We start from the raw sequence: 194,176 nt of genomic DNA, 5'->3' as shown, positions 1-194,176 counted from the left end.
GTAATACACTGCAAGGCGAGGTTGAGTAGTAACGATACTCAACATCAATATTATATGTGTGTCTCTCAAGCACACAATCCGGTGTTTGAATGCTTGGTCGCATTCAAATGCAAAGTCGTTAGTAGTCGTTTGTGTTGTATGGTCAAGCGACTAAGCGTATACGGTGGATGCCTTGGCAGCTGGAGGCGATGAAGGACGTAGGAGCCTGCGAAAAGTCTAGGGGAGCTGGCACACAAGCTTTGATCCTAGAATGTCCGAATGGGGAAACCCACTCCTTTTAGGAGTATCCATAACTGAATACATAGGTTATGGAGGCGAACCCGGGGAACTGAAACATCTAAGTACCCGGAGGAAAAGAAATCAATAGAGATTCCCTTAGTAGCGGCGAGCGAACGGGGATTAGCCCTTAAGCTCTTTATGTTTTAGTGGAAGGTTCTGGAAAGTACCGCGATACAGGGTGATAGCCCCGTACACGAAAAGGCATTTAGAGTGAAATCGAGTAGGTCGGGACACGTGTTATCTTGACTGAACATGGGGGGACCATCCTCCAAGGCTAAATACTCCCAGCTGACCGATAGTGAACCAGTACCGTGAGGGAAAGGCGAAAAGAACCCCGGAGAGGGGAGTGAAATAGATCCTGAAACCGTATACGTACAAGCAGTAGGAGCCCTTCGGGGTGACTGCGTACCTTTTGTATAATGGGTCAGCGACTTATTGTCTGTAGCAAGGTTAACCGCTTAGGGGAGCCGTAGAGAAATCGAGTCTTAATAGGGCGTTTAGTTGCAGGCAATAGACCCGAAACCCGGCGATCTATCCATGGGCAGGTTGAAGGTTGAGTAACATCAACTGGAGGACCGAACCCACTAATGTTGAAAAATTAGGGGATGACCTGTGGATCGGAGTGAAAGGCTAATCAAGCCGGGAGATAGCTGGTTCTCCTCGAAAGCTATTTAGGTAGCGCCTCGCGTCTCACCCTCGGGGGTAGAGCACTGTTTGGGCTAGGGGGTCATCCCGACTTACCAACCCCATGCAAACTCCGAATACCGAGGAGTGCAATCGCGGGAGACACACGGCGGGTGCTAACGTCCGTCGTGGAAAGGGAAACAACCCAGACCGCCAGCTAAGGTCCCAAATACCAGTTAAGTGGGAAACGATGTGGGAAGGCCCAGACAGCTAGGAGGTTGGCTTAGAAGCAGCCATCCTTTAAAGAAAGCGTAATAGCTCACTAGTCGAGTCGGCCTGCGCGGAAGATATACCGGGGCTAAACTGGTAACCGAAGCTGCGGATGCTAATTTATTAGCATGGTAGAGGAGCGTTGTGTAAGCCGTTGAAGGTGGATCGGGAGGTCTGCTGGAGGTATCACAAGTGCGAATGCTGACATGAGTAACGATAAGGGAGGTGAAAAACCTCCCCGCCGGAAGACCAAGGGTTCCTGTCCAACGCTAATCGGGACAGGGTTAGTCGGCCCCTAAGGCGAGGGCGAAAGCCGTAGTCGATGGAAAACAGGTTAATATTCCTGTACTCGCTATTGCTGCGACGGAGTGACGGAGAAGGCTAGGCCAGCATGGCGATTGGTTGTCCATGTTTAAGGTTGTAGGCTGGGGACTTAGGCAAATCCGGGTCCCTAAGGCTGAGAATTGATGACGAAGCTCACCTCGGTGAGTGAAGTGGTTGATGCCATGCTTCCAGGAAAAACTTCTAAGCTTCAGGCAATAGTGAACCGTACTCTAAACCGACACAGGTGGTCAGGTAGAGAATACCAAGGCGCTTGAGAGAACTCTGGTGAAGGAACTAGGCAAAATGGTACCGTAACTTCGGGAGAAGGTACGCCGGTTTTGGTGATGGGACTTGCTCCCTAAGCTGAGGCCGGTCGAAGTGACCAGGTGGCTGCGACTGTTTATTAAAAACATAGCACTGTGCAAACTCGTAAGAGGACGTATACGGTGTGACGCCTGCCCGGTGCCGGAAGGTTAATTGATGGGGTTAGCTTCGGCGAAGCTCTTGATCGAAGCCCCGGTAAACGGCGGCCGTAACTATAACGGTCCTAAGGTAGCGAAATTCCTTGTCGGGTAAGTTCCGACCTGCACGAATGGCGTAACGATGGCCACGCTGTCTCCACCAGAGACTCAGTGAAATTGAAATCGCTGTTAAGATGCAGTGTACCCGCGGCTAGACGGAAAGACCCCGTGAACCTTTACTACAGCTTTGCACTGAACTTTGAGCCTATTTGTGTAGGATAGGTGGGAGGCTTTGAAGCATTAACGCTAGTTATTGTGGAGCCGTCCTTGAAATACCACCCTGGTATGTTTGAGGTTCTAACTCTGGTCCGTTATCCGGATCGAGGACAGTGTATGGTGGGTAGTTTGACTGGGGCGGTCTCCTCCCAAAGAGTAACGGAGGAGTACGAAGGTGCACTCAGCATGGTCGGAAATCATGCAATGAGCATAATGGTATAAGTGCGCTTGACTGCGAGACAGACATGTCGAGCAGGTACGAAAGTAGGTCATAGTGATCCGGTGGTTCTGTATGGAAGGGCCATCGCTCAACGGATAAAAGGTACTCCGGGGATAACAGGCTGATACCGCCCAAGAGTTCACATCGACGGCGGTGTTTGGCACCTCGATGTCGGCTCATCACATCCTGGGGCTGAAGCCGGTCCCAAGGGTATGGCTGTTCGCCATTTAAAGTGGTACGCGAGCTGGGTTTAGAACGTCGTGAGACAGTTCGGTCCCTATCTGCCGTGGGCGTTGGAGATTTGAGAAGAGTTGCTCCTAGTACGAGAGGACCGGAGTGAACGAACCTCTGGTGTTCCGGTTGTCACGCCAGTGGCATTGCCGGGTAGCTATGTTCGGACGGGATAACCGCTGAAAGCATCTAAGCGGGAAGCCTCCTTCAAGATAAGATCTCCCTGGGAACTTGATTCCCCTAAAGGGCCGTGGAAGACTACCACGTTGATAGGCTGGGTGTGGAAGCGTTGTGAGGCGTTGAGCTAACCAGTACTAATTGCCCGTGCGGCTTGACCATACAACAGAGATGGTTACTAACGACTAGCGCAAGCTAGCGGATTGTGAGTTAGAGACACACAATTGATCGACTTGCGGTGTATTACTACAGATTGTTTTACCGACTTATTTGGGGTTATCGCCGGTCATATGACCGAGGCAAACAGCGATAACGCGGCAGGCCAAGCAAAATTGCTTATAAGACCAACGCCAACCCAAGCCAGTTTGCCTGACGACCATAGAGTTGTGGAACCACCTGATCCCTTGCCGAACTCAGAAGTGAAACGCAACATCGCCGATGGTAGTGTGGGGTTTCCCCATGTGAGAGTAGGTCATCGTCAGGCTTCTAATCCGAAAGGGCCACCCAGTTGGGTGGCCCTTTTTTTATGCGTGAAAAAATATTTAATAAAATAAAAAATAAAAAATATCGGTTAAATAAATTAATAATAAAAACAGAAAAGCTAGAGAGATTAGAATTGGATCCTGGGTTGGAATTTATCGCCAGAAAAAATAGCCAAAAATCTGGCTGGAAAATCCAATAAGAAAAATACACGCTCAGAAAAATCCAAGAAAACCTCTGGCGCTTTTAATAAAGGCTTTTTCCCACACACCTTTACCACGAAAATAAATAACAGCTGCTATTTATTAATATCTGTCCTCCCACCACTGAGTTTATCTGAATAGTTTTACCGCACTACTCGTAGGATTCTCAAAATAAATACTTCGAATAACAAAAAAACCTCTACCGCAAAAAAAGAAATTCCAATGAAAAAAATACTGATAAAGCATCGGTGATTTTTTGTGCGCTTGGCCGATGTCACACAACTGTAAGGCCGGGAGCGGATATACCAGAGTTATGCACAAGTCTATCCAAGCATTCTGTTAATAACGGCAGACTTGTGGAAATCCCCCAGAATCGGTGGTGTTTTTTTACACGGTAAAACGGTCCCCACGGGAAATGGGGCCTGGAAGTGGATATCCCTGAGTTATGCACAGGTCTATCCATGGATTCTGTTAGTAACAGCCTCGTCATGAACCTGTTATCGGTTATAAACAATAAGCGGCTTTGGGAACTGTGGGTAAAAGCGGGGTTGGTACGGAAGTCTTCAGGGGGGACGCTGGGAAAAAAGCCCCACTCGTAGGGGCTTTTTAAATAGTCAGCTAGTTAATTGATTACTCGGACTTTGTAGGTACACGTCCGAAGTCTCCTTCCATTTCGGTGGCAAGGAATGACATCACGACCCAGGCTGCGACATTCTGGCGTAGGTTCTCGGGATCGACCTTGTCCAGGGTATCGTTGGGGGTATGGTGGTAGTCGAAATAGTCAGTGCCGTCCTGATACAGGCCAAAAGCCGGTACACCCTGGGCGACGAATACGCTGCTATCCGGGCCGCCATAAGATTGGTTATTACCTCGCTCGATCCCCAGTGGCGATAACAGCTGCATCATCTGGTCCGCAATATCGAATTTACTTTCCGGTAAGCGGGTATCAAAACGCCAGATTTTCCCCGCTCCGAAATCGGATTCAGAAACAGCGATGATATTATCCAGCTCATGTTGATGGGCATCGACATATTGCTTTGCACCGACTAAGCCGATTTCTTCTGCGCCAAATAGAACCACACGCAGGGTACGGCGTGGACGTTTGGGCAGTTCGGCAATCAGGCGCGCAGTTTCCATCACAATGGCGACGCCGGCACCATCATCGAGGGCACCAGTGGCTTCGTCCCAAGAGTCCAGATGGGCGCCGATAATCATGATTTCTTCAGGTTTCTCGCGACCGGTAATCTCTCCAATTACGTTGAAGGAAGGGCCGTCAGCGAGGCGTTCATTATCCACATCGAGCTTCACTTCTACTGGCTTACCGCGCTTGAGCATTGCTTCGAGCAGGTTAGCGTCCGGGGCGGAGAGTGCCAGGGCCGGAACCGGGTTTTTGATATTATCGATAGACATCATGCCTGTGTGGGCAAAGCGGTCTGAATCTGTGCCGACTGAGCGCAGGAGTAGTGCTGCTGCACCTTTCTCTGAAGCGGCGCGCATGCCACGGCTGCGTCCCTGTACTACAGGGCCATAGCCTTCACCGGTGCGAGCTTTTTCCATACGCTTATTTATAAAAACGATTTTGCCTTTGACTTGCTTTGGCGATGCTTTTTGCAGCGCCTCTACATCGGAAAATTCCACAATCTCGGCAGTGAGGCCAGCCTCGGGAGTGGCGACACTGTAACCCAGGGAGCTGACAACCAGGGGTTGTGGATAGGGTGAAACAACCTTTGCGTGGGCGTGGCCACGCGCCCAGCGGGGCACATCGATCTGTTCGGTATACACCCGGTCAAAGCCTAAACTTTTCATTTTTTCCTGGGCCCAGGCTACTGCACGACGATCACCTTCGGTGCCGGCGCGGCGAGGTCCCACCTCCACTGTCAGGGACTCCACAATACTGTAAGCATCCGAGGATTCCAGGGCGCGGTCGCGCAGTACTTCAGCAACTGAAAGATCTTCCTGAGGCAGTGGCTTTGCCTGGGCGATCCCGATTGCCATGGTTGCTATAAGACCCCCGGTAAGGGATAACAGTGGTTTAAACATGCGTTTATCCTTGATTAACACTCATTGACTCAAGATTTTGATTGTTTATCTGGTGAATTGAAGAGTAACTTGCTACGAAGCTGCCGCAGTTGTTCCAGCCCGGCCTCGGTAAATAGATAAGGAGGACTATCGCAGGACTCATGTTCTTCTATTTCGAGGCATTTAAGGCGCATTTTTTCCAGCTCTGGATCGTGGCGCATTGGGATGGCTACCAGTGCGCGCCACTCGCTCTCACTGGCCTGGCCGGTAATGGCATCCTCCAGGCCTTTGATAAAGCTGCTCCTGTCCATACGAAAGCGCGGGGTGCGCAGATGCATAAAAGTCCAAATAACTATGACAAAAGCACAGAAAGACAGCAGCAGGGTGATAAGCAGAGTCACTTTTCTACGGCTCCATAAGTAATTTTATCGCCACAGCAATAGTAGCGAAAATAACTACAGGTTTAACCAGCTTGGCGCCATGGGAGATCACCAGGTTGGACCCGAGGCGCGCACCAATTACCTGGGCAATCGCCATGGTGATGCCCAAAATCAGGGCCAAGTGGCCGCTGGCAATAAAGATGACCAGGGATATGGTATTCGTGGCCAACACCAATGGCTTGGTAGATGCTGTGGCTTTGCGCATGTTGTAGCCGAGAAGAGCGGTGAATGCCGTTGCGAAAATGGAGCCAATACCAGGCCCGAAGAAACCACCGTAAAAGCCCACCACACTCCCGACAATTAGGTTGAAGGAACCTTGGCGCATCCTGGGCTCGGAGTCGATATCGGAGATTCTCGGTGAGAAGGCGAAATAAAGAGCGATTGTGATAATCAATATTGGCAGCAGGGTTTCCAGTGACTCAGCGCCTAGTTTAGTGATCGTCCAGGTACCTACAGCAGAGCCAGCTAACGCTGCAATCAAGCCAGTCCAAAGGGGTTGCAGTTGTAGGTGCCCTTTATGGAAGTAATTTAAGCTGGATGAAAGGGTGCCGAATACGGCTTGGAATTTATTGGTGCCGAGGGCATCCAGTGGGGGGAGACCCGCCCATAAAAGCGCGGGTAGGGTAATCAGGCCTCCCCCCCCTGAAATGGCGTTGATAAAACCGGCAGCAAAGGCCACTGCGGTTAATATCAGGAGCGTGGTAGAGGTTATATCACTACTGAATTCTATCACGGGAGGATTCGTTGCCCTCCAAGTTGCCGGTTTGCACTGTGTGGTGGAAGCCCTGGTATTTACTAAAACGATATTGGATTTCTCGCATGTCCTCTTCCAGATTACCAGTGGGATGGTAGAGAGAGTCCAGGCAGAATCGCCTGCGTGAGAAATCCCAGGCAGCAAGCAATATGGGTACGTCGGCAGCGTAAGCGATACGCAGGAAGCCACTTTTCCACTTGGTAACTTTCCTGCGGGTCCCTTCCGGTGTAATACCTACCCACATTTTTTCATTGTCGCGGTACTGTACGGCCACCTGTTTGGCGATACCACTGGCGGAGCCACGGTTAGTGGGTACGCCGCCGAGCCACATGAACAGGCCTTTAAAGGGGAAGAAAAAGGCTTCTCTTTTCATCAGCCAGGAGATTTTTACCTGGTATGCCATGATAAAAGGCATGGCCACAACAAAATCCCAATTGGACGTATGTGGAGCCAGGGCTACCATCACCTTTTTCTCTGGCGGAAAGGTGCCCTCCAGCTGCCAGCCCATAAGCCTGATCAGCAGCCTTCCAATAGCAGCTGTGAGGCTGTTGCCAAGTCGAGGCATCTCAGTCGGTAATTCTTTCTGCTGACTCATTATTACTCTCTCAGTCTACTGCTCAAACGTCCTGGGAGTGACTCATTACTCCCAGGAGGGGCCCGCATAAATTAATGCTCACGGGTGGCATAGAAGTGAATATCTGGATAACGTTCCTCAGCCAATTGTAAATTCACCCGGGTCGGAGCCAGGTATGTGAGGTGCCCACTGCCATCTATTGCGAGGTTGGTGCTGGCTTTACGCTTGAAATTCTCCAGCTCCTTGATGTTTTCGCTGTCCACCCAGCGGGCAGTATTCACATTCACATTTTCGTAAATGGCTTCCACTTTGTATTCATCTTTGAGGCGGTAGGCGACTACCTCAAACTGGAGCACACCAACGGCGCCGACAATAATGTCGTTATTATCCAGCGGGAAAAACACCTGGGTTGAGCCCTCTTCGGAGAGCTGCTGTAAGCCTTTTTGCAGCTGCTTCAGTTTCAGCGGGTCTTTCAGGCGAATTCGGCGGAACAATTCCGGTGCAAAATTTGGAATACCAGTAAATTTAAGAGCTTCTCCCTCGCTAAAGGTATCGCCGATCTGGATAGTGCCGTGGTTATGCAGGCCGATAATATCTCCGGCGATAGCCTCTTCGACATGGGTGCGGTCACCGGCCATGAAAGTCACGGCATCGGCAATTTTTACATCCTTGCCAATACGCACATGTTTCATTTTCATGCCGCGGTTGTAGGTGCCTGAGCAGAGGCGCATAAAGGCGATACGGTCTCTGTGCTTGGGATCCATATTGGCCTGGATTTTAAATACAAAGCCGGAAAATTTTTCTTCGTCCGGCTCTACCTGGCGATCCTGGGTTGCACGGGACTGGGGGCCTGGTGCCCACTCGACAAACCCGTCGAGCATTTCACGCACACCGAAGTTGCCGAGGGCGGTACCGAAAAATACCGGGGTCAGCTCACCGGCGCGGTAGGCTTCCAAATCGAATTCATGAGTGGCACCGCGCACCAGCTCGATTTCTTCGCGGATATCCTCGGCATACTCCCCCAGAAGCTCACCAGCTTCAGCGGAGTTGAGGCCTTTAATCTGGATATCTTCCGGGATTGTGTGCCCCTGGCCCTGAGTAAATACGTGAATCGTATCAGTGTAGAGGTTGTACACCCCTTTAAAGTCTTTACCGGAGCTGAGTGGCCAATTGATCGGTGCAGCCTGGATATTCAAGACTTCTTCAATTTCATCCATCACTTCGATGGGATCGCGGATATCCCGGTCGAGCTTGTTGATAAATGACAGGATTGGGGTGGTACGCAGTCGGCATACGTTCATCAGTTTGATCGTGCGATCTTCGACACCTTTGGCGCCGTCAATCACCATCAGGGCAGAGTCGACTGCGGTGAGTACACGATAGGTGTCCTCAGAGAAGTCTTCGTGCCCCGGGGTATCCAGCAGGTTGACCACGCGTTCTTTGTAGGGGAACTGCATAACTGAGGAGGTGACAGAGATACCCCTCTCCTGCTCCATGGTCATCCAGTCGGAGCGTGCGTGAGGCCCCTTTTTGCCCTTAACGGAGCCGGCAAGCTGGATTGCGTTTCCGAACAAAAGCAACTTTTCGGTCACAGTTGTTTTACCGGCGTCCGGGTGGGAAATGATAGCGAAAGTTCTACGTCGTTGATATTGTTGAGAAAAATCGTTAGACACTAAGATTTAACCTTATCTGTGTACGCCCCTGTGTACACATATAGAAATACACTCCAAGGCCGAATCCGAAAGAGCGCATTATACCAAATTGGCCTTTGGTTTTGCTCCTGGTAGGTGACCAATTAATACTATCTAGTCAGATTGGTCGATGCCAATAGAATAGAAGGGTAGGCTCTTGGTTGTGTACATGTGCTGTTGCTGGAGTCGATCCACTCCAACATGCCAGGCTTAGCTCCACTGATTAGTTTGTGTACTTCATATCTTGTATTGATATGACAATATTGACTTTTGGTGACACGGCGAGTTGAAATGGCTGTGGACTTGCTGAAAGTCTTTACACGTCATTTTCAAGGAGCAATGAAATGGAAGTTAAACGAAAATTTTTTCTTACAGCAGCATTACTTGTATCTGTAGCGCACTCTGTATCGGCATTGGCATCTACATTATCAACAAGCATAGAACTCAAAAATAATACTTCTTCTGATAATGTGCTCATTAATGGAACAAATTCAACCGGTATTATTTCTCCATTATTTCCAAGCCCAGCAGCAGCAAACAGCTCGACTTTCCACACCTCGATAACTAACGGTGTGGCGGATGCTGGGGTATTAACTTATCAATCATGTAGGTTCAATTGGTCAGTTATCCAAATGAATGGCTATTATCAGTTCTCAATAGGGGCAACTCCCTCATCTAAGTGCAGTTCTGATGTATTGGTTCAAAATGTGTTTACCGGCGAATACAAAATAAGATTCAACATCGACTCTTAATCAAAGGGGCAATCCTTAGCGAAGGCGATGAGGTGGCTGCAATCGCTAAGGATGAGATGAAGAGCATCTAGGCAGCTTCTAGGTGTGAAACTTGATCCTCCCACCTCCCACCTCCCACTTCCCAGCATCATTGATAGCCCAAAGGTTATGACTACCAGATGCCTTTATGCGTGGCCTTGGGAAGGGGTTAGTATCTCGATTTACCCACCTAAAAATTGTGCGGCTTGAGCAACGGTAGCATTGGCATAAATCACTGGCGATTCTGAGTGGGTAATACTGGCCGTTGTTTGCAGTAGTTGAGTGGGCGTATCACCGATGCGAAGGCCCAAATTATAGAGCCATGGCTGACATCCACAGAAAGTCCCCCCTAACTTATTGATTTAATTATGGGTAAAATGTGTTCAAGAGCGTGAAGTTGAACCAGGCGACTTGAGCCGATGGCTCACTATCTCAGGTTATTATTTTAACCGAAATTTATAACCTACTGTAAATAAGAGATTTTTTACATAGCTTGAAGGGCTCACGTCAGAAATAGTGGCCAAATGGATAGTGAGCCGCTGGCTCTTTAATAAACTGTTATGTTTCAGGAGGGATCGAGTGCTAGGCAAACTATTCGGGAAAAAGAAGGGCGAGGGCCTAAAGGAAAATGAAGTTCGAGTAGTTCTTCCTGAAGAAAGCTATACCCTTATCGAGTACAAGCAGGACGACCTTCCTTGTATCGCAGCAGTTAATTCTGGCTTACTTGGCTTTGAGCATAAAGATGTCTTTCGCTGGCATTTGTCTGTCATTATCGACTTTGAAGAATTGATTGATAATGGTATGCCATCGGAAGAAGAGCGGGCGATAGTCGACCCTTTCTGTGATCAACTAGACCAAGAGATTAAGGCCGGCGGAAATGCATTATTCCTAGTTAGAGAAACTTGGAATAAAACTCGCAGACTGGTATGGATGGTATACGACCCTGAAATTGCACATCAGCATCTTCAATATATTATCGAACACCATAGGCATCCTAGACCATTTGACTATCGAATGGAGGAGGATACAGACTGGGAGCAGCCGGAATGGTATTTAAGTGCCATAAAAACATAACAATCCAAGACAAAATCGCCCTTCGGGCTGGACGCGCTAATGCGCGCCTTTGCTTGCGGCGTTAGTATGTCAAGCTAAGCTTGATGCTTCTTGCAGGGTGAAAGTCCCTGTCGGGTAAGGCCTAACCATCCACCCGTATCGAGTGTTGCGCGTAGGGCGGAGCAGAAGGAAAAAAAATAAATAATTTTTTTTACTGTGAACAAACTATGTGAAGCGTACACAGAGAATTCTATAGGCCATAGGGATTATCGTGATCCTGAAGTGCTGGTATCGCTCCGATAATAAAGTGAGCTCCGATTGACAAGATGTGTAACGTCATCGAAGTCCAGGCAATGCAACCGCAATGGTAAGGTTGTTGCGGATCGGCGGGGTTATCAAGCCGTGGCATGTAGAAAGAGAAGTATTGAGAACTTGAGAGATCCGAGCAGGTTCCTGAAGGAACAGGTAGGGACGTTAAGCCTAATGGTGAAACCAACGAAGACCACTCGGAAGTCGGATCAGCTCATAGTAGTCCGAGAGCGGGAAAGCCGCTTACATGGCGAAGGGGCTGACAGTAATATCGGTGTGCAACAGAAACATAGTCCGGACAAAGTAGGGCTGGAGACACTATGACAACCGCCTTGCACGCCATCGCATTTAAAGCACAGAGCCACCCCAGACACAGGTTTCAGAATTTATACGGACTGCTAAATTCCAACCTGCTGTATCAAAGCTGGGGCCAACTTAACAAGCAGGCCCGCCCCGGTATCGATGGAGTAACAACCGAAGTTTACCGGCAAAGTCTGCCGCAAAATATCCAATGCCTACATCAGCGGCTGTGTGACAAACGCTACCGTACTCAGGCGATTAAGCGGGTATTGATTCCCAAAGGCAACGGCAAGCAGCGCCCACTGGGGCTGCCTACGGTGGAAGACAAACTGGTGCAGCAGAGCGTAGCGCAGCTACTGCAAAGTATCTGGGAGCAGGATTTTCTGCCCTTTAGCTACGGCTACCGTCCCAGGAAAAGTGCCCACCAAGCCGTACACAGCCTTGGCTTAAATCTTCAATTCAAAGGCTACGGCTACATCGTTGAAGCTGATATTAAAGGTTTCTTTGATCAGCTGGATCACGGCTGGCTACTGCGAATGCTAGCCCTTCGTATTGATGACAAAGCCCTGCTGACACTGGTTAAACAGTGGCTTAAGGTGCGCGTGCAAACTCCAGATGGTAAGTTCAGTAAAGCGGCAGCAGGCACCCCGCAAGGTGGCGTGATCAGTCCGGTACTGGCGAACATCTATCTGCACTACGTCCTGGATTTGTGGTTCGAGAAGAAGGTTAAGCCGCGTATGCGTGGCAGAGCCATGCTAATCCGGTACGCCGATGATTATGTAGTGGCTTTCCAATTGAAAACGGATGCAGAGCGCTTTTACCGGGTACTACCGCAACGGCTGAACAAGTTTGGCCTGCAGTTAGCCCCCGAGAAAACGCACCTGAAGCGCTTTAGCCGCTTCCATCCGGGCCGAAAACGGCAGTTCCAGTTTCTGGGTTTTGAGTTCTACTGGAGCCTGGATGTCAACAAACGTCCCAGGCTCAGGCGCCGGACTGCCGTAAAGAAACAGAAGGACACAATGGAAACGCTCTATCACTGGATCAAAGCCAAGCGCAGTGAGCGCCTGAGAGAATGGTTGCCCACCCTGAAGCACAAGCTACAAGGGTTCCAGAACTACTTCGGTCTGCCAGACAACAGTCGAAGCTTGTCCCGTTTGTACAGCTATGTTCTACACAGCATACACAAATGGCTCAATCGGCGAAGTCAGCGCAAGAGTTATAACTGGAATAGTCTAAAGGAAATGCTGGGATATTTTGGGCTAAAGCCACTGTCGGTATACAAACGCAGTATACTTGTGGACTGGTATTAGGGTTCGTGCTTTACACGAGCGAATATATTATTGAAGAGCCGGATGCGGTAGTTCCGCACGTCCGGATCTGCGTGGGGGCAGTTAGGGTAACCGGCTGTCCTACCACTACTGCGCCAAAAAGCAACAGATCGGATAAGACGTGAATATCGAGAATACAGAAGAGCTTATCAACTACCTTCATGATGGAAATAGGGTTAAATACGTTTTCTTTTGGGGACATAGGAAACTTAAAAGCGGCGTATCGAACTCTTGTTTCAGTCAGTGGTACGATTCTCCATTCAGCTCAGAAGGCAATGAGTTTCTTACGGCAGAGCATTTCATGATGTATGAAAAAGCACGGTTGTTTGGGGATAATTCTGCAGCTGCAGAACTTCTTGAAGTCAAAGAACCAGGAGCAGCAAAAGCAGTAGGTCGTAAAGTAGCTGGATTCGATCAGGATATATGGGACAAAGAACGCTTTGATATTGTTGTTCGTGCGAATTTCGCCAAGTTTAAGAGTGATGAAACGCTCAAAGAATTTCTTCTGAATACTGGTGATAGAATTCTTGTCGAAGCGAGCCCGGTAGATAGGATTTGGGGAATAGGTTTGGCAGAAGATGATGATAGATGTCAGAACCCTAATGAATGGAGAGGATTAAACCTTCTTGGTTTTGCATTGATGGTTGTTCGTAATCAGCTTAGCGAAAATGGCACATAACAAGGTGATGATGTTAGTTCCGCCCCTTTGGGGCTCCACCGGACGGCCCACACTGCGCGCGGTCCGCCGCATATCACGGCGTTAAGGCAAATAATGAATAAAGTCTTCCTCTGTATGCTGATGCTTAGTTGGTCTGTAATTGCAAAGGCAACAGATCAGAGTAGTTTCAAAGGCTATTTAGTTTACGATGAAGAGTGGGTCGGGTTTTATCACTGTGGAGGTGATGTATACGGCTTAGATGACAGTAGCGATCTCGATATTAACTCTATGTACCAAAAAGAGAAGTCAGGTTTTAGGAAGCTTCTATATGTCGAGCTAATAGCAGAAGTCACAAATAATGGGATCTATACTTTTGGGCTATCCTCACCGCCGAGAGACATAAATCTCCGTATTACTAAAATTATAAAAACTGAAAATCACGACTCTCCAAAGTGTAGTATTGCTTCTAAAGCAACGATAATTACTTCTTATGATGAAGCGCCAGATGCCTAGTTTCTTGTGGCAAAGTATAACGGGTACTGAAGCCGGCGCCAGGTTCCTTGTCGCCTTAACAAGGTGCTCAAGTACACTCCGGGCCTTTGACCCTTCGCAGGACTGCCGCCACGTTGTGGCGTCAACCTCTTAGCAAGGCATTATAGGGCTTAAAGGTGTCGAAGAACATTCTCATATTAGGTGTTATTAGTTTGGTCGTACCGCTTGTGTACCTGATCTCATCGTCTTCCCTACTGCAAGGCGAGATTAGTGTGGTCAAAGAATTGCCTCAGCATGAGCAGCAGTGTCATACGAAATACGATTGCAGGCTTGTCTATACGAGTTACGACCCGTATGAGTGTAACTACTCTATCTCAAAAAAAAATTATCCGCGTTACCAAGAGATATGGCAGGGAAAGCACTTTTATCCTTGTGCGTTAATTGGAAACTGCAATGCCGTAAAGACGCTATGGTGCCCATATGTGACGCAGAGGCAAGTTGTATAGATAACCTCTGTAGTGTGGCCCCTATAACAAATAAAGGCACCGAAGGCACTGGAGTGCGCTCACTGCTTTAGACGTTATGTGTTCGTACTAATTAAAAGGGATCTTTGAAACTTAGCCAGGAAAGCTGGAAGTGGCCAAAATCAATGCCAAACAACATGCAAGGATTAAGGTAGCAAATACTGTGTATATACACAGTGTTTGAGTGTTCTGGTATGAAGCTTTCTTCACTCTAATCTGGGAAGGTAAGGAGCTGATTGTAGAAGGGGTGGTAAAGGTTTCTGTACGCTACCACCGGTCACATCGAATTCTGGTACTGGTGGATTGCAACTGCTGCAGTGGACGCGGCTTGAGTGTAAATTGGTGTTAAAAGGAGCAAAAAAATACATAGTTTTTAATTTTTATTTAATATCTCCTTCTCATCTAGTAAGTGTCATAACACATATTGATTTCTGGTTCTCCAGCCATTCTTCGGGGCTGCCATTAATTACACTTTCAACTGTGGTTGTTACAATTCTAGTTCCATTTACAGTTTGTAGTGAATTGAGAGCGTCAACTGGAAAATTTCTTAGAGCTTCTTTACTTTGCATAGCTTTAAAAGCTTCAAGTTAATCTAGCTCAGCAAACCAATACCTTACCGAATCTTTCACATCACTTACCGGATAATATATAAAACTACTGCATTTTTTCTTGTAGAAATCATTTGTTTTTCGTTCGGACTCTTCTGTTTTTAGTGCAACAATATCGTTATCAAGTTCGCCTAAGGTGTTGCTTTCCCTGATTTGCCTAGAAATAAATTTCAAAGACTCATAGCTGTGGTAGATGTGATTCTCTGACATTTTATCAACATGCGCTACTTGGGGAGGTGTAACTATCGAAGTATCTTCCCTACCCCCCCTACCCCCCTACCCCCCCCACACACACAAATTTTCGCCAGTAATCATAAGTCCTGAAATCAATAAAGTTGTTAAATACATAAATTTGTCCATTCATATAAATAATAAAATAGGCCATGTTGGTAGATCACTTGACGCCATGATCTTCTTTGATTGAATAAACTTTTTATGATGCTTTTTTGAGGGGTCTATCCACAACTTTTTGTCGATGATCTGTGAATTTATTGAGCTTTACCCACCACTTTGTATAGGCTTCCGTTTGCTCTTTCAGATAGTCATAGTGGTCATAGACCTGCCATTGGCCTGGCAGTTTATGCCCAAGCATAATCTCAGCGATATGAGGCTCGGTCAGTTCAGAAAAGTTTGTCCTTGCTGTCTTGCGCAAGTCGTGGACCGACCAGTGTTTCATCCCATAGTCTCTGTGCCGGAGTAGCCACTGCATCAGGTTGTATGGTAGTGCCAGCGGGGCACCCTGGCCCATAGGCTTATCGCTCCCGCTATTGTTGAACAAGTGCTTACCTTCACCGCTCAGCATAAAAGCCTCTTTCAGCAGGGGCTCAATCTTGGGAGTGATGGGGCGCAGCAGGGGCTTCTTGGTCGACTTGCCCATCTTGTGGTTGGCCGGCGGCACTGTCCAGATTCACTTTTCGAAATTGAAGTGCTCTTTCTCGCTTACGCGCAACTCGCCATTGCGGCAACCATAGAACAGGCACAGCTTGAGGAAGATCTTATTCTTCGGCGCCATACGTGAGTGCTCCAGGGCCTGCCACATCATGCCGATTTCGTCCGGGCTCAGGGGCGGGTGCCGATGCCTTTCTTGATGCGCAGGTCTTCCGTTGCGTTGATATTGGCAATTGGGTTACTTGTGATCAGCCTGCGCCGCACGCCCCACTTCAGCATTTGCTTGGCATTGGTCAGGATGCGATCGGCAAACCTGGGGTAGCCTGTGCCCGCTTTTCCAGCAGGGCCAGCCACTCGTGCAGAGTGACCTCTTCGGCAGGTAGGTGGCCAACGGCTGGGAACACGTACAATTGAAAAGAGCGCAGGATTTCATGGTGGCCCTTTTTGTTTGCCTTACAGTAGGAGTGATACCACAGCAGGAAAAGCTCCTCTAAAGAATCCGCGTTTAGGATCGCCTGCTTTTCTAGCTTCTTAACCACCCTGGGGTCATAGTCCTGTTCAAGCTTTTCTTTCAGGTGCAGCCCCTCACTCCGAGCGTTCTTCAGGGTCATTAATGGGGAGGAGCCAAGATCAACACGGGCCGCTTTGCCGTCGTAGCGAAAGCGGAGCTGGAAAGTGATTTTCCCTTGGGGAGTGACGCGCATGCTAAGGCCGTCGCGGTCAGCCTTCTCGAATCACTTTTCTCTCTTCTTCCCTGAATGGGCCTTCAGCCAATTATCAGATAACGCCATGACAACCTCCGTGTGTACATATTTTTTGCGGCTGGGATTGGTTTTGAGTGACTTAAACTGTCGCAGGTGAAGGCTTGAAAAGTAAGGCTTTGTAAGAGTACTTCAAGTTTTTTGTTGTAACTTGTCCGGCTATGAAAGGCAGGAATTTATAGGAGTGGGAAATGATGGCGAAGGTGCCGCAGCCGGCAAAGCCATCCAGGGAAGCACTCTGGCCCATACTTTAAGACTCGATTACTTGACACTCGGAAGAAAAACAGGTCTGCATGATACACGCCGGTTTAGCCTCGAGGGTGGGGTATACTGCGAAATTGGACTTTGAAAGCAAGTCAAATAAACGAATATGAGGTGTCAATGGGCGGAGCTGCCAGCTGGACAAGCTCTCCTGGACATTTATTTGAATCGAATCGGCTTTTCAGTCGAGCCAATATTTGGGTGGATTGCGGAAGATAGCCAGCTATACGCAGGCAGTGGCAATCCCGGTAATTTAAGGGGGATCTATGACTCAGGATAGGTTGCAGGCATTACGCGGGGAACTCAAGCGGCAAGGGGTGGAGGCCTTTCTGATTCCCCGCGCCGATGAATACCAAAATGAGTATGTGCCCGCCGCGGATGAGAGACTGTCCTGGATAACGGGCTTTACCGGGTCTGCCGGCATGGCTGTTGTTGGTCTGCAAGCGGCGGCCCTATTCGTCGATGGGCGCTATACGTTGCAGGGTGAGCAGCAGTTGGGAGAGCAGCCCATTGAGCTGGAAAACCTGGATATTCAGGCAATTGCCAGCTGGGTTTGTGACCAGTTAGGGGAAGGTCAATCGCTTGGATATGATCCTCGCTTGCACACAGAGCCGGGCCTGGCTCTACTGCAAAAGCGTCTGGCTGAGCGGGACATCACCCTCCGACCACTGGAGCAGAATCCGATCGATGTGGTTTGGCAAGATCGCCCTGCGCCTCCTTGTGGGACTGCGCGCCCGCACCCCTTTGTATTTTCCGGGGAGCATTCCAGCGAAAAGCGCCAGCGTATTGCCGATTTACTGGCGGAGAAACGTGTGGACGCACTGTGGCTGCCCAATCCAGAAAGCTGTGCCTGGCTATTTAATATCCGCGGTGACGATATTCCCCATCTGCCTGTTGCCCTGGCCAATGCGGTACTGTATCGCGATGGCAGTGCCACCCTGTACCTGGCTGCAGAGGCAATCGGTGAGGGGTTGGTAGAACACCTTGATCGTGAGGTGACTCTTGTGTCTGATAAAGGACAGTTGTTTGAAGACTTGCGCCGTCGCCATGTAAACAAAATCTGGGTGGACACCTCAATAAGTAATTGCTGGACTTTGCAGCAATTGCGCGCTCTGGATTTACAGTTGCTGCTGGAGCGCGACCCGGTGATCGAGGCTAAGGCGCGTAAAAACTCGGTGGAACTGGCCGGCTCGAAGGCTGCACATGAGCGTGACGGTGCTGCGCTGTGTGAGTTCCTATGCGAGCTGCCTAATGCAGTACAAAGTGGTTTCGATGAGCTATCGGCGGTGAAACTGTTGTACAGCAAGCGTGAGGAGCGTGAGGGGTTCCGGGGTAACAGTTTCGAAACGATTTCCGGCTACGGCCCCAACGGTGCCATCGTGCACTACCGGGTGAGTGAAGAATCGAGTCTGCCGATGAAACCGGAAAGCATTTATCTGTGTGATTCTGGTGCCCAGTATCCGGACGGCACTACCGATGTCACTCGTACTGTGGCTCTGGGAGAATTCCCGGCGCCTGCGCGCGAACACTTTACCCGTGTGCTCAAGGGGCATATTGCCATCGCCACCCTGCGTTTTCCGAGAGGAACCTGTGGTGAGCAGATTGATGCCATCGCGCGTCGCTCGCTTTGGGAGGTGGGCTTGGATTATGCCCATGGGACTGGCCACGGGGTAGGCAGCTTTCTCAGTGTGCACGAGGGGCCTCAGCGAATCGGAAAGATAGCCACTGGAGTGGCATTGCAAGCGGGAATGATTCTTTCCAATGAGCCGGGTTTTTACCTTACTGGCCAGTATGGGATTCGCATAGAGAATCTGGTTTTCGTCAAAGAGAGTGCGGATTATGTTGGCTTCCTGGAATTCGAGGAGCTGACACTGGCACCGATAGATCAGAAGTTGATCGATGTGGAGCTGCTGACAGAAAAGGAACTGAATTGGCTCAACCGGTATCACCAGCGTGTGCGTAACGTTATTACGCCAATAGTAAATGAAAAGACTGCCCAGTGGTTGCAGGGTGCAACTGAGGCGCTGTAACTTTTCGGCTGGGGGCATGGCCCCCAGCCAGTACTACCCCAGTTATTTTTCAATAAGTGTTTATTTACTGCACCTCAAATTTATATCCTGCCCCATACACTGAGTGGATAAGCTCCTTATCCGGCAGTACTGCGGTAATTTTCTTACGCACTTTTTTAATGTGGCTGTCGATCGTGCGGTCACTGATTACCCGGTAATCCGAGTAAATCCGATCCATGATCTGCTCGCGGGAAAATATACGGCCGGGCTCGCTGTAGAGCAGCTCAAATAGGTGAAACTCCAGAGCGGTCAAACTAACGTCGCGTCCAGCAATACGCAATTGTCCAGTTTTGGGCTCCAGCTGGATATTATCCTGTCCTTGTTGTTGTGTGGCGCAGGTACGGCGCAGTACCGCCTTGACCCGTGCCACCAGCTCTCTGGGGCTGTAGGGCTTGCAGACGTAATCGTCGGCACCAATTTCCAATCCGCGCAGGCGATCTGCTTCCTCGATTCTGGCGGTCATCATAATAATGGGTACGCTGCTGTTAAGGCGGATTTCCTTGCAGATTTCCAGCCCACCTTTACCGGGCAACATTAGGTCCAGCAAAATTAAATCTGGTGTCTGGGAATCGACATAGGGGATCACCTGATTGCCATCAGAAAGAATATTGGCCTGGTATTCGGCGGCGTGTAGATAATCCAGTAACAAGTTGGCCAGTTCGGTTTCATCTTCAACAATGAGAATTTTTGCGGTCATTATTTTTACCATTTGATCCGCTGAGTAAGGGGGAGAAAAATACTGATTTTCAGGCCACCCAGGGGTGATGAGGTGGCCGATATACTACCCTCGTGAGCTTTGACAATATTTTGACAGATAGACAGTCCCAGGCCAGCGCCACCGGTCTCGCGGCTGCGAGAGCTGTCGGTGCGGTACAGACGGTCGAACAGATGGGGGATATCTCCGCTGGTGACCCCTGGGACAGAATCTTCAAAAGTTATAATAATGGTTTGCTCTTCCGTGCGGGCGGAAATTCGCAGTTGGCCACCACTATCGGTATAGCGCAGGCTGTTGGTTAGGAGGTTGCCAAACAGTTGCTGCAGGCGTGCTTCGTCTGCATAAATCAGATTGTCTGCCGCAAGTTTATTGGTCAGTACCAGTGCAATATTTTTTTGCTCAAAGGCACTGAGGAAATCATTGACCGCATTATTAAGCAGCGGGCCCAGGGGGATTTCGGCTTTGCTGTATCTCAGGGTTCCTACATCGGATAGGGATAGTTCGTAGAGGTCATTGATCAAGCGATTCAGCTGGTGAATTTTATCGTGCAGGATATCGAGGTTTTTTGGTGATGCAGTGCGCACGCCATCCTGCAATGCCTCAATCTGCCCTTTCAACACTGCTAATGGAGTACGCAACTCGTGGGATATATCTGCCATCCAGCGGCTTCGCGCGTGTTCATTGGCTTCCAGGGTCGCTGCCAGCCTATTGAAATCAGCACTCAACTGTCCCAGCTCATCGCTACGCTCAATATCAATACGGCTTCTGTAATCGCCGGAAGTGAGACGGTGGGTAGCCTCGGCAAGGCGGCGGATAGGGCGTACCAGTTGCCATGCCAGGGGGAGAGCAATACCCAGGGCGAGGACAAAGGTGACAATGGAGATCAGCGCAAAAGTACGTGACTGTTGTTGGATAAATCCCTGTTCATAATTGTTGGACAGGGAAGCGGGGGGATTGATTGTGAGATAGCCCATCGTTTTACCTTCCACCAGAATAGGCTGGTAGAGCAGTTTATCCGCCGATGCTGGGCGACCGATTACCAGTCGCTTTTCATTGTCCAGCAGGCTCAGGCGAGGCCCGAGCCGGTCACCAGAGGGGGGGAGCATACCGGGCCTGTCGACATCAGCACCCATACCCCTGGGAGGTCTGCCCGGTCTGCCGGGGGGCGGTGGTGGTGGCAGTTGTCCAAGTTGACGCAAGATAGTTTGCCTGTGCAGATTCAGCCACTCATGGCTATTGCCTTCCAGGGACTGCCAGCTTCCTTTGTGCACATAAAAGTCTTCGAGTGCCTGGGCTAGGTCCTCCACATCGCGCAGTTCCTGTGCGCGCATATAGGCGAGAAAGCCGTGGCTAAAGCTCCATTGGAAAAATACAAACATGCCACCTACGGTAATTGCAGTGGTGAGCAAAAATGCCAGGCTGAGCTTGTAACGAATATTTAAGGACATATCGTTTTGGGTTCTTCTTAAAAGCTATAAGTGCAGCAGACACTCCTGTTCCGCCTATCCAAGGCCTTACCTGTACTGGTTATGAGTGACACAAGCGTACACTTACAGTTAACACAGGAGCAATTTTCTTGCCCCTGCTCCACTTGGGTAAGTAAAAATTTTCCAGTGATGAGTGAAGGCTCAATTACCGGTGCCGACCACCCCAAATGCCTGCGCCGGATTTTCATTGTGCTTCCCAGTGGAAATCGGGGAGGTGGAAAAACGATGCAGGATAAAATTCTTCCGGTCGCGCTGAATAAACAGGGTTGCCAGTATCCGCTTACCGCCTCGGCTCCAGGTACTGTGATCGTGGGCATTCAGGGTAACGGTGATTTGGTTAAAGCCAGGCTGCAATAGTTTTTCCGGTAAATGCATATCCGCAGCATAGAGGCGTTGAACCTTTTTACCATTGATATAAAGGTGTGCATGTCCCTCAAGAAATTGTTGCGGCACATCATTGGCATATCGTGGTGATTCCAGCTCAAAGCGGTCGTAGTTAATGTGTAAATTGAATCCGGACATTGTATCCCGGCTGATATCCAACTCAATTCTCGGCGCTGCAGTGTACATCGGTATTTCCACCACTGGGTGCCGGTCGCCACTGTGCTCTGTATGAGGGTTGGGTTGAGCGGCTAAAGTGGGGGTGCCAGCTACGGTCCAGAGCAGGGCCCCGACGATTAAATAATTGTGTATTTTCATCAACTGCTCGCTCCCGATCCAGGATTTAGGTTAGCGGCCAATAGAAGTGGAGCACCGACTCACAATAGTTTGGTCGTCCAGTTTTCCGTAAAAGCGTGGTCCGAAGGTAAAGGGGAATGCGGGCACTAATTTGGCGTCATCACTGAGTGTAACGGTCAGGTGGTAGTGATAGCCCCGCTCGTTATCGCTGTGGCCGTTGTATTGATCCAGGTAGGCTCCACCCTGTGCAGTTAGCTCCGGATCCCAATAGTAGTCTTCGTAAAAGAAACCGGGAATGGTGTCGAACTCATTTCTCGATAGTGAGGTATAGCTGCCGCTGGTGGAAGGGCCGGTATTATTGGTGGTCTGTGTACCCTGGCTGATATCGTATTCATCTACCAATAGGCAGCTTCGCTCACCTGCCGCGCTGCAGCCGGTTTCCGAATTGGGATCGTTGTAGTCGCGCACCGCCCAACTGCTCAGGGCCAGCTGGCCATCGTCTTCCCAGGGACCGTGAATGGCATAGCCATCGGCGGTGTAACCATAAATGGGCGAGTGACTGTCGGCTTCGTCGCCCACCAGGTCCGCCAGACAATTGCTGTAAAAGTGGTGGTGGTAATCGCCATTGGCGGCGTGGCCACCACAGACATCTACGTCGTAGATCTCTGCAAAGGGCGCGAGGGTGTGCCAGGTATTGTTGACAGACTGGCCGTCGCTCCATTGGTAAATGGAAGTACCATTTACCCAGTAGCCCTGGACGCCGAGGCCAGTTTCACAGTCCTCGGTGGCGGCCTCCGGGGATTTGGGGATGTCGCCTTGATGAGAGATATTTTCCGGGCATACAGGGCCTGGCGGCCAGAAGCCAAAGCCGGCTTCGGCGCCGCAAGAGGAGTTGCTACGGTAGCCGATGTCCTGGCCAAAACTGATCATATCCCCGGCCTGAACTGTGGGGCTGCCACTGAGAAAGTCACTGCTGACTTTGGGGCGGCTAAGGAGTGCATTAAGAATGTTATCCGTAATGATAATTTCGTAGCCAGGGATGCCGGTAGCGGTCACTCGCATATAGTCCCTGCCACCCACTGTTATCGATTCGACGCTTTGTACGTTGACCAGGACCTGCTCATTACTATCTTCTTCATAGATATATGGAGCGCGCTCACCGGTGGTATTTACGATCCAGGCCCCAGTTTCCTCAGAGCCGTCACCCCCAGAATCGCCGTCGTCACCAGTATCACTGCTACTTTCGTCACTGTTGGTGTCCGTAGCGCTGGAAGAGCTTCCTCCACCTCCACAACCCTGCAGGACGCCGGTTAGCAGTGTGAGGGCGAGGGCATAGGATAGAAGGGAGTGCCCATCGCGGTTGAACAATTCTTTTATTTTCATAATTCACCGGGGTATTAAAGGACTGGCACTTTCAAGCTACTCCAGAAAAGTGGATTAAATATGGACATTAAATTTCCATTTTTAGGCTTGGGCCAACACCAGAATTGTGGAGTGAAACGATTTTAAGCAGGGGCTCTGTCGCAATGGGTCCAGCTGAAAAAGCTTTCCATTCCCCCTGTGTCTGGCCACTGCATTGATTTTTCCCGATGGCTTTGCTGGTGCACTGTGGTAAAAAACTCTACAGGAATGACCGCTGGCTCATACGGCCAGAGACCCACCGCATAGCCAGGGTGGTGGGTTGGACTTACCGAGTGGGTTCAGGGGCGTGGCGGTGGCCCCGGCGGTAATCCGCCACCAACCTCATCGGAACAGACATTTACTACGGTCTGGTCATCTAACTTACCGAAAAAGCGTGGACCGAATGTATAGGGAAAGGTGGGAGTTAATTGTGCATCGTCATTTAAGGACACGGTTAGGTGGTAGTGGTAGCCGCGCTCGCTGTCACTATGTCCGTTGTACTGGTCCAGGTAAGCACCGCCCTGAGCGGTCAGGTCCGGATTCCAATAATAGTCCTCGTAGAAAAACCCAGAAGAAGTGATGAAGGTATTACCGGACAGGGAGGTAAAAGTATCACTGGTACTGGGACCTGGATTACGCAGTATTTCAAAGCCTTTTGCCAGGTCGTATTCATCGACCAGTAAACAGTTCCGCTCACCGACAGAGCCACAGCCACTCACCGAGCTGGGATCGTCGTAGTCACGGGTGACCCAACTGCTTTTTGCCAATATGCCATCTGCTTGCCAGGGGCCGTAAATGGCATAACCATCGGCGGTAAAACCGTAGATAGGCGAATGATTATCCCCCATATCGCCCACCAGCTCTGCCAGGCAGTCACTATAAAAATGGTGGTGGTAGTCACCGCGGGCCGCATGTCCGCCACAAATATCCACATCGTAAACTTCTGCTAGTGGGGCCAGAGTATGCCAATTTCTTTGTACAGTCTGGCCGTCGCTCCACTGGTAAATGGAGGTGCCGTTGACCCAGTATCCTTGAGCCCCGAGTCCGGATTCGCAGCTTTCATTAGACTTCTCTGGTGCTTCGGGAAAATGCCCTTCATGGGCAATATTTTCAGGGCAGACAGGACCGGGTGGCCAAAAACCGTAACCAGCATCTGCGCCACAGGAGGAATTGCTGCGGTAGCCGATATCCTGGCCGAAGATCACGGTATCGCCAACCCCGGCACTAGGGCTGCCATCTATAAAATCGGTGGCGGCTTTGGGGCGGCTGAGCAGCCACTCGTATAGGTTTTCGGTAATCTCAATATCGTAGTCGGGGATACCGGTTGCAGATACTCGTGTGTATTCTTTGCCATTAACAGTTACCGACTCAATACTTTGTACATTCACCAATACCCTTTGATTGCTGTTATTTTCAAAAATATAGGGCGCGCGCTGATCATTGGTATTCAGGACCCAGGGAGTGCTCTTTGTAATGCTTTGTTTGGAGCTTTCCAGAAGAGGAGTAACCATCTCCGAATTGCTTTCTGCACAAGCCATCATGCTTGAAGGGAGCAGGGCTAACACGAGAGTTGGGGGCAGTAGTTTTTTACATATATTTTTAAGTCTTTTTGCGTTCATAAGATACCGTCCATGAGTGGAAGTTGGCCGGTTCGCCCTCACCCATTTGCTGGGTATTTGTATTTACAGTCGGCCATACCGGGGCCACCTGAATTTATTGATAAAAAGGGGAAGTAATGTGCACGCGGCATGGGATGGCGGACATTCAATTCTTGGTGGAGAATTTTGAGAAGTAGTTTTCTATTCGAGGGCGGCGGAAGCGCCGGGCCCCGGTATAAACCGGGGCCGCTATTCAGCTGGCGGGAACTTGCTCGGGGGTGGTCACTTCGATGGTGCGCTGCCGAGTATCGTGGCGCAGCCACCACCAGGAAAGAGCGCCCAGCAACAGGTTGGAGGCGGCGGTGGCGATGAACAGCCCGGTCATGCCCCACAGATGATTGCCCAGCCAAGCCATCGGTAGGTAGACACCGAGTACCCGTAAGAAGGAAATCATGGTGGCGGGTAAGGGGCGCCCGAGGCCATTAAATGCGGCGTTGGCAGACATCACAAAGCCGTAGCCTGCATAGCTAAACGGTACCAGACTGAGGTAGGCGACAGCCACGGCGATAACCTCCGGCGACTCGCTGAACAGACGGGCGATGGGCTCACCGGTGAAGTACAGTAATACTGCCAGGCCCCCGCCCAGTATCAGGCAGAAACGTGCCAGCACACTAACAGTTTCCCGCAGTCGGTTAATTTTTCCGGCGCCGGCGTTCTGTCCCATAAAAGGCCCAACCACCGCCGAAAGTGCGTAGAAAACAATCAAGGCCACCGGCTCAATGCGCAGGGCTACACCGAGGCCGGCTACGGCATCGTCACCGTGCACCGCAACCAGTGCCACCACAACGCCACCCGACATGGGGATAATTACATTGGTTAGTACTGCGGGCAGGCCAACTGCCAGCACCTTGCGCCAGGATTCTACCAGGCTGCCCAGGTGCCACTGGGGAGCGGCCATCAGGTGTTCACGGCGTATCAGGAAGTAGAGGGCTGCACAAAAACTCAGGGCGCGCACGATGACTGTGGCGATTGCCGCACCCTGTAACTCCAGTCGGGGGAAGCCGAACAACCCAAAGATCAGAATGGGATCGAGAATCAGATTAAATATTGCCACACCGACCATAATGCGCCCGGTCAGAGCGCTGTTTCCTATGGCGCGCAGGGCGGACATGGCGATAGTGGGGACTATCACGAAGATAGTGCCCAGATACCAGGGCACCATATAGTCGGCAATTAGTGGTAGCAGCTCCGGACTTGCGCCGAGCAGAGAAAATAGCGGGCGGATTGTCAGCAGGCCGACAAGCGTGATAACCAGAGAAACCAGTAATGCTAGTACCGAAGTATCGGTGACCAGCCTGCGTACATCCTGCACTTCACCCGCACCGTAGGCCCTCGCCACTGCTGATGAAGTGCCGGCGCCAAGGCCAATGGCAAAGCTGTTGATCATCATCACCACTGGAAATGTAAAACTCATAGCCGCCAGCGGCGCACTGCCCAGCTGAGAGACAAAATAAGTGTCCACAATGTTGAAGGACATTACGGCAAGAATGCCCCATACCATGGGAAGGGCCAGCCGCTGAAGGTGGCCAGGTACCGAGCCTTCGAGAAGTGATGGGCTGCTGTTCGTTAGCGACATTCAATAACTCTTTATACACGGTCGGATCAGTGGGGAGCCTCAGTGAAGCCGCCTTAAAAACCGGTGGAGGTGCCGCTTTTTGAAAGGCGCCCTTTTGGCGCGGAGAGAAAACGGTCGGTTCTATACTCCGAGGGTATTTTACGAGCCGTTACCGTCCAGGGCGAGACTCATGAGTACAGCATCCTCGCGGCAACCATTTTCTGCGGGATAGTAATTCTTGCGCAAACCGTCCTCAGAAAAACCCAGTTTGCGGTAGAGCGAGAGTGCGGCGAGATTTGAGCTCCGCACCTCAAGTAGTAAGCGCTGAGTGTCAGCGGATAGTTCTGTAACCAAGCCTTTCAGCAAGTTTTCAGCGAGGCCGCGCCTGCGCCAGCTGGGGGAGACGGCCACATCGAGAATTTCCGCCTCATCAAACAATCGGCTGAGCACACAGCAAGCGACAACCTCTCCCTCACTGTCGAGTAGCCAGCACTGGTGGCCACTTTCCAGGCTCTGAAGGTATTGAGCATCGCTCCAGGGATGGCTGTGCGCACTGCGCGCGAGAGTGGCGAGCGCGCTGCAGTCTGCCGCCTCAGCCAGACGCAACTGCAGGCTCGCAGTTACTGGCAGGGTCATTGTGCCCTCGTTTCTACTGGGTAGGTTTCGCGCAGCAGTTGCCAAAGCTTGCGTTTGCGGTCGGGTTTTTGCAGTAGCTGGGACAGGCTCGGCATGGCGAGCACACGCACACCCTGCCAGTTGTTGACAGTGTCACTGAGGGGCAGGGGAGTGCAAAACTTCTGCGCCTCACTGCCCATCAGCCAGATAGACTTTACCGGGTGGCGGGCACAGGAGGCCTCCAGCCAGCTGGAAAATGTATCGCGGGCTTCTGAGGCGTCCGCTGCCGGACCAAAGCGATTTTCTGCCATGGGCCAGTAAAGGCGTTCTCCGTGGCGCGGCAGCTGATGCCAATTCATCGCTCGAATAATATTGCCAAACAGGGCATCCAGCGGCAGAGCTGCGCCGGGCTCATGGTTGTCCACGGCGAGAAGCTCCTCGCCAATTCGCCAACAATTGAGGACAAATGGCTGCACCTCCTGCCTGGGCGGTGCAACTTGAGTGACTAAGACGGGCTGTGCAGAGGATACGCTTTCATCCGGGCGTGTGAGGACGGTGATATCCGGTGCTGAGGCACTGGCACCCCTGCCCTGCTGGGTTGGGGCACTGACAATCTGTGCCACCGATTGGAGCAGGGGGCTGGCCGGGGCAGCCACGGCCTGCCGCAGCTGAGGTAAGGCATCTTCCGCCGGTGGCAGCTGGGCCTGGCGGGGCTCTGGAGCTAGCGGCAATACAAAGCGTGGCACATAGCTGGCTACGCCAAGTACTGATAAATATTCCGCTCGCTGCAGCTCGTTCACTTACACGCCCTGTTTCTTACTCTCACTGTTGGCGAGCAAGTTTAACGCATCCATGTAAGCTTGTGCCGAGGCAATCAAAATATCAGTGTCGGCGCCAACACCATTGACCAGACGGCCGTCTCTTTCCAGACGCACAGTCACCGAGCCCTGGGAGTCAGTTCCCTGGGTCACTGCGTTGACAGAATAGAGTTTCAGGTCGGCACCGCTGTCGACGATGTGCTCAATGGCTTTAAAGGTGGCATCCACCGGACCGCCACCCGCAGCCTCGGTCTCATGCACTGCACCATCGATTGACAGGCTGATAAAGGCCTGGGGTGCGCTGCCAATTTTACTGCGTACGTCCAGGTCTTTCAGCTGGTAGCGCTCCACCGGGGCTTCGCTCTCGGCGATCAATGAGTGCAGGTCCTCGTCGAAAATTTCATGTTTCTTGTCGGCCAGCTCCTTGAAGCGCAGGAATACCTGTTGAAATTCGTCGCTGTCGGAGAAGTCGATACCGAGCTCCTCGTAGCGGGCGCGTACGGCGGCCCTGCCGGAATGCTTGCCCAGCACCAGGCGGTTTTGGCCCCAGCCTACATCTTCGGCGCGCATGATTTCATAAGTTTCGCGATGCTTGAGCACACCGTCCTGGTGGATTCCGGATTCGTGGGCAAAAGCGTTAGCACCGACAATAGCTTTGTTTGGCTGTACCGGGAAGCCGGTGACCGAGGAGACCATACGTGATGTTGGCACTATGTGGCTGGTGTCGATGCCGGTGTACACCGGGTAGAGGTCCTGGCGGGTCTGAACCGCCATAACTATCTCCTCTAGAGAAGCATTGCCGGCGCGCTCCCCCAAGCCATTGATGGTGCATTCCACCTGGCGTACACCGTTCATAACTGCGGATAGTGAGTTTGCCACCGCCAGGCCCAGGTCATTGTGGCAGTGGGTGGAGAAAATGGCTTTGTCGGAGTTGGGGACATTTTCAATAACCCGGCGGAACATGGCGCCGTATTCACCTGGCTCGCCATAGCCGACAGTATCTGGGATATTGATTGTGCCGGCTCCGGCGCTGATAACCTCTTCAATAATGCGGTACATGAAATCCGGCTCGGAGCGGCTGCCGTCCTCCAGGGAGAATTCCACATCATCGGTAAACTGGCGTGCGGTTTTCACTGCTGTGACCGCCTGTTGCAGCACATCTTCCGGGTCCATCTGCAGCTTGTACTTCATGTGGATCGGGGATGTGGCGATAAACGTATGGATACGGGAGGCGTTGGCCTTTTTCAGGGCCTCACCGGCACGCAATATATCGGCATTGACCGCGCGGGCCAGGCTGCAGATACGGGATTCGGTCACTGCTTCGGCAACAGCCTGTACGGCTTCGAAGTCGCCGGGGCTGGCGATGGCAAAACCGGCCTCAATGACGTCCACACGCATGCGTTCAAGCATTCGGGCAATACGCACCTTCTCCTCTTTAGTCATAGAGGCGCCAGGGCTCTGCTCACCATCGCGCAGAGTCGTATCAAAAATGACTAATTTATCTTTCTTTGTACTCATTTTCGCTTGTTCTCCTTATTTGTTTCGAGGCTAAACAAGCGGCTCTGTCGCTGTCTATGCGCCGTCCAAATAAAGTTGGGAATTCTGTGGGAGTGGGGGGGAGAAAAATTATATGCCGCGTAGCGGCAGTCGTAGCGAGTAAGCTAGGGGGAGATGGTGTTGGTTAAATGTACAAATATCAGTCTTCATGTCTGGCTATATCCGCGTCGGACTGGGATTTTTGTATTATGTATGTTTTTCGATCTAAAGGTCAATTATTATCCTAATTATGCGTAAAAAGCATCTTTTATCATAGGTTTCATCCTACCTGGTAGGTTTATTTTAAGATTTCGACCTAAAAATGTATCTTACCCTCACAAACCTCACAAACCTCACAAACCTCACAAACCTCACAAACCTCACAAACCTCACAAACCTCACAAACCTCACAAACCTCACAAACCTCACTGTCGAGGGGGAAGTCGATCTGAGTATTAATACTGCTTGTCGACGTGACTGGCTGAGTCATCTTCCAGCTTGTGTAGGAAACGCCATAAGTCACCGTGAAGCCGCTCCACATCAGAGCGACTGATTGATGATTGGTCAAGGCGGCGCTGGACCCAAGCCCTGGCCCGGGGTTTCAGCTCCAAGGCTGCGCTGGTAGCTTTTATCAGAGAGACACGCTCATCTGAGGGCGAGCGGCACCTTTCTACCAGGCCGCGCTTCTCCATGCGCTTCAGCAGTGGGGTGAGGGTGCCTGAATCCAGCATAAGGCGCTGGCCCAGGGCGCCGAGGCTATGCTCCTGGTGGCTTTCTTCTCCCTCCATGGCCCACTCCCATAAAACCATCAGCACCAGGTACTGTGGGTAGGTGATATCCAGGTCCTTCAACATCGGCTGGTAGACCTTTGTCATGGCCCGGGAGGCAGCGTAGAGGGCGAAACAGAGCTGGCGATTGAGGGCCAGCTCGGCAGAATCATCATCACAAATCACAGTTACAGCATCCGCTCAATTTCCGCGTGCAGGGATTCGGGGCTGTCCTTGGGAGCGTAACGCTTCACCTGTTGACCATCCTTGCTGATCAGGAACTTGGTGAAATTCCATTTGATTCCTTCGGTACCCAGTAGTCCGGGTGCGCGTTTTTTCAGTTCTACAAATAGCGGGTGTGCAGAGGGGCCGTTAACATCCAGCTTTGCGTAGACGGGGAAGCTGACACCAAAATTCAGTTCGCAAAACTCCTGGATCTCCTTATCACTGCCCGGTTCCTGTTTGCCGAACTGGTTGCAGGGAAAGCCAAGAATGGTCAGTCCGCGATCCTTGAATTCGCTGTAGAGCGCTTCCAGTCCTTTGTACTGCTTGGTAAAGCCGCATTTACTCGCCGTGTTGACCACCAGGATCAGCTGACCTTTGTAGTCTTCGAGGGTTGCGGTTTCGCCACTGGCTGTTTTGACTGGGATTGAAAAGAGGTCGGTCATGGTGGGGTCCTGTATTTGTATTGTGCACAATATAGTTGCGCACAACACAAATGGCAAGTGTCACTTTGGGCTAGTAAGTTTCAGTATTAGCTTTGTTGTGAGAATGATTATTAATTATATTATGCGCCAAATTCTCAATTTTGTTTGCAGCAACAGAAAAGGACTCTCCATGCGCCTTTCCCAATATCTGGCCAGCCTTTTTGTGGCGGTACTAGCCATTACGATGATCCCCGCCCATGCCCAGCAAGCTGGACTCTCGGAGCAGGAACTGCGTCAGCTGATGCAGATGGCGGAATATATTGGTGTGGATTATCCAGAGGCGGTGGCTAACGGCGAGATCATCAATGCCGATGAATATGCCGAGATGGAGGAGTTCGCTCAGCTGTTGATTGATCGCGGGCAGCAACTTGCAGACTCTGCACAAGCTGAGGGAATACGCGCTGATGCGCTGGCTCTGCAGGGGGCTATCCAACGCAAAGCAACTGTTGCTGAGGTCCAGGTACATACGGCCAAACTGCGTCAAGGTTTGCTGTCTATTGCGCCAGCTCTTTCCCTGCCTACTGCGCTGCTCAGCCTCGAGGAGAGCACTGCCATCTACCAGGTCCAGTGCATCGCCTGTCACGGCGTGGAGGGCAAGGGGGATGGTCCTCTCGCCGCCCAGCTGGAACCGGCACCGACAGATTTCCATGAGCGTGAACGCGCCGACAACCGCTCGCTGCTGGGTCTATATGATGCCATCAGCAACGGCATTGATGGCACCGCAATGACTGCGTTCAAAAACCTGAATGAACAACAGCGTTGGTCACTGGCTTTTTATGTGGGCAGCATGGCATTCGCCGGAGAAAGTGCCACAGCAGCGGAATCCAAGCCGAGCTTACAGGACCTGGTAATGTACAGCCCCCAGGTATTGCGCAATGATCGCCCGGATATCTCCAGCCAGGCGGTGGCGGCATTGCGCGCAGACCCCCGCATCCTGTTTGCAAGTGCTCCAGAAGAGGGCAGTGCGCCGATTAATGTAGCTCGGGTACAGCTGCAAAAATCCTTACTGGCCTACCAGCAGGGCGACTATGCCAATGCCCGTACCTTAGCCATCAGCGCTTATCTGGATGGCTTTGAGATGGCGGAAAATTCACTGGACTCGCTGGATGCTGATCTGCGTCTGGCCACAGAGCGCGAACTCTTGGGGCTGCGTGCAAAACTGAGTGCCGACAGTGATCCGCAGCAGGTTGAAGCCCAGGTTGAGATAATCCTGCATCAGTTAGCGCAGGCCGAGACCTTAATGGAGGGTGGTAACCTTTCCGGTGCGGCACTGTTCATTGCGAGCCTGGTAATTCTGCTGCGTGAAGGACTGGAAGCGCTACTGGTGGTGATCGCGTTGACCACGATTTTGGTCAAAACTGGTCGTCGCGATGCCCTCAAGTTTGTGCATCTAGGCTGGATTGGCGCTTTTGCTGCCGGTTTTGCCACTTGGGTTGCTGCCCAGAGCGTCATCACTATCAGTGGTGCCAGCCGTGAGGTGATGGAAGGTGTGGCCGCTCTGCTGGCCGCGGTAGTGCTCTTTTATGTGGGCTTTTGGATGCACAGTAAGACTCAGGCGTCGGAGTGGCAAAAATACATTCAGAACAGTATCAATCGCAGCTTGAGCACGGGCGCCCTTTGGGGAATTACAGGTCTTGCATTTATCGCTGTATACCGTGAGATTTTTGAAACCATCCTGTTCTACCAGTCTCTATTGGCACAGACTTCGGAAAACCAATACAACTCTCTCTGGGGTGGTATCGCTGCCGGTGTGGTCCTGCTTGCGATAGTTGGCTTCGTCCTGGTGCGTTACTCCGTGAGCCTGCCAATCGGTAAATTCTTCTCCGCGACGACCTACGTATTGCTGGCCCTCTCCTTCGTACTTGCAGGGAAAGCAATAGCAGCTCTGCAGGAAGCAGCTTGGATCGGTATCGCTCCACTGCCTGTACAGTTCAGTTTTGACTGGTTGGGGATTTATTCCACTTGGCAGGGTATTGGCCTGCAGGCTGCCATCCTTGTGGCGGCTCTATGGCTGGTGTTGAAAAGTCGCAGTAGCAGTGCGGCTGCAACTGAAATAGCCTGATCCCGAAAAAGATACCCGTCCGCACGGGCGGGTATCCTGATTCTCCTCCCCCCGTTTTTTACTGTAGTAAGACGACACTTAAAGCTCTTTTTCTCTTGAAGTTTTCCAGTATTCCTTTTCCTTTTTTAGCCTGCAGTTTCTGATTTGCGGGCACTCTAGTTGGAGAGAGCAAGTTTTCAGGGCGTATCAAGTGAAACATTTTTAATGCTAACAGGGCGTCCAATTTGCATATTAACTTTAGGCAGAAAGCGTATCCGTGATTTACCGGGCTCTTCACTTGCAGGGGCGAGACGCGTATCAGTCTCCAGCCCTATCAGCCTTACTGGCAATAGTGGTGTTGCAGACTTTGACAGTATTGCCAGCATTTGGTTATTAAGTTCACTCAGGTGAATATTCTCTGTGTTTGTACCGGGAAAAAAACAGAGTAATTCACCATTTTCTACAGCCTGGCCGAGAGCTTTGAGTTGATCTTCATTGCTGCCGGCGTGTCTATAAAAGATGGGTTTGGCACCGCAATAGTTCAAAATAAACCGCATCACTGATGACTTAATACTTTTATCGGGTAGGAGAAATCGAACCGGTCGCTGTAAGGCGTCTATTAACAGCAATGCGGACAGGTTACCTGCGGGTCTGCAAAGTAGCAGGGCGGCCCCAGTTTCTGGTATCCGCTTAGGGTTTTTACATTGTGTGCGAGCCAGTAAATGAGAGGATAGCCAGATCAGTAGGTGCGCGATAAAGTCTGGCAATTTTATAAACAGGAAGACCATAACGATTATATTGAGCAGGGCAACCAGAATAAAGAGCTGTGGGATCGTGATTTTCAGGGTATCGAGAAGTGCGATGTTCACTAGAGAGATCACCACGATAAAAAAAGCATTGAGCACATTATTCACTGACAATATTTGTGCCCGAACCGCTTTATCAGCCCTGTCCTGCATAATCGTATATAGCGGGACAATATAGATTCCGCCAAAAATACCTAAAAGAGCGGTATATATCAGGATTGCGTAGGCGCCATCACTTTGCAGGTATTCACTGACGGAGGCTCCAGACAGGGTCTGGAAGTGAGCGGCCGTGAGGCCGAGCCCCAGGCCGGAAATGGTGATCCCCACACTGCCCAGTGGCACTATGCCGAAAGTAATACGACCCCGAGAGAGACTCTCACACATAAGTGAACCCACTGCGACGCCCACCGATAAACAGCAGAGGATAATGGTGATTACCGGCTCGTTGGCACCTAGGACATTGCGAGTGAAACTAGGTACCTGTGCCAGGTAGGCTGAGCTTACCAACCAGAACCATGAGCAGGCGAGGATGGCATAGAAGACTGTCGGCGTTTTCCGTATCAGGCGTAAGATACGCCATGCTTGTGATAAGGGGTTCCAGCTGATATGCAGTTGCGGTGATGAAGGCGGTGCGGCGGGGATGGCACGACTGCTCAAGTAACCGAATATCGCGACAAAAACCATAATCAGGCTCAAATCGAGTAGCCCCGGCTGTCCAGGTTTCGTGAATCCGGCTAACAGTGTGCCTATTATTGTGCCGGAAAGGACGCCTGCAAAAGAACCCATCTGGGCCATCCCGTTGCCACCCATTAATTCGGTCCGTTTCAAATGCTGCGGCAAGATTGCGTATTGCACAGGGCTGAAAATGGCAGTGTGCGTGGCCAGTAGGAAAAGCACGACAAAGCTAAGAACCCGGTTGTTGCCGAGCAGGGCAAAGGCGCCAAGTAGTACGATAAAAATCTCTGCCAGCTTCAGAATCCTGATGATTTGCCCTTTATCGTACTTGTCTGCCAGCTGTCCGGCAGTCACAGAAAAGAGGAAGTAGGGCAGTATGTAGAATCCGGTTGCCAGGTTGATCAGGGCATTGGCCTCAGATTCCGCCAGGCGAAATGCGAGCATGACCAATAGTGCGTTCTTGAATAAATTATCATTGAAGGCGGCGGTGATTAGTGAAAAAAATAGTGGCAGGAAGCGACGTCTGCAAAGTAACTTGAACTGGTTGTGCTGAGCCATTGATGCTCGCTCGATAGAGATTTGCACACAGGATTTTACTAAACGGCTTTTCTTGACCTGAATGCCGAACTCTGCAAAGAGGGAGGGACAGCCCCCAGGAGCTAGATAGTGGTGCAAGATATAGAAATGCTAGCAGGTTACGACAGGGATACCTGGAGTGCTTATGCCGAGCTTAAAGTTGTCTTTTTGCAAGTGTAAAAAGTGCCCATTTGTGCCAGGCTATTTCCCCGATTGCCTCAACCATAAAAGCGGGGCTGGTTTGTACACCAGCCCCGAAAAAGAGGCTAGCGTTGCTTTCCACGCAGCCCCAGGACTTCATCGTGTAGGGTCTCAGCTTTGGCTTCGGGGGCTCAATCGGGTTGCCGGCTACCACACTTACTTTGGACCAGAAACGTCGTGGCCAGGTGGAAAATGCATGGCCATCTTTGTGGCTGAAGAAGCTGCCCCACAAGCCACGTAGTGCCATGGGAATTACCGGTACCGGGGTACGTTCCAGTATCTTTTCAATACCCGCTTTAAACGGTTGAATCTCCCCATCTTTTGTCAGTTGTCCTTCGGGGAAAATACACAGCAGGTCGCCATCTTTCAGTCCTTGCTCAATATCCTGAAAGGCCTTTTCGTAGCCCTCCGGGTCCTTGGCCTTTGAGCAGATGGGGATGGCGCGCCCGGTGCGGAAAATAAAGTGCAGAACCGGTATCTCGTAGATAGGCTTGTACATGATAAAGCGAATAGGGCGTCGTACCGCTCCGGCCAGCAGGAGTGCATCCACATAACTGACATGGTTGCACACGATGAGTGCCGGGCCGTCTGCGGGAATTTGCTCCAGCCCCACGTGCCTTACCCGGTAAATGGTGTGGGAGAGCATCCAAATAAGTAGGCGCATGGCGAATTCGGGCACCTTGGTGAATACAAAAATAGCCACGGCAGCATTCATCAGGGCGATCACCAGGAAAAACTGGGGAATGGTGGCCTCCAGGATATTCAGGAAGAATAGGCCGAGTAGCGCTGAGACCACCATGAACAACGCGTTGAGGATATTGTTAACCGAAATAATTTGTGCGCGGATTTCAGGCGCTGAACGGTCTTGTATCATCGCGTAAAGCGGCACTATGTAGAGGCCGCCGCAGATACCGATCATTACCAGGCAGGCGAGAATTGTGTAGGCGCCGTCACTGCTCAGGAAAGCCTCCAGAGTTGCCTGCTGCAGCTCGACAAAATTGCCGCCGGCTGCGGCCAGGGCGATGCCGGTAATAGTCAGGCCAGCGGCGCCAAGGGGAACCAGGCCCAATTCAATATTTCCGTCGGAGAGGCGCTCACATAGTAGCGAACCCAAGGCTATACCGATCGTAAAGGTGCACAGTAGAAGGGTGACCAGAGATTCATCGCCACCAAGGACATTCTTGGTAAAACTGGGAATTTGTGTCAGGTAGGCCGCTCCCATTAACCAGAACCAGGAAATACCGATAATCGCGTAAAAAATAGAGGGAGTTTTGGAGGTTTTAAGCAGAATGTTTTCGGTCTGGGTAAAGGGGTTCGGATTGATACGCAGGTTTGGTGCCGGCGCAGGCGCTACAGGAATCCCACGGCTGGCCAGGTACCCCAGGACTGCCGCTCCCATTATTATCCAGCTCAGGTAGAACAGGCCGTTCTCACCCTGGCCGGTCAGTCCGGCCAATAAACCGCCGACGATGGTTCCGGTGAGGATGCCGACAAAAGTGCCCATCTCTACCAACGCATTGCCGCCAACCAGTTCGGAGCGTTTCAGGTGCTGGGGCAGGATGGCGTATTTAACCGGGCCGAAGAAAGCGGACTGAATACCGAGCAGGAAGAGTACCGCAAGGCAGAAGACATTATTACTGCTGTAAAGGGCGGTGACTCCGAGAGCACCGATACAGATTTCCCCCAGTTTGATCAATCGGATCAAACGGCTCTTGTCGTACTTGTCTGCCAACTGCCCGGCGGAGGCGGAAAAGAGAAAGAAGGGCAGAATAAACAGGCCCGCTGCGACATTGATCAGGGCATTGGCTTCACTCTCCACCAAGCGGAAAGCAATCATCACGATCAGTGCATTTTTATAGACATTATCGTTAAAGGCACCGAGAAACTGGGTGAGGAAAAAAGGTAGAAAGCGGCGGCTGGATAGCAGCTGGAATTGGGTGCGATGGGCCATAAATATTATTTCTCCTGAAAGCACTGCACCTATGTTACGCCATAGCGACCACAAGTTGTCCAGCCTGTAGTGACAACGAAATAAATACTATTGAAGTTATATGGCGGGCTTTGGGGGAGGGCCTGTTATCAGGATAAGTCGTTGATGGGAAAGGAAACCGGCCGCGAGAGGCGGCCGGTTTGGGGGGATTCTGTTACCAGATTTTCACCCGTTCTTCTTCAGGCAGGTACATACCGTCACCCTCTTTCACATCGAAGGCCTCGTAGAACGCTTCGATATTGGGCAGTACACCTTGTACCCGGTACTCGGCAGGAGAGTGAGTATCTGTTTTCATACGGCCACTCAGCGCCTTGTCGCGCATTTTGCTACGCCATACCTGGGCCCAGCCCATAAAGACACGCTGATCGCCAGTGAAACCATCAATTACCGGCGCCTCTTCACCATTGAGGGACATTTTGTAGGCTTTATAGGCGATACCGAGGCCGGAAAGGTCACCAATATTTTCCCCTAAGGTCAGCTCACCATTGATATGTTCGCCTTCCAGTGGCTCAAAAGCATTGTACTGGGAGACCAGTTTGCTGGTCAGGTTTTCGAAGTTGCTACGGTCGGAATCGGTCCACCAGTTGTTTAGATAGCCTTTGCCGTCAAACTTGCTGCCCTTATCATCGAAACCGTGGCCAATTTCGTGGCCAATCACCCCACCGATACCGCCATAGTTCACTGCATCGTCCGCGTTCACATTAAAGAAGGGCGGCTGCAGGATAGCTGCGGGGAAGACAATCTCGTTCATCGCCGGGTTGTAGTAGGCGTTAACAGTCTGTGGGCTCATGCCCCACTCACTACGGTCGATGGGTTTGCCCAGCTTGTCGCGCTCGTAGCTGGCTTCAAACAAGTTGGCGGCCAGCACGTTACCTACCAGGTTATTTGAGTCCACCTGGAGAGCGGAGTAGTCGCGCCACTTGTCGGGGTAGCCAATTTTGGTAGTAAAGTTTTCCAGCTTGAACAGCGCCTGCTTGCGGGTATCCTCTCCCATCCACTCCAGGGACTGGATGGATTCCCGGTAAGCGGCTTTAAGGTTATCCACCAGAACGATCATGCGTTCCTTGGCTTCCGGTGGGAAGTGCTTTTCCACGTAGCGCTTGCCGACCAGTTCGCCCACCGCACCGTTGACGAACTGTACGCCACGCTTCCAGCGGGGTTCCATCTGCTCCACACCGTGGATAGTGGTACTGTAAAAGTCGAAGTGGGCCTGGGCCAGCTCTTCGTGCATGTAGGGCGCCATGGAAGACAGGACTTTGACTTTCAGGTAGCGCTTCCAGGTGGCGATATCGGTATCGGCGATAATCTGGTTGGCCGCCTCCAGATATTCGGGTTGGCCGACAATAAAGCTGTCAGCCTTGGCCAATTTGGCCATGCTCAGGTAGCTGTCCCAGTCCACTGCCGGCATCAGTTTTTTCAACTCAGCCACAGATTTCTTGTTGTAATACTTCTCGGGATCGCGATTGTCCAGGCGGCTGCGTTGATGTTCAGCAAGGCTTTCCTCAAGCTTGAAGATCTTGCCGGAAAAGGCTTTGGCGTTGTTGAGTCCGGCCTGTTCCTGAATCTGTACCAAATACTCTTTATAAGCTTTGCGAAGCTTCTGGCTCTTTTCGGTGTCCTCGAAATAATAGTCGCGATCCGGCAGCCCCAGGCCCGCCTGCCATAGGAAGGTGATATAGTTTTCAACCTGTTTCAGGTCCTGGTAGATAGTGCCGCCGAATGGCACGTTGTAGCCGGCGATATCGGCATAGGCGAAGAAGTCGGTGAGGTCTTTACGAGACTTGATGGCGTCGACTTTGGCGAGTTCCTCAGAGATTGCGGACAAGCCTTTCTTCTCGATCAGCTTTTCGTTCATGAAGCTGTTGTAGAGGTCACCAATCTGCTTGGCGCCGGCACTGTTGGCGCTGCTACCTGCTTCCATAATCAGCGCTTTAACCTGCTCAGTGCTTTGGTCTCGCAGGATTGAGAAACCGCCCCAGCGGGATTTGTCTGCTGGGATTTCAGTATTTTCCAGCCAGGTGCCATTTACGTAGGTGAAGAAGTCGTCCTGCGGGCGCACACTGGTATTTATCGCATTGAGGTCGATGCCGGAAGAGAGTTGCTCCTGCTGGCCGGTAGTTTTGTGGTGGCCTGTGCTGCTGTGATCGTGGGCCTGGACTGTCAGGGACAGTTGGCTGCCGGTAAGGATGCCTGCGATAGCGATAGGTAATAATAGTTTTTTCATTTCGGCTCTATTGGCTAAATTTTCAACGGTCAAATTAATCTTACATGGTAAAAGGTGTCAGTAAGTCCAGGCAAGGGGGACTGCGTTCAGCGGGGGACTGGCCGCGACAGGCTGTTGGTCGGTATCAACAAGATAAAGTGAGTTGAGAGCGGAGAATATGTGCAGCTGAGCCAACAAAAAAAGCCCCACAAGGTGGGGCTTTCTCGAACATACAAATTTAGTCTGGCAAATTAAAGGTAATTGGTAGGGAGAAGCTGAAGCTTTCGCTACCCAGCTGGGGTGGAACAGGAGGGTAGGGCGCTGCCCGCTCGACTGCAGCACGGGCTTCGCGGTTGAGGGTGCTGTAGCGGGAGTCTTGCACTGTCTGTATCTCCTGAATATGGCCAGAAGAGTTAATCACCACATGCAGACGCACACTGCCCTCCTGGCCTCGTTCCTGGGCACGCTTGGGATAGCGAATGTGGCTGAAAGTATGGCGTAAGAGGGAGGAGTGGAATATCTGACGTGCGAGGATCATACCTGCGGTGAGTGGGGCCTCTTCTTCCTCTTCCAGCATTTCCTCGACATTGGCTGCGGTTTCGCTTGTGGAGTTGATAGCGGCCAATTGGGTCGTCTCAGTATTCTCGCTGCCTGTAAGCTGAAGTGGCGCCCCCTCTGACTGCAGCAGTGGGTCGGTTGCTTCCGTCTGGGCGACTGCCCCGGCTGCTTCTTCCGCCAGCTCAATGACCTCTACTGTTTCAACCGCGGCGGGTGTCAAAGTCATTGTAGGGGGGCGAGGTCGGCCGCAGCCAGTGTAGGCTTGAGCAATGCGTCCTCCTTTTCTGGTTCCTCGGCAGCCGCGAGGATTTCTTCCTGGCTGATCAGTTTGAGCTGCAAATCGGCAATGCGCTCGCTACTGGGCTCAAGTGCTTCAAAGCTGGTGAGCAGGCCACTGGAAATATCGCCTGCAGCGAGCAGACCATCACGGAAGTCCGTGGAAGGTGGTACCGGGCCAACCCAGGCGCGCATTAACGTGTTAAAGAAGTCGGGATCGTTGAGCTCACCGAGGGTGATACCGTTTAAGAACACTGTTGTGATTCCAGTATCAGCGGCAAAATCGATAGCCAGCTGGTCACCGCGTAAAAGGCGCCCCTTGAACAGGTTGGCAAAGGTCACCATATTTTCCGCCTGGCTGCTCAGGGTATCGCCCCGGTTGTTGATGGCGATGCCCTCCATCCACTGGTTGCGGAATCGCCGCGCGGGAAGGCTGTCGGCGAGTATGCGGACTTCGAGTCTGCGTGGCAGTTCGCTATTAAGAAGACCCGCGGAGTTACTACTGAGGTTTTCCGAGTAGATGGCGGCAATGTAGAGCTCTTTATTGAATTGTTTTTCGAGCGCAAGACCGTTCAGGAGTGGTGCAGCTTGCGCAGATACAGCAAGTATGAACACCAAAAGTGAGAAGACAATTTTTATCGATTTCATTGTTCTACGGTGTCTGATTACCCGGATTAAGAGGTTCCGGTAATTAAGAGGTCGGGGCCCCCTCCCCAGTGCACACAATTCAGTTGAAAAAGTGCGCATTCAAAGTGTGAGCGAGCACACTGTACTCATCACTTCGTCTAACTCTACTGTAACTGCAATGGAGTTCAAGCCTGGAGCGGTTAGAATGTCCTCCGGCATGGAATTGAGCGGGCATGGCGGGAAACGATTGTCACAACTCGGGATGGGTGTTGCAGACCGATATCGTTTAGAATCGCGCTTTATAAAGCCTCTTTGGCCACAGTTTCCAAAAAAATGGAATAGTTTTCACTAATTTGTCGTACGCATGGAAATTAAACCTCTTATTGAATACCCTCGGGATGCCGTGGACCGGCTGCTTAACGTCATTCATCTGTTTCGTGATATTCGTGCGGTCAGTGAATGGCAATACGATGTACTACTGAAGAGATCCAGGTTGGTAAGTCTGGAGCCCGGAGAGCAGTTACTGCGTACCGGCGACGTAGATCAGTGGGTCTATTTCCTACTGCGCGGTGAATTGCAGGTACAGGTTGAGAGCGCTGGTAAAGGTACAGATACTTCTCCAGAGCGCACTTTGGCGGTCATTCGGCCGGGAGAATTATTTGGTGACCTGTCGATGTTGTTGGCGGAGCCACGCAGTGCCAGCGTATTCGCTGCACGCCATAGCCGAGAGACTCAGGTATTAGGTCTGGATTGCACTTTGTTTGGTGACTTGGAAGACCTATCTCTGTTGCAGCTGCCTGCCAAGCTGATTTTTTACCGCAATATGGTTCACTCACTGCGCTGGAAACTGGAAGTCTATCGCTCCAAGTATCCCGGCCACCAGCTGGCTGACAGCCACCGCAAGCTCAAGCTGTATACGGGCCCCAAGAACTGCCGCGAAGAGCTGGTTGCCCTTGCTGGGCAAGCTCGCTCACTGGCGCGTATTCTGCTCGATTGGAATGCTGAGTTTGGTTCTGGAGAACTGGTGGATGATGAATCCGATATGCTGGGATTCCTGGAATCCATGCTCTCCTGAATATCATATAGATACTACCCCAATGAGGCTGAGCTGCTGCCGGAGCCCCTGAATAGGCTGGTAGTTTATGGTAGGGCCAGCTTTATCTTTCTTTGCCGGCTTAATCCCCGGCTAAGGTCGCCACTCTGTCCAGCTCCCTCGTATACTCAATGTCTGCCGCTGTTTTGCGGATGTTATCGGCCCTGCAGTCACGTCAACTGGTCTCTTTCCGGCAGAATTCAATTTTGGAATATGGCCACGCTGTGTAAAATTTGGCCTGCGTAAGTCCCCGCTATCTCTCCAATGGGGTCAGTTTTATCTCTGTCCAACAGGTTTTTCTAGTTATGAGTTTATTGGCATCCATTTGGTCCAACCGCAATTACCGTATGGCAATGTTTGTCACTCTGTTGGCCATCGCCTGGCTTTTTAGTGGTGTTATACGTTCGGATGATCCGGTAGATCAGGGAGAGGTGAGCCAAGCATCAGTGGCCAAGCCCGAAGTAGCCATGCGTGTTCAAGCCCAGCTTATTGAGGCTCAGTCCTACGCCACACAGGCCCAGGTCAATGGGCATACAGAGGCTAACCGCAGTGTGCGTCTACGAGCAGAACTGGATGGGGTTATTATCGGTTTACCGGTGGCCGAGGGAAGTTCCGTGCAGCGTGGAGAGGTGATCTGTGAAATTGAAGCAGAGGATCGCCTGGAGAAGCTGGCTCTTGCCAAGGCGGCCCAACGCAAGGCCGAGCTGGATTACGCGGGTGCCCTGCGCCTGAAAAAGAAAGGTTTGCAGTCGGATACTGCCATGGCTGCGCAACAGGTGGCCCTGGCCCAAGCGCAAGCGGATTACACCCAGGCCAAGGTCATGGTGGATAACCTTAAAATCCGCGCGCCATTCGACGGTGTGGTCAATAGCCGGGCCGTGGAGCTGGGGGATTTTATTCGCCGCGGCGAGGAGTGTGCGACCCTGTTGGATCTGGATCCGCTTTTAGTGGTCGGCGAAGTCTCGGAAAACCAGGTTGGCAGTTTGATTCCCGGCGGCCCGGCCAGTGCGCAGTTGCAGCGCGGAATTCCGCTGCAGGGTAAGGTCCGTTATATCAGCCAGCAGGCCCAGGAGATTACACGAGCTTACCGGGTAGAAGTGGCGGTGAACAATCCGGGCAATGCACTGCGTGGTGGTTTGAGTGGTCGCTTGGCTCTGCCCACCGGCGAAATCCTGGCACATCATATTAATTCCTCCCTGTTGACCCTTGATGACCGAGGTGAGCTGGGAGTGCGTATCCTCAATGAGAATAACCGAGTCGACTTTGTCAATGTCACCTTGGTGGGTGATGGAGGGGGTGGTGTCTGGGTTAGCGGCCTGCCGGACCAGGTAACATTAATTACGGTCGGACAGGAATATGTCAGTGTTGGTGACATTGTTCGGGCGGAAATGATTACGCCCGAGCGGATATTCGAAAACCTCGCTCAACCTGTCGATGGAAGCTCTGAACCCATTTTAATGCCGACCTCGGAGCAGCGCCCGATAGTGGAAGGTGAGCAGCAATGAAGTTTTTGGAAGGGGCGATTGAGCGGAACCGCAGTACGCTTTGCCTGATGCTGCTAATTGTTCTGGTGGGGCTGGTAGCACGCGGGGCAATGACGATTGAATCCAGCCCGGAGGTTAACCCTCCCTTTGTAATGGTGCAGGTCACTCATGAGGGAATTTCTCCCGAGGATGGCGTGCGCTTACTGGTGCGGCCGATGGAGCAGGAAATCAGGGCGGTCGAGGGCGTTGTCGAAGTGATAGCGGTCGCGCGCGAATCGCTTGCTTACATGGTGGTGGAGTTCGATTCGGCTATCGAAGTGGATGATGCTGTCGATGATATTCGCAATGCTGTGGAAAGGGCCAGAGCAGAATTGCCGAGGGATGCAGAGGAGCCCACGGTTGAGGAGGCGTCAGCACAGCCATTTCCCACCATAGTGGTCACCCTTTCCGGAGAAAAGGTTAGTGAACGGGTATTACTCGACAGCGCCCAACTATTAAAGCGCAAAATCGAAAATATCAGTGACGTATTGAGCGCAGACCTACACGGAAATCGCGAAGAGGTCGTCGAGGCAATCATTGATCCGGTACGCCTTGAGCACTATCAGGTAACCAGCACCCAACTAATTAATGCGGTGCTGGGCAATAATTTGTTGATTCCCGCCGGTGAGCTGGATACCAAACGTGGCCGTTTCTCAGTAAAAGTTCCAGGACTTATTGAAACTGCACAGGATGTCTATGAGATACCTTTGAAGAACTCCTCTGATGGAGTAATTACCCTGGGGGATGTCACTGATATTCGTCGCACATTCAAGGACGCTGTCAGTTATACCAGCATCAATGGTCGCCCCGGGCTCGCCGTTAATGTTGAGAAACGCAATGATGCCAGCTCGGTGAATGTGGCTGACAGGGTCAGGCAGGTAGTGCAAGAAGAGTTGGATACGCTACCCCAGGGAGTGGAAGTGCAATTTGTCTTCGACCAATCCAGCTTCGCTCGGGATATGGTCAGTGAAATGCAGGGCAATATTCTTACCGCCATGCTGCTGGTTATGATTATTGTAGTGGCTGCACTTGGTTTTCGCTCTGGCATCCTGGTGGGTTTGGGGGTGCCTTTTTCGCTGTTATTTGGTTCTATCATCACTTGGTATCTGGGTTATTCCTTCAACTTTATGGTGATGTTCGGCATGTTGCTGGCTCTCGGAATGTTGATCGATGGCTCTATTGTTATTACCGAATTTGCCGACCGAAAAATGGCTGAAGGGTTAAGTGCACGCCATGCCTATATTGCCTCGGTCAGCCGTATGTTTTGGCCGGTGGTGGCCTCCACTGCGACAACGCTCGCTGCCTTCCTGCCAATTATGCTCTGGCCGGGAGTCGTCGGAGAATTTATGCGTTATTTGCCGGTGACCGTATTTTCGGTATTGGCGGGATCGCTACTGTACGCGCTCTTTTTCGCTCCGGTGCTGGGCTCACTGTTTGGCAAGAGTAACCTGACTGCATCTGGCCGGGACCATCTGAAGCAACTGGAAGAGGGACGGCCAACTTTGCTACCCGGTATCACCGGTTATTACGCCCGCCTGTTGGCATTTGTACTGCGCTGTCCCGGCGCTGCGTTTGTAACCACGATAGTGGTTCTTGTGGCGATCTTTATAGCCTTTGGCCGTTACGGCGCTGGAGTAGAGTTTTTTACTGAGACTGAAGAGCAGTATGGCAATGTGGAGATTCGGGCCCAAGGCAACCTGTCCATGGCTGAGAAGAAAATACTTGTAGCCCAAGTGGAGCAGGCTGTGCTGGGAGTACCGGAGGTACGTATTGCCCACAGTACTATTGGCTCCGGCGGAATATCGGGTAATTCTGACCGGGCGCCGGACCAAATCGCCAATATGCTGGTGGAGCTGTTACCGGCGGAAGAACGCGAACGTCGCAGCCGGGAAGTCTTCGAGGATATACGCACGCGCACAGCCAACTTTGCCGGAATTAAGGTTACCGCCAATGTTATGGAGGGCGGCCCCCCAGTGGGCAAGGATATTGTATTGGAATTACGCGGCCAGAATTATGAAAAACTGCTGGCGGAAACCTGGAGATTACACCGGGCCATGGAGGACAAATTTACGGGCCTGAGGGATATTGTGAATACGGCCCCACTTCCGGGTATCCAGTGGGAGGTACAGGTGGATCGGGCCAAGGCGGCCTTATATGGGGCGGATCTTACTGAAGTGGGTCGAGCGGTTCAGCTTGTGACAAATGGTGTACGTGTAGCCGAGTATCGACCCGATGATACTGACGAGGAAGTGGATATTCGTATCCGATACCCACAGCATGTCCGCGGAATTACAGCACTGGATGAACTGAAAGTTAATACGGCCCGAGGCACCGTACCGATCAGTAGCTTTGTGCACACTGACGCTATGCCCAAAGTTGATAAAATAGAAAGGATCGATGGAGTCACCCGAATGCAGGTCAAGGCAGATGCCCAGGAGGGGTATTGCCCGATGACAAGGTAAAAGAAATCCGGGCATGGCTGGAAAAAAATCCGGTAGATCCGAATGTCGAGCTGTTGTTCCGTGGTGCAGATGAAGAGCAGAGTGAATCGTTTCAATTCTTGGGTGTGGCTTTCCTGCTTTCTCTATTCCTGATGTTCATCCTGCTGGTAACCCAGTTCAATAGCTTCTATCAATCCCTGTTGATTCTATCCTCAGTAATTATGTCGACGATTGGTGTGATGCTTGGTTTGCTGGTTACCCAGAGCACTTTCAGTGTCATTATGACTGGTGTTGGTATCGTCGCCTTGGCGGGTATTGTGGTCAACAACAATATCGTGTTAATTGATACTTACAACTTTGTGCGCAAAAACGAGCCGGGGCTTTCTCCTGCGCAAGCTGCGCTCAAAGCTTCTACACAGAGATTGCGCCCGGTGTTCCTTACCACGGCCACTACCATTCTAGGATTATTGCCACTGGCTTTGGGAGTGAGTGTGGATATGGTTGGCAGAAACGTGGTGGTCGATGGAGTTATTGCCTCATTCTGGGTCAAACTTGCCAGCGCCATTGTGTATGGTCTCTCTTTTTCCACTTTACTCACACTTCTGGTTACGCCGGTCTTGCTGGTGCTGCCAGGACATTTACGTGGAAAGTATTCAGGGGCTAAGCTCGGAAAATTCCGCTGGAGTTAGTTTATATCAACTTTTTATGATCACTAATTACGGGGGCATCGGCCCCCGTTTTTTTTCTAAGGGGCAAAAATGCTGAGAACTTGGCCTGAAGATATTGTAGAGCGCAGCCATTCTCTTGCCGGGACAAGTTTACGAACCGAGATTGAGAACTTTATTCGGTTACATCAGTTACCGACAGAGTTTCATTCGGAAGTGCAGCAATATTACTTGCCGCTGGCTCTGTGGTTGCAGGAGAAATATGTACCAGGGCAGACACTGGTGGTAGGGGTCAGTGGTGGACAGGGTACTGGTAAATCCACACTTACAGATTTTATCCGTCTCATACTGTCGAAGAGGGGATTCGATTGCTGTGCAGTCTCCCTCGATGATATATACCTGACACGTGCAGAGCGCCAGCAGCTTGCAGAAGAGGTTCACCCCCTTTTACAGACCAGGGGTGTACCGGGTACTCACGATGTGCAACTGGGGATAGATACCCTGGAGGCGCTGTGTAAGGCAGGTAATCAATCCTCTATAGCTTTGCCGCGTTTTGATAAGTCTGTTGATGAGCGGGCCCCCCGCAACCACTGGCCGATACATAAAGGGAAAGCGGAGTTTGTTTTTTTGGAAGGTTGGTGCCTGGGAGCGAAACCAGTGGCTGCACCGCAGAGTCCGGTTAACTTTTTGGAAAAATCTGAAGATCAGTTCGGTATCTGGAGACGCTATATCAATCAACAGCTCAATGAGCGCTATAAGGAGCTCTTCAGCAGGGTGGATATTATGGTAATGCTGAAAGCCCCGGATATGGAATCCATTCTTGAGTGGCGAAAACTACAGGAACAAAAGTTGCGTGAGCGCACTGGTGCCGGTATGCGGGACGAGGAGTTAAAGCGATTTGTCCAGCACTATGAGAGTGTGACACGCAATATCATGGCTGATATGCCTCTTTGGGCAGATTGTGTTTTGCAGCTGGGGAGGGATCACAAGATCAGGGAAATCAGGCTAAGGCCGGAGTAAGGGCAGAGAGTAAATCTGAGGGGAGTTAAGAGGGGGTAAATGGAGAGTTGAACCCCGGAATTACCGGGGTTCGAACAGCGGGAGCCGAGGCTCCAACTGCATGGCTGGTCTTACTTAGCCTTGGGCGGACGGCCACGGCCGCGCTTTACAGGAGCAGCTTTAGTTGTAGCTGGGGCTGCTGGCTCTGCTTTTTTGGGGCGCCCTGGCTTTTTCTTTGCTTCTTCGCTTTTAGCTGGGCGTCCGGGCTTCTTTTTTGCAGTTTCTGCCTTCGGTGGGCGGCCACGGCCGCGCTTTACAGGAGCAGCTTCAGTTGCAGCTGGGGCTGCGGTATCTGCTTTTTTCGGGCGTCCTGGTTTCTTCTTTGCTTCTTCGGTTTTCTTGGGGCGACCGGGCTTCTTTTTGGTCTCTTCAGTGGCCGCAGCTGCTTTTGGTGGACGGCCCGGCTTCTTCTTAGCTGCTTCGGTTTTAGCTGGGCGTCCTGGTTTTTTCTTTACAGATACCGCTTTCTTTGAAGCTGCAGCTTTTTTGGCTTCGGCAGTAACTTTTTTCTTCTCTGCAGAAGCCAGTTTCTTGGCAATAGTTGTTTCTTCCTTAGCGACAACTTTAGCTACTTTAGCTGCGAGCTTGTTGGCAGCTTTGATTGCAGCCAGTTCGTCTTTGGCTTCAGCAGCTGCATTCTTAGCTTCGGTTGCTGCAACTTTAGCTTCTGCTGCGGCATCGCGCGCTTTCTGAAGTTGCTTTTGTTGTGCAGGAGTCTTCTTCTTGGCGCGAACGGTGGCCAGCTTTTCCTGAGTGGCTTTGGCTTTTACTGCAGCTTTTTTGGCGCTGTTTGCCAATTTTTCTGCTTTAGCGGCAACGTCCTTCTCTTGTTTGATACGGGCGCTGTCGAGTTTTGCGGTGAGGGAGCGTAGCTCCGCTTCCAGTTGAGAAATGTCGCTAGTAGCGACCTTGGGTGCTTTTTTTGTAGCCATTAAATTATCCCTGAAAAAGATTTGTTCTAGTAAATGGGGGCATTCCTATCAATTATTCTCAGCCATCTTTGCAATGAATTACATCGCCAAAGATGTTTGTTTTCGGCAGAAAACAATTGATAGTGAGTCCCCCCAAGCGAGCGGCGCTAATTGCAGCTTATTTGTATACCTAAATGCAAGTCTTTTATAGGGTTTTTTACAATTTAAGTTAAAAAAAATGGTTTTTTTTTACTTATTTCCATTTTGTAGACCTCTGCAAGTCCGTTTTAGTGGATGTTTTGTGTTTCCTGGCAAAGTACACGTGAGTTTTGTTTATCGCTGATTGCGTTTATCAATTGTGTTAAAAGCATGAATAGTTGAGTAATTTCCTATGGATTAATACGTGGAAAATTTGTGATCAAAACTCTTGCTTGGTTTCTCTCTTATGTGCTGCTGATTGGACTGGTAAACAGAATTAACAAGACAACAGCTTCGGCTCTGTTAACAAAACTTAACTGATAGATATCGATGAACCTATAAAAGTAGATGATTACCCCTGCTAAAAGGCCACTAACACTTGACCACATAAACCTGGTGAGGAGATCAATGTCCTCTGTTTGCTTAAAAGAAGTAGCTATGAAGTTAAAGGTATATAGGGGAGGTGAACAGCGTGCGGTATAGCCTTCATATTTATAAGGGTATATCGGTTGCTTTTCAACGGTAAGTCAAACCTGGGACCAGTGGCAGGCTTAATGTATTAATGATGTGTTTGCTATTGAGGGTTGCAGAGGGAGGATTGCCAGCTGATTGAAAAGTTCGTGATCAGTTTGTGACAAAATTACCAATTGTAGAGTGGCTCAACTTTATCAATCGGTAGTGAAAATTCGCCCGATGTATGGAAGTTGGCCCTGCTGTATGCCAGCCGGCTGACAGCCCAGGTGTTGTTTATCTTTCATGAGGTGGTTTCTTTTGTTATCTAATGACACCGGAATGTGCCTGCTTCAGATGTGAAGCTTATTATTGTTTTTGCTAATGGTAGGGTATGCCCAGGTGGCTATGTTTGGTTTGCCCATACCTGCTTTGATGTAAACATGCAGGGAGGTGTAGGAGAGCAGCTCCTTATTGCACGTCTATCCATAATTTGTAGATTGTGCCGGGGCTGGGACCCGCCCTTATCGGACTTTATGGCTCGGTAGGGGGAGAGCTGGGTGTTGGCTGGTCTGGTTCTTGTGAGGACCTTCGGTGAAGAAAGGAAGAGGCTGGGTTATTTCTTTCACCGAAGATGCATATATCAATACAAATCCCAATAGGGTTACAGTGGTCCGTAGGGAAGGTAGCGGTTATTTGAGTGCTTTCGAATCCACAGTAGCTGCTCACGCTCAAGAGGGGCTTTGCGCTGGCGAAGAATTTTTGCCAAAGGTATTACGGCGGATTCCGCTCCAGCATCCCATCCCGTCAGCTGCATCTCAGCGAGGGCGAAAAAGCGAATCAGTTGCCACAACTGATCGTTATTCCAGTGCTGGCTCTCCTCTACCCAGTGCTGGGACGGAAGGCGGATGAGTCGAGATGCCTGTTTGTCTTCTTCCTTTAGTTCCTCTGTAAGGGAGTCTTCCGTAATTACAGCGGCGATGAGTCTACGCAGCTGATCCCGGTCGAACTCCCACGGGTTTTCATTTTGCTGGCCACCCACCTGTGGCTCCCAGGCACCTACGCTCATACTCACTCCTTTATTCAGGTACGAATTTTTAACCATTATAACGGGCTGAATATATTTCTGTGGGAGGGAATTGTTCCCTGTTGTGTTGGGAGTGAGTGTGAGAAGGAGAATGCAGCGCAAAATATTGGAATTACGATAATATAGAAGTGAATCACAGTGCTGAGGTTTCGATGAAATTTATCACTAAGACCCTGCCAGCTACCAAGCGTGTTGCATTGGTGGCCCACGATAATCGCAAAGGCGCAATGACTGATTGGTGTTTGCGTTACCGTGCTCTTCTGGGAAAGCACATTCTCCTGGCTACTGGAACTACTGGTGGCAAGATAGAGGATGCTACTGGTCTACAAGTGGAGAGATTATTAAGTGGACCTCTTGGTGGTGACCAACAACTGGGAGCTAGGATCAGTGAAGGGGAGGTCGATCTGCTGGTTTTCTTTTGGGACCCCTTCGAGCCGATGCCCCATGACCCGGATGTCAAAGCATTGTTGCGCATTGCGGCTGCCTGGAATATTCCGGTGGCTTGTAATTCGAGCAGTGCGGATATGATTGTGCAATCTGTATTGATGGATCGGTCATTTGACCGGGAAGTACCGGACTACCAAAATTACCTTGAACAGCGTTGATCGGATTCTTTCGCTCAAAAAATGATCTGCGAATCCGGGTGTTTTTCATAACCTGTTGATTTTTATAGTTTATTTTCCTGGGTTATAGGTTGTGCTTGCAATGCCTGTCAATTCGCGGCAATCTTGCCCACCAGAACAGACCGGTAAATCCGGCATCTTTGGTATTTGATAATTGCACGGTGTTTTATGAGTAGACGACGCGGAAAGGCCGTAGAGGAAGAAAAAGCGGATATCGACCTGACGCCCATGCTGGACGTTGTGTTTATCATGCTGATCTTCTTTATTGTGACGGCGTCCTTTGTAAAAGAGAAAGCGTTGGACGTAAATGTGCCTGACCCGAATGAGACTAACCAGAATCCGCCTGATGAAACTAAGCAGAATATCCTGCTGGTTGTGAATGCCAACGATGAGATCTCTCTGGCAGGTAGCCGTATTGATAGCCGCGCCGTTCGTGCCCGTATTGCGCAGCTGTACGCAGAGAACCCCCAAGCTATGGTGATTGTGCGTGCACACAACAAATCCAGCGCTGATACCTATGTACAGATCGCGGATGCGGCTAAGGAAGTCAGCCCAGCTATTCAGGTATCTCTGGTACCTTTTGAAAAGTAAGATCGCTTAACTTGATCTTGAGTTAAGGTTTTGAATTAAAAAGCCAGCGGACTGCTGGCTTTTTTTATGCCCGTAAAAAGCGTAGGTGGGATATACATGGTCTGACCATATTTTTACGTTTGGTCACGTCTTGCCCTGATGCTTGTACCGGCATTGTTAGAACTCAGAGCGGATAGCCCACAAGTCGGGAAATACGGCCTTGAACAAGGTGGATTGCAGGTAACCTACGCCGCTGGAGCCGCCTGTACCTATCTTGCTGCCAATTGTGCGCTCAACCATCTTCACATGCCGATAGCGCCACTGCTGCAGAGAAGTGTCAATATCCACCAAGGCCTCACAGATCTCGCTAACCAGTGGGTCATTACGGTAGACATCAATCAGTATTTGCTGCACCGCAGGGGACGGTTCGGCGACCAGGCTAAAGTCTCTCTCCAATACACTGTCCGGTACAGGGTGGCCTTCCTTGACCAAGAAGTTTAGGAAAGCATCCCACAGTGTTGGAGATTCAAGCCGTTTCTGCAGGCGTAGGTAGTGATCGGAGCCCGGTTCATAGTTTTCCAGTTTTCTCGAGTCTTTGGCACCGTATAAGAACTCCAATTCGCGGAATTGAAAAGACTGAAAACCACTGGCGGTTGAAAGGCGATTACGAAAGGAAAGAAACTCCAGTGGGGTGAGGGTTTCGAGGATATCCACCTGCTGGATCAGGGTGCGATAAATGGCGTCCACCCTTTTTAGCGTATGCAGGGCACGGTTGCGCTCACCGGCATTGAACAGGCACACCAGGAAATCCAGTTCGTGCAGCATCTGCTTGAACCACAGCTCATAACTCTGGTGAATCACAATAAATAAAAGCTCATCGTGTTCGGGGCCATCAGAAAGAGGCTTCTGGCACTGGAGAAGCTCGTCTACTTTAAGGTATGAGCTATAGGTGAGGGACATGGTTATTAGTTTCCTGGTCGAGTTTTGATCAGTAGCGAAATAATGCTCTCTTTAGCCTGCCAGGATCAAAACAAAAGTTTCAGTAAAGTGATTAGTATATTGCTCAATATTAGGCCCGGAGTTCTTTGAATGGAAAACCTCGTACAACAATTGCGTGTCGATGGTGCGCGCCTATGGAATAGCCTATTGGAAATGGCTGAAATTGGGGCAACACCTGCTGGTGGCTGTAATCGCCAGGCACTGACCGACGAAGACCGTTGCGGGCGCGACTTATTTGTGCGCTGGTGCCGTGAAATCGGTTGTGAAATCCGTGTGGACCGCATGGGGAATATTTTCGCCCGGCGCGCTGGGACCGATAACGATCTACCGGCGGTTATTACGGGTTCACACCTGGATACCCAGCCTACCGGTGGAAAATTTGATGGCGTATACGGGGTACTGGCGGGCCTGGAAGTACTGCGTAGTCTGGAGGATAAAGGAATAAGGACAAAGGCGCCACTGGAAGTGGTGGTATGGACTAACGAGGAGGGTGCACGCTTTTCACCAGCGATGGTGGGCTCTGGTGTTTGGGCCGGGGAATTCAGTCTCGAATACGGCCATAGCCGTGTCGATAAGGCCGGTATCAGTATCGGCCAGGAGTTGGAACGTATCGGTTACCTGGGAACTGAGCCGGCTCGGCCCACCCCGATCAAAGCGGCGTTTGAAGCTCATATCGAGCAGGGGCCAATCCTGGAAAAGCAGGACCAAGTGATTGGCGTGGTTACTGGGGTACAGGGTATCCGCTGGTACGACGTTACCTTCTTTGGCACCCCCTGCCATGCCGGGCCTACCCCAATGGAGGATCGCCGCGATCCGGTACAGGCATTGGCATGGCTTTGTGAAAGGCTATACAGCGAAGTGAAGGCTTACTCTATAGATGCCAGAATTACCTGTGGCGACTTGCGCGCTGCTCCGGGCAGCCGCAATACAGTGCCGGAGAAGGTGGTGCTGGCTTTGGATCTGCGCCATCCGAAACCAGGGGGCCTGGAGCACCTGCATCGTACTCTCTATCGAATAGCAGAGCAGGTACAAGAGGCAAGTGGTGTTGCTATCGATGTGCGGGAAGAGTGGTATTCGCCGCCAGTAGCCTTTGATGAAAAGTGTATCGAGGCGGTGGACAGTGCGGTGCAGCGCCTGGGCTATAGCCATCGTAAAATGGTTTCCGGCGCAGGCCATGACTCAGTTTATGTTTCCAGGGTCGCCCCGGTTTCAATGATTTTTGTTCCCTGTGCTGGGGGGCTTTCCCACAATGAGGCCGAGTCCGCAGAGCCTGGGCATTTGGAAGCGGGCTGTAATGTATTGCTGCAGGCAATGCTTTCCAGCGCTGAATTGGCCAGAGAATAATTAGAGAGTAAACGGGCCTTTTGGAGATACCGCCAGCGGCCCGCTAATAGAAATTTGGATGGACCAGATGAGTGAATTTACCCTGAAGCACCGCAATGACAATGGCGCTACAGCGCCTCTTACCAAGTGGGGGATGGACTCTGAGTACGGTGTATTGCGCGAAGTTCTTATAGGGCCTGTGGATAACTTTAGCTGGCGTACCGGCAATGCAAGTGCCCGCCGCGCTGAGCGGCTGGGAATGAAATTTGACCACAAGATAGCGGAAGCCCAGCATGCGGAGATGTTGGATGCTTATCGCCATGCGGGGGTTAATACACACCTGATTCCCGCTGACAGCAGCCTGCCCTATCAGATCTATGGCCGCGACTCTTCAGTGATGACCCCTTGGGGCCCAATTGTGACGCAGATGTACAGCCCTTGGCGTCGCGGTGAGTGGGTACCAATCGTCAAGAAATACGCTGAACTGGATATACCCATCTACGATGTGATTACCGCAGGCTCTCTTGAAGGTGGTGATTTTATGGTACTGGAGCCGGGCGTAATTCTGTGTGGTTATTCCGGCGAGCGCACGAGTCCTCAAGGGTTCGAGCAAATGAAAAGCTGGGTGGAAAAAGAAGGCTGGGAAGTTAAAGGCTACCAGTTTGATCCTTTCTTCCTGCATATTGATGTAATGGTGGCAATGCTTGCGGAAAAACTGGCGGCTATCTGTGTTGATGCTGTGGAGCCTGAGTTGGTGCAGTGGTTCAAAGGTCGCAATATTGAGATTATTGATATCCCATTTCCGCAGGTATTGGAGTTGGGGGTCAACGTTGTGGCACTGGGGAATGATCGGGTAATGCTACCTAAGGCCAATACCGGCCTGGCTGAAAAGTGTCGCGCTCATGGACTAGAAGTTATTGATCCAGATATTTCCATGATCACCCCTGGTGGTGGAGGGGTCCACTGCATGTGCCAGCCATTGCGCAGGGATTCTGCAGTTAAACCCTGATAGCGCGCGTACCAGAATCTTCCCGGTGGCCAGCGGCTGCCGGGTTATTCCCGTCAACGAAAGTGGTTGGTTATGAACTCGCCTATGCGAGAACAGCCGGTAATATGAATTACCTGAATAGGTGGCTCGCTGTTATTGAACCGCTAATCCAGTGGATGAAGGAAGTTGTTAGTAAGAAATGCAACTCTATAACAGGCCAATATAAAGACTGCCTGGCAGTCTCAAATGATTCTATACCCGGAGAATAATATGCAAAGCGCATGTGCGGAGATCCTGGCCCAGGTCAATGATCGTATACTGGAAATCACTATCAATCGCCCGGGACGTAAAAATGCCCTGACTATGGCTATGTATACCGCCATGGCAGAATTGCTTAACAGTGCAGCTAATAACAGTGATATTCGTGTAGCTGTGATCACTGGTGCCGAAGGCATCTTTACGAGTGGCAATGACCTGACTGATTTCCTTGGTGGCTCAGCGGAGGGCGAAGAGTCTCCAGTGTTCCAGTTTATGAGTGCACTGTACAATTTTCCCAAGCCGGTTGTTGCGGCAGTAAATGGCCCGGCAGTGGGTATCGGGACTACCATGCTACTGCACTGCGACCTTTCCTTTGCTGGCCACGATGCGATGTTCCAGATGCCCTTTGTGAATCTGGGGCTTTGTCCGGAGTATGGTTCCAGCTACCTGCTTCCCCGTATTGCTGGACATGCCAAGGCTTCTGAACTTTTACTGCTCGGCAAGAAATTCTCGGCGCAGGAGGCGGTGCAAATTGGTATTTGCAATGCAGCTGTCGAGTCTGAGCAGGCGATTGCCCGCGCTCGCGAAGCCGCTGTTGAGCTGGCTGAAAAAGCGCCAGCGGCGGTACGTCTGACCAAGCAATTATTGCGCCGGGCGACCCAGGAAAAAGGACTGGAGTTTATCCAAGATGAGGGGCGTCATTTTAAGGATCGCCTGGCCTCTGAGGAGTTTAAAGAAGCCGCGACTGCTTTTATGGAGAAGCGCCCAGCAGATTTCTCCAGATTTGATTAAAAAAAGGCCGCTAACAAGCGGCCTTTTTTAGCTGATTAATCTATAAATTATCTATTTGACCGATCGCGTGATAAGTAGCTGACCACGCGATCGGGGTGATCGGTAAAAAGACCATCCACTCGCAGCTGGTAAGCGGCAAAATGTAAAAACTGGTTGAAGCTGTCAAACTCTTCTGGCAATTTTTCCGGGTCGGCGCGGAAAGTATATGGGTGTACCTGCAGCTGCCTACGGTGTGCCCTGCGCACAACATTGTTGGCGCGAGGCCGGTCGCCTTTAATTTCCATCAACATTGGGTACCAGGGGCCGATGCTATCAGCGTAGGTGGCAATTTTGTCTAAGCCCCCTTTTTCAAGCATCCAATCGTAATCATAGTTTTGGATAGTTCCGTTAACTTGAATTAATTTTTCCCCCCAGTCTGTTGCTGCGATCAACTGTACTAGGGGAAGGTCCATACCGAGCGCGGGCATTAATTCGAGTTTAATACGTTGTAATTCTTCGGCATCAAAGCACTGTAGAAATACCTTTTGACGATCATCGGTGTAACCATATTGCTTGAGTTTCTTAAGGGCGATCTCAGCTATATCTTTGCCTTCCCAATGGTGGAAATAGGGTTTCTTGATTTCTGGATAGATACCAATGTCATAGCCTAAAGACTGGTTTAGCCCCTGGATCAGTTCGATCTCTTCTTCAAATGTAGAGAGTTTGAAGCTGGATTTCCAAAGGGGAAACCGGTGAGGATACTTTGCCTGGGGACCATTTTCTCCCATGATAAAAGATTCACTGACCTTTAGCCTTTTCAGCTCTTCCAGGGTGAAATCAATAGTGTAATAGTGACCGTCTTCGCGCGCTCGATTGGGAAATACCTCTGCAACATCGGTTGTGCTGTCCAGGTAAATATCGTGCATTACGATTAGGTGATTATCTTTACTGAGCACCAGATCCTGCTCGATATAATCAGGACGCATACCGTAGGCTAGGGCTTTTGCCTCAAGCGTATGTTCCGGTAAATAGGCGGATGCACCGCGATGTGCAATCACCAGGGGGTACTTGCTTTTGCTACCGGCATTTTCAGTTTCGGCACAGGTCAGGCTTGCCACAATCGAAAAGAGAACTAATAAAACAGAAATAAATTTTTTGAACATTTTAAGGCCACCCCATATGAATATGGGGCACTTTCTAGCAATAAAATATGACAGGGAGATATCCAGGAGTAAGTTAGAACCTGTAGTTGTGACCTGCTCGGCATTTTGCCTGGAAACCTTGGAGTATTTCTCACAGCCAGTCAGGTTTTTAGGCGTTATCTGGCTGAGGGGAGTATAAACATTTGGAAGTCGGATAGTCACACGATTACTTCCTGTGACCATAAGTGTTCTGCAAACTGGTGCCGAAGATTTTTCTTACTGATTTTCCCTGTGGCCGTGTGAGGTAGCTCGTCGATAATTACACAGTCGTCAGGAATCCACCACTTGGCGAACTGCCCCAAGAAGGCACTGAGGATCTTTCCAGATTCCAGGTTGGCACTCGCCTCGGGAACGATTACCAACAGAGGCCGCTCAGACCATTTCTCGTGGGCTACTCCTATAACAGCCGCTTCTGCCACGCCATCCAGGGTCATAGCGAAGTTTTCCAATTCTATTGAGGAAATCCACTCGCCGCCGGATTTGATAACATCTTTGGTGCGGTCGGTGATAGTCAGGTATCCGAGATGATCTATGGTGGCCACATCACCGGTATCAAACCAGCCATCAGCGCTTAGTGCGGATTCCTCTGCCTTGTAGTAGCGCTCACAGATCCAGGGGCCGCGTACCTGCAGAGCGCCGAAGGCTTTGCCGTTATGGGACAGAGGGCTTCCCTGGGGATCCAAAATACGCATTTCAACACCAAAACCTGCCCGGCCCTGCTTGAGTCGCAGCTGCTTGGCTTCCTCAGTGGGAATAGTGGGGTCCACTTGGGTATTGTAGGTGCCGAGAGGGCTCATCTCAGTCATACCCCAGGCATGATGAGTGTAGACACCGTGCTTTTGTTCGAACTCCTCCATTATGCTCCAGGGACAGGCTGACCCACCCACTACGACACGATTGAGGCTGGGGATAGTTTCGTCACTGTCACGCAAGTATTTGAGCAGTGCGAGCCAGACGGTGGGGACACCTGCGGCAATAGTTACCGATTCTTGCCGCATCAGTTTGCTCAGAGTGTCGCCACATCCCATCTTAGGTCCAGGCAGGACAAGTTTGGCACCAACAGCCGGTGCCGCATAGGGAATTGACCAGGCGTTGACATGGAACATGGGTACTACGGGTAGAATGGCTTCATCATGGCGTATAGCGAAAGCATCCGGCATCAGCACGCCATAGGTATGAAGTGTCATTGCGCGGTGGGAATAGAGCACACCTTTGGGGTTGCCGGTGGTTCCAGATGTGTAGCAAAGTGCTGCCGCAGTGTTCTCACCCAACTCCGGCCACTGGAAATGGCTGGACTCCTCAGCAATTAGCTCTTCATAGCAAAAGTAATGGGGCAGTTTGCTCTCGGGCATATGTGCTCTGTCCGCCAGGACAATAATACCCTCTACATGTGTGAGTTTATTGGCTAATGCTTCAACTAGAGGCACAAACATGGGGTCGATAAAAAGCCACCGATCCTCGGCGTGCTCAATAATAAAATGAATCTGTTCGGGAAAAAGCCGGGGGTTGATGGTGTGGCAGACCAGGCCGCTACAGGACGTTGCGTAATAGAGTTCAAAGTGGCGATGATCGTTCCAGGCGAGGGTACCGATACGGTCACCGTTATTTGCTCCGAGCCTGGTCAATGCGTGGGCGAGCTGAGCTGTGCGATCGAATGCCTGTTTGTAGTTATAGCGATGCTGTGGGTTTTCTGCTGTAACTGAAACAATTTCACTATTTGGTGAATTACTCAAGGCGTGGCGCATGATAGCGGTAAGGGTTAACTGAGACTGCATCATCATGCCGTTCATTGTCGACTCCTATTATTATGTTTATTGTCATTAATCGATAATTAGTCCAATTGGCAATCATCCTGCCTGGATTGCTTTGCCTAAAATTGTCCGGGAAAACCTGGGTCTTGGATTCTGGCACTCAGGTTTTTAAAAAAAGAGTGGGTAGCTCCCCTTAAATCCCTTAAAGCTGACAAGGGGAAGCTTTACAGAAAAGATATGCTGTTGCCAAGCAGATATTGTGAGGGGGTAGTCACAGGGCCTATTGCACTATTTTGATCCACTCACCAGCTTTGGGTTCACCACGAGGATAGTATCCATTGAGGAGGCGCAACTGTTCTTCGGCGTAGTCGCCAATTTCCATATGCTTCGCCAGGGAAGAGAAGGTAGTTTTGTCATTTGCCTTTACGTAGCGCAACCGGCGAATATCTTTTTCTACAATGTCAGTTTTGCGCAGAGGACGAAAACTGCGGATACTTGTCAGGAACAATGTGTCATATTCCTCAAGAGCTTCCTTATCCTGAGTGCTGGCACCAACTATCTTTCCTTCCAGCATAAACTGCCGGCTACCGTAATAGATAACCGCAACCCTATCGGGATCTGCAGTTCCCTTTTCAGGGTTGGGAAGTTTCCCGGTATGCCCCTCCAATTGATACTGTTGCAGTATCTCCTCCTGATCCAGTTTACGTAAATCGTACTCTTCGCGCAGTGCCATATCAGCAGGCTGATTACCATCGCGCTTGGCGACTTTGATAGTAATTGTTGCTGAATTGTCAGGAGCGGTTCCCACAATCGAAGATCTCTGGTTATCCACCGTCCAGCCATCGGGGAAGAGAAGGGAGAAGCCCAAGCGTTTGTGATTAAACCGATTTTTATTGGATTGCCTGGAATTATCTCCGTAGACCAGGCCATCGGTTTTTTCCCGATAGTAGGCCACTTTAGTGGATTTACCCTCTTCGGGTAAGGTTCCTGCCGCTTTTACTACCTCTTGTAGGCGGAGATCATTGCGGGGGTGTGTGGAAAATACGCCGTGGTAGGTTTGTGGTTTCTTACCTTCGATACGGGCACGCCTCCTGGCAAAAGTCTCCTGGTCTTTTAGCAGTCCGATGACATTGATCATCGCCTCCGGTTCATAACCTGCGTTAAACATATACTGGGCACCAAAGCGATCTGCCTCCAGTTCCATATCCCGCCCATAACCTTTTACTGCAGCGGTACTGTATAGATTGGCGACATCACCAACTACGCCGCTGCCAGTGACCAACACAGACAAAACGGACGCTACATTTGCGCCGGTGGCTGCTGTTTTTTGCCGAACTGCATGGCGGGCTGTGATGTGGCCAATTTCATGGGCAAGTACTGCGGCCATTTCAGCCTCTGAATGCAGGTAGGTGAGCAGGCCACGATTAATATATACATAGCCACCTGGCAGGGCGAAGGCGTTGATATCCTGGCTGTCAATAATGGTGAAATGGTATTTGATATCAGGGCGATCACTGGCAGCAGCTACTTTTTGACCAACATGGTTGACATAAGCTGTGAGGACAGGGTCCTGGTAAATAGGCGTACTCTCTATCAACTTCTCATGCATTTCCTTGCCAATAGAGATTTCTTTGTCTTCAGACATTAATACCAGGTCTGGACTTTTTGTGGCTGGGTTGAAAGCACACCCCACGCCCAATGCTACCAGTGTACTGGCAATCCACCGATTAAATAATCTCATTACCCCTGGCCTCCCTGTCTGTTTATTGTCTAGGAGCTTGTACCGCTGGCTGGAATCAGAAATTGTTGCAATTGGGCCGCCATACCTTTACACGCGTTATTTTGTACCCTGGCGATCAGCGGAATAGGAATGACTATCGCCGGCATATAGGAAGTACCCTTGGCATCCGCACTCAGCTTGCCTGACAGCTCCCGGTCGCGGAAGTCCCAAACTGAGGCTTCATAGTCAGATTCCTTGTCCCAGGTGCCGAATCCAAAACAGCCAGCGCCCCCGGTACTGATAGTGCAGCTAATAGAGCCTGCACTGGCTGTTGTCTCCGTTGAGCCATCAATCCATACTATGTATTTAATCCCGTAGTTTTCCATGCGCTCGCGCACACCTTCATTCTCCATCAGACGGTCCAGAGAACGTACATGCATGGGTGCTGTACGAGGCTCAAACCAGGGGTACATGATGTCGACGAATTCTTTCTCTGGAATTATATTGACCCCCATTTCAGGGTTGTGGAGTTCTCTTCCGACACAGGCTATGAGATCCGGTTCGGTTTCATAATCGCTGGAGTGACGACGTCCCAGGATAACCACAGAATCACCCGCAGCAAGCTCGCCATCGCTGCGTCTGTATTCATCAATTACGACGGTGGTACAACCCGTCAGTATAATCAGGGCGGAAACAATTAATGGCTTGAACACAACAAAAATCCTCTATTCAGCCTTGCTGGATTTGACCTTGAACTCCTGCAGCGAGGCAGATCTCAGCTTTCCTGAGAGAAAAGCCTGAAGTTCGGGTACTTTTTCGAAGCCTGTGTAAAGAGTTGCGCCAGCATCACGCAGGGCAATATTAATTGCCTGGGTTAGGGCCTGCTCCTGGGATTTCAAGAAGGCGGTAGGTGTCTTCCCGTAGGCTGTGATAACCCAGCTGGCAACCTGTTGCCCTCGTGGATCATAGGCATTCATGTCATATTTTATCCATACCTCAAAAATATTGACCCTGGTTTCCCGCGGCATGGTAAATTGCAATTCCCTAACCTCTGGAACTATAACAAGTTCGACATTTTTCGGTATATCTTCTGGGTATTGGGAAAGAGAAACTGTATTGGTGAACATTGAGCTCAGCACTGTTTCAAACAGATTTTTCTGTGCTCGACCAGTATTGATTTTCCACTCCTCACGATCTTCGCTATCTTCCTCGTAGATATAATTCCTGAAGTCCTCACTGAGATAGATGCCCACTGATAGGGGAAGTTGATCGCCTACGGGTGAAGGATATTTTCCTGCTACTTGAACGGTGTGGGAGCAAGCTCCCAGTAGTAGGGAGAGAAATAACACTGTCGTTAATTGGTGTGGCGAAGCCGCTTTTATCCTGTACTTCATGAGTTGCTCCTGATATCAAATCGGCTAGCGAAAATCGTTAAGTCCTACAAAAGTGCCGCCATTGCGATAAGTAAGTTCACGCATAAGGGCCGCAAAACGTAACCCGGTGGTTTGTAAATGAGGTGGTCGGGAAAACTGGATTGGGAATCCAACCGCATGAATACGGATATTACGTTTCCCTTCACCGCGTTTGGCATTTACCCTATCCACTGCCAGCATCACATTGCGAATCGATTTGCCGGTAAATTCATCACCCAAAACATAGATACTGATTTTTTTGTCGGGGTCATAAAAGCTGCGAACGGCTTTTTGTATACCCTCTACTGGACTGGAGTTACTAAATGGATTCCAGGTCTTCAGTCGTTTGAGAATAGCCTGTCGGCGGCCCGGTGTATCTGGTATCCACTTATTGCGATAATTGAAAAACATGTAGTCCCCCATGTCGTTCATTATCTGGATGCCTTTAACATTGGGGTACAGATCCAGTGTATTTACCATTTCAGCCATCATACGATCCCAGCCGTAATTGAACATACTCCCGGAGGTATCGATGATAAAAAGAATATATTCACTATCTACGGGAATTCCACCGATGACATTATTCTTACGCTGGTAGTTTTCTCCAAGTATGCGACGCATTTCCTCGGTAAGTGTTTGCAGGGCGACAGTCAGTTCGCCTTTTAATTTTCCTTCTTCACTTTGTCCTTCAGTTTTGCTGGCATAGAGGGCCTGAAGAGACTCCAGTTCTCCGCGGAGGTTGGCAATACGCTTTTGTTCAATGTCAATTTGTTCACGTTTAGCGTTGAGATCTCGATTGAGAATAGTGGTATCTCCACGAATCTCCGCTAATTGCTGCTGTAGTTCCATTACCTGGGCATCAAGATCTACTTCAGCTTCCTCAAGAACAATGGGCTCGGCGGTTTTGGTAATCATCAAAAGCAAGACGATGGCGCCAAAACCACAGCAGATTACATCGAGAAAAGAAATACTGAATTCTTCCTGTCTTCTTTTCTTGCGCGAACCTGTCATGGCCAGTCCCTCGAGGGAGCCAGGAAGGAACCCTGGGTTTGCATAGCCAATTTCCAGAACTCACTGGCGGCAAAGGGGTCGCCTTCCATGGGCGTAAGAATGACATTCACGGGGACATTTTTGGGAAGCACTTTGACAGCACGTTTGAACAGGTTGCGTCTCTCCCTGCCGGAAATAGTGGCGCTCCTTGGAGGTTTCATACCCTGAGTGGGTAGCCCGTCCGTGATCAAAATAATGTTATCCGGCAGTGGAGTCATAGCGTGAATGGCGTTGAACACCCTTTCCAGGCTGGTGCCGTTTTCTGGCACTATTTCATTCAGTCCTTTAATTGCCTGGTCCAACTGGTCGCGATCATCCACGTTGAGCCAGCGATCTTCCGTGCCGGCGATAGCGGCGCGAAAAGATGTATTAAAAGTATAGATCTGGTACTGGCTGTCTGGCGGTAGTTGCGCAGTTAACCAGGAGACGGTATTGATAGCCCGGCGCCATTTTTCAGTTTGGCGTTTTACTCGCGATGACATGTTGCGAGCGCGTATTATTTTGATCAGTTCGTCCCCGAGCATGGATGCAGAGGAGTCGAGTAGTACCAGTATACGGTTGCCACCTAGGCGCAGCCCGGTCAAATATTGACGGTCTCCATCGCCTGTGTACTTACGCACATTGTTGCCGAGTTTTTTATTTTCCTCTTCAAGGCTTTTCTTGGCTTTCTCTAGTTTCTTCAGCTTGTCCTGAAGCCTTTTTATGTCTTCCTGCTCGTCAATACTATCGATTTCGGCGATGTTACCTTTCACATCTTCGATTTGATCCAGAATTCGGCGGGCAAGTCCCTGCGCCTCAACAAGCTCATTGCTGACGATGTCCAGGGTATTTCGCGCCTGTACCAAATGCTCCTGGCCAAATTCAACCTCTTCTTGAAGCAGATTTACCTCAGCGCTCAGGTCTTCCGTTTCTACTTCGATTTCATGGTCTGAGCCGTGTTTGATAATTAAGAAAATAAGTGCCACGGCACCAAAGCCACAGGACATAATGTCAAGGAAAGACAAGCTAAAAGTGGAAAAACGACGTTGCTTACGTCTCATGGCGTTCCACGCTAATGGCGGTTATTACATCCTGTTGATTGGCAATGCCAATTCTGTCCCCGGCATTCAGGTTGACCGGTGCGGTGATCTCATCGCCATTCAGTATCAAGTTAATTCCCGCATCCACACGCAGGGCCAGGCGTCCTGCGTGGTTAGTAACTGTTGCCGCAGGATGTTTAGGGGGGGTGGGGGTTACCTGGAACTTGTCTTCGTGCCAGAAAACAAACAGCGGTTGATGTGCGGCGAGGGCTCGATGACCAAATAGTAAATGTGTTGCAGCAGCTTCTGGTGGCGTATCCAGGCGCACAGAAATTTCACTTTCCGGTGTTGCACTGATGCTGTTAACCAGGCGCAACGCTGAATCCTTGCTGCGCAGCTCCTGCCAGCGATTATTGATCGTCTGGGCGATACTGTCCCTGGATAGAAGATACATATGTTGTGCCAATTGGATTCCCCCAGGGATTTCCGCCCAGCGGTGGGAAATAAAACTGACACTGCTACTTTCTGCGATATTCTCAATCATCGCTCGCACGCGGGAGAGAATAGGTGCGGTGGCATCCTGCAGTTGGCGCAGAGTGACTTTTGCTGTGCGATCATCCAGTTCTGCCAGAACCTCTCCCTGACGCATGGCGCGACTTACCCATTGAGACATCAGGTCGTAGAGCTGTTGTTCGGATTCTGCAGAGTGGAGTGGATCAAAACGGCACTGCATTACAAAGGCATCAGTAAATACCCGGGCCCAAGCCTCATGAAAATGATGTAGCCCTGCATCGGCGACAGTTTCTGCCGATCTAACCGCCGCTTGTTGATCCACATCGATTCGCGAAACCAGGGTCTGATGGAGCTGCAGTTCTACATGCAATTGCATTCCCGGTGGGGCGAGGTCGCCTATGCTTGCGGTAGCGGAGTCAACCAGCCCCACAACATTCATACCACTTTCATTGATAACGCCTAGTAACAGAGCCAGTTGCTCGCGGGTGAAATTTCCCGGTACTGCAAGAACCAACTCTTCGGGGAGATCGCAGTGCTCAGAAATTTCCTGCAGATGACAGTAAGCCAGGTCGGCATGGTGACGACATCGCTGATTTTCCGACTTCAATGATTCCAGGCTGAGCCTGCGCCAAAACTGGTTGTTGACCTGGGTGGGGTGATTGCGCGCTCGCATTTGTGCAGCAGTGCCGATATAGATCTGCCTCGGTTCAATTACCGCTACACCGGGACTTTCAAGAACTTCTGTAGTACCGATAAAAACCCTTAAACCACAATCGTTGATTTCAAGGACACCTTGTCCCATGGATTTTTCCTCGCGGCCAATAGCCGGGATGTGGATGATAATTGGCGGTTAACTAATTTTTAGAAACCGCAGCAGTCGGTTGTCACAGTAACTTTGGGTATCAAGCACCAGTCTTTCCTGCATCAGCTGCAACTGATGGGTAAAGAACATAATGACAATACTGATAACCAGGGCGATAAAAGTGGAATTAAAGGCAACACCCAGGCTCACAGTGACGCCGGCGATATCCCCTTCTACGGCTTTATGCGCTTGGGCGAGTGCTTCACCGATACCGCGTACAGTGCCAATAAAACCAATTGAAGGAATAGCCCAAGTGATATAGCGAACCATCGCTAATTCTGAGTCAAGGCGATCCCCCTCTGTTTCACAAACTTCTTTTATTGAGTTGGAAACTGCAGCCACGTTGCGGGTGGAACCGAAGCGTTGCAGTGCTGTGAGAAGGGCTCTGGGTACCAGGAAACTACGCTCTTCTTCCGGGAGAGCCTGGATTGGGCGAGATAGGTCGCGAGTATCTTCCGGTAATATCGGTGTGCCTTCACTGACATTGAGCAGGGCTTTTTTGAGTAGCTTCCGCTCACGCATGCTTCGCTGAGCCTTCAGGCCCATTATTGCCATGGCCCAGAGCATCAACACAAAGCAGGCTTCCTGCTCGTAGTCGCGCATCACAATATAAATGGAGCGTTGCTGTATATAGGTTTCCCCAGCTGCTTCGCGGGCTAACTGTTCCTCAATCAGCGCATCGGCATTGGGGCGTATTATGGCTACATAAATAGCATGGACCAGGATAACTGAGCCCAGTAGCGCAAATATCTGGAAAATAAAATCTGATGATTTGAGTTTCATGATGGTGCCCTTGGGAACTTTTCTCTAAATATCCACGGGATAGGAAACCGATAGATCCTCAGATATTTCCTCTGAGGCTTTATAATCGTCGGAACTGCGCTTACTACTTTTGGATTTATTCTCATCCGTTTTTTTCTGCGCTACCTGGGTCAATGGCTCTTTTTCCTCATCCTGCTCCCCCTGTGCAAGCACTGCTGGAGATTGTAAGGCGGTAAGAATTAATAGGATTCTGAGCATAACTTTCTCCTAGTTGACCCAACGGGCAACCCTGAAGCCGATATCGTTGCGAGAGGCCTCTCCATAATCGCGGTAAGACAGACGTAACTCTGTCAGCCCCGCGTGGCGCCAACTGGAGCCGCGAATAACATGGTAGTCACCATCTTGCGGCCCTACTGGATTTTCTTCTTGGCGAGATGAGAGGCCGGTACCGATGGTGTAGAGGTCGTGTATCCACTCAGATACGTTGCCTCCCAAGTCGTAAATACCCAGTGGATTGGGGTTGTAGCTGGCCACGGGAGCGGTAGCTGCATAGCGGTCGCTGTAAGTTCGCAGGACTGTAGGAATCAGTTTGGCAGCGTAGCTGTCGGCATAATTTCCCGAATTACTGGCGATTGGTAGGTCATTGCCCCATGGGTATTTACGCATGACACCCCGATCGTAGCGAGCCAGCCAGGCCCATTCGGCTTCGGTTGGCAGGCGATAACCATTTGCAGCAGAATCAAATCCTACAATACGTCCCCGCTCCGTGAGATACACCGGGCTTAGGCCATCCCGCTGGCTGAGCCAATTGCAAAAGAGAGCTGCATCGGCCCAGCTGACACTGACTACAGGCAAGTTATCGTTATCCAGGCTTACACCGTTTACATGGCTTGAGGTATGTGAGGGTTTAAATCTGCGGTACTCCCGGTTGGTAACTTCCGTGGTACCGATATAAAAAGGCCGGTTGAGGGAAACTTGTTTCATTACCTCGTTTGCACGACGTCCTTGCTCGCGGCGTGAGGAGCCCATAGTAAAAACCGCATTGGGGCGCATTAATTTCATGGTGCCACCGGCGGCATGGCGAAACTCTGGAGGAACCTGCTGCCAACGTGCCTGCTCCCTGGTTAATAGCACTGCACGCACGGTTTGCTCCAGTCGGGCACTGGGAATCACGCGGGTATCGAATGATTCATAACCTCGCTTGCGTACTTCAATACGGTGAGTCCTTGCTGGCAGGTTGAAAGTCTGCCCGGTGTTTCCTGCAAACTGCCCATCGATGTAAACCTCAGCGTCTGGCGGAACGCTGGAGACACGAACTTTGCCGTAAACCGCATTCAGGTTGATATTCAGGTCGCGCTGCATACCCGCAGAAAGGTCGATCGTATGCTCTACTGACGCATAACCATCTTTAAAAAAACGTAGTCGATGGGTTTCCCCCGATGTGAGTTCAAGCTCCAGAGGAGTATGACCGCGAAATTCTCCATCCACGGTCACTCCCGCCCCTTCAGGGGTGGTGACGACACGCAATAGGCCATCGGCTGGCCCAAGAGTTACTGTAGCCAGGGTCTGGTCCACTCCGGCAGTAACTGCTACGGGAATATCGACAGTCTTGTGCTCGGCAAGGGAGATGGAGATGACCCGATCTCCCTGGATTAACTCAGCATTAATTGGTGTGGTACCAAGAACTTCACCATTGAGGGTTACCTTGGCGCCAGGAGGATTGCTGGTGATGCGAATATTTGCCCAGGCCGGGCGGAGTTTGGCCTCCAGCTGATGGACATTATCGAGGCCTTCTACATTAATCTCCCTGGTAAAAGGTAGGTAGCGATCTGATAGAACCGTAATCCGCATGGATCCCGCGGGAACATTTTCCACAAGCCCATTCTTATTAGGTACTTCGCTGCCATTAATCAGCACTTTAACCGGTACTGGAGGATCCGTCTCAACCTGTAAATGACCAGGAAGTTTTTCCAGGCTAACTGAGTGGCGGCTGTGCCCCTCCCTGTTGACTTTAACCTCACCGCTCTTAGGCAGGTAGCCTTCCGCTTTGATGGTGTAACTGTAATTTCCTGGTAAGACAAGATGGCCATCGCCCAGGGGAATTGCGAACCCATTGATACTTATTTTTGCATCGGTGGGTTGGGTATCGAATATCAGAGAGCGAGCGATAATCAGATAATATAGCGCCAATAAACTCAGGAGCAGACAAGCGGCAACAATTAAGGCACGTTTGGAGAAAAATAAACGCGCGCGAGTGGAGTTCAGCTGTACTGGAGTAAAACCTATAGGTTCGATGAGGGGAGAGTCATCGATCGCTGGTTTTTTGTCACGGACAGGTACTGCCTCTTTCACTGTCATTTATGCTTCCCTATTGCTGCATCGTTATGAAGTTATCGCAGTGACTTCAGTGCCGCTGGATCAGGCTGTTATGAGCCGTGCGGACAAATCCAAAGCTGGGGTAATATGTGCAACAAAGCTTAGCTCGCTGATACCATGACAATGTGGTATAGCGAGCCGTTTGTCACAGAACACTTCGTTTCCTGAGACTGGGTCAGGTGTTTCTATTCAGGCATTGCCCCAATGCGAAAAAACCTGTTTTTTTGATTTTACGAGGCATTAGAGGTTCTTCAGCTTAGCTGTTATTAGCGCCGTTAATTTTCTCCGCACACTGGATGACAACTTCGGTGACTGGTTTTCCGGGCTTGACGATAAACTCCCGCCGAACATCTCGGTAACCATCTCGGGTGCCAACGGCAGTATAACGACCGGGTTTCAGTGCAATTTCGCGCTGATCAAAATTGCCCAGCCTTCCCACATGATAAATAGTGACACTGGTGCTGCGGTCAGACTTAAAACGTACAGGAAGGGGGATTAATGCCTGGGTCAGGGCATTCTCAAGGTCTTCGATCTGTTGTGTTAATCGTGGTGTCTGCGTGTTGAGCTTACGTGCATCAATTAGTATTTTCCTTGCAAAGTGGTTGCGTTTTCCATCGCCTAGAGTCAGGGGGTCTTTCAGGAGGTCCTGGATTTGATCATCCAGCTGGGCCCTGGCAGTAGCGCGGGCTTTTCCCGTTACTGCAGCAACCAAGCTGGCATCTTTTTTTACCAGGGTGGTATAGCTGCGTAGGGCTTTATGCCAGTCCTCTTTTTGTTCCTGATCTCTCGCTTGACTGAGAAGTTCATCAATTTTGGCCTGTTCGGCACCATTTTGGGCTTGTTTCAAGCCGATACCAGGGGCTTTGGCTTTGGGTTTCAGTTTACGGGCTTGATTGAAATATTTTTTTGCAGCTTCAAAACTTTTATCTGCGATAGAGGCATAACCTGCTGACATGGCATTCTGGTAGTCGCGTTCGATAATTTCCAGCTCTACTTTTGCCATTAACTCTTGGGCAAGAGAGGTTTGCGCGTCTATAGAAAGTGATTTTTTCAGTGATTTTTTGGCGAGATCCAGGTCTGCGTTCAGGTACGCATTTTTTCCGAGAGTAAATTTCCACCAGGCTACTGGAAGGCTATCAGTGCGCTCCAGCCCCTTTAACCCTCTGGGATGATTCTCTGAAATTATGAGAGCCAGTTTGAATGCGGCCTCCGCCGAATCACGCTCTCCTTTGTCAAGTGCCCTGGTACCTTCGGCAAGGTGTATTTCAATACGCTCGGGGATACTATCGCGCAGGGTTTCAAGTGCCTGTAGTGATTCGCGATATTTTTCCAGAGCAGGCATAAATTGGCGTTTGCGGTAGAGACCGTCAGCTTCAAGTGCTAAATCCTCAGCTGTATAGAAGTCCTCAAATGCCCACAGCTCTACTTGTCGTTCCTTTAATTCTTCCTTGAGGGCAAGGATATCCTGCAGAATTTTTTGTACGTCCCGGCGTTGCTGCATAATTTCAGCATCGGTATAGGGGGATGCCTGGACAGGGGGGGGGTGGATACCGGTGGCCGCAATTGGGTCAGTATGAACACTGCGTATTTGAGGTTTTTCTACCATTTGCGGAAGCCCCCAGAATACACCGACAAGACCGCTTAGCATGACAGTGCCAATTATAATCGGCCCATAAGACTTTTCTTTCTTAGGCTTGTTTGTACGGTTGTTTGTAGCCTTGGGGGAATGAGCTTCCTCACCGCCAAAGGTAAACTCGGCGGGCTCAATTGGGGCTATATCTTCCTTGGCGTTATCGCGGTGCTGCATAATGGTTCCGCCGTGTTATTCATGTTCCCAGTGAAGATGTTGGGTTTTTAACAAATGGTTGAAAAAATTTGCTGCTCTACCTCGGTTAATATTTGATGTGATACTAGATATTGTTGTTGGATGAGCTGGTTTCAGCTTCGTAGATTTCCTTTAAGAGTTCGCGCCACTGACGGTATTGGTTTTCCACAGACCCGGTAAGAGTTACGGTACGATCTTCCAGCTCAACAATTTGAGGTTCGACCTCAGCTTCCATTGAATCGCCCAGTTCTTGCAGGGCTTCCAGATGCATCTTGGCATCTGCGCGACGATCAAAAGCACTTTTGATCAGGTAACCACCTGCTCCAATGCCAACCTGACCCGCAGCTTGGGCACTGCCACCACCGGCTCCGGCTGCAGCAATACCACCGATAATGGCGGCTGCCCCCATAATGGTATGGTTGCGGGCCTTGCGCTTTAATTCGCGCATTTCCCGCACTTCCTCATAGCTGCGCGCGCGCCATTCCTGATAGGGAACTTCCATGGTTTTTGCAAACGTGCCGTAATATTCCTGCAAGGTGTCTACAAACAGGTAATCTCGTTCGCGAATCTTGCGCACCCTTGCCAACATTGGGTCATTTTCCGCGGGCAGGGCGCTTAAATAGTAGATACCATCTTCACTTTGGTGCAGATATCGATCAAAAGCCTCAGGGGAGAAGCTGCGGGCAAAACGCATCTCGGAAATGGTGCGAAGTTCAACAATCTGCTGGTCTGAGAGTTTTTGCCGGTATTCCAGCATGTCATTGGCAACACGGTTGTAAATTCCCTGAAAAGCATCCCCTTCGGTGGGGTGCTTACGGTCGTAGGCGTAGTGTGAAGCGTTTTCGCTATATTCCTTGGTGAACCAAAGTTGCCCTCGGGAATCAACAACGGTTATTTCGACTGTTAGGGATTCACCGTCCGACTGGAGAATTCGGCCGGAAACTGTTACATCGATATTGGTTCGGGCAGATGGGATAACTCGCACAGCTCCCCAGCCAAGGCTTGATTGCAGTGAATCAGCCAGAGTCACTGCCATATATCGCGATTCCGCCTGACGCAATTCAGGAAAAACCAGGGTTTCCTCGTCGGCCTCGGTGGTTTCGAGGCCGGGATTAAACTGAATTACTCCTACATCCAGTAGGCGTTCTTCAGTAATATTTTTATCCTCTATGGTAAGAGGAGTAAATGCTGTGGTTCGCACTTCTGTAGTGGTGCAGCCAGTGAAAAACAGCGTGGCTATTGAGAACAGCAATACGATAAAAATGCGTGCCGTAAAGGAGTGGCCGCTGAAGCAAATAGACTTGGAAAATGACATACAGGCATCCTCTGTAACTACTTGGTCGCTTTTTTATATTTTCGGTACTCTTCCCATAATTTTTCCCGCAACTCGGGGTCTGTTTCCCTTGTGGCTGCCTCACGAATTTGTCTTGCCACCACGTCGTCATCTGTGCCGTTGGGTATATCGGCGGGTACCACAGCTTGTGTGCCGCTGTGATTGTAATCGCCCTGGCGACCTTTAGTAGGTAATCCGGGTCCGGTAACCTGGCCACTGGAGTTATTTTGCTGAGGCCCTCCACCTGTGGGAGTTCCACTTCCGGGCGGTGCGGGAATTTCGGCTTCCGCAGATTCAATCAGGTCTTCGAGAGATTCCCCCGATGGAGCTTCATCCATGGCCTCCTCTTCGCCCTCAGTGGAGGCGGAGCCGGGCCTGTTTCGTACATAATCGCGCTCGCGCAGGATCATGCCGTCATAGCTGACCATGGTGGATTCGAAGCGGCCCTCCAGTTCCGCAACTTGTTCAGCGGCTGAATTGGGGGCTTCATTTGGTGCGCTGCCCGCCCTGTCAGCGCTGTTGCCCGGCTGGCCTGCATTGGCACTGTTGCTATTGGAGGATGCGCTGCTGGAAGAACTGCTAGATGCGGAATTGCTGGATGAGGAGCTCGAAGATGAGGCTGTTTGCTCTTCTTCAGAAAAATCTATTTCGTCTGGAGGAGTACCCTCATCTCCAGATGAAGGATCTGATGGTGTATTTTGACTCTGTTGAGATTGCTCCGAATCGCTGTAAACCGGGGTGGAAGAGGAGCGACTGCGGGAATCGGAATCCGGCATGGAATTCCCCGCCGAACGTTCTCTGGATGATTGACCTTCGGCAGAGGCCGTATCGCTACTGCGCTGAGACTCTCGCTTCGCGCTTGGCATACTTGTACTGGGTTGACTGGAGGAGCTACTTCGTGGCTGGCCACCACTACTGCTGGCAGTTTGCGACTGGCTTGAACTCTGCGAGCTGCTGCTGGATGAAGAGTTGCTTTGAGATTGCGACTGCGACTGTGAACTGGAAGAGGGCATTGACGGCATTGCAGGAGGTTGTGACTGCGTCTGCTGGCTCTTGCACCCAACAATCGCCGAAGATAATAGGGCGACGGAGAACAGAGCGTGCCAGCCAATATGCTGGCGGTGACCTTTTCGAACCGCTTTCCGAATTGTCATCTGTTTTCTCCTAGAGTGCTTGGCGGCGTGCCCCGGCAGGCGAGTCGGTGAACAATTACCTGAGTTTGTCGGTCCGACAAGTAGACGGTGTGGAAACTTAAAAATAGTTGTTATTTGATTATTTGCGCGTTTTCCACACCGCTACCAAAGTGCTATGCGGCGAAATTCTCAGTCGAAGACAAATCTCTGTACTATTCCGCGGGTTTCCACTGCTTCACCATCCTCAAAGCGTGGACGGAATTTGGCGCGTTTTAATATGTTGCGAACCTTGGAGCGGACACGCACTTTACCGGAGGGGTAGGATCTTAACACCTTGATATTACGTGCTTTGCCGAAGGCTGTGACGTCGTATGAAACTGTAATATGGGAATTGGCCAGGGCTTTGCTGTCGGAATCCAATATTGGCAGCGCCGGCAGGGCAACGGGGCGTCCAAAAATATCCTCGATTTCATCGTTGGAGGCGCCGTTATCCCAGAGAGCTTGGTAGGCTTCGCCATATGTCTGGCGAGCTGAGTGCCATTTGTTAAACATCATGTACCAGTCGCCCAGTTCCACTTTTGCTTTTGCTGAGGCCGCCGGTGGGGATTGGGGGTTTCTCTGGTAGACATCGACAATGCGGGTAATGGCCTTTTTACCGGTATTGAAACTTTTCATCCGGTAGTGGTCCACTTTATTGCGCTGGTGGGTATTGGGACCACCACCGCCAAAACTGGTGTTAACGATAATTGGTGCCTGCGGCTCACCTTTATAGGTAGCCAAATAATAATTTGTAGCCTTCAAACCGCGTAGAGCATCCACCAGGCGCAGATCACTGGAACCAAAATTTTTGGTGATAATATCTACTGCCAAGGTATACAACTTAGTGGCGTTAATCAGGTGTTCGACAAGAGTTTCACCTTTTTCCTCAACGTAGGATTGCAGGTGCCAGCGGCTCAAGTTGTTGATTACAGGCAGCATACGGGGATCTTTTTCACCGTAGTTTTTTTCGTAGAGCCAGTAAAGGTATTGCTGGTTGTCGTTAGCTTCCTCCCACTGGTTCAGAGCAATCTGGCTTTCAACCAACCGTTCAATCATCGGAATTTGATTGAGGGAGTAGAGCCCCTCGTTGACCCGGTTCACCAACATCGCGCGACGGAATTCACTGGCGGCCTCTTTGTGTGCGCCTGCTCTTTGCAGGGCTGTTGCCAGTCCAAGTAGTTGTTCATCAATACCCGCGCCATAGGCACCGTGTTGTGCCTCCAGCTCTTCAATACGCTCGCGATAACTCTCTACCGCTTCAGATGGACGAAGTTGTCGTCGGTTCTTCTTTAAGGGTTTGGAGGCGGCTTCAATGAATGCCTGGGGAGGGGCTTTGGTATCCGGGCTCACAGGTGCGCCTTCTGCTGCATTGGCGCTGTTACACAGCAGTGCTGTGGCTGTAAACATCAAGCCGATAGCAAGGGAATTGCTGGTATCTATCTGTGTCACGATTGAACCACTTCCATTCCGGTTTTCATTACCCACGACCGCGAAATAAGCCTGAGCTGTTTCGCAGGATGTGTGGGTCTCGTTTCCGCCTATGGGGCAAAATAGTTGCCGCGGCGGAAGCTCTCTCCTGAAATGTGGTTCTATTTCAACCTTGAGGGCCGGCGATGGGTTTCGCTCTTGGGGCCTTCGAGGAAGACGCATCCGGATGCTTATACTTGCGCTCCTGGCTGCGTATTAAACAGTATAGCCAGCACAATCTGTCATCAGAGGGATTGTGACGGAGACTTCAACCAACCAGCTCTCACTTGGCCAGCGTGCCTGCGACCACCCTTTTGGTTTAGCAGGCTGGGAGAAATAGTAATGGTCGAGGTCGGCAAGCAGATGCCAAAAATTTGCCGGGCTTACTTGGGCGCCTGCTGACACTGCCGATGAACTATTCCATCCGGTGCAGTGAGTTACACCCGGTAATGTTTTGGGGCAGGACTTCATCCTAATTATTGATGCTTTATTAGGGGCTTATTACTGCGCCTGCTATGCCCATGGTCAACTTATTTGGATTGCAGCGCGACAGGCGCCATAATCAGCCGATTGGAATGAGAGGAGAGTGCTGGTGAGCATCTATATCGACCCTGACGTAGCTCTGAGCCTGCGTGGATATGAAATGCCTGAGAGGCTGGGTTTTGGGACGGCAATGGCGCCTGTGATGTTTCGTGCCGTCTGTCAGGATGGCTGCTGGAGTACTGGTGAGCTGATCCCCTATGCACCGCTGTCTGTCGACCCGGCTGCCAAGGTGCTGCATTATGCTCAGTCGTGCTTCGAGGGTATGAAGGCTTATCGAGCGTCACAGGGTATCGCCCTTTTCCGGCCGGAAAAGAATGCGCAGCGTATGGCTTATTCTGCCAAACGCCTGTGTATGCCCCCGGTACCCGAGTCCCTGTTCCTCGACGGTGTACGTACTGTTGCTGCTTACTGTGCGAACCTGGTGCCAGGAAATAGCGGTGAGTCTCTCTATCTGCGCCCCTTCCTGATGGGCACTCAGGCAGACTTGACGGTATCCGCCAGTACTTCTTATGAATTTTACGTTATCGCCAGCCCCTCAGAGGCTTACCACTCCGGTAACATGCGTCTTTGGGTGGAGCGGGAAGATGCCCGGGCCGCAGTTGGAGGTACAGGGGATGCCAAGGTGGGGGGCAATTACGCGAGTTCACTATTGAGTATTGGCCGCCTTAAAGAGCGTGGTTTTGATCAGTCCCTGTGGCTCAACCCCTCTGATCGCAGTAGCGTAGATGAACTGTCCGGCATGAATTTTTTTGCAGTGATTGATGGGGAACTGCACACTCCGGCGCTGAATGGCTCCATCCTCGAAGGGATTACCAGGTTCTCGCTGATCGAGCTGGCCAAGGATCTCGGGTACAGCGTGGTTGAAAGCGCGATCCATATTGATGAGCTGCTGGAGCAAGTAGTTTCCGGTACCTGTTCCGAGGCATTTGCCTGTGGTACAGCAGCGATAATTAGCCCTATTAGTTTGATTGGTGATGAAAGTGGCTCCTATGAGCTTTCCCTGGCGCCAGGCCGAGTGGCTCAGCACCTTCGCCTGGCACTCCTGGATATTCAGGAAGGGCGGGTGGCTGACCGTTTTGGCTGGATGCATAGCATTAAGCCTGTGAGTATCTGATGCTCTAATCTCTTCTTGGGTAGCTGGTTTTCTAACCGGTTACCCGCATCGGGACTGTGCCAGATTATTTTCTCACAGCTTCTTCTCTCTTCTATTTACTAGTGTCTTGATCTTACCGGGTTAATTTGTATCAATTCCGAGCGATTAAATGTTTCCACTAGAAACGCTCATGTGAGCATTTCCGCCAATTCACTTCATATTGTTGACTTGAACGACTTTAGATCCTACAACTAGGGCGATAAAAGAAGAAATGAACTGGAGCTTCGAGGGTGGCCTTTTAGTGGTACACCTCATTTTGACCAGCAGTTTCAAGATCAATTTGAGCAAGTAGGTCACACTCAGAGTTCCTTACAGAACGTGAGGAAAACGGAATGTTGATCCATATGTTCGGCCTTATGATACAGCCCCGCAGGCAGTGGGAACTGATCGGCAGCCTCCCCGAGAAGAAATTACGCAGTCAGCTACCCTATGTGATTATCTTGGCGTTGCTTCCGGCAGCGGCATGGTATTTTGGCACGACCCAGGTTGGCTGGAGTATTGGTGGTGGTGAACCTGTCAGAATTACCGGACAAAGTGCGCTGGAGTTAGTGGCAGTTTTCTACTGCACTATGGTGCTGACTGTTGTAGCAATTGGATATTTTATCCATTGGATGGCTAAGACCTATGGGGCTAAAACACACCCGTTGAAGGGGGTTGTTATTGCCGGCTTCACCGCCACACCAATATTCTTAGTGGGTGTTGCCGGTGTATATCCGCTATTGTGGCTGGATATTCTCCTGGCTACTGTTGCAGTTGCCTATGCAGTCTATTTACTATATTTGGGGATTCCCATCGTTATGGGAGTTTCTGAAGAACGTGGATTTCTTTTTGCCAGTGCCATTATCACTGTTTCTCTAGTAATGGCAGTGTTGATTATGGTTGGAACGGTATTGTTTTGGAGCTATGTTTCCGAACCAGTTTTTCACTAAATAGATAAATTCCCACTAAATAGCCAGTTTACAAGCAGTTGCCAAACTGGCTTTGTTTGGAAGTTAAATACGATATTTTTTATATTAAATTTCCTGTCTTCTTATTTTCTTTCCTTTCCTTCAATTAAGTTTTATGCCCCATCTGTATTCGCATTCGCGCTGGTGGTATAGCGTATAATAGTGGCGCCATAATATATGCATTATCATTTCACCTTGCTCAGCAATTTGCTCCTGGTAGTTATATTGCCAAGTAGGTTTTAATCTGTCCGTGTGTGGTTTTTATTTGAAAGGTGTTGGTGGGTTTTGTATTGAACTCGGTAAGCGTGTCTGGCGTTTCGATAAATGTTTCAGAAATGAAGGGTGTAGAAAAAAGCGTTGCCTCTATGTATGGATTTGTTAAAAAGTTTCTGAGACTTTATTTTGCTGCTGGATTCCTCCTTCTGCAAGATGAGGGTGTGTTATGAGAGGGGGAAAGTTATGGGGGTGGTCTGAAATATCACATTTTTTAAGTGTGGTGTATAAGTTTCTAAATGTGGGGGAGTGATGTATGAGAATCATAAAATTCATTCACGAGCCAGGAATTTTATATCGGATAAGTGGCAATGCCTATATGTATTATTGGGGAGTGTAATGGTATTTGACAGTATACCCATTGCTTAAGTTGATTTTTTCCTGTTTTTCAATATTTTTTATTAGTTTAATCTCCTCTATCGATCTAAAGATCTGGGTGGGTTCAGTGTCAACACATTGGATACCCATTGTTGCAATTGCCTGGTCTTTGCTTATTACTGAATACTCAATAACCTGTATGACTATGTGGTCCTTGCTGTTGTTAATCTTCAGGCCAGGCCCATTAGATAGCATCACCCTATACTTCACTGCCCCCCATGGACCACCACAACGAATGGCTTGATATCCTGTTGGAGATATTTTTTTAGATATTTGGTTGGACCTACCTTCTGCAAACTCTTCTCCCAAGATTTGCCCTGTTTTGAAGGTTAAGCCATTAGGAGTCACCACCTCTACATTGAGTGATTGTTCGGCAAAAGTGGCACCACTTAATAGGATTGTGGAGAGCAGGAGCAGCTTGGCAAATTGCATCTCTTTAGTTTCCCCTGAATCTATCGTGCCAACTATCAGTGACGCGGGAGTTGCTGATGTTAGCCCGTAGAATTTATCGATTCGTTAATAATAGTGTCTTGAAGCGGGAGTGTTGGTTGGATAGTATCGGTAGAGTTACGCAATAGAGTTTTTTGTGCAATCTAGTTGGTACAGTCGTACCCATTAAAGGCTGATTCCAATATCTATCAATAATAATTCAAATAAAAGGAAAACTATGAAAACTTTATCCTATGTGGGAGTAGCATTGGCGGTGATATTTGCTTCGGCATGCTCTCCCGGTGATAAATCGAGACAAATAAATGATCCTGACGTTAATGCCAATCCAGATTTTCAAAAACAACTGCTCAGGCAGCTGATTTCTGCCAAATCAGGCGATGTGGTATTGATTCCTGAAGGGGAGTTTAAAATTAACCGCAGTCTTTCTCTGAATGTAGATGGCGTCACTATTCGCGGTGCGGGTATGGATAAATCGATCTTGTCATTTAAAGGGCAGATTCAAGGGGCGGAGGGGTTGCTGGTCAATGCAAGTAATTTCACTATTGAAAATCTTGCTATTGAGGACACTATCGGTGACGCATTGAAAGTAAATGAAGGTGAGAATATTGTAATTCGCAATGTTCGTGTCGAGTGGACCAATGGGCCGGCTACAGGTAATGGGGCCTATGGTATTTATCCGGTACAGACAAAAAATACTTTGATAGAAGGCTCCGTCGCTATAGGTGCGTCTGACGCAGGGATCTATGTTGGGCAATCAAGAAATGTAATAGTGCGAAATAATCGCGCTGAATTTAATGTGGCTGGCATCGAGATAGAGAATACAATCGGCGCGGATGTGTACGGTAATGTGGCGACTAATAATACGGGTGGTGTCCTGGTTTTCAATATGCCGAATTTGCCCCAGCCCGGACATAGTACACGTATTTACAACAATAAAATCTTTAAAAATAACACTTCAAATTTTGGTCATGAAGGGACTCCAGTAGCTGCAGTTCCTGCAGGTTCAGGGGTCGTAATCAACTCAAACGATAATGTCGAGATATTTTCGAATGAAATAGCGGATAATGATACCGCCAATATAGTAGTTAGCAGCTATTTCACGGCAGGGTACTATAGCGATAAATCCACACAACAGGACTTCGATCCCTATCCAGAGGGTATCTATATTTATGACAATCATTTTATAGGTGGAGGGTCTTCGCCAGATCACTTGGAGCTTAAAGCATTAAAGCTGGCGCGCTTTGGTTTGGGGGGAAGTATTCCTGATGTACTTTGGGATGGCGTTGTGGACCAGAAAAAAGTAGTTGATGGAACCTTGCCAGATCATCTGAGGTTGTGTATCGACAATGCTGATGCTGGCATTCTTAATGTCGACTTTCTTAATGATTACCAGAATATTTCTACTGATATCTCTGCGCATCAATGCCAGCTAAAAAAATTGCCCCAGATTGTCCTGGAATTTGATCAGGAGATAGAGGAACAGAAGACAAATGACCACCTGGCAGTATTAGAGGGCGCAAATGAGTAGCTGGATACCCCAAGCAGGAGCCGCGGTACTGGTAGCGGGGATGATAATGTTTGCTGTAAGCGGTTGTGAAAAACCGCGATCACAGGTAGTCGTGTTTACTGAGGATGCTATCCCTGATCGACTTAGCGACTGGAATCTGGTGAATATTATCGACGGTACTCTGACCCCCAATTCTGGCGTAATACCCTACGATTTGAATACGAGCCTTTTTACCGACTATGCACATAAATTACGTACCGTATGGATGCCTGCGGGCACTTCGGCACAATATGCAAAAGAGCAGTTTGACTATCCCGTGGGTACGGTCTTAACCAAGACTTTTTACTATCCCAGGGGTGCGGCAGGCACAGTAATGAAGACAGATGACTTCACCAGTGATTATGCGGAGGGGCGTGCCGGTGAAGCCCTGGATATGCAGCGGGTTCGCCTGATGGAAACCCGTTTATTAGTCAGGCGCGAGGAGGGCTGGCAGGCAATACCGTATGTCTGGAATGAGGAGCAAACAGAGGCAGTTTTTGAAATTGCGGGCGACACCAGTCGCCTGAAACTAAAGGCTGAAACGGGAAGCATCTCAGAATTTACATATGTCGTACCGGATGCAAACCAGTGTGCTGGTTGCCATGCAGATAATTTTACCGGCAAGGAAATCTCGCCTCTGGGTCCCAGGGCAAGACACTTGAATCGAGATTATCCCTACCTCAGTGGTAGTGAAAACCAGCTGCAGCACTGGCAAAAGATAGGCTACCTTAGCGATGTTCCGAAAGGAGATGAATTGCCCAGCCTGGCTAGGTTTACCGATGAACGTTCAACCTTGGAAGCGCGAGCCAGGGCTTATCTGGATATCAACTGTGGCCACTGTCATAACCCCACTGGTGCGGCTGACACTTCTGGCCTGATGCTTAATTACAGCGAGACCGATTTACGTAAGTTGGGCTTGTGTAAACCGCCTGTGGCAGCGGGTACCGGTAGCGGTGAGCGTTTGTTTGCCATAGTGCCCGGTGAACCGGATCACTCAATTTTGAACTTCCGCATTGAGTCAATTGATCCCGGAGCAATGATGCCCGAGCTGGGTCGCAGTCTGGTTCATGAGGAGGGGGCTGAGCTACTCCGCCAGTGGGTGGCAACAATGCCGGGAACCTGTACATAGGATACCAACAGATCGGCTTAGGGCAGCAGACAGCAGATACAGTGCCTGGTGGCGCTGTATCCTGCTCCGAGCCCCTTTACTCGAGTCAGCCGTATGCCGCGGCCTCGGCAACAGGAGCGGCTGCGGGAATTAATCCACGTACCATCATGGTTACCGTGCGCTCTAGTAGAGGTGAATCAAGCGCAATGGTACCACTCAGAATTTCATACTCCAGCTTGAGAATCGTGCCGTGGGCGATTTGTGCTGCCGCCTCGGGATCCGTAAGACCCAGCAGGTGGAAGAACTCCTGAATCAGGGATTCCTGTGCATGGTTTGACATGCGTACTGCTCGCGTCAGTTGTTCATTGCGCAGAGCTTCATTGCGGAATGCCAATTCAATAAGGCGGCGATCCCTGTCTTCCGCCTGAGTGCGGACATGCGTGAGCACAAACCGGGTCAGTTGCTGAGCCAATAATTTGCGGCTGCTGTTTGAAGCGCGCTCTTGTGCTGAAAGATTACGGGCAGCGCTGAAACTTTCTTCTTGAAGTTGGCGCGTTTTCTCTAATCCCTGTTCAACAAAATATGTGAACGAGTCGCTGATCAGGTCGTTGAGGTCTTTAAAGTAATAGGTCGTGGCAGCCAGGGGCACATTTGCCTCACGGGCTACGGCGCGGTGACGAATTCCGCGAATACCTTCCTTTACGATCAGTCGCAGGGTGGCCTCAAGGATGGCCTTGCGGCGCAGGCGGCTGTCGGCGCGCTGAGCACGGCGGCCGTGGTAGACCAGATCAGACTTTCCATTGTCTACAGTCATAGCAGTATCCCTGTTCTTATTGCGTTGGCACCGATAGCACTCTCAAGCTGGTCGGTCGTGCCATTCTAGCCAAACGAATTCAAAAAGAGACAATAAAGCTATTACATTCGATTACACGGGGATTGCACCCTCAAAGGGCCTTATATGGCTGTTTTTTGGTAAAAGTGCTCAATTTTATGCATTTGGTGACAGGGGCTTATATATTAAACCCCAAAAGAAAAAAATGGCGCCAATTATGGATATTTTTTATTGGGATAAATGGAAATGTGCCTGATAAATAGTCGCCGGCAATCAAATGGTTTTCTCTAAACTAAAAGATTGCCATGAATTTTTTGTTTACCCGAGTAGTCTCTAAGAGATTTTTCCGGTAACTCGCACGCGTTTGGAGCCGGGAACAATTTTGATTTGCTGGCTGCGGCGACGTTCAATTCCTGAATCTATGGCATTTTTTGCTGCAATTAACAGGCCGGCGACCAGGAATGCACCGGGGGGAAGTACTGCAACCAGCACCCCAGGATAATTACTGCCCAGAACCGAGATACCCCAGTCTTTTGCCATGGGTCCAAGTAAAAGGTCCATATCTGAAAATAAGGTGCCTTGGCCTAGTACTTCCCGCACAGCACCAATAACAATCAATACAGCAGTAAAACCAACCCCCATCATAAATCCGTCCGCCAAGGAAGGCAGAACGGGATTTTTACTGGCGAAGGCATCGGCGCGCCCAAGGATGGCACAGTTGGTTACAATCAGGGGAATAAAAATACCGAGCACCAGATACAGCTCGTAGGTAAAGGCCTTCATTAGCAGTTCAACACAGGTAACAAAGGTGGCGATGATCATTACTGAGGCGGGTAATCGCACGGTATCCGGCATCTGCCTTCGCACGAGAGAAACCGCCAGATTTGAACAGGTGAGCACTCCGGTGGTGGCAAGGCCCAAACCGATAGCATTGACCACCGTACCTGTTACCGCCAGCAGGGGGCAAAGCCCCAATAGCTGCACCAACGCAGGGTTATTTTTCCACAGCCCGTTGTGGGTGATTTCTGCGTAACCGGGAGTCGCCATCAGTTCTGCTCCGCTTTTGGTAGAGTCTCATCAGATTTCTCTACCTCGGGGTTTTCCACTTCCACCGCGCGTTTGGAAACTGGCGCACTGAAAATTTTCTGGTGATTCTGCGCAACAAATTCCAGCACCTGATGCACTTCATTGACAACCGCGCGCGGTGTGATCGTAGCGCCGGTAAACTGATCAAACACGCCCCCATCCTTTTGTACCTTCCATTCATTTGATGGAGGATTCTTTAAAGACAGCCCGTCGAATTGCAGTATCCAGTCGCTCTTCTTTAGTTCAACTTTATCGCCGAGGCCGGGTGTCTCGCTGTGACCGGTAACCCGCACACCGGCAATGGTGCCGTCGCGGTTTACTCCGACCAGCATCTTAATGGGACCGGAATAACCGTCGGGAGCCACGGCAGGTATGATTACTGCAGAGATTTTTCCATCTTTTCCTCGTGCCAGGTTTATATCGCCACCCTGGGTGAGACCGAGCTGACTCCAAAAATTTTTGGGGATTGGATAGGTATCCACCAGCAAGTCGTTACTGTGTCGGTCCAGGGGGATAATTTCCAGCAGGGCCTTGGCCGAGGCAGCACGTATAGCGCGCTCGATAGGCTCGCGGGTGGTGATTTGGGTCACCGCCAAGGTGCCTGCGGTGACCAGGGCGAACAGTGTCAGAACAGTGGCGTTGGTCGCCATAGACTGTTTGAGCATCAGTGCTCCTCCAGGTCAGTGGCGCGGCGCGGCCGCTTATGTCCATAAGTGCGGGGTAGGGAGTAATTGTCGATGGTTGGAGCGGCAAAGTTCATCAGCAGCACTGCAAAAGCCACTGAGTCAGGATAACTGCCCCAAGCGCGAATAATATAAGTAAATAGCCCGACTCCCACACCGAAGATCAGTCGGCCCCTGTTACTGGTGCAGCCACTGACGGGGTCGGTAATAATGAAAAAGGCTGCAAACATAGTTGCGCCGGAAAACAAGTGCAGCAGTGGCGAGCCCTCGGAAAGTGAGCTTCCGCTGTCATAGAAGAACAGGGATAGCAGGGTCAGAGTGGCTAGCATCGCAAACGGTGCATGCCAGGTGATGATGCCGCGGAAGAGTAGGAATAACCCTCCAAGCAGGAAACCAAAGCTGATGGTTTCCCAGCCGGCCCCGGCAAAGGTGCCCTTATTGAAAACAGGCTCCATCTCGTACAGCTGCGATAACAGAACCGATTCGTTGAGGCGGACGATTTCCAGCGGCGTGGCCCGAGTAAAGCCATCCACGTTGTAGTTGCCGAAGACCAGGGAGAGGGCTTCGCTGATACTGGGCGCGCCGCCAATCACATCTGCTGCACCTATCCAACGGGTCATATCCACAGGGAAGCTGATGAGTAGTACCACATAGCCCACCATAGCGGGGTTGAACGGGTTGTAGCCCATACCGCCATATAAGTGCTTGGCCAACACTATAGCCACGGCGCTGCCAACTATCGGTAGCCACCAGGCACAATAGGGTGGGAGGGCGATCCCCAGTAGTAGTGCAGTGACAAAGGCACTGTAGTCGCGCAGGTAAAAGGCCACAGGCCGGTTGCGCAATTTCATCACTGCAGCTTCAAACAACATGGCGGTGATAACAGACAAGGCGATATTGATCAGAACCCCTATGCCAAAGTAAATCACCATTGCCAACACGCCTGGTGCAGTGGCGGCGGCCACTTGCAGCATGACCTTGGCGGTGTTATCTCCGGAGCGGGCGTGGGGGGAGGTGGCACGTATCAGTGACATTATTGCTCTCCCCCCTGTGCCGATTGTTGTTCACGCATCTTGTCTTCCAATTTTTTTTGCAGCTTCTCCAGGGCGGTTTCGAAGGCTTCCAGATTCGCATCGTTCTCATCGCGGGCTTTTAGCAAGCGCACCTCAGCTTTGGATACTCGCTTACGCAGAGCTTCGACATCTGCGGCGAGTTTATCCGCCCCGCTCATTTGCGCACGTGCTTCGGCGGCGGCGCGGGCTTTGCTGATTGCGCGAACAGCGGCACTGGCTTCCTCATTGCTGGGCTCTCGTACAGGATCACGATCGGCTCGACGCTTGGCCAGGGTGAGCTTGTGTTCGGCTTCCTGCAGTTTCAGTTCGGCCGCCTTGAGTTGAGCGGCGAGCTGGTCGCGCAGGCTATTATCAGCAGCGTCCAGCTTGCTGCGCAGGCGCTCCACGCGGCTTTCTGCACTGGAGAGGGTACGCTGGGCGCGGGCGAGTAATTGCTGGGGGTCTTCCTGGCGGGACTTGACCCGCGCCAAAGCGGCGGCGACAACATCCGCCTCCTGCTTGCCGGTTTTGGCCTCCTCGGAATCAGGATTCTGCTCGCGCTGCTGGCGTGCCAGCTCTGCGGCCTTGCGCCGGGCTTCGCGTTTGGCTTCCTTTTCCTTCTCTGCTTTTTCCAGGCGCAGCTTACGGAACTCAAACCGATCGCGGGCGCGATCGGATTTTTCTTTTTCAGCCTCTGCCTGGCGGATAGTGCCTTTGGCGGCGCGATAGTATTGCACCAACGGAATGGTACTGGGGCAAACGTAGGAGCAGGCACCGCACTCGATACAGTCAAACAGATTGTAAGCCTGTAATTTCTCTCGCTCATCAGCGCGTGCATACCAGTACAGCTGTTGCGGCAGCAGTGAGGCGGGGCAGGCCTCCGCACAGTAGCCACAACGGATACAGGCCTTGGCCACAGGCGCCGGGGGCAGCTCTTTTTTGGTGGGTACCAGCAAACAGTTGGTGGTCTTTACCACTGGTGCACTTTCATCGTCGATGGTGTAACCCATCATGGGGCCGCCGATAATCACCTTTTGCATCAGTCCGCGATGAATACCGTGATGCTTAAGGATATGGTGGATAGGTGTGCCAATTGGTACTTCAATATTACGTTGTCGTTCCAGGGCTTGCCCCACTACGGTGGTTACCCGGCTGATTAAAGGCTCTCCGTAATGTATGGCGCGGTATACGGCTCTGGCGGTGCCCACGTTCTGACAGACAATGCCGATATTGGCCGGCAGACCCTGATTGGGTACTTCACGGCCGGTGAGAATCTGGATCAGCTGTTTTTCACCGCCGGAAGGGTACTTGGTGGGAAATACAACAATATTGAAGTGCGTACCTTTGGCTGCCTCGCGCATGGCGGCAATCGCCTGCGGTTTGTTATCTTCAATCCCGATCAATACCCGCTCGGGTTCGTCGAGAATATAGGAGAGGATACTGACTCCGGCGATAATTTCCTCGGCGCGTTCGCGCATGAGCATATCGTCGGCAGTAATGTAGGGTTCACACTCAGTACCATTGATAATTAACGTATCAATTTCCGCACCACCGTGAGGGTCAAGCTTTACTGCTGTGGGAAAGCCGGCCCCTCCCATCCCGGCAATGCCGCTGTCCCGGATTTTCTCCAGCAACTCTACTCGGTTGAGCTGGGTATAATCATCACAGGGCTCCAGTTCACACCACTGTGCCTTTCCATCGGTGCGAATAACAATGCAGTCCTCCACCAGTCCCGATGGATGCGGGACGGCACAGGGCTCTATGGCAACTACTTTGCCAGAACTGGGAGCGTGTATCGGGCAGCTGATCAGGCCATCTGCCTCGGCAATTTTCTGGCCCTTCAGCACATCGTCACCGAGCTTGACTAGTGGCAGGGCTGTCGCGCCCGTGTGTTGCAGCAAGGATACAATCAGGTCTTCGGCCAGGGGAATACTGCCGATGGGTTCGCCGGTGCTCTGCTGTTTATTTTCTGGTGGATGCACCCCACCATGAAAATCATTGGGGCGCAGTTCTCGAGCCTTTTCACTGGCGATTAGCTGGGCCTCACGCGCGGCGCGGCGATCTTCTACGGCTTCGCGCTGCAGGGATTTTTCCAATTGTCTCTGGATTTCTTTCTCGGGGCTCAAACTGCACCTCCCCCGGTTTCTGCCTGTGTGCCACGACGGTCAGAGGCAATTAACTGGATACCGTCTTCAGGTTTCCGCGGGTGCCAGCCTTGAACTGGCATATCCACAGGTACCATATCAATACAATCCACCGGGCAGGGTTCCACACACAAGTCACAGCCGGTGCACTCATCGGAAATGACGGTATGCATATATTTAGCTGCGCCAGCGATAGCGTCCACCGGGCAGGCCTGTATGCATTTGGTACAGCCAATACATTCAGCCTCGCGGATAAAGGCGACTTTTTTAACTTCCTCTACACCGTGTTCGGCGTCCAGCGGCATGGGCTCCATATCCAGCAGGTTGGCCAGCTCATTGATTGTGCCCTGACCACCAGGCGGGCACTTGTTGATGGCATCACCATGCACAATGGCTTCCGCATAAGGCCTGCAGCCGGGGTAGCCGCACTGGCCACATTGGGTCTGAGGAAGCAGGGCATCCACCTGCTCCACCAGAGGGTCGCCCTCGACTTTAAACCGCACGGCGGCAAATCCAAGCAGGGCGCCAAACGTCAGTGCCATACCGCCGAGTACCAGAAGTGGGGAAGAGATTTCAGATATCCAGTCCAGCATCGTGTAACCCTATACCAGACCACTAAAGCCCATAAATGCCAGAGACATCAGCCCGGCAGTTACCATACCGATAGCCGCGCCGCGAAAAGGCTGGGGTACATCCGCAGCAAACAGCCGTTCGCGCATGGAGGAAAACAGAATCAATACCAGGGAGAAGCCCACGGCAGCGCCGAAGCCGTAAAGGGTGGACTGCATAAAAGTGTGAGCTTTCATAGTGTTTTGCAGGGCTACTCCGAGTACTGCACAATTAGTGGTAATCAGTGGCAGGAAAACCCCGAGCACTTTGTACATCAAGGGGCTGGTTTTCTCGATAAACATGCGTGCAAATTGCACTACTACCGCAATTACCAGAATAAAAGAAATAGTGCGCAGATACTCGATGCCGAATGGTTCGAGCAAATACGTGTTCACCAAGTAGGAACAGATTGATGCCAGAGTGAGCACAAAAGTGGTTGCGCCGGCCATACCGACGGCTGTCTCCAGTTTGTTGGAGACGCCCATAAAGGGACACAGGCCAAGAAACTGCACCAACACATAATTGTTGACCAGGATGGTGCTGAGCAGGATGACTGCGAAATCGGTCATAACAGGTCCGGTTGAAGCCCTGGGGCGAAATGGCGCGAGTGATATGGCGGAGCCCTCATTCCCGGTGCTGTTAGGTTCCGGGCATACGACTTCCGTCGAATGTCGCGCAGGGCCGGTATTATGGGTGAGTCGCAAGGGGCCTTCAACTCGGTGAAGGTATCTTCTGGCAGGCGAAGGACCCCAGCTTCCAGCCCAATAATATGACTAGAGATCCGCTAGTCAGGAGCAGGCCAATTTGAACCACTTTAAATGATCGCTTCTGATTGCAAAGCTTAGGCTTGAATGGGGGGGTGGCGCCCCATCTCTGTCAATGGCCTGTGGCACATTTGTTAATGTCCACAACCTTGGTAGGGATTATTTCAGCCACTTTGCGAGGTAGGAGCTGGGAATCAGGGATAATTAAGTGAACCTGTTTGTACTTTCCCGATAAACGCAGGCGCCCCTCTTTACAGTAAATTGGCGTGGCCATATCTATTGTTGGACAACCCCTTATTTTCAGTTGGAGTCGTGAAATGTCGGATCGACCTTATACCCCGCCAAAAGTCTGGACCTGGGATTCGGAGAGCGGTGGGCAGTTTGCCAGTATCAACCGCCCGGTGGCGGGCGCCACCCATGAGAAGGAGTTGCCCCGCGGTAAGCACCCAATGCAACTGTACTCTCTGGCGACGCCCAATGGGGTGAAAGTGACCATTATGCTGGAGGAGCTGTTGGCGCTGGGTTTTGATGGCGCAGAATACGACGCTCATTTGATTCGTATCACTGAGGGCCATCAGTTTGGTAGTGGCTTTGTGGAAGTGAACCCCAACTCAAAAATTCCCGCGCTGCTGGATCAGAGCACCAATCCCCCCATCCGGGTTTTTGAGAGCGGCTCGATACTCCTGTATCTGGGGGAAAAATTTGGAGCCTATCTGCCACATACTCCAGAGCAACGCACAGAAACCCTCAATTGGCTTTTCTGGCAAATGGGCGCAGCCCCCTACCTTGGCGGTGGGTTCGGCCACTTTTACACCTATGCTCCGGAGAAGTATGAATACCCGATCAATCGCTTTGCTATGGAAGTAAAGCGCCAGATGGATGTGTTGGATCAGCAGCTAAGCAAACACCAGTTTATTGCCGGGCGCGAGTACACTATTGCGGACATCGCGATCTGGCCCTGGTACGGGGCACTGGTGCGCAATGAGGCTTATGATGCTGCAGAATTTCTCGATACCCAAAGTTACAAACACCTGAATCGTTGGGTTGAAGAAATTGCTAAACGCCCTGCCGTACAACGTGGACGCATGGTGAATCGGACCTGGGGTGACTCTAAGACACAGCTACATGAACGCCATGATGCCAGCGATTTTGATACCAAGACCCAGGATAAGCTGGCTGGTGGAGAAAGTTGACTAAGAGCTGTCGGAGAGGGGGTTCGCCCCCTCTAGAAAGTGCGCATTGATAACATCAACTGCACTATCTGTGAGGTACGGGGCAACTGCCATAATTTCTCGATAATAAATCCGGCGGCAAAAGCCAAGCCGAGCATTGCCGGTAATGGGATTGCACGCAGTTGCTTGCTTGCCTCTCTCTGTTGCTGATTAATCAAGCGTATAGCGCTGCGACGCTGTTTTTCCGCGTCTTGGCGGCACTCCTCAATTTGTTTATTTAAAATTTTCAGCGACATCACTCAAAGCCTCTTTCACCTGCCGCTTAGTCTCTTCAAATCCCAGCAGCGGACGCAATTTGCGTTGATATAATAAGACGCCAACAAAAATAAATATCTGCATCAACAGGAAAGTGAGAAAGCCGATATAGACCGACTGGGAAAAATAATAGGCGATAAGACCTATGCCGCCGCAGAGACTGATAAGCAGGGCGGTGCCCAAGGGGACCAGCATAAGCTGCAGGAATATAAGGCGCTTGCCGGCAGTCAGGGTCCTGTCCAGCTCCAGCTGAAATAGCCGCTGAATATTACTGATCCAGGCAGTAAGCAGCGTCAGAGTGGCTTCTGCACGGGCAAGAGTAGTTTCCAGGCTGCTGTTGTCACCAGCTCCCGCGTTGCCGGCAGCCCCATCCGCTTCGCTCCGGCCACGATCCTGCGCAGCCGGTTCGGAATTTGCGTCGGACTTTTTTCCATTTCCCATCTGGGGGTTTCCCTACCGGTTAAATAAAGAAAAATGCTATTTAAAAAGCTTGGCGATTGCCCAACCGACCACAAATGCACAGCCGACGGCAAGAATCGGGCGTTGGCGTAGTGAAGACTCCGCTTTTTCCATAACGTCTGAAGCGCGCTGTCTCTGTGATTCGACAGACGACTTGGCTCTCTGTCTTAAGCTTTCCGCAGCATCAGTAGCTGCCTCTCCTGCGAGATTATAGGCCTGTTGCAGCTTTTCCCTGCTGGAATTTGTGTGGGGAGATCTTGCTGTTGCCATTGGGTTGCTCCTTTTCAGGGGTTGATTGGCAAGGAATGATATAGTCGTCCCCGGCATTTCCCAGTCAAACTTGCGTTTTTATTAGGGGAATTGAAAATAAGCACAGTCCCTTTTTTTATAAAAAGCTATATCCTCTCTCACAGCTATTTATAGGCTAACCCTCTTTGTGAACTTACATATTTTACGGTTGGGTATGGGCTTCGGAGAGAGATAAAAAATAGTCGCCCAGAGTCCTATTTGTTGTGATCATATTTTTGGACTCTGATGAGTATATGGATAATAGAGGGGATAAATTATTTTTTCGGCGACCGGTGACTGGTTTCCTGCTTCCAGGATCGAATATTTTCAACCACTCCGTCCAGTAAACGTTGACGGCTTTCACGACTGATCCAGGCATTGTGGGGCGTGATAATCAGGTTGGGAATATCTTTATTCAGGAGTGGATGACTTGCCGGTGGCGGCTCTTCGCTGAGCACGTCCAGTGCGGCGCCACCCAGCTTACCGCTACGCAGGGATTCGGCGAGAGCGTCTTCATCCACCAGACCTCCACGAGCAGTATTAACTATCAGGGCACCAGGCTTTACTGCGGCGAGAAAATTGCGATCAATCAGTTTTTTAGTCTGTTCTGTAAGTGGGCAGTGCAGGCTAATCACATCGGACTCCGCTTGCAATTGTGCCAGTGGTACCCGGTTCCCCTGCTTTTTTCCACTGCTGGACTCGGCGATCAAAACCCGCATTTCCAGCGCCTCTCCCAAGCGAGCGACTTTCCTGCCCAATTCCCCGTAACCGATAATACCGAGGGTCTTGCCGGAAAGTTCCACCACCGGGTGGTCCAGCAGGCAGAAAACGTCTGATTGGCTCCATTGCCCGGCCATGACTTCCTGATGATAAAGGTGCCAGCGCGAGGCGAGAGCCAGTATTAATGCCAGTGTGTGCTGCGGTACCGAGGCGCCGGCGTAACCCTGGACATTGCGCACGGGTATACCGAATTCCAGTGCGGCTTCGAGATCGATATTATTGGTACCTGTGGCACACACACAAATCAGTTTGAGCTGCTGTGCCTGCGCTAAAATTTCGCGATTCAATACTACCTTATTAGTGATAACCACCTGGGCGTCGGCGATGCGTTCGGCAGTTTGTGCAGAGGAAGTGGTATCGTGGAAATCCCAGTGGTCTAGACTGTTGTGCAGGGCCGACGTGTCCAACTCCTCCAACTTCATTGTCAATGCGTCCAGAAATACGCCGCGCATGGAACCTCCTCAGTGTCTGTGCAGAGTACGGGAATGCTACGGTAGTGGGCGCCGATTGCAATGGCTTCTCTGGAGAGATGCGCAACCTGTCCTGTGTGGGTGGCTACGGTTTGTTTGTCGGGCCTTTCTGTCGCAATTGAAGAGGGCTCTTGATGGGAATATCGGTAACTGCGGCAACACTGGTTCTGGTATCGGCATTTCTTCACGCGGGATGGAATTTACTGGGAAAGTCCCGCACTCCCTCTCCTGCATTTTTCTGCATTGCCACACTAAGTGTGGGCTTATTGTTGCTTCCCCTCGGTTTTTGGGTGTTGTCCCAGGCACAGTCATTACCGCGCTCTTTCTGGCTGCTGCTGCTAAGCAGTGGTTTTTTCCAGATGATTTATATGGGGGGGCTTGCGTTGGCCTACCAGCGCGCCAATATGGGGTTGGTATATCCGATAGCGCGGGCACTGCCTGTGTTGTTAGTGGCCCTGGCAACGGTGCTGTTGGGACAGAGACTCCCGTGGCTCGCCTGGCTGGGTATGTTGCTGGTTACTATTGGCTGCTTACTGGTGCCACTAGTGTATTTTCGCCAGTGGCATTGGCGCGCATATTGGCGTGCAGATTGTGCCTGGGCCCTGGTGGCGGCACTGGGAACGGTCGGCTATTCGCTGGCGGATAAGGGGGCTCTCATTTACCTGGAAGTGGCGCTCGACGGTGCTGTGCCTCCCATGGCAATGGCTTACAGTTACCTGGGTATGCAATTCCTTGCCTGCGGCTTGTGGTTGCTTTTCGGTTGCCTGGGAGGAGCTGGGCGCGCGCAGTTGGCCCAGAGCCTGGGAGACCTGAAGTTGGGGGTTGTAACAGGCCTGATGATGGGGGCTACTTATGGCCTGGTATTGCTGGCCATGTCGATGACAGAGAACGTAAGCTATGTAGTGGCCCTGCGCCAGCTCAGTATTCCGCTGGGGGTAGGCCTGGGGATCTGGCTCTTAAAAGAACCAGCCTACAGGCCCCAGCTGCTGGGGGTGGGCCTAGTATGTGCCGGCTTGATTGCAGTGTCACTGCGTTAGGGCGGGTTGCCCCGCCCAGGGAACTGATTACATCACTCGCATGCCCGGTTTGGCACCTTCGTGGGGCTCGAGAATCCACAGGTCCTTGCCGCCGGGTCCGGCGGCCAACACCATACCTTCACTCACGCCAAAGCGCATTTTGCGAGGGGCCAGATTGGCGACCATGACGGTGTGCTTACCCTCCAGCTCCTCAGGCGCGTAGGCGCTCTTGATGCCTGCAAATACCTGGCGGGTTTCACCCCCCAGGTCCAGGGTTAGGCGCAACAGTTTGCCAGCCCCCTCCACGTGCTCGGCCTTGGCGATCAGGGCAATGCGCAAGTCCACCTTGGCAAAATCGTCAAACTGGATTTGCTCGGCGATAGGGTCATCTGACAGGGGACCGCTGGCTGCCTTTGTTTCAGCCTGCAGTTGTGCGAGGGACTCCTGAGCGGCATCCATCACTGCATCCACCTGGGTTTTTTCCACCCGCTGCAAGAGCGGCTTAAACTTCTTGATCTCGTGGCCTGCCAGCGGGGTGATGGCGTTGTTCCAGTTTAATTCACTGTTGAGGAACTCCGCTGCTTTCTGCGCAGTATTGGGCAGCACCGGCGCGAGCCAGGTGATCAGGGCGCGGAACATATTTACACCCTGGGAGCAGATCGCCAGGACTTCTGCCTCGCTGCCTTCCTGTTTAGCCAGGGACCAGGGTGCCTTATCGGCAATCCAGGCATTGGCGGCGTCAGCCAGGCCCATAATATCGCGCATGGCGCGGGCATATTCACGCTGCTCGTAGTTGTCGGCGATGCGCGGGGCTGCCTCAACAAACTGTCTCCACAGTTTTTCATCGGCCAGGCCTGTAGCCAGCTTGCCACCAGCTTTGCTCACAAACTTGGCGGTACGCGAAGCGATATTGACTACTTTGCCCACCAGGTCGGAATTTACCTTGGCGATAAAGTCGTCCAGGTTGAGGTCCAGATCATCCACACCGGCAGTGAGTTTGGCGGCAAAATAGTAGCGCAGGTACTCGGGGTTCAGGTGGTCCAGGTAGTTGCGGGCATTGATAAAAGTGCCGCGGGACTTGGACATCTTCTTGCCGTTCACAGTGAGGAAACCGTGTACGCAAACCTTATTGGGAGTGCGGAAATCTGCGGAGTCCAGCATTGCCGGCCAGAAGAGGGCGTGGAAGTTGACGATATCCTTGCCGATAAAGTGATACACCTCGGCGCTGCTGTCTTTTTTCCAGTACTCCAGCCAGTCGCTGCCGTTTTGGTCACAGTAATTTTTCAGGCTGGCCATGTAGCCAATAGGAGCATCCAGCCAAACGTAGAAGTATTTGCCCGGTGCATCGGGGATTTCAAAGCCGAAGTAAGGGGCGTCGCGGGAAATATCCCATTCCTGCAGGCCCTCTTCCAGCCACTCAGCCAGCTTGTTGGCGACCTCATCTTGCAGGGTACCGGAGCGGGTCCAAGTGCGCAGGAATTCGGTAAAGGCGGGCAGAGTGAAGAAGAAGTGCTCGGACTCCCTTTCCACTGGAGTGGCGCCGGAAATCGCGGAAACCGGGTCGATCAGCTCTGTGGGGCTGTAAGTGGCGCCACAGGCTTCGCAGTTGTCGCCGTATTGGTCGGGTGTGCTGCAGCGCGGGCAGGTACCCTTGATATAACGATCCGCCAGGAACAGCTGCTTCTCTGGGTCGAAAGCCTGGGTGATGGTGCGCGAGGCGATATGGCCGTTGTCGCTGAGGCGGCGATAGATCATGGAGGACAGCGCTCGATTCTCCTCCGAGTGAGTGGAATGATAGTTATCTACGCCGATCAAGAAATCGGTGAAGTCCCGCTCGTGTTCCGCCTGCATATTGGCGATGTGTTGCTCCGGGGTCAGTCCCAACTGCTCGGCCTTGAGCATGATTGCGGTGCCGTGCGCGTCATCGGCGCAAATGTACAGGCAATCGTTGCCGCGCGCGCGCTGAAAGCGCGCCCAGATATCAGTCTGGATATATTCGAGTACGTGGCCCAGGTGCAGGGAGCCATTGGCGTAAGGGAGTGCGCTGGTGACTAGGATTTTGCGCGTATCGGGCATCGGTTTTTCCATCGCTGAGGGGTTGCGGCCGGAGGCTCCGCTGGAGTGGCCGGAGAACATCAAAAGACCGCGGAATATAGCAGATTTGTGTTATGCCGGGGAGGTGTGGCAAGCGTCGCCGGATTGAACCTGTTGCTGGCGCTGGGCCGATTCATCCGACACAATGCGTTCCAGACATGAAGCGCCAAGAGGGAGATACCGTGAGCGATCATCATCACGACCATGAAGAGCTATCAACGGATGTTCAGGCAGAGCTGGAGCGCCTGGCTGAGTGCCTTGGTCAGTTGCACGATTCGGCCAGTGGGTTGCTACTGGACGAACTGGATGCGGATATAGAAGTGGGTTACGAGGACGGCACGGTAGTTGTCGGCATTAGCCTCGGCTACCCCTGTGCGAGCCAGGAGGAATCTTGGCGTAAGCGGGTTATGGAAGCTTGTGAGCCACTGCTGAAAAGCGGCCCTCTGGGAGGTAACAGCCTGCAGTTTGAGTTGTTCAGCGATATCCCGGCCACATCGTCGGCTAATGCCCCTGAGTCATTACAGGGGGTGAAAAATATTGTTGCGGTGGCCTCGGGTAAAGGCGGTGTGGGCAAGTCTACTACAGCGGTTAACCTGGCCCTGGCCCTGGCAGTGGAAGGCGCTCGTGTAGGACTGCTCGATGCGGATATTTACGGCCCCAGCTTGCCCACCATGCTGGGCACTGAGGGTGTGCGTCCACACGTCAAGGAGCAGAAATTCTTTGTACCTGTGGATGCCCAGGGGATCGAGACTATGTCATTGGGCTACCTGATGACTGAAGAGACCCCGGCAGTGTGGCGCGGTCCGATGGCCAGTGGTGCCCTCAATCAAATTCTCACTCAAACCCTGTGGTGCGATGCCAAAGAGGAGCTGGATTACCTGATTGTGGACATGCCTCCCGGTACTGGTGATATCCAGCTGACATTAGCGCAAAAAACTACCCTAGCCGGTGCTGTCATTGTAACCACTCCCCAGGATCTGGCCCTGAAAGATGCTATCAAAGGAGTGGAAATGTTTCGTAAGGTCTCGGTGCCGGTGCTTGGTATTGTTGAAAATATGGCTTTACACACTTGCTCTAAATGCGGCCATAGTGAGCCGATTTTCGGTACAGGTGGCGGTGAGCGCATCGCGGAGGAATACGATACCCACCTGCTGGGTGAATTACCGCTGGCACAGAAAATCCGCGCCGATGTGGATACTGGTTGTCCCAGTGTTATCGCTGACCCCGAAGGGGAAATTGCCGGTTTTTACCGGGAGATCGCCCGCAAAGCGGCCGCCCAGGTCTGGCTCAATGCCAGTAGCGATGAAGACCTGCCGGAAATCGAAATTAGTTGAACCCAATCGCGATGCTTATCACAAAGAATTAATTTTTTTATTTTTGTGGTTTTTCGCTGGGGTAAATATCCCTATATTGGGCCTCTCCAGTGCGTTTTCTCATGGAATTTCCTGTTGTGTGAGTGACGCCCGCAGAAATGGCCGGGCCAGAGGCTCGGCCATTGCGTACCAATTATTGGTTCAGTAGTTTTTGGCCAAATGGTATCCTAATCATTTAATTTAAATATTTTCCGGTGTTTGTGACTGTAGGCTGCTGTGTGTGAAATACACATGGATTGTCCGTTTTTGCAGTATTTTAGAGAGAATCTGCCTTGAATACTGGCGGGTGATCGTGTAATTACCCCAGCCTGCCGCCTATGCAAAAAGTGCCAAGTAATTATGTTGTATTTTTACTGGCGACCGTCAAGGTTACTAAGCAGTTCAATTTGAGAAAACCCAATAATTTTTAGGAGAGAAAAAAGCGGGTATAGGTGCGCGATTTTTATTTTGTATTTGGTGGTAACAGCCCGACAAGTCGGTACTGCTTTTGGGTTGTAGAGGTGGATTCAGGAGCGTGTAAAAAGTCCCCCGCAGCCGCGCGGACCGTTGTTGCAGGTGAGACACACAACAGGCATTGCAGAAGCTGTAGTCGATAAAAATAACAAAGACAAAAGCGCGAGTGCTTTCATCAATGAATTTTCAAATTAGCTATCGACCGATAGGGGGTATAGCGCGGATATTATTTTATGGGCCTGTGGGTTTTGCGGAGAAAATGGAAGCCGCAGCCAGGCTTGTGGAAAAATACCGGCACAGGGTACCGCTGCGTGTGCTGTTGGACCTGCGCTATGCGCGCTCCAAAGTTACACTCGAGGAGCAGCGGCAGTTTACCAAGTACATTGCGGAACACCCGGTACTGAAACGGGCATATATTGCCGTTTTACACCCGCGCAACCGCTGCACTTCGCCATTGGCAACGCGGGGAACATGTCTGTGCAGGCATAGTTCGAGGGAGTTTATAGCCGAGACAGAAGCTGAGGCCTGGCTCACCCAGATAAAGGGGGTGGCGAGGCCTGCGGAGTTCTAGTTGGCTTGAGCTGGCTTCTGGGCCTGGGCGCGCTGGGCTTCAGCCTGGCGCTGGCGCTCCTCTTTTTTCTGCCGGCGCTTGTTGGAAGTCTGATTGCGGGCATCCTGGCCCATATGCTCCTCACCGCGCTTTTTGGCTAGTTGGATCTGTTTTTCACGCTCACGAAAGCGAGCGCGATCGGCTTCACTGACTTTATCGTGGCAGTGTGAGCAGCTGACCCCCTGTTCAAACAGGGGGGACTGTTGATCTTCCATGGTAATCGGCATACGGCAGGCATTGCACTGGTCGTATTGGCCACGATCGAGATCATGGTTGACGGTGACGCGTTCGTCAAAGACAAAGCATTCGCCCTCCCATAGGGATTCTTCCTTGGGTACCTCTTCGAGGTATTTCAGGATACCCCCGTGCAGGTGGTAGACCTCCTCGAAGCCCTGCTCCTTCATATATGCAGTGGATTTTTCGCAGCGAATCCCTCCGGTGCAGAACATGGCCACTTTTTTATGCTTGGCCGGGTCCAGGTTTTCTTTAACGTACTGGGGGAATTCGCGGAAGGTTTCAGTCTTAGGATTGATTGAATCCTTGAAGGTCCCTACCTGGAATTCATAGTCATTGCGGGTGTCGACTACAACGACTTCCGGGTCGCTGATCAGCGCATTCCAGTCTTTGGGCTTGACGTAGGTGCCGACGACGCGCAGAGGGTCAATCCCCTCTATACCCATGGTGACAATTTCCTTCTTCAGCTTGACCTTACTGCGCAGGAAAGGCATTTCGCCGGTATAGGACTCTTTGCATTCGAGTTCGACCAGGCGCGTGTCTGATTTCAGGTGGGCGAGGACCGTATCTATGCCCTCTCTGGAGCCGGCAATAGTGCCGTTGATGCCTTCGCCGGCTAGCAGCAGGGTGCCGCGTACGCTGTGTTCCAGCATAATGTTCAGTAAGGGGGCGCGCAGGGACTCGAAGTCCTTCAGGGTGACGAACTTATAGAGTGCACATACAACGAATTGATCCATGGTACTTCCTCATTTGCGGGCCGGAACGTAAATCCGGAGCAGAAAAAATCGCCGCGCATTTTATCGCAAATAAAACTGCTTGTCGTACATTTAGCAGGCGGTTCAGAGGCTGCCCCTGCACAGATTTGTTGTTGACCGGGAGGCCGCAAGTTGTCAAAGTTCTGGCCGATATTTCAGGGTCACAGCGAGGCGAACCCAATGGGCGAAGAATTTGCACCGAAAGAGTCGGAATTAAGCCAGATCTACCGCGAGGGCGAAGTATCCGTCCAGATCGATATTTATGAGGACGGAGAGGGCGGTTGGCTGCTCGAAATCGTCGATGAGAGTAATAACTCCACAGTGTGGGAGGACTCCTTCGAGACTGAAAAAGAGGCCTTGGATGAGGCTATGGATGCCTTGCGCGAGGAGGGGATTGCCACCTTTGTTGGCCCGGTACAGGAAGTGGACGGTAACTGGTAAGTCAGTCACCCCTGCCCGTGCGCAGGAGATGCGTCCTGCGTGGAGCCCCAGCGGCTAGCTGAAGCTCTTTGGGGCGTCGGCGTGTCTAGCTGCTATGGTTAAGAAGAGAAGGGAATCGCGACCGTGTGACAGCACACCCAATCACAGCGCCGTCGCGAGGCAACTGCGGAATCTTTGTCTCCGGCGGTGCTACCTAGCCTGCGGTTACCTTCCCGATGAAACTGCGCTGCCTGTTACTTCTTTTGCTTCTGCTGACCACTTTAACCTCCGCTGAAACTCTGCTTCTCTCCAACAGGCAGTTGCTGAATACCAACCTCAAGGAAGCTCAACTGATTTCTGAGTTGCACGGTTACGCTATTGTTGCTGGCCGTCACTGTATTGATTGCGATGAAAATCCAGCCATTTTTATCCAGCGGATCGCTCGCCCAGGAGAGAGTGGGAATGAAGTACAGGCTGACAAAGACTCTGACCGGTATACCTATCCGGGCCGCTACATTGACTATTTAAGTAAGAAATTGGTAGAAAAAACTCGTATGTTTTACGGTTATTGTTATGAGGGGCAGCCATCGTTGTTGTGGCTCACCGAGTATTTTACCGGTAGCAGGTGGATCAAATCGGAATATTTGATTTTATTGGGGGATGAAGGCTTGGAACATCGCTATAACGAAAATAAACAGCCGAGCATTTTTCACCTAGAAAATGAAGCGTGCCACGAGCTGAAGGGCATTTTTGCTGAGATAGAACCCTAGGGCGATTGTTGAAGGGATTTCTATTCTGAGAGTAAGTATCAAGTTTTGGATATCGATATAATAAAAAAACCCCGCTGGAGGGCGGGGCCAAAAGGGTCGTTGAAATCAGGTCTGCTTACTTCACCGGTTCAAAAACAATCTTCAGTTTTTTCTTGCCCCAAGCTCGGGCTTTTCGAATATCTTTTTCCATCCACACGTCAATACGGTTGGTGAATCGCTTGTTCATACGGTCACGCACAGTGTAAGTACCGGGCAGACCTTCAATTTTTACTTTGGCACCGTTGGTCAGGCCGTGCTTTTCCAGGTCACGGGATACGGCGATGATCTTGTCGCCTGGGCGCAGGCGGTTATTCCAGGCGGCAACCCAGGGGTCGCTATCAGTTTGGCCCGGTACAGAGTTATAGGCAGTTGCATCAACGATCATGGTTTTCTTAATTGCCGCGGAAGCGTTGACGCTTACACCAATTGCAAGAAGAGCGGCGAGGAAAAAAGCTGTATTACGCAGAGTCTGTTTCATGATGTCCCATTACCTCCAGGAATCAAATGGTCACAAGCCAAAAGCTGCTTGTGAAATTTCCAAGTGTTTTTGGAAATCGTTGATCAATATTTAATCAACGCTGGCTATATTACCGGTGATTTAGGCGGTATCAACTTTTTTATTATTTGATGACAGAATCTTGTGGGGAATGGTGACGGAACATATAGGCTTGAAACTTTATTCTTCAAATTATTTTTTAAAAAAGAAAAAATACTTATTTTTACCCTTTTTCTTTGTGAAAATGTATTTAAATGTCTTTCAAAAAGGAAATTTGCCCAACAGCCAAATCCTTGCTGACAGCGATGTCATTCTAATGATTACCTAGCGTGGCAGAGGATCTGCTTTCTAATTAGTGGCATAAAAGTAAAATATTTCCCTGTAACTATTTGTGACCAGTTCTTCAAAACCTTCAAATTCGAGCCAGAATAGCTTTTAGAGCGAGGGGACTGGTCCGTCAAATAGTTCAAGCAGAAAAAAGCGGGGCTTTTTCAAAAGCCTAAAGGTGGGTTTCAGGGTTTTGCTCTATGGGTTCTACCTGTTGACGCAATGTGGTCAGGTAGTCACTGTCCTCCTTCAGGTCTGGCAGTTTGTGTCGGAGGTCAAGCTGCACAGCCAATTCCAGCCATGCAATGGCCTCTTCCAGGTTTCCCTGCCATTCGCACACTTGCCCGATATTGAAATAGGTAATGGCCAGATTATGCCACTCCTTCTGATCCGATAAGCCGTCTATAGCACTCTTATAAAGGAGGTAAGCTGTGTTCAGCAGGTGGGCACGTTGGGTCACCGTTGGCTCACTGGCTGCCTGTCGGTGGTAGGTGTGCGCCATGGCCGAGCGTACCCTGGCGGCGGAGTGTGGCAGTTCAGCACCGGAGTCCAGGTAATTCAGCACGGATTGAAATTGGGTGCGCGCCAGGGGGTAGAGGTCGGGGCGGGATTTAGCGCCCAGAGCATTTAGGACAATGCCATAGCGGTAACGCAGGGCCTGCTGTTGTGCTGGGTATAAGGTGAGTGCAGAGATGGCTTTCTCATATAGAGGCAGGGCTGCGTCAAACTCCCCCCTGCGTGCTAGTGTTTCGGCTTTACCGACCCAGGCAACGGCGCCCTGGGCAGTAATATCGTGAGAGTTGGGACTCTCAAGTTGTGAATTTTGTGTCATGGAAATGGCGGGCAGCAATATCGCCAGGGTGAGCAGAGCGCAACACAGAATCTGTAAGCTGAAGAAACTTTTGTGCATAAGGAATCCCGAGAATTGGCCCGGTCGACGGTAACAAGGCCCGCTTTAGCGGGCCCCTTACGTCAGTAAATCCCTAGTTGTTGAGTTGTGCCAGCAATCCCTGCATAGGGTGGCGCAGGTTAACACCTGCAAAGCGGTTGGCCTGGCAACGGCAAGAGTAGCCGGTGGCAAGCTGGTTGCCCTTGCCGCCGCTCAGTTTGGGGGCCCATGATTGCTGGAAGATCACTTGGGAGGTTTCTTTGTGTGTAGCCTCATGGCCGTAGGTACCAGCCATACCGCAGCAGCCGAGGCTCTCGGTTTGCAGTTCCAGGCCGAGGGCGGAAAATATCTTTTGCCAGTCTTTGAGTGAGGCAGTGGCGTTGGTTTGCTCACTACAGTGGGGTAATAGCTGAAAGCTGCCAGGGCGTACCCGTTTGCTTTGTTTTTGCAGGTGGTCCTGTTGCTCCGCCAGCCACTCCTGTAATAGGTGGACTTTTGGCGCCTGATCACCCAGGAGTTTCTTGTATTCGGAGCGGTAGGTCAGGGTCATGGAGGGGTCTATACCTACCAGCGGTATGCCGCTGTCTGCCAAGCTGTTGAGCATCTCGCTATTGCCCTCGGCAACCCGCTGGAATTGGCGCAGGAATCCATGCACATGCAGGGGTTTGCCGTTGGCGCGATAGGGGGCAAGAATGGGTACAAAATCCAACTGCTTGAGCAGTCGCAGAATATCCGTTACTACCTCTGCATCAAAATAGCTGGTGAAGGCATCTTGCACGATGATGACCGCACGGCTGCGCTGGGATGGCCCCAGGGTTTCCAGGCAGGCTTTACTGGCAGTGGGTACGCCGAGTTCGCGAACACTAGTCTGCAGGGTTTTCTGCGAGAGCAGTGGGCTATCCACCATGCCGAAAATACGCTCCATCAGAAAAGACACCGGCTTCAGTTTCAGGGGCCAATTGTAAAGCTGTGGCAGTTTTGCCATGTGCGGCATCAGGAATTCCAGTCCTCCCACTGCGTAATCTTTCAGCGGACGAAGGTAGCGACTGTAGTAGAGTTCGAGAAATTTGCTGCGGAATTCCGGTACATCCACCTTGATCGGGCATTGCCCCACACAGGACTTACACGCCAGGCAGCCCTGCATGGCCTCGTTCACTTCGTGGTTAAAGTCGTACTCGCCGCGTGTTTTAGCCAAGGTGTTTATGAGGCGTTTTGGCAGTCCGACAAAAAAGGAGCGCTCGCGGAATTTGCGTGCACTGGCCACCGCATCCACATTTTGTTTGCTCAACAGGCGCAGCCACTCGCGCATCAATGAAGCTCGCCCCTTGGGAGAATGAATCCGGTTGCGCGTGGCCTTGTAGGAAGGGCACATGGCATCGTCGGGGTTCCAGTTAAAGCAGGCACCATTGCCGTTGCAATGTACCCCTTCCTCGTAACCCTCCCACACCTGCGCAGGAATTTGCCGGTCGTGTTCGCCGCGAGTATTCACCGCGTCAATTTTCAGTAGACTGGCGTTATCGTTTGGTGTGGCAATTTTGCCGGGGTTTAGTTGGTTGCGCGGATCGAAAGCGGTTTTGATTCTTTGTAGTTCGGGATACAGATCCCCAAAAAATTCCGGGGCATATTCGGAGCGAACACCTTTGCCGTGTTCACCCCACAACAACCCTTTATATTTTTGTGTGAGGGCCACTACCTGGTCCGTGATCAGACGAATTTGCGCAGCTTGTAGTGGATCTTTCATATCGATTGCTGGACGCACATGTAAAACACCGGCATCCACATGACCGAACATGCCATAGTCGAGGTTGGCTTCATCTAATAGAGTGCGAAATTCAGCAATAAAGTCCGCCAGGTTTTCCGGTGGAACCGCAGTATCCTCTACAAATGGAATTGGGCGCCTTTCCCCCTGGACATTTCCCAGCAGGCCCACGGCCCGTTTACGCATGGCCCAGATACGATTGACCTCGGCATGGCCGCGGGCAATAGAATAATCAAAACTTTTTCCTGGTTGGCCGATTCTCTCTTTGATGTGCGCAGTAAATGTTTCCAGCGCGCGCTCCAGCTCTTCCTCTGTGTCTGCAGTGTACTCCACTAGGTTGATGCCTTTGACTGGGCGATCCTCAGGAGGAAAAAACTCGCTGACGCTGTGCCAGACGATATCCTCCATGGCCAGTTGCAAAACCTTACTGTCAACCGTTTCGATGGACATAGGGCCTGCGCGCATTAGATCCTTGGCATCGCGCAGTGCTTCCTGAAAGTGGTCGTACTTCAAATTGATCAACGCCACACACTTGGGAATCGGCAGCAGATTGAGCTTGGCCTCAGCAATAAAGCCGAGCGTACCCTCGGAGCCGCACAAAACGCTGTTGAGGTTAAAACGCTCGCACTCGTGGATATGGGCCAGATCGTAGCCGGTAAGGCAGCGATTGAGCTTGGGAAATTTCTGTTCGATTAATTCGGCTTTTTCCCTGGCAATTTCGTCACAGATCTTGTGCACTTCGGCGGAGCGGCTGTCTCCCCTGCGTATTTCCTGCAGTTGTACCTCTTCTAATGGAGTGGAATGCCACAGCTCCCCTCCCATCAGCACTGTATGTAATTCGAGCACATGGTCGCGGGTTTTGCCGTAGACGCAGGAGCCCTGGCCCGATGCATCGGTATTGATCATGCCGCCGATGGTGGCTCGGTTACTGGTGGAAAGCTCCGGTGCAAAAAACAGGCCGTGGGGTTTGAGTGCGGCATTCAGCTGGTCCTTGACTACACCCGCCTGTACGTGCACCCAGCGCTCCTTCACATTGATCTCGAGGATCTGGTTCATATGGCGGGAGATATCCACTACTAGCCCATCTGTGAGGGACTGGCCGTTGGTGCCGGTGCCGCCGCCCCTGGGGGAGAGCACTACAGAGTGAAACTCCTCCTGGTCCGCCAGAGCGGCCAATAGCTGTAGATCACGATTATCGCGGGGATACACCACTGCCTGGGGCAACACCTGGTAAATGGAGTTGTCGGTTGCCAGAACTGTGCGGCTGGCGTAACTGGGAGTGGTGTCGCCGCGGAAACCCGCGTTTGTCAGTTCCTGCAAAAACTGCAAATAGAGCGCCTGAACCTCGTCGACTTCGCGCAATGCTGGAATCATGAGCTAATCCGTACTTTTGGGGAGGTGGAGACCGCAAAATAGACCGGAGGAAGAGGCGAAGTAAAGAGTCGCAGCCCTGCCGCTCGGTAAGAATGCGGCCCTGCATTGTAGCTGGGGTGTGGGCGGGCGCAAGCGGCGAATGTCCTAAGCAATGGTATCAAAAAGTTATACAAGATGATTTCTTGTATAACTAATCCTGGCAAGCTATAAAAAAAGAGACGAAATTTTTCTGCGCGCCATAACTATGCATATAGAGCTGTTACCTCAGAAGATCCCGGTGGGAATTAGCCGCTGCGCGGTGGGAGACCCAGTGCGTTATAACGGCAGCCACAAGCACAGTAAAGTCTGTACCCAGCTGCTGGGGAATTGCTTTGATCTGCATTCATATTGCCCCGAAGTGGCAATCGGTATGGGAGTACCACGACCACCTATCCACTTAATAGTGAGTGATCGCTTGCGTGCAGTAGGGCGGGAAGACCCCGCTATGGATGTTACTGAGGCACTGGTGGGGTATGCAGATCAGGTGGCACCAGAAGTGGCAAATCTGCGAGGCTTTATCCTGATGCAGAAGTCACCAAGTTGTGGTGTGCGGACCACGCCCCATTACAAAGTGGATGGAACTGGGGTGCTTGCTCATGGCTCTGGTCTATTCACTGCGCGCTTGCGTCACCACTTTCCGCATATGCCCGTGGAAGAGGTTGGGCGCCTCAATGCTAGTGATATTCGTGAGAATTTTCTCACCCGTGTTTTTGCCTATGATGCCTGGCATCGATATGTAGCCCCCGACCCCAGGCCGGCGCGAATAATCGAGTTTTATACCGCCTACAAATACTTGTTGTTGGCTCACAGCCAGCCCCAGACTCGTGCACTCGGCCAGTTTGTCTCCAATACACGCACGCTTGAGCCGCAGATATTTGCCGATGAGGTGCGCGGCAAAATTATGGAAATCCTTACCAATCAAGCTAGTCGTAAGGACCGCACCAATGCCCTAATGCACAGCCAGGGACACTTGAAGGGCTATTTAAGTAAGGAAGAGCGCAGCGAGTTGGCACAGCTTATTGATGAATATCGCCAAGGGCGCAAACCTCTGTCCGCTGTGCTCACCATGCTGCGTCACTATTTACCGCGTAGCCCCCATCACTTTATCCACAGCCAGGTTCTGCTTGCCGCAGAGCCAGCTGAACTTGGCTTATGTGAATTTCGCTGATCGCCGCCATGGTTGATGAAGAAGTTTCCGAAGTAGCCCACTTGCCTATTCGAGAAGTGGCGCGCCGCACCGGTGTTCGAGCGGTGACATTACGAGCTTGGGAGCGTCGCTACGGACTGCTCTCTCCTGCTCGCACCAGCAAAGGTCATCGGCTCTACAGTGAGGTAGAGGTACGCCGTATTGAGAAGGTTCTGACATATCTCGCTCGCGGTGTGGCTATAGGACAGGTACGCGAGCTGGTTGAACGCGGCCAAGGAAATAGGTTGTGCGCAGAAATAAATGAGGAAAATGGAAGTAGTTGGTGGGCAATGCTTGATGAAACCTGCAGTCTCCTGGAAGACTTTGCTGAGCCCCAGCTACGCATGCGACTGGATCAGTGGATCGCGGCCTTTCCATCGCCGCTACTGATCGAGTACTGGTTAAAACCTCTACAAGAAAAGTTGGGAAGGGCATCTCTGTCAGAAAGTGGAGTTGCTTTACAATTTTTTTGGCAATTATTAAATGAACAGTTGCTGTTAGCCAATGGTATCGCCCGTAGAAACCTACGCAAAAATAAAAAAACATTCTCACATAAGCTGTGCCTGCTTGGGCTTTCCGGTGGGGAACAGCAGGTCTTTGTACAAATGTTCAGTGCTGTGCTTCTGGCTAAGGGTATTGATACTGTCGTCTTTAGCGGCCAGGCTGGCTCGGTCGGACTGGAAGACCTTGTAACAGAGCTAGAGATTGATGGTGTTCTCTTCTATAGCCACAGAGCTTTGTCCAAGCACTTTATTCACCATGATTTAACGAAATTGGCCTCGGGTCTTAAGACACGACTTTGGCTCACGGGAGATTTTGTTGATATACAATATGCAGAACTGGCGGGATTGCGAAAGCTGGTTGCTGTTTCAGTGCTATCAGGAACCACCGAAAAAGCAATTGCGCAACTGCAGGGGCAGCTGGGATGATCAGCCGACAGTTTCCTTTTGAGCGAGGTTTAATGTGGTTTCGTAGTGATCTACGTATATATGATAATTCTGCATTATATCGCGCCAGCACTCATTGCAAAGAAATAGCCTCTATTTTTATTGCCTGTCCTGATAGCTGGAAATTGCACAATGAAGGAGATGTACTGGTTGCTTTTCGCATGGCCTGTCTTCATGAATTACAAGCCCAGTTGCAAGTCCGAAATATTCCATTGTACTTCCTTGAAGTCTCGACATTTTCTCAGGTTCCTCAAGTGCTGCAGGAAATAACCCAACGCCTGAAAATAGATGCCCTTTTTGCCAATGCCGAATATCCACTAAATGAGCAGCGCCGGGATAATGCAGTACGGGATGTACTGACAAAATCTGGGGTCGAGGTTGAATACTTCAGCGATCGTACACTGTTACCTCCTGGCTCTGTGAGAACAGGTAGTGGTGATCCTTATAAGGTTTTTACTCCTTTTAAACGTGCCTTGATCCAACTTTGTGCAGAAAGTGAAACCAAGTCTTTACCGGCTCCGCGAAAAATAGCCCCTCCAGACAAAGGAGCGTACTGGCCAAAATGGCTGGCATTGAGTGAAGGTAAGAAACTGAAGCAGAAAATGCCCGGTGAGTTGTCGCAGTATACAATTAATACTGTTGAAACAGGGGTTGTAAAGGGGTGGAAGGCCGGAGAAAAAGCTGCACAGAAGCGCCTGAAGGTATTTAGTGGCTTAGTCAGTAAATACCAATCTGAAAGGGATTTTCCTTCCCTGGATAGTACCTCGCGCCTATCACCCTATTTAAACTGTGGAGCAATTTCTATTCGTCAGTGCGTAAATATGGCCCTGAATTTAAATCAGGGCCTCTGGCAAGGCGGTAACAATGGTATCGCATGCTGGATAAGTGAATTAATCTGGAGGGAATTTTACACTCATCTGCTAGTAGATTTTCCTCGGCTGAGTAAAGGTGAGCCATTTAAGGAGATAACCGATCAAATTCCCTGGTCATATAATGAAGACAGGTTTGCGTGCTGGAGTCGCGGTGAAACTGGAGTTCCTATTGTCGATGCCGCCATGCGCCAGTTAAACGAAACCGCGTGGATGCACAATCGCTTACGTATGATAGTTGCCTCATTTTTGACTAAAAACATGCTGATTGATTGGCGCTGGGGGGAGCGTTATTTTATGCAGCATTTACTTGATGCAGACTTTGCTTCCAACAATGGCGGTTGGCAATGGACGGCTTCCACGGGAACTGATGCAGCTCCCTATTTTCGTGTGTTCAACCCTTACAGTCAATCACAAAAGTTCGACCCAGATGGAACATTCATACGGAAGTATATTCCAGAACTTTCGAGTCTCAATAATAAAGAGATCCATAATCCCCCTCCAACGGAAGGGTATCCAAAGGTTATTTGCGATGTGAGTGCAGGTCGACAGCGAGCGATTGAGGTTTTTGCTAACCTTAAATAAAGGCCGATAATTTCTAATGGGGGTATAGTGTATCTTCGTGAAAGAAAGGCATCTAGAAAGTTTCATCCTCACTGTGAGCAGAAATAGATAACACATTGTTAATATCAATATTCACTTGAAGTACGATTGGTCTACAGCAGATCTGACAATCTTCGATGTAGCGCTGTGATGCAACTGAAGCATCGATCAATATTGTGATCGACTCACCGCAGTAAGGGCATTGAATACTTCTTTCTATTAAGATGTTTTGCATGAGTTTTCTATCAGCAGATGTAATTCTTAATGTTTGGTTATGATTTGTATTTTGTGTAATCTTTCTTTGGGTGGCAAGTGAAATATATGTGCCAACCTGTGCAATTAAATGAATATTGTTTGTTCTTTTCTATTTTCCGTGGATTCAAGCGTGAAGAATCTATTAGGCTGGTGATTGCTAGGCTGCTGACTTGTAAGTTTAAACTCTCTTGGATTTTCTTGAGGTGCTAATATGTAATGTGGAACTCAGGAGTGTTGAGTAAATGCAAAAAAACATTCAATTTACTAATGTTTTTTCGTGGATTGTTTAGGCGTTTTGTAAGCTTAATTATAGAGGTGCCAGGTTGTGGGGCCGGTCGATAGTAGTTAAACTGCCTGCTGAATTTTGTAAGTTTAAGATGGATAATGGAAGGTTTTGCTGAGTTAGGGGTTTTCGGTCTCTTTTTTTCTGCATTTTTGGCTGCAACGATCTTACCCTTAAGTTCGGAAGTTGTGCTGACTATCCTGCTGCTTAACGGTTTGTCTGCTCCTACATTAATCATAGTTGCCACTGCTGGGAATGTACTAGGCTCTTTGACCAACTATGCGCTTGGATATTGGGCTAGTTTAGGTGTGGTTAAAAGATGGTTTAAAATTTCAGAGGATGAATTCCTGCAAGCTGAGCAACGTTTCAAGAAATATGGAATGTTATCGCTATGTTTTGCATGGGTTCCGATAATCGGTGATCCATTAACCATTATGGCTGGCATCCTAAGGGTTCCCTTATTATGGTTTTTTCTCTTGGTGACTTTAGGGAAGCTTCTACGCTACATTTTTATTAGTTATATTGTTCTTAATGTTGCGTAATTTTTAGAGCCTTATTCGTATCCTTTTGCTTTTAATAGTTGAAGTCCACACAAATTAAATATGATTTTATGTATAGGTTATTAGGTAATACTATATTGCCTCAGATATTGCTGCTTTTGCCAGAATTCGGTTGGAGTTTAGCGTTGGAAGTGATGAGTTGTTATCGCTTATGACCAAAGGGATTTCTGTGCAGCCAAGAATAACTGAATCACATCCAGAGTCTCTGAATTTATTGATTGTGTTTTGAAAGTAGCGGACAGTCCCTGGTTTGACTATGCCGTAAACCAGCTCACTCATAATCAGGTGGCCAATTCTTTTTGTGGTTTCCTGTGTCGGTCTTTGCCAGCTTAGTTTCGCTCTTTCTATCTTGGCGGGATATACGTCGCTCTCTGTCAGCCATTGGGTGCCCAGAATTCCTAGCTTTTTGAAGCCGCATGCTTTTGCCTCACGGATTACACAATCAGCAATATGTAACCACGGGAGTGGGGATCTTTGCGCTACATAGTCGAAGGCTTGGTGGATGGTATTGTCGGGGCATATTATAAAATCTGCCCCTTGTGCTTTTAGCTTATCCACAGATGAGAGCATCAGGTTACCTATGCCGTGAAGATCATTCGTTTTCAGGTATTTTACATATTGAGCTAGTGAATGAGTGTGCATAGATATCTCTGGGTGTGCATGCTCACCGAGGTACCTGCTACTCTCGGTGCAGATAGTTTTGTAGCAGAGTGCGGCCCCCTCAGCTGAGCATCCGACAATGCCGATATGTTTTATCTGATCGTAATCTATCATGGTGGTAACTTCCGGATACTATGATTTTTTTTGCGAAATTTATTTTTCTGTCAATTTTTTCATTTGATCAGACTCCCTTGGTCTGCTTGGGATTTTTTGCAAATTTTGTAGCTCTTGCAATTAAAACTACTAAGCGGTATCAAATGCAATTTCTTTTGCAATTTCTACATCTGGTATGTCTCCGGCGCCTGATCAATTGTATTTGGTAGTAAGCGAAGGTTCCAGTAGAGGAAAATGTACAGCAACCGGCTTATATATGTGGGGATCTATGGCTTTTTCTGTCATGAATTTTATCGATGGTCCAGAACTTAGCAGTACTACGGAAAAATTTTTAATAGATACTGTTTGAAAGAGAGGGATTGTCAAACAAATAACGTCTTGTTAAACGATCAATACTGCCATCACCATTATTCCTTAGGTCAACGATAATGGCAGCAGTGACTAGGATCAGGGCCATTGCTACTTCGATGTGCTTTCGCAATGTCTCACTGACATGATCGAAGCCCCAAAAATCTGTATAAGTAATATTAACTTCCGAGACTTCAATCTGAGAAAATCCAGAATTTTTTCTGTTCAGTTTGGTGAGCCAGTACTCATACCTGGGCTCGTCCTGGGATCTATTCGGATTGTGCCAGCCTACAATAAAATTCTTGCCATGCTGCTTTAGTACTTTTGGTAATAGCCTTGCAACCACTTTAGGGGTGTCAGCTTTTTTCATCACTTGGGACAGGGTGGCCTTGTGTAAACTTTAACGAATTGCAGAGACATCTTTATAGAGTACATATCGATCAGATATTCCCTTATCAAGTGCACTGGCCAGTTTATCTTTTGTTTTGTTGAAAGGGGTATGGAGAAGCCAAGAGTGGGTTCAAGTAATAGTTGTTAATTGTCAAAAGAGTATTAAGCACAAAGATTACGATCTCTATGCATGGAATTTAGTTGCAAGAAGAAAGGTTAAGGAGAAATTATTTTCTATACGGTAGTGTCAGTTTCTATTAGTGCCAATATCGATACTGCCGGCTAATTTTAGGGTAACTTTTAGAGGCTATGGAGTTGCCTAAAAAATCTGCCCAGATAGTCATATGTCAAGTTATGTCGGTATGTTAATGCTTGTTTTACATTATGGAACACCTTTTTTGAAGCATTTCTCTGCAATTGGCCGGAGATCGCTACAAGGCAAATTTTCACAGAATTTTCTGCGGTATTGCCCCTGTAAACTCCTGTGTAATGCGAAATCTGTGGTGATTTAGAGCCATCAATTACTCTAATGGTTGTTACCTTAGCGGGCATAAATGGCAGATAAATAGTGAAAAACGTGACAGATTTTACTCCCCGATTCAGCCTTCAAAGCGAGGCCCTGAACAGCGAGGATTCTAATGTTTGGGCTGTCAGTGAACGTGCCCATGGCCTGGCAGACAAAGGGGAGGATGTCATATTTCTCTGTGTAGGGGATCCAAATTTTGATACCCCAGAGCCGATACTGGACTTTGCCCGTGCCCGCCTTGGTGTGGGACGTACCCATTATTCCCCCGCTGCCGGCGAACCTATGCTGCGCCGCGCCATCGCTGATATCGAGAGTAAGGTATCGCCGCACCCCTGTAACCCCGATGATGTAGTGGTCTTTCCCGGTGGAACCAACGCTATTTTTGCGGTTCTCTCCTGTTTGCTGAATCCCGGTGAGGAGATTGTGATTCCCGAGCCGATGTATATCGGTTATGTGCCTATCTGTGACAGCCTCAGACTTTCCGTGAAGCGGGTCGCCTGTACGGCAGAGAAGGACTTTGCTTTCGATGTGGAGACGATCAAGGCGGCGATCGGTAATGAAACCCGGGTGGTGATGATTAACACTCCGGTAAATCCCACCGGTGCCATGGCAACCCCGGAGCAGCTGCGAGAACTGGCGGCGTACTGCCGAGAACGCAATGTCTGGCTGGTATGTGATGAGATGTACTCCATGATCACTTTCGCGCGCCGACATACTTCCCTGCGCACGGCAGCTGAGGAGTTGGACAATATTGTGGTGATTGACGGGCTGTCCAAGTCCCATGCTATGAGTGGCTGGAGGCTTGGTTGGGCCGTTGCTCGTGGCTCACTGGTGGATAGGCTGGTGGAGTTTGCGGGTGCTACGATCTTTGGTTGTCCCCAGTTTATCCAGGAGGCCGCGGCTTTCGCCCTGGAATTTGACTCCTATTTTGTCAAGCAGATGCGCGATGCCTACGAACGTCGCCGCGACCTGATAGTTGAGCGTATTGGTAAAATTCCGGGGCTTGGTTGCTATAGTCCTGAGGCAGGTATGTTCGTTATGGTGGATGTGTCCGAGGTGGCGACCTCTGGACAGGAGTTTGCCGAAGCCCTGCTGGATGCCGAGCGGGTGTCAGTACTGCCCGGCGCACCCTTTGGTAAGAGTGCGGTGAACCATGTTCGCCTCACTCTCGCCGCTGATGAGGCTGAACTGTCTCGAGCGCTAGATCGTATCGAGCAGTTTGTCACCAGTGGAAATCGCCAGGCCAGCTGAGCCGAAAGCTGGCAGATATCGCCTCAGGCATAGGTTTTGAGGCGGTAACTTTTGCCGCTATGGAGGCTGTAATGTTTCAGCCTCCAGCGAATACCGCTATCCTTGCCCCCTTTCAGATTCAAAAGAAATCAGTTCCGTGAAAATTGACCGGCATAATTTGCGTATTTTGCAGGCCCTGCAAACTAACGCCCGTATTAGCAACCTGAATTTGAGTGAACAGATTGGCCTTTCGGAGAGTGCCTGTCTGGCTCGGGTGAAGCGCCTGACCAGTGAGCGCTATATCCGGGAATTCCTTGCCGAGATCAACCTGGATAAGGTGCGTCATGCAGAATTTTATGTAAACGTGGCTCTAAAGCGTCAGGATGCGCGCACCAGTGAAAATTTCCGGCGCATAATTAATGACATTCCGCAAATCGTCTCCTGTGTGAAGATGTCTGGTGAGTTTGACTATATGTTGCGTTTTGTCTGCCCTGATGCAGCGGATTTCAACCGGGTTTCCGAACAGTTGCTGGCTAACGAAGATGCAGCTATTTCCCGTATGACTTCACATTTAGTGATTGAAAAAACCAAACCCTTCACTGGCTATCCACTGGAGTTACTGTTTCAGGACTGAGGCTTTGCTGAAAGCGGTAGGGCTGTGTTGCTCCGCCGCTGACAGCTATCGGTTATAGCAGCAGCGACAAAATCCGCTCCAGGCACCAATAGCAGGCGATTCCCCCGATCGAATAAGCCAGAGGTGCCTTTATCCAGGCGGTTACATGCCCTTCCTCCCAATCATTTACAGCCCGTTGGTGCTTTGAAAAGCGCCACTGCTGTACCACCCTTAATGTACGGCTCAGCCCCACTAAGAGGGCGGTGGTGACGGCAATAAACACTAGCTGCCCGGCCTCCACTCCGAGATTGAAAGTGAGTAGGGCCAGCGGGATAGAGGTTTGTGGCAAGCCAATATCTGCCAGGGCGCCAGCAAAACCCAGGCCGTGTAGCAGACCGAAGATGAGGGCCATCAGCCAGGGCAAGCGGGTTGCCAAACTGCTGCGGCCGCGTTGCTTGGCCAATGTTTCACTGGCGACAAAGACAATACTGAGAGCAATAAGCACTTCTACCGGAGCCTGTGGCAAGGATAGATGGCCAAGCGTGGCGGCACCGAGGGTGATACTGTGTGCCAGGGTGAAGCCGGTAACGGCCAGCAGGAGCTGTTGCCAGCCACTGCATAGCAGCATCAGGGCCAGGACAAATAGCAGGTGATCAAGTCCCAGCAGGATATGCTCCAGGCCGAGGTTGAAATAGGTAATGGAAATTTTCCCGTGGTGCTCTTTGTTACTGACAACAAAGTGCGGCCGGTCGGGCATTAGCCGTTGTACCAGTTCATGCCCTTCGAGCCAGGCAATGCGCACCAGCACATCGGTGAGGGTATGCTCCAGACCATCAATTGAGATTGGTAGCTGAGATAACACCCCAGGATGTTGGATCTGCCAGCGCTCAGTGTAAAAGCCGTTTTGGAATCTGCCACTTGGTGGGTTCAGAGTCGTAGCCCCCTGACCAAATCGCACATTCAGCGACAGGCGTAATTGCCCTCGCGCAGGTACCCGCCAAATAACATCGAACCGTTGTGTGTCCAACTGTTCGATTTGCAGATATGCGGGACGAACTTCATGGGCGGCGGTTGAAGGTGGGAAAGGCAGCATACACAGTGCCAGAAGGAATATCGCTGTCCAGCTGCTGGAAGGCTTCTTCACTTGAGTGCCACCGTATCACTGTTTCCGGAGAGAGGTTCAATACGCACTGTGTAATTTTCACGGTATTGCTGATACTGCTGCTCCAGTACTGTTTTCCGTTCGTGCAACCGCCAGTCGCGCAGTATCTCTGCACGTATTTCATAGAGCAGGGCTGCCCTAGGGGGCTGAGACTCTTTAAGAAAAACCAGATGCCATCCATAGGCGGATTCAAATGGTCCAGACCATTTTCCAAGTGACGCTTTGGCAAGCTGAGCGGAAAAGCCGGGGCCGAATAGCTGATCTATGCGTACATCGCTCTCATCACTTATCCGCTCGGGCAGCAGAGTACTGTCTGCGGAAGCTGCGTAATCTACACCCTGATTGAGCCAGCTCAGGGACTTTTTGATATCTTCGGTGTTACTACTGGCTGGGAAGTAAAGTTGCCTGAAGCTGAATTGGGCCGGGTGTTGGTAGCGGTGTGTGTTTTGGTCCAGATACAGTTGAAGTGTGTTGTCTGATGGTGTGAGAGTGTTGTTGAGATCCCTGGCAACAAATTCCATTTTCATACGCAGGCGCCGTCGGATCACCGTATCGTTGTGATCCAGGCCGAGGTTCAGTGCCTCGCGATACAGTATTTCTTCACGAACATAGTTTTCCACGAGCTGCTGCACTTCATCAGGGGAGGGAGTGCGTTGCCAGCGGCGGGCAAAGACTGCGGAGAGATGCTCAATATGGCCTTCAGTTATGACAATTTTGTTGCGGTCACTGGGCTGTTCTTGTACAAGCGTATCAAGGATAAACAGCAGGCCGCCGATGATTAGCATATGAATTAGTGGCTCTTTGATTAGTGCTCTCATGCATCGGCCCTGTTTTGGGTAAGTCGTGAGAGTTAGGGGTGGCGACCTGTAAGTATGGAGGGCGCCAACCGTTTTGCCAGGAAGTAAGGCATCCTGTTACCGGCCAATTTACACAGGGTTGGTGACCTGATAGGAAGAGTGGCGGCTTTAACCTCATATATACTTTAGTCAGGCTTTTGGGAACGGCAGCGGCTTTGCGGCAATCATTTCCCGAGATATTTGATCACCGCTGGTGGAGAGGACTTGCAGTTGAAATATTTGGGACGGGTCTACTTGACTCTTAATTTGTTGATTTTTGCGTCCATAGGTTTGGGCGCTTTAGTTAACCCGGAAGCCTTTGTTGCGGCAATCGGCATGTCATTTGTTTCTCCTGCTGCGGTGCCAGAATTTCTCGCTACTTACGGCGGCTTCATGCTGGCAATTGCTGTGATTCTTTTAATAGCCCTGGCCATGCGTCCGCACCGCAGAGCAGCTTATGCGGCCTTGTCCCTCTCTTATATTGGATTTGCTCTCGGCAGGCTCTTTGGCATGTTGACGACTGGTAGCTTTGATGAGCGCAACCTGCTGTTTTTGGCCCTGGAAGTGGTGATGGTCGCCTGGGGGCTTTTCTGTTACCGCGAGTCGCGTTGGTTGCCATTGCAGCACGGGCATTAAGCGGAGATTTTTCGGGTCCGGCTAAGCTAATCGAATTTCGATTTATGACTTATTCTTTTTCCATCTAACAATTTCTCTGTGGAATAAATCCGGACTAAAAGCCAGGCCGAGGTTCTATTAGCCAAAGCCTGTTGTGGCTCTCTCATCACTTTAAATAAGTATGGGAAGTGGTTTATGCACTGCTACCCTACAGGTGGGTGAAATGTCACAGTTCCAAAGTCTGGTGGAAGCCCTGGTTATCCTGGTGGCCCTCTGTGCCACGGCGATCTTTTTACGTAAGCATCGAGTTATTCTCACCGAAGAGCAGGGTGTATTTGGCCGCCTGACCACAGATTTTGCCTTGCCTGCGGTAATCCTGCTCAGCTTGAGTAAGGTCCCCTTTTCCTCTCAGGCGCTGATTCCAGCTGTGATTTTATTTGCTGTTAGTATCGGCATCATGGTGCCTGCATGGCTAATTGGTAAGGCGATGGGGCTTAACCGCAAGACGCTGGGCTCTATTGTCCTGGTAGCTGGGTTTGGCGGCTCGTCGACCTTGGGCCTGTCATTGATTCGGCGGGTTTTCCACAATAATCCGTTAGTCATGCGTGATAGCGTGCTGATTGGCGAGTATGGCGCGCTGTTATCAGTTTTTACCTTTGGAGTTGCTGTGGCGATTTACTTTGGTAGGGATGAGAACCGCAGGGAAACTCTGTGGGAGGCCTGCAGCCCTTTTTTTACCTCACCGATTTTTATTGCCATGGTCCTGGGGACGGCTATTTCATTTATCGGCTTGCCACAGGGTAATGTTGTTATCCAGTTGTTTGAGGATGTTTTACGGGTGTCGGGACAGTCTTTAATTGTACTGGTGGCATTTAGTATCGGGCTGGCACTGCGTCCAATTGCTGTGCGTGAACTGGCCGGGCTGATCGTCGTTGCCGTGTTGCTGAAGCTGCTGGCGGAGCCCTTGCTGGCCTGGGCTCTGGCAATGTCCTTTGAACTGCCACACCTTGAGCGGGAATTGCTGGTTTTGCAGGCCGCTATGCCTTCTGGGGCGATTGCCGCAGTCCTGGCTAAGCGTTATGGATGTGATGGTGCCGTTGCCTCTGCTATGGTGGTCGCGACAGCTTTTATCAGCCTGATATCATTGCCGCTGACGCTATACCTGGGTGGCTGAATATTATGGGCTAGGATCTGCAGCAGCTGATTGCCGACTACAGATCCGCTGGAACGATATCTAGGCAGTGATTTTGTCCCCCTCTCCTCCACCTGTGTTCTGGATAACTCCGGCAGTTTGTGGCAATTTTTCGCCGTGCAACTCCCCGTCCACCGCCTGACGAAATACTGTCTTGTAGTCTTTGAATTCTGTTCCCATCAGCCGATCCCACCAGGTGAAGTAAAACCCGTAATTTCCCTGGAAGCGCTGGTGGTGCAGGTCATGGTGGGTGGTGGTGGTCATATTGTCCAGAGGGCCATCTACCCAACTGCGTGGGTGGAATTCTCGTCCAGTATGCAACATGGAGTTGCGGAAAATCATAACGAACAGGAAGCTGAGCCAGATTGTTGGATGCAAGGGGATTGTCAGTGCAATCAGGGGCGAAAAAAGCCCATTAACAAAAATTTCCCCGATAGAAAAACTGTAGGCAGTCCACGGTGTAGGCGTAAGTGACTTATGGTGCAGGCGATGGAAGTGCTTAAACACTTTTGGGTGATGCATGGCCCTGTGGGTCCAGTAGAAATAGGCGTCGTGTAGGAGTATTACTATGGGCAGGCTGATGAGACTCCACCATATGGGATAGTCGCTCCATTGCCAGTAAAGCTTGGCAATACCCATATCCTGTAACAGGTTAATCGTGATACCGAATAGAGTGAAAATACAGACTGTCAGAAAGGAGTAGCTGACTTCGCGGCGAATATCCTCCCAGCTTGCACGGCGCTTTTGAATTCGGCGCCGGTTCATCCAGGCGCGAAATAGCCAACCCGCACAGATGCTCATTACCGAAGCCGCCAGAACATAGCGAAACAAGGTCAATTTAAAGTGGATGGCCCCGTAGTTAGCCACATCCGATAGAAAGTCCATAGGCTCACCATCAATACTGTATTGGGAATCAAGTCGTTGCTTTCCCTGAGGATACGGAGGCAACGTATGCGGTGGAGTTTCCAGTCTGGGGAGATTTCTTCCGAGGGGCTTACGGAAAATGAAAAAATACTGACGGATTCTGAATAGTGGTTCAATTAGGCGGGCAGCTTCTCACGACGGTACTCGGTGGGAGTCAAGTTGTGGCGGCGTTTGAAGGCGGCATTAAATGGGCTTAATGAGCGGTAACCGATATCCAGGGCAATTGTTAGCACCGGAAGATGGGCCTGATCGGGATCGGCCAGGCGGACGCTGGCTTCATTGATCCGGAACTGATTCAGGTATTCGTTGAAATTTCGGTAACCCAGATGGCGATTGATCAGGGTGCGCAGTAGGTGTTCACGGGTATCAAGCTGCTCTGCCAGTTCGCGTATAGTCAGCCCTGTGTGGCGATAGCCGCCTTTTTTCATATGTTCCTGCAGCCTTACCAATTGAGCCAGCTGCTGTTCATCCAGGTTTGGTGCCGGCTCTGGTACTGGTGTTGCCTCTTTGGGGATATCTGCTGATGGCTGCTGCAGGGATTCTCCGAGTGCACTGGGCGACAGTGCCAATAGCCATAGGCAAGCGGCCAGGGACAATAGGCTAGCCAGCAGCGCATGCAAAGTTGGTACGCCATTGGGTACCGGGCGATAGGCGAACAGGGATTCTGCACCAATCACAATAAACATATAGGTGCCCACTGCAATTAGCAGAATGGCGCGCAGTCGTCGGCGCTCCTCTACCAGGTCGGATTGGAACTGCCCCAACAATGTCAGCATTCCTAGGCCGATCAAAGCGAGGCGCAGGAATTGGGACAAGTTAAAGAAAGTTTCCTGGGCGTTGTTACTCAATGAAATTGGCGCATGATTTGCCATAATGCTAAAGGCGATAGAGAGTGCAATGGGGGGCCAGCCCCAGCGCGGGAAGGGTTCATCCTCTCTGCAAAGTAAATGGGTGAAGAGCCAGAATGCGCCGGGGACCAGGATCACCGGCATATGGATCAGCAAGGCAACGGGACCATTCAGAACAGGTAGAGTGGGCAGTAGCAGGTAGCAGATTACGCCTATCAACACCAGTATCAGCCAGCGTCCTACGGCAAGTTGGTGGTGGTTCATGGATACTTTGGTTGCAGCCAATAACAGCAGCGCGCAGGCGCCGCCGGAGAAAAATAAATAACCGGAGGTCATGGTTTATCTCCAGCGGTTTGCCCAGGCATCCAGGACTTTGCTGCTATAAGTGTGGCGGCCGTAGCTACCGTTGTAGTAGGCGAGGGCGTTGGCCAGGTTGCCTTTTGCCTTTTTGATATAGTGCTTTAGGATGGTACAGCCATAGCGCAGATTGGTATCCATATCGATAAGGTTATCGTCCGGGCGCCCGATCTCTTTTTTCCAAAATGGCATCACCTGCATCATACCCTGGGCTCCCACACGGGAAACTGCATAGGGGTTGAAGGCGCTTTCTATCTGGATCACAGCGAGCACAATCTCTGGGCGTAGCCCTGCACGTGTTGCCTCGCGGTGAATCGCTTTTAACACATGCATACGCCTTTTGGGGTCTTTGATGTAGCGGGACAGTGGTTGGGATTTTGACATCAACCACACTTCTGCATCGAAGCGATCTACGAAGCTGTCCGCCTGGCTGATGGCCTCACTCAGGGCAAGGCGCAGTTCAGGATCAACTTCATTGGCAGCGCTCTGGGATTGAGCATTACTCCAGAGCAGGCACAGCAACAGCGCGGTGATAGTTTTTTTTATCATGCCGGGGATTTTACGAAATCCTGGCAAAATGGGCAGTGTCTTTTTGCGGACCTGTGGCGCAATTCTATTCCGGGACCGGCCTGTAAGGAGGACCAGCCCGCGGGAGCGGGCCGGGTAGGAAGGCGTTGATCAGTAACTGATTTTTTCCTGCAGCACGTCTTCAAGCTGTGAAACGGCAAATTCCTGGCTTTCGGCGTCACTGCGACCTTTGTATTCGACCACGCCTTTTTCCAGGCCGCGGTCGCCGATCACTATACGGTGCGGGATACCAATTAACTCGACATCTGCAAGCATGGCTCCGAGGCGCGCTTTGGGTTCATCCATCAACAGTACATCAATGCCCTTGTTGCGCAGGGATTCGTAGAGGTGCTCACATTTCTCCCGCACCACTTCGCTCTTGTGCATATTGATAGGTACGATTGCCAGCTGGAAGGGGGCAATTGCATCGGGCCACAAAATACCGGAGTCGTCGTGATTTTGTTCAATCGCCGCTGCCACGATGCGGGAAACGCCGATACCGTAGCAGCCCATGGGCATGACCTGCTCTTTGCCATTCTCATCGAGTACGGTGGCGTTCATAGCGCGGCTGTATTTGTCGCCGAGCTGGAAAATATGGCCGACCTCAATACCACGTTTGATTTCCAGGGTTCCCTGGCCGTCTGGGCTGGCGTCGCCGGCAACCACATTGCGTAGATCGGCCACACGGCCGAGTTCTACATCGCGACCCCAGTTCGCACCAGAGAAGTGATAGTCGTCGCGGTTGGCGCCGCAGATAAAGTCCGCTAAATGCGCAGCAGATCTATCTACAACAGCGTCGATTTTTAGACCTACCGGGCCGAGGGAACCGATATTGCAGCCCAGCTCATCTGCAATGCGTTGCTCTGGCGCGAACTGCAGCGGACTGGCGATGCCGGCCAGCTTTTCCGCTTTCAGTTCATTCAGCTCGTGATCGCCGCGCAGTACCAGTGCGATCAGCGGTGCAGTCTCCCCCTCTTCACACTCACCCAGCACAATCAGGGTTTTCACTGAATGAGCGGGATCACGCTTCAGGAATTCACTGACGTCGACGATAGTTTTCTGCCCGGGGGTGTGTACTTCCTGTATTTCTTGGCCGGGCGCGGCGCGCTCACCGGCGGGGACTACGGCTTCAGCCAGTTCCACGTTAGCGGCATAGCGGGATTCAGTTGAGAAGGCGATATCGTCTTCACCGCTGTGCGCCAATACATGGAATTCGTGGGAACTGGAGCCACCGATAGAGCCGGTATCCGCAAGCACCGGACGGTAGTCCAGGCCAATGCGATCAAAAATACGACAGTAAGCGCCGTGCATGATGTCGTAGGTTTCCTGCAGGGAGTCTGCATCGACATGGAAGGAGTAGGCGTCTTTCATGGTGAATTCGCGCGCGCGCATTACACCGAAACGGGGGCGAATCTCATCGCGAAATTTTGTTTGCACCTGGTAGAAGCTCGCCGGCAGCTGTTTGTAGCTTTTGATCTCATTGCGGATCAGGTCGGTGATGACTTCCTCGTGAGTTGGTCCCAGGCAGAAGTCATTGTTGTGGCGGTCCTGAATACGCAGCAACTCGGGACCATACTGCTGCCAGCGGCCGGATTCCTCCCAAAGTTCAGCCGGTTGCACTACTGGCATTAGAACCTCCAGCGCGCCTGCGCGGTCCATTTCCTCGCGCACAATTCTCTCCACCTTGCGCAGTACGCGCAGTCCCGTGGGTAGCCATGTATAGAGGCCGGAGGAGAGACGGCGGATCATACCCGCGCGCAGCATCAGTTGATGGCTGATTACTACTGCGTCGTTCGGGGTTTCTTTCTGGGTTGCGATGAGATATCGGGATGCGCGCATAGGAATAAACTGGGTTCAATTATCGGTAAGCTGGCTATTTTACGCTATTCGCCGGCCAATAAATATTACCGGATAGCCCTGAATATTGGGGCGAGGGCGTTGAGCTTACGGTGATTTTCCTCGGGGAAGCCAGCGCACTTTTAAAATGGGGCCAGCCGAATATGGCAATAAAAAACCCCGCTGGAGCGGGGTTTTTGTACTGGGAAATAGGGGTGTCTTAGGACTCCGCCATTTCCTTCAGCTTCTTCAGTGGGCGAACCTTCACCTGAATGCTGGCCGGCTTGGCCTTAAAGGTGGTCTCTTCACCGGTGAAGGGGTTGATACCCTTGCGAGCTTTCTTGGCTGGCTTCTTCACAGTGGTGATTTTCAGCAGGCCGGGCAGTGCGAATTCGCCAACAGCGCGCTTCTTGACGTGACCCTCAATGATATCGTTCAGCTCGTCCAGGACAGACTGAACCTGTTTGCGGGACAGCTCGGTTTTCTCAGCAATCTGGTTTAACACCTGGGTTTTGGTGTACTTTTCCTTGATTGCTTTTACTTTTTTGACTGGTGCAGCTTTGGCCGGTGCAGCTTTCTTTGCTGGAGCCTTTTTGGTAGCAGCTTTCTTGGTAACAGCCATGGCTTACTTCCTTCTTTTGTTGTTCGGTGTGTATCCGTTAAAAGTGTGTTTGGTCTCCCGCTGCGCTGCATCCAAAAAACGGCGGTTCCAGCGGGTGATGGAGGGAAGTATATATAGTTTTTGTTCTGTCGCACGGGGGAATACTGGAAAAATAGTGTTTTTCCACCATTTTTTAGCCTTTTTGTGACCCTGAAACCCCTCTCGGCAGGTCAAAAGGAGTGGGTAGCTTCTTCCCTCTGAGGGGCTCATGTATACTCTGTCCCCCTTTTTACAGCACCAGGTACTGAGTAATGCCGATCTATGAATACCAGTGCAATGCCTGCGGCCATGAAATGGAGGCCCTGCAGCGCATGAGCGACGACCCGCTTAAAGATTGTCCAGCCTGTGATCAGGCCGAGCTGCATAAGAAAATCTCCGCGGCTGGATTCCGCTTAAAGGGCGGCGGTTGGTATGAGACCGATTTCAAGACCGGTAACAAGAAAAACCTGGCCGGTGGCTCGGCCAATAGTGGTAATGCCAAAGGCGACAAGTCCGCTAAAGCGGCGGCGAAGACGGCCTAGACCCGCTGTGCGGGTCCGCCCGCGCGGTGTACCCTCTATTTAATCTTTCACCTACTGATAACGGGAATTTTCATCCATGCGCAGCGACTACTGTGGCGTCCTTCGTTCCGCGGACATAGACCGTGTAGTAACCCTCTGTGGCTGGGTCGATCGCCGCCGAGATCACGGCGGTGTGATCTTCATCGACCTGCGCGATCGCGAGGGCATTGTTCAGGTGGTATTTGACCCGGATGCCGCTGAGCATTTCGAAATGGCTGACCGCGTGCGCAGTGAATATGTGCTGAAGGTCACCGGTCGAGTACGCGCCCGTGCGCCTGAAGCTTTAAACCCGAATATGGATACCGGTGAAGTAGAGGTATACGGCACCGAGCTGGAAATTCTCAACGCGGCTGAAACCGTGCCCTTCCAGCTGGATGAACATACTGAGGTGGGCGAGGACGTGCGCCTCAAGTACCGTTATCTTGACCTGCGTCGCAAGGAGATGCAGAACAACCTTTATTTCCGCTCCAAGCTGACTACGGCAATTCGCAACTATCTGGATGAGCACGGTTTCCTCGACATTGAGACACCGATTCTGACTCGCGCTACCCCGGAGGGCGCGCGCGATTACCTGGTACCGAGTCGAACCCATGAGGGCAAGTTCTTCGCCCTGCCGCAATCCCCGCAGCTGTTCAAGCAGCTGTTAATGGTGTCCGGTTTCGACCGCTACTACCAGATAGCCAAGTGTTTCCGCGATGAAGATCTGCGCGCAGATCGCCAGCCGGAATTTACCCAGATCGATATCGAGACCTCCTTCCTTGACGAAGAAGAGATCATGGCGATCACCGAGGGTATGGTGCGCAAGCTGTTCAAAGAACTGAAGGGCGTTGAACTGGGAGAGTTCCCACGTATGACCCATTACCAGGCGATGCTGCGTTACGGCTCGGACAAGCCGGACCTGCGTATCCCGCTGGAAATGGTGGAAATCAAAGACCTGATGACCGAGGTGGACTTCAAGGTATTCTCCGGCCCGGCCAATGACCCCAAAGGGCGTGTCGCGGCGATCAAGGTGCCCGGCGGTTGTAAAAAGCTGACCCGTAAACAGCTGGATGACTATGGAAAGTTCGTTGGTATCTATGGCGCTAAAGGCCTGGCATATATCAAGGTCAATAATCGCTCTGATCTTGAGAATGGGCTTCAGTCACCGATCGTTAAATTCCTGCCATTGGAAACTCGCGCGGCGATTCTAGATCGACTGCAGGCGGAAGATGACGACGTCATCTTCTTCGGTTCCGATAATGCCAAAATTGTCTCTGAGGCCCTGGGCGCATTGCGCTGCAAATTGGGTGAAGACCTGGATCTCTACACTTCTGAGTGGGCGCCACTGTGGGTGGTTGCCTTCCCGATGTTTGAAGAGAATGACGACAGTAGTCTCACCGCCCTGCACCATCCTTTTACAGCACCTTCCTGTACACCGGAAGAGCTCGAGCAAAACCCGCTCGGCGCCCTGTCCCGTGCTTACGATATGGTACTGAATGGTACCGAGCTCGGTGGTGGCTCAGTGCGTATCCACGATCAGGAAATGCAGCAGGTGGTTTTCCGTACCCTCGGTATTGATGAAGAAGAGCAGCGCGAGAAATTTGGCTTCCTGTTGGATGCGCTGAAATACGGTGCCCCGCCCCACGGTGGCCTGGCGTTTGGTCTGGATCGCCTGGTGATGCTGATGACCGGTACCGATTCGATCCGTGATGTAATTGCCTTCCCCAAAACCCAGAGTGCAGCCTGTGTTATGACAGATGCGCCGGGGGAAGTTGACGCCAAGCAATTGCGTGAATTGAGCATTCGCCTGCGCCAGAAGGAAGAAAAAATCAGCTGATTTTTACCCGGAGGGCTATGCGAAGTGAGCCCATCAAACCGTGTTGATGGGTAACTCGCTTCGCATATTGCCCATCCCATACACTGACTGAAGAGAGATGGAAAATGGCCGGACACAGTAAATGGGCCAATATCAAGCACCGCAAAGCGGCCCAGGATGCCAAGCGGGGCAAGGTCTTCACCAAGATTATTCGCGAATTGACCGTTGCTGCGAAAGCGGGTCCGAACCCGGATGATAACCCGGGTTTACGCACCACTATCGACAAGGCTTTGGGCGCAAATATGAAGCGCGATACCATCGATAAGGCAATTGCTCGCGGCGCCGGAAATGCCGATGGAGACAACTACGAAGCGGTGGTTTACGAAGGTTACGGCGTTGGTGGTGTTGCGGTGCTGGTAGAGTGCCTGACCGACAATCGCAACCGTACCGTGGCTGAGGTTCGCCATGCTTTCTCCAAGCGCGGCGGCAATCTGGGTACTGATGGATCTGTGAGTTACCTGTTCTCGCGCAAGGGACAGATGTACTACGAAGTCGGCGTGGATGAAGATGCGCTTATGGATGCGGCCCTGGAAGCCGGAGCTGAAGATATTGAATCCAATGACGATGGCAGTGTTGAGGTAACGACTGAATTCCAGGATTACCTGACAGTGAAGGACGCATTGGTAGAGGCTGGGTTTACTCCGGATAGTGCCGAGATCGACATGATTCCTTCCACTACGGTTCCACTCGATAAAGAGGGTGCCGAGAAAGTGCTGGGCCTGATCGAGATGCTGGAAGATCTTGATGATGTGCAAAATGTTTACACCAACGCAGATATTCCCGCTGAGGTAATGGAAGAGCTGGGTTAACGCCTGTTCATCCCGGGGCAGGAGTTATCCTGCCCTGACACCTGCGGTTTTCGACCCACTCCCTCACCGCTCTCCCTTGACGCCCTCTTCCCACCTTGGGACACTCCGCCACTATATAAACATACAGATATTTTGGGGAGCCGCCTTTTGACCCGAATCCTGGGTATTGACCCCGGCTCGCGTAAAACGGGCTATGGAATTATCGATGTAGAGCGGGGCAAGGCCCGCTATGTGGCCAGTGGGGTGATTCGAATACCCGAGGGGCCACTGCCAGGGCGACTGAAGCTGATCTTTGATGCAATTAGCCAGATCGCCCAGCAATACCAACCCGCCCAAATGGCCATAGAGAGCGTATTTATGTCCAAAAGTGCTGGCTCTGCACTGAAGCTGGGGCAGGCTCGTGGTGCCGCTATCGTAGCCGGTGCTAACAGCGGCCTTGAAGTTGCCGAGTACGAGGCTCGTAAGGTCAAGCAGGCAGTGGTGGGTAACGGCGCTGCGGATAAATTACAGGTGCAGCACATGGTCAAGACTCTGCTATCGCTGCCGGCGACTCCTCAGGAGGATGCCGCCGATGCCCTTGCTGTGGCCCTTTGCCATATGCACACCGAGCAGACCCTGGTATTCACTGCTGGTGGTGCGCGCAGTCGTTTCCGCCGTGGCCGTCTCAGTGTGTGAGCGGCTGATAGGATTGGCCCGATAGCGGGCGCAGATATAACAGACCTGGAATAACACATGATTGGAAGACTGAGCGGCACTTTGGCCGCAGTGCAGCCACCTCTTTTACTGGTAGATGTGCAGGGGATTGGCTACGAAGTTCTCGCCCCTATGACCACTATTTTTGAACTGCCCGCCCTGGGGCAGCCGGTGCAGCTGCATACTCACCTGGCTGTTTCTGAAACGGCCCAGCAGTTATATGGCTTTATTCGCGATGCCGATCGCAAGCTGTTTCGCACTCTGATCAAGGTCAGTGGCGTAGGGCCCAAAATGGCCCTGGCTATTTTGTCCGGGCTTGATGGCGCGGCCCTGGCGCGCTGCGTAGCCGAGGATAATGTTGCAGCTTTGGTAAAAGTGCCCGGTGTGGGCAAGAAGACTGCCGAGCGCCTGATTGTGGAGCTGCGCGATAAGTTGACCCCGGATTTTGGTGATGCCAATGATATCCCTTTGATGGCTGCAGCTGTCGCCCCCAAGGTGAATCACTCTGGCGAGGCTGAAAGCGCCCTGGCGGCGCTGGGCTACAAGCCTACAGAAGCCAGTAAAATGGTTGCTCGCGCTAGCAAGGAGCAACCGGACGCTGACAGTGCCACTTTGATTCGCCTGGCCCTGAAGGGCATGGCGCCCGCGTAATTTGAGTGCGATGGAGTTGTAGCGATGATTGAAGCCGACCGTCTTGTGGCTCCGGAGCCCGTGGGGCCGACAGGACAGGAAGAGCAGTACGACCGCGCTGTGCGCCCCAAGACCCTTTCGGACTATGTGGGTCAGCCTGTGGTGCGCGAGCAGATGGAAATCTTTATCCAGGCGGCCAAATTGCGCAAAGAGGCCTTGGATCACACGCTGGTGTTCGGCCCGCCGGGTCTGGGTAAAACCACCTTGGCGAATATTATCGCAGCGGAGATGGGGGTGGCGATCAAGACCACCTCCGGTCCTGTGCTGGAAAAGGCTGGCGACCTGGCTGCGCTGATGACCAACCTGGAGCCGGGGGATGTGCTTTTTATCGATGAAATCCATCGCCTCAGCCCCCATGTGGAGGAGGTTTTGTATCCGGCCATGGAAGACTACCAGCTGGATATCATGATCGGTGAAGGGCCTGCTGCGCGCTCCATCAAACTGGACCTGCCACCTTTCACTTTGGTGGGGGCTACCACCAGAGCCGGTTTGCTGACTTCCCCCCTGCGTGACCGTTTTGGCATAGTGCAGCGCCTGGAATTCTACAACGTGAAGGATCTCACCAGTATTGTGCGCCGATCTGCGGGTTTGATGGGGGTGGAAATGGATGAGGGTGGTGCCTTGGAGGTGGCTCGGCGCGCTCGTGGTACCCCGCGAATTGCCAACCGCTTGTTACGCCGCGTGCGCGATTACGCCGACGTAAAGGCTGATGGTTCGGTAGACTCGGCCATTGCTGATGCGGCCCTTAATATGCTCAATGTGGATGTGCGCGGTTTCGACCAGCTCGACCGGCGTATGCTGCTGGCGATGATTGAGAAATTCGATGGTGGCCCGGTAGGAGTGGACAGTCTCGCAGCTGCCGTCAGTGAAGAGCGCGATACCCTGGAGGATGTGCTTGAGCCCTACCTGATCCAGCAGGGCTATATTGCGCGCACGCCCCGCGGGCGGGTAGTTACCGGGCTGGCTTATGAGCATTTCGGTCTGCCGAAACCAGATGGAAGAAATTGACAATAGGTGACTGGCGGCTCGTATCAGGGAAAACTAGTGGATAAGGGGGGGAGTGAAGGAAGTCTTTGGCATACCCGTGCGTGTTTATATCGAAGATACGGATGCGGGCGGTATCGTCTATTACGTGAATTATTTGAAGTATATGGAGCGCGCGCGCACAGAACTGCTGCGCTCTCTCGGTTATGATAAGCCGGCGATGCCGGAGCAGGGGTTGTTGCTGGTGGTGCACTCCGCCGAGATCCAGTACCGGCGCTCAGCCATTCTTGATGATGCATTGCGCGCTACTGCAGCGATTGGCAAACTGGGGCGAGCCGCGGTGACCTTTGAGCAAAAAATCTGGCGCGGTAATGAGCTAATTTGCGAAGGTGTGGTCAAAGTTGCCTGTGTCGCTGACGACAGCCGCAGGCCCTGTGCCCTGCCGGAACCCATTTATTCAGCATTAAAGGCAGTTATTTAAAAAGATGAACGCCGGTGAACAACTTTCTCTTTGGGGGCTAATCCAAAACGCCAGCCTGTTGGTACAGCTCGTTATGCTGTTGCTGCTACTGGCCTCTGTGGTGTCCTGGATCATGATTATCCAGCGCGGGCTCTACCTATCCCAGGCCAAGCGTGGTCTCAGTAGTTTCGAACGCCGCTTCTGGTCCGGTGCCGACCTTAATAAGCTGTTCCGCGAGGGCAATGAACGTGCCGAGAAGGGTAAGGCGGATGGGGTTGAGTCCCTGTTCCGAGCAGGTTTTACCGAGTTTACCCGCCTGCGCCAGCAGGGCAGCAGTGGTCCCGAAGCCGTAATGGAGGGGACTGAGCGCGCCATGCGTGTAGCTATGTCACGGGAGCAGGAAAAGGTGGAGATGAACCTGCCGTTCCTCGCTACTGTGGGCTCTGTCAGCCCCTATATAGGTTTATTTGGTACCGTTTGGGGGATTATGAATTCCTTTCGTGGCCTCGCCACTATGCACCAGGCGACCATTGCCACTGTAGCCCCAGGTATCAGTGAGGCACTGGTGGCTACGGCGATGGGCCTGTTCGCTGCGATTCCCGCGGTGATGGCTTATAACCGCTATTCGGCCAAGGCGGAGTGGTTACTGTCCAGTTATGAAACATTTGCTGAGGAGTTTTCCTCTATCCTGCACCGCAAAGTGCACTCCGGCTGAGTAGTGAGTAGGCGAACCCTATGAGTGTGTTTCGCAAGGGAACCAAAAAGAAGTTGGTATCCGAGATCAATGTGGTGCCCTACATCGACGTGATGCTGGTGTTGCTGATTGTCTTTATGGTCACGGCACCATTATTGATGCAGGGGGTCCAAGTCGATCTGCCCAATGCGCCCTCGGCGCCGATGGAGGATACCGATGAGGAGCCGTTGATCGTGTCAGTGCGCGCCGACGGTACCTATTATTTGAACCTGGGAAGTGACGAGAAAGAGGCCAAGCCCCTTTCCGAAATCAAGGATACTGTGGGCAAGGTGCTGCGCCAGAAGCCAGAAACCCCAGTGCTGGTGTGGGGTGATACCGACGCCAAATACGGTTTGATCGTCAATGTCATGACCGAGTTGCAACAGGCCGGGGCGCCTAGCGTCGGCCTGGTGACTGAGCCACCGCAGGGGTAGGGTGCTGGTGAATAAAGGCTTTTATGCACTGGCGATCGTGATCAGCCTCCTGTTGCACGGGGCGCTGATCACCGCCATCACCTATGGCTGGGAAGCCAGTAGCATGCCCGAACGCAAGGCTATGCCAAAGTTTGTGCAGGCCAAGCTGGTGACTATAGAGGCAGCGACGCCGCAGAAAAATCTGCCGAAGAAGGTGGACAAGATTCAGCAGCGGGCCCAGCGCGAGGCCGAGCAGAAGCGCAAAGCCGAGGTTGAACGCAAGCGCCGTGCAGCCTTGGAGCGCAAGAAAAAACTCGAAGCCGAAAAGAAGCGCAAGGCCAAGGTAGCGGCTGATCGTAAAGCCAGGGAAGAGAAGGCGCGTCGGGAGAAAGAGCAAAAGGAGAAGGAATTGAAAGAGCAGCTGGCCAAAGAGCGCCAGAGTTCTTTTGATGAAGCCTTGGAGGATGAGCAGGAACTGCTGGATGCCAATGAAGGGCAGCAGGCGGTTATGTCTGTAGGTCAGGCGATCAAGCAGCAGATTGAGGCGGTATGGAGCCGCCCACCCAGTGCCCGTAATGGCATGACCATTAGAGTGAAAATTAATTTTGTCCCCACCGGCAGGGTAGTGGCAGCTAATATCGTCGAGGGCAGTGGCAATGCAGCCCTGGACCGCTCGGTATTAACTGCTATTCGAAAGGTGGAAGTCTTCCCCGAAGTGGCCGAGCTGGCCCGGGAGGAGCCGGTGATATTTGAGCGGGAAGCCCGTACAACCATTTTGAATTTTATAGTTGAAGATCTGCGCCAATGATCAAGAGCTTACTCAAAACAGTCGTCATTATTGCAATTGCCTCGGTGAGCCTGGGAGCTCGTGCCCAGCTGGTGGTGGATATCACCAGTGGTATTGATGATCCCACGCCGATAGCAGTATCCCCATTCAGCTGGTCCGGTAGCGGTGTGCTGCAAGAGGATGTCTCCGGGATCATTTCTGCTGACCTGCGCCGCAGTGGCCTGTTCTCGCCGGTACCCAAGGAGGATATGTTGTCCTTCCCCAAGACCCCGGAAGATGTGGTATTTCGCGATTGGCGTATTCTCGGTACCGAGTATATTGTTACCGGTCGTATTGAGCCCCAGGCCTCTGGTTACCTGCTTACCTTTGATCTGGTCAATGTGTTTGGTCAACACAAGATGTTTACCAAGCAGGTGCGCGGCGGCCAGACCCAGCTGCGGGATATTGCCCACCGTGCTGCTGATGAGATCTTTGAGGCGGTAACAGGTATTCGCGGAGCCTTTTCCACCGAAATGGTATATGTGCAGGAAGAGACCCGCGGCGGTAAGCCCAGCTATGTATTGATGCGCTCGGATATCGACGGCGCCCGCTCCAAGCAGGTTCGCCGCTTCAGCGCGCCGGTGATGTCTCCCATGTGGTCGCCCAATGGCCAGGAGTTGGCCTACGTCTCCTTCGAGACTGGCCGCCCGGCAATCTTCCGCGAGAATCTGCGCACCGGTGTGCGCAAGCAGCTCACAAACTTCAAGGGCATTAATAGTTCGCCGACCTGGTCCCCCGATGGAACCAAGTTGGCTATGGTGCTCTCCAAGGACGGCAACCCGGAGATCTACGTGCTGGATCTGGTGAGCGGTAAGTTCACTCGTATGACCAGACACTTCTCCATTGATACCGAGCCAAACTGGATGCCCGATGGTAAATCGCTGGTTTTCACATCCGATAGGGGAGGGAAACCACAAATTTACCAATTGACTCTTGCCACTGGTCAAGTCGACCGCTTAACCTTCGATGGCGACTACAATGCGCGGCCGCGTGTTTCTCCTGACGGGAAGACGTTGGTCATGGTGCATCGTAACCGGGGAACCTTTACCATCGCCACGATGGATATTAATTCGGGCAGAATGCGTGTCCTTACGGAGACCACACTGGACGAATCCCCGAGCATTGCACCGAATGGCGCAATGTTGATGTACGCAACCAAGCGCGGAGACAAGGGCATTCTGGCTGCGGTATCGCTGGACGCCGGGGTGAAGTACAACCTGCCCTCCCAGAGGGGTGATGTCCGGGAACCGGCATGGTCGCCATACTTTGATTGAGGCGGGGGCCCAGCGCGCTGATGCGCAGGGTGTTTAAAAGATCAATTTAAAAAATCTTTCAGGATTTTCGATAAAACTAAAAGCGGAGTAACTTATGTTGAAATCAGTTAAAACAGGTCTTGGACTGGCCTGTGTTTTGGCCGTAATGGCTGGTTGTAGCAGCACCGATAGCGAGCAGAGTGGCCAGGAAGTCGTAAGCCAGCCGGAAATCGAAGCACCGGTTGATACTAATGTCGTAGATGATGGCGATGCTATTGCCCCTCTGGAAAACGTAGTTTACTTCGACTTCGACCAGTCCCTGCTGAAGCCGGAAACCCGTGAGCTGCTGATCCGTCATGCTGACCGTATGCGCAGCGCCACTGGCTCCGTGCGCCTGGAAGGCCACGCCGACGAGCTGGGCACCCGTGAGTACAACCTGGCTCTGGGTGAGCGTCGTGCCAATGCCGTACGCGACTTTTTGGTACTGCAAGGCGTAGATGCAGCTACTCTGGAAGTGATCAGCTACGGTGAAGAGCGCCCAGCTCAAATGGGCTCTAACGAAGCTGCCCGTGCGATGAACCGTCGCGTTGTTATTAACTAATCGTCAAATGGATGCCAATGGCTTTTACGATTAGAAAACTGGCGATTGCCGCAGCAGTAACGGCTGTGGCATCGCCCGCATTCTCCCAGGCCCCTATTGTGGACCTGTCTGCCAGCAGTCAGGAACAGTCGGCCTCCCCAAGCGGAAGTGGCGCTGCGGAAATGCAGCTGGCCAGAGCCGCAACGTCCAGTCCCAGGGCCAAAACCAATCCCCAGGCCGAAGCTTACTACCAGATGCAGGTATTGCAGCAGGAAGTACGTGAACTGCGTGGTACGGTGGAGGAGCTGCGCCACGAGATTAAACGTCTCAAGCAGCAGCGCACCGAGGATTACATGGACCTGGATCGGCGCATCGCACGTCTAAGTGGCACTGAGCCCTCGGCCAGGCCGCCTGCAAATGCTGATAACAGTGCCTCGGCCCAAGGCGGCAATATGCCTGCCAAGTCCGAGGGCCCCAAGGATGGCAAGAGTGAGCGCGATCGCTACCAGGCCAGTTTCGGCTTGGCCCGCAATGGCGACTACGGTGGCGCCAGTGCCGAGTTCAGGAGTCTTTTACAAGACTTCCCCGACGGAAAGTATGCCCCCAATGCCAACTATTGGCTGGGTGAGATAGCATTGGTACAGGGAAACCTGGAAGAAGCCCGCGAATGGTTTGTAGCTTTACTTGACGGCTACCCCAATTCCAACAAAGTTTGGGACGGCCGCTATAAGCTGGGTACGGTTTACCACCAGCTTGGTGATCAGCAGAAAGCCCGCAACCTGCTCGAACAGGTTGCTGCGAGTGATGCCAGAGCGTCAAACTTGGCGAAGAAGTATCTCCAGGAGAACTTCTAGCAGCGGGTAGCCGCTGTTGTCTCAATGGCATCGCTGGTTTTTTGAGCAGAAAAAGCCTATGATCCCGCGCCCGGATGGCATGTGCCTTCCGGGCGTTTTTGTGTCGGGTGTATATGTCCAGTCTGTCTAAAGAATCACTCAGAATTAGTGAAATTTTCTACTCCCTTCAGGGAGAGGCGCGAGAAAGTGGCCTGCCAACGGTGTTTGTTCGCCTGACAGGGTGCCCGCTGCGCTGTACCTATTGCGACTCCGAATATGCCTTTCACGGCGGCGAGCGCATGACCCTGGAGCAGATTTTACAGCAGGTTAAGAGCCACCCGGCCCGCCACGTTTGTGTGACCGGGGGTGAACCCTTAGCTCAACCCAATTGCCTGCCTCTGCTGCAAATTCTGTGTGATGAGGGCTATGCGGTAAGCCTGGAAACCAGTGGTGCGATGCTCGTGGATCAAGTGGACCCGCGTGTATCGAGGGTTGTGGACCTGAAGACACCGGCGTCCGGTGAGCAGCACCGCAATCGCATGGAAAACATGCAGGTGTTAACCCGCGATGATCAGATCAAGTTTGTGATTTGCGATCGGGGCGATTACGAATGGGCCAAGTTTACCCTGGACCAATATAATTTGCCGGAACGGGTGGGGGAAGTGCTGTTCTCACCCAGCTATGAACAGCTGCAGGCGCGGCAGCTGGCAGAGTGGATATTGGCGGATGGCCTGCCAGTGCGTATGCAGATGCAGTTGCACAAATTGCTTTGGGGGGATATCCCGGGGGTGTAATTACTGCCCTGATTTCCACCAGCTGTATTTGAGTGAATGAGGAACTGATGACTGCGAAGAAAGCGGTAATTTTGCTATCTGGTGGCTTGGATTCTGCCACCGTACTTGCCATGGCGCGCGCCGATGGCTACGAATGTTATGCCCTGGGATTTGACTACGGTCAGCGCCATGAGGCCGAACTGTTGGCGGCAGAGCGGGTTGCCGAGGCTCAGGGAGCCCGCGAACACAAGGTTGTTAAACTGGATTTGCGTGCTATCGGTGGCTCCGCCTTGACCGATGACTCTATCGAGGTGCCGGAGGAGGAGACAAGCGGTATTCCCGTCACCTATGTGCCTGCACGCAATACGATTTTTCTCTCAATTGCACTGGGCTGGGCCGAGGTTCTGGGGGCGCAGGACATTTTTGTTGGCGTCAATGCAGTGGACTATTCGGGCTATCCCGATTGCCGACCTGAATATATTGAGGCCTATGAAAAGATGGCCAACCTTGCCACCCGTGCAGGTGTTGAAGGGTACAAACTTTCAATTCGTGCCCCGCTGATGCAGATGAGCAAAGCAGATATAGTATGTGAGGGCACGCGCCTTGGGGTGGACTACAGTTTGACGGTATCCTGCTACCAGGCACGCCCGGACGGTGCTGCCTGTGGGCGTTGCGATAGTTGCCGTCTGCGCGCGGCGGGATTTAATGATGCGGGCCTCCAAGACCCCACGGTCTATGCGCAGTGAATGGTGCCTGGCGCCAATTTTTGAAGAAAATGCCTAACCCCTTAAATTTGTTGGATTTTTTTTCGAGTTAGGTATTGTCTTTTCGGAATAGATCCGTAAGATACGCAGCTCCTCACATCGAGGCACGGAAAAGGGTCGTTAGCTCAGTTGGTAGAGCAGTTGGCTTTTAACCAATTGGTCGCTGGTTCGAATCCAGCACGACCCACCATTTTCCACCGGGTATGCACAATGCAACCCAAACTAACTTTTACATCTCTGCGCGAGAGTGAAGGTTTCCTGAGCTGGGACATGCCAAGATAGCCCAGCTTGTAAGGGTCGTTAGCTCAGTTGGTAGAGCAGTTGGCTTTTAACCAATTGGTCGCTGGTTCGAATCCAGCACGACCCACCATCTCTTCAGACCTTTCAAGATTTAAATACTGATAAAGAAGATAGCTATCTTTCTTTGAGTTTTTCTCCTGTCGTCGGGCCTCCTTGTTCAACCCCAGGACACCTTAACAGTCGGGTTGAGCGTGTATTTTGCCGTTGTTCAATTAATCTGACGTTAAGTTAAAAATGACACAGAAAATTATTCCCCCCAGTTAGTATTTCAGTATTTCTTTCATCCAGCACTCTCACTCCCCTTCAATAACAGTTAGTCAGGGGTTGTTCGATTCAGAGTCAGCCCTTAAAGAAAAGGCGCTTAGCATTTACAGTGATTCTGTGTCACGGCGTGTGGGCTCTGAGGGTAAATAAGGTCCGCAACTTATATCTTTCTGGATATCTTCCTGGAATGCGCCTACTAATTATAATTTTGTGGTTTCTGTATGCCGGAAATGGCACTGTATTTTGAATGCTATCTGATTGGTGTGAGTAGTAGTTGGGTCGAAAACTGTATCTTTGTCTTCGGTAGATAACGCTAATAGGGGCAGTTTATCCTGGGTGATGATCTTGGCCAGAAATGCTTTATCACTAATTTATTATCCCATTTTACTTATCCAGTTTTGCTATTTTCCCATAGCCAGTGCAGCCTGTGCACCGAGATAGAGGGCTGAAGTTAATCCGGGGGATTCAATACCAAAAAATGCCAATAATTGTGCGTGATTACGCTGACCTTTTTGAAGAATAAAAAAATCCCCGGCCGGGGCTCCCTCAGGTACCAGCTTTGGGCGTATTCCCGCATAGTCTGGCTGCAGGGAGCCATCTGACAGGTCAGGCCAATAGCGGCGAATATTTTGGTAAAATTTCCCTCTTCGCTTGGTGTTCACACTGTAACTGATGTCGTTGACCCATTCCACGTCGGGCCCGAAGCGGGCGCGCCCCTCCATGTTCAGTGTCAAATGAACTCCCAGCCCGCCCTTCTCTGGCAGGGGGTATATCAGGTGAGAAAAGGGCGCCTTATGCGATAAGGTAAAGTAGTTACCCTTGGCTAAATATTGTGTTGGGATTGCAGCGCGGATGGATTTGTCGTTTATAGCGGAAAGCAACTGGTTGGTATGAAGGCCACCGGCTACTACCAGGCGGGGAGTTTTGATTTTGTAGCCGTCTTTCATTGTCAGTTGATAGTCGCACTCGATACGGGCCAGTTGTACCACCTTGGATGACAGCACTACCTGGCCGCCCTTGCTTTCCAGGGCTCCCTGTAACGCGAGCAGCAGTGCGTGGCTATCAATAATTCCGGTCGTAGGCGAATAAATTGCAGCGGTGCATTCCAATTCCGGCTCTATCCTTCGGGCATCCTCTGCATCGAGTAATCGCAGCCCACCGGCTCCGTTGGTATCTCCCTGTACCTTTAAATCGTGCAACTGGGGGAGTTGTGCCTTATTGGTGGCCACGATTAGCTTTCCGATTCGTTTGTGCGGTACGCCATATTCCTTGCAAAACTTGTAAAGCTGTTCCTTGCCTTCGATGCAGGCGCGGGCTTTAAGGCTGTTGCTGGGATAGTAGATACCAGAATGGATAACTTCACTGCTACGGGCACTGGTCTCTGTGCCGATAGCGCCGTGCTGCTCCAGTACAAACACCTTGCGACCTGTGTGGGAGAGGGCATAGGCGCTGGCCAGTCCCAGGGCTCCAGCGCCAATCACAATGCAATCTGCTCTATCCATAAGCTTTTGGAGAATGTTTTCCGTTCCTGGCCCAGCCCGCAAAGAAAACTCCAGCCTGTTGTGACTGTCCAATTGCGTAGTAACTATAGATGAGAGCGCCAAAACGCTGTTCTGGCGCTGCAATGCGCTATAATGCGCGCTTTTCGCGAGTGGTGGTAGTTAGCCATGACCCAAAAGTCCGTTGCCGCAGAAACGGTAGATTCCCGCTCACTGGTGCAGACGCATCTGGCGGAGCCGGTTGTGTCTCAATACAGTGAAGTGGAGTTACAAGGCTGGCGCGAGCGTATCAAGCGCCTGCTGCAAGAGCAGAATGCCGTATTAGTTGCTCACTATTACACTGACCCTCTGATCCAGGCATTGGCCGAAGAGACCGGTGGCTGTGTATCTGATTCCCTGGAAATGGCCCGTTTTGGGGCCCGGCACGCCGCAGATACCTTGGTGGTAGCCGGCGTGAAGTTTATGGGGGAAACGGCCAAGATCCTGACTCCGAATAAACGCGTCCTGATGCCTACTCTGGAAGCCACTTGCTCCCTGGACCTGGGCTGCCCACCGGATGAATTTGCGGAGTTCTGTGATCAGCATTCCGATCGCACGGTAGTTGTTTACGCTAACACGTCTGCTGCAGTAAAGGCGCGAGCAGACTGGGTGGTGACTTCCAGTATCGCCTTGGATGTAGTGGATCACCTGGACGCCAATGGTGAGAAAATCCTATGGGCACCTGACAAGCATCTGGGGGGCTATGTGCAGCGGGAAACCGGTGCGGATGTGTTGTTGTGGGATGGCTCTTGTATCGTGCACGAGGAGTTCAAGGCCAAGGGGGTGGAAGACCTGAAGGCGATGTATCCGGATGCGGTAGTACTGGTGCATCCGGAGTCCCCGGCTTCGGTGGTGGAGTTGGCGGATGTGGTGGGCTCCACCTCACAGATTATTAATGCAGCCAAGACCCGTCCGGAAAAACGTTTTATCGTTGCCACTGATCAGGGCATTTTCTACAAAATGCAACAGGAGTGCCCGGATAAGGAGTTGATGGTTGCGCCCACTGCTGGTGCCGGGGCTACTTGCCGTAGCTGCGCCAACTGTCCCTGGATGGCGATGAACTCCCTGGAAAACCTGTGTGGGGTCCTGGAGCGTGGTGACAATGAAATCTTTGTGGATGCGGAGTTGGGGCGTAAAGCGATGATTCCTTTGCAGAGAATGCTGGATTTCCGCAAGGCTTGAGCGAGTTGCTAGGGGTGGATAGCGGTAAATAAAAAGAGCGGCCATTGGCCGCTCTTTTTATTTGGGATTAAAGCTCCCTGGCTTTCTCCTGCATCTTGATCACATCCTTGAGGCGCTGCTCGAGAATGGCATTGGTTTGGTATTCATTCTTGGTCATACGAATACCGTGGCGCAGGTGTTGCAGGGCTTTGTCAAAGATACCGTTGAGGATGTAGTACTCAGCGCGGGCTTCGTGTACACCAACAATGTCCCCAGCGAGGCCGTGAGTCTCCGCCAGCAGATACCATACCGAGGGGTCTTTTTTGCGTATGCGGCTGTATTTGGCCAGTAAACGCTCGGCAGCCAGGTAGTTGCTGGCTTTAAAGTGGGCATTGGCAAGCCCCATAGTTAGGGCGTGGTCACCGGGATTTCGGTCAAGCGCGTGCTGCAGGCGCCGGGTAGCGCTGGAGTAATTCTCACGTACCAAATCGATATCGGCGCGTGCCAGAACGAAGGCAGCCTTGGAGGGTTCTTTGTCCAGAAGGGGCTGTAGAGTATCCAGGGCCATATCCGGTTTGCCGGCGGCAATCTGTGCTAGGGCCAGACCATAGCGCGCAGCATCTTCATTGTCATTGATGCCATTCAGTTCGGCATTGAAGCGTTTCACTGCCTGCTGTGGCGTCGGTTCGCCAGCCAGGCGGATACGGGCGCGCATCAGGTGGTAGTCGCGGCTATCGCTTGGCGGCACGTCCTCCATGCGCTGAGAGCGCAATTTGGCATCGGCAATACGCTTTTCGGTTACCGGGTGGGTGAGTAGGAATTCTGGTGGGCGGCGATAGTAGCGGGTGGCCTTGAGCATTTGCTCGAACATCTCACCGGCGGCGTCCGGGTTGCGCCCGGATTTTGCCAGGGTTTCGATACCAACCCGGTCTGCCTCCTGCTCATTTTTCCGGCTAAAACGCAGCTGGCTGTCCAGCGCTGCAGCCTGGGTGGCGGTCATCGCTGCGATACCTGCTTCGCCTCCGGCAGTAGCGGCGAGCACCAGGGCGCCGAGCATGCCGGCCAGGGTGGGGATGGTACTGTTGCGTTGTGCTTCCAGGGAGCGGGCATAGTGGCGCTGGCTGAGGTGGCCAAGTTCGTGAGCGATAACCGAGGCGAACTGATCTTCATTCTCAGCAAACAGGAAAAGACCGGTATGGACCCCCATAATGCCACCGGGAACCGCGAATGCGTTCATGGTTTCATTGCTCACCACGACCACATCAATACTCTTGTCCTCGAGCGGGCTGTACTCAGCGAGCCCCTTTACGGTTTTCTCGACATATTGCTGCAGAAGTGCGTCTGAAGAAGTTTTCACCTGGCTGCGGAACATACGCAGCCACATTTGCCCCAGCTCTTTTTCACGCTGTCGCGATACCACACCACTGGTGCTGTCGCCCAGCTCAGGCAGACGTATTTCCTCGCTGGTTGCGGTCGTGACGATCGGGATGGTGCCGAGTAACAGGCCGATACCCAGCGCCTTGAAGCCGGTGCGGAGTCGTTGCGTGAGTGGCGCTTTGTTACAACGGCGAGTCAGGGTATTGTGGGAATCAGTCATCTTGATTACTGCTCGGTCTGTCCGTGAAGGATCTATAGTCCAACTCTATACGCAACCCCGTTGGACTGTCGAGGTTTCGACTCAGTGGAGCATGAATGGTTCAGCTTTGCGCCACTGTGTAGGTTAAAAAGGGTAAAGCTTTGGCGGTATCTGGCGCGGATTACGCGCTATAATCCGCGGCAATTCAAAGCCTGTGACTGATTGGCCAATGGCAGTAACACCTACCGACACACTCCAGAAGCAGCCGCCTCCTGATTGGGATGCGGCCGTGAAGGTGGATGCGCAAAGCCTGCCATGCCCTCAACCCCTTTTGGCAATGCGTCGCGCCCTGCGCGAACATGAGGCGGGGACCCTGTTGTGTGTAATGGCAACAGATGAGGGGTCCTGGCGCGATTTTCACAGCTTTGCCGCTCTAAGTGGCAGGCCCTTGCTGCGTGCTGAGCGGCGTAACAACACCTTTTTATATTGGCTGTACGCTGGCAAATGAAGAATCAATCCCGAGAGTCCATTTTATCGATTGTTAAAGGCTGGGTGAATCGCTACTTCAGCCAGGAGGAAGTAGTGCTGCTTGTGCTGCTTCTCACCGTGGCCTTGGTAGTGCTGGCTACACTCGGTGTGGTGTTGGCGCCTGTGCTCACAGCCTTGGTTATTGCCTTTTTAATGCAGGGCATGGTACAGAAGTTGAAGTCCTGGCGGGTGCCCCATTGGATGGCGGTGACCCTGGCCTGCATGGTATTGGTGGGCGCCATTGTGGCTTTGTTGTTTGTGGTACTGCCGATTATCTGGCGTCAGCTGGTACGTTTGGGGGCGGAATTGCCGAATATGGTGCAGCGCGGCCAGGAGTTACTGCTGCTGCTGCCTGAGCGCTACCCACGTCTGATTTCTGCGGCGCAGATTGATGAGGTTTTTAATCTGCTCGGCAGTGAGCTGGGTGGTATCGGGCAGACGCTATTGGCTTTCTCCCTCACCAACCTGCCGATTTTTGCCGGCCTGCTGATTTATGTGGTGGTGGTGCCGATCCTGGTGTTTTTCTTCCTCAAGGATTCCGATCAGTTGATTCGATGGTGCACCTCGTTCCTACCGACGGAGCGCCCGATGATGCACCAGATCTGGCATGAGATGAACGACCAGGTGGCTAATTATGTGCGCGGTAAGGTGGTGGAAATCGGAATAGTGGCGGCGGTGAGTTACGCTGCCTTTTTGCTGCTGGGGGTGAACTATGCCCTGCTACTCGCTGTGGCGGTGGGCTTCAGTGTGTTGATTCCCTATATCGGTGCAGCGGTAGTAACGATTCCGGTGGCTGCCATTGGTCTGTTCCAGTGGGGCTGGAGCAATGAATTTTTTTACCTGATGATGACCTACGGCATTATCCAGTTGCTTGATGGCAATGTGCTGGTGCCGCTGTTGTTTTCTGAAGCGGTCAACCTGCATCCGGTGGCTATTATCCTGGCAGTACTGTTCTTTGGTGGTATCTGGGGCTTCTGGGGTGTCTTCTTTGCCATTCCGCTGGCGACCTTGCTCAAGGCCATTATGAGTGCCTGGCCCACCAGTGAGCACCAGGCCGAGTGGGAAGCCAGGCGAATATCGGAGTAATTACCCGATTTGGGCTCTTAGCCGATATCTTTTCTTTGTGTGTGGGCCGCGGCATTTGCTAGAATGCCGCGCTTTCTTTTATTTGGTCCCTTCAAATAGGTGAGAGCCCATGAGCCTGGCTGACAAAGTACTGGCGGTCAATAATGACCTGCCGATCCGCACTGACAAGCCCATTCACAGTGGTAAAGTTCGCTCCGTATACTGGCTGACCGAGGCTGACAGTCGTCGCCTGATCGAGGAGAAAGGCTATCCGGTAGCACCGGACGCCCCCCTCGCAGTTATGGTCATTTCTGATCGCATCTCCGCTTTCGACTGTATCTGGACCGGTGAGGGCGGCATGCGCGGTGTCCCCGGTAAGGGTGCGGCGCTGAATGCCATTTCCAACCACTGGTTCAAGTTGTTCAAGGAGCAGGGCCTGGCCGATAGTCATATTCTGGATATCCCACATCCACTGGTGTGGATCGTCCAGAAGGCGCGCCCGGTAATGATCGAAGCCATTGCCCGTCAATACATTACCGGCTCCATGTGGCGCTCCTACCAGAAGGGCGAGCGGGAGTTTTGTGGTATCGAAATTCCTGACGGACTGCAAAAAGACCAGAAGCTGCCCGAGTTACTGATTACTCCTTCCACCAAAGGTATTCTTAAAGGGATCCCGGGCGTGCCAGAAGCGGACGATGTAAACATCACCCGCAAGAATATTGAGGATAATGTTGAGGCTTTCAGTTTCCGCAATGCCGGTGATATTGACCTGTACGAGAAACTGCTGAAAGAAGGTTTCGATGTGATCTCCGCCGAGCTGGAAAAGCTTGACCAGATTTTTGTCGACACCAAGTTTGAGTTTGGCTACGTCACTGATGCCAATGGTGAGGAAAAGTTAATCTACATGGATGAGGTGGGTACACCGGATTCCTCCCGTATCTGGGATGGCGAACAGTACCGTGCGGGCAAGGTTGTGGAAAACTCCAAAGAGGGTTTCCGTCAGGCCCTGCTCAAGCACTTCCCGGATGCTGATATCCTGTTGAACAAAGACCGCATGGACGAGCGCCTGGCCTTGGCCAGCGACAACGAGCTGCCGGAGTCCATGCTGATGGATCTCTCCGCTACCTATGTGGGTATCGCCGAGAAGATTATCGGTAAGAAGCTTGAGATGTCAGATAATCCTAAAGCGGAATTGGTAGAGGTTTTACGCAAAGATTACGGTCTGGTCGACTGATCTGGGCTCAATCAAAAAAACCGGCGCTTGCGCCGGTTTTTTTATGCCCGAAAATTATGGTCGCCAAGAGTCAGGCTGGGCCTATAAGCGTAATCACTTCCATTCTATATTTTTGAAAAGAAGCTACGTGTCAACCCAGCATTGCCGGGGTTATATCAATGAGCGGCTGCAGCTTACTGGGTTGTCCAATTGTTGAAATGAACAGCTTCCAAAATTATCAAAATCCTGATTGCAGGCTCCGGCGGTCACTAACATTATAAGTTCATCAGGCTATGGTTTTGATAAAACACAGGGAGCGTATTATTTTGATGCAAATCGCTCGCTGTCTTTCAGCTTGATTGGCTCAAGCTCGAATTCGATATTTAACCCTGCATTTGTGTTGGTGGGATGGCAAGGCGAGAATGATATTGTGGTTAAGGTAAATGGGCAGGTCAGGGATGACTATAAATGTGGTGATATTAGAAATACCTAGGGAAAAGATAGTTATCACTTTTTTACCACTAAATTTGGATGGCGAAACGAATTTTGAGATTTGTAATTCTGTGTCTTGTTATATTCATAAGCTGTCCCGGTATGTATTCGAAAAGCTGGCCTGTAAGCCTGGCTATTCTAAATAATGAAAAGCCAGTGAAGTTATCGCTGGTATTTTTGATTTAATATTCACGTAATCTGCTGTGGGGCAGCCCCTAAATTAAAAGCCACTCTGGTTGCTGGTGGAGTTAATGCGGAATTATTTCGAGTTCTTTTAGGGTGTCAATCTGCCGTCTTTGCCACAATTCGCCATAATTGACCCCTGCTTTTGCCCGAATCACTGCCGGGTTTTGCCCTCTTCCCGGTTTTTAATACCTCCTGCGATCAATTAAAAACTGGAGGGGAGTTTGTGAACAGGGTGATGTTGTTTGGGCAGCGCTTCCACAAAGATGATCTGATGTTGCCGAGGGAAGAGTACTACCGTCGTCGTCAGCGTAGTGGCGGTCTGGGGCGCTGGGTATTGTTTGTTGTAGTGGTACTGGCGGTAGTAGTGGCTGCCATTGGTGCGGAAGTCAGTGCGCAGGAGCTTTCCAGTAAAATAGGTGCAGACCAGACCGCAGAAATGATTACCTTGGATGATGTAAAGGCTGGAGAACTGCTATTTGTCGGCAGGGGGACGGGGCGTTATACACCCTCTGTGCACTTAGCGAGCCGGGTAAAAATGGTAGTACGTGGTCTCGTGGCGGAAGTGCAGCTGCAGCAGGAATTTAAAAATACCAGCGATAGTTGGCAGGAAGCTATCTATGCATTACCACTGCCGGAACAGGCGGCGGTTGCAGGTCTGGAGATCCAGTTGGGTGGGCGAGTGATTGTCGGCAAGGTGCGTGAGCGCGGACAGGCGGCAAAAATTTATAAATCTGCCCGTGCTGCAGGCAAGCGTGCGGCGCTGCTGGAGCAGCAGAGGCCCAATCTGTTTACCAATAAAGTGGCCAATATTTCGCCGGGAGAAACAATTCAGGTAAATATTCGCTACCTGCAACCGGTGGCTTACGATGGTGGCGTTTTCTCCCTGCGTATGCCTACCACTCTGACTCCACGCTATATTCCCGGTAAGCCTATTCCTTTGCGAGTGCTCGCTGGCAGAGAGCTGGAGCTGGTCACTGAGAGTAGTGGCTGGGCGCTGCCTACCAATCAGGTGCCCGACGCTTCGGCGGTTACTCCATTAATGCAGCCTCCTGGGGAGTTGCGAGCTATTGGTAGTCATAAAATTGCGATTGAGGTGGAATTGCACGGCGGGCTGCCATTGGCGCAGATCAATACCCCTTACCATCGCATTGATATCAAAGAAAAAGAGCGTGGTGTTTATAGCATTCAGTTGCGCGATGACACCGCGGTGATGGACCGGGACTTTTTCCTGAGCTGGCAGCCGCATTCTTCCGGGTTACCCCGTGCGGCTCTTTTCAGTGGGAAGATTGAGGCAATTGATGGTGCGGCCATGGCCGGCACATATTTGCAGTTGATGTTATTGCCACCGGATGACGGGATCCGTAGTCAGCGTCTGCCGCGGGAAGTGGTGTATGTAATTGATACCTCAGGCTCAATGTCTGGCAACTCCATTCGCCAGGCCAAAGAGAGTCTGACTCTGGCTCTATCCCGCTTGCATACCGACGATCGTTTCAACGTGATCGAATTCAATAGTAATTCCCGTGCTTTCTTCCCGCGCCCGGTAGCGGCTAGCGCGGAGAATATTCGTCTCGCACGGCGGGAAATTGAAGCTCTGAATGCAGAGGGTGGCACAGAAATGGCACCGGCTTTACGCCTGGCTCTCGGGCAGCAGTTACCGGACGATACCAGCTTGGTGCATCAGGTGGTCTTTATCACCGATGGTGCTGTAGGCAATGAGCTGGCGCTGTTTGAATTAATTAACCAGCACCTGGGCAGTGCACGCCTGTTTACCGTAGGTATTGGTTCGGCACCCAACAGCCATTTTATGCGTAAGGCTGCACAGTTCGGTCGCGGTGCTTTTGTCAGCATCGGTGATATCTCCGAGGTGCGCGGGCGCATGCAGGCCCTGTTTGCCAAGCTGGAAAACCCCATGGCTACCGATTTGCAGCTCAGCTGGCCCCAAGGAGTAGTGGCGGATGCCTATCCCAAGAGAATACCGGACCTCTATCACGGTGAGCCTGTGCAGCTGGTAGCGAGAATTGAAGGGGATACCCTGGAGGGAGAGGTTCAGCTTCGTGGGCGTGTAGCGGGTAAGCAGTTTGTACGCAAGCTGGCGCTAAAGTCCGGTGGCAGTACCGGCAGTGATGTCCTTGGCAGCCTGTGGGCACGCAGAAAAATTGAGGCATTGCGTGATCAGCAAGTACAAGTGGGAGAGGGTAGTGATGCGGGACAGGTGCTGCGCGAGCAGATTTTGCAGCTTGCCCTGTCCCACCAGCTCACCAGCCCATATACCAGTTTTATCGCTGTCGAGGAGGAGCTGGTGCGTGGAGCGGATAAGATACTTACCCGCAGCCCGGTCACCAACATGGTGCCCAAAGGGCAGGTTTTACAGCGTCAAGCCTACCCAGGTACCGCTACAGGTATTTATGCCCAGCTGTTAGCGGCAGTGAGCCTGCTCAGTTTGGCGATCTTCTTGTGTCGCGGGCGCCAAGCGCGCGACACCGTGATGCGTAAATTGCGTCGCCGTCTGCGCCTGGTGCTACCGGACTTGCGCCGCTCCCACAATAGCACTGAAGCCCAGCTTGGGGGTGTTCACCTGTGATTCGCCCACTGCTTTTCCTGCTCTGTCTAACGGTGGGGTTGTGGCAACTGGGCTCTGTCGGCTGGATATTGACGAAGGCACAATTAGCCCAGTTGTTAATCGCTAGCGCCTGGGAAGAGCAGCTGCAGGGTGGGGCTCCGCAAAAGCCCTGGCCCTGGGCGGATACCTGGCCGGTAGCCAAACTGAAGCTTGAGGGGCAGCCGCCACTGACTGTCCTCGCCGGCAGCAGTGGACAGGCTCTCGCTTTTGGTCCTGGCTTACTGGCAGGCTCCGGGAGTCCGGGCGAAAGCCGCACCACCATTATTGCGGGGCATCGGGATACCCACTTTGCGGGATTAGAGAATGTCAGGCGAGGTACCTCCATTTACCTGCAGGATAGGCGCGGTCGCTGGCATACTTACCGGGTTGCGGAGATGCGTATTGTGGATAGTACGCGCGAGCGCCTGCCGGTCTTTGCCGAGCGCGGATTAATGCTGGTGACCTGTTACCCTTTCAATTCCCTGACAGCTGGGGGGAGCTTGCGTTACTTGGTCTACGCTGAATATCAATCCGGCGGGGAGCTGGTTCAATTGTGACTGGCACCTTTATTTAGGACTCGATTTTGTAGCTCGTTTTCTGAAATTTTCCATTGAATATTCCGGTAAAATAGTGATTAGACGAATAATCGTTTTGCCTTTTTGTTTTATTTGTTACTAACTGTCCTATCTGGAATTTTTTTTGTAGTAATACTACAATCCCCTCCGCTAACAACCGGGATTAGGGTTTTGTCCGCCACATTGTGCGGGCCCCGGAACAGATAATCACAGTCAAACTAGGCCCCGCGGCAACAGATAGCGCCGCTTTTCCTCTCCGCCAGAATCGAGTGAAGAATCACACACTTTGCATTTACGCCAACAAAGTTGGTGAATTGGCGGAACCAAGAAAAAAAGGAAGCTTTTTTTTGCCCGCGCTGTAGTTTGCCCGCGTACCGATTTTTGAGAAATAGACCGACTCGACGTCGCCTAATTCGCCGAGGAGCACTTGATGCACGAAGATACCGATAACCTCGAAACGCAGGAGTGGCTTGATGCGCTGCAGGCGGTTATCCGCTACAGCGGCAAAGAACGCGCAGCCTTCCTTCTAAAGCAACTATCTGATCGCGCTACTGATGTAGGCGTACAGTTGCCCGCGGCTATCACTACGCCTTACCGCAATACCATTCCGCCCAACGCGGAAAAGCGTATGCCCGGCGACCTGTTTATGGAGCGGCGTATTCGCTCACTGATTCGCTGGAACGCCCTGGCGATGGTGGTGCGTGCCAACCAGAACAATGACGGCCTTGGCGGCCATATCTCGAGCTTCTCCTCTGCGGCAACCCTCTACGATGTGGGCTTTAACTATTTCTTCCGCGGCAATGAGGGTGAGGAGCGCGGGGACCTTATTTTCTTCCAGGGCCACAGTGCACCGGGCATCTACGCGCGCTCCTACCTGGAAGGACGTTTTGACGAAGGGCAGCTGGATAACTTCCGCCGTGAAGTGAATGGCAACGGTCTGTCCTCCTACCCGCACCCCTGGTTGATGCCGGAGTATTGGCAGTTCCCTACAGTATCTATGGGATTGGGGCCCATCCAGGCGATTTATCAAGCGCACATTATGCGCTACCTGTCCGCTCGTGGCCTGTCCCCGCGCGGTGACCGCAAAGTGTGGGCTTTCCTTGGCGACGGTGAGTGCGACGAGCCTGAAACCCTGGGGGCCATCTCCCTGGCCGGCCGCGAACAGCTGGAAAACCTGGTGTTCGTAGTGAACTGTAACCTGCAGCGCCTGGACGGCCCGGTACGTGGCAATGGCAAGATCGTGCAGGAGCTGGAAGGTGTTTTCCGCGGTGCCGGCTGGAACGTGGTTAAAGTACTGTGGGGGCGCCTGTGGGACCCGTTGCTGGAGAAAGATGATAAAGGTCTGCTGCAGAAAGTCATGGACGAAGTAGTCGATGGTGAGATGCAGAATTTTAAGGCCAATGGTGGCGCCTATACCCGCGAGCACTTCTTCGGCAAATATCCAGAGCTGTTGGAGCTGGTCAAGGATATGTCCGACGATGAGATTATGAAGCTCAACCGCGGCGGACACGACCCCTACAAGGTTTACGCAGCTTATGCTTCGGCTATGGCACACAAGGGCCAGCCCACTGTAATCCTGGCGCAGACTGTAAAAGGTTATGGCCTGGGCTCCGCTGGTGAAGCGGCGATGGACACCCATTCGGTGAAGAAACTGGATCTGGACTCCCTTAAGCGTTTCCGAGATCGCTTCGCGATTCCGCTCACCGATAAAGAGCTGGAAGAAGTCCCTTACTACCGCCCATCTCCGGATAGCCCGGAAATGAAATATATGACGGAGCGACGCAAGTCCCTGGGTGGCCCGGTCCCCCGCCGCCCGGTCGAGTGCCCGAAACTGCAAGTCCCTGGTCTCGATGCCTTCAGCGCATTGACCAAGGGCTCCGGCGAGCGTGAAATCTCTACCACTATGGCATTTGTGCGCGCCATCGCCGCGTTGGTGAAAGACAAGAATATCGGTAAGAACATCGCGCCAATCGTTCCGGATGAGGCGCGCACCTTCGGTATGGAAGGCCTGTTCCGCCAGCTGGGTATCTACTCCTCCCAGGGGCAGCGTTACACCCCGGTGGATCATGGCCAGATCATGTATTACAAGGAAGACAAGAAGGGACAGGTGCTGGAAGAGGGCATCAATGAAGCCGGTGCTATGTCCGCCTGGATGGCGTTGGCCACTGCCTACAGCAACCACGGCGTGCCGATGGTGCCTTTCTATATCTACTACTCCATGTTCGGCTTCCAGCGCGTGGGCGACCTGGCCTGGGCCGCTGGCGATATGCAGGCGCGTGGCTTCCTGATTGGTGCCACCGCCGGCCGTACCACGCTGAACGGCGAAGGTTTGCAGCACCAGGATGGCCACAGTCACGTGCTGTCGTCCACTATTCCCAACTGTCGCAGCTACGACCCTGCTTACGGCTACGAGCTGGCAGTGGTTATGCAGCGCGGGCTGAAAGAGATGTACGAAGAGCAGAAGAACCTCTTCTACTACATCACTATTGAGAACGAGAATTACCTGCAACCAGAAATGCCCCAGGGCGTTGAAGAAGGCATTATTCGCGGTATCTACAAGCTGCAGTCCAACGTCAAAAAAGGCGCTAAGGGCAAAGCGGCGAAGAAGCATGTACAGCTGATCGGCGGCGGTACCATTTTACGCGAAGTACTGGCAGCAGCGGATATCCTCGCCGACCAGTTTGACGTGGCTTCCGATGTTTGGAGCCTCACTTCTGCCGTGGAAGCGGCCCGCGAAGGTCAGGATGTAGCGCGTTGGAATATGCTGCACCCGGAAGCAGAGCCACGCAAACCCTGGATCACCGAACAGTTCGCAGGCAATACTTCTCCGGTTATCGCTTCTACTGACTATATCCGTTCCTATGTGGAGCCGCTGCGCGAGTTTATCGACGGTGAGCTGACCACCCTGGGGACCGATGGCTTCGGCCGCAGTGACAGCCGCGAGCAGCTGCGCCGTTTCTTCGAAGTGGACCGCAACTATGTAGTGATCGCCGCTCTGAATGGCTTGGCCAAGCAGGGTGTTATTGATGCGAAAGAGGTTGCGGAAGCGATCGTGAAGCTCAATATCGACGCCGATAAAGTTAACCCACGCATCAGCTAAGAGAAGGCAGAACTCCTATGGCAAAACAAGTCATTAAAGTGCCTGACCTCGGTGGTGCCGATCAGGTTGATGTTATTGAAATCACTGTTGCTGTCGGTGATACCGTCGCGCAAGAGGATTCACTGATTGTCGTGGAAGGTGATAAGGCTTCCATGGATGTGCCGGCTCCTGTGGCTGGCAAGATCCTCAGCATCAGCGTGAAAGAGGGCGATAAGGTCTCTGAAGGCGATGTGATTGGGGAGATCGAAACCGATGTGGCGGAAGCGCCGGCTGGGGAGACCGCTGAGGCTCCTGCTCAGGAAGAAGCTGCACTGGCGCCTGAGCCCATCCCTGAAGCCCCTGCTGCTGCAACGAGTGCCGAGCCCAAAGAGGAAGCTATTCAAATTCCCGATTTGGGGGGGGGCGATGCGGTTGATGTGATTGAGATCAGCGTGCAGCCCGGCGACGCTGTCGAAGAGGGCGATTCACTGATCGTGGTAGAGGGCGACAAAGCATCAATGGATGTGCCGTCTCCCAGCGCCGGTACTGTGGTTTCTATCGCTGTAAAAGAAGGCGATAAAGTTTCCACTGGCGATGCTCTCGGGGTGTTGAAAGTGGTTGCTGATGGTGGCGCCGCAGCTCCAGTGGCTCAGACCGAAGCGCCGGCACCTGCCGCTGCAGCACAGAGTGCCCCGCAACAGGTAGCCGCGCCGGTTGAGCCTCCTGCGGTTCCGCAAAAAGATCACCAGCTGGAACGCGATCTCACTGCAGCTGCCCAAGTCTACGCCGGCCCCGCTGTGCGCAAGCTGGCGCGCGAGCTGGGAGTCACCCTGAACAAGATCAAGCCTACAGGCCCGCGCAACCGGGTTTCCAAGGATGATCTGCACAACTACATTCGCGACCAGGTCAAAAAGGCCGAGAGCGGTGCTGTGGGTGTCGGTGGTGGTATCGGTATCGCCAAGATGCCGGATATCGACTTCAGCCAGTTTGGTGCGGTGAATGTGGAGCCAATGAGCAAGATCCACAAGATCACCGCTGCCAATATGTCCCGCAACTGGATCAATGTGCCCCACGTAACCCAGTTCGATGATGCTGATATCACCGAACTGGAAACCTTCCGCAAGTCCATGAAGGCCGAAGCTGAGAAGCGCGGAGTGAAACTCACTCCGGTGCCTTTCCTGCTGAAAGCGGTAGCGGCAGCCCTGCGTGCGGAGCCCAATTTTAATGTGTCCCTGCACAATGATGGCGAGCACATTGTGCGCAAGGATTATGTGCATGTGGGCATGGCTGTGGATACCCCCAAAGGATTAATGGTGCCGGTCATTCGCGATGTGGATAAAAAGGGCTTGTACGAGTTGGCTGCGGAAGCCACCGAGATGGCCCTGAAAGCTCGCGATGGCAAGCTCAAGCCCAACGAAATGCAGGGCGCTTGCTTTACCATCTCCAGCCTGGGTGCTATCGGTGGTACCGGGTTTACCCCGATTGTCAATTCCCCGGAAGTCGGCATTCTCGGTGTTTCCAAGCTGGCGATGAAGCCAGTGTGGAACGGCAAGGATTTTGAGCCTCGACAGATGCTGCCACTGGCGTTGTCCTATGACCATCGTGCGGTGAATGGTGGTGATGCCGGGCGCTTTATGACCTATCTGGTCAGCGTACTGGCGGATGTGCGCCGCCTGTTGCTGTAACACTTTGTCAGCAATCCCCCATAAAAAGCGGCCAATGGCCGCTTTTTTTATATGCTCGGATCGCCTTATTTGGCGATAGCCGTCCTGATGAGCGCATGCCTCTTATTACAGCAAGGAAGGGGAAAATGGCGCTTAAATATCTTTAAAAATGAATTACACGCATAAATGACTTGGCGCCAACTAGCCGGTAATGGTCGGGCAACTAGACTCATTGAAAGACAACTATCAGCGCAACACTGAAAATGTGGAGTGTCGGATCATGAGGCCTTCAGGGAAATTCGCTTTACCGCTCGTTTCGGTATTGGCGATGCAGGGTTGCTTGTTTTTGCCAGCCGAGGAAGTTGAGGGTGAAGACCCGTTCTTTTTTGATGCTGGCACCACCATGCAGGACGAAAGTTTTGTTGATGTCGGTGCCCATCACTCCCAGCTTCTGCAACCTGCGTCCGTCAACTTTGAGTGTGAGGTGGAATGCGTCGATAGCGTGTACGATTCCTCAAGCTGGTTTTTCCCGATACTGAGGGTGTATTAGCCCGAAGGGGAAATCTGCGTACAGGGTCGTTGCAGCATAACCCGGTCATTTGCCGAAGTACGCGGAGATAACTTCGCGTGGTACCGATACGGAGACATGCCCATGCAAAAATCCCCGATAGTGATTTCCGCGCTGTCCATGAGTCTGCTTTTGGCAGCCTGCGGAACGCCGGATACTCGAAATCAGGTAGTTTATCCATACAGTGCACCTACGCCGCGACATGCAGATTATCGCGCCTATCCTGCGCCCTCATCGCATGTGCCTGCAGCCCCTTCCTCCCGTAAGTCCAGTTATTCCAGTTGTCCCGGTGATTCTGAGGAGTTGGCACCGGGTTCTATTTGTCCGCCCAGTGCACGCTGTATAGATATATCCGGCGGAAGGCGATGTATATCCTATGAAGAGTAAAGTGTTATTGGCTTTAATCGCGGCACAGCTGCTTGGTGGCTGTGCCGACGGATTCTGGCAGGATCTGTGTGGCGACCCGATTTATTACACTTATAAGCGCAGTCCGGTACCACCTGACGAAATTACAGCTTTTCCGCGTTTCTGTTTGGCTGGTGATCCCTATATGGGGGACCTGGAAAACTGCATCGCTACGGGTGTGTACTGCTACCAGCTGGATACTGGCGATTGGTGCGAGGGGCCCTATTCACCATTTGTGCTTAGTTTCAGTCCTTATTAATGGTTTTTCCGGCGTGTGCTGAAGTTGTAATGAAGAATTGATTGCAGCTCCAGTCGCACGCTGCAATCCCAGGAGCAGTTATGGGCTACTTGAGTAGGTCCCTTAAACTGTCCTTGATGGTATTACTAATATAATATTTCAAACCGTTAAAGGTGTTTTTAAAATTTATTGCAGGGTAATAATCGTAACCGAGCTCTTTAAATAGCGCGTGAATGTTTTTTGTAATCCCGATGGCGAACCAACTGCAGGGAAAGGAAATAATGGCTGGAATTTCACCATTGTTGAGTTGGATTTGTCCCTGGTGAATGTGATTGACCTGATCTAGCAGATTAAAACTGCCATCTGCAGTATCAAAGTTGTAAAATAATTTGGCTTCTAAATCTATTCCTATATGCTCCGGACTGTGGTGTGTGCAGTATCCTCGGAGCATTTTTTGATCATCGGTCTGGTCTGGATACATTTCTTTTGCAGACGAGAAAATTTCCTGAATCGCTTTTATTCTCCCAATAAAGATACCTGTGGAAAAAATATGTTCGCTGGAAAAATACTTGCGCTCAAAGAATCCCAGGGTGCCCTGATGTCGGTAATCATTGGAGAAAACCACCTTCTTATCGAATAGTTCAAAATTTTCTTCTAGTTGCTGAATGGAAGGTAATATGAGTGAATCGAAACCATCCAGATAACAGAGGATGTCATCATCTGGTAGCGTCCTGCAAAAGGGTAGTAGCAGGTCGATTTTAGTGGAGAAGTTTTTCCATGGTTGTTGCTGTCCCAATATATTCAGAGAAACCCCATTACGTTTGGCGGACTCCTTTAGAAGTGGGAACATACGTTCGGAATGTGTGGCAATAGTGACGAGGTGTAACATTTCAGAAGACAGTATTTCTGTAATTCTACAGTTTTTCGCTGACGGTTGATGAATTGCAGTCCCAAATTCAAGTCTAGTTCAAGGGGAGTGAGCCGACCGGTGGGGCTAGCTTGTTTTATATGTGTGCCCCCATGCCGTGGAGCGCGTGCAATATTCTTTTAGGTGGAGTACAAGGCATGGCCGGATATTAGGGGGGTAGCGGTATCGAGACCTGGCTGAAAAAGAAACCTTTTGGAAAGAATAGGGTAGTGATGAGAGGCGCCAAAAAAGCTGGATTCACAATGTATTTATCGCTATGGACCAGTTGGGTAATGCCATTGCAGTTGGGAACCTCGATGCGACTATGTCTGCGCGTTGTGGTTACTTTTCGCGGGTGCTGGAAATCCGCTTTCGCCGCTATTGGCGTTTTTTGCAGCGTGTGATCCACTTCACCTTCCTGCCCATTGATGGACCAGATCACTGTTATCAATCATATTTTTGGGATCGGGCGGAAAAGCACGAGGAGGGCAGTGATTTTATGCCCGCTGTACTGGGCTTTTTTGTAATCCTTTTCTGTGTGCCATTGAGCCTGTTTACTTGGCTCAATATCTTTATTTTTCCCGATGCACGATGGAGGAAGGGAAAGAGCTAGAGAAAAAAGCCCCAGGCACATGCAAGTACCTGGGGGAAAGGAGGGTTTAGCCGTTAACAGGTTGCTCTAACGGCAAGGGGGTGTCTTGGGTTGTGTTCTTGGGGGTGGGTATTTTCCCTCCGGCGAGTTTACGCAAGGCAACATAGAACACTGGGGTTAGAAACAGACCGAACAGGGTTACGCCGATCATGCCGGTAAATACGGTCATTCCCATCGCGTTGCGCACTTCGGCGCCGGCACCGCTGGCCAGTACCAGGGGCACTACGCCGGCGATAAAGGCTACGGAGGTCATGATGATCGGGCGCAGACGCAGGCGACAGGCTTCCAGGGCGGCTTCTACCGGGCCCTTGCCGTCCATTTCCAGCTCGCGGGCAAACTCCACAATCAGGATTGCGTTTTTACAGGCAAGCCCCATCAGTACGACGAGCCCCACTTGAACGAACACATTATTATCTCCGCCGGTAGCCCAAACTCCGAACAGTGCCGCCAGCAAACACATGGGGACGATTAGGATCACCGTTAACGGCATCACCCAGCTTTCATAAAGTGCGGCTAGCACCAGGAACACCAGCAGAACAGCGAGAGGGAAGACCACCATAGCCGCACTGCCCTGGTTGATCTGCTGGAAGCTCAGGTCGGTCCACTGGATCTGCATTCCTGGTGGCAGGGCCTGGCTGGCGACTTGCTCAACCGTTGCCAGTGCTTCTGAGGAAGACAGCATGCTGGGATCAGATTGCCCCATCAGATCTGCCGCAGGGTAACCGTTATAGCGGATTACCGGGTCGGGTCCATAGCTCTCGCGCAGGGTTACCATGGTACTGATAGGTACCATTTCTCCATTCATATTACGAGTGTAGAGATTATCCAGGTCCTGGACTTCATCGCGGAAAGGAGCATCAGCCTGGGCAACTACCTGGTAGGTGCGCCCAAACAGGTTGAAGTCATTGATATACATGGAGCCGAAGTACAGCTGCAGGGTGCCGAACAGGTCATCCATACGCACACCCTGGGCCTTTGCCTGTAGGCGGTCCACTTCAGCGTCCATCTGCGGCACATTGGCTTGGTAGGAGCTGAAAGGGTAGCTGAGACCACTGGCTTGGCTCAGGGCACCAGCCAGCATGTTGGTGGCATTTTGCAGCTCACCGTAGCCGGCACCGCGGCGGTCCTGTACATATAGAGAGTAACCGGAACCTGCGCCAAGGCCGAAGATGGGCGGCGGCATAAAGGTCATGGCGAAGCCCTCTTTGATTTGGGAGAGCTTACCGTTAAGTTCCGCGGCAATTTCGGTAGCGCTGCGTTCGCGCTCATCGAAATCGTCAAACAGGATAAACACCGTGCCTACGTTGGGGGTGTTGGTACTCTGGAGGGCATTGAAGCCGACAAAAGCGGCGGCGTTGGCAACACCTTCGGTTTCCAATGCTAATTCACTGACGCGGCGAGCCACTTCCTCAGTGCGATCCAGGGAAGCACCTTCCGGTAGGCGGATACTGCCCACCAGGTAGGTTTTATCCTGAATAGGAATAAAGCCTCCAGGTACCTGCTGGAATAGGGCGAAGGTGCCGGCCAGCAATACCAGGTAAACCCCAAATACCAGTCCGCGACGCTTAAGGCTGTGGCCCACTACCCGTTGGTAGCGCTCAGAGTTGCGCTGGAAGAAGCGGTTGAACGGACGGAAGATCCAGCCGAACAGGCGCTCGATAATACGCGCAGGCATATCCAGTTTTGCGCCGTGTGGTTTCAGCAAGGTTGCGGCCAGTGCCGGGGACAGGGTCAGTGAGTTTATCGCGGAAATAATGGTGGCGATGGCAATGGTGGTGGCGAATTGCCGATAGAACTGGCCGGTAATACCGTCCAGGAATGCCATGGGTACGAATACAGCGCAGAGCACCAGACTGATGGCGACAATTGGACCACTTACTTCACGCATGGCCTGATGGGCTGCGGCCAGTGGTGTCAGACCTTCTTCAATGTTCCGCTCGACATTTTCCACTACTACGATGGCGTCATCCACCACGATACCTATGGCCAATACCATGGCGAACAGGGTCAGGGTATTGATGGAGAAGCCCAGCATTAGCAGCACAGCAAAAGTACCGACAATGGACACCGGTACCGCCAAAAGCGGGATCAGGGAGGCGCGCCAGGTCTGCAGGAACAGGATCACCACCAAGACCACCAGCAATACCGCTTCCAGTAAAGTTTTGATCACGGAGTTGATTGAGGTGCTGACAAAGACGGTGGGGTCGTAAGCGACCTTCCATTCCAGGCCTTCAGGGAACTGCTCACCCAGCTCCGCCATTTTTTCACGTATCGCGGCGGACACTTCCAGTGAGTTGGAGCCCGGGGACTGGAAGATGGGGATGGCAACCGCCTGGCGGCCGTTCAATAAGGCACGGAGGGAGTCCTGAGAGGAGGCGAGCTCGACGCGCGCCACATCGCGCAGTCGGGTGATTTCGCCATCAATGCCGGTTTTCAACACTACATTGCCAAACTCTTCCTCACTTTCAAGTCGTCCTTTGGCGTTAATGGAGATCAGGAAATCGGAGCCGTTTGGCATTGGCGAGGCGCCGATCTGGCCAGCGGAGACCTGTACATTTTGTTCGCGCACGGCACTGACGACATCTGCGGCAGTAACACCCAGGGCGGCGGCCCTCTGCGGGTCCACCCACAAGCGCATTGCGTAGTCACCGGAACCGAATACGGCAGCCAGGCCCACCCCGGGAATGCGAGACAGTTCATCACGTATATGTAAAACCGCATAGTTGCGTATATAAGTGGCGTCGAGGCTGTCATCCGGAGAAATCAGGTGTACCGCCATCATCAGGTTGGGGGATTGCTTCTGCGTAGTTACCCCCTGGCGGCGCACATCTTCGGGCAGCCTCGGTAAGGCCTGGGACACGCGGTTTTGCACCTGTACCTGGGCCTGGTCCGGGTCGGTGCCCAGTTTAAAGGTGACATTCAGGGTTAGAGTGCCGTCGCTGCCCGCCACGGACTTCATGTAGATCATGTTTTCCACGCCGTTGATGGCTTCTTCCAACGGTGTGGCGACAGTCTCGGAAATCGTTTTGGGGTTGGCGCCCGGGTAGCGAGCGCTCACTTGCACGCTGGGGGGTACAACCTCTGGATACTCACTGACGGGCAGTGATGGGATACTTATCAGTCCCACCACGAAAATAATGATGGACAGCACCGAAGCAAAAATAGGTCTGTCGACAAAGAAACGGGAAAAATTCATACACTGCTACCCTGTGAGCGGCAACATTACCGCTCGGATTCCATTGATATGACTCATTGAGAGCGAAAGACTGCCCTGGATAGGCGTTCGGCTACAGGCTCCCTCAGTGCCCCGCTGCCTGGGCGCTGCCACCCTGGCCCTGCTTGGCAACCATTTCAGGAACTACTGGCATTCCGGGGAAAAAGATCTTTTGCAGGCCATTGACCACAATTCTTTCGCCGGTTTGTAAACCGCCGCGGATTACCGTGCGCTGACCCTGGCGAGGGCCCACCTGTACTGGACGACGCTCGGTAAGATTTTCCTGGTTGACGACATAGACATAGCGGCGATCCTGGTCGGTGAGAACGGCCTTGCTGTCGATTAACACTGCCTGGTCCACCTCCTCGATCGGCATCTCTACCCTGGCGAACTGGCCGGGTTTGAAAGCACCGTTGGGGTTGGCCACCACGGCGCGAAACTGGATGGTGCCGGTGTGACTATTTAAGCGGTTGTCGATAAAGTCCAGTTTGCCTTTGTGAGGGTATCCATTTTCGCCAGCGAGGCCGATATGAACTGGCGGGGTGGCATCGGCACTAAGCAGCCTGCGACTCTCCGCAAAAGTCTGCTCATCGCTCTCGAAGTAGACATACATGGGGTCCACAGAGACCAGGGTGGTCAACAGGGTGGTATCCGCATTGGCGAGGTTGCCTTTGGTAACCAGAGCTCGGCTGACCTGGCCGCTGATCGGAGCTTTGACCTGGGTGTACTGGAAGTCGAGTTGGGCATTTTGTACTGCGGCTTCAGCAGCGCTTAGTGCGGCGCGTTCTGCATCTCTCGAGGCGATTCGTCGATCGTATTCCTCTCGGGAAATAGCTTTGCTATCCAACAGTTGCTGGGCGCGGCCGGCCTGCTTTTCACTGAAAGATAATTGGCTGCGCACCCGCTGGAGGTCCGCTTCGGCGGCACGAAGTCTGGCTTTATAAGGGCGCTGATCGATAGTGAAGAGTATATCGCCACGCTTCACCAGAGCACCTTCGGCAAAGGAAACCTGGTCGATATAACCACTCACGCGCGGTCGCAACTCCACTGTTTCAGGGGCTACCACCCGTCCGGTAAAACTGCGCCACAGGGTGGTGGGCTCAGCGCTGACCTGGACGACCTCTACCGCAGGAGGTGGCGGTTGTTGTCCCACTGGCTCGCCAGTGCCACAGCCGGCCAGAACCAGTGTCGAAAGGCCGAATAATGTGACTGTAAGTTTCTTGACCATAACGCGTGTACTCCCTTTGCTACGGAAGAGAGGGGTGCCGGGGGGGCACTCCTCCTAATAAGTGTGCAACTTTAGGGGCTGGCAAAGTAATGGCGGTATCCGGTAACTATGGATTGATTGCCTATTTCTACTCAGGGAAAATTGAATGGGGGACTGTAGTGCCGCTTGAGGTATAGTTCTTAAACTGTATATATAACTAGTTGTTTGTCAGTTAATGTAAGAATTTACGTTGATCTTATGCCTTCATATCACTTATGGTTACCTATTACTGCACAGTGATTGCCCATTCCTGCAAAGGGGTCGGGAGATTGCCTAAACCTCCGTATACTGTGAGCCACGCTGTTGGACACTGCCCACCCTGAAATGGGCGCGAGGGGAATTTATGAATACCGATGACAGAGCGAAATTCAAATCTATGCCTTTTGAGCTGGAGTCCGCCCGGCAGAAACTGGCTAGAGCGTTGATACGCCTGGCCCCTGAGCCCGGTTTGATCGAAACCAGACTGGATGGTTTGGCTCTGATTCGTTGCAATGAGCCTGCAGCTTGTGCCTCTTCAGTTTACACGCCATCTCTCAACTTTATTATCCAGGGCAATAAGACCCTGGAGCTGGGAGATCGTGAAATCTCTTACATGCCTCTAAGCTATGTGGCTACGTCAGTGCATCTGCCGATTCTTGGTCGTGTGGAGCGTGCTTCCGAGGATTCTCCTTTCCTTGGCGTCAAGCTGACGATCGACCCGAAGGAAGTGGCAGACCTGGTGTTGGAACTGGGGGATAAGGCCCCTGGAGTACAGGCGGGCTACGATTGCCCGGAAGTCAGTTGTGGCCTCTGCGTCACCCAGATGGATCAGGGCATCCTGGATGCGGTTAGCCGCCTGGTACATCTGCTGGAGAGCCCGGCGGATGCACAGATACTGGCTCCACTGGCACGTCGAGAAATTATCTATCGCGCTTTAAGGGGAGAGATCGGAGCGCGCATGCGTAAGTTTGCTATGGCGGATAGCCAGGCAAACCGGGTGTCGCGAGTGATCGAAGTACTTAAAGACCGTTACTCCGAACCGTTGCGCATTAGCGAGTTAGCGGAGCAGGCCAATATGAGTGAGTCCTCTCTGTACCACAGTTTCAAGCAGATCACCCGCATGTCGCCACTGCAGTTCCAGAAAAAATTACGCCTGCATGAAGCCCGCCGCCTGATGCTCTCCGAGGGATTGGAGGCTGCTTCCGCCAGTTACCGTGTGGGCTACGAGAGTCCATCGCATTTCAGTCGCGAGTATAGTCGCATGTTTGGCCTACCACCGCGAGCGGATGTGAGCAAACTACGTGGTGAGCAGCGGGTGCCAGCTTAATCTGAGGTGGCGTTGCCTTGTTTGAGCACAAACAGGCTGCACCACCCTTCCGGGCTTATATCCCCGTCCACCACAATGCAGGCATTGGGAGGTTGGAATAATTGACAGTCGACACATTTCTGGCCGTTATTCGGGGTGTCCTGATAGTTCACGGCTTCTTTTTTTGCCTTAACCTGGGCTCTCGTACGATCAGTGGCAATAATTGCCACAGGCAATATCGCCAGTGAGCAGCTGGAGAGTTTGAGGAATTTTCTACGGGAAATTGTCGGTTTCTGTTCCATCTGAAAAAGCATCCAAAGTAATTGGCAGGGCCTCAAAAATTCAGATTAGCTGGGCCAGCAATTTTTGCTGAGATCGTTACTTTTTGCAGAAAAAAAGAGAAGTGAGAATCGATCTTATTATTAAGCAAGGGCAGCACATTTTTGCCACCCCTGTTTAATCATTTTTATTGAGTGATAAAGATCTTACCTACAGACTTGTCGTTGCTGCGTGCAACAACACGTACCTTCAAGCCATAAGACGTGATGGCACGACCAGCGTCGGGGATTTCAATATTGGTGAAACTTCGGCGATCGCTAAACACTCGGTGCGGACGGTTATGGGTATCGGTCAGGCTGACACCAAAATCCTCCAGAAGATCCAGATTCAGCTGTCCAACCCAGTCGGTGCTGAAAGTGGCATCGTGAATCTGGTAGCGGGTGGAGGCCACTGAGTCGTCGCTCCACTTCAGGACTTTTTGGTCTGCATCAACTACCCCGAGGAAACCGTCACCGGGGTGGATTCCAACCCAGTTATTGTCGAAGCTGGTATCCGCATACCAAACCAGCAGACCTTCGTTGAAGGTCAGCATTTGTCCGGCCACATTTACGTGTGCCAGGCCTTGGTCAACACCGCGATGTGTGCGCCATTCCAAAAGGTAGTAGTGGTCGTGCAGGCTGTAGCCGGGGTTGCGGCTGAAACCGGCCAGGCTGAAGTTACTTTCACCTTCTGCATCGTCGAATACTGCGGCTTCTCCTCCAATATTGAGCGTAATATCATCAGCATAGAATCCTGGGTTGGCTTCATAAGCATCGGTGATATAGACGAGGGCCAAGTTGAACTGCTTGCCAGCAAAAGCGCTCAGGTCAAACTCTGCATCGACCCAGCCGCTGGAGCTGCCAGTAATTCCGTGGCCTGGGTTTTGTTCGTTAGGGTTGCTCTCGGTGGTAATAGAACCGGGGATACTGGTGAAGCCTTCGCCGAGGTCTACCATAACCGCACCGTAGTCCCAGTCCTGCTCAATGTCATACCAGATTTTGAAGGAGAGGCTGGCGCTCTGCTCATCGGTTAAATCGACCGGAATCACCATTGAATTTTGCAAATTGTTATCGCTGCCACTGAAATAAGCGTATTCACCACTAGAGGGGGTAGCTACTACAACTTTTTTCTGCGGCAGGTCGATACGTACAGCATCGTTGTTGGTGCCCTTGTGCACGGCTTCATCAAGAAGCAGCTCGATGCCATTCGCTGGGATTTTCTCCAGGGAGATGGTTTCGCCATGTAGCCAGTTTCCGCCGTGGTTGTGCTGCAGGTATTCTTTTGCCCAAGCGGAGAAACCAGTAGGCTCTGAGCCAGGGATAATTCCGGCCCAACTACCGCTGGACATCACAGACCAAGAAGATACAGGCTCTCCGCGGCCAGTATTTTCGGGTCCAGAGGTATCATATTCGTCGGGGAGCCCGAGATCGTGACCATACTCATGGCTAACTACACCTGCTGCTGCATCGGCGGGTTGGATAGTGTAATCAAAGGCTGCCATGGTGCCGCCCCAGTCGTCCACTTCTGCGGTTGTGCCAGGGATGGCAAAGACACCGCCAAGATTCCAGCGGTGTGCCCAAATAGCATCTTCACCCAGCTGGCCGCCACCGGCCTCCTCCCCCACGGAGGAGTGGAAAATCATGATATGGTCAACAAGGCCGTCAGCTTCCCAGAAGTTGCCATCACCGTCCAAGTCGTAGCGGTCTTCGATATCAAAATCAGACAGGTTTACCGACGGGTCAGCAGCAGCAGCCAGCAGTGCTTCGCGAACTAGCGCACGAGCATCACCGTTTTCATTGTTGCCGTAAAAAGCTGCCGGCTGGCTTGCGGTATACCATCCAGCTACAGATCCCTCGACTGAATAACTGTACCCGGACTGTTGCCAGTAGAACTGCTGCATGGACAGGAGGGTTTCACCTTCCGGGCCAGTGAAACCCTCCTGGGAGAACAGCAGGTCTGCATAGTGCTGAGCTGCATAATCTTCGTAGTACATGTCTGTTTCCCCAGGCTCAATACTGTTGTGGGGGAAATCGGGGAAGTCCATCAGGATTGCGAGAACTTTTGCTGTGCGAGTGTCACCATCATAGTTTTCAAATTCAATGGGCCCAGGTGCACGGCCTCGGCGATGGAAATGTCCCTTTCCTTTCCCCCTTTTTAATTTGGGGTCCTTAGAACCGCGAGCGAGCTTCATCATTTGTACAGTTTCGCTGGACAAGTCCTGCGGCAAATTTTGATTCTGGGCTGCACGTTCTTTCAAGAACTGGTGCAGGGTGCGTTCCGCCTCGCCGATCGTTGCAGTTTGACTTATGCGGCCTGAGCGCTTAAGCATATCGATCAGTTTGGCTTCGTTTGCGATAACTAAATCTATCTGATTGCCACCTTGAATCTGGGGAGAGGGGGCAGCGTGAGTATTGGCAGCCATCAAGCTGAGGGCGAGGGCGCTGATTGGCAGCAGGCAGTTTATCTTTAGCATTGATCCCTTCTTTTTTGATTTTGATCCTATAAAAACTAACAACCTGAGATGAGAGCTAAAGGTAATTTATTTTTTGCACTCGGTATCTCAGGTTGCACTGACCGATCTTGGTTAGAGTCGGCACTAATAAATCAACGAATCAGGAAAGGTTGGCCGCAATGATTTTTATGTGATGTTCTCGACAGCTTGATCGCTTAAAACTTAATTGTGATACGAGTGGAAATTTAGAGAAGATTGGATTTAATTGACGGGTTAGTCTGAGCTATGTGTAGATGAATATTTGACCAGCATTATAGTTTTTATTAAAAATTTTTCTTTTATTTATTTGGGTTATTTAGCCCATGGCAACCAGAGAGTAATTTGCAAGCCTCCTTCCGGGCGATTTAGCAATTGAATATGTCCTCCATGGGCATCAACTATTTCCCGACACAAGGCTAAACCGAGACCCACGCCCTGCTCTTTGGTGGAAAAGAATGGTAGTAATGCCTGCTGTAGTACTTTTTCACTCATGCCGCAGCCGCGATCAGCAATAACCAGTTTCTGCCCCAGTCCATCGGTACTGATAGTGATTTCAATATCTTCGCTGCTGGAGCCGGCCTCACTGGAGTTTTTGATCAGGTTTAGTAGCGCCTGCTCAATTTGTACGGGATCGAAATATCCTTGGCGCTCTGGCAGCTCCCCTGACAAAGTAAATTCCTGTAATGGAGCGATACGATCGATAAGTGCTTGCCAATTTACGGTCTCACAGCTGGGGGCGGGCAACTTGGCAAAGCTTGCATAGCCCTGGGTAAATTCAGTCAGGTGCTTACAGCGGTCGGCGATAATGTCAAAAACCTTTTCCAGAGCCGCTGCTTTATCTGGTTTGGCAATCAGCATTTTTCCAGAGTGAGCCAGTGAGGAAATTGGGGCCAGGGAATTATTTAGCTCATGGCTGATCAGTCGAATGACTTTCTTCCAAACCTCGACCTCTGCACGGGTTATTTCCCTTGTCATTTCGCGTAAAACAATAAGACGGTGCTTGTGCGCGTTCAGCACGAAAGTACTATTGCCGATATGCATGGAGTGAGTGCCATTCCTATCAGTGTAGTTAAACAGGCCGTTTTCCCAGTTATTAATGGCTTTGGCAATTTCTTCGGGGCTGCTGGGGAGCAGTTTCTGCAAAAGCAGGCCTTGAATGGGCCTGCCCCTGTTGAGCAGTTTCTTGGCGCTGCTATTGGAATAAATGATGTGATCACTTTGGTCCACAAGTAACAGGGCTTGCGGGGAGCTCTGGATTACGGTATCGAGGAGAAGTTCACGCTGGTAAATATGAGCACGTTCGCGACGCAAATGCTCCCCAATTTCATTGTACAAATTGGTGATTTGGCGAAGTTCGTTATCTCTGGGGGGAATCAGGGAGATAGAAAAATCACCGTCGCGGAAATTGAGCAGTCCGCTTTGAAGGGACTTCAGGGTGTTGGTCAAAGGAGCTAGTACCAAACGCATAAACCCCAGGATAACGATAATTCCCAAAAATAGGCCTGTAGCCCAGGACAAGCGGGCATCCAGGCCAAAATATATGCAGAGCCATGGAATGCCGGTAGCAACAGCAAGAGCCATAACAGCGGTGGCAACAATACGCCCTTCAAGGGAGAAATACTTGGACATCAATAGGAAATACCATGCTTTTCCAGGCGGCGATAGAGCGCCTGTCGACTCATACCGAGTTCTCGTGCGGCTTGGGCAATAATGCCGTTACAGCTAGTCAGGGTTTGCTGTAACAGTTCCCGGCTTGGCTCGAAGCTCATGTCGACTTTTTCCGCCACCGGTTGTTCTGGCAGTGCCAAAAGCGCTTCATCGATGGTTTCCTCTTGACACAGGACTGAAGCGCGTTGCATTACATTTTGTAGCTCACGCACATTGCCAGGCCACTGATAGCGGGTCATGGCTGTGAGTGCTTGCGGGGAGAGCTTTTTGGGGTTGCTGTCTTCACCTAAGAAACTTATTGCCAATGGAGCTATATCTTCGGGTCGCTCACAAAGTGCCGGGAGGCGCAATTCGATCACATTCAGCCGGTAGAATAAGTCCTGGCGAAAGCTACCTTCGGTGATGGCTTTGGGCAGGTCGCTGTTGGTCGCGCTGATTACCCGCACTTTTACCTTCCGTGTTTGGCTGCTGCCAAGGCGTTGGAATTCACCGGTTTGCAGTACGCGCAGCAACTTTACCTGGCCGCTGGCGGAGAGCTCTCCGATCTCGTCAAGAAACAGGGTGCCGCCATCAGCGGCTTCAAAACGGCCCTCACGAGCTTTGTTACCAGCGCCGGTATAGGCGCCCGGCTCAGCACCGAATAGCTCCGCTTCCATCAGGTCTTCCGGCAGTGCACCGACATTGACCTTGATAAAGGGGCCATCTCGGAACTGTGAGTTAGCTTGCACAATATCAGCGATTTTCTCCTTGCCGGCCCCATTGGGCCCTGTGATTAGTACCGGCACATCAGATTTAGCTACCTGAGTAGCCATTTCCAATAGTTTCTGCATGTTGTCGCTACGATAGATAATGTCTTGCAGGTCAAAATTCTCTCGCAATTTACTACGGGCATTCATAGCCTGTTGCTGTGAGGCCCGCTGGCGCTTTTGTAGCTCGCCAAGTTCCAGTAGGTTGTTGATAGTGGAAATCAGCTTGTTATCGTCCCAGGGTTTGCCCAGGTAATCTGCCGCCCCAGCCCGGACCAGCTCCACTGCCATCTCAAGCTGTGTCCAAGCGGTCAGAAGGATAATTGGCAGATCTGGATTGATCTCCCGAATAGCAAAAAACAGTTCGCGCCCCTCTTCACCGGAAGTGGTATCTGCGGTGAAGTTCATGTCCTGGATAACCAGGCTTATATCCTTATTTTCACGTAATAGCTGTAGACCAGCCTGGGGCGTGATGGCGCAGAGTGGCTGTAGATCGTGCAGTGATAGCAGTATCTCGAGGGCAGAGACGATACTGCTGTTATCATCGATGATTAGTACTTTATCCATAAGTCCGGGGAGCAAAGTGTTGTGAGCCCATTATGCAATGACTGGGCGGGATGGTGGAACTGCGGGGCCGCCAATGAGAAGGCCCATAGCAGATTGTGAAGTATCCGATACTCCAAAACTATTATTGAGCAGATTGTGTGGCGGGTTGATGGTCGAAGCTAAGAACTCTAGCCAGCTTCCATTTGCCATTCACCTTTTGCCATAGGTGGGTGAACTGTCCACTCTCGCGCAGTACTTCTGTTTTGTCATCATAGATACCGTAAAAGACATGGGTGCCAGTCTGGATTGCGCCGTAGTGATTTAGGGGATAGATTTTGACGCTGTCAGTAATCAGCTCCCGTCTGGCATTAATATCGCTACCATCCTTGCGACGTTTGCACATATTGCGAATACCCTGGAGAAACTCTGCACCTGAACTGGCGGTTTTCCCCCACTTGTCATGATACATTTCAAAATCTTTAGTCACTAATTTATGAGAAGCCTTCAGATCACAGTTATTGAACACAGCATCAAAGAGAACCTGGTCAGCTATTGTCAATTCATCAATTAATTCCTGGGTAATTTGGGGGCCGGGAGTCACTGGGTGTGGCTCTGCCAGCGTAGAAAAGCTGATAAAAGAAAGCCCGATAACGGCCATTTTGGAGATTGTTTTCAGCATGTTCATCATCCTTATTATTTTTGATAGAAGTCAGTTGCCAATATGGCAATGGTCCTAAGGGGATAATAAAAATTTAATAATGTTAAAAAATTACTTTTCCTCTGATGGTCGAATAGCCTGAAAAGCTAATCGACCATCAATTCATTAGAAGTTTTAAACGCTTCTGGTGGCAGTTGCCGGAGAAATGTTTGCGGCACGTATTGCGGGTGTTAGCGCTGCGGCGAGGCTGACCAACAAAACCAGCAGTGCGCAAATAGCCAGCGGCATCAGAGTAAGTGTGGGTTGAGAATAATCGCGAACCATATATTGGTTTGCAATTAATGCGGCAGCACTGCCAATGGCAATACCTGTACCGGCAATTAAGCTATTTTCCAGGAGGAAATAACGGCTGATATTAGCCCGCGTTGCACCGAGAGCTCGTCTTACACCAATCTGTTTGGCGCGTTGGTTGATCCAGAAAATGGTGAGGCCGACAATTCCCAGGGCCACAATAAAGCTGAGCATGGCCGCAACGATTGTTAATACTTTAACCATTAAATTGTCGCGTGCATAACTGCGGGCCACATATTCTGAAAGAACTCTGGTTTTTATTACTCTCTGTGGGTCGCGTTCAGATAACTTCTCGACCAGGGTTTTTAATACCTCATCACGCTTTCCTGGCTCGGTGCGTACCAGATAGTTTGTGTCTTGGGTATTTCTGACGGCAGGGAAAAAGGCTACATTGCCTGCATTTGACCAGCCTACCCAGGCGCCCAGGTGCCGTTCGACAATACCGATGATCTCTATCGGGTGCGAGCTATTGCCATCATAAAGTGGCTTTCCAATTGGATCCTGATTGGGGTACAGCTTTTCGGCAAACTGCCGGGTAATAACTGCAACAGGCATTTCCCTAAGTTCATTGGGGTCAAAAAACTGCATTTCTGCATCCGTGAAATTACGACCTGCAACTAAATTGAGACCCAGAGTATCTATAAAATGTGGTTCAGTATTGTAACGGTTGGAGTTTATCCCGCCGATTTCCTGATTTGGCTGAGTATAAAAAGTCCCAGCAGACCCTGACTGAGACAAAGGTACTTGGTTGGTAACCGTCGCATCTTTGACATGGGGAAGTTCGCGCAGCAACTCCAAATCAGCAGATACCGCTCCAATCATGTCGTAGTCTTGGGGGATTGCCATAAAATTGATGGCAATAATCTCCTCCACAGCTATACCGGTGGGCCGTTCTATTTTTTCGATTCGATCCTGCACAATAACGACAATGTTACTGATGATCGCCAAAGTTAATGCCAGCTGCAGGGCGATTAGCAGGGCAGAAATTTTATTGCGCCAGAGGGCGGACAACATGGGTTTTAGTTCAAGCATGATTCGTCCTTACTGGGTTTTCAGGTAAATGGAGGGATTGGTACGACTGATGCGCCAGGCTGGATAGAATCCAGCTAGTAAGCTGGCAATTAGAGCGAGGCCGATGGCAGCGGTCATCATCACCCAGTCCATCGTGGCTACACTGTCCATTTGCCCCATGGCCAGATAGCGGATTCCACCAATGCCCATAGTTGCGATTAAAATCCCCACAATTCCGCCGATAAGCCCAATCGCAGCGCTCTCAATCAGGTGCTGTGTGAAAATGGCACTGCGACTGGCACCTAGGGCACGGCGCACGCCCGCTTCAGGAGCCTTACGCAGGAATTTGGCGAGCAGCAGAGCGACCGCATTGATTACACAAACCAACAGGAAAGCCAGGGATACCCAACCCAGTACCCGGTTGTCATCGCTGAGGACTTCATTGAGAACCAGCCACTCAGAAGGTTTACTCAAGGCAAACTTTGATGGCCGCTCGAAACGTCCCTGTGCTTTTTCCCCGTTTATATATGCAGTCAGGAAATTTTCATATTGAGCTTTCTGCTCACTGTTACTGAGCTCCACCCAGTATTGAACCCAGACATCCTCACTTTGCAGGAAACCCTCATAGCCTTCCCCACCTCCTGTAGTCCATCCATTGGTATTACCCCAACTGTAAATTTCCAGTTTCCTGTGTAGCCCGAAAGGTATAAATAGTTTTCCAGAGCTGGCAAAGGGGCTGTTGTTGAGGTCGTGAACCTTGGGTGCAGGCTCCCAGTGGTCAACAACACCGACTACGGTAAAAGGTTCACCATTTAATATGATACTTTTGCCCACGCTGTTATCACCGGAAAACAGTTTGTCATTTGTTGACTTAGCTAGGACTACAACCTGATCTGGGGAAACGTCTGCTTCACTATCCCAGGTTCCACCGTAAATAAAAGGCACATCAAATAGGGAGAAAAAATCGTGGGTAGTGACGCGGGTAGATGCCGTGAAAGGGCGTATTGAGGAGTTTTCCAACTCCACAGTAAACCCGAAGCGATGCATGGCAACCTGGCGAGTGGGGATATCTGAGCGCAGCAGCGCTTGTGTATCACGGTAAGTCAGCTGCCAGGGTATTTCATTGGTAGTATCGGCAGCTTCATTAACATCCCAGCTGTCCAATTGTACCGCGAAAAGAACATCGTCCTTATGTTTGAGTGCATTCTGCGACATCATATAGTTGAGGGTGAGTACTGTCATTGAGGCGCCAACACCCACCGCAATGGCGGCGATCATCAGGCCGCTTAATATTGGTGTGCTGCGCAGGCTGCGCAAAGCCAGGGAAATATAATATCCAATCATTATTGTGGTCTCCTTAAGCAGTAGCTGCTTCGGGTTGCACCGTGACCGGGCGGAGGTCGCAAACCTGACCATCCACAATTTGGATATTGCGGTGTGCGCGGCGGGCCAGTTCCGGATCATGGGTAACCATCACGATGGTAGTGCCCCACTCATTGATAAATTCCAGCAACTCCATTACCTGGCGCGCCATCAGAGAGTCGAGGTTACCAGTGGGTTCGTCTGCGAGCAGGAAGCGAGGCTCACCGGCCAGGGCGCGGGCAATTGCGATGCGCTGTTGTTGACCCCCGGAAAGTTGTGCGGGGAGGTGTTTTGCACGGGCGGAAAGACCCACTTGCTCCAGAACTTTCTCGATACGCTTGCGACGCTCTTTGGTGCTAAAGCCACGGTAGCGAAGTGGTACATCGATATTGTCGAACAGGCTCAGGTCAGGAATCAGGTTAAATCCCTGGAAAATAAATCCGATTTTCTCATTGCGCAGGTGGGAGCGCTGGCGGTCATTGAGGTTGCTTACATCCTCGCCATCCAGCAGGTACTGTCCACCTGTTGGGGTTTCCAGTAGTCCGGCGACATTCAGGAAAGTGGTTTTACCAGAGCCACTGGGACCGGTCACTGAAACAAACTCCCCTTCCTTAACTTCCAGGCTAAAGTCGCGCAGCGCGTGGGTTTCGATGGTGTCTGTACGGAAGCTTTTACGGATATTGTGCATGTTTAGCATGGTGATATTCCTTGTTTTAAACTGAAATTTTTAAATCGGTTGTCGATGCGGAATGCAGAGCTGTTTTGGCTTCTGCTATCCGTGTGTAAATTTTTTTCTCAGGGTTATTCCTTCAGAGCGACCAGCTGAGCGTCATTCAGCTCTTCGGCGGCAGAAATAATGATTTGATCTCCCTCCTGCAGGCCGGAAACGATTTCCACTTGTTTCAATCCCAATGCACCGATCTGGATGGGTACCCGCTCCGCTTGTTGTGCATCATTGAGGCGGAAGACATGGCGACCACCGCTTTGGTCGAGGAAGCCCCCACGTTTCACCAGCAGTACACCGTTGCGATTCTCAAGCAGAACACGGGCAGTAAGGCGTAGGTTTTGACGTAAGTTTCCAGGCTGCCCATTGATAAAGCGCACTCGCGCAATAACCTGGCTATTGATCACTTCGGGGGAAATTGCGGTAATCTCGCCGGGTAATTCTTTACCGCCGAGATTGATGGCGACGGCCATATCAAGACCCAGGTCATCGGCATAGTTTTCAGGCACCGCAGCCTCCAGCTCAAAACTGGTGAGATCGACCACAGTGATCAATGCAGCATTGGCTGCAACGGCACTGCGCTGGGAGACGGCCAGGCTGCCGATGGTGCCGCTCACGGGGGAGAGGATATTCAGCTCGCGTACGCGGCGTTGCCGCTCTTCCACCTGTAACTTCTGCTGGGATACCTGTAACTTGAGAGTCTGGGTATCAAAACTCAGAGATTCTTTTTCCAGCTCAGCATTTTGTACGGCCTGTTCATATTCCAGCTTTGCGCGAGCCATATCGTCCTTGCATTTCTCGAAGTCGAGCAGGGAAATAATCTGCTTCTCCATGGAGAGTTCAGCGCGCTTTAACTCCCGCTTGGCAGCGGTGAGATTGACCCTGGCGAGATCGGCCTTTTGCTGGTTTTCCATCTGTTGGCGCTTGGCCTGGATCTTTTGCCTTTGTAACTCTACGGATAGTTGGTTTAACTGGGCTTCCTCCTGGGCCAGCTGGTTGGACAGTTCCGGGCTGTCGAGCGAAGCGAGGAGTTGTCCTTCTTGTACGGTATCACCGGCTTTTACGGCAAATTTGACGATGCCTTGCGCTGGGCTATAAAGAGTAGGGCTATTGGCGGCGACTACTTTGCCCTGGACTACAAGGTCGCGAACCAGGTCGCCGCGCTCTACCTGGGCAATATTGATACGTGACAAAGACAGGGTGTTATCCACTGAGCTGGTGCTGTGCCAGGCGCCGATACCCCAAATTAAGAAAGTGGCGGTAATACCGAGCAGGGCAGATGCTTTATAGGTTTTCGGGTTCTTCCACAGCGGTACGGCTTCGATCTTTGTGTCTTGCCTGGAAGTATCTCTAATCATTGTTGCTTTCCATCTCTCTGTGCGATTGCGGCTGCTTTGGTATTTGGATGCAGCGTTTTTCTGTTATGGATGCAAATCAAAAAAATCTGCTCTACAGGGGGTAACGCAATCCCTATGCCAACTTTTTTGATTATTTTAACTTGTTGATATATATAAGATTTTTTGTTTTTTGGGGGCGGTGTCCAGCTGGTGTAGTGTCCGCTAAAAGTGTCCGCTGTCCGCCTTGTCCGGGAGCTGGGCAGCGTATTTCAGTAGGGAGTTTGGCGCTGCCAATGGTCTCGATGGGGAGGATTTTCGCTGATTGTGGATGGGCGTTCGGGGGTGGAGGCCATACGGGGGCGGGCGGTTTATGGTAGAGTGCGCGACCTTTTTTTGATCAATTCAAATTTATTTGCGTTTATGTTCCTTCCTTCGTTGCTCTCTTCGACCAAAGCTGACTGGTTCGGCAATATACGTCGCGATGTACTCGCCGGCCTGGTAGTGGCCCTGGCACTGATACCTGAGGCTATTGCCTTCTCGATCATCGCAGGGGTGGACCCTAGAGTTGGTCTTTACGCCTCTTTCTGTATTGCGGTGGTCATTGCGTTTGTGGGTGGGCGACCGGGTATGATCTCTGCCGCCACCGGCGCTATGGCCCTATTGATGGTGACCTTGGTGAAGGAGCACGGTCTGCAGTATCTGCTCGCGGCGACACTGCTCACCGGGGTACTGCAGATCATTGCCGGTTACCTCAAGCTGGGCAGCCTGATGAGCTTTGTCTCCAGGGCTGTAGTCACGGGGTTTGTGAATGCCTTGGCGATCCTGATCTTCCTGGCGCAGATGCCTGAACTGATCGGTGGTACCTGGGAAGTCTACGCCATGACGGCTGCGGGCCTGGGTATTATCTACCTGTTCCCCTATGTTCCTGTGATCGGTAGAGCAGTGCCTTCGCCGCTAGTATGTATCCTGCTGTTAACTGCGGTGGCAGTCACCATGGGCGTGGATATCCGCACCGTGGGCGATATGGGCGAGCTGCCGGATACCCTTCCGATTTTCCTTTGGCCAGAGGTCCCGCTGAACTTTGAAACCCTGCAGATCATTTTCCCCTATTCTGCCGGCCTGGCTGTAGTGGGCCTGCTCGAATCCCTGATGACGGCGACGATTGTCGATGATCTGACCGATACTCCAAGTGACAAGAACCGTGAATGCAAAGGGCAGGGTATTGCAAATATTGCGGCTGGCTCCCTGGGAGGGATGGCTGGCTGTGCGATGATTGGTCAGTCGGTGATTAACGTGAAATCCGGTGGACGCGGCCGACTCTCCACCTTGGTGGCCGGTATTGGCTTGCTGACCCTGGTGGTGTTCCTGAGCGATTGGGTTGCAGTTATCCCCATGGCGGCCTTGGTTGCGGTCATGATTATGGTTTCCATCGGTACTTTTGACTGGAGCTCTATCCGCAATCTGAAACACTACCCGCTCTCTACAAATTTGGTGATGCTGGCCACTGTGGTTGTGGTAGTGTGGACCCACAACCTGGCCTATGGTGTATTTGTTGGGGTGCTGCTGGCATCGCTGTTTTTTGCCAATAAAGTCAGCCACTTTATGTACGTGAGCAGTACCCTCGATGAGGCGCAGAGCCGCCGCACCTATAAGGTCATTGGGCAGGTCTTCTTCAACTCCGCCGATAAATTCACGGCTTCTTTCGACTTTAAGGAAGTAGTGGATACTGTGGTGATCGACCTCAATCGCGCGCACTTTTGGGATATTTCCGGAGTAAATGCGCTGGACAAGGTGGTGCTCAAGTTCCGTCGCGAGGGTGCCCAGGTGGAGTTGGTAGGGTTGAATGAAGCCAGTGAAACCATCGTCGACCGGTTCGGCGTACACGATAAACCCGAGGAAATTGAGCGGGTTCTTGGAGGACATTGATGGTCGTGAGCAACAGCGAAAATAATAATGATACAGGTGGTAATGGTGGCACCCCAGCGGTGGTTCTCTCCTGTATCGACGGTTCCCATTACACTGGCGCCGTGTGTGATTACTCAGCTTGGCTGGCAGCCAAGCTGAGTGCGCCGCTCAAGCTGTTGCACAATATCGAACGCAGTAATGTCCCCGCAGTTACCGACTTTACCGGTAGTATCGGCCTTGGCAGCCAGGAAGAGCTGCTCGAAGAGTTAACTGCACTGGAACAACAGCGCGCGCAACTGCTGGTAAAGCAGGGCAAGCTCATGCTGCAAGCGGCGCGTAATCGTGCCGAAGATGCCGGTGTTGGGCAGGTGATCACCTGTCAGCGTCACGATACCCTGACCGAATCCGTAGTGGAGCTGGAGGACTGTATCCGTATCCTGGTGCTTGGAATTCGCGGTGAGGAACACGGCGATGCAGAGCAGGGCCTGGGTGCGCAACTGGAGACCGTGGTCCGCTCCCTGCACAAGCCGATTCTGGTGGTTAACAGGGAATTCCAGCAGCCGCAGCGAATCATGCTGGCCTACGACGGTGGTGAGGCAACACGCAAGGCGCTGGCGCTGATAGCCGAAAGCTCCCTGTTTCACAACCTTTCTTGCCACCTGGTGAATGTTGGCCCGGCGCAAGCGGCAGAAAAGCTGCTGGCCGAAGCCAGTGCAGAGCTGGATAAGGCTGGTTTGGCAGTAACGGCCAGCCACCTGGAAGGTAATACTGTCGAGGCCTTGATTGCCTACCAGGAAGAGCACCAGATTGACCTCACGGTAATGGGGGCATTCAGCCACAACCGCCTGCGCGATCTCCTGATGGGCAGTATCACCGCGAAGATGTTACTCAAGACCCGCCAGCCCCTGTTGCTCTTGAGATAACTCCTAGAGCTCCAGCGCAGCTTCTCTGGGGCTGACAAACCAGCGCAGGGTTTCTGCATCCTCGGGAAGTGGCAGGTTGTAAAATCTGGCGTTGCGCGGTTTGCGGCAAAGTTCCCGCTCCGCGATAGCCAGGTATTCCTTGAGAGAAAGCAGGGGCCGGTCATGCTCTGTTGTGTTGGGCACGGAGTGATTAAAGTCCAACTGTGCCAGACTGGTCGCCGGTTCGGGTTTTTTATTCTGGAAGCGCCACACTCCTTGTGTTTGGTCGAAGTAGTAATAAGGCAGTAATCTCCAGCCGTGGCGAGCCACCAGTGCCACTGCCTCAAGCAGGTATTCGAATACCTCTTCGCTGATGAAATAATTAAAGTTCAGGCGCACCCAGCCCGGCCTCATTAATTTTCTTCCCTTGAGAATCTGCTCCTCTAGCGCCCGACTGTAGGCCATATCAATGCCCAGCAGACTGTGTCCGTAGGGGCCTGCGCAGGAACAGCCCCCGCGGGCTTGAATACCGAAAAGATCGTTAAGAAGCGCCACAACAAATCCGTAGTGTAAGTCCCTGCCACGCCATTTAAGGGACATTGAGACAATCGACAGGCGCGATACTTCGAGATTGCCGAGAACCTCGATATTCTCCTCCTTTGACCAGCGCTCCAGTGCACGACTGACGAGCTGCTTTTCCCTTTGAATAATCTTATCGATACCCACCGTTTGCTGGAGCTTAAATACCATGCCCGCGCGGATGGACTCGATGATGGCTGGAGTGCCGCCCTCCTCACTGCGCTCGGGGTCATCGAGATAGCGGTGATCCTCTGGAGTGACATAGAGCACGGTGCCGCCGCCGGGTGCAGCGGGGACCGTGTTTTGCAACAGCTTCTCATGAACGACCAGAACCCCGGGAGTGCCGGGCCCACCTACGAATTTATGCGGCGAGATAAATACTGCATCTTTTGAACTATCCCCCTGGATACCGTCTTGGCCGCGCATATCAATCGCCATGTAGGGGGCGGCTGCGGCATAGTCCCAGAAAGACAGCGCGCCGTACTTGTGCAGCAGTCGGGTGATGGCCTCTACTTCGGTCACAATACCGGTCACATTGGAGGCGGCAGAAAAGCTGCCAATTCTCAAAGGGCGATCGGCGTAAGCGCGCAGCTGGGTTTCAAGCTTGCCCAGGTCCAGGGTGCCCGCACCGGTAAGTGGAATGGTCACCAGCTCGGCAATACTTTCCCGCCAGGGCAGCTCGTTGGAATGGTGTTCGTAGGGCCCTATGAATACCACCGGTCTTTGTTGAACAGTAAGGCTGCCCTGTAAGTAGGATTTTCGATCCAGGTCTGTCGGCAGGCGCAGGTCAAGGATATCGATCAACTTGTTTATGGCGGAAGTGGCGCCAGAGCCGCAAAAGATAACTTTGTGTTCTTCTCTCCCATTAATGGCATTCCGAATCTCAGCTCTTGCCTCCTCACGCAGCTGCGTGGTTTGGGCGCCAGTGAAAGAGGTTTCACTATGAGTATTGGCATAGTAGGGCAGCACCTGCCGGCGAATAGTGTCTTCGATAAAGGTTAGTGCGCGACCCGATGCGGTGTAGTCGGCATACACCAGCGGTCTCTGCCCGAAGGGTGTGGTGATTGGCTGCATATCGCCAATCACCGAATCGCGAATGCGTTTGATCAGGTCGGTCATGAGTTCCACTTCCTGTATTTATATGGAAATGCACTCTAGTGGTTTGCAACCGAAACAATGTGTCTATCTATCCTGCCTGTGTCATTTATATCGAATCAAAATACCGGTTAATATATTTTTTTCGGCACAAAGTCATTCCGTGATAGGTTGGTTAGAGACAATGTAACTTTTTTCGATCCATGTCAGTGGGAGGGTGATGGAATGGCGGCGGGACTTAACCGGCATGATAGGCAGATACTGGAGTTATTGCAGAGGGATGCGACACTCTCCGTTGGCGATATTGCCGAACGGGTGGGCTTGTCTAAATCCGCCTGCTGGAGGCGCATCCATAAGCTGGAAGAGGATGGAGTTATTGCCGACCGGGTGACCCTATTGGACCAGCACAAGTTGAATCTGCCGCTTACGGTGTACATCTCCATTCGCACCAACCAACACAACGACCAGTGGGCGACTCAGTTCACTGAATTGGTGCAAGGGGTTGCGGAGATTCTTGAGGTCCACCGCATGAGTGGGGACCTGGACTACTTGATCAAGGCGGTAGTCACCGATATGCCCGGCTACGATCGCCTGTATAAGGAGCTGATCAAAGCCGATCTGTTTGATGTCAGCTCCAGCTTTGTGATGGAGACGATGAAGCAGACAACCTGCCTGCCGCTGACATACGCCAATGGCAACTGACTCCTAGTGGCTCTGGCGCTTGCGCCACCACTGGCGGAACTTCACCTCACCGAGGGCCTGGTCGCCCTCAGGTACTTTCAGGCTATTGCGGATTTCCCGCCAGACGTTGGAGTTGAGCCAGAGGTTTAAGACCAATACAACCAGCATGGCAAGGATGGAGCCGAGCCCCGCCAATAACATGTCTTTTTGCGCATCCCAGATGTCTCCCTGGGAACCCAGGAAGGCCATGCCCAACTCCGGTGACACAGTACGCGCCGCCAGCCACTCGATGATTTCATAAATAGAAGAGAGGGCGAAGGTCACATCTACGGGGAAAAAGTACGCCCAGAACCCATGCAGTCCCGCCAGGCGTACAAGTACTTCCCGCACTGGGTAGGCCAGCAGCAGCCCAAAGCTGAAGTGCACCAAGCGATCGTACATATTGCGTTCTGCGCCGAGCCATTCCTGAAGGATGTAGCCGAAAGGCACTTCTGCATAGGTGTAGTGGGAACCGATTACATGCAGGCACATAAACAAGGTAATCAGCGTATAGGACACACTGGAGAGTGGAAATACTCGGGCACTGACCAGGATTAGCGGCAGTGCGGCAAAAACCAGGTAATTCTCTAATAGCCAATCATCGGGATGTAAAGGTTGCCAGGCAGACCAGCCCCAGGCGAAAGCGAAAATAACTAATAAGGATAGGTGAAACCCATGTTTGCGGAGAGTAGACATAACTGCGGAAACCCCACTGCGAATAAGGTATATCGGCGCCAGCATACATCATTGTTCGCTACAGTAAATTACGTTGAGCGATTCTCCTGGCCGCCGCTTAGTGCAGTGCAGGGCGGTGGGGTAGGGCCTCGGTAATCTGGGCTTCCTGGTCCAACAGCTGGCATAGGCGGGCCTCTACTTTCTTGCGGGGAAAATACTGCAGCGCCAGCTCAATAAACAGTTCGTGGTGCCGGGCCTCGCTGTCGGTGATGACTTTATAAAAACTTTTTAGTGGGCCTTCAGGTAGAGCCTCGGCTACCAGGCCAAAGCGTTCACATCCGCGCGCCTCAATAATTGCGGCGGTGAGCAGGCGGTCAAGCAGGTATTCTTCCGTTCCGCGTCGAGTCAGCCTGCGCAGTGCGTGTATATAAGGATCTTTCTCGTCCGGTGCCTGGTATATCCCCCGCTCGTGCATAATCTTGATAACTTGGCGAAAGTGGTTCATCTCCTCTAGTGCCAGATTCACCATGGACTCGACCAGCAATGGTTTATCGGGATAGTGAGAGAACATCGACACCGCCATGCCAGAGGCCTTCTTTTCCGCTGCGGCATGATCCTGAAGGAAGCGCTTGAAATCGCTGAGGACGACTTGGGCCCAGTCTTTTGGCGTAGTGTAGCGAAGTTGAAACATGGCAGATGACGGTGGCGCAAAGGCGCCATTATACCGCCATCTACAGGGTAGGCTCTAACCAGCTAGCCGGCGCTCGCGTACTTCTCGGTTGCGTTTGGTGGCTCTACGTGCCTGTTCCAGGGACATGCCGGCCTTGGTGTGGGGGGTTGGTTTGCCGTTGGCATCCAGGGCTACAAAGACAATTTGTTCGACTTGTACGATTAGCTGTTGGGTTTGCTTGTTGCGGACCTCGCAGTGCACAGTGAGGGAGCTTTGGCCGATACCCACTACCTCAAAACCGAATTCCACCACATCCCCACAGCAGGCAGGACTGATAAAATCGATCTCTGACATCAGCTTGGTCACCAGCATTGGTGTGCCCATCTGGCAGCCGGCGAAGATGGCTGCCTCTTCATCAATCCAGGCGAGCAGTTGGCCTCCAAACAGGCGCTGGGCGGGATTCAGGTCGCCGGGTTTTACGCAGTGACGCGAATAGTATTTCACACGGACCTTCCTAACTATCTATGGAATAAACACCGTCGAGTGACCACTGATGGAGCTGTTGTCTGTGATCAGACTCGGACTTCTTCTCAGGGGTAACTTGATATCGACATAAGGGATATTGCACACAGCGTGCCAAGGCAAAAAAAGTGTAGCCCAGGAACAAAGGAGGTTTTGAGTGCCCCGAGGCGAAGTTATGGCATGCGTCTGGCGTGATAATTTACTGGTACGCCCTTAAATAGTGCGGTAAGTCACAACAAGTGGGCTTTTAGGCCGCTTTGGCCGCTAGCTAGGATATTCTGGACAACTCTGTCCCTAGCGGGGAAACGCCGCTATGGGACTCACCAGCCACAACCATTAGAATGGCCAGGAACGTGACCTGAGCGTCTTTATTCCCAGGTCCGCCACCGTTTTCCCGATGCGCAGTCAGCGTATCTGTGATCACATAACCACGATTCCCCAAGTGCAAAGGGAGAGACAGTAAGGATGATCATCCAGCCGAAAGTACGCGGATTTATTTGTACCAATGCCCACCCGCAGGGCTGTGCAGCTAATGTGCGTGAACAGATTGAGTACATCAAGTCTCAGCCAGCGATTGAGAATGGCCCCAAGCGGGTTTTGGTTGTTGGGGCTTCCACCGGCTATGGCCTGGCTTCAAGGATTTCTGCCGCTTTTGGCTCCGGTGCGGGGACCCTGGGGGTGTTTTTTGAGAAACCGCCAACCGAAAAGCGCACCGCTTCAGCAGGCTATTACAATTCGGCCGCATTTGAGGCCGAGGCACACAATGCGGGCCTTTATGCCAAGAGCATCAATGGTGATGCCTTTTCTGATGAGGTGAAGGCTCAGGCGATCGAGATGATAAAGGAAGATCTGGGCCAGGTGGATCTGGTGGTTTACAGCCTGGCCTCGCCGCGCCGTACTGACCCAAAGACCGGTGAGCTCTACAGCTCTGTGCTGAAGCCGATTGGTGAATCCTATACGGCAAAAAACCTCAATACCGATAAGTTGGAAATCTCAGATATCAGTGTAGAGCCGGCTAATGATGAGGAAATTGCGGCCACAGTTAAGGTAATGGGAGGTGAGGACTGGGAGCTGTGGATGCAGGCTCTCGGCGATGCCGGTGTGCTGTCAGATAACTGTAAAACTGTGGCTTACACCTATATTGGTGAAAAGCTCACTTGGCCGATTTACGGCCATGCGACTATTGGCAAGGCTAAAGAAGACCTCGATCGCGCGGCTAAGGCCATTACAGAGAGTGGCCAGGCAGCGGCGAATGTTGCGGTGCTGAAAGCTTTGGTAACCCAGTCCAGTTCCGCGATTCCGGTGATGCCATTGTATATCTCCCTCGTTTACAAGGTAATGAAGGAGGAGGGCACTCACGAGGGCTGTATCGAGCAGCTCTACCGACTGTACACCGAGGGGCTTTACACCGATAGTCCTCGTCTCGACAGCAACAACCGCCTGCGTATGGACGATAGGGAGCTGCGTCGGGAGACCCAGGCCAAGATCGAAAAGCTATGGCCGGAAGTGACTGCGGAAAACCTGTTTGAGTTGAGCGACTACAAAGGCTACCAAGCTGATTTTCTCAAGCTGTTCGGCTTCGGGGTGGAGGGCGTCGATTACGATGCAGATACCAGCCCACAGGTGAAAGCTGAATTCAGTTAATCTGTTTTAATCTATCTCGAGTTTTGCAAAGATACTCGACTTGGAGCGGCTCTGCCGCTCCTATCTCCCTTCTCTACCTTCTACTCCCCTACCTTCTACTCCCCCTGGCAACAAAGCGGCATAATCCCCATTTTGCTTTTTAGGGAGAGAAGACGATATGGAATACCGCCAGCTTGGCACCAGCAGTCTCAAAGTAAGCCAGGTTTGCCTCGGCACAATGACTTTTGGTGAGCAAAATACCGTTTCTGATGCCGCAGAGCAGCTGGACTACGCCCTTGATCAGGGAGTCAACTTTGTCGACTGCGCTGAGATGTATCCAGTACCACCACGTCCGGAGACCCAGGGGCGCACAGAAGAGTACATTGGCAAGTGGTTGTCCGCCCGTGGCGGTCGCGACAAGGTGATTATCGCCAGTAAGGTGGCTGGGCGAGGTGAGGCCAATCCTGGAGTGAGGCACTTGCGCTCGGGGCCCCGCCTCAGTCGTGACCATATACTTAAAGCCTGTGATGACTCCCTAAAGCGCCTCGGTACCGACTATATCGATCTCTATCAGATCCACTGGCCCGAGCGCCAGACTAACTTTTTTGGTCGCCTGGGTTATCAGCACCAGGGAGATGATGGAATCAGGATTGCCGAGACCCTTAATGCATTAGAGGAGTTGGTAGAGGCGGGTAAGGTGCGCTATATCGGTATTTCCAATGAGACCCCTTGGGGTATGCACGAATATCTCCGGGAGTCGGTGGTTTATGGCAAGCCACGTATCGTTTCCATTCAGAACCCCTACAACCTGTTAAACCGTACCTTTGAAGTGGGCTGTGCGGAAGTCTCTATTCGTGAGCAGTGTGGGCTGTTGGCTTATTCGCCCCTGGCCTTTGGTGTCTTGTCTGGCAAGTACCTGGAAGGAGCGAAGCCTGAAGGAGCGCGCCTGACCCTGTACGAGCGTTTCCAACGTTACACCAGTGAGCGCAGTAATGTGGCTACTGAAGCCTATGTGAATTTGGCTCGTCAATTCGGCCTGGACCCGGCGCAAATGGCTCTGGCTTTCGTCAACCAGCAGCCGTTCGTGACCGCCAATATTATTGGGGCCACTACCATGGAGCAGTTACGTACTAATATTGCCAGCGTCGAATTGCAGCTCGACAAGGAGCAACTGGCCGCGATAGAAATTATTCACCAGCACAACCCGAATCCGGCCCCGTAAGCAGGGTCTCGCTATCTATAATTGGGAAACATACACGACTGAGTCGACACGAGAACACTACGTGAGCACATAAGGCGGAGCTTTCAATGGAAACGACCGGGTACCATACCCTCAACGATCTCTTTGCCCAGTTGGGCTTATCCTCAGAGGATGCGGCGATACATGAGTTTCTGATTACCCACTATTTGCACCGGCACGAGAAATTGTCCTCTGCGTCATTTTGGAGTGAAGGGCAGAGGGATTTTCTGAGAAGCGCCATTGAGGAAGACTCTGACTGGTGCGTCGCTGTAGATGAACTGGATACCCTCCTGCGCCATTGAGTCCAACTATTACTGCAGCTACAGTCCGTTCCAGCCTGCCTTCCATGGGTTATACTACGCCGAATTCAACCGATTAAGCCGGTATCCTGTTGCCGGCGCTATAGCTATATCCGATGGAAAAACCCCGTTTTCGAGTAGTCCTGCTGCATCCCCGTTACTGGTTGACGTGGCTGCTATTTGCTCTTTGGTTCCTGATTGCCCAATTACCTTACCGGTGGCAGCTAGCTATGGGCACTGGCCTTGGCCGGCTGATGTTAAAGTTCGCTCATAATCGTCGGGTTATCGCCGAGCGCAATCTGGCCCTGTGTTTTCCTGAGCTGAAAGAGGCCGATCGAGCCGACCTTCTCAAGCGTAACTTTGAATCCAGCGGTATCGCCATAATGGAAACCGGTATGGCATGGTTTCGCTCATTAAGCTGGCTGCGTAAACGATTTGATATCGATGGTTTGGAGCAGCTGGAAGAGATTCAATCCCAAGGGCATGGTGTTCTGCTGCTGGCAATGCATTTCACCACACTGGAGATTGGTGCTGCAGTGATGGGTATGAGTTTGACGCTTGATGGCATGTATCGCCCCCATAAAAACCCTGTCTATGACTATATCCAGCGAAAAGGTCGAGAGCGCCACACAGGCGATGGAAGTGTCTATCAACGAAAGGATGTGCGTGGGGTTTTACGTGCGCTGCAGCGTGGTCGTGCGGTCTGGTATGCTCCTGACCAGGATTACGGGATCAAACAGGGGGTCTTTGCTCCATTCTTTGACGTGCCGGCAGCCACGGTAACGGGGACATCACGGTTTGCGCGAGTCGGCCGGGCCAAGGTGGTGCCTTATGCGGTGATTCGTCGGGAGGATGGTTCTGGATATCAACTCAAAGTGTTCCCACCTATTGAGGATATTCCCTCTGGAGATGAACTGCAGGATGCGATTTTGGTCAATCAGTTCATTGAGGCACGTATTCGCGAGGCCCCTGCACAATATATGTGGGTACACCGCCGTTTCAAGACGCGGCCGGAAGGTGCCGACAATGTGTACGCAGGAGTGCGCAAAAAGAAAAAGAAGCGCAGGAAAGTGGCGAGCTAGTCAGGCTGGCATAGATTCTGCGCCCTAAGTAACATACTGGTTCGATTCTGGCGGTGCTATTCCAGGCCGAGCGCGATAATTAAGGAGTGAGAATGTTTACCGGCAGTATGGTGGCCTTGGCTACCCCAATGTACGCAGACGGAAGCCTGGACTGGGATAGTTTGCGCAATTTGGTTGAGTGGCATATAGAGCAGGGCACCCGCGCATTGGTCGCAGTCGGTACAACCGGTGAATCTGCCACACTCGATGTCAATGAACATATCGAGGTAATTCGACGTGTGGTGGACCAAGTGGCAGGTCGTATCCCAGTTATTGCGGGAACCGGGGCCAACTCCACCTCAGAGGCGATCGAGCTGACAGAAAATGCTGCTCGCTGTGGCGCCGATGCCTGTCTGCTGGTGACGCCTTATTACAACAAGCCGACCCAGGAAGGGCTGTTCCAACACTATAGAGCTATCGCAAAGGCGGTAGCTATTCCGCAGATTCTCTACAATGTGCCGGGGCGCACTGCAGTGGATATGCTGCCAGAGACAGTGCAACGTTTGGCCGCTATCGGAAATATTGTGGGAATCAAAGAAGCAACTGGAGACCTGGAGCGGGCTAAAGTTCTATTGGATACTTTGCCAGAGGGCTTTGCTGTCTACTCTGGAGATGATTGCACCGCGATGGAACTGATCCTGCTGGGCGGTCAAGGTGATATCAGCGTCACTGCCAATGTAGCCCCGGCAGCAGTCGCCCAAATGTGCGAAGCTGCTTTGACTGGGGATGCTGTGACTGCACGGGCGATTGATCAGCGTATCCAAATATTGCACAAAGCGCTGTTTTTGGAGTCCAACCCGATACCTGTGAAGTGGGCTCTTCGGGAAATGGGGCGTATAGACGGGGGTATCCGCCTGCCGCTTACCAGCCTATCTCCTGAGCATCATGCTACAGTGCGCGAAGCCTTGCGTAGTGCCGGCGTGCTGTGAACCCGCGAACCGAGAATTAACCAGGAAAGCTTTAATGAACAAATTGACCGTTGGAGCCGCGCTCTGTATTTCCAGTCTTACCCTGGCAGGTTGTGGCGTGCTCGGCAACGATGGCTATTTCCGCGACCGCAGTAACGATTACCAGCAGGCCGATAGCCTGGCGCCGCTGCAGATACCTGAAGGTATCAATGCCAAGCATCAGGAAGAGCTCTACGAGATTCCCCAAATCGCTGGAAATGGGCTTGAACAGAGTGACTTTGAGGTTCCGCGGCCGCAGGCATTATCAGTCAATGCTGGAATGGAGCGGGTGAAGATACAGAAGCTGGGTAACAGCCGCTGGGTGTTGGTATCCCAGCCCCCGGAGGAGGTCTGGCCGCAGCTGCATTATTTCCTGCGCACTTCAGGTCTGCGTGTAGAAATGTCTGACGCCAGTGCCGGTATTATGGAAACGGCGTGGATGACGTTTAACGAAAGCCCCGGTACCAAAGACAAGTACCGCTTGCAAATCGAGACCGGAGTCCAGCCTGATACTACTGAGATTCATGTGCGCCACCTGTCGGTCGCAGAGGACTCCCCTGTTGGAGGCACGGTTAATTGGCCTCAGCGCTCCAGTAGCCCAGAACGCGAAGGCTGGATGATCGATGAAATGTCCACTGCCCTGGCTAGCGAATCCACAGGTGCCTCCGCTTCACTGGTGGCCCAGGCTATTGGTGGCAGTACAGTCAAGGTTCAATTACGTGAGCCAGTTGGCCACGAGCCCTATATCTCTATGGGATTGGAAATGGAGCGCGCCTGGGCGACCGTTGCTCACGCAGTTAACGCTGGAGGCTACCGCCTGCATCGTGAAGACTCCGATATCGGTCTTTTCTACGTTACCTACGATGAGGAGCGTGAGCTGGCTGAAAATGAGGAAGAAGATGGTGGTTGGTTTTCCTGGGCCAGCAGGGATAAAAAAGAAGACGAATTGGCCGATAGCGCTGACCAGATTACTCTGCAGCAAATTCTCGCCGGTATTGATACGACTGAAGGTAATGAGCCGCCTTTATTCAAGGAGATAAAGGGACTTGGTGTGGGCGCTGATCCTGAAGAAGAATACCCTGGCTACCTGATCGTTATTCGTGGCAATGACGATGAGATCGAAGTGCGCATACGTGATACCCGTGGTCAGCCTCTGTCCAGAACCAAAGCTTCCGAGCTCTTGCTTTCTATCCAGCAGAATCTGATTTGATGGGCTTGCGCTTCGCCTCACTGGGAAGCGGCAGCAAAGGCAACGGTACTCTGGTCGCCAGTGGCGACCAATGCCTGCTTGTTGATTGCGGCTTTACCATCAAGGAAACCGAGCGGCGTATGGCGCGGCTCGGTCTCACCCCTGCCGATCTCTCCGCGATTTTAGTGACCCACGAGCACAGCGATCACCTGTCTGGGGTTGCACCGCTCGCTCGCAGGTATGGACTGCCTGTTTACCTGACCCCCGGAACCCTCCGAGCCCGAGATATTGGAAAGTTGCCCGAGGTGCACCTGATTGAAGGCCATCAGCCTTTTAATGTTGCAGATATTCGGATTACACCGGTGGCAGTGCCCCATGATGCGCGGGAGGCCGCACAGTTTGTATTTCGCAGTAGCGGCAGCAGCCTTGGTCTCCTGACTGATTTGGGCACGGTAACCCCTCATGTTGAGGCCCATTTCGGGGGATGTGATGCCCTGGTGTTAGAGGCCAATCACGACCCCCAGATGTTGGCCCAGGGACCTTACCCCCCCTCCCTGAAAAGGAGAGTAGGTGGAGCATATGGTCATTTAAGCAATCAGCAGGCAGCCGGATTCCTCCAGCGTGTGGGCTATGAGCAGTTGCAGCACCTGGTTGTGGCCCATATCAGCGAGAAAAACAATACACTGGAGCTGGCCCGTTCGGCGATGGCGGACATGCTGGAAAGTGTTGAGAACTGCATTTTCGCTTGCCAGCAAGAGGGTTTTGACTGGCTAGCTGTCGAAGCCCGGGGATAATTCCCACTTGGGTCCCAGCCGACCGGCTTGGGACGACTCAATATAAAAACGCTTGCCTGAGTAGGGCCTGCCTCTGATTGCTCAAGGGATGGAGTGCACGTTGGAAACACTACTGGTTTATTTATTGGTGGGCGCTGCTGCGGGTACTATCGCCGGCCTTTTTGGCGTTGGTGGAGGCCTGATTATTGTCCCGGCATTGGTGTTAGTTTTTACCGCTATGGGTACCTCCCCGGAAATCCTTACCCATATGGCTGTGGGAACATCACTCGCCACGATTGTTATTACTTCTATCAGCTCTGTGCGTGCGCATCACAAAAAAGAAGCTGTAGACTGGCAATTGTTCTTGAAGATGACTCCTGGAATACTGCTGGGCTCCTGGGTGGGGGGGATGACTGCGGAGTTATTACCTGGGGCCTGGTTGCAATTACTGATTGGCATCTTTGCCATATTTATTGCTATCCGCATGTGGCTGAGTGGGCTGCGCCATGGCCAGGTTGAAGAAGGGGCTGGAAACCCGCCAGCGGCGCCACTATTAGCCGCTGCCGGTGCTGTGATTGGTTGGGCTTCTGCGATTTTTGGCATTGGTGGAGGCTCACTCACCGTACCATTCCTATCCCGCTGTCGTGTGCAAATACAGCGCGCAGTTGCTACTTCTGCAGCTTGTGGATTGCCCATCGCTTTAGCCGGAGCACTGAGCTTTACTGTACAGGGTTGGAACAATGCCCTGCTACCAAACTGGAGCAGCGGCTATATTTACTGGCCAGCTTTCCTTGGGATTGTTTTAACCAGCACCCTGTTTGCCCGCTTTGGGGCCAACCTGGCTCACCGACTTCCGGCAAAGTGGTTAAAGCATGGCTTTGCTGTATTGCTTTGTGTGATTGGAGTTCGATTTATCTGGCTTAATAGCAGTCTATTAATTACATAAAGCTACCCGCTGCCTCTATTAACAATAAATATTTGATGGGAGCTCTTTAGCTGACCGCAGTTAGCTCGCTTGTTTTAATCATTATTTTAAATGCTGATAGGCTCCTTCAATATGGAGCAACCCCCTCCAAATGACTTGATGATTAGTTCTATCGTTTTTTGTGACTAAACTGAAACGATATGGATATTTTAGTTATTTACCTATTGCTCGGTGCAGTTGCCGGTACTGCAGCAGGTCTTCTGGGGATTGGCGGGGGCCTGATTATTGTTCCGGCACTGGTACTGATTTTTTCCGCTACAGGTATCTCCCCTGAAGTGTTGACCCATATGGCGGTGGGTACCTCTCTTGCAACAATTATCGTAACTTCAATTAGCTCCGTATGGGCTCACAATGCAAAAGGTGCCGTGGACTGGCACTTATTTTGGGTTATGACTCCTGGGATACTTTTGGGCTCCTGGCTGGGGGGAGTTACGGCCGATTTATTGCCCGGCGCCTGGCTGCAGCTGTTTATTGGTATTTTCGCCATAGTAATGGCCTTCCGTATGGGTTTGGGCAGTTTGCATTCAGGTGATTCAGTAGAGGGCGGAGCCAATCTACCGGGTTCATTCCCGCTATTGTATTCGGGGGGAGTCATTGGTTGGCTCGCCGCTATCTTTGGTATTGGTGGGGGGGCTCTTATTGTGCCTTACCTGTCACACTTTCGTGTAGGTATGCAGAAAGCGGTTGGTACCTCTGCTGCTTTTGGTTTGCCGATTGCAATTTCCGGGTCACTTAGTTTTGTTGTGCAGGGGTGGGGTAACAAGTTACTCCCGAGCTGGAGTAGTGGTTATATTTATTGGCCAGCTTTTTTGGGGATTGTTGTGACCAGTATATTTTTTGCCAAATTAGGCGCGAGCTTGGCCCACCGATTTTCAGCTGAACGGTTGAAGTTTTGCTTTGCTATATTGCTTTGTGTGATTGGGGTTCACTTTATCTGGGAAAACTACAATTTAATCACTGGCTAGCGCTAGATGTAATTCTGGGATGGAAGGCTTAGTTGGTGTTTGATTGTAAAAAAGCCGCTGTGAACAGCGGCTTTTTATTTTGTTGGACTCAACTGCTAGTGGTTTCTATGCAGTTTTAGTACTTGCTCCAGAAGAGGTTGCCTGCTGGACCCCGCCACTGTCGTTTTCCCAATACTTTGACTTCAAGCTGATCAGGGCCAGAATGATGCCAATACTGATGGTAAACAGGCTGATTTGTAGGTAAAGGCTTGGCATTTCAGCGACATTGTTAGGATCAAAGTGTCCAGCCAGCAGGCCTGAGAAAATATTGCCAATGGAGTAGGTCAGTACAAAGACACCCATCATTTGGCCGGCGAAGCGACGTGGTGACAGCTTGCTGACCGCACTCAGGGCAACCGGGCTCAGGCAAAGTTCACCAACGGTGTGTAAGAAGTAGGTGGTGATCAACCAGTAGGGCGCCACCTTCAGGCCTTCAGCCGCATACTGGGCTGCGAAGAACATGACCAGGAAGCCGGTGGCCATAATAATAAGGCCAATTGCACACTTGAGCCCGTAGGATGGGGTAATCATCCGTTTGCCGAGGTTAATCCAAAGAGCGGCGAAGAAAGGCGATAAAGTAATGATAAATAGTGAGTTGAAGCTTTGTAGCCAGGATGCTGGCATCTCAAAGGACCCGATAAGACGGTCGGTGTAATCGCGGCCGAACAGGTTGAGAGAGGAGCCAGCCTGCTCGAAGCCCGACCAGAAGAAGGTGGAGGCCACACAAACCAGGAACAGGGCCCACATTTTCTTTTTCTCGGAAACGCTCAGCCTACCGCCGTAGTAGATGAAACCGAAATAGGCCAGGAAGGTCAGGGTGAAGGCTACAGCTACATACTGGGCCATGACGGTTGGGTTGATAGTGATAGTACCATTCATAGCCAGACCGGTGATCATGGCTACGACGACGGCGATTGCGCCAATGATTCGCCACGCTAATTTGGCTTTCTCTGGGGCTAAGGGGTTTTCTGGTGCCAGACTGGCATCACCCAGATTGCCGATGGTCCTGCGGTACTGGATCAGGCCGATTGCCATCCCGACTGCTGCGGCACCAAAGCCCCAGTGCCAGCCGACATTTTCACCAAAGTATCCACAAATCGCATAACCGAGTATGGAGCCGATGTTGATGCCCATATAGTAGAGTGCATAGCCACTATCACGACGAACATCATCGGGTTGATAGAGGTGGCCGACCAGGGCACTGATGTTAGGTTTGAGTAAACCGGTACCGCAAGCAACCAGAATCAGGCCAATAAAGAAACTGCTATCAGTAGGGATCGCCAGAACGATATGGCCACACATAATAATAATGCCGCCATACCAGATGGTCCGCTGTCCGCCAAGCAGGCGATCCGCAATCCAACCGCCCGGTAAGCCGAGGAAGTAGACCGCACCAGTGTAGAGGCCATAAATAGCCGTAGCAGCAGCGACAGTGAAGGCTAACCCTTCTTCTTGTAAGCTGGCGGTCATAAACAGTACAAGCAGGGCGCGCATACCGTAGTAACTCATTCTCTCCCACATTTCAGTGAAGAAAAGCGTGGAAAGCCCCTTTGGGTGGCCAAAAAAGCCCCCCCCATTCTGATGTGCACTCGACGACATAAGCTGAATTTCCAGTTGTTATAGCTCTAGTAGGGTATGCGGCGGCATACCGGGTACATCTCTATTGATCCTGAGCAATTGCTCACTGTGACCAAGTGGTCCTCTCGTCAGGAGAAACTATATCCCCTCAAGATATTGATTCGGGATACGTTAGCTAACCAGTTCATTTCCTTGCCATGAGAAAGTCTTTCTCGTTGAGCCCGGTGATTGAAACTGGCGAGCTAGCCTCCAAAGCAATTCCAGAGTTTAACAGTTGTCCAATTTCCAGGCGAATCGTTGACAGGATATTTGGGGAAATGGCGATGAGGTACTTTCTTTAATAGTAAATTAGTGGTAAATCCTGTGTAACAACCTATATCAAGGGGAAAATAACAATGAAAGCCCCAATGGTGCTTAGCCTGATCTTGTTTCTGGCAGCCTGTACAAGTTTGCCTCCAGCTGATGAAGCCGCGGTAGACCTGGCCCCGATCCTCAGTGGTGAGGCGATCCTTGGACGTGCCGTTACCCTGGAAGAGCTACCCTCGGAGAATCTCCTTTGGCTCGACTCTGAAGTGCGAGCCTACCTTGCGACGCTGGCTCCCAATTCAGACTCCCGCAGTCGTCTCGCCGCCCTGATACGGGCCTTTGAGGAGCGCGAGTTTTTAGTGGAGTACGATGAAAGCAGTACTCTGTCAGCAATGGATACTTATCGCCAACAGAGAGGGAACTGCTTGGCGTTCACATTGATGATGGTGGCTATGTCGCGGGAGTTGGGGGTTGAAGCTTATTTTAATCAGGTGGAGGTCCCTCCAGTCTGGAGCCACGACGAGGCTGAGACCTTTGTGCTTTATCGGCATGTCAATATGGTCTCTGAAAGTCTCCGCGGTCGCCGTGTAGTCGACTTCAACCTGTCTGCCTATGATCCAGCATATAAGCAGCGTAAGCTGGATGATACTACGGCCTTCTCACTCTTTTACAGTAATCGAGGCATTGAACTGATGCGGGAAGGGGAGCGGGAACAGGCTTTTTTATATCTGCGTAAGGCTGTTGAACTGCGCCCGAAGAGAAGTGACTTGTGGGCTAACTTAGGGGCGTTGTATAGCCATTTGGGTTTCTTAGACGAAGCAGAGAAAAGTTATCGGCATGCCCTGGCCTTTCAGAATAATAACCTCGTTGCGATCAGTAATTTAGAGGGCCTGTATCGTTATATTGGTCAAGATGACCTCGCGGATGAATATGCTAAACGCGCTCACTATCATAGGAACCGAAACCCTTATTATCTTTTTCACCGGGCGCGAGATGCGTATGAGCTTGGTGATTTTAATCGAGCAGAAAATGACTTGCGTAGGGCTATTCGGCGGCATGAGGGGGATCACCGTTTTCACTTTCTCATGGGACTCACAAGGTATGAGCTCGGGAATATGACCGCATCAAGGGAGAGTTTTAAAGAAGCGTTTTCACTGGTAAGCAACTCTTCAACGATAAATGCTTATAAGCGCAAGTTGAACTTGATAATGGAGAAGCAGCGCTAGGCTGTTGCTAATTTCAGGCCACACGGTATGGATGTACTTAACTTATGTCTGAAGAAAGTTGCGAGAATAAAAAAAGGGGCCATAAGGCCCCCTTTTTTGACTTTTAGAGTCGAAGCTTAGAACTGGTAAGTAACACCAGCCCAAGCGTAACGGCCCTGGAAGTCATAAGTGCCGTTCCAGTCGCTACCTGAAGTGGTAGACGGCTCACGGTCAGTTACGTTGTCGATACCGGCAGACAGGCGCATTGCTTCGTTTACATCCCAGCCTGCCTTCAGGTTCAGGTAGGTGTGAGAAGGTACGTCAAGGTATGGGCTGTGGCCGTCACCGATGTACTGTACGTCAGCACCGAAGTCCCAGTTGTCAGCATACCAGGTTGCGCTGGCCAATCCGCGCCATTTGGTGAAGACATCACCAGTAGTACCAATGTAGTCCACCCTGTCAGTGGTCTGGTCAGTCTGGGAGTTATACTCTTCGTATTCCAGCAAGTGAGTTGCTTGAGCACGCAGAGCCAGTTTTCCAGCATCGTAGTGGAAGTTCTGTACAACATCGATATCAATACCGCTGGTATTGATTTCACCGATGTTCAACAGAGAGCCTTCAAGGTATTCGATCTGGCCGCTGTTGCTACGACGTACCAGTGCACAGGCAGCAGCATTGCTATCGCGGTAGCAGTCATCCAGGATCTGTTGGGTATCAGCTGAAGTGATCGCGTCCTCAACTTCGATTTTGAAGTAATCGAGGGTGATGGACAGATCTTCAGCAAAAGCGGGAGTCCAGACAATACCTGCGGTGAAGCTCGTCGACTCTTCCGGCTGTAGATCTCCGTTACCACCGATATTAGTGGGAACCTGATTGCCAGCCTGAGTGAACCCAGAGCTTACCATGCCACAGTTCGCACCCTGCCCATCTTCATTGTTACTGCTGGTGTCACATGGGTCGATCAGGTACTCATAACTCTGGGCGGTGCCACTATAGAGCTCATAGATACCTGGTGCGCGGAAAGCAGTAGACAAGCTAGTGCGGAAACGCAAGTTCTCAGTTGGTGCGTATACAGCCCCAAGTTTATAAGTTGCCTGACCACCAAAGGTGTCATAGTCGGAGTAACGTAAAGCTGCGTCAACAGAGAGTTCGTCCGCAAACTTAACGCCAGCCAGAATCGGCAGATTAAATTCTGCAAAAACCTCGGTTACAGCAAAGTCACCAGAGGTGGCATCCTGCTGGTTACTGAAGGTCTCACCAAGTTGGGTTTCTTCACTTGGATTAAATTCGCCAGACTCTTTACGATACTCAACGCCTGCAGCAAAACCAAGTGCACCGCCTTGCATTTGTACCGCTTCAATGTCGCCAGTCAGACTGGCTCCAACGTTGAACATATCGTATTCGTTGTCTTCACGGTCGGTGTAGCTGATGTAGTCGATGACATCATTGCTCATTCCGCCGAGGAACTGGATATCTTCCTCTGCAATACCGCTAACGCCGTCAAGAATCTCCTGAACTCGTGTCTTGCTGATGGAGTTACCAACGGTGTTCTCACCTTCATTCTTGCCGTAGCTTACGAACGCATCCCAGCCCCAGCCATTGGCGAAGTCTCCACGTAAGCCGCTAAGGATGCGATAGGTTTCAGTTTCCTGTTCGGAGTCGCGGGTGCCACCGGCAACCGGACGCAGGCGTACATCACTGAGGCCATCTTGCCAATTTTCACCATGAGTTGCCTCAGGTTCCTCAGGCTTAAACCCATCAGGACTGCCCTGGGCCTCCCACTCTGCTAAAGCAGCATTGTAAGCCGCTAAATCAATTTTGTAGGCGTCTTCAGCATCTTGCCAAGCATCAGAGAGTTGGGATTGAACCTCTGCAGAAAGATGATCTGCAGTGATGTTCAGGCCATTGCCTGCGTACATTGGCTGTGCAGCAAGTTGCTGATTGGTAGTTTTGGTAGTGTAAGAGCCCTCGGCATAAGCCTCGATAGAATCTGTAATTGAGAAGGTGCCGCTTCCAGTAAAGCTGGTACGCTCCATAGCTCCAGATAGCCACATGTACTGGCCAATATCATAACCGGCATACTTACCTAAAGTAGTTCCATCTTCAGCAACGCCAAAGTTACCGTAAGAGGTAAAAATATTACCGGTAGGGGACATGGAACTTTGCAGTCCAGCCCAGTCACGGTCTGTATAGGCAATTTCATCGCGCTTGCTGTGGGTGATGTTACCGATGAACTGGCCGCGATCAAATTCTTTACCGAAAGTAATAGACAGCTCGCCGTTCTCACCGCCGCCCTCTTCTGTAGCGCCTGCTCGTGCGTTGATGCGAACACCGTCAAAGGAGTCTTTCATCACAACGTTGATGACACCAGCAACGGCATCAGAACCGTATACGGCAGAGGCGCCGTCGGTTAGAACTTCAATACGGTCAATCATATCTACCGGGATATTATTCATATCCACTGCAGAACTTACGCCAGAGCTTGAGGATACGAAGCGACGGCCATTAACCAGTACCAGAGTACGCGCTGAACCCAGGTTACGCAGGTCCACAAATGACAGACCAGCACCGCCATTATTGTCATTAGCATTGATACCGGTAGTACCCATGGATGGAAGCTGGTTCAACAGCTCATCAATGGTGCCTACACCAGAACGCTGGATAGCTTCGGAGTCAACCAAAGTAATTGGTCCTGTAGTGGACAGCGGGTCACGAGCGATGCGTGATCCGGTAACTACTACTTCTTCAACTTCGGGTCCGGGAATGGATTCCTGGGCTAGTACGCCTGTACTGGCGATCGTGCCCAGTGCGGCTATGGCAACGCTCAGTTTGGTCTTAATCATAGTGGAACCTTCTTATACTTAAGGTACTTATAATGCTTTTAGATCATAATATTCGTGTAGAACGAACATGACTTTAATGCATTAAAGGGAAATATGGAACTATCTTGATGATTTATTGACCACTTGAGAGATTTCTTCTGTAGAGCTTCTTGAAGATTTTGGTTGTTTATTGATCTTTTTTGGACTGAAGCACTCAAAATCTAATAAAAATTGGTTTGAGTTTTCAATTTTGGGCTTTAATTTAGTTGAAATTTTTTTTTGAGGCTTGGGCTGGCCGAGGGGAGAGGAAGAGCTGGGGCGATCGAGTGAGAGCTAAAGTCAAATGTAAATGCTCAACTAACCCTATCCCCCCGATTCATTTGGTAAACGCGCTTTTGCTTCCCTCCTATAAATTCCAGGGCAATAAAGCTTCAATTGCACTAATCGTTTGCGCTCGCGGTAGGTCATTGTAAATCCGGCGTAGATAACAGTATGGCTCAAGACTATTCGCTTTGGCGGTTTTGATTAGACAATATAATTTGGCACTGGCACTTAGTGTCCATATTAAATATGTTGCTGAGTTTGTTGTGGGCAAGTTTGAATTTTTTTCAACATTGAGCTTGCGAATACGGCTTCTATAATTCACCAACTCCATGTGTTGGCAGGGGATTTTACTCTGTAAAGATTTTATGCCGCAGAAGGCTTGATAGTATGGATTTCGCTTCCATTGGAGCTCAACATTTCCGGTGCTTAAATTTTCTAGTTGCTTGAGAATAAGTTGGTCGATGAGGATGCGAATGCTTGGTCGGCCTTTTTAGTCAGAATAACAGTGCCCGAAAGTACGATCAAAGTCTGTCTATGGAATTGCTTTTAAGGGCAGTAACAGTGGATTTGAAGTATCAAGGTGATCGAGGAGATCGAAACCAAAAAACTGGCTTGTTGGTACTGGTCGGTGTTCGTGAGCTTGATTACTTTTGAATATTTCGAGGAAAATTTGACTCAGAATAGCGAAAACTAGTCGAAATGGCTCAGCCACTTATCAATACAGCCCTAAAGTTATGAGACCTAGCGGTTTTTTAGGGGCGACTATTTAAGGCTTATTGAGGGGCTGATTCGAGCCTGGAGATTGTGGAGGCGGAATCGCGACTATTGGGTTTCCTACATAAAAGTATAGTGAATTTAGCTTCTACGCAAACCTATAAAATGAAGCCCTAGCTAAGCCAGGGCTTCATTTTTTACAAGCGTGTTGTATTTAGAAAGATTGTTGCAAGCGAACGTAAAGACTGCGACCTAACGGGTCATACAGGCTGGTCGAATATCCACGATAGTATGTTGGGGAGTAGAAATCAGCTTCTTCATCAAATATATTGCGTGCACCTAAGGTAATTTTACCATTCCAAGGCGTGTTATAGCCAACTTGCATATTGTGGCTTGTATAAGCACCAACATCTTCATAACCCGCTAAATCAAAGAGGTTTTCTTGCGCGGCAATATGGTTAATATGCCAGGAGGCAAAGTAGTCATTATAGGACCAGTCGACACTCAGGTTGGCACGGAAATCGGGCTGGCTAAAATCACCCACAAGCTCGCGGACTTCATTGCGAATGGGGTCATCTTCATCCCACTGTGAGATGTAGCTTAAATCCGCACCAAAGGCGAATACACCATATGCAGAATCTAAGGTATAAGTAGTCGCCAGGTCATAGCCGGTTGTTTCTACACCGTTGTAGTTCACTACGCCAGCTTGAATGGAGTCTACCTTGCCATTTGCTAAGCGGGTAACATTAGAGCTGCTGCCATCTTGATCCAAAAACAGAATATCTTCAGCATCGATGGCCTGGATGCGCTGATCATACTGGATATTGTAATGGTTGAACTCAATAGTGAGATCATCGTTTACGTCCCAGACAAAGCCGAGGGAGTAGCTCTCAGACTCTTCAGGGTCCAGGTTTGGATTGCCTCCATTGAGCGTCTTGTGTTGAGCGTCAGTTTTACAATAATTGGTATCACTAGCCGCATTGCCTAGAGTGTCACAGTAGTAATAATCGTATGCGCCAGGGAAACCAAAAGACTGGCTTGCAAACATATCGTTAAGAGTTGGAGCGCGGAAGCCTTCTGACCAGCTGGCACGTAGTAGCAAGCCTTCCATTGGGCGCCACATGG

The 194,176-nt window shown here is 51.5% G+C and carries 168 protein-coding genes, 2 tRNA genes, 2 rRNA genes and 2 pseudogenes (1 of these 174 cut by a window edge); 81 read left to right on the top strand and 93 right to left on the bottom strand.

The features are described 5' to 3' along the window. Positions 1 to 140 precede the first annotated feature (140 nt). The 3 genes from GL2_RS03685 to GL2_RS21410 all read left to right on the top strand — a co-directional run bounded on the left by GL2_RS03685 (position 141) and on the right by GL2_RS21410 (position 3,544). Positions 141 to 3,024, top strand: a 23S ribosomal RNA gene (locus GL2_RS03685). Between the two features lie 206 nt (positions 3,025 to 3,230). Beyond that, positions 3,231 to 3,346 (top strand): 5S ribosomal RNA (gene rrf / locus GL2_RS03680). A gap of 42 nt (positions 3,347 to 3,388) precedes the next feature. Then, on the top strand, positions 3,389 to 3,544 hold the full coding sequence (locus tag GL2_RS21410) for a hypothetical protein (protein WP_172621045.1): 156 nt from the start codon (positions 3,389 to 3,391) through the stop codon (positions 3,542 to 3,544). Positions 3,545 to 4,175: 631 nt separating this feature from the next. Here GL2_RS21410 and GL2_RS03675 read toward each other — a convergent pair. From GL2_RS03675 to GL2_RS03655, 5 genes are all read right to left on the bottom strand, one after another. After that, the gene (locus tag GL2_RS03675) at positions 4,176 to 5,585 is read right to left on the bottom strand and encodes a M20/M25/M40 family metallo-hydrolase (protein ID WP_143729357.1); all 1,410 of its coding nucleotides are present in this window, start codon (positions 5,583 to 5,585) and stop codon (positions 4,176 to 4,178) included. A gap of 29 nt (positions 5,586 to 5,614) precedes the next feature. After that, positions 5,615 to 5,965: a hypothetical protein gene (locus tag GL2_RS03670; RefSeq protein ID WP_143729356.1), complete on the bottom strand. Its 351-nt coding sequence runs from the start codon at positions 5,963 to 5,965 to the stop codon at positions 5,615 to 5,617. Positions 5,966 to 5,969: 4 nt separating this feature from the next. After that, positions 5,970 to 6,737 (bottom strand): TSUP family transporter, encoded by a 768-nt coding sequence (locus GL2_RS03665; RefSeq protein ID WP_143729355.1) that lies wholly within the window; start codon positions 6,735 to 6,737, stop codon positions 5,970 to 5,972. Beyond that, positions 6,721 to 7,353, bottom strand: a complete 633-nt coding sequence (locus GL2_RS03660) for a 1-acyl-sn-glycerol-3-phosphate acyltransferase (RefSeq protein ID WP_143729354.1) — start codon at positions 7,351 to 7,353, stop codon at positions 6,721 to 6,723. The genes GL2_RS03665 and GL2_RS03660 overlap by 17 nt, the downstream gene beginning before the upstream one ends. Before the next feature lie 71 nt (positions 7,354 to 7,424). Beyond that, complete coding sequence (locus tag GL2_RS03655) at positions 7,425 to 9,005, bottom strand: peptide chain release factor 3 (RefSeq protein WP_370452103.1); 1,581 nt, start codon at positions 9,003 to 9,005, stop codon at positions 7,425 to 7,427. A gap of 362 nt (positions 9,006 to 9,367) precedes the next feature. On the opposite strand from GL2_RS03655, the gene GL2_RS03650 reads away from it, so the two are divergent. The 5 genes from GL2_RS03650 to GL2_RS03625 all read left to right on the top strand — a co-directional run bounded on the left by GL2_RS03650 (position 9,368) and on the right by GL2_RS03625 (position 13,954). Next, positions 9,368 to 9,775 carry a hypothetical protein gene (locus GL2_RS03650; protein WP_143729352.1) on the top strand — a complete coding sequence of 136 codons (408 nt, stop codon included), beginning with the start codon at positions 9,368 to 9,370 and terminating at the stop codon, positions 9,773 to 9,775. 597 nt (positions 9,776 to 10,372) lie between these two features. Next, complete coding sequence (locus tag GL2_RS03640; RefSeq protein WP_143729351.1) at positions 10,373 to 10,867, top strand: DUF695 domain-containing protein; 495 nt, start codon at positions 10,373 to 10,375, stop codon at positions 10,865 to 10,867. 608 nt (positions 10,868 to 11,475) lie between these two features. Then, positions 11,476 to 12,765 (top strand): group II intron reverse transcriptase/maturase, encoded by a 1,290-nt coding sequence (ltrA, locus tag GL2_RS03635; protein ID WP_143729350.1) that lies wholly within the window; start codon positions 11,476 to 11,478, stop codon positions 12,763 to 12,765. A 139-nt stretch (positions 12,766 to 12,904) separates the two neighbouring features. Beyond that, entirely contained in the window at positions 12,905 to 13,462 is a 558-nt protein-coding gene (locus GL2_RS03630) for an NADAR family protein (protein WP_172621044.1), read from the top strand. A gap of 93 nt (positions 13,463 to 13,555) precedes the next feature. Beyond that, positions 13,556 to 13,954, top strand: coding sequence for a hypothetical protein (locus GL2_RS03625; RefSeq protein WP_143729349.1), 399 nt, complete (start codon positions 13,556 to 13,558; stop codon positions 13,952 to 13,954). A gap of 1,544 nt (positions 13,955 to 15,498) precedes the next feature. Here GL2_RS03625 and GL2_RS21660 read toward each other — a convergent pair. The 3 genes from GL2_RS21660 to GL2_RS21655 all read right to left on the bottom strand — a co-directional run bounded on the left by GL2_RS21660 (position 15,499) and on the right by GL2_RS21655 (position 16,657). Further along, complete coding sequence (locus GL2_RS21660) at positions 15,499 to 15,942, bottom strand: hypothetical protein (protein WP_197736521.1); 444 nt, start codon at positions 15,940 to 15,942, stop codon at positions 15,499 to 15,501. 30 nt (positions 15,943 to 15,972) lie between these two features. Beyond that, entirely contained in the window at positions 15,973 to 16,107 is a 135-nt protein-coding gene (locus GL2_RS22100) for a hypothetical protein (protein ID WP_255505800.1), read from the bottom strand. 139 nt (positions 16,108 to 16,246) lie between these two features. After that, a complete protein-coding gene (locus GL2_RS21655) occupies positions 16,247 to 16,657 on the bottom strand; it encodes an integrase arm-type DNA-binding domain-containing protein (RefSeq protein ID WP_197736520.1) in 411 nt (136 codons plus the stop codon). 584 nt (positions 16,658 to 17,241) lie between these two features. Here GL2_RS21655 and GL2_RS03615 point away from each other — a divergent pair. Continuing rightward, positions 17,242 to 19,005, top strand: a complete 1,764-nt coding sequence (locus GL2_RS03615) for an aminopeptidase P family protein (protein ID WP_143729348.1) — start codon at positions 17,242 to 17,244, stop codon at positions 19,003 to 19,005. A 64-nt stretch (positions 19,006 to 19,069) separates the two neighbouring features. Here GL2_RS03615 and GL2_RS03610 read toward each other — a convergent pair whose 3' ends face one another. The 11 genes from GL2_RS03610 to GL2_RS03560 form a co-directional block, all read right to left on the bottom strand. Then, positions 19,070 to 19,741: a response regulator gene (locus GL2_RS03610; protein WP_143729347.1), complete on the bottom strand. Its 672-nt coding sequence runs from the start codon at positions 19,739 to 19,741 to the stop codon at positions 19,070 to 19,072. 5 nt (positions 19,742 to 19,746) lie between these two features. After that, positions 19,747 to 21,207 carry an ATP-binding protein gene (locus tag GL2_RS03605; protein WP_143729346.1) on the bottom strand — a complete coding sequence of 487 codons (1,461 nt, stop codon included), beginning with the start codon at positions 21,205 to 21,207 and terminating at the stop codon, positions 19,747 to 19,749. Between the two features lie 180 nt (positions 21,208 to 21,387). Continuing rightward, positions 21,388 to 21,945, bottom strand: a complete 558-nt coding sequence (locus GL2_RS03600) for a hypothetical protein (RefSeq protein ID WP_143729345.1) — start codon at positions 21,943 to 21,945, stop codon at positions 21,388 to 21,390. Positions 21,946 to 21,975: 30 nt separating this feature from the next. After that, the gene (locus GL2_RS03595; protein WP_143729344.1) at positions 21,976 to 23,307 is read right to left on the bottom strand and encodes a YHYH protein; all 1,332 of its coding nucleotides are present in this window, start codon (positions 23,305 to 23,307) and stop codon (positions 21,976 to 21,978) included. A gap of 317 nt (positions 23,308 to 23,624) precedes the next feature. Continuing rightward, positions 23,625 to 24,944, bottom strand: coding sequence for a YHYH protein (locus tag GL2_RS03590; protein ID WP_143729343.1), 1,320 nt, complete (start codon positions 24,942 to 24,944; stop codon positions 23,625 to 23,627). Between the two features lie 232 nt (positions 24,945 to 25,176). Then, positions 25,177 to 26,559, bottom strand: coding sequence for an MATE family efflux transporter (locus GL2_RS03585; RefSeq protein ID WP_143729342.1), 1,383 nt, complete (start codon positions 26,557 to 26,559; stop codon positions 25,177 to 25,179). Between the two features lie 138 nt (positions 26,560 to 26,697). Continuing rightward, entirely contained in the window at positions 26,698 to 27,174 is a 477-nt protein-coding gene (rimI, locus tag GL2_RS03580; protein ID WP_143729341.1) for a ribosomal protein S18-alanine N-acetyltransferase, read from the bottom strand. Beyond that, positions 27,171 to 27,953, bottom strand: a complete 783-nt coding sequence (locus GL2_RS03575; protein WP_143729340.1) for a hypothetical protein — start codon at positions 27,951 to 27,953, stop codon at positions 27,171 to 27,173. Before GL2_RS03575 ends, rimI begins: the two co-directional genes overlap by 4 nt. Beyond that, positions 27,954 to 29,489, bottom strand: a complete 1,536-nt coding sequence (locus tag GL2_RS03570; protein WP_143729339.1) for a 2-isopropylmalate synthase — start codon at positions 29,487 to 29,489, stop codon at positions 27,954 to 27,956. A gap of 473 nt (positions 29,490 to 29,962) precedes the next feature. Beyond that, the gene (locus GL2_RS22200) at positions 29,963 to 30,460 is read right to left on the bottom strand and encodes a MarR family winged helix-turn-helix transcriptional regulator (RefSeq protein WP_305072529.1); all 498 of its coding nucleotides are present in this window, start codon (positions 30,458 to 30,460) and stop codon (positions 29,963 to 29,965) included. Between the two features lie 2 nt (positions 30,461 to 30,462). Continuing rightward, positions 30,463 to 30,942, bottom strand: coding sequence for a glutathione peroxidase (locus GL2_RS03560; RefSeq protein ID WP_143729338.1), 480 nt, complete (start codon positions 30,940 to 30,942; stop codon positions 30,463 to 30,465). Positions 30,943 to 31,111: 169 nt separating this feature from the next. Here GL2_RS03560 and GL2_RS03555 point away from each other — a divergent pair, with 169 nt between their 5' ends. Then, entirely contained in the window at positions 31,112 to 33,043 is a 1,932-nt protein-coding gene (locus GL2_RS03555; RefSeq protein WP_232053756.1) for a cytochrome c/FTR1 family iron permease, read from the top strand. Positions 33,044 to 33,219: 176 nt separating this feature from the next. Here GL2_RS03555 and GL2_RS03550 read toward each other — a convergent pair whose 3' ends face one another. From GL2_RS03550 to GL2_RS21815, 5 genes are all read right to left on the bottom strand, one after another. Beyond that, positions 33,220 to 35,061: an MFS transporter gene (locus tag GL2_RS03550; RefSeq protein WP_143729336.1), complete on the bottom strand. Its 1,842-nt coding sequence runs from the start codon at positions 35,059 to 35,061 to the stop codon at positions 33,220 to 33,222. Positions 35,062 to 35,233: 172 nt separating this feature from the next. Beyond that, the gene (locus GL2_RS03545) at positions 35,234 to 37,231 is read right to left on the bottom strand and encodes an MFS transporter (protein WP_232053755.1); all 1,998 of its coding nucleotides are present in this window, start codon (positions 37,229 to 37,231) and stop codon (positions 35,234 to 35,236) included. Positions 37,232 to 37,424: 193 nt separating this feature from the next. Then, the gene (locus GL2_RS03540; RefSeq protein ID WP_143729335.1) at positions 37,425 to 39,494 is read right to left on the bottom strand and encodes a M13 family metallopeptidase; all 2,070 of its coding nucleotides are present in this window, start codon (positions 39,492 to 39,494) and stop codon (positions 37,425 to 37,427) included. Positions 39,495 to 39,711: 217 nt separating this feature from the next. Further along, positions 39,712 to 40,257: an energy transducer TonB gene (locus GL2_RS21820; protein ID WP_232053754.1), complete on the bottom strand. Its 546-nt coding sequence runs from the start codon at positions 40,255 to 40,257 to the stop codon at positions 39,712 to 39,714. Then, the gene (locus tag GL2_RS21815; RefSeq protein ID WP_232053753.1) at positions 40,254 to 40,955 is read right to left on the bottom strand and encodes a chalcone isomerase family protein; all 702 of its coding nucleotides are present in this window, start codon (positions 40,953 to 40,955) and stop codon (positions 40,254 to 40,256) included. The genes GL2_RS21820 and GL2_RS21815 overlap by 4 nt, the downstream gene beginning before the upstream one ends. 343 nt (positions 40,956 to 41,298) lie before the next feature. Here GL2_RS21815 and GL2_RS03530 point away from each other — a divergent pair, with 343 nt between their 5' ends. From GL2_RS03530 to GL2_RS03515, 5 genes are all read left to right on the top strand, one after another. Then, positions 41,299 to 42,009 (top strand): cyclic nucleotide-binding domain-containing protein, encoded by a 711-nt coding sequence (locus tag GL2_RS03530; RefSeq protein WP_143729334.1) that lies wholly within the window; start codon positions 41,299 to 41,301, stop codon positions 42,007 to 42,009. 323 nt (positions 42,010 to 42,332) lie between these two features. Next, positions 42,333 to 43,532 (top strand): efflux RND transporter periplasmic adaptor subunit, encoded by a 1,200-nt coding sequence (locus GL2_RS03525; protein WP_143729333.1) that lies wholly within the window; start codon positions 42,333 to 42,335, stop codon positions 43,530 to 43,532. After that, positions 43,529 to 46,012: an efflux RND transporter permease subunit gene (locus GL2_RS03520; RefSeq protein ID WP_255505799.1), complete on the top strand. Its 2,484-nt coding sequence runs from the start codon at positions 43,529 to 43,531 to the stop codon at positions 46,010 to 46,012. Before GL2_RS03525 ends, GL2_RS03520 begins: the two co-directional genes overlap by 4 nt. Next, complete coding sequence (locus GL2_RS22095) at positions 45,994 to 46,680, top strand: efflux RND transporter permease subunit (RefSeq protein WP_255505798.1); 687 nt, start codon at positions 45,994 to 45,996, stop codon at positions 46,678 to 46,680. Before GL2_RS03520 ends, GL2_RS22095 begins: the two co-directional genes overlap by 19 nt. A gap of 69 nt (positions 46,681 to 46,749) precedes the next feature. Continuing rightward, positions 46,750 to 47,676, top strand: coding sequence for a kinase (locus GL2_RS03515; RefSeq protein ID WP_143729332.1), 927 nt, complete (start codon positions 46,750 to 46,752; stop codon positions 47,674 to 47,676). Positions 47,677 to 47,786: 110 nt separating this feature from the next. Here GL2_RS03515 and GL2_RS03510 read toward each other — a convergent pair whose 3' ends face one another. Together GL2_RS03510 and GL2_RS03505 are read right to left on the bottom strand one after the other, a co-directional pair. Further along, on the bottom strand, positions 47,787 to 48,647 hold the full coding sequence (locus GL2_RS03510; protein WP_143729331.1) for a hypothetical protein: 861 nt from the start codon (positions 48,645 to 48,647) through the stop codon (positions 47,787 to 47,789). A gap of 1,291 nt (positions 48,648 to 49,938) precedes the next feature. Further along, positions 49,939 to 50,343: a hypothetical protein gene (locus tag GL2_RS03505; RefSeq protein ID WP_143729330.1), complete on the bottom strand. Its 405-nt coding sequence runs from the start codon at positions 50,341 to 50,343 to the stop codon at positions 49,939 to 49,941. A gap of 170 nt (positions 50,344 to 50,513) precedes the next feature. Here GL2_RS03505 and GL2_RS03500 point away from each other — a divergent pair, with 170 nt between their 5' ends. Together GL2_RS03500 and GL2_RS03495 are read left to right on the top strand one after the other, a co-directional pair. Further along, positions 50,514 to 50,966 (top strand): methylglyoxal synthase, encoded by a 453-nt coding sequence (locus GL2_RS03500; RefSeq protein WP_143729329.1) that lies wholly within the window; start codon positions 50,514 to 50,516, stop codon positions 50,964 to 50,966. A 186-nt stretch (positions 50,967 to 51,152) separates the two neighbouring features. Then, positions 51,153 to 51,575: a biopolymer transporter ExbD gene (locus GL2_RS03495; protein WP_143729328.1), complete on the top strand. Its 423-nt coding sequence runs from the start codon at positions 51,153 to 51,155 to the stop codon at positions 51,573 to 51,575. 156 nt (positions 51,576 to 51,731) lie between these two features. Here the strand turns inward: GL2_RS03495 and GL2_RS03490 are convergent, their stop codons facing one another. Continuing rightward, positions 51,732 to 52,514: a tryptophan 2,3-dioxygenase gene (locus tag GL2_RS03490; RefSeq protein ID WP_143729327.1), complete on the bottom strand. Its 783-nt coding sequence runs from the start codon at positions 52,512 to 52,514 to the stop codon at positions 51,732 to 51,734. 129 nt (positions 52,515 to 52,643) lie between these two features. Here GL2_RS03490 and GL2_RS03485 point away from each other — a divergent pair, with 129 nt between their 5' ends. From GL2_RS03485 to GL2_RS03475, 3 genes are all read left to right on the top strand, one after another. Continuing rightward, the gene (locus GL2_RS03485; RefSeq protein WP_143729326.1) at positions 52,644 to 53,897 is read left to right on the top strand and encodes a Zn-dependent hydrolase; all 1,254 of its coding nucleotides are present in this window, start codon (positions 52,644 to 52,646) and stop codon (positions 53,895 to 53,897) included. 67 nt (positions 53,898 to 53,964) lie between these two features. Next, complete coding sequence (locus GL2_RS03480; protein ID WP_143729325.1) at positions 53,965 to 54,885, top strand: dimethylarginine dimethylaminohydrolase family protein; 921 nt, start codon at positions 53,965 to 53,967, stop codon at positions 54,883 to 54,885. A gap of 249 nt (positions 54,886 to 55,134) precedes the next feature. Continuing rightward, a complete protein-coding gene (locus GL2_RS03475; RefSeq protein WP_143729324.1) occupies positions 55,135 to 55,914 on the top strand; it encodes an enoyl-CoA hydratase in 780 nt (259 codons plus the stop codon). Between the two features lie 47 nt (positions 55,915 to 55,961). On the opposite strand, the gene glpQ is transcribed toward GL2_RS03475, so the two are convergent. From glpQ to GL2_RS03400, 15 genes are all read right to left on the bottom strand, one after another. Then, positions 55,962 to 57,056 carry a glycerophosphodiester phosphodiesterase gene (gene glpQ / locus GL2_RS03470; RefSeq protein ID WP_143729323.1) on the bottom strand — a complete coding sequence of 365 codons (1,095 nt, stop codon included), beginning with the start codon at positions 57,054 to 57,056 and terminating at the stop codon, positions 55,962 to 55,964. Positions 57,057 to 57,253: 197 nt separating this feature from the next. Beyond that, a complete protein-coding gene (locus GL2_RS03465) occupies positions 57,254 to 58,885 on the bottom strand; it encodes a long-chain-fatty-acid--CoA ligase (protein WP_143729322.1) in 1,632 nt (543 codons plus the stop codon). A 241-nt stretch (positions 58,886 to 59,126) separates the two neighbouring features. Beyond that, a complete protein-coding gene (locus tag GL2_RS03460; protein ID WP_143729321.1) occupies positions 59,127 to 60,587 on the bottom strand; it encodes a M48 family metalloprotease in 1,461 nt (486 codons plus the stop codon). 29 nt (positions 60,588 to 60,616) lie between these two features. Then, the gene (locus tag GL2_RS03455) at positions 60,617 to 61,279 is read right to left on the bottom strand and encodes a hypothetical protein (RefSeq protein ID WP_143729320.1); all 663 of its coding nucleotides are present in this window, start codon (positions 61,277 to 61,279) and stop codon (positions 60,617 to 60,619) included. Positions 61,280 to 61,291: 12 nt separating this feature from the next. Continuing rightward, the gene (locus tag GL2_RS03450) at positions 61,292 to 61,960 is read right to left on the bottom strand and encodes a hypothetical protein (RefSeq protein ID WP_143729319.1); all 669 of its coding nucleotides are present in this window, start codon (positions 61,958 to 61,960) and stop codon (positions 61,292 to 61,294) included. Between the two features lie 24 nt (positions 61,961 to 61,984). Then, positions 61,985 to 62,989: a VWA domain-containing protein gene (locus GL2_RS03445; protein ID WP_143729318.1), complete on the bottom strand. Its 1,005-nt coding sequence runs from the start codon at positions 62,987 to 62,989 to the stop codon at positions 61,985 to 61,987. Beyond that, positions 62,986 to 64,068, bottom strand: a complete 1,083-nt coding sequence (locus GL2_RS03440) for a vWA domain-containing protein (protein ID WP_143729317.1) — start codon at positions 64,066 to 64,068, stop codon at positions 62,986 to 62,988. Before GL2_RS03440 ends, GL2_RS03445 begins: the two co-directional genes overlap by 4 nt. Continuing rightward, complete coding sequence (locus GL2_RS03435; protein ID WP_143729316.1) at positions 64,058 to 65,362, bottom strand: hypothetical protein; 1,305 nt, start codon at positions 65,360 to 65,362, stop codon at positions 64,058 to 64,060. Before GL2_RS03435 ends, GL2_RS03440 begins: the two co-directional genes overlap by 11 nt. Positions 65,363 to 65,410: 48 nt before the next feature. Beyond that, the gene (locus GL2_RS03430; RefSeq protein WP_143729315.1) at positions 65,411 to 66,205 is read right to left on the bottom strand and encodes a MotA/TolQ/ExbB proton channel family protein; all 795 of its coding nucleotides are present in this window, start codon (positions 66,203 to 66,205) and stop codon (positions 65,411 to 65,413) included. 24 nt (positions 66,206 to 66,229) lie between these two features. After that, entirely contained in the window at positions 66,230 to 66,442 is a 213-nt protein-coding gene (locus GL2_RS03425) for a hypothetical protein (protein ID WP_143729314.1), read from the bottom strand. Between the two features lie 9 nt (positions 66,443 to 66,451). Further along, complete coding sequence (locus GL2_RS03420; RefSeq protein WP_143729313.1) at positions 66,452 to 68,542, bottom strand: PEGA domain-containing protein; 2,091 nt, start codon at positions 68,540 to 68,542, stop codon at positions 66,452 to 66,454. A gap of 274 nt (positions 68,543 to 68,816) precedes the next feature. After that, the gene (locus GL2_RS03415) at positions 68,817 to 70,367 is read right to left on the bottom strand and encodes a lipopolysaccharide assembly protein LapB (protein WP_143729312.1); all 1,551 of its coding nucleotides are present in this window, start codon (positions 70,365 to 70,367) and stop codon (positions 68,817 to 68,819) included. Positions 70,368 to 70,470: 103 nt separating this feature from the next. Beyond that, on the bottom strand, positions 70,471 to 71,700 hold the full coding sequence (locus tag GL2_RS03410) for a hypothetical protein (RefSeq protein WP_143729311.1): 1,230 nt from the start codon (positions 71,698 to 71,700) through the stop codon (positions 70,471 to 70,473). Positions 71,701 to 71,717: 17 nt separating this feature from the next. Then, entirely contained in the window at positions 71,718 to 72,872 is a 1,155-nt protein-coding gene (locus tag GL2_RS03405) for a hypothetical protein (RefSeq protein WP_143729310.1), read from the bottom strand. 168 nt (positions 72,873 to 73,040) lie between these two features. Beyond that, a complete protein-coding gene (locus GL2_RS03400; protein ID WP_143729309.1) occupies positions 73,041 to 74,339 on the bottom strand; it encodes a tetratricopeptide repeat protein in 1,299 nt (432 codons plus the stop codon). Positions 74,340 to 74,949: 610 nt separating this feature from the next. Between GL2_RS03400 and GL2_RS03395 the strand changes: the two genes are divergently transcribed. Then, positions 74,950 to 76,014, top strand: a complete 1,065-nt coding sequence (locus GL2_RS03395; protein ID WP_143729308.1) for a branched-chain amino acid aminotransferase — start codon at positions 74,950 to 74,952, stop codon at positions 76,012 to 76,014. Positions 76,015 to 76,385: 371 nt separating this feature from the next. Further along, positions 76,386 to 76,982 carry a Yip1 family protein gene (locus tag GL2_RS03390; protein ID WP_143729307.1) on the top strand — a complete coding sequence of 199 codons (597 nt, stop codon included), beginning with the start codon at positions 76,386 to 76,388 and terminating at the stop codon, positions 76,980 to 76,982. Between the two features lie 615 nt (positions 76,983 to 77,597). Here GL2_RS03390 and GL2_RS03385 read toward each other — a convergent pair. Then, complete coding sequence (locus GL2_RS03385; protein WP_143729306.1) at positions 77,598 to 78,083, bottom strand: hypothetical protein; 486 nt, start codon at positions 78,081 to 78,083, stop codon at positions 77,598 to 77,600. A gap of 235 nt (positions 78,084 to 78,318) precedes the next feature. Here GL2_RS03385 and GL2_RS03380 point away from each other — a divergent pair, with 235 nt between their 5' ends. Beyond that, positions 78,319 to 79,629, top strand: a complete 1,311-nt coding sequence (locus tag GL2_RS03380; RefSeq protein WP_143729305.1) for a parallel beta-helix domain-containing protein — start codon at positions 78,319 to 78,321, stop codon at positions 79,627 to 79,629. Then, positions 79,622 to 80,776 (top strand): SO2930 family diheme c-type cytochrome, encoded by a 1,155-nt coding sequence (locus GL2_RS03375; protein WP_143729304.1) that lies wholly within the window; start codon positions 79,622 to 79,624, stop codon positions 80,774 to 80,776. Before GL2_RS03380 ends, GL2_RS03375 begins: the two co-directional genes overlap by 8 nt. Positions 80,777 to 80,861: 85 nt before the next feature. On the opposite strand, the gene GL2_RS03370 is transcribed toward GL2_RS03375, so the two are convergent. The 7 genes from GL2_RS03370 to rsxA form a co-directional block, all read right to left on the bottom strand. Then, positions 80,862 to 81,569, bottom strand: a complete 708-nt coding sequence (locus GL2_RS03370; RefSeq protein ID WP_143729303.1) for a TetR/AcrR family transcriptional regulator — start codon at positions 81,567 to 81,569, stop codon at positions 80,862 to 80,864. A 351-nt stretch (positions 81,570 to 81,920) separates the two neighbouring features. Continuing rightward, on the bottom strand, positions 81,921 to 82,634 hold the full coding sequence (locus GL2_RS03365; RefSeq protein ID WP_143729302.1) for an electron transport complex subunit E: 714 nt from the start codon (positions 82,632 to 82,634) through the stop codon (positions 81,921 to 81,923). Further along, the gene (gene rsxG, locus GL2_RS03360) at positions 82,634 to 83,338 is read right to left on the bottom strand and encodes an electron transport complex subunit RsxG (protein WP_143729301.1); all 705 of its coding nucleotides are present in this window, start codon (positions 83,336 to 83,338) and stop codon (positions 82,634 to 82,636) included. The genes GL2_RS03365 and rsxG overlap by 1 nt, the downstream gene beginning before the upstream one ends. Then, positions 83,338 to 84,390 (bottom strand): RnfABCDGE type electron transport complex subunit D, encoded by a 1,053-nt coding sequence (locus tag GL2_RS03355; protein ID WP_143729300.1) that lies wholly within the window; start codon positions 84,388 to 84,390, stop codon positions 83,338 to 83,340. The genes rsxG and GL2_RS03355 overlap by 1 nt, the downstream gene beginning before the upstream one ends. After that, complete coding sequence (gene rsxC / locus GL2_RS03350; protein ID WP_370452162.1) at positions 84,390 to 86,417, bottom strand: electron transport complex subunit RsxC; 2,028 nt, start codon at positions 86,415 to 86,417, stop codon at positions 84,390 to 84,392. Before rsxC ends, GL2_RS03355 begins: the two co-directional genes overlap by 1 nt. Positions 86,418 to 86,530: 113 nt before the next feature. After that, on the bottom strand, positions 86,531 to 87,145 hold the full coding sequence (gene rsxB, locus GL2_RS03345; protein WP_143729298.1) for an electron transport complex subunit RsxB: 615 nt from the start codon (positions 87,143 to 87,145) through the stop codon (positions 86,531 to 86,533). Positions 87,146 to 87,154: 9 nt separating this feature from the next. After that, positions 87,155 to 87,730, bottom strand: coding sequence for an electron transport complex subunit RsxA (rsxA, locus tag GL2_RS03340; RefSeq protein WP_143729297.1), 576 nt, complete (start codon positions 87,728 to 87,730; stop codon positions 87,155 to 87,157). Positions 87,731 to 88,242: 512 nt separating this feature from the next. On the opposite strand from rsxA, the gene yghU reads away from it, so the two are divergent. Continuing rightward, positions 88,243 to 89,118, top strand: coding sequence for a glutathione-dependent disulfide-bond oxidoreductase (gene yghU / locus GL2_RS03335; RefSeq protein WP_143729296.1), 876 nt, complete (start codon positions 88,243 to 88,245; stop codon positions 89,116 to 89,118). A 32-nt stretch (positions 89,119 to 89,150) separates the two neighbouring features. Here the strand turns inward: yghU and GL2_RS03330 are convergent, their stop codons facing one another. The 4 genes from GL2_RS03330 to GL2_RS03315 all read right to left on the bottom strand — a co-directional run bounded on the left by GL2_RS03330 (position 89,151) and on the right by GL2_RS03315 (position 91,391). Then, on the bottom strand, positions 89,151 to 89,393 hold the full coding sequence (locus tag GL2_RS03330; protein WP_143729295.1) for a hypothetical protein: 243 nt from the start codon (positions 89,391 to 89,393) through the stop codon (positions 89,151 to 89,153). Next, the gene (locus GL2_RS03325; RefSeq protein ID WP_143729294.1) at positions 89,371 to 89,853 is read right to left on the bottom strand and encodes a hypothetical protein; all 483 of its coding nucleotides are present in this window, start codon (positions 89,851 to 89,853) and stop codon (positions 89,371 to 89,373) included. Before GL2_RS03325 ends, GL2_RS03330 begins: the two co-directional genes overlap by 23 nt. Positions 89,854 to 89,889: 36 nt before the next feature. Next, positions 89,890 to 90,141 (bottom strand): hypothetical protein, encoded by a 252-nt coding sequence (locus tag GL2_RS03320; RefSeq protein ID WP_143729293.1) that lies wholly within the window; start codon positions 90,139 to 90,141, stop codon positions 89,890 to 89,892. 293 nt (positions 90,142 to 90,434) lie between these two features. Next, positions 90,435 to 91,391, bottom strand: a complete 957-nt coding sequence (locus GL2_RS03315) for a D-2-hydroxyacid dehydrogenase (protein ID WP_143729292.1) — start codon at positions 91,389 to 91,391, stop codon at positions 90,435 to 90,437. Between GL2_RS03315 and GL2_RS21405 the strand changes: the two genes are divergently transcribed. Then, positions 91,367 to 91,531, top strand: coding sequence for a hypothetical protein (locus tag GL2_RS21405; protein WP_172621042.1), 165 nt, complete (start codon positions 91,367 to 91,369; stop codon positions 91,529 to 91,531). The genes GL2_RS03315 and GL2_RS21405 overlap by 25 nt on opposite strands. Positions 91,532 to 91,543: 12 nt before the next feature. Next, positions 91,544 to 92,446, top strand: a complete 903-nt coding sequence (locus GL2_RS03310) for an EamA family transporter (protein WP_143729291.1) — start codon at positions 91,544 to 91,546, stop codon at positions 92,444 to 92,446. Between the two features lie 27 nt (positions 92,447 to 92,473). Here GL2_RS03310 and metG read toward each other — a convergent pair whose 3' ends face one another. Beyond that, the gene (gene metG / locus GL2_RS03305) at positions 92,474 to 94,501 is read right to left on the bottom strand and encodes a methionine--tRNA ligase (protein WP_143729290.1); all 2,028 of its coding nucleotides are present in this window, start codon (positions 94,499 to 94,501) and stop codon (positions 92,474 to 92,476) included. A 200-nt stretch (positions 94,502 to 94,701) separates the two neighbouring features. On the opposite strand from metG, the gene apbC reads away from it, so the two are divergent. Beyond that, a complete protein-coding gene (gene apbC, locus GL2_RS03300) occupies positions 94,702 to 95,853 on the top strand; it encodes an iron-sulfur cluster carrier protein ApbC (RefSeq protein ID WP_143729289.1) in 1,152 nt (383 codons plus the stop codon). 670 nt (positions 95,854 to 96,523) lie between these two features. After that, complete coding sequence (locus tag GL2_RS03295) at positions 96,524 to 96,916, top strand: hypothetical protein (RefSeq protein ID WP_143729288.1); 393 nt, start codon at positions 96,524 to 96,526, stop codon at positions 96,914 to 96,916. Here GL2_RS03295 and GL2_RS03290 read toward each other — a convergent pair. Further along, a complete protein-coding gene (locus GL2_RS03290; protein ID WP_143729287.1) occupies positions 96,913 to 97,926 on the bottom strand; it encodes a rhodanese-related sulfurtransferase in 1,014 nt (337 codons plus the stop codon). The two genes, GL2_RS03295 and GL2_RS03290, sit on opposite strands and share 4 nt — an antisense overlap. A 198-nt stretch (positions 97,927 to 98,124) precedes the next feature. Between GL2_RS03290 and GL2_RS03285 the strand changes: the two genes are divergently transcribed. Together GL2_RS03285 and GL2_RS03280 are read left to right on the top strand one after the other, a co-directional pair. Next, positions 98,125 to 98,385 (top strand): hypothetical protein, encoded by a 261-nt coding sequence (locus GL2_RS03285; RefSeq protein ID WP_143729286.1) that lies wholly within the window; start codon positions 98,125 to 98,127, stop codon positions 98,383 to 98,385. 215 nt (positions 98,386 to 98,600) lie between these two features. Continuing rightward, a complete protein-coding gene (locus GL2_RS03280; protein WP_143729285.1) occupies positions 98,601 to 99,134 on the top strand; it encodes a hypothetical protein in 534 nt (177 codons plus the stop codon). 115 nt (positions 99,135 to 99,249) lie between these two features. On the opposite strand, the gene GL2_RS03275 is transcribed toward GL2_RS03280, so the two are convergent. The 3 genes from GL2_RS03275 to GL2_RS03265 form a co-directional block, all read right to left on the bottom strand. After that, positions 99,250 to 99,651 (bottom strand): 3D domain-containing protein, encoded by a 402-nt coding sequence (locus GL2_RS03275; RefSeq protein ID WP_143729284.1) that lies wholly within the window; start codon positions 99,649 to 99,651, stop codon positions 99,250 to 99,252. Positions 99,652 to 100,168: 517 nt separating this feature from the next. Then, positions 100,169 to 100,906, bottom strand: coding sequence for a tetratricopeptide repeat protein (locus GL2_RS03270; protein ID WP_143729283.1), 738 nt, complete (start codon positions 100,904 to 100,906; stop codon positions 100,169 to 100,171). Positions 100,907 to 100,979: 73 nt separating this feature from the next. Beyond that, positions 100,980 to 104,018 carry an FAD-binding and (Fe-S)-binding domain-containing protein gene (locus GL2_RS03265; RefSeq protein WP_143729282.1) on the bottom strand — a complete coding sequence of 1,013 codons (3,039 nt, stop codon included), beginning with the start codon at positions 104,016 to 104,018 and terminating at the stop codon, positions 100,980 to 100,982. A 277-nt stretch (positions 104,019 to 104,295) separates the two neighbouring features. On the opposite strand from GL2_RS03265, the gene GL2_RS03260 reads away from it, so the two are divergent. Genes GL2_RS03260 through GL2_RS03250 form a run of 3 tightly spaced genes read left to right on the top strand, consistent with a single transcriptional unit; the run spans position 104,296 to position 107,644 of the window. Further along, positions 104,296 to 105,225 carry a DUF523 and DUF1722 domain-containing protein gene (locus GL2_RS03260; RefSeq protein ID WP_232053752.1) on the top strand — a complete coding sequence of 310 codons (930 nt, stop codon included), beginning with the start codon at positions 104,296 to 104,298 and terminating at the stop codon, positions 105,223 to 105,225. Between the two features lie 8 nt (positions 105,226 to 105,233). Further along, complete coding sequence (locus tag GL2_RS03255) at positions 105,234 to 106,172, top strand: MerR family transcriptional regulator (RefSeq protein ID WP_143729280.1); 939 nt, start codon at positions 105,234 to 105,236, stop codon at positions 106,170 to 106,172. After that, complete coding sequence (locus tag GL2_RS03250) at positions 106,169 to 107,644, top strand: deoxyribodipyrimidine photo-lyase (protein ID WP_232053751.1); 1,476 nt, start codon at positions 106,169 to 106,171, stop codon at positions 107,642 to 107,644. Before GL2_RS03255 ends, GL2_RS03250 begins: the two co-directional genes overlap by 4 nt. A gap of 52 nt (positions 107,645 to 107,696) precedes the next feature. On the opposite strand, the gene GL2_RS03245 is transcribed toward GL2_RS03250, so the two are convergent. Next, entirely contained in the window at positions 107,697 to 107,897 is a 201-nt protein-coding gene (locus GL2_RS03245) for a CPXCG motif-containing cysteine-rich protein (protein WP_143729279.1), read from the bottom strand. A gap of 404 nt (positions 107,898 to 108,301) precedes the next feature. On the opposite strand from GL2_RS03245, the gene GL2_RS03240 reads away from it, so the two are divergent. Beyond that, on the top strand, positions 108,302 to 108,742 hold the full coding sequence (locus tag GL2_RS03240; RefSeq protein WP_143729278.1) for a YqaA family protein: 441 nt from the start codon (positions 108,302 to 108,304) through the stop codon (positions 108,740 to 108,742). Between the two features lie 90 nt (positions 108,743 to 108,832). Here GL2_RS03240 and GL2_RS03235 read toward each other — a convergent pair whose 3' ends face one another. Then, a complete protein-coding gene (locus GL2_RS03235) occupies positions 108,833 to 109,534 on the bottom strand; it encodes an aspartate/glutamate racemase family protein (protein WP_143729277.1) in 702 nt (233 codons plus the stop codon). Positions 109,535 to 109,865: 331 nt separating this feature from the next. After that, positions 109,866 to 110,252, bottom strand: a complete 387-nt coding sequence (locus tag GL2_RS03230) for a hypothetical protein (RefSeq protein ID WP_143729276.1) — start codon at positions 110,250 to 110,252, stop codon at positions 109,866 to 109,868. Between the two features lie 588 nt (positions 110,253 to 110,840). Here GL2_RS03230 and GL2_RS03225 point away from each other — a divergent pair. Both GL2_RS03225 and GL2_RS03220 read left to right on the top strand, forming a co-directional pair. Further along, the gene (locus GL2_RS03225; RefSeq protein ID WP_232053750.1) at positions 110,841 to 112,049 is read left to right on the top strand and encodes a pyridoxal phosphate-dependent aminotransferase; all 1,209 of its coding nucleotides are present in this window, start codon (positions 110,841 to 110,843) and stop codon (positions 112,047 to 112,049) included. A gap of 136 nt (positions 112,050 to 112,185) precedes the next feature. Beyond that, on the top strand, positions 112,186 to 112,662 hold the full coding sequence (locus tag GL2_RS03220; RefSeq protein ID WP_143729275.1) for an Lrp/AsnC family transcriptional regulator: 477 nt from the start codon (positions 112,186 to 112,188) through the stop codon (positions 112,660 to 112,662). A gap of 52 nt (positions 112,663 to 112,714) precedes the next feature. Here GL2_RS03220 and GL2_RS03215 read toward each other — a convergent pair whose 3' ends face one another. Together GL2_RS03215 and GL2_RS03210 are read right to left on the bottom strand one after the other, a co-directional pair. After that, positions 112,715 to 113,785 (bottom strand): HupE/UreJ family protein, encoded by a 1,071-nt coding sequence (locus tag GL2_RS03215; RefSeq protein ID WP_197736517.1) that lies wholly within the window; start codon positions 113,783 to 113,785, stop codon positions 112,715 to 112,717. After that, entirely contained in the window at positions 113,782 to 114,621 is an 840-nt protein-coding gene (locus tag GL2_RS03210) for a peptidyl-prolyl cis-trans isomerase (RefSeq protein WP_143729274.1), read from the bottom strand. Before GL2_RS03210 ends, GL2_RS03215 begins: the two co-directional genes overlap by 4 nt. Positions 114,622 to 114,864: 243 nt before the next feature. Here GL2_RS03210 and GL2_RS03205 point away from each other — a divergent pair, with 243 nt between their 5' ends. Next, complete coding sequence (locus GL2_RS03205; RefSeq protein WP_172621041.1) at positions 114,865 to 115,275, top strand: DUF4345 family protein; 411 nt, start codon at positions 114,865 to 114,867, stop codon at positions 115,273 to 115,275. A 202-nt stretch (positions 115,276 to 115,477) separates the two neighbouring features. Beyond that, complete coding sequence (locus GL2_RS03200) at positions 115,478 to 116,428, top strand: AEC family transporter (protein ID WP_172621040.1); 951 nt, start codon at positions 115,478 to 115,480, stop codon at positions 116,426 to 116,428. Positions 116,429 to 116,488: 60 nt separating this feature from the next. On the opposite strand, the gene GL2_RS03195 is transcribed toward GL2_RS03200, so the two are convergent. The 5 genes from GL2_RS03195 to GL2_RS03175 form a co-directional block, all read right to left on the bottom strand. Then, complete coding sequence (locus GL2_RS03195; protein ID WP_143729271.1) at positions 116,489 to 117,331, bottom strand: sterol desaturase family protein; 843 nt, start codon at positions 117,329 to 117,331, stop codon at positions 116,489 to 116,491. A gap of 155 nt (positions 117,332 to 117,486) precedes the next feature. After that, positions 117,487 to 118,554: a helix-turn-helix transcriptional regulator gene (locus tag GL2_RS03190; RefSeq protein WP_143729270.1), complete on the bottom strand. Its 1,068-nt coding sequence runs from the start codon at positions 118,552 to 118,554 to the stop codon at positions 117,487 to 117,489. Between the two features lie 3 nt (positions 118,555 to 118,557). After that, the gene (locus GL2_RS03185) at positions 118,558 to 119,124 is read right to left on the bottom strand and encodes a lytic transglycosylase domain-containing protein (protein ID WP_143729269.1); all 567 of its coding nucleotides are present in this window, start codon (positions 119,122 to 119,124) and stop codon (positions 118,558 to 118,560) included. Between the two features lie 129 nt (positions 119,125 to 119,253). Continuing rightward, entirely contained in the window at positions 119,254 to 120,981 is a 1,728-nt protein-coding gene (locus GL2_RS03180) for a proline--tRNA ligase (protein ID WP_143729268.1), read from the bottom strand. A 217-nt stretch (positions 120,982 to 121,198) separates the two neighbouring features. Then, a complete protein-coding gene (locus GL2_RS03175) occupies positions 121,199 to 121,600 on the bottom strand; it encodes an HU family DNA-binding protein (protein WP_143729267.1) in 402 nt (133 codons plus the stop codon). Positions 121,601 to 121,890: 290 nt separating this feature from the next. Between GL2_RS03175 and GL2_RS03170 the strand changes: the two genes are divergently transcribed. From GL2_RS03170 to GL2_RS03090, 17 genes are all read left to right on the top strand, one after another. Then, positions 121,891 to 122,160 carry an FmdB family zinc ribbon protein gene (locus GL2_RS03170; protein ID WP_143729266.1) on the top strand — a complete coding sequence of 90 codons (270 nt, stop codon included), beginning with the start codon at positions 121,891 to 121,893 and terminating at the stop codon, positions 122,158 to 122,160. 76 nt (positions 122,161 to 122,236) lie between these two features. Further along, on the top strand, positions 122,237 to 124,015 hold the full coding sequence (aspS, locus tag GL2_RS03165) for an aspartate--tRNA ligase (protein ID WP_143729265.1): 1,779 nt from the start codon (positions 122,237 to 122,239) through the stop codon (positions 124,013 to 124,015). Positions 124,016 to 124,119: 104 nt separating this feature from the next. Beyond that, positions 124,120 to 124,863, top strand: a complete 744-nt coding sequence (locus GL2_RS03160) for a YebC/PmpR family DNA-binding transcriptional regulator (protein ID WP_143729264.1) — start codon at positions 124,120 to 124,122, stop codon at positions 124,861 to 124,863. A 147-nt stretch (positions 124,864 to 125,010) separates the two neighbouring features. Beyond that, entirely contained in the window at positions 125,011 to 125,538 is a 528-nt protein-coding gene (gene ruvC, locus GL2_RS03155) for a crossover junction endodeoxyribonuclease RuvC (protein ID WP_143729263.1), read from the top strand. A gap of 57 nt (positions 125,539 to 125,595) precedes the next feature. Beyond that, the gene (ruvA, locus tag GL2_RS03150; RefSeq protein ID WP_143729262.1) at positions 125,596 to 126,207 is read left to right on the top strand and encodes a Holliday junction branch migration protein RuvA; all 612 of its coding nucleotides are present in this window, start codon (positions 125,596 to 125,598) and stop codon (positions 126,205 to 126,207) included. 24 nt (positions 126,208 to 126,231) lie between these two features. Then, positions 126,232 to 127,254, top strand: a complete 1,023-nt coding sequence (gene ruvB / locus GL2_RS03145; protein WP_143729261.1) for a Holliday junction branch migration DNA helicase RuvB — start codon at positions 126,232 to 126,234, stop codon at positions 127,252 to 127,254. 52 nt (positions 127,255 to 127,306) lie between these two features. Next, on the top strand, positions 127,307 to 127,711 hold the full coding sequence (gene ybgC / locus GL2_RS03140) for a tol-pal system-associated acyl-CoA thioesterase (RefSeq protein ID WP_143729260.1): 405 nt from the start codon (positions 127,307 to 127,309) through the stop codon (positions 127,709 to 127,711). Between the two features lie 4 nt (positions 127,712 to 127,715). Further along, on the top strand, positions 127,716 to 128,405 hold the full coding sequence (gene tolQ / locus GL2_RS03135) for a protein TolQ (RefSeq protein WP_143729259.1): 690 nt from the start codon (positions 127,716 to 127,718) through the stop codon (positions 128,403 to 128,405). Between the two features lie 20 nt (positions 128,406 to 128,425). Further along, positions 128,426 to 128,857, top strand: coding sequence for a protein TolR (gene tolR, locus GL2_RS03130; protein ID WP_143729258.1), 432 nt, complete (start codon positions 128,426 to 128,428; stop codon positions 128,855 to 128,857). A 7-nt stretch (positions 128,858 to 128,864) separates the two neighbouring features. Beyond that, positions 128,865 to 129,644 (top strand): cell envelope integrity protein TolA, encoded by a 780-nt coding sequence (tolA, locus tag GL2_RS03125; protein ID WP_143729257.1) that lies wholly within the window; start codon positions 128,865 to 128,867, stop codon positions 129,642 to 129,644. Further along, positions 129,641 to 130,936 carry a Tol-Pal system beta propeller repeat protein TolB gene (tolB, locus tag GL2_RS03120; protein ID WP_143729256.1) on the top strand — a complete coding sequence of 432 codons (1,296 nt, stop codon included), beginning with the start codon at positions 129,641 to 129,643 and terminating at the stop codon, positions 130,934 to 130,936. The genes tolA and tolB overlap by 4 nt, the downstream gene beginning before the upstream one ends. 94 nt (positions 130,937 to 131,030) lie before the next feature. Further along, positions 131,031 to 131,516, top strand: a complete 486-nt coding sequence (locus GL2_RS03115; RefSeq protein ID WP_143729255.1) for an OmpA family protein — start codon at positions 131,031 to 131,033, stop codon at positions 131,514 to 131,516. A gap of 17 nt (positions 131,517 to 131,533) precedes the next feature. Beyond that, positions 131,534 to 132,349, top strand: a complete 816-nt coding sequence (locus GL2_RS03110) for a YbgF trimerization domain-containing protein (RefSeq protein WP_143729254.1) — start codon at positions 131,534 to 131,536, stop codon at positions 132,347 to 132,349. 113 nt (positions 132,350 to 132,462) lie between these two features. After that, positions 132,463 to 133,122, top strand: a complete 660-nt coding sequence (gene queE / locus GL2_RS03105) for a 7-carboxy-7-deazaguanine synthase QueE (protein ID WP_143729253.1) — start codon at positions 132,463 to 132,465, stop codon at positions 133,120 to 133,122. Positions 133,123 to 133,169: 47 nt separating this feature from the next. Beyond that, entirely contained in the window at positions 133,170 to 133,847 is a 678-nt protein-coding gene (gene queC / locus GL2_RS03100; RefSeq protein ID WP_143729252.1) for a 7-cyano-7-deazaguanine synthase QueC, read from the top strand. A 132-nt stretch (positions 133,848 to 133,979) separates the two neighbouring features. Continuing rightward, a tRNA-Lys gene (locus tag GL2_RS03095) sits at positions 133,980 to 134,055 on the top strand. A gap of 104 nt (positions 134,056 to 134,159) precedes the next feature. Further along, positions 134,160 to 134,235: transfer RNA gene (locus tag GL2_RS03090), tRNA-Lys, on the top strand. Between the two features lie 595 nt (positions 134,236 to 134,830). Here GL2_RS03090 and GL2_RS03085 read toward each other — a convergent pair. Next, a complete protein-coding gene (locus GL2_RS03085; protein ID WP_143729251.1) occupies positions 134,831 to 135,931 on the bottom strand; it encodes an NAD(P)/FAD-dependent oxidoreductase in 1,101 nt (366 codons plus the stop codon). 165 nt (positions 135,932 to 136,096) lie between these two features. Between GL2_RS03085 and nadA the strand changes: the two genes are divergently transcribed. Further along, a complete protein-coding gene (gene nadA / locus GL2_RS03080) occupies positions 136,097 to 137,149 on the top strand; it encodes a quinolinate synthase NadA (protein ID WP_143729250.1) in 1,053 nt (350 codons plus the stop codon). Positions 137,150 to 137,216: 67 nt separating this feature from the next. Here nadA and GL2_RS03075 read toward each other — a convergent pair whose 3' ends face one another. Continuing rightward, entirely contained in the window at positions 137,217 to 138,725 is a 1,509-nt protein-coding gene (locus GL2_RS03075) for a M48 family metalloprotease (RefSeq protein ID WP_143729249.1), read from the bottom strand. 208 nt (positions 138,726 to 138,933) lie between these two features. Between GL2_RS03075 and GL2_RS03070 the strand changes: the two genes are divergently transcribed. The 7 genes from GL2_RS03070 to aceF all read left to right on the top strand — a co-directional run bounded on the left by GL2_RS03070 (position 138,934) and on the right by aceF (position 150,126). Next, positions 138,934 to 139,212, top strand: coding sequence for a sulfurtransferase TusA family protein (locus GL2_RS03070; RefSeq protein ID WP_143729248.1), 279 nt, complete (start codon positions 138,934 to 138,936; stop codon positions 139,210 to 139,212). A 20-nt stretch (positions 139,213 to 139,232) separates the two neighbouring features. Beyond that, positions 139,233 to 140,318 (top strand): AI-2E family transporter, encoded by a 1,086-nt coding sequence (locus tag GL2_RS03065; protein WP_143732773.1) that lies wholly within the window; start codon positions 139,233 to 139,235, stop codon positions 140,316 to 140,318. Positions 140,319 to 140,427: 109 nt separating this feature from the next. Then, positions 140,428 to 141,531 (top strand): phosphoribosylaminoimidazolesuccinocarboxamide synthase, encoded by a 1,104-nt coding sequence (locus GL2_RS03060; protein ID WP_143729247.1) that lies wholly within the window; start codon positions 140,428 to 140,430, stop codon positions 141,529 to 141,531. A gap of 799 nt (positions 141,532 to 142,330) precedes the next feature. Next, a complete protein-coding gene (locus GL2_RS03055) occupies positions 142,331 to 144,769 on the top strand; it encodes a marine proteobacterial sortase target protein (RefSeq protein WP_232053749.1) in 2,439 nt (812 codons plus the stop codon). Beyond that, entirely contained in the window at positions 144,766 to 145,344 is a 579-nt protein-coding gene (locus tag GL2_RS03050; RefSeq protein WP_143729246.1) for a class GN sortase, read from the top strand. The genes GL2_RS03055 and GL2_RS03050 overlap by 4 nt, the downstream gene beginning before the upstream one ends. A 448-nt stretch (positions 145,345 to 145,792) precedes the next feature. After that, positions 145,793 to 148,462, top strand: coding sequence for a pyruvate dehydrogenase (acetyl-transferring), homodimeric type (gene aceE, locus GL2_RS03045; RefSeq protein ID WP_143729245.1), 2,670 nt, complete (start codon positions 145,793 to 145,795; stop codon positions 148,460 to 148,462). Positions 148,463 to 148,479: 17 nt separating this feature from the next. After that, entirely contained in the window at positions 148,480 to 150,126 is a 1,647-nt protein-coding gene (gene aceF / locus GL2_RS03040) for a dihydrolipoyllysine-residue acetyltransferase (protein ID WP_143729244.1), read from the top strand. A 283-nt stretch (positions 150,127 to 150,409) separates the two neighbouring features. Here the strand turns inward: aceF and GL2_RS21400 are convergent, their stop codons facing one another. Then, the gene (locus tag GL2_RS21400; protein ID WP_172621039.1) at positions 150,410 to 150,562 is read right to left on the bottom strand and encodes a hypothetical protein; all 153 of its coding nucleotides are present in this window, start codon (positions 150,560 to 150,562) and stop codon (positions 150,410 to 150,412) included. Between the two features lie 195 nt (positions 150,563 to 150,757). Here GL2_RS21400 and GL2_RS03035 point away from each other — a divergent pair, with 195 nt between their 5' ends. Both GL2_RS03035 and GL2_RS03030 read left to right on the top strand, forming a co-directional pair. Further along, positions 150,758 to 151,060, top strand: coding sequence for a hypothetical protein (locus GL2_RS03035; protein ID WP_143729243.1), 303 nt, complete (start codon positions 150,758 to 150,760; stop codon positions 151,058 to 151,060). Then, positions 151,050 to 151,337 (top strand): hypothetical protein, encoded by a 288-nt coding sequence (locus GL2_RS03030; protein ID WP_143729242.1) that lies wholly within the window; start codon positions 151,050 to 151,052, stop codon positions 151,335 to 151,337. The genes GL2_RS03035 and GL2_RS03030 overlap by 11 nt, the downstream gene beginning before the upstream one ends. 85 nt (positions 151,338 to 151,422) lie before the next feature. On the opposite strand, the gene GL2_RS03025 is transcribed toward GL2_RS03030, so the two are convergent. Further along, positions 151,423 to 152,112, bottom strand: a complete 690-nt coding sequence (locus GL2_RS03025; protein ID WP_143729241.1) for a glycosyltransferase domain-containing protein — start codon at positions 152,110 to 152,112, stop codon at positions 151,423 to 151,425. A 388-nt stretch (positions 152,113 to 152,500) separates the two neighbouring features. On the opposite strand from GL2_RS03025, the gene GL2_RS03020 reads away from it, so the two are divergent. Continuing rightward, positions 152,501 to 152,836, top strand: coding sequence for a hypothetical protein (locus tag GL2_RS03020; protein ID WP_143729240.1), 336 nt, complete (start codon positions 152,501 to 152,503; stop codon positions 152,834 to 152,836). Positions 152,837 to 152,882: 46 nt separating this feature from the next. On the opposite strand, the gene GL2_RS03015 is transcribed toward GL2_RS03020, so the two are convergent. Together GL2_RS03015 and GL2_RS03010 are read right to left on the bottom strand one after the other, a co-directional pair. After that, the gene (locus GL2_RS03015; RefSeq protein ID WP_143729239.1) at positions 152,883 to 156,071 is read right to left on the bottom strand and encodes an efflux RND transporter permease subunit; all 3,189 of its coding nucleotides are present in this window, start codon (positions 156,069 to 156,071) and stop codon (positions 152,883 to 152,885) included. Between the two features lie 103 nt (positions 156,072 to 156,174). Next, positions 156,175 to 157,317, bottom strand: a complete 1,143-nt coding sequence (locus tag GL2_RS03010; RefSeq protein ID WP_143729238.1) for an efflux RND transporter periplasmic adaptor subunit — start codon at positions 157,315 to 157,317, stop codon at positions 156,175 to 156,177. A 382-nt stretch (positions 157,318 to 157,699) separates the two neighbouring features. Between GL2_RS03010 and GL2_RS03005 the strand changes: the two genes are divergently transcribed. Continuing rightward, positions 157,700 to 158,662 carry an AraC family transcriptional regulator gene (locus tag GL2_RS03005; protein ID WP_143729237.1) on the top strand — a complete coding sequence of 321 codons (963 nt, stop codon included), beginning with the start codon at positions 157,700 to 157,702 and terminating at the stop codon, positions 158,660 to 158,662. Here the strand turns inward: GL2_RS03005 and GL2_RS03000 are convergent. The 9 genes from GL2_RS03000 to GL2_RS02960 all read right to left on the bottom strand — a co-directional run bounded on the left by GL2_RS03000 (position 158,659) and on the right by GL2_RS02960 (position 169,874). Next, positions 158,659 to 158,943, bottom strand: coding sequence for a high-potential iron-sulfur protein (locus tag GL2_RS03000; RefSeq protein ID WP_172621038.1), 285 nt, complete (start codon positions 158,941 to 158,943; stop codon positions 158,659 to 158,661). The genes GL2_RS03005 and GL2_RS03000 overlap by 4 nt on opposite strands. Before the next feature lie 164 nt (positions 158,944 to 159,107). Next, complete coding sequence (locus tag GL2_RS02995) at positions 159,108 to 161,432, bottom strand: immune inhibitor A domain-containing protein (RefSeq protein ID WP_232053748.1); 2,325 nt, start codon at positions 161,430 to 161,432, stop codon at positions 159,108 to 159,110. Positions 161,433 to 161,762: 330 nt separating this feature from the next. Next, on the bottom strand, positions 161,763 to 163,079 hold the full coding sequence (locus tag GL2_RS02990; protein WP_143729235.1) for a PAS domain-containing sensor histidine kinase: 1,317 nt from the start codon (positions 163,077 to 163,079) through the stop codon (positions 161,763 to 161,765). Beyond that, positions 163,079 to 164,431 carry a sigma-54 dependent transcriptional regulator gene (locus GL2_RS02985; protein ID WP_143729234.1) on the bottom strand — a complete coding sequence of 451 codons (1,353 nt, stop codon included), beginning with the start codon at positions 164,429 to 164,431 and terminating at the stop codon, positions 163,079 to 163,081. Before GL2_RS02985 ends, GL2_RS02990 begins: the two co-directional genes overlap by 1 nt. Positions 164,432 to 164,552: 121 nt before the next feature. Beyond that, complete coding sequence (locus tag GL2_RS02980; protein WP_172621037.1) at positions 164,553 to 165,089, bottom strand: nuclear transport factor 2 family protein; 537 nt, start codon at positions 165,087 to 165,089, stop codon at positions 164,553 to 164,555. Positions 165,090 to 165,242: 153 nt separating this feature from the next. Continuing rightward, entirely contained in the window at positions 165,243 to 166,451 is a 1,209-nt protein-coding gene (locus GL2_RS02975; protein ID WP_143729232.1) for an FtsX-like permease family protein, read from the bottom strand. 9 nt (positions 166,452 to 166,460) lie between these two features. Further along, positions 166,461 to 167,774 carry an ABC transporter permease gene (locus GL2_RS02970; RefSeq protein ID WP_143729231.1) on the bottom strand — a complete coding sequence of 438 codons (1,314 nt, stop codon included), beginning with the start codon at positions 167,772 to 167,774 and terminating at the stop codon, positions 166,461 to 166,463. Between the two features lie 13 nt (positions 167,775 to 167,787). Further along, entirely contained in the window at positions 167,788 to 168,489 is a 702-nt protein-coding gene (locus GL2_RS02965; RefSeq protein ID WP_143729230.1) for an ABC transporter ATP-binding protein, read from the bottom strand. 104 nt (positions 168,490 to 168,593) lie between these two features. Beyond that, a complete protein-coding gene (locus GL2_RS02960) occupies positions 168,594 to 169,874 on the bottom strand; it encodes an efflux RND transporter periplasmic adaptor subunit (protein ID WP_143729229.1) in 1,281 nt (426 codons plus the stop codon). 399 nt (positions 169,875 to 170,273) lie between these two features. On the opposite strand from GL2_RS02960, the gene GL2_RS02955 reads away from it, so the two are divergent. Further along, on the top strand, positions 170,274 to 171,779 hold the full coding sequence (locus GL2_RS02955; RefSeq protein WP_143732770.1) for a SulP family inorganic anion transporter: 1,506 nt from the start codon (positions 170,274 to 170,276) through the stop codon (positions 171,777 to 171,779). Then, a complete protein-coding gene (locus GL2_RS02950) occupies positions 171,779 to 172,681 on the top strand; it encodes a universal stress protein (protein ID WP_143729228.1) in 903 nt (300 codons plus the stop codon). Before GL2_RS02955 ends, GL2_RS02950 begins: the two co-directional genes overlap by 1 nt. Before the next feature lie 3 nt (positions 172,682 to 172,684). Here the strand turns inward: GL2_RS02950 and GL2_RS02945 are convergent, their stop codons facing one another. Continuing rightward, on the bottom strand, positions 172,685 to 174,358 hold the full coding sequence (locus tag GL2_RS02945; RefSeq protein WP_143729227.1) for an aminotransferase class V-fold PLP-dependent enzyme: 1,674 nt from the start codon (positions 174,356 to 174,358) through the stop codon (positions 172,685 to 172,687). A gap of 201 nt (positions 174,359 to 174,559) precedes the next feature. Here GL2_RS02945 and GL2_RS02940 point away from each other — a divergent pair, with 201 nt between their 5' ends. Beyond that, positions 174,560 to 175,036, top strand: coding sequence for an Lrp/AsnC family transcriptional regulator (locus tag GL2_RS02940; RefSeq protein ID WP_143729226.1), 477 nt, complete (start codon positions 174,560 to 174,562; stop codon positions 175,034 to 175,036). Positions 175,037 to 175,039: 3 nt separating this feature from the next. Here GL2_RS02940 and GL2_RS02935 read toward each other — a convergent pair whose 3' ends face one another. The 3 genes from GL2_RS02935 to GL2_RS02925 all read right to left on the bottom strand — a co-directional run bounded on the left by GL2_RS02935 (position 175,040) and on the right by GL2_RS02925 (position 176,903). Beyond that, positions 175,040 to 175,750, bottom strand: a complete 711-nt coding sequence (locus tag GL2_RS02935; RefSeq protein WP_143729225.1) for a DUF2238 domain-containing protein — start codon at positions 175,748 to 175,750, stop codon at positions 175,040 to 175,042. Positions 175,751 to 175,847: 97 nt separating this feature from the next. Beyond that, positions 175,848 to 176,420, bottom strand: coding sequence for a tRNA-(ms[2]io[6]A)-hydroxylase (locus GL2_RS02930; protein WP_143729224.1), 573 nt, complete (start codon positions 176,418 to 176,420; stop codon positions 175,848 to 175,850). A 54-nt stretch (positions 176,421 to 176,474) separates the two neighbouring features. Then, positions 176,475 to 176,903, bottom strand: a complete 429-nt coding sequence (locus tag GL2_RS02925) for an acyl-CoA thioesterase (protein WP_143729223.1) — start codon at positions 176,901 to 176,903, stop codon at positions 176,475 to 176,477. A 483-nt stretch (positions 176,904 to 177,386) separates the two neighbouring features. On the opposite strand from GL2_RS02925, the gene fabV reads away from it, so the two are divergent. The 9 genes from fabV (at position 177,387) to GL2_RS02880 (ending at position 186,063) form a co-directional block, all read left to right on the top strand. Then, complete coding sequence (fabV, locus tag GL2_RS02920; RefSeq protein ID WP_143729222.1) at positions 177,387 to 178,565, top strand: enoyl-ACP reductase FabV; 1,179 nt, start codon at positions 177,387 to 177,389, stop codon at positions 178,563 to 178,565. Positions 178,566 to 178,722: 157 nt separating this feature from the next. Further along, on the top strand, positions 178,723 to 179,766 hold the full coding sequence (locus GL2_RS02915) for an NADP(H)-dependent aldo-keto reductase (protein ID WP_143729221.1): 1,044 nt from the start codon (positions 178,723 to 178,725) through the stop codon (positions 179,764 to 179,766). An 86-nt stretch (positions 179,767 to 179,852) separates the two neighbouring features. Then, positions 179,853 to 180,086, top strand: a complete 234-nt coding sequence (locus GL2_RS02910; protein WP_143729220.1) for a DUF2789 domain-containing protein — start codon at positions 179,853 to 179,855, stop codon at positions 180,084 to 180,086. Positions 180,087 to 180,199: 113 nt separating this feature from the next. After that, the gene (lpxL, locus tag GL2_RS02905; protein WP_143729219.1) at positions 180,200 to 181,165 is read left to right on the top strand and encodes an LpxL/LpxP family Kdo(2)-lipid IV(A) lauroyl/palmitoleoyl acyltransferase; all 966 of its coding nucleotides are present in this window, start codon (positions 180,200 to 180,202) and stop codon (positions 181,163 to 181,165) included. Between the two features lie 92 nt (positions 181,166 to 181,257). Next, complete coding sequence (gene dapA, locus GL2_RS02900) at positions 181,258 to 182,133, top strand: 4-hydroxy-tetrahydrodipicolinate synthase (RefSeq protein ID WP_143729218.1); 876 nt, start codon at positions 181,258 to 181,260, stop codon at positions 182,131 to 182,133. A gap of 34 nt (positions 182,134 to 182,167) precedes the next feature. Next, positions 182,168 to 183,361 carry an outer membrane protein assembly factor BamC gene (gene bamC, locus GL2_RS02895; protein WP_143729217.1) on the top strand — a complete coding sequence of 398 codons (1,194 nt, stop codon included), beginning with the start codon at positions 182,168 to 182,170 and terminating at the stop codon, positions 183,359 to 183,361. Beyond that, positions 183,361 to 184,134 (top strand): MBL fold metallo-hydrolase, encoded by a 774-nt coding sequence (locus GL2_RS02890; RefSeq protein WP_143729216.1) that lies wholly within the window; start codon positions 183,361 to 183,363, stop codon positions 184,132 to 184,134. The genes bamC and GL2_RS02890 overlap by 1 nt, the downstream gene beginning before the upstream one ends. Before the next feature lie 100 nt (positions 184,135 to 184,234). Next, a complete protein-coding gene (locus GL2_RS02885) occupies positions 184,235 to 185,059 on the top strand; it encodes a sulfite exporter TauE/SafE family protein (protein ID WP_197736516.1) in 825 nt (274 codons plus the stop codon). A 179-nt stretch (positions 185,060 to 185,238) separates the two neighbouring features. Further along, the gene (locus tag GL2_RS02880; RefSeq protein ID WP_143729214.1) at positions 185,239 to 186,063 is read left to right on the top strand and encodes a sulfite exporter TauE/SafE family protein; all 825 of its coding nucleotides are present in this window, start codon (positions 185,239 to 185,241) and stop codon (positions 186,061 to 186,063) included. Positions 186,064 to 186,168: 105 nt separating this feature from the next. Here the strand turns inward: GL2_RS02880 and GL2_RS02875 are convergent, their stop codons facing one another. Then, positions 186,169 to 187,701, bottom strand: coding sequence for a peptide MFS transporter (locus tag GL2_RS02875; RefSeq protein ID WP_143729213.1), 1,533 nt, complete (start codon positions 187,699 to 187,701; stop codon positions 186,169 to 186,171). A 374-nt stretch (positions 187,702 to 188,075) separates the two neighbouring features. On the opposite strand from GL2_RS02875, the gene GL2_RS02870 reads away from it, so the two are divergent. After that, positions 188,076 to 189,212: a tetratricopeptide repeat protein gene (locus tag GL2_RS02870; protein ID WP_143729212.1), complete on the top strand. Its 1,137-nt coding sequence runs from the start codon at positions 188,076 to 188,078 to the stop codon at positions 189,210 to 189,212. 116 nt (positions 189,213 to 189,328) lie between these two features. Here the strand turns inward: GL2_RS02870 and GL2_RS02865 are convergent, their stop codons facing one another. From GL2_RS02865 to GL2_RS02855, 4 genes and pseudogenes are all read right to left on the bottom strand, one after another. Beyond that, positions 189,329 to 192,034, bottom strand: a complete 2,706-nt coding sequence (locus tag GL2_RS02865; protein ID WP_143729211.1) for a TonB-dependent receptor — start codon at positions 192,032 to 192,034, stop codon at positions 189,329 to 189,331. 385 nt (positions 192,035 to 192,419) lie between these two features. After that, positions 192,420 to 192,566 (bottom strand): annotated as a pseudogene (locus GL2_RS21810) (transposase domain-containing protein); the annotation flags it as partial. A 117-nt stretch (positions 192,567 to 192,683) separates the two neighbouring features. Next, positions 192,684 to 192,788, bottom strand: a pseudogene (locus tag GL2_RS22270) (transposase); the annotation flags it as partial. Positions 192,789 to 193,265: 477 nt separating this feature from the next. After that, positions 193,266 to 194,176 carry the 3' end of a TonB-dependent receptor gene (locus GL2_RS02855; RefSeq protein ID WP_143729210.1) on the bottom strand. 1,690 nt of this gene lie beyond the right edge of the window, so the window shows 911 of its 2,601 coding nt (coding positions 1,691-2,601); its start codon lies beyond the right edge, outside the window; its stop codon occupies positions 193,266 to 193,268.

Origin of the sequence: Microbulbifer sp. GL-2 (genome assembly GCF_007183175.1) — a bacterium.
Taxonomy (GTDB): Bacteria; Pseudomonadota; Gammaproteobacteria; order Pseudomonadales; family Cellvibrionaceae; genus Microbulbifer.
Note: the sequence above shows the minus strand (reverse complement) of the source record. Positions and strands in the feature narration are given on the sequence as shown.

Coding starts and splice junctions, on each gene's coding strand:
- GL2_RS03545 (WP_232053755.1), bottom strand. CDS start 37,231: ATGGCCCATCGCACCCAATTCCAGCTGCTATCCAGCCGCCGCTTTCTA.
- GL2_RS03265 (WP_143729282.1), bottom strand. CDS start 104,018: ATGATTCCAGCATTGCGCGAAGTCGACGAGGTTCAGGCGCTCTATTTG.
- GL2_RS02875 (WP_143729213.1), bottom strand. CDS start 187,701: ATGTCGTCGAGTGCACATCAGAATGGGGGGGGCTTTTTTGGCCACCCA.
- ruvA (WP_143729262.1), top strand. CDS start 125,596: ATGATTGGAAGACTGAGCGGCACTTTGGCCGCAGTGCAGCCACCTCTT.
- rsxB (WP_143729298.1), bottom strand. CDS start 87,145: ATGCTGGACTGGATATCTGAAATCTCTTCCCCACTTCTGGTACTCGGC.
- tolQ (WP_143729259.1), top strand. CDS start 127,716: ATGAACGCCGGTGAACAACTTTCTCTTTGGGGGCTAATCCAAAACGCC.
- GL2_RS02995 (WP_232053748.1), bottom strand. CDS start 161,432: ATGCTAAAGATAAACTGCCTGCTGCCAATCAGCGCCCTCGCCCTCAGC.
- GL2_RS03255 (WP_143729280.1), top strand. CDS start 105,234: ATGGTTGATGAAGAAGTTTCCGAAGTAGCCCACTTGCCTATTCGAGAA.
- GL2_RS03660 (WP_143729354.1), bottom strand. CDS start 7,353: ATGAGTCAGCAGAAAGAATTACCGACTGAGATGCCTCGACTTGGCAAC.
- GL2_RS03590 (WP_143729343.1), bottom strand. CDS start 24,944: ATGAACGCAAAAAGACTTAAAAATATATGTAAAAAACTACTGCCCCCA.
- GL2_RS03390 (WP_143729307.1), top strand. CDS start 76,386: ATGTTGATCCATATGTTCGGCCTTATGATACAGCCCCGCAGGCAGTGG.
- GL2_RS03450 (WP_143729319.1), bottom strand. CDS start 61,960: ATGAAGTACAGGATAAAAGCGGCTTCGCCACACCAATTAACGACAGTG.
- GL2_RS02935 (WP_143729225.1), bottom strand. CDS start 175,750: ATGTCTACTCTCCGCAAACATGGGTTTCACCTATCCTTATTAGTTATT.
- dapA (WP_143729218.1), top strand. CDS start 181,258: ATGTTTACCGGCAGTATGGTGGCCTTGGCTACCCCAATGTACGCAGAC.
- GL2_RS03280 (WP_143729285.1), top strand. CDS start 98,601: ATGAAACTGCGCTGCCTGTTACTTCTTTTGCTTCTGCTGACCACTTTA.
- GL2_RS03445 (WP_143729318.1), bottom strand. CDS start 62,989: ATGACAGGTTCGCGCAAGAAAAGAAGACAGGAAGAATTCAGTATTTCT.
- rimI (WP_143729341.1), bottom strand. CDS start 27,174: ATGACCCTGCCAGTAACTGCGAGCCTGCAGTTGCGTCTGGCTGAGGCG.
- GL2_RS03530 (WP_143729334.1), top strand. CDS start 41,299: ATGGAAATTAAACCTCTTATTGAATACCCTCGGGATGCCGTGGACCGG.
- GL2_RS03175 (WP_143729267.1), bottom strand. CDS start 121,600: ATGGCTGTTACCAAGAAAGCTGCTACCAAAAAGGCTCCAGCAAAGAAA.
- GL2_RS03325 (WP_143729294.1), bottom strand. CDS start 89,853: ATGGGAAATGGAAAAAAGTCCGACGCAAATTCCGAACCGGCTGCGCAG.
- GL2_RS03570 (WP_143729339.1), bottom strand. CDS start 29,489: ATGAGTACAAAGAAAGATAAATTAGTCATTTTTGATACGACTCTGCGC.
- GL2_RS03605 (WP_143729346.1), bottom strand. CDS start 21,207: ATGTCCTTAAATATTCGTTACAAGCTCAGCCTGGCATTTTTGCTCACC.
- GL2_RS03020 (WP_143729240.1), top strand. CDS start 152,501: ATGGACCAGTTGGGTAATGCCATTGCAGTTGGGAACCTCGATGCGACT.
- nadA (WP_143729250.1), top strand. CDS start 136,097: ATGACCCAAAAGTCCGTTGCCGCAGAAACGGTAGATTCCCGCTCACTG.
- GL2_RS03110 (WP_143729254.1), top strand. CDS start 131,534: ATGGCTTTTACGATTAGAAAACTGGCGATTGCCGCAGCAGTAACGGCT.
- GL2_RS03240 (WP_143729278.1), top strand. CDS start 108,302: ATGGAAGGTTTTGCTGAGTTAGGGGTTTTCGGTCTCTTTTTTTCTGCA.
- GL2_RS22100 (WP_255505800.1), bottom strand. CDS start 16,107: ATGATGTGGCAGGCCCTGGAGCACTCACGTATGGCGCCGAAGAATAAG.
- aceE (WP_143729245.1), top strand. CDS start 145,793: ATGCACGAAGATACCGATAACCTCGAAACGCAGGAGTGGCTTGATGCG.
- GL2_RS03500 (WP_143729329.1), top strand. CDS start 50,514: ATGAAATTTATCACTAAGACCCTGCCAGCTACCAAGCGTGTTGCATTG.
- GL2_RS02975 (WP_143729232.1), bottom strand. CDS start 166,451: ATGCTTGAACTAAAACCCATGTTGTCCGCCCTCTGGCGCAATAAAATT.
- GL2_RS03030 (WP_143729242.1), top strand. CDS start 151,050: ATGAAGAGTAAAGTGTTATTGGCTTTAATCGCGGCACAGCTGCTTGGT.
- GL2_RS03315 (WP_143729292.1), bottom strand. CDS start 91,391: ATGCGCGGCGTATTTCTGGACGCATTGACAATGAAGTTGGAGGAGTTG.
- GL2_RS03385 (WP_143729306.1), bottom strand. CDS start 78,083: ATGCAATTTGCCAAGCTGCTCCTGCTCTCCACAATCCTATTAAGTGGT.
- GL2_RS02930 (WP_143729224.1), bottom strand. CDS start 176,420: ATGTTTCAACTTCGCTACACTACGCCAAAAGACTGGGCCCAAGTCGTC.
- GL2_RS03405 (WP_143729310.1), bottom strand. CDS start 72,872: ATGACAATTCGGAAAGCGGTTCGAAAAGGTCACCGCCAGCATATTGGC.
- GL2_RS21660 (WP_197736521.1), bottom strand. CDS start 15,942: ATGGGCAAGTCGACCAAGAAGCCCCTGCTGCGCCCCATCACTCCCAAG.
- GL2_RS03380 (WP_143729305.1), top strand. CDS start 78,319: ATGAAAACTTTATCCTATGTGGGAGTAGCATTGGCGGTGATATTTGCT.
- GL2_RS02890 (WP_143729216.1), top strand. CDS start 183,361: ATGGGCTTGCGCTTCGCCTCACTGGGAAGCGGCAGCAAAGGCAACGGT.
- GL2_RS03035 (WP_143729243.1), top strand. CDS start 150,758: ATGCAAAAATCCCCGATAGTGATTTCCGCGCTGTCCATGAGTCTGCTT.
- aceF (WP_143729244.1), top strand. CDS start 148,480: ATGGCAAAACAAGTCATTAAAGTGCCTGACCTCGGTGGTGCCGATCAG.
- GL2_RS21820 (WP_232053754.1), bottom strand. CDS start 40,257: ATGACTTTGACACCCGCCGCGGTTGAAACAGTAGAGGTCATTGAGCTG.
- GL2_RS03085 (WP_143729251.1), bottom strand. CDS start 135,931: ATGGATAGAGCAGATTGCATTGTGATTGGCGCTGGAGCCCTGGGACTG.
- GL2_RS02910 (WP_143729220.1), top strand. CDS start 179,853: ATGGAAACGACCGGGTACCATACCCTCAACGATCTCTTTGCCCAGTTG.
- GL2_RS03170 (WP_143729266.1), top strand. CDS start 121,891: ATGCCGATCTATGAATACCAGTGCAATGCCTGCGGCCATGAAATGGAG.
- GL2_RS03000 (WP_172621038.1), bottom strand. CDS start 158,943: ATGGAACAGAAACCGACAATTTCCCGTAGAAAATTCCTCAAACTCTCC.
- GL2_RS02965 (WP_143729230.1), bottom strand. CDS start 168,489: ATGCTAAACATGCACAATATCCGTAAAAGCTTCCGTACAGACACCATC.
- GL2_RS03485 (WP_143729326.1), top strand. CDS start 52,644: ATGGAAAACCTCGTACAACAATTGCGTGTCGATGGTGCGCGCCTATGG.
- GL2_RS03200 (WP_172621040.1), top strand. CDS start 115,478: ATGTCACAGTTCCAAAGTCTGGTGGAAGCCCTGGTTATCCTGGTGGCC.
- GL2_RS03595 (WP_143729344.1), bottom strand. CDS start 23,307: ATGAAAATAAAAGAATTGTTCAACCGCGATGGGCACTCCCTTCTATCC.
- GL2_RS03290 (WP_143729287.1), bottom strand. CDS start 97,926: ATGGATCAATTCGTTGTATGTGCACTCTATAAGTTCGTCACCCTGAAG.
- queC (WP_143729252.1), top strand. CDS start 133,170: ATGACTGCGAAGAAAGCGGTAATTTTGCTATCTGGTGGCTTGGATTCT.
- GL2_RS03460 (WP_143729321.1), bottom strand. CDS start 60,587: ATGAGATTATTTAATCGGTGGATTGCCAGTACACTGGTAGCATTGGGC.
- GL2_RS03410 (WP_143729311.1), bottom strand. CDS start 71,700: ATGTCATTTTCCAAGTCTATTTGCTTCAGCGGCCACTCCTTTACGGCA.
- GL2_RS03540 (WP_143729335.1), bottom strand. CDS start 39,494: ATGAAAAAACTATTATTACCTATCGCTATCGCAGGCATCCTTACCGGC.
- GL2_RS03195 (WP_143729271.1), bottom strand. CDS start 117,331: ATGGACTTTCTATCGGATGTGGCTAACTACGGGGCCATCCACTTTAAA.
- GL2_RS03075 (WP_143729249.1), bottom strand. CDS start 138,725: ATGACTGATTCCCACAATACCCTGACTCGCCGTTGTAACAAAGCGCCA.
- GL2_RS02990 (WP_143729235.1), bottom strand. CDS start 163,079: ATGTCCAAGTATTTCTCCCTTGAAGGGCGTATTGTTGCCACCGCTGTT.
- GL2_RS03230 (WP_143729276.1), bottom strand. CDS start 110,252: ATGAAAAAAGCTGACACCCCTAAAGTGGTTGCAAGGCTATTACCAAAA.
- GL2_RS03245 (WP_143729279.1), bottom strand. CDS start 107,897: ATGCAAAACATCTTAATAGAAAGAAGTATTCAATGCCCTTACTGCGGT.
- GL2_RS02865 (WP_143729211.1), bottom strand. CDS start 192,034: ATGATTAAGACCAAACTGAGCGTTGCCATAGCCGCACTGGGCACGATC.
- GL2_RS03475 (WP_143729324.1), top strand. CDS start 55,135: ATGCAAAGCGCATGTGCGGAGATCCTGGCCCAGGTCAATGATCGTATA.
- GL2_RS03650 (WP_143729352.1), top strand. CDS start 9,368: ATGGAAGTTAAACGAAAATTTTTTCTTACAGCAGCATTACTTGTATCT.
- GL2_RS03070 (WP_143729248.1), top strand. CDS start 138,934: ATGGCAGTAACACCTACCGACACACTCCAGAAGCAGCCGCCTCCTGAT.
- GL2_RS03585 (WP_143729342.1), bottom strand. CDS start 26,559: ATGTCGCTAACGAACAGCAGCCCATCACTTCTCGAAGGCTCGGTACCT.
- tolB (WP_143729256.1), top strand. CDS start 129,641: ATGATCAAGAGCTTACTCAAAACAGTCGTCATTATTGCAATTGCCTCG.
- GL2_RS03295 (WP_143729288.1), top strand. CDS start 96,524: ATGAATTTTCAAATTAGCTATCGACCGATAGGGGGTATAGCGCGGATA.
- GL2_RS03525 (WP_143729333.1), top strand. CDS start 42,333: ATGAGTTTATTGGCATCCATTTGGTCCAACCGCAATTACCGTATGGCA.
- GL2_RS03010 (WP_143729238.1), bottom strand. CDS start 157,317: ATGGTCAAGAAACTTACAGTCACATTATTCGGCCTTTCGACACTGGTT.
- GL2_RS03550 (WP_143729336.1), bottom strand. CDS start 35,061: ATGGCTCAGCACAACCAGTTCAAGTTACTTTGCAGACGTCGCTTCCTG.
- GL2_RS21655 (WP_197736520.1), bottom strand. CDS start 16,657: ATGCGCGTCACTCCCCAAGGGAAAATCACTTTCCAGCTCCGCTTTCGC.
- GL2_RS03625 (WP_143729349.1), top strand. CDS start 13,556: ATGAATAAAGTCTTCCTCTGTATGCTGATGCTTAGTTGGTCTGTAATT.
- GL2_RS03185 (WP_143729269.1), bottom strand. CDS start 119,124: ATGATAAAAAAAACTATCACCGCGCTGTTGCTGTGCCTGCTCTGGAGT.
- GL2_RS03330 (WP_143729295.1), bottom strand. CDS start 89,393: ATGTCGCTGAAAATTTTAAATAAACAAATTGAGGAGTGCCGCCAAGAC.
- GL2_RS21405 (WP_172621042.1), top strand. CDS start 91,367: ATGCGTCCAGAAATACGCCGCGCATGGAACCTCCTCAGTGTCTGTGCA.
- GL2_RS03235 (WP_143729277.1), bottom strand. CDS start 109,534: ATGATAGATTACGATCAGATAAAACATATCGGCATTGTCGGATGCTCA.
- rsxA (WP_143729297.1), bottom strand. CDS start 87,730: ATGACCGATTTCGCAGTCATCCTGCTCAGCACCATCCTGGTCAACAAT.
- GL2_RS21815 (WP_232053753.1), bottom strand. CDS start 40,955: ATGAAATCGATAAAAATTGTCTTCTCACTTTTGGTGTTCATACTTGCT.
- GL2_RS03495 (WP_143729328.1), top strand. CDS start 51,153: ATGAGTAGACGACGCGGAAAGGCCGTAGAGGAAGAAAAAGCGGATATC.
- GL2_RS03320 (WP_143729293.1), bottom strand. CDS start 90,141: ATGGCAACAGCAAGATCTCCCCACACAAATTCCAGCAGGGAAAAGCTG.
- tolR (WP_143729258.1), top strand. CDS start 128,426: ATGAGTGTGTTTCGCAAGGGAACCAAAAAGAAGTTGGTATCCGAGATC.
- GL2_RS03015 (WP_143729239.1), bottom strand. CDS start 156,071: ATGAATTTTTCCCGTTTCTTTGTCGACAGACCTATTTTTGCTTCGGTG.
- GL2_RS03060 (WP_143729247.1), top strand. CDS start 140,428: ATGAGCCTGGCTGACAAAGTACTGGCGGTCAATAATGACCTGCCGATC.
- GL2_RS02955 (WP_143732770.1), top strand. CDS start 170,274: ATGTTCCTTCCTTCGTTGCTCTCTTCGACCAAAGCTGACTGGTTCGGC.
- queE (WP_143729253.1), top strand. CDS start 132,463: ATGTCCAGTCTGTCTAAAGAATCACTCAGAATTAGTGAAATTTTCTAC.
- GL2_RS02970 (WP_143729231.1), bottom strand. CDS start 167,774: ATGATTGGATATTATATTTCCCTGGCTTTGCGCAGCCTGCGCAGCACA.
- fabV (WP_143729222.1), top strand. CDS start 177,387: ATGATCATCCAGCCGAAAGTACGCGGATTTATTTGTACCAATGCCCAC.
- GL2_RS03210 (WP_143729274.1), bottom strand. CDS start 114,621: ATGAGAGCACTAATCAAAGAGCCACTAATTCATATGCTAATCATCGGC.
- GL2_RS03435 (WP_143729316.1), bottom strand. CDS start 65,362: ATGGGACAAGGTGTCCTTGAAATCAACGATTGTGGTTTAAGGGTTTTT.
- GL2_RS03415 (WP_143729312.1), bottom strand. CDS start 70,367: ATGCAGCACCGCGATAACGCCAAGGAAGATATAGCCCCAATTGAGCCC.
- GL2_RS03005 (WP_143729237.1), top strand. CDS start 157,700: ATGAATACCGATGACAGAGCGAAATTCAAATCTATGCCTTTTGAGCTG.
- GL2_RS02915 (WP_143729221.1), top strand. CDS start 178,723: ATGGAATACCGCCAGCTTGGCACCAGCAGTCTCAAAGTAAGCCAGGTT.
- GL2_RS02870 (WP_143729212.1), top strand. CDS start 188,076: ATGAAAGCCCCAATGGTGCTTAGCCTGATCTTGTTTCTGGCAGCCTGT.
- GL2_RS03250 (WP_232053751.1), top strand. CDS start 106,169: ATGATCAGCCGACAGTTTCCTTTTGAGCGAGGTTTAATGTGGTTTCGT.
- GL2_RS03180 (WP_143729268.1), bottom strand. CDS start 120,981: ATGCGCGCATCCCGATATCTCATCGCAACCCAGAAAGAAACCCCGAAC.
- GL2_RS03375 (WP_143729304.1), top strand. CDS start 79,622: ATGAGTAGCTGGATACCCCAAGCAGGAGCCGCGGTACTGGTAGCGGGG.
- GL2_RS03355 (WP_143729300.1), bottom strand. CDS start 84,390: ATGTCACTGATACGTGCCACCTCCCCCCACGCCCGCTCCGGAGATAAC.
- bamC (WP_143729217.1), top strand. CDS start 182,168: ATGAACAAATTGACCGTTGGAGCCGCGCTCTGTATTTCCAGTCTTACC.
- GL2_RS03505 (WP_143729330.1), bottom strand. CDS start 50,343: ATGAGCGTAGGTGCCTGGGAGCCACAGGTGGGTGGCCAGCAAAATGAA.
- yghU (WP_143729296.1), top strand. CDS start 88,243: ATGTCGGATCGACCTTATACCCCGCCAAAAGTCTGGACCTGGGATTCG.
- GL2_RS03160 (WP_143729264.1), top strand. CDS start 124,120: ATGGCCGGACACAGTAAATGGGCCAATATCAAGCACCGCAAAGCGGCC.
- GL2_RS02985 (WP_143729234.1), bottom strand. CDS start 164,431: ATGGATAAAGTACTAATCATCGATGATAACAGCAGTATCGTCTCTGCC.
- GL2_RS03520 (WP_255505799.1), top strand. CDS start 43,529: ATGAAGTTTTTGGAAGGGGCGATTGAGCGGAACCGCAGTACGCTTTGC.
- GL2_RS03190 (WP_143729270.1), bottom strand. CDS start 118,554: ATGACCTCCGGTTATTTATTTTTCTCCGGCGGCGCCTGCGCGCTGCTG.
- GL2_RS03560 (WP_143729338.1), bottom strand. CDS start 30,942: ATGACCGACCTCTTTTCAATCCCAGTCAAAACAGCCAGTGGCGAAACC.
- GL2_RS03115 (WP_143729255.1), top strand. CDS start 131,031: ATGTTGAAATCAGTTAAAACAGGTCTTGGACTGGCCTGTGTTTTGGCC.
- GL2_RS21410 (WP_172621045.1), top strand. CDS start 3,389: ATGCGTGAAAAAATATTTAATAAAATAAAAAATAAAAAATATCGGTTA.
- GL2_RS03610 (WP_143729347.1), bottom strand. CDS start 19,741: ATGACCGCAAAAATTCTCATTGTTGAAGATGAAACCGAACTGGCCAAC.
- GL2_RS03425 (WP_143729314.1), bottom strand. CDS start 66,442: ATGCTCAGAATCCTATTAATTCTTACCGCCTTACAATCTCCAGCAGTG.
- GL2_RS02950 (WP_143729228.1), top strand. CDS start 171,779: ATGGTCGTGAGCAACAGCGAAAATAATAATGATACAGGTGGTAATGGT.
- GL2_RS03510 (WP_143729331.1), bottom strand. CDS start 48,647: ATGGCTACAAAAAAAGCACCCAAGGTCGCTACTAGCGACATTTCTCAA.
- GL2_RS03675 (WP_143729357.1), bottom strand. CDS start 5,585: ATGTTTAAACCACTGTTATCCCTTACCGGGGGTCTTATAGCAACCATG.
- GL2_RS03370 (WP_143729303.1), bottom strand. CDS start 81,569: ATGACTGTAGACAATGGAAAGTCTGATCTGGTCTACCACGGCCGCCGT.
- GL2_RS03270 (WP_143729283.1), bottom strand. CDS start 100,906: ATGCACAAAAGTTTCTTCAGCTTACAGATTCTGTGTTGCGCTCTGCTC.
- GL2_RS02880 (WP_143729214.1), top strand. CDS start 185,239: ATGGATATTTTAGTTATTTACCTATTGCTCGGTGCAGTTGCCGGTACT.
- ruvB (WP_143729261.1), top strand. CDS start 126,232: ATGATTGAAGCCGACCGTCTTGTGGCTCCGGAGCCCGTGGGGCCGACA.
- GL2_RS03480 (WP_143729325.1), top strand. CDS start 53,965: ATGAGTGAATTTACCCTGAAGCACCGCAATGACAATGGCGCTACAGCG.
- GL2_RS03420 (WP_143729313.1), bottom strand. CDS start 68,542: ATGACAGTGAAAGAGGCAGTACCTGTCCGTGACAAAAAACCAGCGATC.
- GL2_RS02980 (WP_172621037.1), bottom strand. CDS start 165,089: ATGCTGAAAACAATCTCCAAAATGGCCGTTATCGGGCTTTCTTTTATC.
- GL2_RS03310 (WP_143729291.1), top strand. CDS start 91,544: ATGGGAATATCGGTAACTGCGGCAACACTGGTTCTGGTATCGGCATTT.
- glpQ (WP_143729323.1), bottom strand. CDS start 57,056: ATGTTCAAAAAATTTATTTCTGTTTTATTAGTTCTCTTTTCGATTGTG.
- GL2_RS02940 (WP_143729226.1), top strand. CDS start 174,560: ATGGCGGCGGGACTTAACCGGCATGATAGGCAGATACTGGAGTTATTG.
- GL2_RS03365 (WP_143729302.1), bottom strand. CDS start 82,634: ATGGCGACTCCCGGTTACGCAGAAATCACCCACAACGGGCTGTGGAAA.
- rsxG (WP_143729301.1), bottom strand. CDS start 83,338: ATGCTCAAACAGTCTATGGCGACCAACGCCACTGTTCTGACACTGTTC.
- GL2_RS03465 (WP_143729322.1), bottom strand. CDS start 58,885: ATGAACGGCATGATGATGCAGTCTCAGTTAACCCTTACCGCTATCATG.
- GL2_RS02960 (WP_143729229.1), bottom strand. CDS start 169,874: ATGATTAGAGATACTTCCAGGCAAGACACAAAGATCGAAGCCGTACCG.
- GL2_RS03515 (WP_143729332.1), top strand. CDS start 46,750: ATGCTGAGAACTTGGCCTGAAGATATTGTAGAGCGCAGCCATTCTCTT.
- GL2_RS03430 (WP_143729315.1), bottom strand. CDS start 66,205: ATGAAACTCAAATCATCAGATTTTATTTTCCAGATATTTGCGCTACTG.
- metG (WP_143729290.1), bottom strand. CDS start 94,501: ATGCCCGATACGCGCAAAATCCTAGTCACCAGCGCACTCCCTTACGCC.
- ltrA (WP_143729350.1), top strand. CDS start 11,476: ATGACAACCGCCTTGCACGCCATCGCATTTAAAGCACAGAGCCACCCC.
- aspS (WP_143729265.1), top strand. CDS start 122,237: ATGCGCAGCGACTACTGTGGCGTCCTTCGTTCCGCGGACATAGACCGT.
- lpxL (WP_143729219.1), top strand. CDS start 180,200: ATGGAAAAACCCCGTTTTCGAGTAGTCCTGCTGCATCCCCGTTACTGG.
- GL2_RS03615 (WP_143729348.1), top strand. CDS start 17,242: ATGACTCAGGATAGGTTGCAGGCATTACGCGGGGAACTCAAGCGGCAA.
- GL2_RS03285 (WP_143729286.1), top strand. CDS start 98,125: ATGGGCGAAGAATTTGCACCGAAAGAGTCGGAATTAAGCCAGATCTAC.
- GL2_RS02945 (WP_143729227.1), bottom strand. CDS start 174,358: ATGACCGACCTGATCAAACGCATTCGCGATTCGGTGATTGGCGATATG.
- GL2_RS03490 (WP_143729327.1), bottom strand. CDS start 52,514: ATGTCCCTCACCTATAGCTCATACCTTAAAGTAGACGAGCTTCTCCAG.
- GL2_RS03555 (WP_232053756.1), top strand. CDS start 31,112: ATGCGCCTTTCCCAATATCTGGCCAGCCTTTTTGTGGCGGTACTAGCC.
- GL2_RS03600 (WP_143729345.1), bottom strand. CDS start 21,945: ATGAAAATACACAATTATTTAATCGTCGGGGCCCTGCTCTGGACCGTA.
- GL2_RS03440 (WP_143729317.1), bottom strand. CDS start 64,068: ATGAGACGTAAGCAACGTCGTTTTTCCACTTTTAGCTTGTCTTTCCTT.
- GL2_RS03275 (WP_143729284.1), bottom strand. CDS start 99,651: ATGAAACAGACTCTGCGTAATACAGCTTTTTTCCTCGCCGCTCTTCTT.